The sequence below is a fragment of the Novosphingobium percolationis genome (genome assembly GCF_020179425.1).
Taxonomy (GTDB): domain Bacteria; phylum Pseudomonadota; class Alphaproteobacteria; order Sphingomonadales; family Sphingomonadaceae; genus Novosphingobium; species Novosphingobium percolationis.
The window spans coordinates 1-228,494 of the sequence record NZ_JAILYM010000006.1; the positions used below are offsets into that span (position 1 = coordinate 1).

General features: G+C 66.6%; 197 protein-coding genes and 5 tRNA genes (1 of these 202 running past the window's edge). 113 read left to right on the forward strand and 89 right to left on the reverse strand.

Annotated elements, in window-relative coordinates:
• The first annotated feature begins 155 nt into the window (after window positions 1-155).
• From K3A84_RS15065 to K3A84_RS15095, 8 genes are all read left to right on the forward strand, one after another.
• The gene (locus tag K3A84_RS15065) at window positions 156-2,117 is read left to right on the forward strand and encodes a strawberry notch C-terminal domain-containing protein (RefSeq protein WP_318248318.1); all 1,962 of its coding nucleotides are present in this window, start codon (window positions 156-158) and stop codon (window positions 2,115-2,117) included.
• 151 nt (window positions 2,118-2,268) lie between these two features.
• Window positions 2,269-2,451, forward strand: a complete 183-nt coding sequence (locus tag K3A84_RS15070; RefSeq protein ID WP_225010186.1) for a hypothetical protein — start codon at window positions 2,269-2,271, stop codon at window positions 2,449-2,451.
• Window positions 2,451-2,573: a hypothetical protein gene (locus tag K3A84_RS20420; RefSeq protein WP_263626345.1), complete on the forward strand. Its 123-nt coding sequence runs from the start codon at window positions 2,451-2,453 to the stop codon at window positions 2,571-2,573. Before K3A84_RS15070 ends, K3A84_RS20420 begins: the two co-directional genes overlap by 1 nt.
• Window positions 2,574-2,645: 72 nt before the next feature.
• A complete protein-coding gene (locus K3A84_RS15075) occupies window positions 2,646-3,107 on the forward strand; it encodes a hypothetical protein (RefSeq protein ID WP_225010187.1) in 462 nt (153 codons plus the stop codon).
• The gene (locus K3A84_RS15080) at window positions 3,100-3,621 is read left to right on the forward strand and encodes a hypothetical protein (protein WP_225010188.1); all 522 of its coding nucleotides are present in this window, start codon (window positions 3,100-3,102) and stop codon (window positions 3,619-3,621) included. Before K3A84_RS15075 ends, K3A84_RS15080 begins: the two co-directional genes overlap by 8 nt.
• Window positions 3,602-3,895 (forward strand): hypothetical protein, encoded by a 294-nt coding sequence (locus K3A84_RS15085; protein WP_225010189.1) that lies wholly within the window; start codon window positions 3,602-3,604, stop codon window positions 3,893-3,895. Before K3A84_RS15080 ends, K3A84_RS15085 begins: the two co-directional genes overlap by 20 nt.
• 94 nt (window positions 3,896-3,989) lie before the next feature.
• Entirely contained in the window at window positions 3,990-5,180 is a 1,191-nt protein-coding gene (locus K3A84_RS15090; protein WP_225010190.1) for a DUF932 domain-containing protein, read from the forward strand.
• Between the two features lie 56 nt (window positions 5,181-5,236).
• Window positions 5,237-5,989: a sigma factor-like helix-turn-helix DNA-binding protein gene (locus K3A84_RS15095; RefSeq protein ID WP_225010191.1), complete on the forward strand. Its 753-nt coding sequence runs from the start codon at window positions 5,237-5,239 to the stop codon at window positions 5,987-5,989.
• Between the two features lie 119 nt (window positions 5,990-6,108).
• On the opposite strand, the gene K3A84_RS15100 is transcribed toward K3A84_RS15095, so the two are convergent.
• Window positions 6,109-6,378, reverse strand: coding sequence for a metal-sensing transcriptional repressor (locus K3A84_RS15100; RefSeq protein WP_188064310.1), 270 nt, complete (start codon window positions 6,376-6,378; stop codon window positions 6,109-6,111).
• A 92-nt stretch (window positions 6,379-6,470) separates the two neighbouring features.
• Between K3A84_RS15100 and K3A84_RS15105 the strand changes: the two genes are divergently transcribed.
• The 5 genes from K3A84_RS15105 (at window position 6,471) to K3A84_RS15125 (ending at window position 14,001) form a co-directional block, all read left to right on the forward strand.
• Window positions 6,471-7,847, forward strand: coding sequence for an MFS transporter (locus K3A84_RS15105; protein WP_449867096.1), 1,377 nt, complete (start codon window positions 6,471-6,473; stop codon window positions 7,845-7,847).
• Window positions 7,801-8,301 (forward strand): hypothetical protein, encoded by a 501-nt coding sequence (locus K3A84_RS15110; RefSeq protein WP_225010192.1) that lies wholly within the window; start codon window positions 7,801-7,803, stop codon window positions 8,299-8,301. The genes K3A84_RS15105 and K3A84_RS15110 overlap by 47 nt, the downstream gene beginning before the upstream one ends.
• Window positions 8,302-8,396: 95 nt before the next feature.
• A complete protein-coding gene (locus tag K3A84_RS15115; protein ID WP_225010193.1) occupies window positions 8,397-9,620 on the forward strand; it encodes a TolC family protein in 1,224 nt (407 codons plus the stop codon).
• Window positions 9,617-10,768 (forward strand): efflux RND transporter periplasmic adaptor subunit, encoded by a 1,152-nt coding sequence (locus tag K3A84_RS15120; RefSeq protein ID WP_225010194.1) that lies wholly within the window; start codon window positions 9,617-9,619, stop codon window positions 10,766-10,768. Before K3A84_RS15115 ends, K3A84_RS15120 begins: the two co-directional genes overlap by 4 nt.
• The gene (locus K3A84_RS15125; protein WP_225010195.1) at window positions 10,765-14,001 is read left to right on the forward strand and encodes an efflux RND transporter permease subunit; all 3,237 of its coding nucleotides are present in this window, start codon (window positions 10,765-10,767) and stop codon (window positions 13,999-14,001) included. Before K3A84_RS15120 ends, K3A84_RS15125 begins: the two co-directional genes overlap by 4 nt.
• Window positions 14,002-14,066: 65 nt before the next feature.
• On the opposite strand, the gene K3A84_RS15130 is transcribed toward K3A84_RS15125, so the two are convergent.
• The 5 genes from K3A84_RS15130 to K3A84_RS15150 are packed head-to-tail and all read right to left on the reverse strand — an operon-like array spanning window position 14,067 to window position 21,618.
• The gene (locus K3A84_RS15130) at window positions 14,067-15,419 is read right to left on the reverse strand and encodes a sensor histidine kinase (protein WP_225010196.1); all 1,353 of its coding nucleotides are present in this window, start codon (window positions 15,417-15,419) and stop codon (window positions 14,067-14,069) included.
• Entirely contained in the window at window positions 15,400-16,083 is a 684-nt protein-coding gene (locus K3A84_RS15135) for a response regulator transcription factor (RefSeq protein WP_318248319.1), read from the reverse strand. The genes K3A84_RS15130 and K3A84_RS15135 overlap by 20 nt, the downstream gene beginning before the upstream one ends.
• The gene (locus K3A84_RS15140; RefSeq protein ID WP_225010197.1) at window positions 16,052-19,150 is read right to left on the reverse strand and encodes an efflux RND transporter permease subunit; all 3,099 of its coding nucleotides are present in this window, start codon (window positions 19,148-19,150) and stop codon (window positions 16,052-16,054) included. The genes K3A84_RS15135 and K3A84_RS15140 overlap by 32 nt, the downstream gene beginning before the upstream one ends.
• 3 nt (window positions 19,151-19,153) lie before the next feature.
• Complete coding sequence (locus K3A84_RS15145) at window positions 19,154-20,152, reverse strand: efflux RND transporter periplasmic adaptor subunit (protein WP_225010198.1); 999 nt, start codon at window positions 20,150-20,152, stop codon at window positions 19,154-19,156.
• Entirely contained in the window at window positions 20,149-21,618 is a 1,470-nt protein-coding gene (locus K3A84_RS15150) for a TolC family protein (protein ID WP_225010199.1), read from the reverse strand. The genes K3A84_RS15145 and K3A84_RS15150 overlap by 4 nt, the downstream gene beginning before the upstream one ends.
• 109 nt (window positions 21,619-21,727) lie before the next feature.
• Here K3A84_RS15150 and K3A84_RS15155 point away from each other — a divergent pair, with 109 nt between their 5' ends.
• Together K3A84_RS15155 and K3A84_RS15160 are read left to right on the forward strand one after the other, a co-directional pair.
• Window positions 21,728-22,342, forward strand: coding sequence for a cation transporter (locus K3A84_RS15155; protein ID WP_225010200.1), 615 nt, complete (start codon window positions 21,728-21,730; stop codon window positions 22,340-22,342).
• Window positions 22,343-22,727: 385 nt separating this feature from the next.
• Entirely contained in the window at window positions 22,728-23,825 is a 1,098-nt protein-coding gene (locus K3A84_RS15160; protein WP_225010201.1) for a hypothetical protein, read from the forward strand.
• Between the two features lie 209 nt (window positions 23,826-24,034).
• Here the strand turns inward: K3A84_RS15160 and K3A84_RS15165 are convergent, their stop codons facing one another.
• The 4 genes from K3A84_RS15165 to K3A84_RS15180 all read right to left on the reverse strand — a co-directional run bounded on the left by K3A84_RS15165 (window position 24,035) and on the right by K3A84_RS15180 (window position 26,885).
• Entirely contained in the window at window positions 24,035-24,427 is a 393-nt protein-coding gene (locus K3A84_RS15165; protein WP_225010202.1) for a response regulator transcription factor, read from the reverse strand.
• Window positions 24,424-24,861, reverse strand: a complete 438-nt coding sequence (locus tag K3A84_RS15170) for a response regulator (protein WP_225010203.1) — start codon at window positions 24,859-24,861, stop codon at window positions 24,424-24,426. Before K3A84_RS15170 ends, K3A84_RS15165 begins: the two co-directional genes overlap by 4 nt.
• Window positions 24,862-25,093: 232 nt before the next feature.
• Window positions 25,094-26,404: a hypothetical protein gene (locus K3A84_RS15175; protein WP_225010204.1), complete on the reverse strand. Its 1,311-nt coding sequence runs from the start codon at window positions 26,402-26,404 to the stop codon at window positions 25,094-25,096.
• 280 nt (window positions 26,405-26,684) lie between these two features.
• On the reverse strand, window positions 26,685-26,885 hold the full coding sequence (locus K3A84_RS15180) for a hypothetical protein (RefSeq protein ID WP_225010205.1): 201 nt from the start codon (window positions 26,883-26,885) through the stop codon (window positions 26,685-26,687).
• Window positions 26,886-27,044: 159 nt separating this feature from the next.
• On the opposite strand from K3A84_RS15180, the gene K3A84_RS15185 reads away from it, so the two are divergent.
• From K3A84_RS15185 to K3A84_RS15210, 6 genes are all read left to right on the forward strand, one after another.
• A complete protein-coding gene (locus K3A84_RS15185; RefSeq protein WP_119747677.1) occupies window positions 27,045-27,560 on the forward strand; it encodes a DUF736 family protein in 516 nt (171 codons plus the stop codon).
• Between the two features lie 83 nt (window positions 27,561-27,643).
• Window positions 27,644-28,693, forward strand: a complete 1,050-nt coding sequence (locus K3A84_RS15190) for a DUF2493 domain-containing protein (protein ID WP_225010206.1) — start codon at window positions 27,644-27,646, stop codon at window positions 28,691-28,693.
• A gap of 14 nt (window positions 28,694-28,707) precedes the next feature.
• Window positions 28,708-28,938: a DUF6117 family protein gene (locus tag K3A84_RS15195; protein ID WP_225010207.1), complete on the forward strand. Its 231-nt coding sequence runs from the start codon at window positions 28,708-28,710 to the stop codon at window positions 28,936-28,938.
• 125 nt (window positions 28,939-29,063) lie between these two features.
• Window positions 29,064-29,270 (forward strand): hypothetical protein, encoded by a 207-nt coding sequence (locus K3A84_RS15200; protein WP_225010208.1) that lies wholly within the window; start codon window positions 29,064-29,066, stop codon window positions 29,268-29,270.
• Between the two features lie 17 nt (window positions 29,271-29,287).
• Window positions 29,288-29,545, forward strand: a complete 258-nt coding sequence (locus tag K3A84_RS15205) for a DUF5983 family protein (RefSeq protein ID WP_225010209.1) — start codon at window positions 29,288-29,290, stop codon at window positions 29,543-29,545.
• A gap of 238 nt (window positions 29,546-29,783) precedes the next feature.
• Window positions 29,784-30,872, forward strand: coding sequence for a DUF2493 domain-containing protein (locus K3A84_RS15210; protein WP_318248320.1), 1,089 nt, complete (start codon window positions 29,784-29,786; stop codon window positions 30,870-30,872).
• A gap of 198 nt (window positions 30,873-31,070) precedes the next feature.
• Here K3A84_RS15210 and K3A84_RS15215 read toward each other — a convergent pair whose 3' ends face one another.
• Window positions 31,071-31,316: a hypothetical protein gene (locus K3A84_RS15215; RefSeq protein WP_225010210.1), complete on the reverse strand. Its 246-nt coding sequence runs from the start codon at window positions 31,314-31,316 to the stop codon at window positions 31,071-31,073.
• 437 nt (window positions 31,317-31,753) lie between these two features.
• Between K3A84_RS15215 and K3A84_RS15220 the strand changes: the two genes are divergently transcribed.
• From K3A84_RS15220 to K3A84_RS15240, 5 genes are all read left to right on the forward strand, one after another.
• Window positions 31,754-32,056, forward strand: coding sequence for a hypothetical protein (locus K3A84_RS15220; protein WP_119747601.1), 303 nt, complete (start codon window positions 31,754-31,756; stop codon window positions 32,054-32,056).
• Window positions 32,053-34,098 carry a type IV secretion system DNA-binding domain-containing protein gene (locus K3A84_RS15225; protein WP_225010211.1) on the forward strand — a complete coding sequence of 682 codons (2,046 nt, stop codon included), beginning with the start codon at window positions 32,053-32,055 and terminating at the stop codon, window positions 34,096-34,098. The genes K3A84_RS15220 and K3A84_RS15225 overlap by 4 nt, the downstream gene beginning before the upstream one ends.
• Window positions 34,095-37,049: a MobF family relaxase gene (mobF, locus tag K3A84_RS15230; protein ID WP_225010212.1), complete on the forward strand. Its 2,955-nt coding sequence runs from the start codon at window positions 34,095-34,097 to the stop codon at window positions 37,047-37,049. Before K3A84_RS15225 ends, mobF begins: the two co-directional genes overlap by 4 nt.
• The gene (locus K3A84_RS15235; RefSeq protein WP_263626346.1) at window positions 37,039-37,632 is read left to right on the forward strand and encodes a lytic transglycosylase domain-containing protein; all 594 of its coding nucleotides are present in this window, start codon (window positions 37,039-37,041) and stop codon (window positions 37,630-37,632) included. Before mobF ends, K3A84_RS15235 begins: the two co-directional genes overlap by 11 nt.
• Window positions 37,633-38,107: 475 nt before the next feature.
• On the forward strand, window positions 38,108-39,673 hold the full coding sequence (locus K3A84_RS15240) for a recombinase family protein (protein ID WP_225010213.1): 1,566 nt from the start codon (window positions 38,108-38,110) through the stop codon (window positions 39,671-39,673).
• Here the strand turns inward: K3A84_RS15240 and K3A84_RS15245 are convergent.
• Window positions 39,663-39,737 (reverse strand) — tRNA-Asn (locus K3A84_RS15245). The two genes, K3A84_RS15240 and K3A84_RS15245, sit on opposite strands and share 11 nt — an antisense overlap.
• 78 nt (window positions 39,738-39,815) lie before the next feature.
• The gene (locus K3A84_RS15250) at window positions 39,816-40,595 is read right to left on the reverse strand and encodes an NAD kinase (RefSeq protein WP_225010214.1); all 780 of its coding nucleotides are present in this window, start codon (window positions 40,593-40,595) and stop codon (window positions 39,816-39,818) included.
• A gap of 118 nt (window positions 40,596-40,713) precedes the next feature.
• Here K3A84_RS15250 and K3A84_RS15255 point away from each other — a divergent pair, with 118 nt between their 5' ends.
• Window positions 40,714-41,994: a GGDEF domain-containing phosphodiesterase gene (locus tag K3A84_RS15255; protein WP_225010215.1), complete on the forward strand. Its 1,281-nt coding sequence runs from the start codon at window positions 40,714-40,716 to the stop codon at window positions 41,992-41,994.
• Between the two features lie 202 nt (window positions 41,995-42,196).
• Here K3A84_RS15255 and mfd read toward each other — a convergent pair whose 3' ends face one another.
• The 3 genes from mfd to K3A84_RS15270 form a co-directional block, all read right to left on the reverse strand.
• Window positions 42,197-45,682 (reverse strand): transcription-repair coupling factor, encoded by a 3,486-nt coding sequence (gene mfd, locus K3A84_RS15260; RefSeq protein WP_225010216.1) that lies wholly within the window; start codon window positions 45,680-45,682, stop codon window positions 42,197-42,199.
• Between the two features lie 38 nt (window positions 45,683-45,720).
• A complete protein-coding gene (locus K3A84_RS15265; RefSeq protein WP_225010217.1) occupies window positions 45,721-45,987 on the reverse strand; it encodes an FAD assembly factor SdhE in 267 nt (88 codons plus the stop codon).
• Between the two features lie 199 nt (window positions 45,988-46,186).
• The gene (locus K3A84_RS15270; protein WP_225010218.1) at window positions 46,187-46,594 is read right to left on the reverse strand and encodes a host attachment family protein; all 408 of its coding nucleotides are present in this window, start codon (window positions 46,592-46,594) and stop codon (window positions 46,187-46,189) included.
• A gap of 123 nt (window positions 46,595-46,717) precedes the next feature.
• Here K3A84_RS15270 and recG point away from each other — a divergent pair, with 123 nt between their 5' ends.
• The gene (gene recG / locus K3A84_RS15275; protein ID WP_225010452.1) at window positions 46,718-48,775 is read left to right on the forward strand and encodes an ATP-dependent DNA helicase RecG; all 2,058 of its coding nucleotides are present in this window, start codon (window positions 46,718-46,720) and stop codon (window positions 48,773-48,775) included.
• 48 nt (window positions 48,776-48,823) lie between these two features.
• On the opposite strand, the gene K3A84_RS15280 is transcribed toward recG, so the two are convergent.
• From K3A84_RS15280 to K3A84_RS15305, 6 genes are all read right to left on the reverse strand, one after another.
• On the reverse strand, window positions 48,824-49,333 hold the full coding sequence (locus tag K3A84_RS15280; RefSeq protein ID WP_225010219.1) for a hemerythrin domain-containing protein: 510 nt from the start codon (window positions 49,331-49,333) through the stop codon (window positions 48,824-48,826).
• A gap of 149 nt (window positions 49,334-49,482) precedes the next feature.
• Complete coding sequence (locus K3A84_RS15285; RefSeq protein ID WP_225010220.1) at window positions 49,483-51,048, reverse strand: hypothetical protein; 1,566 nt, start codon at window positions 51,046-51,048, stop codon at window positions 49,483-49,485.
• A 34-nt stretch (window positions 51,049-51,082) separates the two neighbouring features.
• A complete protein-coding gene (locus tag K3A84_RS15290; protein ID WP_225010221.1) occupies window positions 51,083-52,216 on the reverse strand; it encodes an acyltransferase family protein in 1,134 nt (377 codons plus the stop codon).
• 238 nt (window positions 52,217-52,454) lie between these two features.
• Window positions 52,455-52,531 (reverse strand) — tRNA-Pro (locus K3A84_RS15295).
• 141 nt (window positions 52,532-52,672) lie between these two features.
• Complete coding sequence (locus K3A84_RS15300; protein ID WP_225010222.1) at window positions 52,673-54,208, reverse strand: methyl-accepting chemotaxis protein; 1,536 nt, start codon at window positions 54,206-54,208, stop codon at window positions 52,673-52,675.
• A 5-nt stretch (window positions 54,209-54,213) separates the two neighbouring features.
• The gene (locus tag K3A84_RS15305; protein WP_225010223.1) at window positions 54,214-54,540 is read right to left on the reverse strand and encodes a hypothetical protein; all 327 of its coding nucleotides are present in this window, start codon (window positions 54,538-54,540) and stop codon (window positions 54,214-54,216) included.
• A 110-nt stretch (window positions 54,541-54,650) separates the two neighbouring features.
• Between K3A84_RS15305 and thyA the strand changes: the two genes are divergently transcribed.
• The 6 genes from thyA (at window position 54,651) to K3A84_RS15335 (ending at window position 59,672) form a co-directional block, all read left to right on the forward strand.
• Window positions 54,651-55,610, forward strand: coding sequence for a thymidylate synthase (gene thyA, locus K3A84_RS15310; protein WP_225010224.1), 960 nt, complete (start codon window positions 54,651-54,653; stop codon window positions 55,608-55,610).
• Window positions 55,611-55,744: 134 nt separating this feature from the next.
• Window positions 55,745-57,040, forward strand: coding sequence for a 3-methyl-2-oxobutanoate dehydrogenase (2-methylpropanoyl-transferring) subunit alpha (locus tag K3A84_RS15315; protein WP_225010225.1), 1,296 nt, complete (start codon window positions 55,745-55,747; stop codon window positions 57,038-57,040).
• 2 nt (window positions 57,041-57,042) lie between these two features.
• Window positions 57,043-58,095 carry an alpha-ketoacid dehydrogenase subunit beta gene (locus tag K3A84_RS15320; protein ID WP_225010226.1) on the forward strand — a complete coding sequence of 351 codons (1,053 nt, stop codon included), beginning with the start codon at window positions 57,043-57,045 and terminating at the stop codon, window positions 58,093-58,095.
• Window positions 58,096-58,100: 5 nt separating this feature from the next.
• A complete protein-coding gene (locus K3A84_RS15325; protein WP_225010227.1) occupies window positions 58,101-59,405 on the forward strand; it encodes a dihydrolipoamide acetyltransferase family protein in 1,305 nt (434 codons plus the stop codon).
• 88 nt (window positions 59,406-59,493) lie between these two features.
• Window positions 59,494-59,570: transfer RNA gene (locus K3A84_RS15330), tRNA-Asp, on the forward strand.
• Between the two features lie 25 nt (window positions 59,571-59,595).
• Window positions 59,596-59,672: transfer RNA gene (locus K3A84_RS15335), tRNA-Asp, on the forward strand.
• Between the two features lie 106 nt (window positions 59,673-59,778).
• On the opposite strand, the gene K3A84_RS15340 is transcribed toward K3A84_RS15335, so the two are convergent.
• The 4 genes from K3A84_RS15340 to K3A84_RS15355 form a co-directional block, all read right to left on the reverse strand.
• On the reverse strand, window positions 59,779-60,006 hold the full coding sequence (locus K3A84_RS15340; RefSeq protein ID WP_225010228.1) for a DUF2842 domain-containing protein: 228 nt from the start codon (window positions 60,004-60,006) through the stop codon (window positions 59,779-59,781).
• Window positions 60,007-60,008: 2 nt separating this feature from the next.
• Entirely contained in the window at window positions 60,009-60,587 is a 579-nt protein-coding gene (locus K3A84_RS15345; protein WP_225010229.1) for a 5-formyltetrahydrofolate cyclo-ligase, read from the reverse strand.
• A gap of 220 nt (window positions 60,588-60,807) precedes the next feature.
• Window positions 60,808-61,152 carry a cell division protein ZapA gene (locus tag K3A84_RS15350; RefSeq protein ID WP_225010230.1) on the reverse strand — a complete coding sequence of 115 codons (345 nt, stop codon included), beginning with the start codon at window positions 61,150-61,152 and terminating at the stop codon, window positions 60,808-60,810.
• A gap of 3 nt (window positions 61,153-61,155) precedes the next feature.
• Entirely contained in the window at window positions 61,156-61,380 is a 225-nt protein-coding gene (locus K3A84_RS15355) for a hypothetical protein (RefSeq protein ID WP_225010231.1), read from the reverse strand.
• 134 nt (window positions 61,381-61,514) lie between these two features.
• Here K3A84_RS15355 and K3A84_RS15360 point away from each other — a divergent pair, with 134 nt between their 5' ends.
• The 6 genes from K3A84_RS15360 to K3A84_RS15385 all read left to right on the forward strand — a co-directional run bounded on the left by K3A84_RS15360 (window position 61,515) and on the right by K3A84_RS15385 (window position 67,478).
• On the forward strand, window positions 61,515-61,664 hold the full coding sequence (locus K3A84_RS15360; RefSeq protein WP_225010232.1) for a hypothetical protein: 150 nt from the start codon (window positions 61,515-61,517) through the stop codon (window positions 61,662-61,664).
• The gene (tkt, locus tag K3A84_RS15365) at window positions 61,654-63,624 is read left to right on the forward strand and encodes a transketolase (RefSeq protein WP_225010233.1); all 1,971 of its coding nucleotides are present in this window, start codon (window positions 61,654-61,656) and stop codon (window positions 63,622-63,624) included. The genes K3A84_RS15360 and tkt overlap by 11 nt, the downstream gene beginning before the upstream one ends.
• Before the next feature lie 31 nt (window positions 63,625-63,655).
• A complete protein-coding gene (gene gap, locus K3A84_RS15370) occupies window positions 63,656-64,663 on the forward strand; it encodes a type I glyceraldehyde-3-phosphate dehydrogenase (protein WP_225010234.1) in 1,008 nt (335 codons plus the stop codon).
• A gap of 10 nt (window positions 64,664-64,673) precedes the next feature.
• The gene (locus K3A84_RS15375; protein ID WP_225010235.1) at window positions 64,674-65,135 is read left to right on the forward strand and encodes an MOSC domain-containing protein; all 462 of its coding nucleotides are present in this window, start codon (window positions 64,674-64,676) and stop codon (window positions 65,133-65,135) included.
• Window positions 65,132-66,325: a phosphoglycerate kinase gene (locus K3A84_RS15380; protein WP_225010236.1), complete on the forward strand. Its 1,194-nt coding sequence runs from the start codon at window positions 65,132-65,134 to the stop codon at window positions 66,323-66,325. The genes K3A84_RS15375 and K3A84_RS15380 overlap by 4 nt, the downstream gene beginning before the upstream one ends.
• Window positions 66,326-66,569: 244 nt before the next feature.
• The gene (locus K3A84_RS15385) at window positions 66,570-67,478 is read left to right on the forward strand and encodes a fructose bisphosphate aldolase (RefSeq protein ID WP_225010237.1); all 909 of its coding nucleotides are present in this window, start codon (window positions 66,570-66,572) and stop codon (window positions 67,476-67,478) included.
• Between the two features lie 102 nt (window positions 67,479-67,580).
• Here K3A84_RS15385 and K3A84_RS15390 read toward each other — a convergent pair whose 3' ends face one another.
• Window positions 67,581-67,880: a hypothetical protein gene (locus K3A84_RS15390; RefSeq protein WP_225010238.1), complete on the reverse strand. Its 300-nt coding sequence runs from the start codon at window positions 67,878-67,880 to the stop codon at window positions 67,581-67,583.
• A gap of 156 nt (window positions 67,881-68,036) precedes the next feature.
• On the opposite strand from K3A84_RS15390, the gene thiE reads away from it, so the two are divergent.
• Genes thiE through K3A84_RS15410 form a run of 4 tightly spaced genes read left to right on the forward strand, consistent with a single transcriptional unit; the run spans window position 68,037 to window position 72,563 of the window.
• Complete coding sequence (thiE, locus tag K3A84_RS15395; protein ID WP_225010239.1) at window positions 68,037-68,696, forward strand: thiamine phosphate synthase; 660 nt, start codon at window positions 68,037-68,039, stop codon at window positions 68,694-68,696.
• A 42-nt stretch (window positions 68,697-68,738) separates the two neighbouring features.
• Window positions 68,739-69,884: a L,D-transpeptidase family protein gene (locus K3A84_RS15400; RefSeq protein WP_225010240.1), complete on the forward strand. Its 1,146-nt coding sequence runs from the start codon at window positions 68,739-68,741 to the stop codon at window positions 69,882-69,884.
• Window positions 69,884-70,570, forward strand: a complete 687-nt coding sequence (locus K3A84_RS15405; RefSeq protein ID WP_225010241.1) for a M23 family metallopeptidase — start codon at window positions 69,884-69,886, stop codon at window positions 70,568-70,570. Before K3A84_RS15400 ends, K3A84_RS15405 begins: the two co-directional genes overlap by 1 nt.
• Window positions 70,571-70,610: 40 nt before the next feature.
• Window positions 70,611-72,563 (forward strand): OPT family oligopeptide transporter, encoded by a 1,953-nt coding sequence (locus K3A84_RS15410; RefSeq protein WP_225010242.1) that lies wholly within the window; start codon window positions 70,611-70,613, stop codon window positions 72,561-72,563.
• Here the strand turns inward: K3A84_RS15410 and K3A84_RS15415 are convergent.
• Window positions 72,560-72,976 (reverse strand): hypothetical protein, encoded by a 417-nt coding sequence (locus K3A84_RS15415; protein WP_225010243.1) that lies wholly within the window; start codon window positions 72,974-72,976, stop codon window positions 72,560-72,562. The two genes, K3A84_RS15410 and K3A84_RS15415, sit on opposite strands and share 4 nt — an antisense overlap.
• 92 nt (window positions 72,977-73,068) lie before the next feature.
• On the opposite strand from K3A84_RS15415, the gene efp reads away from it, so the two are divergent.
• From efp to K3A84_RS15430, 3 genes are all read left to right on the forward strand, one after another.
• The gene (efp, locus tag K3A84_RS15420) at window positions 73,069-73,632 is read left to right on the forward strand and encodes an elongation factor P (protein ID WP_225010244.1); all 564 of its coding nucleotides are present in this window, start codon (window positions 73,069-73,071) and stop codon (window positions 73,630-73,632) included.
• Between the two features lie 6 nt (window positions 73,633-73,638).
• Entirely contained in the window at window positions 73,639-74,463 is an 825-nt protein-coding gene (locus K3A84_RS15425) for an inositol monophosphatase family protein (RefSeq protein WP_225010245.1), read from the forward strand.
• A 38-nt stretch (window positions 74,464-74,501) separates the two neighbouring features.
• Window positions 74,502-74,585, forward strand: a tRNA-Leu gene (locus K3A84_RS15430).
• A gap of 11 nt (window positions 74,586-74,596) precedes the next feature.
• Here K3A84_RS15430 and K3A84_RS15435 read toward each other — a convergent pair.
• Window positions 74,597-75,097 carry a hypothetical protein gene (locus K3A84_RS15435; protein WP_225010246.1) on the reverse strand — a complete coding sequence of 167 codons (501 nt, stop codon included), beginning with the start codon at window positions 75,095-75,097 and terminating at the stop codon, window positions 74,597-74,599.
• A 118-nt stretch (window positions 75,098-75,215) separates the two neighbouring features.
• Between K3A84_RS15435 and radA the strand changes: the two genes are divergently transcribed.
• From radA to K3A84_RS15480, 9 genes are all read left to right on the forward strand, one after another.
• The gene (gene radA / locus K3A84_RS15440; protein ID WP_225010247.1) at window positions 75,216-76,583 is read left to right on the forward strand and encodes a DNA repair protein RadA; all 1,368 of its coding nucleotides are present in this window, start codon (window positions 75,216-75,218) and stop codon (window positions 76,581-76,583) included.
• Between the two features lie 11 nt (window positions 76,584-76,594).
• Window positions 76,595-77,170 carry a CvpA family protein gene (locus tag K3A84_RS15445; RefSeq protein WP_225010248.1) on the forward strand — a complete coding sequence of 192 codons (576 nt, stop codon included), beginning with the start codon at window positions 76,595-76,597 and terminating at the stop codon, window positions 77,168-77,170.
• Between the two features lie 9 nt (window positions 77,171-77,179).
• A complete protein-coding gene (locus K3A84_RS15450) occupies window positions 77,180-77,590 on the forward strand; it encodes an iron-sulfur cluster assembly scaffold protein (protein ID WP_225010249.1) in 411 nt (136 codons plus the stop codon).
• 83 nt (window positions 77,591-77,673) lie between these two features.
• A complete protein-coding gene (locus K3A84_RS15455; RefSeq protein WP_225010250.1) occupies window positions 77,674-79,290 on the forward strand; it encodes an MFS transporter in 1,617 nt (538 codons plus the stop codon).
• Window positions 79,271-80,341 (forward strand): alanine racemase, encoded by a 1,071-nt coding sequence (gene alr, locus K3A84_RS15460; protein ID WP_225010251.1) that lies wholly within the window; start codon window positions 79,271-79,273, stop codon window positions 80,339-80,341. Before K3A84_RS15455 ends, alr begins: the two co-directional genes overlap by 20 nt.
• 88 nt (window positions 80,342-80,429) lie before the next feature.
• Window positions 80,430-80,987, forward strand: coding sequence for a polyhydroxyalkanoate synthesis repressor PhaR (gene phaR / locus K3A84_RS15465; RefSeq protein WP_225010252.1), 558 nt, complete (start codon window positions 80,430-80,432; stop codon window positions 80,985-80,987).
• Between the two features lie 79 nt (window positions 80,988-81,066).
• Window positions 81,067-82,614 (forward strand): proline--tRNA ligase, encoded by a 1,548-nt coding sequence (proS, locus tag K3A84_RS15470; RefSeq protein WP_225010253.1) that lies wholly within the window; start codon window positions 81,067-81,069, stop codon window positions 82,612-82,614.
• 109 nt (window positions 82,615-82,723) lie between these two features.
• Entirely contained in the window at window positions 82,724-84,058 is a 1,335-nt protein-coding gene (locus K3A84_RS15475; protein WP_225010254.1) for a M20/M25/M40 family metallo-hydrolase, read from the forward strand.
• A gap of 51 nt (window positions 84,059-84,109) precedes the next feature.
• Entirely contained in the window at window positions 84,110-86,389 is a 2,280-nt protein-coding gene (locus K3A84_RS15480) for a ribonuclease R family protein (protein ID WP_225010255.1), read from the forward strand.
• A 53-nt stretch (window positions 86,390-86,442) separates the two neighbouring features.
• Here the strand turns inward: K3A84_RS15480 and K3A84_RS15485 are convergent, their stop codons facing one another.
• Complete coding sequence (locus K3A84_RS15485) at window positions 86,443-86,904, reverse strand: universal stress protein (protein WP_225010256.1); 462 nt, start codon at window positions 86,902-86,904, stop codon at window positions 86,443-86,445.
• 189 nt (window positions 86,905-87,093) lie between these two features.
• On the opposite strand from K3A84_RS15485, the gene K3A84_RS15490 reads away from it, so the two are divergent.
• From K3A84_RS15490 to K3A84_RS15500, 3 genes are all read left to right on the forward strand, one after another.
• Entirely contained in the window at window positions 87,094-88,362 is a 1,269-nt protein-coding gene (locus K3A84_RS15490) for a pyruvate dehydrogenase complex dihydrolipoamide acetyltransferase (RefSeq protein ID WP_225010257.1), read from the forward strand.
• Between the two features lie 82 nt (window positions 88,363-88,444).
• Window positions 88,445-89,857: a dihydrolipoyl dehydrogenase gene (lpdA, locus tag K3A84_RS15495; RefSeq protein ID WP_225010258.1), complete on the forward strand. Its 1,413-nt coding sequence runs from the start codon at window positions 88,445-88,447 to the stop codon at window positions 89,855-89,857.
• Window positions 89,858-89,931: 74 nt separating this feature from the next.
• On the forward strand, window positions 89,932-90,078 hold the full coding sequence (locus K3A84_RS15500; protein ID WP_225010259.1) for a hypothetical protein: 147 nt from the start codon (window positions 89,932-89,934) through the stop codon (window positions 90,076-90,078).
• Between the two features lie 3 nt (window positions 90,079-90,081).
• Here the strand turns inward: K3A84_RS15500 and K3A84_RS15505 are convergent, their stop codons facing one another.
• Entirely contained in the window at window positions 90,082-90,729 is a 648-nt protein-coding gene (locus K3A84_RS15505) for a glutathione S-transferase family protein (RefSeq protein WP_225010260.1), read from the reverse strand.
• Between the two features lie 94 nt (window positions 90,730-90,823).
• On the opposite strand from K3A84_RS15505, the gene K3A84_RS15510 reads away from it, so the two are divergent.
• From K3A84_RS15510 to K3A84_RS15520, 3 genes are all read left to right on the forward strand, one after another.
• Window positions 90,824-91,999, forward strand: a complete 1,176-nt coding sequence (locus tag K3A84_RS15510; protein ID WP_225010261.1) for a BaiN/RdsA family NAD(P)/FAD-dependent oxidoreductase — start codon at window positions 90,824-90,826, stop codon at window positions 91,997-91,999.
• Between the two features lie 113 nt (window positions 92,000-92,112).
• The gene (locus tag K3A84_RS15515; protein ID WP_225010262.1) at window positions 92,113-93,132 is read left to right on the forward strand and encodes a M10 family metallopeptidase C-terminal domain-containing protein; all 1,020 of its coding nucleotides are present in this window, start codon (window positions 92,113-92,115) and stop codon (window positions 93,130-93,132) included.
• 73 nt (window positions 93,133-93,205) lie between these two features.
• On the forward strand, window positions 93,206-93,379 hold the full coding sequence (locus K3A84_RS15520) for a hypothetical protein (protein ID WP_225010263.1): 174 nt from the start codon (window positions 93,206-93,208) through the stop codon (window positions 93,377-93,379).
• A 61-nt stretch (window positions 93,380-93,440) separates the two neighbouring features.
• Here the strand turns inward: K3A84_RS15520 and K3A84_RS15525 are convergent, their stop codons facing one another.
• The 4 genes from K3A84_RS15525 to K3A84_RS15540 all read right to left on the reverse strand — a co-directional run bounded on the left by K3A84_RS15525 (window position 93,441) and on the right by K3A84_RS15540 (window position 98,798).
• The gene (locus tag K3A84_RS15525) at window positions 93,441-94,676 is read right to left on the reverse strand and encodes a calcium-binding protein (protein ID WP_225010264.1); all 1,236 of its coding nucleotides are present in this window, start codon (window positions 94,674-94,676) and stop codon (window positions 93,441-93,443) included.
• A gap of 128 nt (window positions 94,677-94,804) precedes the next feature.
• A complete protein-coding gene (locus K3A84_RS15530) occupies window positions 94,805-97,141 on the reverse strand; it encodes a glycoside hydrolase family 3 C-terminal domain-containing protein (RefSeq protein WP_225010265.1) in 2,337 nt (778 codons plus the stop codon).
• Window positions 97,138-97,695, reverse strand: coding sequence for an NADPH-dependent FMN reductase (locus K3A84_RS15535; RefSeq protein ID WP_225010266.1), 558 nt, complete (start codon window positions 97,693-97,695; stop codon window positions 97,138-97,140). The genes K3A84_RS15530 and K3A84_RS15535 overlap by 4 nt, the downstream gene beginning before the upstream one ends.
• Window positions 97,695-98,798, reverse strand: a complete 1,104-nt coding sequence (locus K3A84_RS15540; protein ID WP_225010267.1) for an LLM class flavin-dependent oxidoreductase — start codon at window positions 98,796-98,798, stop codon at window positions 97,695-97,697. Before K3A84_RS15540 ends, K3A84_RS15535 begins: the two co-directional genes overlap by 1 nt.
• Before the next feature lie 161 nt (window positions 98,799-98,959).
• On the opposite strand from K3A84_RS15540, the gene K3A84_RS15545 reads away from it, so the two are divergent.
• On the forward strand, window positions 98,960-99,628 hold the full coding sequence (locus K3A84_RS15545) for a TetR/AcrR family transcriptional regulator (protein ID WP_225010268.1): 669 nt from the start codon (window positions 98,960-98,962) through the stop codon (window positions 99,626-99,628).
• A 1-nt stretch (window position 99,629) separates the two neighbouring features.
• Here K3A84_RS15545 and K3A84_RS15550 read toward each other — a convergent pair whose 3' ends face one another.
• From K3A84_RS15550 to K3A84_RS15565, 4 genes are read right to left on the reverse strand one after another with little or no spacing between them, the layout of a single operon-like run.
• Window positions 99,630-100,019: a C-glycoside deglycosidase beta subunit domain-containing protein gene (locus tag K3A84_RS15550; protein WP_225010269.1), complete on the reverse strand. Its 390-nt coding sequence runs from the start codon at window positions 100,017-100,019 to the stop codon at window positions 99,630-99,632.
• Window positions 100,019-100,936, reverse strand: coding sequence for an alpha/beta hydrolase (locus tag K3A84_RS15555; RefSeq protein ID WP_225010270.1), 918 nt, complete (start codon window positions 100,934-100,936; stop codon window positions 100,019-100,021). Before K3A84_RS15555 ends, K3A84_RS15550 begins: the two co-directional genes overlap by 1 nt.
• Window positions 100,933-101,949, reverse strand: coding sequence for a sugar phosphate isomerase/epimerase family protein (locus tag K3A84_RS15560; RefSeq protein ID WP_225010271.1), 1,017 nt, complete (start codon window positions 101,947-101,949; stop codon window positions 100,933-100,935). Before K3A84_RS15560 ends, K3A84_RS15555 begins: the two co-directional genes overlap by 4 nt.
• A gap of 9 nt (window positions 101,950-101,958) precedes the next feature.
• Window positions 101,959-103,179, reverse strand: coding sequence for an MFS transporter (locus K3A84_RS15565; protein WP_225010272.1), 1,221 nt, complete (start codon window positions 103,177-103,179; stop codon window positions 101,959-101,961).
• A gap of 247 nt (window positions 103,180-103,426) precedes the next feature.
• On the opposite strand from K3A84_RS15565, the gene K3A84_RS15570 reads away from it, so the two are divergent.
• From K3A84_RS15570 to K3A84_RS15585, 4 genes are all read left to right on the forward strand, one after another.
• Window positions 103,427-105,685: a TonB-dependent receptor gene (locus K3A84_RS15570; RefSeq protein WP_225010273.1), complete on the forward strand. Its 2,259-nt coding sequence runs from the start codon at window positions 103,427-103,429 to the stop codon at window positions 105,683-105,685.
• Window positions 105,686-105,752: 67 nt separating this feature from the next.
• Entirely contained in the window at window positions 105,753-107,147 is a 1,395-nt protein-coding gene (locus K3A84_RS15575; RefSeq protein WP_225010274.1) for an MFS transporter, read from the forward strand.
• On the forward strand, window positions 107,144-107,761 hold the full coding sequence (locus K3A84_RS15580; RefSeq protein ID WP_225010275.1) for a gluconate 2-dehydrogenase subunit 3 family protein: 618 nt from the start codon (window positions 107,144-107,146) through the stop codon (window positions 107,759-107,761). The genes K3A84_RS15575 and K3A84_RS15580 overlap by 4 nt, the downstream gene beginning before the upstream one ends.
• Complete coding sequence (locus K3A84_RS15585) at window positions 107,761-109,449, forward strand: GMC oxidoreductase (protein ID WP_225010276.1); 1,689 nt, start codon at window positions 107,761-107,763, stop codon at window positions 109,447-109,449. Before K3A84_RS15580 ends, K3A84_RS15585 begins: the two co-directional genes overlap by 1 nt.
• A gap of 193 nt (window positions 109,450-109,642) precedes the next feature.
• Here K3A84_RS15585 and K3A84_RS15590 read toward each other — a convergent pair whose 3' ends face one another.
• The 4 genes from K3A84_RS15590 to K3A84_RS15605 form a co-directional block, all read right to left on the reverse strand.
• On the reverse strand, window positions 109,643-111,271 hold the full coding sequence (locus K3A84_RS15590) for a GH35 family beta-galactosidase (protein ID WP_225010277.1): 1,629 nt from the start codon (window positions 111,269-111,271) through the stop codon (window positions 109,643-109,645).
• Window positions 111,272-111,636: 365 nt separating this feature from the next.
• Complete coding sequence (locus tag K3A84_RS15595; protein WP_225010278.1) at window positions 111,637-113,211, reverse strand: patatin-like phospholipase family protein; 1,575 nt, start codon at window positions 113,209-113,211, stop codon at window positions 111,637-111,639.
• A complete protein-coding gene (locus tag K3A84_RS15600; RefSeq protein WP_225010279.1) occupies window positions 113,208-115,031 on the reverse strand; it encodes a hypothetical protein in 1,824 nt (607 codons plus the stop codon). Before K3A84_RS15600 ends, K3A84_RS15595 begins: the two co-directional genes overlap by 4 nt.
• A gap of 135 nt (window positions 115,032-115,166) precedes the next feature.
• Window positions 115,167-115,418, reverse strand: coding sequence for a YdcH family protein (locus K3A84_RS15605; RefSeq protein ID WP_225010280.1), 252 nt, complete (start codon window positions 115,416-115,418; stop codon window positions 115,167-115,169).
• A gap of 201 nt (window positions 115,419-115,619) precedes the next feature.
• Here K3A84_RS15605 and K3A84_RS15610 point away from each other — a divergent pair, with 201 nt between their 5' ends.
• The 3 genes from K3A84_RS15610 to K3A84_RS15620 all read left to right on the forward strand — a co-directional run bounded on the left by K3A84_RS15610 (window position 115,620) and on the right by K3A84_RS15620 (window position 117,612).
• Entirely contained in the window at window positions 115,620-116,354 is a 735-nt protein-coding gene (locus tag K3A84_RS15610; protein WP_225010281.1) for a lysophospholipid acyltransferase family protein, read from the forward strand.
• Between the two features lie 277 nt (window positions 116,355-116,631).
• Window positions 116,632-117,069, forward strand: a complete 438-nt coding sequence (locus K3A84_RS15615) for a hypothetical protein (RefSeq protein ID WP_225010282.1) — start codon at window positions 116,632-116,634, stop codon at window positions 117,067-117,069.
• A 9-nt stretch (window positions 117,070-117,078) separates the two neighbouring features.
• Window positions 117,079-117,612, forward strand: a complete 534-nt coding sequence (locus K3A84_RS15620) for a hypothetical protein (protein WP_225010283.1) — start codon at window positions 117,079-117,081, stop codon at window positions 117,610-117,612.
• 207 nt (window positions 117,613-117,819) lie between these two features.
• Here K3A84_RS15620 and K3A84_RS15625 read toward each other — a convergent pair whose 3' ends face one another.
• On the reverse strand, window positions 117,820-118,593 hold the full coding sequence (locus K3A84_RS15625; protein ID WP_225010284.1) for a GNAT family N-acetyltransferase: 774 nt from the start codon (window positions 118,591-118,593) through the stop codon (window positions 117,820-117,822).
• A gap of 94 nt (window positions 118,594-118,687) precedes the next feature.
• Window positions 118,688-119,611, reverse strand: a complete 924-nt coding sequence (locus K3A84_RS15630) for a LysR family transcriptional regulator (protein WP_225010285.1) — start codon at window positions 119,609-119,611, stop codon at window positions 118,688-118,690.
• A 108-nt stretch (window positions 119,612-119,719) separates the two neighbouring features.
• Between K3A84_RS15630 and K3A84_RS15635 the strand changes: the two genes are divergently transcribed.
• From K3A84_RS15635 to K3A84_RS15665, 7 genes are all read left to right on the forward strand, one after another.
• The gene (locus K3A84_RS15635) at window positions 119,720-120,826 is read left to right on the forward strand and encodes an FAD-dependent oxidoreductase (RefSeq protein ID WP_225010286.1); all 1,107 of its coding nucleotides are present in this window, start codon (window positions 119,720-119,722) and stop codon (window positions 120,824-120,826) included.
• A 22-nt stretch (window positions 120,827-120,848) separates the two neighbouring features.
• Window positions 120,849-121,751, forward strand: a complete 903-nt coding sequence (locus K3A84_RS15640) for a VOC family protein (protein WP_225010287.1) — start codon at window positions 120,849-120,851, stop codon at window positions 121,749-121,751.
• Entirely contained in the window at window positions 121,748-122,206 is a 459-nt protein-coding gene (locus K3A84_RS15645) for a nuclear transport factor 2 family protein (protein WP_225010288.1), read from the forward strand. Before K3A84_RS15640 ends, K3A84_RS15645 begins: the two co-directional genes overlap by 4 nt.
• A 9-nt stretch (window positions 122,207-122,215) precedes the next feature.
• Window positions 122,216-123,373, forward strand: a complete 1,158-nt coding sequence (locus tag K3A84_RS15650; protein WP_225010289.1) for an alpha/beta hydrolase family protein — start codon at window positions 122,216-122,218, stop codon at window positions 123,371-123,373.
• Window positions 123,370-124,149 carry a cyclase family protein gene (locus K3A84_RS15655; RefSeq protein WP_225010290.1) on the forward strand — a complete coding sequence of 260 codons (780 nt, stop codon included), beginning with the start codon at window positions 123,370-123,372 and terminating at the stop codon, window positions 124,147-124,149. The genes K3A84_RS15650 and K3A84_RS15655 overlap by 4 nt, the downstream gene beginning before the upstream one ends.
• A 4-nt stretch (window positions 124,150-124,153) precedes the next feature.
• On the forward strand, window positions 124,154-125,125 hold the full coding sequence (locus tag K3A84_RS15660; protein WP_225010291.1) for a fumarylacetoacetate hydrolase family protein: 972 nt from the start codon (window positions 124,154-124,156) through the stop codon (window positions 125,123-125,125).
• Between the two features lie 269 nt (window positions 125,126-125,394).
• On the forward strand, window positions 125,395-126,087 hold the full coding sequence (locus K3A84_RS15665) for a response regulator transcription factor (RefSeq protein ID WP_225010292.1): 693 nt from the start codon (window positions 125,395-125,397) through the stop codon (window positions 126,085-126,087).
• A 23-nt stretch (window positions 126,088-126,110) separates the two neighbouring features.
• On the opposite strand, the gene K3A84_RS20550 is transcribed toward K3A84_RS15665, so the two are convergent.
• The 6 genes from K3A84_RS20550 to K3A84_RS15695 form a co-directional block, all read right to left on the reverse strand.
• Window positions 126,111-126,704: a peptidoglycan-binding protein gene (locus K3A84_RS20550; RefSeq protein ID WP_225010293.1), complete on the reverse strand. Its 594-nt coding sequence runs from the start codon at window positions 126,702-126,704 to the stop codon at window positions 126,111-126,113.
• A 14-nt stretch (window positions 126,705-126,718) separates the two neighbouring features.
• Window positions 126,719-127,066 carry a hypothetical protein gene (locus K3A84_RS15675; protein ID WP_225010294.1) on the reverse strand — a complete coding sequence of 116 codons (348 nt, stop codon included), beginning with the start codon at window positions 127,064-127,066 and terminating at the stop codon, window positions 126,719-126,721.
• Between the two features lie 23 nt (window positions 127,067-127,089).
• Window positions 127,090-127,539: a hypothetical protein gene (locus tag K3A84_RS15680; protein WP_225010295.1), complete on the reverse strand. Its 450-nt coding sequence runs from the start codon at window positions 127,537-127,539 to the stop codon at window positions 127,090-127,092.
• A gap of 123 nt (window positions 127,540-127,662) precedes the next feature.
• Window positions 127,663-129,042, reverse strand: coding sequence for a beta strand repeat-containing protein (locus tag K3A84_RS15685; protein ID WP_225010296.1), 1,380 nt, complete (start codon window positions 129,040-129,042; stop codon window positions 127,663-127,665).
• A 181-nt stretch (window positions 129,043-129,223) separates the two neighbouring features.
• On the reverse strand, window positions 129,224-130,309 hold the full coding sequence (locus tag K3A84_RS15690; RefSeq protein ID WP_225010297.1) for a hypothetical protein: 1,086 nt from the start codon (window positions 130,307-130,309) through the stop codon (window positions 129,224-129,226).
• A gap of 109 nt (window positions 130,310-130,418) precedes the next feature.
• A complete protein-coding gene (locus K3A84_RS15695; protein ID WP_225010298.1) occupies window positions 130,419-130,988 on the reverse strand; it encodes a hypothetical protein in 570 nt (189 codons plus the stop codon).
• A 109-nt stretch (window positions 130,989-131,097) separates the two neighbouring features.
• On the opposite strand from K3A84_RS15695, the gene K3A84_RS15700 reads away from it, so the two are divergent.
• Window positions 131,098-131,805: a cell wall hydrolase gene (locus tag K3A84_RS15700; RefSeq protein ID WP_225010299.1), complete on the forward strand. Its 708-nt coding sequence runs from the start codon at window positions 131,098-131,100 to the stop codon at window positions 131,803-131,805.
• Here K3A84_RS15700 and K3A84_RS15705 read toward each other — a convergent pair whose 3' ends face one another.
• Genes K3A84_RS15705 through K3A84_RS15755 form a run of 11 tightly spaced genes read right to left on the reverse strand, consistent with a single transcriptional unit; the run spans window position 131,806 to window position 141,620 of the window.
• Entirely contained in the window at window positions 131,806-132,666 is an 861-nt protein-coding gene (locus tag K3A84_RS15705) for a type II secretion system protein GspK (protein WP_225010300.1), read from the reverse strand. It abuts the gene before it with no gap.
• Window positions 132,663-134,741, reverse strand: a complete 2,079-nt coding sequence (gspD, locus tag K3A84_RS15710; protein WP_225010301.1) for a type II secretion system secretin GspD — start codon at window positions 134,739-134,741, stop codon at window positions 132,663-132,665. The genes K3A84_RS15705 and gspD overlap by 4 nt, the downstream gene beginning before the upstream one ends.
• Window positions 134,742-134,746: 5 nt before the next feature.
• Window positions 134,747-135,286, reverse strand: a complete 540-nt coding sequence (locus K3A84_RS15715; protein WP_225010302.1) for a hypothetical protein — start codon at window positions 135,284-135,286, stop codon at window positions 134,747-134,749.
• Window positions 135,246-135,797, reverse strand: a complete 552-nt coding sequence (gene gspM / locus K3A84_RS15720; RefSeq protein WP_225010303.1) for a type II secretion system protein GspM — start codon at window positions 135,795-135,797, stop codon at window positions 135,246-135,248. Before gspM ends, K3A84_RS15715 begins: the two co-directional genes overlap by 41 nt.
• Entirely contained in the window at window positions 135,794-136,792 is a 999-nt protein-coding gene (locus K3A84_RS15725) for a PilN domain-containing protein (protein ID WP_225010304.1), read from the reverse strand. The genes gspM and K3A84_RS15725 overlap by 4 nt, the downstream gene beginning before the upstream one ends.
• Window positions 136,789-137,445: a prepilin-type N-terminal cleavage/methylation domain-containing protein gene (locus K3A84_RS15730; RefSeq protein WP_225010305.1), complete on the reverse strand. Its 657-nt coding sequence runs from the start codon at window positions 137,443-137,445 to the stop codon at window positions 136,789-136,791. Before K3A84_RS15730 ends, K3A84_RS15725 begins: the two co-directional genes overlap by 4 nt.
• Window positions 137,442-137,816 (reverse strand): PulJ/GspJ family protein, encoded by a 375-nt coding sequence (locus tag K3A84_RS15735; protein WP_225010306.1) that lies wholly within the window; start codon window positions 137,814-137,816, stop codon window positions 137,442-137,444. Before K3A84_RS15735 ends, K3A84_RS15730 begins: the two co-directional genes overlap by 4 nt.
• A complete protein-coding gene (locus K3A84_RS15740) occupies window positions 137,809-138,264 on the reverse strand; it encodes a prepilin-type N-terminal cleavage/methylation domain-containing protein (protein WP_225010307.1) in 456 nt (151 codons plus the stop codon). Before K3A84_RS15740 ends, K3A84_RS15735 begins: the two co-directional genes overlap by 8 nt.
• A 6-nt stretch (window positions 138,265-138,270) precedes the next feature.
• Entirely contained in the window at window positions 138,271-138,699 is a 429-nt protein-coding gene (gspG, locus tag K3A84_RS15745; RefSeq protein WP_225010308.1) for a type II secretion system major pseudopilin GspG, read from the reverse strand.
• Entirely contained in the window at window positions 138,696-139,916 is a 1,221-nt protein-coding gene (locus K3A84_RS15750) for a type II secretion system F family protein (protein WP_225010309.1), read from the reverse strand. The genes gspG and K3A84_RS15750 overlap by 4 nt, the downstream gene beginning before the upstream one ends.
• A 6-nt stretch (window positions 139,917-139,922) precedes the next feature.
• Window positions 139,923-141,620: a GspE/PulE family protein gene (locus K3A84_RS15755; protein WP_225010310.1), complete on the reverse strand. Its 1,698-nt coding sequence runs from the start codon at window positions 141,618-141,620 to the stop codon at window positions 139,923-139,925.
• A 305-nt stretch (window positions 141,621-141,925) separates the two neighbouring features.
• Here K3A84_RS15755 and K3A84_RS15760 point away from each other — a divergent pair, with 305 nt between their 5' ends.
• The 9 genes from K3A84_RS15760 (at window position 141,926) to K3A84_RS15800 (ending at window position 167,259) form a co-directional block, all read left to right on the forward strand.
• Window positions 141,926-143,665, forward strand: coding sequence for a ShlB/FhaC/HecB family hemolysin secretion/activation protein (locus K3A84_RS15760; RefSeq protein ID WP_225010311.1), 1,740 nt, complete (start codon window positions 141,926-141,928; stop codon window positions 143,663-143,665).
• Entirely contained in the window at window positions 143,665-145,434 is a 1,770-nt protein-coding gene (locus K3A84_RS15765; protein WP_225010312.1) for a MotA/TolQ/ExbB proton channel family protein, read from the forward strand. Before K3A84_RS15760 ends, K3A84_RS15765 begins: the two co-directional genes overlap by 1 nt.
• A gap of 12 nt (window positions 145,435-145,446) precedes the next feature.
• On the forward strand, window positions 145,447-145,851 hold the full coding sequence (locus K3A84_RS15770; protein ID WP_225010313.1) for an ExbD/TolR family protein: 405 nt from the start codon (window positions 145,447-145,449) through the stop codon (window positions 145,849-145,851).
• 10 nt (window positions 145,852-145,861) lie between these two features.
• A complete protein-coding gene (locus tag K3A84_RS20555; RefSeq protein ID WP_225010314.1) occupies window positions 145,862-146,599 on the forward strand; it encodes a TonB C-terminal domain-containing protein in 738 nt (245 codons plus the stop codon).
• A 43-nt stretch (window positions 146,600-146,642) separates the two neighbouring features.
• Window positions 146,643-148,418, forward strand: coding sequence for a putative porin (locus K3A84_RS15780; RefSeq protein ID WP_225010315.1), 1,776 nt, complete (start codon window positions 146,643-146,645; stop codon window positions 148,416-148,418).
• Between the two features lie 29 nt (window positions 148,419-148,447).
• On the forward strand, window positions 148,448-161,539 hold the full coding sequence (locus tag K3A84_RS15785) for a filamentous haemagglutinin family protein (RefSeq protein WP_225010316.1): 13,092 nt from the start codon (window positions 148,448-148,450) through the stop codon (window positions 161,537-161,539).
• 27 nt (window positions 161,540-161,566) lie between these two features.
• A complete protein-coding gene (locus K3A84_RS15790) occupies window positions 161,567-162,193 on the forward strand; it encodes an OmpH family outer membrane protein (protein WP_225010317.1) in 627 nt (208 codons plus the stop codon).
• A gap of 441 nt (window positions 162,194-162,634) precedes the next feature.
• The gene (locus K3A84_RS15795; protein WP_225010318.1) at window positions 162,635-164,731 is read left to right on the forward strand and encodes a substrate-binding domain-containing protein; all 2,097 of its coding nucleotides are present in this window, start codon (window positions 162,635-162,637) and stop codon (window positions 164,729-164,731) included.
• Between the two features lie 266 nt (window positions 164,732-164,997).
• Entirely contained in the window at window positions 164,998-167,259 is a 2,262-nt protein-coding gene (locus tag K3A84_RS15800) for a TonB-dependent receptor (protein WP_225010319.1), read from the forward strand.
• A gap of 46 nt (window positions 167,260-167,305) precedes the next feature.
• On the opposite strand, the gene K3A84_RS15805 is transcribed toward K3A84_RS15800, so the two are convergent.
• Complete coding sequence (locus tag K3A84_RS15805; RefSeq protein ID WP_225010320.1) at window positions 167,306-168,802, reverse strand: sensor histidine kinase; 1,497 nt, start codon at window positions 168,800-168,802, stop codon at window positions 167,306-167,308.
• A 124-nt stretch (window positions 168,803-168,926) separates the two neighbouring features.
• Between K3A84_RS15805 and K3A84_RS15810 the strand changes: the two genes are divergently transcribed.
• From K3A84_RS15810 to K3A84_RS15820, 3 genes are all read left to right on the forward strand, one after another.
• Window positions 168,927-171,053 carry a sensor histidine kinase gene (locus tag K3A84_RS15810; protein ID WP_225010321.1) on the forward strand — a complete coding sequence of 709 codons (2,127 nt, stop codon included), beginning with the start codon at window positions 168,927-168,929 and terminating at the stop codon, window positions 171,051-171,053.
• On the forward strand, window positions 171,053-172,717 hold the full coding sequence (locus K3A84_RS15815) for an EAL domain-containing protein (protein ID WP_225010322.1): 1,665 nt from the start codon (window positions 171,053-171,055) through the stop codon (window positions 172,715-172,717). The genes K3A84_RS15810 and K3A84_RS15815 overlap by 1 nt, the downstream gene beginning before the upstream one ends.
• 157 nt (window positions 172,718-172,874) lie before the next feature.
• The gene (locus K3A84_RS15820; protein WP_225010323.1) at window positions 172,875-173,198 is read left to right on the forward strand and encodes a GIY-YIG nuclease family protein; all 324 of its coding nucleotides are present in this window, start codon (window positions 172,875-172,877) and stop codon (window positions 173,196-173,198) included.
• Window positions 173,199-173,345: 147 nt separating this feature from the next.
• Here K3A84_RS15820 and K3A84_RS15825 read toward each other — a convergent pair whose 3' ends face one another.
• Window positions 173,346-173,714 carry a hypothetical protein gene (locus K3A84_RS15825; protein ID WP_225010324.1) on the reverse strand — a complete coding sequence of 123 codons (369 nt, stop codon included), beginning with the start codon at window positions 173,712-173,714 and terminating at the stop codon, window positions 173,346-173,348.
• A gap of 112 nt (window positions 173,715-173,826) precedes the next feature.
• Window positions 173,827-174,498 (reverse strand): TetR/AcrR family transcriptional regulator, encoded by a 672-nt coding sequence (locus K3A84_RS15830; RefSeq protein ID WP_225010453.1) that lies wholly within the window; start codon window positions 174,496-174,498, stop codon window positions 173,827-173,829.
• 158 nt (window positions 174,499-174,656) lie between these two features.
• Between K3A84_RS15830 and K3A84_RS15835 the strand changes: the two genes are divergently transcribed.
• The 10 genes from K3A84_RS15835 to K3A84_RS15880 all read left to right on the forward strand — a co-directional run bounded on the left by K3A84_RS15835 (window position 174,657) and on the right by K3A84_RS15880 (window position 185,914).
• Window positions 174,657-175,853 carry an amine dehydrogenase large subunit gene (locus K3A84_RS15835; RefSeq protein WP_225010325.1) on the forward strand — a complete coding sequence of 399 codons (1,197 nt, stop codon included), beginning with the start codon at window positions 174,657-174,659 and terminating at the stop codon, window positions 175,851-175,853.
• Window positions 175,850-176,338, forward strand: a complete 489-nt coding sequence (locus tag K3A84_RS15840) for a MauE/DoxX family redox-associated membrane protein (protein WP_225010326.1) — start codon at window positions 175,850-175,852, stop codon at window positions 176,336-176,338. Before K3A84_RS15835 ends, K3A84_RS15840 begins: the two co-directional genes overlap by 4 nt.
• Window positions 176,338-176,928, forward strand: coding sequence for a thioredoxin fold domain-containing protein (locus K3A84_RS15845; protein ID WP_225010327.1), 591 nt, complete (start codon window positions 176,338-176,340; stop codon window positions 176,926-176,928). Before K3A84_RS15840 ends, K3A84_RS15845 begins: the two co-directional genes overlap by 1 nt.
• A 3-nt stretch (window positions 176,929-176,931) precedes the next feature.
• On the forward strand, window positions 176,932-177,495 hold the full coding sequence (locus K3A84_RS15850) for a methylamine dehydrogenase light chain (protein ID WP_225010328.1): 564 nt from the start codon (window positions 176,932-176,934) through the stop codon (window positions 177,493-177,495).
• Window positions 177,492-177,938, forward strand: coding sequence for a c-type cytochrome (locus K3A84_RS15855; RefSeq protein ID WP_225010329.1), 447 nt, complete (start codon window positions 177,492-177,494; stop codon window positions 177,936-177,938). The genes K3A84_RS15850 and K3A84_RS15855 overlap by 4 nt, the downstream gene beginning before the upstream one ends.
• A complete protein-coding gene (locus tag K3A84_RS15860; protein ID WP_225010330.1) occupies window positions 177,935-178,387 on the forward strand; it encodes a cytochrome C in 453 nt (150 codons plus the stop codon). The genes K3A84_RS15855 and K3A84_RS15860 overlap by 4 nt, the downstream gene beginning before the upstream one ends.
• Before the next feature lie 37 nt (window positions 178,388-178,424).
• The gene (locus K3A84_RS15865; protein WP_225010331.1) at window positions 178,425-180,641 is read left to right on the forward strand and encodes a TonB-dependent receptor; all 2,217 of its coding nucleotides are present in this window, start codon (window positions 178,425-178,427) and stop codon (window positions 180,639-180,641) included.
• Between the two features lie 53 nt (window positions 180,642-180,694).
• Window positions 180,695-182,098: an aldehyde dehydrogenase family protein gene (locus tag K3A84_RS15870; protein WP_225010454.1), complete on the forward strand. Its 1,404-nt coding sequence runs from the start codon at window positions 180,695-180,697 to the stop codon at window positions 182,096-182,098.
• Window positions 182,095-183,732: an AMP-binding protein gene (locus K3A84_RS15875; RefSeq protein ID WP_225010332.1), complete on the forward strand. Its 1,638-nt coding sequence runs from the start codon at window positions 182,095-182,097 to the stop codon at window positions 183,730-183,732. The genes K3A84_RS15870 and K3A84_RS15875 overlap by 4 nt, the downstream gene beginning before the upstream one ends.
• 382 nt (window positions 183,733-184,114) lie before the next feature.
• Window positions 184,115-185,914, forward strand: a complete 1,800-nt coding sequence (locus tag K3A84_RS15880; protein ID WP_404823173.1) for a substrate-binding domain-containing protein — start codon at window positions 184,115-184,117, stop codon at window positions 185,912-185,914.
• 59 nt (window positions 185,915-185,973) lie between these two features.
• Here K3A84_RS15880 and mprF read toward each other — a convergent pair whose 3' ends face one another.
• Genes mprF through K3A84_RS15895 form a run of 3 tightly spaced genes read right to left on the reverse strand, consistent with a single transcriptional unit; the run spans window position 185,974 to window position 189,678 of the window.
• Entirely contained in the window at window positions 185,974-188,562 is a 2,589-nt protein-coding gene (gene mprF, locus K3A84_RS15885) for a bifunctional lysylphosphatidylglycerol flippase/synthetase MprF (RefSeq protein ID WP_225010334.1), read from the reverse strand.
• The gene (locus K3A84_RS15890) at window positions 188,559-188,981 is read right to left on the reverse strand and encodes a DUF2147 domain-containing protein (protein ID WP_225010335.1); all 423 of its coding nucleotides are present in this window, start codon (window positions 188,979-188,981) and stop codon (window positions 188,559-188,561) included. Before K3A84_RS15890 ends, mprF begins: the two co-directional genes overlap by 4 nt.
• A gap of 10 nt (window positions 188,982-188,991) precedes the next feature.
• The gene (locus K3A84_RS15895) at window positions 188,992-189,678 is read right to left on the reverse strand and encodes a virulence factor (RefSeq protein WP_225010336.1); all 687 of its coding nucleotides are present in this window, start codon (window positions 189,676-189,678) and stop codon (window positions 188,992-188,994) included.
• Window positions 189,679-189,972: 294 nt separating this feature from the next.
• On the opposite strand from K3A84_RS15895, the gene K3A84_RS15900 reads away from it, so the two are divergent.
• The 4 genes from K3A84_RS15900 (at window position 189,973) to K3A84_RS15915 (ending at window position 195,608) form a co-directional block, all read left to right on the forward strand.
• A complete protein-coding gene (locus K3A84_RS15900) occupies window positions 189,973-191,172 on the forward strand; it encodes an acyl-CoA dehydrogenase family protein (protein ID WP_225010337.1) in 1,200 nt (399 codons plus the stop codon).
• Window positions 191,173-191,209: 37 nt separating this feature from the next.
• Window positions 191,210-192,340 (forward strand): acyl-CoA dehydrogenase family protein, encoded by a 1,131-nt coding sequence (locus K3A84_RS15905; RefSeq protein WP_225010338.1) that lies wholly within the window; start codon window positions 191,210-191,212, stop codon window positions 192,338-192,340.
• A gap of 92 nt (window positions 192,341-192,432) precedes the next feature.
• Window positions 192,433-194,343 (forward strand): alkyl/aryl-sulfatase, encoded by a 1,911-nt coding sequence (locus tag K3A84_RS15910; protein ID WP_225010339.1) that lies wholly within the window; start codon window positions 192,433-192,435, stop codon window positions 194,341-194,343.
• 11 nt (window positions 194,344-194,354) lie between these two features.
• Window positions 194,355-195,608: an acetyl-CoA C-acetyltransferase gene (locus tag K3A84_RS15915; RefSeq protein ID WP_225010340.1), complete on the forward strand. Its 1,254-nt coding sequence runs from the start codon at window positions 194,355-194,357 to the stop codon at window positions 195,606-195,608.
• Here the strand turns inward: K3A84_RS15915 and K3A84_RS15920 are convergent.
• Genes K3A84_RS15920 through folE form a run of 3 tightly spaced genes read right to left on the reverse strand, consistent with a single transcriptional unit; the run spans window position 195,605 to window position 197,681 of the window.
• On the reverse strand, window positions 195,605-196,042 hold the full coding sequence (locus K3A84_RS15920; protein ID WP_225010341.1) for a DUF3429 domain-containing protein: 438 nt from the start codon (window positions 196,040-196,042) through the stop codon (window positions 195,605-195,607). The two genes, K3A84_RS15915 and K3A84_RS15920, sit on opposite strands and share 4 nt — an antisense overlap.
• The gene (locus tag K3A84_RS15925) at window positions 196,039-197,010 is read right to left on the reverse strand and encodes an NAD(P)/FAD-dependent oxidoreductase (RefSeq protein ID WP_263626348.1); all 972 of its coding nucleotides are present in this window, start codon (window positions 197,008-197,010) and stop codon (window positions 196,039-196,041) included. The genes K3A84_RS15920 and K3A84_RS15925 overlap by 4 nt, the downstream gene beginning before the upstream one ends.
• A 26-nt stretch (window positions 197,011-197,036) precedes the next feature.
• The gene (folE, locus tag K3A84_RS15930) at window positions 197,037-197,681 is read right to left on the reverse strand and encodes a GTP cyclohydrolase I FolE (protein WP_404823174.1); all 645 of its coding nucleotides are present in this window, start codon (window positions 197,679-197,681) and stop codon (window positions 197,037-197,039) included.
• A gap of 140 nt (window positions 197,682-197,821) precedes the next feature.
• Here folE and K3A84_RS15935 point away from each other — a divergent pair, with 140 nt between their 5' ends.
• On the forward strand, window positions 197,822-198,406 hold the full coding sequence (locus K3A84_RS15935) for a PAS domain-containing protein (RefSeq protein WP_225010343.1): 585 nt from the start codon (window positions 197,822-197,824) through the stop codon (window positions 198,404-198,406).
• 75 nt (window positions 198,407-198,481) lie between these two features.
• A complete protein-coding gene (locus tag K3A84_RS15940) occupies window positions 198,482-198,748 on the forward strand; it encodes a hypothetical protein (protein WP_225010344.1) in 267 nt (88 codons plus the stop codon).
• Window positions 198,749-198,751: 3 nt separating this feature from the next.
• On the opposite strand, the gene K3A84_RS15945 is transcribed toward K3A84_RS15940, so the two are convergent.
• Window positions 198,752-200,611 (reverse strand): AMP-binding protein, encoded by a 1,860-nt coding sequence (locus K3A84_RS15945; protein WP_225010345.1) that lies wholly within the window; start codon window positions 200,609-200,611, stop codon window positions 198,752-198,754.
• 150 nt (window positions 200,612-200,761) lie between these two features.
• Here K3A84_RS15945 and K3A84_RS15950 point away from each other — a divergent pair, with 150 nt between their 5' ends.
• The gene (locus K3A84_RS15950) at window positions 200,762-201,505 is read left to right on the forward strand and encodes an enoyl-CoA hydratase/isomerase family protein (protein WP_225010346.1); all 744 of its coding nucleotides are present in this window, start codon (window positions 200,762-200,764) and stop codon (window positions 201,503-201,505) included.
• A gap of 21 nt (window positions 201,506-201,526) precedes the next feature.
• Here the strand turns inward: K3A84_RS15950 and K3A84_RS15955 are convergent, their stop codons facing one another.
• The 3 genes from K3A84_RS15955 to K3A84_RS15965 are packed head-to-tail and all read right to left on the reverse strand — an operon-like array spanning window position 201,527 to window position 205,661.
• A complete protein-coding gene (locus tag K3A84_RS15955) occupies window positions 201,527-203,041 on the reverse strand; it encodes a DHA2 family efflux MFS transporter permease subunit (RefSeq protein ID WP_225010347.1) in 1,515 nt (504 codons plus the stop codon).
• The gene (locus tag K3A84_RS15960) at window positions 203,041-204,210 is read right to left on the reverse strand and encodes an HlyD family secretion protein (protein ID WP_225010348.1); all 1,170 of its coding nucleotides are present in this window, start codon (window positions 204,208-204,210) and stop codon (window positions 203,041-203,043) included. Before K3A84_RS15960 ends, K3A84_RS15955 begins: the two co-directional genes overlap by 1 nt.
• Window positions 204,211-204,227: 17 nt before the next feature.
• Complete coding sequence (locus tag K3A84_RS15965; RefSeq protein ID WP_225010349.1) at window positions 204,228-205,661, reverse strand: efflux transporter outer membrane subunit; 1,434 nt, start codon at window positions 205,659-205,661, stop codon at window positions 204,228-204,230.
• 89 nt (window positions 205,662-205,750) lie between these two features.
• Between K3A84_RS15965 and K3A84_RS15970 the strand changes: the two genes are divergently transcribed.
• On the forward strand, window positions 205,751-206,377 hold the full coding sequence (locus K3A84_RS15970; protein WP_225010350.1) for a TetR/AcrR family transcriptional regulator: 627 nt from the start codon (window positions 205,751-205,753) through the stop codon (window positions 206,375-206,377).
• A 30-nt stretch (window positions 206,378-206,407) separates the two neighbouring features.
• On the opposite strand, the gene K3A84_RS20560 is transcribed toward K3A84_RS15970, so the two are convergent.
• Entirely contained in the window at window positions 206,408-207,604 is a 1,197-nt protein-coding gene (locus K3A84_RS20560; protein ID WP_225010351.1) for a methyl-accepting chemotaxis protein, read from the reverse strand.
• Between the two features lie 6 nt (window positions 207,605-207,610).
• A complete protein-coding gene (locus K3A84_RS15980; protein ID WP_225010352.1) occupies window positions 207,611-207,988 on the reverse strand; it encodes a response regulator in 378 nt (125 codons plus the stop codon).
• Window positions 207,989-208,297: 309 nt separating this feature from the next.
• On the opposite strand from K3A84_RS15980, the gene K3A84_RS15985 reads away from it, so the two are divergent.
• A complete protein-coding gene (locus K3A84_RS15985) occupies window positions 208,298-209,221 on the forward strand; it encodes a MerR family transcriptional regulator (RefSeq protein ID WP_225010353.1) in 924 nt (307 codons plus the stop codon).
• 4 nt (window positions 209,222-209,225) lie between these two features.
• Here the strand turns inward: K3A84_RS15985 and K3A84_RS15990 are convergent, their stop codons facing one another.
• The 12 genes from K3A84_RS15990 to K3A84_RS16045 form a co-directional block, all read right to left on the reverse strand.
• Window positions 209,226-210,383 carry a methyl-accepting chemotaxis protein gene (locus K3A84_RS15990; protein WP_225010354.1) on the reverse strand — a complete coding sequence of 386 codons (1,158 nt, stop codon included), beginning with the start codon at window positions 210,381-210,383 and terminating at the stop codon, window positions 209,226-209,228.
• A gap of 2 nt (window positions 210,384-210,385) precedes the next feature.
• On the reverse strand, window positions 210,386-210,757 hold the full coding sequence (locus K3A84_RS15995) for a response regulator (protein WP_225010355.1): 372 nt from the start codon (window positions 210,755-210,757) through the stop codon (window positions 210,386-210,388).
• Window positions 210,754-211,089 (reverse strand): hypothetical protein, encoded by a 336-nt coding sequence (locus K3A84_RS16000; RefSeq protein ID WP_225010356.1) that lies wholly within the window; start codon window positions 211,087-211,089, stop codon window positions 210,754-210,756. The genes K3A84_RS15995 and K3A84_RS16000 overlap by 4 nt, the downstream gene beginning before the upstream one ends.
• On the reverse strand, window positions 211,089-213,413 hold the full coding sequence (locus K3A84_RS16005; protein WP_225010357.1) for a chemotaxis protein CheA: 2,325 nt from the start codon (window positions 213,411-213,413) through the stop codon (window positions 211,089-211,091). Before K3A84_RS16005 ends, K3A84_RS16000 begins: the two co-directional genes overlap by 1 nt.
• Window positions 213,404-213,829: a response regulator gene (locus K3A84_RS16010; RefSeq protein ID WP_225010358.1), complete on the reverse strand. Its 426-nt coding sequence runs from the start codon at window positions 213,827-213,829 to the stop codon at window positions 213,404-213,406. Before K3A84_RS16010 ends, K3A84_RS16005 begins: the two co-directional genes overlap by 10 nt.
• A complete protein-coding gene (locus tag K3A84_RS16015; RefSeq protein ID WP_225010359.1) occupies window positions 213,826-214,659 on the reverse strand; it encodes a CheR family methyltransferase in 834 nt (277 codons plus the stop codon). Before K3A84_RS16015 ends, K3A84_RS16010 begins: the two co-directional genes overlap by 4 nt.
• A gap of 48 nt (window positions 214,660-214,707) precedes the next feature.
• The gene (locus K3A84_RS16020; RefSeq protein ID WP_225010360.1) at window positions 214,708-215,316 is read right to left on the reverse strand and encodes a HEAT repeat domain-containing protein; all 609 of its coding nucleotides are present in this window, start codon (window positions 215,314-215,316) and stop codon (window positions 214,708-214,710) included.
• Window positions 215,304-216,416, reverse strand: coding sequence for a chemotaxis-specific protein-glutamate methyltransferase CheB (gene cheB / locus K3A84_RS16025; RefSeq protein WP_225010361.1), 1,113 nt, complete (start codon window positions 216,414-216,416; stop codon window positions 215,304-215,306). Before cheB ends, K3A84_RS16020 begins: the two co-directional genes overlap by 13 nt.
• A gap of 35 nt (window positions 216,417-216,451) precedes the next feature.
• Window positions 216,452-218,044, reverse strand: a complete 1,593-nt coding sequence (locus K3A84_RS16030; RefSeq protein ID WP_225010362.1) for a chemotaxis protein CheW — start codon at window positions 218,042-218,044, stop codon at window positions 216,452-216,454.
• Window positions 218,045-218,077: 33 nt separating this feature from the next.
• Window positions 218,078-220,048 carry a methyl-accepting chemotaxis protein gene (locus K3A84_RS16035; RefSeq protein WP_225010363.1) on the reverse strand — a complete coding sequence of 657 codons (1,971 nt, stop codon included), beginning with the start codon at window positions 220,046-220,048 and terminating at the stop codon, window positions 218,078-218,080.
• A gap of 179 nt (window positions 220,049-220,227) precedes the next feature.
• Entirely contained in the window at window positions 220,228-220,863 is a 636-nt protein-coding gene (locus K3A84_RS16040; protein ID WP_225010364.1) for a glutathione S-transferase family protein, read from the reverse strand.
• A 66-nt stretch (window positions 220,864-220,929) separates the two neighbouring features.
• The gene (locus tag K3A84_RS16045) at window positions 220,930-221,685 is read right to left on the reverse strand and encodes an SDR family NAD(P)-dependent oxidoreductase (RefSeq protein ID WP_225010365.1); all 756 of its coding nucleotides are present in this window, start codon (window positions 221,683-221,685) and stop codon (window positions 220,930-220,932) included.
• A 130-nt stretch (window positions 221,686-221,815) separates the two neighbouring features.
• On the opposite strand from K3A84_RS16045, the gene K3A84_RS16050 reads away from it, so the two are divergent.
• From K3A84_RS16050 to K3A84_RS20445, 4 genes are all read left to right on the forward strand, one after another.
• Entirely contained in the window at window positions 221,816-222,613 is a 798-nt protein-coding gene (locus K3A84_RS16050; protein WP_225010366.1) for an enoyl-CoA hydratase-related protein, read from the forward strand.
• Entirely contained in the window at window positions 222,610-223,389 is a 780-nt protein-coding gene (locus K3A84_RS16055; protein WP_225010367.1) for an enoyl-CoA hydratase/isomerase family protein, read from the forward strand. The genes K3A84_RS16050 and K3A84_RS16055 overlap by 4 nt, the downstream gene beginning before the upstream one ends.
• A gap of 2 nt (window positions 223,390-223,391) precedes the next feature.
• Window positions 223,392-224,252: a VOC family protein gene (locus K3A84_RS16060; protein ID WP_225010368.1), complete on the forward strand. Its 861-nt coding sequence runs from the start codon at window positions 223,392-223,394 to the stop codon at window positions 224,250-224,252.
• A gap of 256 nt (window positions 224,253-224,508) precedes the next feature.
• Window positions 224,509-228,494 carry the 5' portion of an autotransporter outer membrane beta-barrel domain-containing protein gene (locus K3A84_RS20445; RefSeq protein ID WP_263626349.1) on the forward strand. It continues 1,960 nt past the right edge of the window, so the window shows 3,986 of its 5,946 coding nt (coding positions 1-3,986); the start codon lies at window positions 224,509-224,511; its stop codon lies beyond the right edge, outside the window.

Here is a 228,494-nt window from a genome sequence, read left to right on the forward strand (position 1 = left end):
GCCAGAGAGAGGAGCCCACTCTGAGCTGCGCGCAGCCCAATGATGCGCCCTCTTACCTCAAGCGAGGAATCTCAATGCTTAATCAATCTATTACTTCAAATAATACACACCCCAGCAGGACAGAACAGCGGTTTTTCGGTCAATTGTTGGTCGCTATGAAGCTACCAACCGTCATTGGTGCAATCACGAAGGACGTCGCCGAAGGGCGGCATGTTATCGTTCAGTTGGTCACGACCGCCGAGGCAATGCTGGACCGGCGCCTGGCCAGCCTTTCGGCAGACGAGCGCGCCCATCTCGATCTCGAGCTCAGCCCCCGGGAATATATGATCGACTATCTGAAATCCGCCTTCCCGACCCGGATGATGCGTGTGTTCAAAGGGTCCGACGGCGAACCGCGCTCTGAACTGATGGTCGATGAGGACGGCAATCCAGTCCACTCCCAGGCCGCGCTTCAAGCTCGCGACGACCTCATCGAGCGCCTGTGTTCGATGCCCGCGATCCCAACGGCGCTCGACGAGCTGATCCGCGAATTCGGTACCGATGCGGTTGCCGAGGTGACCGGACGGACCCGCCGGTTGGTCACCGACGGCAGCGGCCGGCAGCAGATCGAACGCCGGACGGCGCGCAGCAACATCGGAGAGTCCGACGCCTTCATGACCGGTCGCAAGGCGATCCTGGCTTTCTCCGATGCTGGTGGGACCGGCCGCAGCTATCATGCCGACCGCAACTGCCCGAGCGCCGACCGCCGCCGCGTCCACTATCTGCTCGAACCCGGTTGGCGTGCCTCAAGCGCGATCCAGGGCCTGGGCCGCTCGAACCGGACCAACCAGCTCACCGCGCCGATCTTCCGCCCGGTGACGACCGATTGCCGGGGCGAACGGCGCTTCATCAGCACGATCGCGCGCCGCCTCGACAGCCTGGGCGCCCTTACGCGGGGACAAAGACAGACGGGTGGTCAGAATTTGTTCGATCCGGCGGACAATCTGGAAAGTGACTATGCGCGTGACGCGCTCAGCCAGTGGTATCATCTGCTTTATCGAGGCAAGCTCACCAGCGTCACGCTAGACGATTTCACCCGTATGACCGGGCTCAAGCTCGTCGATCAAAATGGCGGCGGCCTTCTCGAAACCCTGCCCCCGATCCAACGCTGGCTCAACCGGCTGTTGGCACTGCGGATCGGCACACAGAACGCCATCTTCGAGGAATATATGGCGCTGATCCAGGCACGGATCGATGCCGCGCGCGATGCGGGGACGCTCGATGTCGGCGTCGAGACGATCAAGGCCGAGCGTATCGTGCCGCTCGATGAGCAGGTTCTGCGCCGCGACCCCGTGACCGGCGCGGAAACCAGGCTCTGCCGCCTCGAGCTTCATCATCAGCGTCGAGCGACTCCCTTTGCGCGCGTCATGGAAACATGGTCCGGGACGAAGGACATCGCCTTCTTGAAGAACGGTCGTTCGGGCCGGATCGCCCTCAGGGTGCCGTCCTGGTCTATCCTGGACAATGATGGGCACTCCATCCAGGTCTGGGAGCTGATCCGGCCGGTCGGATCGGAGCGGATCCGCCAGTCTGCACTCGCCGAGAGCCATTGGCGCCCCATCGACGAGGCCGGCTTTCGCGAGGCCTGGGGCGTGGAATGTGCGGACATCGCGACCCGGATCGATATCGAGACGATCAACATCGCGACGGGTCTGTTGCTGCCTGTCTGGAATCGGTTGCCCGACGACGACGTCCGCGTCTGGCGGATTTCCGATGCCCAGGGCAATTCGCTGCTGGGCCGCATCGTCTCGCCCGCCGGGTTCGAGAAGCTCGCCCAGTCCTTCGGCGTGACCATGGCGATCGCCTTGTCTCCCGCAGAGATCGTCGCCGCAGCGCGAGCCCGCGACGGTGTCGCAATCCCTGCGCTGCCGGGAGCCCGGCTTCAGCGTTCCTATGTGAACGATGCGGCGCGACTGGAGATCAAGGATTTCCCACCCGCGCAGCGTGAGCGGCTGAAGGCGCTCGGCTGCTTCACCGAGATTATCAGCTACAAGACCCGGCTGTTCGTTCCCACCAACCGCGCCGAGGATATCCTTTCGGCAATAGCCGCAAATTCCACGGCCGGCATCGCCGCCTGAATGCGGTCGGCGGTGTGAGGAAGTCCAAACCGTTCGCCATTAGCGGCAATCTCGACCCACGAGCCTGTGGCGGACCAGCGCTCTTGGGGAGGGAAGAGGGGGAGCGGATGTGGTCCGCGAGTGGTTCGCCGGACCGCACCGGAGATTTCCTATGACCGACCCCGATCCGATCGGCGCGCTTTTCGTCGAGAGCTTCAACCTCGACCTCGCGGCGCTTCATTCCGCCGCCCGTGTCGCGCTGCCATCGAGCGGCAACCATCCTGATATGCTCGAGCTCCAGGACGACGAGGGCATTTTCTCAGCTTCGTGCCTGCCGATGCATCGCCTGAAATAGTGGCGATCGCCTACCGGCTCTACGGCCAGGGCCTCAATCACGGTGTTCGCGCCGGCGAGGCAGCGGCATGGGCGAAGCTGCGATATCTGATCGGCGCTGCTGCTGCCGGTGACCCGGCCTGAACAAACCCGCCGCCGTGCAGGACTGAATCCCCGAGGCGGCTTCCCTTCATCGATCATCGCAGGAGGCCCATCATGGCCGACCGTGTTTCCGTCACTATCCGCATCGGCGGCTCGCTACCGCGTGCCCAACTTGCCGCGTTCATTGCCGTCGTCGAGGATGAAGCGCTCACCGATCCGCTCGGGGAGTATTTCTCAATGGACCAGATCACCGGTTTCGGCCCCCTCGAACTCGCGGCCGACGAAGTTGCCTGGGGCCGCCTTGAAACTCTCGAGGCCTTCTGTGTCGACAATCGGCTGCCTTTCCAGCGCTGGTGTGGCAGCTATCCAGGAAGCTGGGAGGCTGAACGCGTCGTGTTCGACGGCGCGACCGACCCACGCTCCTACACCGTCACCGATAACGACATCGTCGTTGTCACCGAACCGGAGGTCCGCTCGCTCGGCACCTTCGAGGCCGTCAGCGCCTATCTCCAGTCGGCAACATTGGAACTGCCCCCGCTGACCATCGTCGATGGAAAGGAGCAGGATCATGGCTGACACCTATGTTCAGGGCTGCTTTGCCTTCTCCTGCTTGCCAGCGGAGATGGCGCTGCTGGAGGAAGCCTTTCAGGCGAGCTATGGCCTTGGCGAGGGCTACAACCCCGACACGGTGAATCCGAGCCCCGAGTTCCTGGCGTTATTCCCGGCCTCCGCGGAAGATCGCTGGGCTGGCTTTCGCGACATCTTCTCCGACCGCGATTTTCCATCCTTCGGCGCGGTTTTGACGGGCAGCAACCTAGCTGATCCCCTGATGGTCACTGCCGTCATCACATCGGAAATCGCCCTCGATCCCGAGGCAATAGCCAAGCTGATCCAGCGCTGCTGCGCGGCAACGCTGCACACGGGGCCGATCGGTTTCGAATGGAGCGTCACCTGCTCGCGAATGCGCGTCGGAGAATTCGGCGGGGGATGGTGCGCGATCTTCCACGATCGGATCGAGATCGAAACCACCGGCGAAGCCCTTGCGGCAGCGATCGCCAAGGAGACCTCCGATGGACGAACCCACGATTGAAATGTGGCGGGCGCTGCTCGATTTCCGGGCGCGCCATGGACGCTATTGGAAGCGTGTCCTTTCGCTCAAATGGATGAACGGAAGCGACGAGTTCGAGCATTTCTCGGCATCGCTGCGGATGGTGCGCAACCAGCTTGGGCCGACCTGGCTCTACGCTCTTCGGCCCGCGGCCCTCGACATCGCCGCGCGTCGTCTCGCCACCCTCGATTCACAAGCTGACAACTGCGGGGCCGAGCCTGTGGTTAGCCGCGAACCTTGCCCGAACGATCATTGACGCCGGACCGGCGAAGGGGAGGGGGTCTTGGGGGGATGTGCGGCGGACGGAGGAGACGACGTTCCGCGCGCGCAGCCAGCATCAGGAGATCCCCATGAACATGCTCGCCACCGTCGATCGCCCAATATCGGGTGCCTACAAGGTTGATATCAGCCGCGGCCGCAACGTCAGTCGCGTTTCCTCGGAATGGTTCTCGCGCCCCGAGGACGAGCGTTACCTTTCGCTCACCAGTCTCTATGATCGCGTGCGTGCCCGTGCCGATGCGGCGACAACCCGGGTCGTCGAGAGCCGGGCCGTCCGCGTCGAGGCGCGCAGCGACAATCCCGAGCGCCTCTCACTCCTGGTGCCCGGCAGCGATGAACCGGTTGCTCCCACCAACTGGTCGTTCGGCCAGATGTGCAGCCTGGTCGGCGCGCCGGCCTCTTATCTGCGCGATCTGCCGGCAGCGCTTGCCGGCATCAATCTCCAGCATGGCCTGATCGCGCATCGCGGCGAACAGGTGAAGCTGCTCCAGACGCATGATGGCCGCACCGAACTGCGGGCGGTCACCGGCCCCGACTATGGCCGGATCTGGGATCATGAACTGGTCGCGGCGGTGATGAAATTCGCGGGCGACGGCGTCGGAGATACACGGTGGAAGGTTCCGGGCGTGCTCGACTGGGGCACGATGCGCTACAATCCTTATGTCGATGTCAGCCGTGACACGACCACCCTCTATGCCTCCGATCGCGACGTCTTCCTCTTCCTGGTGGATGATACCCATCCGATCGAAGCGGGCCGGCTGCCCAATGGTGACCCGGACCTCTATTTCCGCGGCTTCTATTGCTGGAACTCGGAAGTCGGCTCGAAGACGCTCGGCATCGCGACCTTCTATCTCCGGGCGGTGTGCATGAACCGGAACCTCTGGGGCGTCGAGAATTTCGAGGAGATCAATATCCGCCACTCGAAATTCGCGGCCAATCGGTTCGCGCAGCAGGCGGAACCTGCTCTGACCCACTTCGCGGATTCCTCGCCAGCCCATTTCATCAACGGCATCCGCACCGCCCGGGACCGCATCGTCGCGCGCACCGACGAGGATCGCACGAGCTTCCTGCGCAACCGCGGCTTCTCCAAATCCGACACCGCAAAGGTCATCGCCACCGTCCTCGACGAGGAGGGGCACCCCGCCGCGTCACTCCACGACTTCGTGCAGGGCATCACGGCCGTCGCGCGACACAAGACCCATCAGGACGATCGCCTCGATCTCGAGGGCAAGGCCCGAAAGCTGATGGAACGCGCCAACTGACCGCGTTGGCGCCGGACACGGTCCGGCGCCACGCTTCCAGATTCTGGAGACTTGCCATGACCGAGAATTCGGTGGCGCCGACGCGCGCCTATCGCGTTGCCGTCGATTTCCTGAGCGGGGATCAGTGCTTCGCCAGCGAGCAATATGATATCGAGGCTGAAGATACCGCCCAGGCTGTCCGTCTTGCTCTCATCCGGGCAGAGGACAGTATCTACCACGATCCGCGTGTCCCCGATCTGGGCCTTCGCGCCCATGTCGGGCCGGTCACCGATGGGGATGATCCGGATCCTCAATCACCCTGTCCCGCGGCTGCCCAGAAGCCCGTCTGTCCGGATTGCGGAAGCGATGGAATCGTCCGCGACGCCACCGCCAGATGGGATCCGGACGAACAGTGCTGGTCGATTTCGGGACTCTTCGACAATGAGACCTGCGACGATTGCGGGGCCGAAGGGGATGACTTCGCCAATTGGGTCACCATTAATCCGAAGCCACCCGCCGACTGCGTCTTGTCTGTTAGCAATAGAGCCCTTCCAGTTACTGGGCCGGTCGAGCTGGAAACCACATCCGATCAGATGCCTGCCGAGATCTTGTCCGTTCCGGCGATTGACGCGATCGCCTATCGTTTGGCGATTGCTTCACTGCCACCGGAACGCCGGGCAATCTTCGAGATGCACCAGATTGGCGGTCTACCCTATACCGAAATCGCCGAATGCACCGGCATCTCCGTCGCGGACATCGAGCGAGAGATCGCTGCGGCGCTCACCCACCTGACGATGTGCCTTCGGGGCGATCTCGATCACCCGGTATGATGCCAACCAGATCCTTGTTCCTTCGTCCGCACGGCACGATCGGCGCGCCATCACCGCCGCCGAAGTTCTTGGTGTCAGGGTCGATGAGACACCTGTCTCCACGGTCGTGGCAAGTTACGTCATAGATATTTGGAGATCGTCCGAAACTCCTCGACGGCCGAGCCTACATTCTTGTCCGCCTCTGCGTGGGACAGGCAGTGATCGATATGATCGTTGATCAGCGCCTTTTTCGCGTTCGCCACTGCCTTTTCGACTGCATGAAGCTGCTGCGCGATATCTACGCAAGGCCGACCCGCTTCGATCATCTCGACGATGCTGCGTAAATGTCCCCCGGCCCGGCTGAGCCGTTTCACAATCGCTGTATGGCTGGCGTGCCTGTGATCGGTCATCAAATGGTCATCCTATGGATCAGCGAGCGGGACACTCAGGCTCTTTACATATCCCCCCGGGGAGGTTAGCTCAAGCGCGTCCTATATCCCCCATGGGGGATATGGTCGCAATCAATCGGAACAAACGCCACGTGCTCTCCGTCCTGGCAAACCGCACCTATCGCCATCTGTTCATGGCCCAGGTCATCGCGCTCATCGGCACGGGGCTCGCAACGGTTGCGCTCGGCCTGCTTGCCTATGATATCGCCGGCGGCAGCGCTGGCGCGGTGCTCGGCACGGCGCTCGCGATCAAGATGGTTGCCTATATCGGTGTTGCGCCGATCGTTGGCGCTTTTGCCGACCGCCTGCCACGTCGCGCGTTTCTCGTCAGCATGGATCTCGTGCGGATGGCTGTGGCAATTTGCCTGCCGTTCGTGAGCCAGGTCTGGCAGATCTATGTCCTGATCTTCGTGCTGCAATCGGCTTCCGCGGCGTTCACGCCGACCTTCCAGGCAACCATCCCCGATATCCTGCCAGAGGAGCGCGACTATACCCGCGCGCTGTCGCTGTCGCGGCTCGCCTATGACATGGAGAGCCTGACCAGCCCGATCCTCGCTGCCGCGCTGCTGACCGTCATCAACTTCCACTGGCTATTCTCGGGCACGGCGATCGGGTTCCTGTGCTCGGCGCTGCTCGTCGTGACGACGGTCCTGCCGCGCGCGGCGAAGTCGGAACCAAGAAGTGGCGGGATTTACGCCAAGACCACGCGGGGTACGCGCATCTATCTGGAGACGCCGCGCCTGCGCGGGCTGCTGGCGCTGACCTTCGCTTCAGCCGCGGCGAGCTCGATGGTCATCGTCAACACGGTGGTAATCGTGCGCGGCAATCTCGGTCTCACGCAGCGCGATGTTGCCTTCACGCTTGCCGCTTTCGGTGGAGGCTCGATCCTTGCCGCGCTAACCCTGCCACGCATCCTCGATCGGGTCGCCGATCGTACAATCATGATTGGTGCTGCGGCAGCAATGACGATCGGTCTCGCCCTTCTGGCGGTGCTCACGGCAAGCTTTGGAACAGCCCCCGATTATTGGCGAATGGTCCTGATCGGCTGGTTCATACTCGGGATCGCCTATTCGATGAGCGTGACGCCATCGGGCCGATTGCTTCGACGGTCGGCCAATGCGAACGACCGCCCGGCCTTGTTCGCTGCCCAATTCGCGCTCAGCCACTGCGCCTGGCTGATCTGCTATCCCCTGGTGGGCCAGTTGGGCGCCAGCATCGGGCAGACGGCGGCATTTGCGGCGATGGCGGCAATCGCGGCCGCCGGAACCCTGGCCGCCTTGTGGCTCTGGCCCAGCGCCGACCCCGATAGGGTAAACCATGACCATGCGGATCTCGCGCCCGATCACCCCCATCTGCTTGGCGATCACGGCAAGGCGACGGAGCATGCGTTCGTCATCGACGATTTCCATCAGCGCTGGCCCCGCCAATGATCTTCGACTGGCCCGCCATGATCGACACCATGCAACGCGCTTGTGGACCGGCCGTGTTCGCGATACCCGTATCGACATGACGGCATCGTCGGTCAGATTGCGCGCTTCGGTGCGGGCCTGTGCCCGCATGCGCCTTTTTGCGCTCTCGGCGATTTTGGCAATGTTCGGAATGCTTGCGCTTGCAACCTGGCATGACGCGATGCCGCACGTCCATGATGTCGGGCATGTCGTGAGCGTCGATCGGGATCATCATGATCACGTCCCGGCCGAGCAGCCGGACACGCCCGACCTGATGCATCTGGCGGCTCATGCGGTACTCCAGACAATCGACGTGCCCGCGCAGGCTATGGTTGAATCGCTGCTGAAGCCTGTCGCCGCGATCTGGGCGCGCGCACCCGCCGAAGCGGCGCGGTCCATCGCACCTTCGTCTATTCTGCGTCCCCCGCGAGGCTGATCCACGCGTGTAGTGCGTGGTGTCTTTGCAGCTTTTTTGGGGATGAGAATATGAGAGCCTTTATGGGCCGGCTGCCGCGTCGCGTGGTGCCCGGCATGATCGTCGCGACCTGCGTCATTGCGCTGTGCGCGCCCGCACAAGCGCAAGTGGCGCCGCCGTTTGTTACACTGCTACGGCAGACCGCCGATGCGCCCCGGCGCATCGAAAGCGAAGCCGAGGTCCGCCGGTCCGAAGGTCTAGCACGCCAGGCGCGCGCCAGACCCAATCCGACGATTGGCGTTCTCACCGAGAATGTCGCGGGATCGTCTCCCTATCGTGGGTTCGACCGCGCCGAGACGACACTCCAATATAGCCAGCCGTTGGAAATCGGCGGCAAGCGTTCGGCGAGGATCGCGGCCGGAGAGGCGGGCGTCGCCGCATCCCGCGCGCGCGATCGTGACGCGCAGATTCGCTACGCTTATGATCTCGCGCGCGCATATGCGGCGGCTGAGGTCGCCGATCAGAGGATAATGCTGGCCGAAGGCGAGGTCGAGCAAGCGCACAATATCCTGCGCGCCGCTCGGGCCCTGTTCGATGCGGGCAAGGAAGCGCGGCTGCGCGCCCTCCAGGCAGAAACCGCGTTGAATGCGGCCAGCGCCGTTCTTGAGGCGGCAAAAGCGGATCGCATTGCGGCCTACGCCCGTCTCTCCGCACTCGCCGGTGTCGAGGAGACTTTCACCGGCTTGTCGGAATCGCTCCTGGCCATGCCCGTCGCTGCACCGACTTATGGCCCCGTCGATCCGATGACCAGTTCATCGTATCTCGCCGCCCGGGCAGAGCGGGAGGCCGCCGAGCGCCGCCTGACCGCCGAAAAGAAGCGGGCGATCCCCGATGTGACGGCGATCGTCGGCGTGCGGCGCCTCGACTATGAGAATGCGACCGCACTGACGGCGGGCGTCTCGATCCCGCTCAACATCTTCGACCGCAACCGTGGTAACATCGCCGCCTCGCAAGCCGAGGCACAGGCCGCCGCTGCAAGGTTGGCCATGGCCCGCAACGACGCGATTGCCGAAGCCCGCGCGGCACAAGCGCAGATTGTAGCCGCACAGTCGCGCGTCGCTGCCGCCGAGGCGTCGCAAGGAACCGCGCAAGAAGCCTATCGCCTGGCACGCATTGCCTATGAAGCCGGCAAGTCCCCGCTCGTCGAACTGTTGAATGCCCGTCAGGGCCTCGGTGCGGCGCGAGGCATCGTTCTCGACGCCAAGGTCGCCAGCTTTGAGGCACGCGCGCAACTCGCCCGCCTTCAGGGTCGAACCATTTCCGGAGATGAGATCCAATGAACCCCGAACACAACAAGCTTTATGCCGGGGCCGCAATCGGTCTCGTCCTTGCCGCCCTTGCCGGTTTCGGCGTCGCCAGGATGACTGGCCCGTCCGCACCGACAGTCGACACGGAGGCGGCCGCCTCCACCGCTCCGACCGACACGGTCGCGATCACCCAGGACGGTATCAAGACCTCTGGGATTGGCCTTGCACAAGCGGCAGCCGGTGGCGTCGCCGGCATTATTCTCGCCAGCGCCACAGTCGAGGCAACGCCTGACGCCGAAGCAGTGCTCACTGCCCGGGCAGCGGGCACCGTTACCCGCATCTTCAAGCGGATCGGCGATCCCGTCAGCGCGGGTGAGACAATCGCCCTGGTCGAAAGTCGCGAGGCGTCGGCGATCGCAGCCGGCCGCAGTGCCGCCGCAGCGCGGGTTACGCTTGCAGGCCGGCAACTGGCGCGCGAGCGAACGCTGCTCAACCAGGGGGTGTCGCCTCGGGCTGACTATGAGACCGCCGAAGCCAATCTCGCCGTCGCCCAGGCCGAAGCCCGGCAGGCAAGTGCTGCGGCCAGCGCGGCAAGGGTCGCGGGCGATGGCAGGTCAGTTGCGGTGATCAGTCCGATCTCCGGCCGCATAACATCGGCACCCGGCAATCTCGGCGCATTCGTTCAGGCCGAGACCGAGCTGTTCCGTGTCGCGGACCCCCGTCGCCTCCAGGTCGAGGCGAGCGTGCCGGCAGCGGACGCATCACGTGTGAAGGCGGGCGACGGGGTCGAGTTGACGACAAAAGATGGCGCGAAGGTCGAAGGCCGGGTCCGCTCGGCAACCGGCGTGGTCGATCCGCAGACGCGGCAAGCAACGATAATCGTGACACCAGATGTCGGCGGGAGCCTGATCGCGCCGGGTCAGCTCGTCCAGGCGCGTATCTTCGCCAGCGGCGGCGCAGCCTCGGGCGTTAGCGTGCCGCAGGATGCGGTCCAGACGATCGGCGACCGCTCGGTGGTGTTCGTGCGAACCCGCCAGGGGTTCAAGGCCCAGACCGTGCGGGTTGGAACGCGCAGCGGCGGCATGGTCGAGATTGCCGCGGGCCTCCCTGCAAACACGGTGATCGCCACCACCAATGCCTTCCTGCTCAAGGCCGAGCTCGGCAAGGAGTCGGCGGAATGATCGCGCGGATATTAGGGCTCTCGGTCAGAGCGCGATGGGCCGTTGCGTTCATCACCTTCCTCGTCGTCCTGTTCGGTGCCTGGCAGATCACCCTGTTGCCGATCGACGCGGTCCCGGACGTCACCAACCGCCAGGTCCAGATCAACAGTTTCGTGCCCACTATCGGACCGGTCGACATGGAGAAGCAGGTCACCTTTCCCGTCGAGACCGCGCTTGCCGGTATTCCCGGCCTGCAGATGACCCGCTCGCTCACGCGCAACGGGTTCAGCCAGGTCACCGCGGTCTTCAAGGACAGCACCGACATCTATTTTGCTCGGCAGCAGGTGACCGAACGGCTCGCGCAGGCCAAGGACAGCCTGCCGGCCGGGGTGCAGCCCCAACTTGCGCCGTTGACGACGGGTCTTGGTGAGATCTTCATGTTCAGCGTCGCATTCGAACATCCCGACGGCAAGGGCGTGAGAGCCGTCGACGGCCGACCAGGCTGGCAGACAGACGGTTCCTATCTGACGCCCGAGGGCGAGAAACTGACCACGGTGGTTGCCAAGGCCGCTTATCTGCGGACGGTCCAGGACTGGATCATCAGGCCGCAGATGCGCACCGTGCAGGGTGTCGCGGGTGTGGATTCCAACGGCGGCTATGTGAAACAATATGTCGTCGAGCCCAATCTGACCGCGCTCGCGTCCTATGGCATCTCGATCACCGAACTCGCCGACGCGCTCGAACGGTCGAACCTGTCGGCAGGCTCCAACTATGTCCGCCGCGCCGGTGAATCTTTCCTCGTCCGCGCCGACGCACGGCTGCGGTCGGTCTCTGACATAGAAGAGGCGGTGATCGCGACACGCGCCGGCGTGCCGATACGCGTGAAGGACGTCGGCGACGTCGTCATCGGCGGCGCGGTGCGGACCGGATCCGGCAGTGTCGGTGGATCGGAGGCGGTCATCTCGACCATCCTGATGCTCACCGGCGAGAACAGCCGCATCGTCGCCAATCGCGTCGCCGACAAGCTGGTCGAGATCAACAAGATGTTGCCGCCCGACGTGGTTGCAAGCCAGGCCTATAACCGCTCGAAACTGGTCAATGCGACCATCGCCACGGTCGAGAAGAATCTGGTGGAAGGCGCACTGCTGGTCATCATCGTGCTGTTCCTGCTGCTCGGCAACATCCGCGCGGCGCTCATCACGGCGGCCGTAATCCCGATCACCATGCTGATGACCGCGGCGGGCATGAATGAGCTTGGTGTCTCGGGCAATTTGATGAGTCTCGGCGCGCTCGACTTCGGCCTGATTGTCGATGGTGCGGTCATCATCGTCGAAAACGCGCTCAGGCGGCTGGCCGAACGGCAGCACAAGGAAGGAAGACTCCTAACCCGGCTCGAACGCCTCACCGAAACCACTCACGCCGCACAGGAGATGGTCCGGCCAACGGTCTATGGCCAGGCCATCATCTTCCTCGTGTTCATACCTTTGCTCACCTTCCAGGGCGTGGAGGGCAAGACGTTCGCACCGATGGCAATCACGTTGATGCTGGCGCTGGCCAGCGCGTTCATCCTGTCGATCACGTTCGTGCCCGCGATGATCGCATTGCTGGTGACCGGCAAGGTCAGCGAGACCGAGGTCAGATCGATCCGCTGGTTCAAGGAGAAATATCAGCCGGCGCTCACCCGCGCTGTCGCGCGGCCAATGCCGTTCATCTTCGGCGGCGTTGGCGTGTTCGCGGCAGCGGCACTGTTGTTCGGTACGCTCGGACAGGAGTTCATGCCGCAGCTCGACGAGAAGGACATCACGGTCACCAACTTCCGTATTCCGTCCGCGTCGATCGACCAGTCGACCGTGATGCAGCTCCAGATCGAAAATGCACTTAAGACATTGCCCGAGGTTGCATTGGTCTTTTCAAAGAACGGCAATGCCGATCTGGGCACCGATCCGATGCCGCCCAATGCGTCCGATACCTATGTCATCCCAAAGCCTGAAAAGGAGTGGCCCGCCGAGGTCAAATCCAAGGAGGATATCCTTCGGCGGATCGAGGAACGGATGAAGCCGCTGATCGGCAACCGTACCGAGATCCAGCAGCCGATCCAGATGCGGTTCAACGAGCTGATCGCGGGCGTTCGCTCCGACGTGGCCGTCAAGCTTTATGGCGACGATCTCGATGCCCTGAGCGAAGCGGCGGGCCGGATCGCAACCGCACTTCGGACAATACCGGGCGCGGCGGACGTGCAGGCGGAACAGACATCTGGCGCGCCGACTTTCGACATCAAGGTCGATCGCCAGGCGGCGGGGCGCTACGGCCTGTCGGTCGAGGAGGTCGCCAGTACGGTCGCTGCCGCCCTGGGTGGACGCGAAGCGGGCTTGTTGTTCGAAGGCGATCGACGCTTCGATGTCGTGGTGCGACTGCCCGACGCACAGCGCGACGATATCGAGACCTTGGGCTCTATCCCGGTCATGCTGCCATCCAGCGGTGTCGGGAACGCGCGTTCCATTCCGCTCAGCGAAGTGGCGCGATTCAACTACACAGAGGGGCTTAACCAGATCAGCCGCGAGAATGGCAAGCGGATGGTGGTGGTCCAGGCAAATGTGCGCGGCCGCGATCTTGGCGGATTCGTCGCCGAAGCCCAGGCGAAGATTAACGATGTGAAGCTGCCTGCCGGCGCCTTCATTGAGTGGGGCGGCCAGTTCGAGAGCCTCCAGTCAGCCTCCCAGCGGTTGGCGATCGTCGTGCCGCTTTGCTTCGTCCTGATCTTCGCGTTGCTCTACATGGCACTGGGCGGCGCCTGGCCGGCGCTGGTCGTGTTTACGGCCGTTCCCATGGCCCTGGCCGGAGGTGTGTTTGCTCTGGCCTTGCGCGGGATACCGTTCTCGATCACGGCGTCGGTCGGGTTCATCGCGCTGTCGGGTGTCGCGGTCCTCAATGGCCTCGTCATGATGAGTGCGATCCGCAAGCGGCTTGACGACGGCGAAGGGATTGACGGCGCCATCATTGGTGGCGCGATGGAACGTGTACGGCCCGTGCTGATGACTGCCCTGGTCGCGAGCTTGGGCTTCATCCCGATGGCGCTTGCCACCGGAACCGGAGCGGAGGTGCAACGACCGCTTGCGACCGTGGTGATCGGGGGGCTCATCACATCGACGGCGCTGACGCTGCTCGTTCTTCCGGCGATTTCGGCGCTGATGTTCCGAATACTCGCGAAACGGAAGACTGCCGAAGAACCGACGGCCGATTTGGTGCAGGCATGAAACAGGCCGCCCTGGCGAAAGCCGCAGGGCGGCCTGTCTCGATGTTTCCGGCCCTGTCGGATTTCCTATTGCGCAGGAAATGTAAGCCGCACCGCTAGGCCCGGTGCGAGATGGCTTATCTCCATCCGAGCGCCGTGGAGGCGGGCCACTGCCTCCACGATCGCAAGGCCAAGCCCGTTGCCGGGCGTCGTCCGGGCAGCGTCAAGCCGGCCGAACGGACGAAGGACAGTCGGGACATGGTCCGGGGCGATGCCGGGGCCGTCGTCCTCGACGGAAAAAAAGGCAGGTGCGACGCGAACGACGATCCGGGCGCCCATCGCCGAATGCTTCAAGGCATTGTCGACGAGATTCGCGACTGCGCGCGTGAGAAGATCGATATCGCCTTCGACAAGGACCTTGCTGCCGACCAGCAAGTCGATCGACCGGCCCGATCCCTCGATCTCGGGGCGATAGGCATCCACAACCTGTTCAGCGACCGCTGCCAGATCGACGGGCGCGAATTCCTTGCGCGCATCGCCGGAATCGATCTCGGCAAGATCGAGCATCGACTCGAACAGTCGCAGCGCGCCATCGATGCCGCCTCCGGCATCGTCGATCGACTGCTGCAGTTCCTGGACGTCATGTGATCGCTTGGCCGCTTCGAGCGTATGGCGCACGCGCGTCAACGGCGTGCGCAAGTCGTGCGCGATTTCGGCTGACACACGCCGCACCGTGCCGACCAACGTATCGATCCGATCGAGCATGCCGTTCATCGCCAGGGCGAGCTCATCGAGATCATCACGCGCACGTCCGGTGTGTGGGATCCTCGCGGTAAGATCGCCCTGTTCGACGGCCCGCACCGTGCCAAGGATGTCCTGCATACCGCGCAGCACGCGGCGCGTGGCCACGAAACCGACGGCGAGGCCGACGATGAGAGCGATAACGCCCGAAACCAGGATCGCGTTGAACACCGCCTCGCGCACCGCCTCGCCGCGCTCGACGTCGTCGCCGATGACCAGCAGCGAACCATCCGGCAAGTGGCTTGTCAGGACGAGCAGATGTTCCTTGCCTTCCAGGCCGGGCGTTCCCTCGCGCGCTGCCATTGCGTGCCAGCCCGCGGCCCGCGGGGCGGTGGTCAGATCACCCGCCACGATCCGGCCATGCGGATCGACCAGCAGATATTCGAGCGCGCCCGGCCGTTCCGATCGCGCGCCGATCGCGTCGGCCGCGCGCACGAGGCTTTCCTGCGCGACTTCGACGGCGACGGCATGCACCTCCAGCGCGATCCGTTCGCGTGCATCGCTCTCCACGATGTTCTGCGACACCAGCCAGCCAGCGATACCAGCTCCGGCCATGGCAAGTACAAGCAGCGCCGCATTCAGCAAGGAAAGGCGGAAGACGGTCGAGCGGAGGAGTGCCTTAGCCGGCGCGAACGGCATAGCCCTCGCCCTTTATGGTATGGATCAAGGGAGGATCGCCGCCTCGGTCGATCTTTGTGCGCAGCCGGCTGACATGGCTTTCGACTAGGTTGGTTCCAGGATCGAACCGGAACCGCCAGATTTGCTCGAGCAGCATCATGCGCGTGACCACGGCCGGCGCATTTTGCATCAGCATCTCGAGCAGCTGATATTCACGCGGCTGCAGATGAACCAGCTTGTCGCCTCGCCAGACCCGACGCTGCATCCGATCGAGCGCCAGGGTGCCGACCGTGAGCAGGGCATCGGACAGACCGCTTGATCGGCGACCCAGCGCCTCGACCCGGGCTTCCAGTTCGACCATCGAGAAGGGTTTGACGAGATAGTCGTCGGCACCGCCGCGGAGGCCGGCGACCCGGTCGGAGACCGAGCCGAGCGCGGTCAGCAACAGGACCGGCACCTTGATGTCGCGGTCGCGAAGACCCGCAACCACCGCGAGTCCATCCATGCCCGGCAACATTCGGTCGATGACGACAACGTCATATCTGCCGTTCAACGCCCGATCGAAGCCTTCAGCGCCGTCACCGACGATGTCGACCTGGTGGCCGGATTCGGCGAGCGCGGCCGCGACCGCCTCCGCCATCTTCCGGTCATCCTCAATCAGCAACAACCGCATCGCTCGTTCCATTTTGATCCCTGGGCCAACGATAGGCCAGCACGAGCGCGGGCAACAGCACCAGGCTCATCAGGGTCGATGTTACCAGCCCGCCGAGGATGACCGCGGCCATCGGCCCCTGCACCTCGCGGCCCGACTGGCCCGCCTCGAACGCGAGTGGGGCGAGCCCGAGCCCGGTCACCAGCGCGGTCATCAGGATCGGCGTGACACGTTCGCGCGCGCCGCGGATGACGGTGGCGAGATTCCTCGGCGCCCCTTCCTCCTCGACCAGATGATCGACATGGCTGATCAGCAGGATCGAGTTGCGCGCCGCGATCCCAAACAGCGTGACGAAGCCCACCAGCGCCCCAAGCGACAGCACGCCTCCCGTGATCGCAACGGCGATCACACCGCCGGCGAGCGCGAAGGGCGTCCCAGCAAGAATGAGTCCCGCCGGCCGGCCGCCGCCAAAGGCAAGGATGAGCAGCGCGATGATGCCGATCGACGCTGCCGCGACATTGAGCAGGATCTGGCGCGTTGCCGCCGCCTGGGCCTCCGCGACGCCGGCATAGTCGAGATAGACACCCGGCGGCAGCTTCACCTCGCGGGCGAGTTTCGCGCGTGCGGCGCGGACGAACCCGGCCACGTCGGATGCCGATGGATTGGCGGTCACGACCTGCCGCCGCCGGCCGTCCTGATGGCTGATCGTCGTCCGCCCCTCGACGGCGCGGATCGTGGCAATCTCGGAGAGCGGCGTGGTCGTGCCGTCGGCGGCACGCACGAGGATGGTGCCGACCGCCTCGGGATCGCGCGCCTCATTGTCGGGCAGGGTAACGGCGACCTCGGTGATACGATCCGCTTCGGCGATCTCGCTGACCGTCCGGCCCTGGAAGGCGGTCTCGATCGCATCATAGGCGTCGGTTGGCGTTACGGCGCGCAGCGCCATGCGATCGGCATCGAGCGTGATGCGCAGCGCCGGGGCGCCGGGCTGTGCCTTGACCCGGACATCGGCGGCACCCGGTACTGTCGCGAGCACCCGGGCGACATCGGCGGCGACACGATCGAGCCCGTCGAGATCGGCACCGTAGACGCCGATCGCGACCTTGGCGGTTTCGCCGGACAGGGTCTCGCTGATCCGGTCGCCAAGGAAGGTGAGGGTCTCGCTCTGGATTCCGGGATAGCGGGCGAGCACGGCGCGGATTTGCGCGAGTGTCCGGTCTTCGGAAGCGCCGCCGACACGCCTGAGTTCGACATGGAACTCGCTGCGGTTGGGCTGGAACGTGTCCTCGCCCGCTTCGGCGCGGCCTATCTGTTCCTCGACGGTGGCGACATCCGGAATGGCGAGCAAATCATGCGTGATCCGGCGGCCGATGCCCTTCATCCAGGGGATCGACGCCCCGACCGGCCCGTTGACCTGGACGACATAATGCCGTTCGCGAAACGCTGGCAGCAGCTCGCCGCCGAAGCTGATGAGGATCAGCGCTGTGACCACGCCGACCGCGGTCGTGGCGATCACTGCGAAGCGGGGATGCCGGCACGCCGGCGCCAGCAGCCGCGCATGCGCGTCCTTCAGCCTGCTCACATAGCCCGGCTCGTCGTGCAGCCTGACCCGCTTGAGGAGCAGCAGCGACATGGCGGGCGCAACCGTGATCGCGACCACGAGCGAGGCGAGCGTCGCAAGCAGGAACGACCAGGCGAGCGGCCCGAAAAAGGCGCCCTGCAATCCCGTCAGGAACAGGATCGGCGCGACCGTCAGCGCGAGCACATAGGTCGCATAGACCACCGGCGCACGCACCTCGACCGACGCCGCCTCGATGATCGCGGCCCGGCCGTCGCCCTCGGGCGCATCGCGCAACCGCCGCACAATATTCTCCACGCCGACGATCGCGTCGTCGATGACCACGCCGAGCGCGACCGCGAGCCCGCCCAGCGTCATCGTGTTGATCGTCTGCCCCGTCCGATCGAGCACGATCAGCGCAGCCAGGAGCGACAGGGGAATCGACGCGAAGGCGATGAAGGCGACGCGCAGGTCGCGCAGAAACGCCAGCAGGACAAACGCGATCAGCGCGGCGCCGATCAACAGGTCGGTGCGGATGCCGCCAAGCGCGGACTCGATGAAATTCGCCGGACGATGGAGCGCGGGGTAAATATGCACGCCCTGTGCCTCGATCGCCGGCCGCAGCTCGGCGAGCGCGGCTTCGACCTTGAGCGTCGTGTCGAGCGTGTTCGCGCCGTACTGGCTGGCCAAGGCGAGAAGGACGCCGTCCTGTCCCATGATCAGCGCGTCGCCGGTCTTGGGTGTAGCGGCATCGACGACATCGGCGAGATCGCCGAGCCGAACGGGCAGGCCAGCGCCGAGCGGCAGGACCGCCTGGGCAAGCGTGCGTGCGGTGACGGCGCCGGTGGTCGGCTCGATCAGGATGCGCTGGTTCGCCGTCTCGGCGAAGCCGCCGCCGCGAATGACTGTCATCGCCTTCACCGCGGTTTCGACTTCAGCGAGCGACACGTTGCGCGCCACGAGATCCGCCGGGCGGATGCGCACTTCGATCCGGCGCTGCTCGCCGCCGAAGATGATGGCGCGAGTGACGCCGGGCGACGCGAGCAGCCGCGGCACGATCGTCCAGCGCACGAGATCGCGCAGCGACTTGGGATCGCTCCCGCCTGTGAAGCCGATCTTGAGCAGGTCCATCGTCGATGACGTCAGCGGCCCCATGCGCGGCGGCTGGACACCGGCCGGCAACTGGCCGGCGGCCTCGGAGATGGCTTCCGCCACGATCTGACGCGCCCGATAGGGGTCGCTGCCTTCGACGAACACGACCTGGATGACCGACAGGCCCTGGATTGATTCGGAGCGGACCGACTGCACGCCGGTCGCGCCGTTGATTGCGGTTTCAAGCGGGCGGGTGACGAGCGCCTCGACCTGATCGGGAGTCATGCCCGGCGCTTCGGTCTGCACGCTGGCCTGGGCCGGAACGAACTCGGGGAATACATCGTAGCGCGCGTTGCGGATGGTGGCGACGCCGAACCCCAGCAGGAGCAGCGCGGCGAGCATGATCATGCCGGGATGGGCGAGGCTGAGCCTGACGATGCGACCGAGCATGGGTTAGTCTCCGTCGCTTTCCGCGGCGGATCCGCCGTTGCGGTCGATTGCCAGCAGCGTTTCCGCGCCTCCGGTCACGACACGATTCCCGGCGGTCAGGCCCGAGCGCACGAACCATCCGCCACCGATCGGCCGCGCATCGACGAGCTCGACGCGCTCGAAACTTTCCGGCCCTTCCTGCCGGTACACCCATAGTCCGCCGCGCCAGCGGAGCACTGCGTCGCGCGGCACGGCGACACCAGACTCGGCGCTGCCGCGCTCGACCTTGACGTCCAAAATGCGGCCGTTTGTAACCGACGCCGCGATCGGCCCGCGCAGGATGGCAAGCAGGCCCGCGCTTTGCAGGCGCGCGTCGGCCGCGGCCGCCGGGCCGAGAACGGCAACAGCACTGCCATCGATGCGCATACGGGACAGGGCATCGAGGTTGGCGCCGGGCACGTCGATCCTCACGAGCGCGGCCCGGCCGGCTGCGATATCCGCGATCAGCGCGTGGCGGGCGCCGGGCCCGAGTCGTGCGAGACCGGGACCATATTCCAGTCCGATGCGACGCTCGGCCAGCCCGACGCGGGCGGCGTCCGCCGCGGACTGCGCGCGCGCTGCTTCGACCGACTTCGCCGAGGCGCTTTGATCCTGGGCGAAAAGCTCGGCGAGCCGGGCGGCCTCGGCTCGGGATGCGCCTGCGGCCGCCCGCGCCGTCACGATTTCGGCGTCGATTGCCGCAAGCGCCCCGCCATCGAGCCCGCGTGCAAATCCGTGCGTGATCGCAGGGGCGGTGGTGGTGATCGCCGGCGCGACTGAGAGGCCCACGCGCTGCTGCTCCGCGCGCTCAAGGCGCACCTCGCCGTCGCGTGAGCTCGAAGCCGTCGTCGTGGGGCCATCGACCGAGGGTCTCTTGCCCTCAACGATCTCGGCCGCGTTCCGCATGGGGGCAAGTCCCAGCAGCACCGCAGCGCTGATCCCAGCGCCTACCCCCGCCCAGCCGATCGCCGCGCGTCTGCTCATCGGCGTTGCTCCCCGGTTCGTCCTGTTGTGATCATGGTCTCCGGTCCTTCAAGCGGACGGCGCAGCGCATCCTCCAGCGCGGCATCCGCCACATGCACGCGCGCCAGCGCGTCAATCTCCGATGTCCGTGCCTGCTCGGCGCCCGCCTGGGCCGCCGCCCAGTCGGTGCGATCGATCGCGCCCGCGGCGAGTTCGCGGTCCGCTTGAACCGCGAGGCGGCCCGCGGCGACCCGTTCGACGGTCCGGATACGCTCGAGCGCCGCGCGCGCCGCGCGCGTCTCGACCAGCGCGGCATCGATCGCGGCCTCGGCCGACGCGATCACCGCTTCGAGGCGCTTGCCGGCTTCGGCGCGCCGGGCCTCCGCAGCCGCGATGGCATGGCGGTTGAGATCGAGCGGCGGCAGGATCAGGCCAAGCGAGAACGGCACCTTCACCAGCCCGCGCTCCCAGGTATAGCCCGGCGCGACGCTGATCGCGGGGAATTGCTTGGCCACCTCGCCGCGCAGATCGGACTCGGCCTGATCATAGGCCACGATCGCTTTCAGCACATCGGCCCGCGAGCGCACAGCTTCGAGGCGCAGCTCGGTCGTGACCTGGCTGCCCGGGTCTGGCGCAGGCTCGTCGAACCCGTCCCACGCCATCGCAAGCGGCCTGACCGCTGTCTCAGGCACGCCGACCGCCGCTGCGATCGCCCGATCCGCGGCGCGGTGCTGCGCTTGCGCATCAACGAGACGGCGCCCCGCATCGGCACCGTCGGCGCGGACCCGCTCCAGTTCAGCTCGTGATGCCTCACCCGCCGCGACGCGACGCGCCATCGCGGCGAATTGACGATCGCGAACCTGGGCCAGCGCACCGAGCGCCGCGATTTGCCGGTCTGCAACCATCCGTTGGGCAAGCGCCCGCCGCAGCGCGATGCGGGCCGACCAGATCGCCTCGGCCACATCGTAGCGCGCCGACAGCACGGCGAGGTCCGCCGTGCCGATCCGCGTGGTCCGCCGGCCGCCGATATCGAGTGGTATGTCGAGCGCCCCGCCGAACAGCCAGGGCGAGCTTGCCGACGGGTCGCGCGCATATTCGCTGGTCAGCGTCAGCGTCATGTTCGGCCATTGGCGCGCGACGCCGACATTGGCGGCAGCGGTGTCCACCGCAGCGCGCGCGGCGGCCACGTCGGCGTTGTACAGCGTTGTGGCGGCGAACAGCGACAGCCGGTCCCAGATCACCGGCGAAGCCGGGCGGACAGGGGCGATCTCGGCGACGCGATGCTCAACCTCTGCCTGATCGAGCGTGCGCGCATCTCGGGCGGCCGCGATCGCATCCGGACTGACAGGGTGCGGCCGATATGACACGCAGCCCGACGTCGCCGCCAAAAACAGCAGCGGCACCGCAAGGCGCAGTTTGAACCCGCAGGTCAGGGGAGCCGCAACGATCATCTCGGCGGCGATATCAACCGTCAGCCGATCTCGCATGTTGTGGATTTACAAGGTGCAGGCTTTGCCCGACCTGATCTATCCCCCCGTGGCGGGCTTCGCTCGATTTCATCGATGTGCGTCGGCGCATTGCGGGGAGATTAGGGCGATGAGCGACCAGGACGACGATGTTGACCTTCGAGACAGTAAGCCGCTCGCGCGTGCGATATTGTTCGTCGCGCTCGCAAATCTGGCTTATTTCGGGGTTGAATTCACCGTCGCACGGTTGATCGGGTCGGTTTCGCTGTTTGCCGACAGCATCGACTTCCTCGAGGATACCTCGGTCAACCTCCTGATCCTTCTCGGCCTGGGATGGAGCATGCGCGCCCGGGCAGGTCTCGGCATGGCGTTGGCCCTGGTGCTGCTCGTGCCGGGGCTCGCGACGCTCTGGACCGCGTGGGCAAAGTTCAACGTGCCGATTGCGCCGTCACCCATTCCGCTGTCGCTGGCGGCGCTGGGCGCGCTCGCCGTCAATGCGACCTGCGCGATCGTCCTGACGCGGTTTCGGCATCATCAAGGCAGCCTGACCAGGGCGGCCTATCTCTCGGCGCGCAATGATGCCGTGGCTAATATCGCTATCATTCTCGCTGCGGTCGTGACTGCTACGCTCTGGCGTTCCGCCTGGCCCGACCTGATCGTGGGCCTGGCCATCGCCGCGATGAACGCCGATGCCGCGCGCGAGATCTGGGAGGCGGCGCGGGCTGAACATCGGGCGCAAGGGTAGCGACCGGAGCACTGTTCATGACGGCCGTCACAAAAAAGAAGCAGCTACCGCCGCACAGTGCCTTGGCGAAAGATGCGATGCGGTGGGAAATTCTGATCATTGCCCGAATTTGCCGCTTCTGCGTGAGCTTTTCTTCGCGATGCACGGCGATATGGACATTGTTGACGGATTGCCAAACTGGTCCCTCTGCCGCTAACACCGGTACAACCGGTCGGGTGACTTGCCGATCGGCCAGGGCCAGCCGGCGTCTTGAGAAGCGTCGGCGCGCCCGTTCCGATATGTCTTGCCCCAGAGCGCGGCGCCGTCGCGGCTTTATCGGCCAGCCGGTGGAGCGCTGATAGCGAGATCGTTCGATCGATCCGGGGCTGGATGCTAGAGCCGCCCGATGGAGTCGGTTCATCTCTTCTATTCCTGGCAAAGCGATCGGGACAGCAAGCTGTGCCGGGATTTCATTGCCCGGGCCCTGGCGGCGGCTGCAACCCGGATCGAGGCCGCGCGCGGCATCGCGTTGCGGATCGATTCCGACACAGCCGGGGTCGCCGGCACGCCCCATATCACCGAGACAATCCTCGCCAAGATTCGCGCCTGCGACATCTTTGTCGGCGACATGAGCTTTGTCGGCCGCGCCGATAGCGGCAAGCTCGTCACCAATCCCAACGTCATGGTCGAATATGGCTATGCCCGTCACGCCAAGGGCGACCATCGCATCCTGCTCGTGATGAACGCCGCATTCGGATCCTTCCGCAAGCTGCCCTTCGACCTGCGCCATATGCGCCGCCCCACTGAATATTCCGCCGCAGCGGATATAGGGGAGGCCGCACTGGAAGCGACGGCTGCGGTTTTCACGGACCTGTTGGTCGAGCATCTCGGCATCATCGTCGATGAAGTCCTCGCCGACCGTGCAGTCGCCCTCGAGGGTGGCGACATCGCGGACAAGGCACGCGCGCATCTGGCCGAACTGGACGCCATGGCGGTGCGCAACGACACGCCGGCCATCGTGCCCAATCCGCGTCTGCTCGTGCGGCTTGCGCCGATGAACATGCCAGCTACCGCGCCGTTCGAGTTTGCGCAGATCAGGATTTGCGCCCACGCTTCGTGCCCACCGGGTTCGCCTCTGAACTCCGGGAAGACCGGCCCGCCGCGCGGCAATGGGCGAGTTTCGATCCCTTGTCGCCCGTGGCCGGTCGCCCGAACGGCCAGGCGCGCTGGTTTACCCGCATCGTCCTGCCCGGACTGTTCGAACTCGCTGTCACCGTCGGCTATGCCGAGGACGAGGACGAGATCATCGGTGTCGATGGATTCCGTCTCGAGGCTCGCATCGTCGATGCGGTCAGGCGGCTCGCGGCGCTCGCTTCCGACCTGGGCTATTCGGGACCGGCGCTGGTTGTCCCGATCCTGCAAGGCGTCGAGACCGTCGCGCTGCTGGCGCCGCGCGTGGCCGGCCGCCGCTTTCCTTATCCCAGCCTGTCCCTTGGGGAACTGATCTTGCCGAGCCTCGACAGGGTCGATGCGCTATCGCTCCGACCGATCCTCAACAATCTCTGGCTCGACGCCGGATTTGAGGACGGATCGCCGTCTTTCGGTCCCGGAGGCTGGGCGGGCGACAGCAATATGCCGCTCTATTCCCTCGATTAGGCCGGCGGTGTTGACGGCTCGGCGACAGCGACGGTTGAACGCTGTGTGGAGCAACCATCACGCTCCTAGCGTTTTTCGATCTCGCGCCGCCATGGCGCGGCGGATGCGGGCAAGCACAAGGCTGTGGTCATAGGGTTTCGCCACGCTTGGCTCCTCTTCGCAGAGATTGCCAGCCTTCCTGGTTGCCGCTTCGGCATTCGCCGCAAGAATGACCTCGATTTTTCCGGGCTGACCTCGAATCCACAGGGCCAGTTCAAAGCCGTTTTCATCGGGCATGGCGGCGTCAAGCAGCACGATATCGATCCTGGTATCTTTATCGGCTACGAAGGTCCGCGTTTCACTGCCATTGGCCGCTTCCAGGACCTGAAAGCCACAGTCGCGAAGATACGCCGCTAGCGGATCGCGGACCAGAATATCGGATTCAGCCAGCAGCACTACCGTCTCGGTCATGATCTCCCTCTTCGCTCGATGCCAAGAGAAGAGAACACAAGTGCCACGGCTGCATCCAGCTGGTACGGCTTCGATATGAACTTGAATATGTCATCGACCCGCTCGTCGCCAAGATAGCCCGAGCTGACAACGATGGGCAGAAATTCATTGTCAACATGGAGCGTGCGAGCGAGCGCGAGACCATTATGCGTGCCAGGCATTCGCACATCGGTGAAAACGAGGTCAATCTGTGCATCGGACCGATAATATGTAAGGGCCTCATCCGCGTTCGCAGCTTCGGTCACCATGAACCCGTGGTCGCGTAATGCCTCGGCGAGGAGCGCGCGCAGCAATGGTTCGTCGTCCACGACCAAGATATGGGCCGACCGCCGGCCTTCTTGCTCTTCAGTTAATGGCAACAGCCAACCCCTTCGGTTCCCTATCATCACATTCATGAAGACGCGTGTCCATGGCCGAGACACGAGGCAATGCCAGAAACGGATTGCTGGATAAATGTTTCCGGGCCCGGACAAAATGGGAGGTTTCATGCTGATCTGGATGAACCCGCCAACCCGAGCCAACGGCGATCATTCCACCTGCCGAGGTGCTCGTAAAACCGAGGCCGAGGCGTGAGGCCGCCGATCGAGCCTGCCGGCGCAAAAAGAGAGACTCGAATCGCTGCTGGTCTCAGCCCAGCGTCCAAAGAGAATCCTCGCGCGCCATCTTGCCTGCAGGGCCATTGGCCATATCGATCAGGGCCGCGACGACCTTGCGGGCGACGCGTCGCGCCTTGGTCCGATCCTGGCTCGGTACCCTGGTATTGATTGACCGGCCGTGCACGAACGTGCTGCGCAGTTCGAACAGCACCTTGTAGTCGGCCGCCATCTGCGGATCGCCCAGCAGCGTCTCGATCCGCTTCGCCAGCCTCTCCTTTACCGCCATCCTGGACACGCCCGGCGGGTAAGGCCCGCCGAAATCGGCGCGCATGCCAAGCGCCGCCTCGATCGTCGTCATATGGGCCATGATCTGGTCCATGCCGTCGCTGAAGAAGGCCCGCACCAGGAAGTGCTTCACGGGCGTCGAGAACAGATCGGTCGCCGACGCCCGCTGGACTTGGTCCCACCTTCCATGATCGAGTAGCTGAAGCATGTCGGCGGCATCGCTCGACAAATGGATGACCACCGGCCGCTCATATTCGATCTCCTCGCCGTCCGGCGTGGTGAACCCCGCATATTCCCAGGTCAGCAGGTCGGGCGAGGGCACGGTGCGGGGCCGCACGAACAGGTCCCCGGTCTCGACATGCATCCAGGGCACCAGAAATCCGCGCCAGTCGATATCAACCATCGAATGCCAATCCTCCCACGGAGCAAGCAGGAGGGCGAACAGCGCGTCGGTCACCGCCGGGGCATATTGGCCGGCATGGGCATCGATCTCGCCGAGATCGCGACCCAGATCATAGAAGAAGGGAAGGGCCCGCCTGCCGATGTCCTGCTCCGCCGCCACCGTCTCTTCGATGACGAGCCAGTGAAACTCGGACAGCCTTTTGCTATCCAGGGCATGGGCGGGATAAAGCTTCGAAAGCCGCTCTTCGTCGAACAACACGGCCAGCTCGGCTGCGCTATAGCGCCGCACGGTCGCATTGCCGAAGGTCAGGTCGGGCAGGTCGTCCGCCAGGTCGAGCGGACAGAGATAGCGCCGCGTGATCGAGGCCATTCCCAAAGCGTCGACCAGCCGTGCGGCCGCGTCTTCGATCGTCATTGTGCGCTGCGCGGCGCTCGCCCGGGCGCCGCAAGGCAAGCCCAGTGCGCGCAGCGCGTCCGATAGCGCGAAGGTGAACCCGGTCCCGGCCCGGGCGGCTGGAAAGGCCATTTCGCAGTGCGCCTTGAGTGCCAGAAAAGCAGGGTTCTGTAATAGATTGTCGGGGCCTGGCGGCGCCAGCGACCAGATGGGGCCAAGCGCCTTCGTCATCGCCTCGACCGGGGTTGGACCCTGGATCATTCTGCCCCCTTTGCTCTCGCGCCTATTCCCGCGTGCGTCCTTCTATCCTCGTCGCACACCGATGCGATGGTCTGATCATGCGCTCGTTTTCGACAGGGGAAGCGAGGAGAGCGCGGCAGCGGGAAAAGGAGTGGTTTGGCGATTGCCCGCTGACGCGGGCACCGGCGCTCTATCTCCGCTTCGCTCCGACCGAGCTTCGGCTGCGCCGAATCTCGGCCCTGCGGGTAACGATCACCATATCGCGAGAAGGAAAAAGCGCGGGGTGGAAGAGCGGGCGAGATCAGGCGCGCGGCGCGCGGGCGCGTTTGCGGCTGGTGCGCTCGAATTCCGCGGCCGTTACCTCAAGGTCAGTTGCGAGCTGATGCAGGGCGCGTGAGGCGCCCAGCCGGGACATGCCATCGCCCTGCGCGGCCGAGCCACCGCCACGCTCCGCCCGTGATCGGGCGATCTTCGCCACCGCGCGTATCGTCTCCGCGTCCATCTGGACAGTCTATCCGATTCGGACGCGGGGGAACAGTCGCTCCCGGTTCGCGGCAGCGTTTCATCTCCGGCGGTTCACCCGGTGGAGCATCCGGCGCAGGAGAGAAGAGGAGGCTCTTTGAGAGTGTCGCATGAGCGACATTTTAGAGGAGTGAAGATCATGTCCAAGACTGTTGGAGAGTTCCGGAACGTCAATGGCCAGCTGCTGGGGTTCATCGCCAGCGGCGAAATCGACCTGCAGCGGGCACGGCTCAAGCCGATCGCCAGCAACAACCCGCGGGCGCCGAAGTTCGAGGTCGAAGCGATCAACCGCAACGGGCGCTGGGTGCCCTATGGCGCATTGTTCGAAGCGACCGCGATCCATACCACCGGGGAGATTTTCTACTCCGGCGAGCTGGACGACCAGTCCTGGCGCTTCCCGATGCAGATCGCCTTGTTCGGGACCGCCGAGGAGGGGTTCCGGGCCTCGTGGCGCCGCGACGACATGGCCCGGCCGGCCGGAGGCAGGGCAGCGCGCTCGCGCAATGGCGATGACGACGAGGGCGAGGATCGCGGCTTCGGCGGCGGCGAGCGCGGCCAGTTCGGGGGCGGATTCGGTGGATCGACCGCCCCGATGGAGGGGGCCGGCGCGCGCGGCGGTTTCAGCAACGATCTCGATGAAGAGGTCCCGTTCTGAGGCTAGCCCGATGGAGCCGGGGGGCGCTGCGCGCCTCCCGGCTTCTTCCTGTCCGTTCCCGTCTTTCAAGAAGGACCTGTCCGATGACCAGGCACGAACCCGTGCGCAGCGTCGATCGCTTCGCCGACCTCAAACAGCTCTATGCCGAGATGACCGCCACCCCCGAATTCCAGGCCGCCTTTGGTGACCCCATGCCGCTCTCGATCGTCGAACCCGGCGAGGAGCCGGGTGAACATGGCATGCCCGAAGAACTGGCGGCGCAGGCCGACAGCGCGGGCGTGATCGCCACCATCTTCGACCTGTTCACCGGCACGCGGCTGGAGCCGCTGGCCGCCGAAATCGCCTGGGGGTTCGTCAACTCCTTTCACTTCGTCGCCGGCAAGCTGGAGCGGCGCGAGGACAGTCTCGCCGTGGAAATCGCTGAGCTGGCCCGGCACCCCGATATGAGCGAGGTCTATAATCGCGAGCTTGAGGAGAAGCAGCTCCTTTGCCAGTCGACCGCCGAACAGCGCCTCGCGATCGAGACGATGCGGGATTATGCCGCCGAAATGTACCGGGCGATGTCGGGATGGCCCTGGTCGCCTGCGCGCGGGAGCCGCGCTTCGCGCATCTCGACCGCCAGCCAGATTGCCGCGATCGACTTCCTGCGCGCCCGCCAGCTCGATGTCCGCGACCGGCATAATCCGCAGGGACCGATCGTGGTCTTCTCGGGGCCGGCGATCTGGCACGATGTCGACCTGCTCTGGGAACGGCTCGATCTGGTGAAAGAGCATATTCCGCATATGGTGCTCATGACGACCGCGCAGCGCAGCGGCGCCGACCTGATCGCGGAGAAATGGGCCGCCAGCCGCAAGGTGCAGACAGTCCGGTTCAATCTGCTCGGGTCGGGCATGAAGGCCGCTTTCGCGCGCAATCGAAAGCTGCGCGATCTGAGGCCCGTGATGGCGGTCCTGTGCGAGGGATCGGGCGTCCAGGCCAATCTCTATGAGGAGCTGGATGGCGCGGGCGTGCCGATCCATGCCTTCCGCAAATCGGATCAGGCCGCCGACAAGGGGATGCCGGTGCGCAGGATAGCGGACGGACGCCGGACGGCGCGGGCGGAGCGACGTCGTGCTGCCGCGGCAGCGGCCTGAGCGGGGAGGGGATCATGGCCATTCCAGACGCCTTCCGGCAGAACTTCTCGACGCTGCTCCGCGCAGCCGAATCGGGCGACCTCGCGCTCGTGGAATGCACCGACGCTGAGACGGGCGAGCCTCGTTATGTCATCTGCGCGGTCGGTCGGGACGGCGATGACTATGTCATCACCCCTTTCGGCCATCTCCATGACGGCAATCCATTCGATGCCTACCGGCCGCCGACGGACTCGGTTCTTCACTGACACGGAGCATCCGTGCTGGCCGTCGGGGTCCGCTCCGAGGTCAGTGCGGCATTTCAATCTCGGGGGTTGGCTGCTGCGCAAGCCGCCTCCGGGCCCTCTGGAAAACCGGAAAGGAAGCAAACTCCATGACCGTCGTTCGACTTGATCTCAACGTCTTCGATCCCGCTGCACTTCACCACGCCGCGCTGGCTTCCTGCGGGAATCCGGACGACGCGGGGGATCGCTTCGGCACCCCTGACGCCCCCGATGTCGCCACCTGCATCGTTGAGCTGCTCTGCGAGCACGCGCCCGTCGATGCGGGCTATGAGGTGGTGAACTGGTCCGGCATCTGAAGAAAGGAGCAAGAACCATGATCGAGCGCATGCTGGTCCTTTCGACCGCCAACCTCACCCCTGAAACGTGCAATGTCTATCTGCGCACCGCCCCCTTCGCGGCCTTCGAGAAGGGCGATTATGGATGGTTCGTCCATGTGGCCACCGACTTGCCTGATGCGCTGCCCGCTGATCTTGCTGATTGCTTTGAGGTTGCGCGGCGGGACGGCGTGGAATGGATCATGCTTGACCGCGATGCGCAGGAGCATCCCGACCTGCCCGCCTATGAATGGTGAGATGATGGCGTCTTCCGCCCGCTAACTTTGGCTGTGCGTGGAGCTATCCCATGGGCATCGAGCCCATGGGATAGCTTTGGCACCCAGCGGCACCGTTCCGTGTAAAATATCTCTCTCAACAAGTCTTATGATGGCACGGGGACAGCACCGGCCTCAAGGACGGCGGGGCCCCACCATTTTCTTTGGCGAACAGAGGGCTGTGCTCTCATGCAAGCGTCCCGCGGCGCCAAAGAAAATCGTGACCCCCACCGCCGCTAAAGCGGTCGCTTCGCGATCCTTGACCCCGGCGCTCGGAGCCCGTGCAGGGGAAATGACCTCTTTCAAGAAACAGGAGGTCATCATGACGAACTTCAAGCGCACCATCCGGGACTTCACCGAAATCGCCGATCTCATCGCCGAGGAAACAGCCGCGCCCAGCAACGACTTCACCGCCGCCTTCAGCTCCGACCTCGATGGCATCCGCGTCGCGCGGGGAGAGGACGAACGCCTCGCCGACATGCCCGATCCGATGCAGGTGCAGCTGGCGACCGAACTCCTGATCGGCACCGTCTTCGATGTCCTGCGCGACACGAGGCTGGAACGCGTCGCCGAGCGCATCGCCTGGGGCATCGTCAACAGCCTGCACAGCACGGCACGGGGCCTGGCAGGACAGGCCGACGACGCCGCGCGCGCGGTGAAGGATCTCATCCGGTGCGCGGACGGGAGCGAGGTGATGATGAACGAGCTGGAGGAGGCGCAGCTGAAATGCCGGGAACTCGATGAAGCGAACGACGCCATCGCCTGCATGCGGGACCACGCCGCCGCATCGTTCCGGGCCGAGACCGGCAAGCCATGGTCCAGTGCGCGCGGATCGCTGGTGTCGAGCAAACGCACCGCCTCGGTCATAGACGCAACCGACTTCCTCGCAGCCCGCCGCAATCGCAGGATCGACCAGCACCATCCGCAAGGGCCGATCGTGGCCTTCTCGGGCGGCGCGGCATGGGACGATTATCGACCGATCCACGCCGCGCTGGACAGGGTGAAGGCCTTCATACCGAACATGGTCCTGCTCACCACGGCGCAGGATACCGGAGCGGACGCCATCGCTGAAAGCTGGGCCGCATCGAACGACGTCAAGCTGGTCAGGCTCGGCCTTCCAAAGGGGTTGGGCAAGCGCGCGGGGTTCGTCCGCAACGACCGCATCGCCGCGCTGCGTCCGGCCGACGCGATCGTCTGCGAAGGGTCGGGCATCCAGGCGCATCTCGCCCGCGTGCTGGGGGAGGCGGGGGTTCGTCCGCGCCTCATCAGCCGCAACGGCGGAGCGCCAGCCTGGGCACGAACGCGGTGAAGTCCGCGCCATGGGGACGGTTCGGGTCATGCCCGGACCGTCCCCCTTTTTTTGGGCGAACAGGATCGTCTGGCTCAGGGACCCGGCAGGAAGTGCCGGGTCCGTCGCCCGCCGATGCGGCGCCCGAGGGGGCGCCGGCCTCCTGCGCGTGGCTCCGCCATGCTCGTCGCTGGGCCGCCCTGCGGGCGACGTCATCGATCAGCGGGGAAGAGCCGGTAGCGCCTTGAGCGCAGCAAGAGCAGGGGCACCGCCCGCGCGGATCGCCTGGCCCAGAAGGTCGCGGAACTCTCGTTCGGTCAGCGTCTCCACCGCTAGTTCGGGAACCAAAGCAGCATATTTGCCGCGCAAGGCGCGGCGGGCAATCTCGACTTCGTCATCGAGCTTGCGACGCCGGGATTCGAGATCGGCAAGGCGTTCGCGGTCGGTCTGTTTCGGCATATCCATGGTCCTTCTCATGGGTCTGCCCGCCGAGCGTCATCATCCAAAAGCGCGCGCTCGCGCGCAAGGCCAAAATTGCATTGAGGCCCCTTCGGGGGAGCCGCGCCCCTTCCGGTGCGAGGCTACGCAGCGACGCTGTCGCAGCGAAAGGGAGGACGCACGCCCTGGGGCGTTTGTAATGCACCCCACGCACGGGTGCTGCGGCGCAATTTCTGCCGGATTTATAATATCTTGCATGTGTCACAGATCGGCAGCCATTTTGGCGCAGTTTGGCTGCCCGTGGCAGCCACGCGATAGGCGTGATCGAGCCAAGTGTTTGATCTTCCTTGGCACAATGTGGCTGCCAGCGGCAGCGACCATAAATCCTTGAGATCAAGCGCTAATTCTGGTATAAGAGCTGCGCTTCATCACGATCGTCAGGGTGCCAGACCGGAGTCTCGCCCTTGGCTCGCATTACAATCCGCGTCGATGACGCCCTTTTCAGGCGCCTCGATGCCCGTGCCCGCGACGCGGGAACGCCCACAGCAACCTACTGCCGCGACATCCTCGATCGCCATGAAGGCACGGACCCGACCGGGTATCACGCCCGCTTCGATGAACTGCATGCGACCGGTATACAGACGCTCGCAATCCTCGCTGCGTCGGTGGGCAAGCGCACGCCAGATATCCTTGAACAGGGCCTCGCCGATGCCCGCCGCCTCCTCCGGGAAAGGGGGCTGCTCGATCCCGAGCAGGATCGGCCATGAGCATCTTCCGGCACGATACGCTGGGGAGCTGGACGCGCGGCGGCCAGGCGATCGTCCACAATGTCCGGATGACCACGCAGGTCTTCTATCAGACCCTGCTGGCGGGGCTGGTCATCTGGATCGGCGGGATCATCTGGTACGGGTTCGAGAAGTCCACCGAATATGAACGCTATGTCCTGCTGAAGCTGGGGCAAGCGACCTTCATGGGGGACGCGGTTCCGGGCAATGCGACGCCCATATTGTTCAAGACGCCGGCCGGCCGGGAATATTGGACGACTCCGAAGGGACTTCTCGACTCCGGGGTCGCACACACCACGCTGGAGGCGTTTGAACGCTATCTCATCCACGGGGCGGCGCTCTCGGGTGTGTTCGCGCTGGCCATGCTGTTCTGGGCCTGGTTCTATTTCACCCGGACGGGAAGGGGTCTCGGCTCCAACCAGTTCTTGCGCGGCGCCCGGTTCGGAACTGTGCGGGAAGTACGCCGCGCGCTGTGGCGTCATGCACGGGGCAGCTTCGAGATTGGCGGGGTCAATGTCCCGGATATCTTCGAGCCGGAGCATATCCTGATCTGCGGTGCTCCGGGCACCGGCAAGACCAACATCATCATCAAGATGCTCGCCGGCATCCGCAAACGCGGCAAGCGGGCGATCGTCTATGATACAGCCGGCACCTTCGTCGAGAAATTCTACCGCCCCGGAATTGACGTCCTGCTCAACCCGCTGGACGTCCGATCCGACTGCTGGTCCCCCTGGGTCGATGTCCCCAAGGACTATCATTATGACCAGATCGCGGAGTCCACGATCCCGGACAAGGCGGGCGATCCCTTCTGGGCCAAGTCTGCTCGCGGCACCCTGGTGGCGGTGCTCCGCAAACTCGCACGCCAGCAACGCACGCTCGTCTCGATCCTTCTCGATACACTGCTGCGCTCCAAGCTGAAGGATCTCGCCGCCTTCGCGCAGGGGACCGACGCGGCGGCATTCATCTCCATGGAGGGAGAGCGGACTTCGGCCGGCATCCAGGCTGAACTCGCCTCGGTGATGCGGTCGTTTGCCTATCTGGACGACACCGAGGATGGGCTGTCGATCCGCGACTGGGTGGCGAATGAGCGGGACGACAGTTGGCTCTTCATCACCGTGAAGGCCGACCAGCTTCCCTCGCTCCGTCCCCTGATCACGGTATGGCTCGATATCGCGATCAGCGCGATCATGAGCCTCTCGCCCGACCGGGCACGGCGCCTCTATTGCGTTATTGACGAGCTTCCGTCGCTCCAGAAATTGCCGAGCCTTTCCGACTTCCTGGCCCGCGCCCGGAAATATGGCGGGTGCGGTATCCTCGGCTTCCAAAGCTACCCGCAGCTCGAGGCGACCTACGGCATCCAGGATGCCGCGGCGATCACCGGCTACTGCTCAACCTGGGTGGCGCTGCGCGCGAATGACACCCCGACCGCGAAGCATGTCAGCGAGAATCTCGGCCAGGTCGAGCAGGTCGAAGCGAATGAAGGCATGTCCTACGGCGTCAATGATATGCGGGACGGCGTGAACCTCTCGCGGATGCAGGTGACCCGGCCGTTGGTGATGCACACCGAGGTCACCAACCTTCCCAATCTTTGCGGCTATCTGCGGTTCGGCCGCAATCTGCCCGTGGTGCGTTTCGAGGACAGCTATAACCGCATGCCCTCCATCGGAGCCGCGTTTGAGGAGCGCACGACCGGTCCCGTCCGGATGATCTTGGAGCCGCTCGCACCACCCGAGCCGCCCGCCGAGCCACCGCCGCCGCCCTCGCGTCCGACGACGCGGCGGCGGCGCTCGTCTCCTGCGGACAGCGGACCCGAACTGCCGCTGGGCCAGCCCGCTCCTTCACCACCAACCGAAGCGGTGGAACCGATCGACGCGCCGATTGCGGAGGCGGCCGACCCGGGCCGCGCCGAAGATGTCGCACAGCCATCGTCCCCACCGCTCACGCTTTACGGGAAGCCGACCGCTTCCCGGCTGCGCCAGCATGGTCGCCATAGTGGCGACCGGAACTCGGCGAGGCCGGCATGATCAATCCCATCCGCCTCAAGGGCACGCCCGCCAATATCAGTCGCTATTATACGGTCGGCGACTATTACACCAAGGGCACCGACGAGCATTCGGAGTGGGGCGGCCAGATCGCCGCCGAACTCGGGCTGGAGGGTAAGGTCGACCCGGCCGTGTTCCAGGATCTGCTTGCCGGGAAGGTGGGCGATCTTCAGCTTGGCCGTCACCGCGCCGAGGGGAAGATCCAGCATCACCCTGGCTGGGATTTCGCGGTCAATGCTCCGAAGTCCGTCTCGATCATGGCGCTCGTCATGGGCGACGAGCGTATCCTCGCTGCCCATGAGAAGGCCGTCGGCGTAGCGCTCGACTATCTCGAGGAACATGCGTCCTTGCGGCACCGAGTCGATGGCGAAATCGTCCACGAAACGACCGGCCGGCTGATCTTCGCGCGCTTCACCGAACATGCATCGCGGGAACTTGATCCGCACCTCCACACGCATGTCGTCGTCATGAACATGACCAACCGCCAGGACGGCGATTGGATGGTCAGTCTCGAAACCAGGGCGATGTTCGTCGAGCAGATCGTCGCCGGCCAGGTCTATCGCAACGAACTGGCGCACGACCTTCGCGAGCTTGGCTATCAGATAGACTTCGACCCCCGGAAAGGCCTCTTCGAAATCCGTGGTGTCCCGCCCGAGCTGGCCAAGGTCATGTCGCAGCGGGCCGAACAGATTAACGCGCATGCCAAGGAGCATGGCCTGACCGGACAGGCCGGCCGACAGAAATCCTTCTATGCGACGCGTGGTCCGAAGGAGAAAATCTCGCTGGAGCAGTTGCACGACCAGTGGGCGTCCAGGTCGGCGCCCTATCGGAAGATACTCGACGCCACGCGAGAAAATGCAGACCGCAGCGAGCATGACACCGGACCCCCAGATGATCGCACCTCGGCCCGCGCAATGCTGTTCGGTATTCGCCAGGCCGAGACTCGGGAGGCCGTCAACAATCTGGGACGCATGTTCCGGCTCGCGCTTGCCTCTCACGTCGGAGAAGTCCGGCTCTCGGATATTCGCCCCTTGGTCGAGGAGCATGAAAACCGCTTCAAGCTGCTCGCGACAAGGCATCAAACCGGAGACGAAATCCACACGCGAGGGCGCACCACCCGGCGCACCGCTCGCCTGGAACTTGCCCTTTCCGAGCATCTCTCGCTTTCGCTGGGCGACGCGACGCCCATTGCGACGGCCGAACGCATCCGGGCTGTCATGGCCGAAGCTGGCCTCAATCCCGCCCAGGAGGCAGCGCTCCTTCACATCGGGACGACCGGGGACCGGCTGGTCGGGGTCCATGGCGTTGCTGGTGCGGGCAAGTCGACGCTGGTGAAGTCACTGAACGACGCCGCGCCACAAGGAATGACGCTGATGGCGCTCGCGCCAACATCGTCGGCAGCGGCCAAACTTGGCGCTGACGCACGGATCGAGTCCCGGACGGTCGCCAGCCTCGTCGCCGGGGGCGGGCGCAACATTGATGACAGCTATGTTCTGGTGCTCGACGAAGCCGGCCAGCTCGGCAATCGGCAGGCGCTGCGGGTCCTCGAAATCAGCCGTATGACCGGTGCACGGCTGATCATCCTCGGTGACAACAAGCAGACGGGTGCCATCGAACAGGGGAAGGCATTCTGGCTGTTGCAGAAGCTGGGCCTGCCGACAGCCGAGCTCACCGAGTCCGTGCGCCAGGAAACGCGCATGATGAAAGCCGCGGTCACCCAAGCCCGCCTGGGCAACTATGCCGCATCGCTCGAGAACCTCGACAAGGTGGTCAGCGGTGGGAATGCCGAGACGCTGGCGAAGGGACTGGTCGGGGAATGGACCAGGCTTAAACCGGAGAATCGCGCAAACACCAACATCCTCGTGCTGGAGAATGCCACCCGGCTGATCGTCAACAGCAAGATCCGGGAGGCACTCAAAACGGAAGGCGCCGTCGCCGCAGAGGAAGCCCGTCTGTCTGTGCTCACGCCGGCTGGGATGACCGACCAGGAGAAGCACTTTGCCCGCTTCTACTCGGGTGGGCAGGTCCTGATCTTCGCCCGCGACAACGCGGGGCTGGGGATTGCCCGCGACGTCGAATATCGGGTCGTGGGGATCGGCCGTGATGCGAACGGTCGGCAGGTGGTCCGGATGGTCGACGAACACGGTCGGACCATCCGGTGGGACCCTCGTATCGGACGCGCCTCGCAGGTCAATGTGTTCCGCAGCGAAGAACGCGATTTGGCCACGGGTGACCGCATCCAGTGGCGATTGGTGAACCATGACCTTGGTTTGAAGAACGCCGAGCGGGGAACGGTTGAGCGCCTGGATGGAGCGGTTGCCACGATCCGCTGGGATCGCGAAGGGCGGGTGCAGGACATTGATCTCTCCCAGCATAAGAGCTGGGACCATGGCTATGCGGAGACGGTCTATTCCGCGCAGTCCAAGACCTACGACCGCGCCTATGTGCTGGCACCGGTGAACTCCGGCCTCGTGACCGGCCAGAACTATTATACCGCGATTACGCGCGCGCGCTACGGCGTGAAGCTTTGGACCGAGGATCGAGAACGGCTCGTCGAGAAGCTCGAACGCCACTCCGGCGAGAAGACCTCCGCACTCGAAGGTCTCGGCAGGCTCGATCGCGACAGTCACAGGGCCCGCGAGGAGCGCCACGGAGAGCGCTGGGACCGACTGCGGGATCAGCAGCGCGGTGATCGCGAGGAGCGCAAGGATCGGATGCGCGTGGAGCGAGAGGCTCGCGAGCGCCCGGAACCAGATGGCCTTGCCCACTTGCTCGCGGGTCGGGCGCAATCTGCGGCGGAGGCCGTGGATAGGTGGCTCTCGAACATCCTGACGCGCAGTGTCGAGGAGAGCCAACACACACGTGCCGCGGCCCCACGGTCAGACCCGGCCCCGGTTCAGCAGCATGACCAGGCGGTCCGCCATGATCATTAAGGCCGCGTTCCAAACAATGATCGCGCGGCGCAGGATCGCGCCGATCATCCTTCGGGTGACCCTATCGGCGGTGATCGTCGCCAGCCCTCTGCAATCATTGGAGGCCCGTGCCGCGGAGCAGCGGACGGCCGATGAGCGGATCGTTGCGGCCTGCATCGCTCGGTCGGCGGCCGGTCGCGTCTGGCTCGAAAAGACCCTCTGGGGACTGCGAGATCAGGAGGGCGGTTGGGTAGGTGCGGAGGTCGCAAACAGTGACGGCAGCCACGATCTCGGGCCGCTGCAGGTCAACAGCTGGTGGGTGCCCCGGTTGGCCGCCGTCACCGGGCGGTCGGAGCGCCACATCCGCCATTGGCTGAAACAGGATGCCTGCTTCAACGTCGAGGCTGCACGCTGGATATTCCTCTCCGGCTTGGCCGCCACGCGGGACTATTGGAAGGCGATCGGTGTCTATCACAGTCCCACGGGATGGCGGCAACAACGCTACACCTCGAGCGTCCTCGTCCATCTACGGCGACGGTTCGGGGCCAGCCTCTTTGCTCGACCCTCAAAGGGGCCATCACCAGTTTCTGTGACTACGCCATGAGGCGTCGTCGTCGGCCCAAGGTTCTGGAAGCCAGTTCACCACCCCCGCCGCAAGTAGTGGCAGAAGTTGTCGCCTCACCTCCAGCACTCGATTCCAAGAACGATCCAAAGCCCGTCGAACCGCCACCACCACTACCTTTGGTGACTGTGTCCTCCGGGATGCATGACACATCGCCTAGCTTTGGAAGGCGACGGGTTTCCAGGCGCGCGATGTTCTCGACCGCCCTAGTCGCTGACGCCAGAGCGTATTTCGAACAGCACCTCGATCGTCCTGTCAGCGACGATGAAGCGAGAAACTTTCTGGGGGATTTCGTGGATTTTTTCACCGCTTTCGACAGTCGCCAATAGGATCGTGGAGGGAGTCGTCAACTGCAAGAAGATCAGACAACCCCAAGTAATGCACATATCGAACTTTTCGGATGACTTTCAAAAACGGGAGGATGGATGGTATATTGGGGTAAGGAGGAGCAATTGATATGACGAGACCACGCGCAAAGATCGTACAGCCGAAGGCAAAGCGTATCATTCAAGAACGCAATAAGGCCGTCATGTACGCAAGAGTATCGACCAGCGAGCAGGAGAAGGAAGGATTTTCTATCCCGGCACAGCAGAAGTTGATGCGAGAGTATGCGGCTCAGAACGGCATAACGATTGCCTCTGAACATGTTGACGTGGAGACCGCGAAGCGTGCCGGTCGTACCGGATTCGAGGAAATGCTTCGCTACATCAGATCCCATCCAAGCGTCAGAACGATTCTGGTCGAGAAGACCGACAGGCTCTACCGCAACCTCAAGGACTGGGTGACGGTCGACGGATTGGATATCGAGATCCATTTCGTGAAGGAGAATGTCGTTCTCTCCCGGGATTCGAGATCATCGGAGAAGTTCATGCATGGCATCAAGGTTTTGATGGCCAAGAACTATATCGACAATCTCTCTGAGGAGACCCGCAAGGGAATGCTCGAAAAGGCAGAGCAGGGGATTTGGCCGACCTTCGCTCCCCTCGGCTATGTGAATGTGATGGGCCCGCTCGGCAAGAAGGTCATTACAATCGATCCGGATATCGGTCCGTTGGTGACCCGCGTGTTCGAATGGTTCGAGAGCGGCCAATATTCGCTCAAGGAAGTGACCCAATTGGCCGTCAGGGCTGGCCTCCGGTACCGCAAGAGCGGAAAACCGGTGGGCGTGAGCACGATCAATACAATGCTGCGCAGCCGGATTTACACGGGCTCGTTCGAATGGCTGGGCAAACTCTACAAGGGCTCGCACACGCCGCTGACGACCTTTGCCACCTGGTCCAACGTGCAGGAGATCCTGGATGGCCGGAGCATCTCCAACGTCCACGGCAATCGGCTTCAATTCGCTTACACCGGACTGATCACCTGTGGTCACTGCGGTTGCGCGGTCACGGCCGAGATCAAGAAGGGCCGATACATCTACTACCACTGCTCACGGTTCAAGGGGCGCTGCCCTGAGCGGTATGTACGGGAGGAGGCTCTCGACGAGCAGTTCGCAGCTGTCCTCAGGCGGCTTCGGTTGGATGATGCGTCATTCCGGCTCATTGAGCGAGCCATCCGTGAGAGTCATGCAGACGAGCGGCGCGACCGCGACGAATCGGTTGAGCGCTTGCGGGCTGAGGCCGATCGCCTTCAGCACCGATTGGACACTCTTTACCTCGACAAGATCGATGGGCGTGTCACGGTCGAATTCCACGACCGGGTTTCAGCGACCTGGCGTGAAGAGCGGGATCGGACGCTCCGAGATATGGAGAGCTTGCATGCCGCCGAGGACGACCTGATTGATGATGGTCTGGCGCTGCTGGATTTCGCGAGGACCGCCCACAACCAGTTTGCGGATCAGCCCTTGGCGACCAAGCGGCGGGCTCTGAATTTGATATTATCGAACTCGTCATTCGCGGGTGGAGCGCTGACCGTCACTTTCCGCGAACCGTTTGGAATTCTTGAAAAAATTGGCGAAACTGGTGGCTCCGGCCCAGCGCCAAAAGGGGGCAAAAAACCCCCATTTTTAGAATTGGCTCCCTGAGTAGGATTCGAACCTACGACCAAGTGATTAACAGTCACCTACTCTACCGCTGAGCTATCAGGGAGCAGCCTCGGTTGCCCGGGGCAGGACCGCGCTAATAGCAGGCGAATCCGGTTTGGCAAGCACCTCGTCCCATGTTTTTTCACACCATGAACTGTTCGGCGAAAATGCGTTCCTCCAGGCTCTGCCCGCGGTCGAACAGCAGCGTCAGGCGGTGTTCGGGCTCGGCCACCACGCGCACTTCCTTCACGTCTCGCACTTCGCGCTGGTCGGCCACCACCAGTACGGGACGCTTCACGGATTCGCGCGCGCGGAACACGATCTCGTAAGTTTCGGGCAGGATCGCGCCGCGCCAGCGGCGAGGGCGGAACGGGCTGATCGGGGTCAGCGCCAGCATGTTCGAGCCCAGCGGCAGGATCGGACCGTTGGCCGACAGGTTGTACGCGGTCGATCCCGCGGGCGTTGCCACCAGCACGCCGTCGCAGGCCAACTCGGGGATGCGGACCTTGCCGTTGACTGAGACTTCCAGCTTCGCCGTCTGGCGCGTTTCGCGCAGCAGCGAGACCTCGTTGATCGCCCAAGAGGTCGCGACTTCGCCGGTGTTGGTGGTCGCTTCCATGCGCAGCGGGGCCACCGCGATGGAGCGCGCCTTGGCCACGCGCTCGGCGATTGTGCGGCTCGACTTGTACTTGTTCATCAGGAAGCCGACGGTGCCCAGGTTCAGCCCGAACGCGGGCTTCATCGGCCCCTGTTCCAGCATCTGGTGCAGCACTTGCAGCATGAAGCCATCGCCGCCCAGTACGACCACGGCGTCGGCCTCCTCCAGCGGGACCCAGGGATGCGATTGGCGCAATGTTTCGTCTGCTTCCTGCGCCCGGTCGGTGGGCGAGGCGAGCAGCGCCAGGCGCTGGCTGTCGGACATTGTGGCGTGATCCTCGTGCTGCGCGGTTTGACGGGGTGATATGGACCGCGCCAAACTGGTGCAATGGTTAAACAGCGAGGTGGTGATTTCGCAGGGCGCTTGGCCTATGGCCTCGGTGATGAAACGGGCCCTTGCCGAAGCCGAACGCGATGTTCTGACAGGATTGCCGGGCGCGGCTGGCGCGCGTGCGTGGTTCGATGCCGCAGGGCGCGCGGGCTTCGTCCAGGCGATGCAGGTCAGCCTGCAACGGCTGCAATCGGTCAACCTCGCCTATGGCAAGCACGGCGGCGACCGCGCGCTGGTCGAAGTCGCGCGGCGCATTGCCGATTTCGCGCTGGAGGAATTGGGGCCCGACGCGCTCGTCGCGCGCAGCGGCGGCAGCGAATTCCTGCTCGCCTCGCCGGTTCCGATCAGCCGTGCGCGCTGGCACTGGCTGGCCGAAGCGCTGGGGCAGGCGATCAGCCGCCCCATGACGCTCGATGGCGAGGCGATCCGCCTGCAACCGCGCACCGCCCTGATCCGGGGCCTTTCGGGCGAGGGCGGGGCGCAATTGCTCGACCGGCTCGACCAGGCGAGCATTGCGCTCCATCGCAGCACCGCGCGCCGCATCCTGTGGGCCGATGGTAGCCATCCCGCGCGCGGGCAGAGCGCGGCCAGCCTGGAAGCCGATCTGATCGGGGCGCTCCATCGCGACGAGATCGCGGTGCTGTTCCAGCCGCAGTTCGATGTCGGTACCGGCGCGCTGTGCGGGGCTGAGGCGCTGGCGCGCTGGGAGCATCCCCGATATGGCCGGATCGGCGCCGAAACGCTGTTCGCCGTGGCCGAGCGCGGCGATCTCGTCACGCAACTGACCGAACACGTCGCGCGCCGTGCAATGAAGGCGGCGCACGACTGGGCCGCGCCGGTGCGACTCTCGCTGAACGTCACGGCGGAGGACTTCGCGCTCGGCCGCTTCGCGCAGATCATGCGCGACCTGATTGCGGAAGCCGACTTTCCCGCCGATCGTCTCACCCTTGAAATCACCGAGCGCACGCTGATTGCCGATTTCGAGGACTGCGCCACCGCCATCGCCGATCTGTCGGACCACGGCGTGCGCATCGCGCTCGACGATTTCGGCACCGGCTTTTCTAACTTCCGCGCGTTGAAGGCGCTGCCGCTCGATGCGCTCAAGCTGGACCGTTCGCTGGTCAAGGACATCGCCCACGACCGCCGCGACCGCGCCATCGTGGCCGCCATGATCGCCATGGCTCGCGCGCTCGACATGAAGGTGATCGCCGAAGGGGTGGAAACGGAGGCCCAGCTCGGCGTGCTGCGCGACGAGGGCTGCGACACCTTCCAGGGCTTCCTGCGGGCGGGGCCGGTGTCAGCGGAAGAGATGGCCGTACTGGCGAGCGCGTAGGGCAGGACCGGAGCGTCTGCCCCCAACTTTAGCGGCATTCGCGGTACACTGACCGGCCCTCGCAGCCCAACGTCACCCTGAACTCGTTTAGCTGCGCTGGCCTGCGGCTCAGGTCCATGTCTTCCCGCGCACCGCTGGTGGCAGCGGCACGATCGATGTTGAAACAAGTTCAGCATGACCGCAATGGCGCGAGAAGTCCGCCTCAGGCCGCCTTCTTCGCCGCCCTTCGTGCAATGGCAGACAGGCCCTTGGTCAGCTGCACCAGCCCGTTCAACCGGCTTTCCGGGTTGCCCCACGCGCGCTGGATCACCAGCTTGTTGTCCGGCCGCAGTTTGGCCACGCCGTTCAGCCGCTCGACATAGGCGATCAGCCCCAGCGGATCGGGGAAGTCGTCGTTGTGGAACGAGACGAGAGCGCCCTTCGCGCCCACGTCGATCTTGGAAATGCGCGCCTCGATCGCCTGCCGCTTGATCTCGATCAGGCGCAGCAGGTTCTGCGTCGGGCCGGGCAGGGGGCCGAAGCGGTCGATCATTTCGGCCGCCAGCGCCTCGACCGCGTCCGCGCCTTCGGCATCGTTCATGCGGCGATAGAGCGCCATGCGCACGGCCAGGTCGGGCACGTAGTCTTCGGGGATGAGGATTGGCGCATCGACGGTGATCTGGGGCGACAGCGTGTCGCGCTCCTTCATCGCGGCAAGATCGCCCGCCTTGGCCGCCAGGATCGCGTCTTCGAGCATCGACTGGTAGAGTTCGAAGCCCACTTCCTTGATGTGGCCCGACTGTTCGTCGCCCAGCAGGTTGCCCGCGCCGCGCAAGTCGAGATCGTGCGTCGCCAGTTGGAAGCCCGCGCCCAGCGAATCGAGATCGCCCAGTACCTTCAGCCGCTTTTCCGCGATTTCCGACAGCGCCTGATCTTCCGGGAACGTCAGGTAGGCATAGGCGCGCAGCTTGCCGCGCCCCACGCGCCCGCGCAGCTGGTAGAGCTGGGCAAGGCCGAAGCGGTCGGCGCGGTGCAGGATGATGGTGTTCGCGCTGGGGATGTCGATCCCGCTTTCCACGATCGTGGTCGAAAGCAGCACCTCGTACTTCTTTTCGTAGAACGCGCCCATGCGGTCCTCGACTTCGGTCGGGGTCATCTGGCCGTGTGCGGTCACGAACCGCACTTCGGGCACGTTCAGCCGCAGCCATTCCTCCAGCTCGGGCATATCGGCGATGCGCGGCACCACGATGAAGCTCTGCCCGCCGCGCTGGTGCTCGCGCATCAGCGCCTCGCGCATCACCACGTCGTCCCACGGCATCACGTAGGTCCGCACGGCGAGGCGGTCGACCGGCGGGGTCTGGATTGTGGACAGTTCGCGCAGGCCCGACATCGCCATCTGCAGCGTGCGCGGTATCGGCGTCGCGGTCAGCGTCAGGACGTGGACGTCGGCCTTCAGTTCCTTGAGCTTTTCCTTGTGCGTGACGCCGAACCGCTGCTCCTCGTCGACGATGACGAGGCCCAGTCGCTTGAACTCGATCGACTTCGACAGCAGCGCGTGCGTGCCGACGACGATGTCCATTGTCCCATCGGCCAGCCCCGCCTTGGTCGTGGTCGCTTCCTTCGCGGGCACGAGGCGCGACAGCCGCCCGATGTTGAGTGGGAAGCCGTTGAAGCGTTCGACGAAGCCCGAATAGTGCTGGCGCGCCAGTAGCGTCGTCGGCGCGATCACCGCCACCTGCTTGCCCGCCATCGCCGCCACGAAAGCTGCGCGCAGCGCCACCTCGGTCTTGCCGAAACCAACATCGCCGCACACCAGCCTGTCCATCGGCTTGCCCTCGGCCATGTCGGACAGCACGTCCTCGATCGCGCGTTCCTGATCCTCGGTTTCGTCCCACGGGAAGCGGTCGACGAAGGGGCCGAAGCTCGCCGGATCGACCGGCAGCACGTCGGCCTGCCGCAGCGCGCGGTGCGCCGCCGTCATCATCAGCTGGCCCGCCATTTCCAGAATGCGCTCGCGCATCCGGGCCTTGCGTCGCTGCCATGCCTCGCCGCCCAGCTTGTCGAGCGCGACGTTGTCGTTTTCTGCGCCATAGCGCGACAGCACGTCGAGGTTTTCGACCGGGATGTAGAGCTTGTCGCCGCCGGCGTATTCCAGCTGCACGCAATCGTGCGGGCTGTCGCCCACGCCCACGGCTTCAAGCCCCAGATAGCGCCCGATGCCGTGCTCCATATGGACCACGAGATCGCCGGGGGTGAGCGCCGACAGTTCGGCGAGGAAGGCGTCGGCGTCCTTGCGCTTCTTCTTGCGCCGCACCAGCCGGTCGCCAAGGATGTCCTGCTCTGTCAGCAGCTCCAGCCCGGCGTTGGCGAAGCCCTGTTCAAGCGGAAGCACCACCGCCACGGGCTTGCCCTTGGCGGCAAGGCCCAGCGCCTCCTGCCAGGTATCGGCCAGCGCCAGCGGGCCCTTGCCGGCATCACCCAGGATCGAGGCGATACGCGCGCGAGAGCCAGTGGTATAGGCAGCAACGATCGGCTTGAGCCCCCGCGTGCCCAGCGCCGCCAGATGCTTGGCCGCCGCTTCATAGACGTTCGCGCCCTGCGCGCGTTCGGGCGTGAAATCGCGGCTACTGGTGAAGCCGAAATCGATGGTCTGTGCCGATTCCGGCTCGGCGAAGATCGAGGCGCGATGCACCGGCCACCCGGCCAGCGCGCGGTCGAACTCGTCGCGCGTCAGGTAGAGCGCGTTTTCGGCCAGCGGGCGATAGGTGCCGGTCGCGCGGGTCCCACCCTCGATGCGCGCCTGATGGTAGTCGGCGATGTCGGTCAGCCGGGTCTCGGCCGCCTTGAGCGCGCCCGCATCGATCACCACCAGGTCGTCGTCGGCCAGGTGATCGAACAGCGTGACCAGCCGGTCCTCGAAGAGCGGCAGCCAGTGCTCCATGCCTGCAAGCCGTCGCCCGTCGCTCACCGCCTGATAAAGCGGATCGCTCGTGGCGTTGGCGCCGAACATCTCGCGATAGCGGCTGCGGAAGCGCTTGATGCTGTCTTCGTCGAGCAGCGCCTCGCTCGCCGGGATGAGCAGGTGCGTCTCGACCGGCTGGACCGACCGCTGCGTCGCGGGATCGAACAGGCGTAGCGTTTCCAGCTCGTCGCCGAAGAAATCGAGCCGCAGCCCGTGGTCGAGCCCGGTTGGGAAGATGTCGAAGATCGACCCGCGCACCGCATATTCGCCCGCGTCGACCACGGTATCGGTGCGGGTATAACCCTGCCGCTGCAACAGCGCGATCAGGCTCTCGCGCCCGATCTCCACGCCCGGCGTCAGCAGCCGCGTCGATTCGCGGATACGGAACGGCGTCAGCGCGCGTTGCAGCACCGCGTTGATCGTGGTGACCAGCAATTGCGGGCGGTCGCGCTTGTGCTGCAATTTCTGCAAGGCCGCCAGCCGTCGGGCGCTGATCGACAAGGCCGGGCTGGCGCGATCGAAGGGCAGGCAGTCCCACGCGGGGAAGTCGAGCACGTCCAGCTCGGGCGCGAAGAACGCCGCACTCTCGACGATCGCGCGCGCGGCGGTGTCGTCGGGCGCGATGAACACCGCGCGGCCCTTTGCTGCGCGCGCCAGGTCGGCCAGCACCAGCGGCTGTGCGCCCCGCGCGATCGAGGCTAGTGTGAGCGGGGACTTGGCCGAAAGGACGCGGGCGATGTCGGACATGGGCTAGAAAATGCTCGCCTTCGGGGATGGCTCCCGCTTCAGCGCGGGATCTCGACGTAATCGAGCTTGCACATGGCGTCCATCATCGGTCCGGCATACTCTTGCGGAACGGACAGGGTGCCCAGCGCCCAGCCGAGGATATCGACATCCTCTTCCTCGATCAGCGTCTCGAACCAGACGACCTGTTCTTCGTCCCATCCGGCATGGAAGCGGTCGAAGAAGCACCCGATCATGTAGTCGGCTTCACGCGTGCCCCGATGCCAGGCGCGGAACTTGAGGCGGCGAAGACGGTCGGGCTCGATCATGCAGCGCGGTTAGGCCAACGCGCGCGACGACTCAAGGGGATGGAGGGGCAGCTTCACCCCGTACCCGCGAAGAAATTCCCGTGAAGGCGCGCTCCGGCACGGTTCAGACCATGCTCACGGCAGGGCGCATCCCGGCGGCCGTCCTTCCCCCGCCGCCGGGATGCTCGCGTTCCCCCCGTTCCGAGGTCCGCGTAACGCGTTACTTCGCTTGCAGCGCGGCCAGCACCTCGTCAGGCTGACGGCCGATCAGTTCCTTGGCCACCTCCCCGATCAGCGCCTGGCTGACCGGCTTGGTATAGTGGTGGCGCAATTCGCCCAGCGTGCGCGGCGGCGCGATCACGACAAGGTGCTCGATCTTGTGTCCTGCCACCTGCCGGTTGAGCCATTCGGCCACTGCGGATGCGTGCGCATCTTCGTGCATCTGGCGCGGTGACGGATCGCTGGCCGTGGTGCGATGACGCCCGCCGCCACCCGAATGGTTGCTTTCGTCAAGGTGCGGCTTTGGCAGGTCGACGAGATCCGGTGCGGCTTCGTTGCCGGCGTTGCGCAGCAGGGTCCATTCTTCGCCATCGACAAGGGCGATTACGGCGCCATGGGGAAGCAGCATTGGGGATCTCCTCTTCCTGTTTTCGGCGACGAGCCAAGCGCATCGACCGCCGTCTTTCCATGCGCTGCGTCAAATCGGGCACAGGCTGTGGCGATTTCGCCCGCAGCCGCTTATGTCCGCGCCATGCGCCCGGATATGCTCAACCCGTTGTTCGCCGATGTCGGCAGCCTCAAGGGCGTCGGGCCGGGGGTTGCCCGTCCGCTCGAAAAGCTCGGGCTGAGCCGAGTCCGTGATCTTGCATACCACCTGCCGGACCGCTTCGTCACGCGGCGTGCGGTCGCGAATCTCGACGAGGCGAGCGTGGGCGAACAGATTGTCGTCGCGCTTACCGTGCGTGAACACCGCAGCGCCGCCGGACGAGGGCCCTATCGCATTCTGGCCGAAGACGTGGACGGCACCGTCGTCGCGCTGATCTATTTCGGCCGGGCCTCCTACAGCGCGAAGAAGCTCCTGCCGGTGGGCGAGAAACGCTGGGTGGCGGGCAGGCTCGACCAGTTCGGTCAGTTCCTCCAGATCGTCCATCCCGACCACGTGGCAGAGGATGGGGCCGCGCTGATGGGCCAGCTCAACGAGCCGGTTTATCCGCTGTCAGAAGGGCTCACGCAGGGACGCATCCAGGCGCTGGTGCATCAGGCGCTCGCCCACCTGCCCGACCTGCCGGAATGGGTCGAGCCGGGCCTGCTTGCCAAGACGGGCTGGCCCGCGTGGAAGGATGCGCTGCTCGAAGCGCACAAGGGCCAGCATCCGCTCGCGCGCGACCGGCTGGCCTATGACGAACTGCTGGCCAACGCGCTCGCGCTCATGCTGGTGCGCGCCTCCAACCGCCAGCGCAGCGGCACGCCGCTGGTGGGCGACGGCCACTTGCGGGCAAAGCTCAAGCTGCCCTTCGCGCTGACCGGCGCACAGGCCCGCTCCATTGCCGAGATCGAGGGTGACATCGCGCAAGGCGCGCCGATGCTCCGCCTGCTTCAAGGCGACGTCGGCTCAGGGAAAACGGCGGTCGCGCTCCACGCCATGCTGATCGCGGTGGAAGCGGGCGCGCAGGCGGCCTTGCTCGCGCCCACCGAAATCCTCGCGCGCCAGCACGCCGAAACGCTGACGCGGATGGTGGCGGGCACGGGCGTGACCGTCCAGCTTTTCACCGGGCGGGACAAGGGCCGGGCGCGCGAATCGATCCTGATGGGGCTGCTCGATGGTTCCATCAACATCTGCGTCGGCACCCACGCGATCTTCCAGGATGCCGTCGCCTACCGCAATCTCGGCCTCGTGGTGATCGACGAACAGCACCGCTTCGGCGTTGGCCAGCGGTTGATGCTCACGCAGAAGGCGCGCCGCACGCCGCATTGCCTCGCCATGACCGCCACGCCCATCCCGCGCACGCTGACGCTGGCGCAGTACGGCGAAATGGACGTCTCGCGGCTCGACGAGATGCCCCCCGGGCGACAGGCGATCGACACCCGCGTCGTCGCGCAGGAACGGTTGGCCGACGTGATCGAAGGCATCGGACGCCACATCGCCTCTGGCGCGCAGGCCTATTGGGTGTGCCCGATGGTGCGCGAACAGGAAACCGAGGACCTCGCCGCCGCCGAAGCCCGCCACGCCATGCTGAAGGAGCGCTTTGGCGACACCGTCGTCCTCGTCCACGGCCAGTTGCGGCCTGAGGCCAAGGACGCCGCGATGGAACGCTTCGCCAGCGGCGAGGCAAAGCTGCTGGTGGCGACGACGGTGATCGAAGTCGGAGTCGATGTGCCCAACGCCACGCTGATGGTGATCGAACAGGCCGAACGCTTCGGCCTCGCCCAGCTCCACCAGTTGCGCGGCCGCGTCGGGCGCGGCAGCCAGAAATCGACCTGCCTCCTCCTGCGCGGTGATGCGCTCTCCGAAGTCGGGCGCGAACGGTTGGCCTTGATGCGCGAAACGCAGGACGGTTTCCAACTCGCCGAGGAAGACCTGCGCCTGCGCGGAGGGGGCGAACTGCTGGGCACGCGCCAGTCGGGCGACACGCCCTTCCGCGTCGCCGACTTCGAACAGATCGCCCGCCTGCTGCCCCTCGCGCACGACGATGCCCGCCTGCTGATGGAGCGCGACGGCGGCCTTTCGTCCCCACGGGGAGAGGCGGCGCGGGTGCTGCTCTACCTGTTCGAACGCGATTGGGGCGTGCAGCTGCTGCGTGGCGGCTGACACGCCCTTGGTTGTGCTTGGACGACGTCAAGTGTCGTTCACGTCACCTCACGCGGGCAGGCTCACCACACTGACCTGCGCCGGGGGAAGCTCGCCCGCCTTGGCCTGCGCCATAAGTTCAGTCTTGCGTGCAAGCATCTGATCGCGCAGCGAAACGAGGTCCACCCCAGCGGCACGGGCCTGCGCGAACATGCCTTCGGAACGTGCCTCTTCCTCGTGGACGTGGTGCTTGATCTCCTCGGACAGCACCTTGACCTTGGCGTCGAAGAAATCGTCCTCGGGGTCGGTCGCCACGATGTCGTTGATCAGCACCTTGGCGCCATCATGCTCGACATAGGCTTCGGTCCACGTCTCTTGCTCGATCTTGCCCTTGAGCGCGGGGTAGAAGATCTCTTCCTCGATGATCGTGTGGATTTTCAGTTCGTTGCAGATCTGGTGCGCGATGTCCGGCCGCTTTGCTTCGCTGGCGTTTTCGAACTTCTCGAACAGATCCTCGACCTTGCGATGGTCGGCCTTCAGCAACGCGATCGCATCCGAATAGGTAGGGGTTGTGGGCACGGCGGGTCTCCTGTTCCGTCGGCGCAGATGAAGCGCCTTTCGCGACAGACAGTGCGCAAGGCCCGCCAAAGGTTCCGAACTAGCTGATCCACAACCGAAAAAGCCACCCATGCGGGGCGGTTTTCCAATGCCGGTGGCAGAAGTCGTACTCAGGTCGACTGCGGCCCTTCCCCTGCCAGCAAGGCCCGCCGCCGCTGCACCGCTGGTGGCAGCCGCGATGGCAGCGCGCGGGGGGGCGTTGAGGCTGCGGGCTGTCGAGCTGGTCCAACCTGCGATGCATCTCCTGTTGCCTCCAACAGGCTGCGGCGGTGCGCGACAGCGGGGGGGAGCGCGCCTCGATCGGCCGTCTTGCGCGTCCTCTCAGCCAGCTCGGCAGGCACTGCCGTCAACCCCGCGTCTCGCAGATACCGCGCCCGTGCGCCAAGAAAGAGCCCGGTCCCGACGCCGTACCACAACGACCAGCCACGGTTGTTGAGCGTTGAAGAGAAGAACGTCGTCGTAAGGACGCCGATGATGATCACCGCCCCCCAAGCAGCCAGAAACAGCGTGTCAGAGTGCTGTTCACGCAGCCGAGCCAGCCGCGCCAGCAGCCGGAAGGACTGTAACGCCTGGAGGAATTGCATGAATAGCAGCAGCCCGCCGCCAACAAGGCCGCCAATGAACAGGATGCTGAGGTGCTCGTTGTGGCCAAAGCCGATGGAGCGGCTTGAACCGCCACCGATTTCGCGCGGCATATAGAAGACCGTCTCTGCAGCCAGTCCGTTGCCGAACAGGATTGTGCGGCCACCTTGTGCGAAGGCGCTCGCCATGTAGTTCCATTCGCTCTCGCGCGTGTAGAGCGTCACGTCCTCGCCGCTGCTGGTCTTGATATTGAACAGGCGGTCGGTCCATCGGTCCAGGCCGAACGCACCATACTGCGAAAGGCCGATCACGAAAATCACCGCCGCTAACATCAGCAGCAGCAAGCGCGGGCTCACCAGCCGCGTTGCACCGGGCAGCAGGCTGGACGCTTGCACGGCACCGGCGATCAGGAACGTTCTGGTCACGGAGAGAAAGACCACGGTGACCCCGCCGATCAGGGCACCCCACTCGGTTAGCATAAGGCCGAACAGAAGCAGGCATTCGAGGTAGCCGAGCGCCGGAAGGGTAGCGCCACTGAGGATCTGGTACCGGACTGTCTCAAAGTCGAGAGTGCCGCCGATCAGGCGCTGTATGGCGACCCCACCGATGACGTATCCGATGCACAGCAGTGCAAGCATCTTGCGCAAGGCCAGAGAATTCAAGGTAAGAACAGCTCGTGCTGTGGCATAGGCGATAGACATGTAGATCAGCGACGGCGTGGCAATCGACAGCATCGCACCGATCTGCTGGCCCTTGAACAGCCCCGTCGAAAGTCCGACGAGCAGGAACAGCGCCACCGCCGCCAGAAACTGCGTCAACCCGGGAACGGGCGTCCGTTCATCGCGATCCAGCACGAAGAACAACCCGAAGGCGACCACATAGAGCCCAAGGTAGATTTGCGGCAACACCGCCACGGCGCTGCCGGGCGCGGCGCGGAAATCGAACATCCAAGCGCTGATCAACAGCCCGAAGAAGAACAGCAGCCGACTCTCGCTCTGCGTGGCCTTGCGCAACGGAATGGGAGCCTGACTCTGGCGGCGGGCCGGGTTTCCCGCTCCGGCAGGGGGTGTCGCGATGATGCTGGAACCGTTCATCGGCAGCAAACTCGTGTTGGCGGAAAGGGTAGCATCACTGACTTGCCGCCGGAGCAGCCGAAGTTTGCAGCAACTCGCGTCGCTGCAGCCCGAGTCGACGAACCATTGCCGCTGCTGGCTTCTCTAGAATGGTCCAGCTTACCGAAGCGATCCCCGTCACAAGCGCCGTGAACAGCGCCACGAACACTATCCATGCTACCAGCCCTATCGGCAGCGGCAACTGGTCTGCGACGATCAGCAGCGGCCAGTGGATGAGATAGATGCAGTAGCTGTATTTTCCTATCACGCGCAAAGGCCTGATGGAGAGGGCTTGCGCGAGATTGCGGTTGGCAATCCCCAGAACGAGGAAGGTCCCATAGAACAGTGCGATGGGAAGATACCCGAAGCGCTGCACGACCGGGTTCTCGTAGTGAACCGTGCCCGCAGTCACGAAGACGGCAAGCAGCATGACAGTCAGAACCGCCAGGATCGGACCGGCCCATCTAACGTTCCGCGCAATATCGTCTCGGTACAGCGCGATGATCGAGCCGGTAAGAATGCCGTCAGCATGGGTAAGGGTAAAGTGATAGACTGCTGAAGGCGTGATCTGTCCCACAAGGATAAAGCGCAGCACCGCAAAAGCGATGAGCAGGACAGGCGCGGTGATCTTCAATGCCCGTTGGCTCAGGGCGAAAACGAGCGCCGGCCAGACGAGATAGTATTGCTCTTCGACCGCGAGCGACCAGGCCGGCCCCATGGGGTTGTTCAGGTTCCACCCGAAAAGATCGCCAAGGTTGCTGATGAAGAGGAAATAAGCCCACCAGTGGTCGAGGTAGTTTTCAACCATCACGTTCACCTTGGGCACGTTGATCATGCCAAGTAGGGCGAATGCGATCAGGATGGTATAATAGAGCGGGAAGATGCGTCCAAACCGCTTGACGTAAAAGTCGCGGAAATATCCTGGCTTTCCTTTGGCTTCCAACAGGATGCTGGTGATCAGAAAGCCTGATAGCACGAAGAACAGGTCGACACCCGACCACCCGGCCATGATCACTTGCGCACCGATACCCGTCAGGCCCGATGCCGGACCTCGATAGAACGCGTGGACAACGATAACGAACAGGATCGCCAGCGCACGGATTCCGTCCAAGCTGGGGATGTGGGAGCGGGCGGGATTGAAGTCGCTCACGATAGGCTAACCCTTGCAAACCACCACGCGCCGGGGGCGGTGCCTTGTCGTCAGTAAAACCACTGAGATCAAGTCTTTTGCTGCGGTGCGGCGAGCGATTGAGCGACAAGTTGTGGGCCTTGTCCGGTAATTGCGCCGGATGCAGCTGCGCAGGTTTTGAATTCGCCGATGGGAGGAAGTGCCCATTGGGGAGCCGGTCCCCCTAAGGGGTGAAATTCGCTGATTTCAAAGGTGGATGTGGTCGGGGAAAGAGGATTCGAACCTCCGGCCCCTGCCTCCCGAAGACAGTGCTCTACCAGGCTGAGCTATTCCCCGACCGATCCGCTGCCGGTCACCCGGCTGCTAGGCAGGGGGGCCCTATACGGGGGCGTTTCGCGGGGCGCAAGCGGGGGAGCGCATAAATTTTGTCACGCTTCCCCCATGCCCTGAAAAGTGGCGCGATTCCGCCATTCTTGTTCATGCGGCGCGCAGCATGTCGGCCACTCCGCGCGCTGCGGCGGGCGAATCGACGGTCATGAAGCGCGAGACGAGCCGCGTCAGCACATCGGCTTCGCGCGAAAGATTGTGCGCCGCCGCGTTGCTTTCCTCGACCATGGCCGCATTCTGTTGCGTCACCCGGTCGATCTTGCCGAAGGACAGGCTCACATCGTTGAGATCGCGTGCCTGCACTTGCGCGTCGTTAGCGATCTCGCCGATGGCGCTGTTGATCCGGGTGACCTGCTCGACGATCGTGCGCAGCACAGTGCCCGTCTCGCCCACCAGCGACACGCCCTGGCCGACCTGTTCGGACGAGGCGGTGATCAGCGACTTGATCGTCTGCGCCGCCTCTGCCGAACGCTGGGCAAGCGCGCGCACTTCGGTGGCTACCACGGCGAAGCCCTTGCCGGCATCGCCGGCGCGGGCCGCCTCGACCCCGGCATTCAGCGCCAGAAGGTTGGTCTGGAAGGCGATGCCGTCGATCAGCGAGGTGATCTGCGAAATTTCGGTCGCGGACTGTTCGATGGCGTTCATTGCGGTGATCGCTCGGTCGACCACTTCGCCGCCCGCAACCGCATCGCCTTGCGCGCGCCCGATCGACTGGCTGACCGCGCCTGCGCGCTGGGCCGTGCTTTCGATCTCGCTCGTCAGGCGCTGCGTGGCCGAGCTGTTGGCTTCCAGTTCGCTTGCCTGCTGTTCGGTACGGCGCGCGAGATCGTCGGAGGCGACGCGCACTTCCGATGCGCCTGTGGTGATCTGGCGGGCCGAATTGTCCACCGCGCGCACCAGCTGGTTGAGATCGGCGGTGGCGGCGTTGAGCGTGGCGCGCAGCGATTCGTAGCTGGGCGGGAAGGGTGTATCGATCCGTGCGGCAAGATTGCCTTCGGCCAGCGCCTTGAGCCGGATGCCGAGCGCATCGATCACGCTGGCTTGCTCTGCGGCATGGCGCGCGCGTTCGGCGGCGGCGGCGGCTTCGCTTGTGGCCTGTGCGGCGCGCGCTTCGGCCTGATTGACGACAAGCTGTTCGAGCTGGTGCGCCAGGAACGAGAGTACGGCGGTTTCGACGACCACGACCACGGCGTGAAACGCCACGCGCCCGAAGTTGGATCCGCCCACGAACACCAGATTCGGCGCGATGAAGTTTGTAACGAGGTGGTGCACCGCGGTAACGGCGGCGGCCAGCACGATCGGGCGCCAGTCGGCCAGCACCGCCAGCGTTGCGATCGCCGCGAAGAACACCATGTGCTGGTCAAGGATCCAGTCGGTGCCCTGCCACTGGGCGAGGAACAGCGCGGGGTAGAGCGGGATGGTGAAGCCCAGCACGAGGCGCGCCGAGGCATCGGCGCGGCCCGCGCGGGCGAGGATCGTCGGGCCGATCGAGAGGGCGAGCGCGAGAACGGCGGGCAGCATTCCGCCGCCGGTCAGCCCGCGCAGTGTGGCGAGCGCGGTGCACAGCCAGCAGATCGCGCACAGCGCCCAGACGCCGCGCAGTCGGAGGTTGGCGAGGTCTTCCATCGTATTCAGGTCCTTCGAGGGCGGCTCTTGCCGCAAAGAGACATGGGGACGTGCAGCAGCAGCCAGCCGCTCGCCAGCGCCGCCAAGGCGGTGCTGTTGGACCCTGCGCGCACCAGCAGGTGGGAGCGGGGTCCTGCGGTGCCGACGATCTGGGCATCGTCGAGCCAGCCAAGGCCACCTGTCGATGCGGGTGTGTCGATCGGAATTGCGAGAGCGGTTGCGCCGGCCTGGGGATAGGCGAGCGCCCCGACCAGGACGATGGCCGCCAGCGCCGCCTGAAAGGCGACTAGAAAGCGAAGCCCCTTCGCGGATTGCGGTCGATCTACTGCCATGTTCTGCAAGGTAGGCACGGCCCGATTGCCGCCTTGCGAGTCCCGAATTAGGGATCTTTCCCTATCGCCCTTTGCGCCGGAAGCGCTGGGCGGGTAGCGTCGGCCGCATCATGCCCGGCCCTTCTTCTTCCGATTCCCGCGACCATCCCGCTCACCCCGAGTGGCAGTACCTCGACCTGATGCGTCGCATCTGGGAGCATGGCGACGAGCGCGTCGACCGCACCGGCGTTGGCACACGCGCGGTGTTCGGGGCGCAATTGCGTTACGACCTGTCCGATGGCCGCATGCCGCTGCTGACCACCAAGCGCGTCTACTGGAAGACCGCGACGCGCGAGTTCCTGTGGTTCCTGACCGGCGACACCAACATCCGCGCGTTGTGCGCCCAAGGCGTGGAGATCTGGACCGACTGGCCGCTCGACCACTATCGCCGCGAGACCGGCGATCCGATCGAGCGGGCCGACTTCTCGCGCAGGATCGTGGAGGACGCGGACTTCGCCGCGCGCTGGGGCGATCTGGGGCCGGTCTACGGCAAGCAGTGGGTCGACTGGCCCGTCTACGAACCCGCAGGGGATGGTCTGTTCCGCCAGCGTCCGCAGGGTGTGAACCAGGTGGCGCAGGTGGTCGAAAGCCTGCGCCGTAACCCCGGCAGCCGTCGCCATATCGTCGAAGGCTGGAACGTGGCCGAACTCGACGCGATGGCGCTGCCGCCCTGCCACAAGACCTACCAGTTCCACGTCGCGGGCAATCGCCTCAACGGGCTGCTCTACCAGCGCAGCTGCGACGTAGCGCTGGGGCTGCCGTTCAACCTGTGGGGTGCGGCGCTGTTCATCAGGATGCTCGCGCAGCAATGCGATCTCGAACCCGGCGAACTGGTGTGGATGGGCGGCGACACGCACCTCTACCTCAACCACGCCGATCTGGTGGAGCAGCAACTGGTGCGCGCGCCTTCGGGCGAGCCGCGGCTGGAACTGATTCGGCGCCCTCAATCGATCTTTGACTACGCGATCGGTGACTTCGTCGTACATGGCTATGAACCGCAGAAAGCCTTGGTTGCCCCTGTGGCCGTGTAGTGCGGAACGCTGATTGACTCGGAAAGCGTCGAGAAATAAAATAACACGACGCTAAAATTTTGCGAATGTCGGCGCGAGACTCCTTCTCGTGCGTTCGGTTCGCGGGAGAGTCCAGATATGCGGATTTGCGCAGCATGACCGCGAAGGCAAACGGCAACCTGCCGCCCCTTTCGCTCCACGTGCCCGAGCCGAAGTTCCGGCCCGGCGATGCCGTGGATTATTCGCACATCGCCGTGCCCCTGGCGGGCGCGCAGCCGCGCCCTGACGAGAGTTGCGCGGCGGTAGAGATGCACCCGCTGTGCCTCGATCTTGTCCGCGTGCTGGGCGAGGACGACCGGGCGCATGGGCCATGGGATCCCCGGCTCGATGCCGAGACTCTGCGCCGGATGCTGCGCACGATGGCGCTGACCCGCGCTTTCGACGATCGCATGTATCGCGGCCAGCGGCAGGGCAAGACCAGCTTCTACATGAAGTGCACGGGCGAAGAGGCGACCTCGGTCGCGCCAGCGATGGCGCTTGCCGGGGACGACATGGTGTTCCCCAGCTATCGCCAGCAGGGAATCCTGATCGCGCGCGGCTACCCGATGGTCGAGATGATCAACCAGATCTATTCGAACCGCGCCGACAAGCTGAAGGGCCGCCAGTTGCCGATCATGTATTCGGCGCGGGAAGCGAGCTTCTTCACGATCAGCGGAAACTTGGCCACGCAGTACCCGCAGGCGGTGGGCTGGGCGATGGCGAGCGCTATCAAGGGCGACACCCGCATCGCTGCGACCTGGGTCGGCGAAGGCTCGACCGCCGAGGGCGACTTCCATTCGGCGATGACCTTCGCCACCGTCTACAACGCGCCGGTCATCTTCAACGTCGTCAACAACCAGTGGGCGATCTCGAGCTTTTCGGGCTTCGCCGGGGCCGAGCGCACGACCTTTGCCGCGCGCGCCATCGGCTATGGCATGGCCGGGCTGCGCGTGGACGGCAACGATCCGCTGGCAGTCTTTGCCGCGACACAGTGGGCCGCCAACCGCGCGCGCGCCAATGGCGGGCCGACGCTGATCGAGCACTTCACCTATCGCGCCGAGGGGCATTCGACCTCGGACGATCCGGGCCAGTACCGCTCCGCGCACGAGCGCGAGGAGTGGCCGCTGGGCGATCCGATTAACCGCCTGAAGAAGCACCTGATCGCGATCGGCGAATGGTCCGAAGACCAGCACGAGGCGATGGACCGCGAGCTGATGGAGCAGGTCAAGGCCGCGACCAAGGAAGCAGAAAAGAACGGCGTGCTGGGCCATGGCCTGCACCACCCGTTCCACACCATGTTCGAGGACGTGTTCGAGGAACTGCCCTGGCACCTCAAGGAACAGAGCGAACAGGCGATCCGTGAGCGGCGGATCAAGTGGCCAGAATGGTCTGACTCATGGAAGGAGTCGTGAGCATGATCGAGGAATCCCCGGTCAGTCTCGCTGACGCGCCCACCCGTCGCCTCAACATGATCGAGGCGATCAACGACGCGCTCGACATCATGATGGAGCGCGATTCCAATGTCGTCGTGATGGGCGAGGACGTCGGCTATTTCGGCGGCGTGTTCCGCGCGACGGCGGGCCTGCAGAAGAAGTATGGCAAGACGCGCGTGTTCGATACGCCGATCTCGGAATGCGGCATCATCGGCGTGGCGGTGGGCATGGGCGCCTATGGCCTGCGCCCGGTGCCCGAGATCCAGTTCGCCGACTATATCTATCCGGGGCTCGACCAGCTGGTTTCTGAAGCGGCGCGGCTGCGCTATCGCTCGGCGGGCGAGTTCATCGCGCCGATGACGGTGCGTTCGCCCTTCGGTGGCGGCATCTTCGGCGGGCAGACGCACAGCCAGAGCCCCGAGGCGCTGTTCACGCACGTCGCCGGGCTGAAGACGGTGGTGCCCAGCACCCCGCACGACGCCAAGGGCCTGCTAATCGCCGCGATCGAGGATAACGATCCGGTGATCTTCTTCGAGCCGAAGCGCATCTACAATGGCCCGTTCAACGGCTATTACGACAAGCCGGTCGAGCCGTGGGCAAAGCACCCCGACAGCGTCGTGCCCGAGGGCTATTATTCCATCCCCTTGGGCAAGGCGCGCACCGTGCGCGAGGGGCAGGCGCTCACCGTGCTGGCCTATGGCACGATGGTGCACGTGGCCGCGGCGGTCTGCGCCGAAAAGGGCGTCGATGCCGAAATCATCGACCTGCGCACGCTGGTGCCGCTCGACATCGAGGCGATCGAGGCTTCGGTCGAAAAGACCGGCAAGTGCCTGATCGTCCACGAGGCGACGCGCACGGGTGGCTTCGGCGCCGAACTTTCCGCATTGGTGCAGGAGCGCTGCTTCTACCACCTCGAAGCGCCGATCGAGCGCGTGACGGGCTTCGATACGCCCTATCCGCACAGTCTCGAATGGGCATATTTTCCGGGGCCTGTCCGCATTGGCGAGGCCATCGACCGCTTGATGAAGGCTTGAGCGCCATGGGCAAGTTCACATTCCGCCTGCCGGACATCGGCGAAGGCATCGCCGAGGCCGAGATCGTCGCCTGGCACGTCAAGGTCGGCGATATGGTCGAGGAAGACGGCCGCATCGCCGACATGATGACCGACAAGGCCACGGTCGAGATGGAAAGCCCGGTCACGGGCCGGATCATCTCGGTCGCGGGCGAGGTTGGCGACGTGGTCGCGATCGGATCGCCGCTGGTGGTGATCGAGACCGAAGGGGAAGGGGAGGCGGAGCAAGCCGCGCCCGCGCCAGCACCTAAGGCCGAGGTGATCGAGGAGCGGATCGAGGCGGAGACGCCTGCGGTTGCGGTAGAACCAGCGCCTGCGCCCGCCCCGGTTCCCGTAGCGGCTCCGGCACCCGCTCCCGCCGCCAAGGCTGCGCCCGCGCCGGTGCGGACGGCGGGCGGGACCAAGGTGCTCGCCAGCCCCGCCGTGCGCCAGCGCGCGCAGGATCTGGGCATCGACCTTTCCGAAGTGCGCCCGTCCGAGGAAGGGCGCATCCGTCACGCCGATCTCGACCAGTTCCTCGCCTACAACGCCAGCGGCGGTTATCGCACGGCGGGGGCGAAGCGCGGTGACGAGACGATCAAGGTAATCGGCCTGCGCCGCCGCATCGCCGAGAACATGGCCGCGTCCAAGCGCAACATCCCGCACTTCTCCTATGTCGAGGAATGCGACGTGACCGCGCTCGAAGCCATGCGCGAACAGCTCAATGCCAGCCGGGGCGACAAGCCTCGGCTGACGATGCTGCCGCTGCTGATAGCCGCGTTCTGTCGCCTGTTGCCGCAGTTCCCCATGCTCAACGCGCGTTATGACGACGAGGCGGGCGTGGTGACGCGGTTCGGCGCGGTGCATATGGGGATTGCGGCGCAGACGCCCGCCGGGCTGATGGTGCCGGTGATCCGCAATGCGCAAGCGCTGAACCTGTGGCAGCTCGCGCGCGAGATCGGGCGGCTGGCCGATGCCGCACGCAACGGCACCGCCAAGTCGGAGGAACTGTCGGGTTCGACCCTGACGGTTACATCGCTGGGGCCACTGGGGGGCGTCGCCACCACGCCGGTCATCAACCGCCCCGAAGTCGCGATCATCGGCCCCAATCGGATCATCGAACGCCCGATGTTCGTGCCCGATGGCATGGGCGGCGAACGCATCGAGAAGCGCAAGCTGATGAACATCTCGATAAGCTGCGACCACCGCGTGGTCGATGGCTGGGATGCGGCGAGCTTCGTGCAGGCCGTGAAGAAACTGATCGAAACGCCGGTGCTTTTGCTGGCCGATTGAGGGCTGTGGAAGAGGTGGAAAAATTGTCGCGACACTTTGTTGACAGGCGCGCTGCGCTGGCATAGTGGCGCGGCTCCCAAGCGGAAACGCGGGTGTAGCTCAGTTGGTTAGAGTGCCGGCCTGTCACGCCGGAGGTCGCGGGTTCGAGCCCCGTCACTCGCGCCATTCGCTTTGGGAATTTTAACGGTGAGCGGGTGTAGCTCAGTTGGTTAGAGTGCCGGCCTGTCACGCCGGAGGTCGCGGGTTCGAGCCCCGTCACTCGCGCCATCGTTGAAAAAGAAAAGGCGCCCTTCGGGGCGCCTTTTTCGTTTGGGGCGTTCTGTCCGGCCAGCCTATCCGCCTGCGGGCTGGGCCGCGGCCCAGCGCTACGCCCTCAGGCCGACCATCGGCCCGTTTCCATCCAGATCAGGAAGCGGCGCAGGGGCAGCAGCCACACCACGCCCAGCACGATGTAGACCAGCGTCTGCAACAGCACGTGCAACTGCCCGATCCAGCCCGAAAGCGCGGCCACGCCCAGCGCATAGACCATCAGCCCGGCGAACAGCGCCAGGATGCCCACGGGCTTGCGCCAGGTCGGCTTGGCGGACTTGATGTCGGTCATGTTCAAACGTCCCAGGGTCCATAGAGCCGCGTCGGCGTGACCACGGCGCGTAAAGGATGGTCGTGCGGCTCTGCGGGCAGGCTGTCGACCAGTTGCGCGTCCCACGCAAGGCCGATCGCGGGGACGTGGCTGTGCGCCGCCAGCCAGCGGTCATAGTGGCCGCCACCTTGCCCCAGTCGCTGCCCGCTAGCGGTGAAGCCGACAAGGGGCACGAAAAGCAGGTCGGGCACCACTTCCTCGGCCTCGGCCATGGGTTGCGCCATGCCATAGGCGCCGGGTTCGAGCAGCTCTTCGACGTGCGGCGAGGCCCAGCGGCGGAAGGTCATCGGCGTGTCGCGGGTTTCGAACCACGGCAGCGCCACCGGATGGCCTGCCTCGTGGAAGAAGCGCGCGTAGGACAGCGCAGGCGCTTCCTCGGGCATGGCGACATAGAGGCCGATGGTCGCGCCATCGGGCACCAGATGCAGCAGCGGCGCGGGCGGGCGCAGGAACAGCAGCGCCTTCACGCGCGGATCGAGCGCGGCGACGTGGGCGCGGCGCGCGGCGCGCAACTCCTTGCGAAGGGCGGCCTTGCTCTCCACGCGTTCAGTCTCCGCTCGGGCTGGGGAAGGGTGGGTGACGGGACCACCATGGGTCGTTTGCTCGGAAAATCCACCGACGCCTCGACGTCAGGTGGGAGCCATATGTTCCGTACCTCACTGAGACCAGTGCGATCCGGGCAGGGACAGCCCCCATGGATTTGCTTATAGCCTCAGGGATGTTTCAACGGCTCGTGCCGGGCAGTACCCGTCACCTCCTGATCTAGGACGCTTCGCCCGCATCCTCAAGGTGTGCGGCAAGTTTTTCGACGCGCGCGGCAATGGCGGCGACGCGGACCATGATTTCGGGCGAAGGGCCAGCAGGTTCGGAAATCGCCGGCTCGGGGACAGGAGCGGGCGGCGGTGCGGCCTTGTGCGCCTCGTGCAGCTCGTCGGCCATGACCAGCGCCGCGAACAGCATCATGCGCGGTTCGGACTGGTTCTGTGCGCCGATCTTGCGCGCGCGCTCGTCGATCATGCGGCCGAGCATCTCGATATGGCTTTCCTCGCCATCGGTGGCCGAAACCGCGAAATTGCGGCCGCCGATCGAGAGAGTGACATTGCTCATCGATCAGCCCCGCGGATTGGGAAGGTTGGCGAGCAGCAGGTCGAGCTGGCGCAATTCCTGTGCGACCGTGTCCTTGAGCTTGCGATGGCGGCTGCGCAAATCGCCCAGCTCGGCCTCCGCGGCGCTGCTTTCGGCAGCTTCCTCGGCCTTGCGCGCGGCAGCAGCTTCGAGCCGCGCCAGCGCTTGCTCGATCCGGTCGAGCGCGGTTTCCAGGTCGTCCGTCGCCATGATCGCAGAGCGCTAGCATAGAGACCGCGCGCTGCAAACGCCTGTGTGCGGCCTTTCAACGGATACGTTTGTTGATGAAGTGCATGCACGCACGTACTGTTGAACGAGGCTTGCATTTCCGCGCCCGCATTCGTATGCGCGCCACCGACGCGAGGACCGCCCGACTCGCCCCGCCAGCCTTGACGCTGCGAAGCGGGGTGACCAAAGAGGCCCGGCTCCGAATCATCGGCAAAACGCGCGTCTTTTGCGCGCTGGAAGGGCTGTTTTCAGGTTATGACTCGTGATCCCGCCGCGCTTGGGCCGATGGCCAATGCGATCCGCGCCCTTTCGATGGACGCCGTTCAGGCCGCCAATTCCGGCCACCCAGGCATGCCGATGGGCATGGCCGACGTGGCGACGGTGCTGTGGTCGCAGTTCCTGAAGTTCGATCCCGCCGCGCCCAAGTGGTCCGACCGCGACCGCTTTGTGCTGTCGGCGGGCCACGGCTCGATGCTGATCTATTCGCTGCTGCACCTGTCGGGCTACGCCAGCCCGACGATGCAGGACATCCGCAACTTCCGCCAGATGAACAGCGTCTGCGCGGGGCACCCGGAAAACTTCCTGATCGACGGCGTGGAATGCACCACCGGCCCGCTGGGGCAGGGTATCGCGATGGCGGTGGGCATGGCCATGGCCGAACGCCACCTCAACGCGCAGTTCGGTGACGATCTGGTCGATCACAAGACCTGGGTGATCGCCGGCGACGGCTGCCTGATGGAAGGCGTCAACCACGAAGCCATCGGACTTGCCGGTACGCTGAAGCTTGGCCGTCTCAACGTGTTGTGGGACGACAACAAGATCACCATCGACGGCGACACTTCGCTGTCGACCAGCGAGGACATCCTTGCCCGCTATGCCGCCACCGGCTGGCACACCACGTCGTGCGACGGCCATGACTTTGCCGACATCGCGCGCGCGCTGGCCGAAGCTGCCGCCGATCCGCGCCCGTCGCTGGTCGCCTGCCGCACCGTGATCGGCAAGGGCGCGCCCAACAAGCAGGGCGGCCACAACGTCCACGGCGCGCCGCTGGGTGCCGATGAAATCGCCGCCGCGCGCGAATATCTCGGCTGGAGCGCCGCGCCATTCGAAGTCCCGGCGGACATCCTCGCCAACTGGCGCGAAACTGGCAAGGCGGGCGCTGCAGCCCACGCCGAATGGCAGGCCCGCGCCGCCAAGAGCGACAAGGCTGCCGAACTCGCGCGCCGCATGGCGGGCGAACTTCCGGCCGACACCGGCTTCGATGCCTATATCCAGTCGCTGATCGCCAACCCGCCCAAGGTCGCCACCCGCAAGGCGAGCGAAATGGCGCTGGAAGCCTTCACCGCCGCGATCCCCGAAATGGTCGGCGGTTCGGCCGACCTCACCGGCTCGAACCTGACCAAGACCAAGTCGACCACGCCGTTCTCGGCCGACAGCTATGACGGTCGCTATGTCTACTACGGCATCCGCGAATTCGGCATGGCCGCGGCGATGAACGGCATGGCGCTGCACGGTGGGATCGTGCCCTACGGCGGCACCTTCCTCGTGTTCGCCGACTACTGCCGCAACGCCATTCGCATGTCGGCGCTGCAGCACACCCGCGCGATCTACGTGCTGAGCCACGATTCGATCGGCCTTGGCGAAGACGGCCCGACCCACCAGCCGGTCGAACACGTCATGTCGCTGCGCCTGATCCCCGGCCTCAAGGTGTTCCGCCCCGCCGACGCGATCGAGACTGCCGAAGCCTGGGCGCTGGCGCTGGCCGACAAGCACGCCTCGTCGGTCCTTGCGCTGTCGCGCCAGAACCTGCCGCCGGTGCGTTTCGATGCCGAGATGAAGAGCGCCAAGGGTGCCTATCGCCTCGTCGATGCCACCGCCGCGCGCAAGGTCGTGCTGGTCGCCACGGGTTCGGAAGTCGCGCTGGCCAAGGACGTTGCCGCTGCTCTCGAAGCGCAAGGGCTGGGCGCGGACGTGGTCTCGGCCCCGTGCCTCGAACTGTTCGATGCGCAGGACGACGCCTACCGTGCCGACGTGCTGCCCGCGGGCGTGCTCAAGGTCTCGATCGAGGCGGGCGTCACCATGGGCTGGCACAAGTATGTCGGCGATGGCCTGACCATCGGCATGGACACCTTCGGCGCATCGGCCCCGGCCGACGTGCTGTTCGACCACTTCGGGTTCAGCGTGGACAAGATCGTCCCGCAGATCCTCGCCCGTCTGGGCAACTGATCCACGATTTAACGCAGGGAGTTTTTGCGACATGGCGATCAAGGTTGCGATCAACGGTTTCGGACGTATCGGGCGCAACGTCGCGCGCGCCATTCTCGAACGCCCGGAATGCGGGCTCGAACTGGTTTCGATCAACGACCTGGCCGATGCCAAGGCCAATGCCCTGCTGTTCAAGCGTGACAGCGTCCACGGCGCGTTTTCGGGCGACGTTTCGGTCGATGGCAACGACCTGATCGTCAACGGCAAGCGCATCCAGGTGACCGCTGAGCGCGATCCGGCCAACCTGCCGCACGCCGCCAACGGCGTGGACATCGCGTTCGAATGCACCGGCTTCTTTACCAACCGCGATGGCGGACAGAAGCACCTCGACGCGGGCGCCAAGCGCGTGCTGATCTCGGCGCCTGCCAAGAACGTCGACCTGACGGTCGTGTTCGGCGTGAACCACGACAAGCTGACCGGCGATCACCTGATCGTCTCGAACGCTTCGTGCACCACCAACTGCCTCGCCCCGATGGCCAAGGTGCTGCATGAATCGATCGGTATCGAGCGTGGCCTGATGACCACGATCCACTCGTACACCAACGACCAGAAGATCCTCGACCAGATCCACAGCGATCCGCGTCGTGCGCGCGCCGCCGCGATGAACATGATCCCGACCAGCACCGGCGCCGCCGTGGCCGTGGGTGAAGTTCTGCCCGACCTGAAAGGCAAGCTCGACGGTTCGTCGATCCGCGTGCCGACCCCGAACGTGTCGGTCGTCGACCTGACCTTCACGCCCAAGCGCGACACCACCGTGGAAGAAGTCAACGGCCTGCTCAAGGCCGCTGCCGAAGGCGCGCTGAAGGGCGTGCTGGGCTTCACCGCCGAACCGCTGGTGTCGATCGACTTCAACCACGATTCGCACTCGTCGACGATCGACAGCCTCGAAACGGCTGTCCTCGAAGGCAAGCTGGTGCGCGTGCTGTCGTGGTACGACAACGAATGGGGCTTCTCGAACCGCATGCTCGACACCGCGGGCGCGATGGCGAAGTTCCTCTAAGACACCTGCGATGGGGGCGGGACTCCTTCAGGGCATCGCGCGGCATGATCGGCCGCGCGGTTCCATCGAGACGGTGTCCCGCGTCCGCGTGACCGAAGGCGAGGGCGTCCACGGCGATCTGCGTGGCGCCCTCCGCCCCGGCAAGACCGGCAAGCGGCAGATCACGCTGATGGAAGCGGAGAGCTGGGCCGCCGCGCTGGCTGATCTCAAAATAGACCTGCCCTGGCACGTGCGCCGCGCGAACCTTCTGGTCAGCGGCCTGCGTCTGCCGCGCGAACCCGGCGCGATCATCCGCATCGGTGCCACCTTGCGCATCCGCGTGAACTGCGAATGCGACCCGTGCAGCCGCATGGACGAAATAGCCCCCGGCCTGAAGGCCGCGCTGCTGCCCGACTGGCGCGGCGGCGTGTGCGGCAAGGTCATCAGCGATGGCGACATCGCCATCGGCGACGAAGTGAGGATCGAGACATGAGCTTCAAGACGCTGGACGATATCGGTGACGTTTCGGGTAAGGCCGTGCTGGTCCGCGAGGATCTCAACGTACCGATGGCCGATGGCAAGGTGACCGACGACACCCGCCTGCGCGCGACCGTGGCGACGCTGACCGAACTGGCCGACAAGGGCGCCAAGGTGCTGGTGCTGGCTCACTTCGGCCGCCCCAAGGGTGAACGCAGCGAGGCGAACTCGCTGGCGCAGATCGTGCCGTCGCTGTCGGACGTGCTGGGGCGCCCGGTCGCGTTCATCGACGATTGCGCCGGCGAAGCTGCCGAAGCCGCGGTCGCGGCGCTGCCTGCGGGCGCGATCGCGGTGCTGGAGAACACGCGCTTCCACAAGGGCGAGGAAAAGAACGATCCTGCGCTGGTTGCCGCCATCGCGAAGCTCGGCGCGGCCTATGTCAACGACGCGTTCTCGGCCGCGCACCGCGCGCACGCGTCGACCGAGGGGCTGGCCAGGGTGCTTCCCGCCTATGCCGGCCGCGCGATGGAGGCCGAACTGACGGCGCTGGAAAAGGCGCTGGGCCAGCCGGAACGTCCCGTCGCAGCCGTTGTTGGCGGCGCCAAGGTCTCGACCAAGCTCGACGTGCTCAAGCATCTGGTCAGCAAGGTCGATCACCTGATCATCGGTGGCGGCATGGCCAACACGTTCCTTGCCGCGCGCGGGGTCGATGTGGGCAAGTCACTGTGCGAGCATGACCTGACCGGCACCGCCGAGGAAATCCTCGACAACGCCGACAAGGCGGGCTGCACCGTTCACCTGCCCTACGACGTGGTGGTGTCGAAGGAATTCGCCGCCAACCCCGCCAGCTTGCGCACCTGCAACGTGCATGAAGTGGCCGCTGACGAGATGATCCTCGACGTGGGGCCGCAGGCGGTCGAAGCGCTGGGCGACGTGCTCAAGACCTGCAAGACGCTGGTGTGGAACGGCCCGATGGGTGCGTTCGAGATCGAACCGTTCGACGCCGCGACGGTGGCGCTGGCCCGCACGGCTGCGGCGCTGACCAAGGAAGGCTCGCTGATTTCGGTGGCCGGTGGTGGCGATACCGTCGCCGCGCTGAACCACGCGGGCGCGGCCGGTGATTTCTCGTACATCTCGACCGCCGGGGGCGCGTTCCTCGAATGGATGGAAGGCAAGGAACTGCCGGGCGTCGCCGCGCTCGGCTGACGGGGCGGGCAATGCCGCGCCCACCCCGCTGCGACTAACGCCTGCTATGCAGGCGCAAGTCTCGCTCCCCTCCCGCAGGCGGGAGGGGTTGGGGGTGGGCCAGCCCTTGTCCAAAAAATTGTCCTATCCGACAGGCGCGATGTTGCACTGCAACTCGCGCCTGTTTATGGAGCGCTCGCGCATAGGTATGCGCCCAAGATTCCCGGACTTCGGTCCGCCCACCCTCCATTGCACGGAAACCGCCATGAACTACGCCGAAATGACCGAGAAGATGGCCGCGGGTAACGGTTTCATCGCCGCGCTCGACCAGAGCGGCGGTTCGACCCCGAAGGCGCTCGCGGGCTACGGCGTGGAAGCCGATGCGTGGGGCACCGAAGAGGAAATGTTCGGCCTGATCCACGACATGCGCAGCCGCATCATCAAGTCGCCCGCGTTCAGCGGTGACAAGGTCATCGGCGCGATCCTGTTCGAACGCACCATGGATGGCACCGTCGATGGCAAGCCGACGCCTGCCGCGCTGATCGAGAAGGGTGTCGTCCCCTTCATCAAGATCGACAAGGGCCTGGAAGACGAAGCCAACGGCGTCCAGCTGATGAAGCCGATGCCGACGCTGGATGCGCTGCTCGAACGTTCGAAGGCGCTGGGCGTCTATGGCACCAAGGAACGCTCGGTGATCAATTCGGCCAATGCCGAAGGCATCGCCGCCGTGGTCAAGCAGCAGTTCGAAGTCGGTCAGCAGGTTCTTTCGCACGGCATGATGCCGATCATCGAGCCGGAAGTGAACATCAAGAGCGAGACGCGCGCCGAGTGCGACACGATCCTGCTCGCCGAGATCCTCAAGAACCTCGACACGCTGCCCGAAGGCCAGAAGGTCATGCTCAAGCTGTCGCTGCCGGTCGTGGCGGGCACCTTCGATCCGCTGGTTTCGCACCCCAAGGTGCTGCGCGTGGTCGCGCTGTCGGGCGGCTTCAAGCGTCCCGAAGCCTGCGTCGAACTGGCCAAGAATGCCGGGATCATTGCCAGCTTCAGCCGCGCGCTGCTGGAAGACCTGCGCTTCCAGATGACCGACGCCGAATTCGACGCCTCGCTCGGCGCTGCGATCGACGAAATCTACACGGGCTCGACGGTCAAGACTGCTCCGGTCGCGGCCTGACGCGGCGGGCGCTCCGCGCGCCCGCACCCGTTGCGTGAGGATGATGAAAAGGCGCGCCTCTCGCCCCGGCCAACCGGGGGAGGGGCGTCTTTCGTTTCGGGGCTACTGCGCGTCGAAGCGGATGTGGAAGCGGTAGTCGCCGGGCTTGATCGGCGTGTCGGTGCGTGTCGGCGGCTCGACGGAATCGAGCATGATCGCGCCGCCCCGCACCAGTGCGGGTTCGCCCAGTACCAGCTTGCGCTGCTGTGCCCGTCCTTCCTGCGTCACGGTCGCCGCGAGCACGACCCGGCCCGCCCAGACGCAGCGCGCGTTCATCGGGCAGCGGCTGTCTTCCACCACTTCGTCGGCGCGAACGCTGACCGGCCCCGCGCGTAGTTTCGCCAAGGCGGGCAAAACCATCATCGCGCACTACGGCGGGGATGGTGGCGCAGGCCGCCAGGGGAACGAAGGCGAGGGCTGCGAGAAGCGTTTTCATGCGGGCTATAATCGGGGAGGCCGCTGAACGGTTCCGGAACGCCCGATTGCACTGGACCGACGGCGAGAGTAGGGCGCGGGGCCATGGCGCATCCTTCCTGCTCGATCTACCTGATCTCTCCGCTCGATGTCTCCGGCGATTTTCCCGACCGGCTGGTCCGCGCGCTCGACGCCTCGGACCCGGCGGCGCCGGTCGCGGCGTTCCAGTTCCGCGTGAAGGACATGGACGAGCACCAGGCCGCTCGCCTCGCCGAACCGCTCCAGCGCATCTGCGCCGAGCGCGAGGTCGCCTTCATCGTCAACGATTCCATCGCGCTGGCCAAGCGGCTGGGGGCGGACGGGGTGCATCTGGGGCAAGGTGACGGCACGGTGGCGGATGCGCGCCAGCGGCTGGGCCGCGATGCGCAGATCGGCGTGACCTGCCACGACAGCCGCCACCTTGCCATGGAAGCGGGCGAAGCGGGGGCCGACTACGTGGCGTTCGGCGCGTTCTTCCCGAGCAGCACCAAGGAAACCAAGCACCGGCCCGAACCCGACCTGCTGGCGTGGTGGTCGATGCTGTTCGAGATTCCCTGCGTCGCCATCGGCGGGATCACGGCGGAAAACTGCGGGCCTCTAGTGCAGGCGGGGGCGGATTTCCTGGCGGTCAGCCAGGCCGTGTGGGGTGCCGACGAAGCCGAGGGCGTGCGCAAGCTGGCGCAGGCGATCACCGCCGCCGCGCGGGAGATCCCCGGAACCGATTGACCGTTTTGGTGTTTTTCCGGGCAAAGAGAACCGGGAGCACCCATGCATCGCCTGTTGTTGACCACTTGTCTCGCCCTGACCTTGGCGGGATGCAATTCGAACGGTTCCGGGCAGGCGATCGACGGGAACGAAAGCGCGGCGGCGAGCGATCCCGCCGCGTCGCCGACCCCCGACATCACGGCGGACGCCATGGCCTCGCACGATCCCGGGCCGGGGCAGGCGCCCGATCCCGCACAGGCCGACGACCAGCCTCGCCCGGTGATGAAGGCACAAGTGATCCTTGACCGGCAGGGCTTTTCGCCCGGCGTGGTCGACGGGAAAATGGGGCTTTCCACCGTCAATGCGCTGAAGGGCTTCCAGGAGGCCAACAACCTGACCCCGACGGGCGAGCTGGACGAGCCGACGATGACGGTGCTGTCGCGCTGGGCGCAGATCGCGGCGACGCGGCTGGTGACGATTCCCGCAGATTTTGCCGCAGGGCCTTTTGCACCGCTACCCAAGGATCCGGTCGAGCAGGCCAAGCTGCCGGGCATGGGCTATGCATCGCTGGACGAAAAGCTGGCCGAGCGTTTCCACACCACGGTCGCCACCTTGCACGCGCTGAACGGTGGGGCGCCGGCGGGACAGAACGCGGCGGCGCCGGTTCCGGCATTTTCGGCCGGGCAGCGCATTCGCGTGCCCAATGTCGGTGCGGACACGATCAATGCCGCCGGGATCAAGGATGTGGGCTGGGTACGGACGCTGGTCATGCTCGGCGTGGGCAGCGACCAACCGTCGCTGGAACGCATCGTGGTGAGCCGCAGCCGGGGCACGCTGACGGGGTACGATACCGCGGGCAAGGTTCTGGCGCGGTTCACGGTGACCACGGGATCGAGCCACGATCCGTTGCCGCTGGGCAAGTGGAAGATCTATGGCATCGATCACAACCCGAAGTTCCACTACAACCCGGCGTTGTTCTGGGACGTATCGGACAAGAAGCCCAAGGTGCTGTTGCCGCCCGGCCCCAATGGCCCGGTTGGCGTGGTGTGGATCGACCTGTCGAAGGAGCACTACGGCATCCACGGCACGCCCGAGCCTGAAACGATCGGGCGCACGCAAAGCCATGGCTGCGTCCGCCTGACCAACTGGGATGCCGCGCGGCTGGCGCAGATGGTCTCCACCTCCACGCGCGTCGAGTTTGTGCCCTGATGCCCGCCGCAGCCGATATCGGGCAATGGCGCGACCGCCCCACCGCTTCGTTCTGGCCCAAGGCGCGGCTGGTGATCGTCACGGCCACGGTCACGTCTGCCGCGTGGGTGGTGGCAGGCGCGCTGTGGCTCAATGCGCGCATCCCGCGTCCGGCGCGGCCGGCGCTTCCGGTCGCTGTGGTCGCGCCGGACAAGCTGGCGTTCTCCGAACCTGCGGCGCAGGCAGGAACGGACGCTTCCTGGCAGCGCGTTCCCGTGCAGGTCATGCCGGTAAAGGGCATCAGCAGCGCTGCACTCGTCGATACCTATACCCAGAGCAGGGCGGGTGGAGCGCGGGTTCACGATGCGATCGACATCATGGCGCCTGCCGGAACGCCGGTACTCGCGGCGCTGCCGGGGCGGGTGGAAAAGCTGTTTCTGTCACGCGATGGCGGCAATACGATCTATGTTCGCGCGCCCGATGGCGCGACCATGGCCTATTACGCGCACCTTGCCGCCTATGCGCCGGGCCTTGCCGAAGGGCAGGTGGTGAAGCCGGGACAGGTTCTGGGCGCGGTGGGCGCAACGGGCAATGCAGACCCGGCCGCGCCGCATCTCCATTTCGCGCTGATGCGCACCACGCCGCAAGCGCGCTGGTACGAAGGCGCGCCGTTCAATCCCTATCCGTTGCTGCGCCGCCTTCCCTGAGGGGCCTTCGCGTGCCACACCGGCTGCAAAGGAGATTGCCATGGCAGGCGAAGCGAGCGTGCGCGAACTGACGATCCGGGGCGTGTTGCTGGGCGCGGTGCTGACGGTGATCTTCACCGCGGCCAACGTCTATCTGGGGCTGCGCATCGGCATCACCTTTGCGACCTCGATCCCGGCGGCTGTCATCTCGATGGCGGTGCTGCGATTGCTGCCGGGGGCGACGATCCAGGAAAACAACATCGTCCAGACCATCGCCAGCTCGGCGGGCACCCTTTCCGCAATCGTGTTCGTGCTGCCGGGCCTCGTGATGGTCGGCTGGTGGAGCGGCTTTCCCTACTGGCAGTCGGTCGCGGTGATCGCCATCGGCGGCGCATTGGGGGTGATGTATTCGGTGCCGCTGCGCCGCGCACTCGTGACCGGGTCGGACCTGCCCTACCCCGAAGGTGTCGCCGCCGCCGAAGTGCTGAAAGTGGGCGCGGGCGTGGGCGGCGCGGAGGAGAACCGCAAGGGGTTGGCCGCGGTAGGGCGGGGCGCGCTGCTGGGCGTTGCCTATCCGCTGCTCGCCAAGATGAAGCTGGTGGCCGAGGAAGCCGCCACGACCTTCCGCGTGGGCGCGGGCGGCACGTCGTTCGCAGGCGGGCTGTCGCTGGCGCTGGTCGCGGTGGGGCACCTCGTTGGCCTTGCCGTGGGCATCGCCATGCTGGTGGGCATCGTCATCAGCTTCGGCGTGCTGCTGCCGATCTATACCGCGCACGGCGCGCCGTCTGGCGTGGACCTTGCCGACCTCGTTTCGACCGTGTTCCGCCAGAAGATCCGCTTCATCGGTGCAGGCACCATCGGCGTGGCCGCGATCTGGACGCTGCTGCGCGTGATCGGGCCGATCGTGCGCGGCATCGCGGGCGCCATCGCCGCCAACCGCGCGCGCGCCGGACAGGGCATGGCCGGGCTGGAGCTGACCGAGCGCGACCTGCCGATCGGCGTGGTCGGCGGCACGATCCTCGCGCTGATGGTGCCGATCGCGCTGCTGCTGGCGGATTTCGCAGCGGGGGGCCCTGTGGGCCATATGCTGGGCGTGGGGATCGGCGCAGCGGTGCTCTACGTGCTCGTCGCAGGCATCGTCATCGCCTCGGTCTGTGGCTACATGGCGGGGCTGATCGGGGCGTCGAACAGCCCGATCTCGGGCGTGGGGATTCTGGCCGCGCTGGGCATCTCGCTGCTGCTGCTGGCGCTGTTCGGGCAGGGCGGGTCTCCGTCGGACACGCGCGCGCTGGTGGCCTTCGCGCTGTTCGTCACGGCCATCGTGTTCGGCGTAGCGACGATTTCGAACGACAACCTGCAGGATCTCAAGACCGGGCAACTCGTAGGCGCGACGCCGTGGCGGCAGCAGGTGGCGCTGCTGCTGGGCGTGGTGTTCGGCGCGCTGGTGATCCCGCCGATCCTCGACTTGCTGAACGTGACCTTTGGCTTCGAAGGCGCGCCGGGGGCAGGGGCGGGGGCGCTTTCGGCTCCGCAGGCGGCGCTGATCTCGGCCATCGCGCAAGGCGTGCTGGGCGGCAATCTCGATTGGGGGCTGGTCGGCCTTGGCGCTGGCATCGGCGTGGTGGCGGTGCTGGCGGACGAGGGTTTGCGCGTGACGAAGCGGGGCAGCCTGCCGCCATTGGCGGTGGGCATGGGCATGTACCTGCCGATGCAGGTGACGGCGCTGGTGGTCGCGGGGGCCGTGCTCGGGCACCTCTACAACCGCTGGGCGGCGCGACAGGCGGACCCGGAACTGGCCGAGCGCATGGGCGTGCTGGCGGCGACCGGCCTGATCGTGGGTGATGGCCTGTTCAACATTGCCTATGCCGCGCTGGTGGCGGCGACCAACAATGCCGACGTGCTGGCAGTGATGGGCGAGAACGCCGTCGCGGTGCCGCTGGGGCTGGCCGTGTTCGCGGCGATCGTGGCCTTCGCCTATGCCATGATGCGCCGCGACAGCGCGTTCACGGCCTAGTTCTTCGGCGCGGCTTCGGGCATGTCGACATATACCGACGGCGTGCCCGACTTCACGCAGCGCTGCGGCAGGGGCGCACCATCGGGCCCGAGCGGATGGACGGTGGCCGTGCTGTCGAGCCCGTAGCGGCGACCCTCGAAGGGGCCGGAGGTCATCGCCAGCTGGCCGCCCAGCAGCAGATAGCTGCCCCGGCCGCCGCCCCGTACGCGGTAGCTCGAATCCTGAACGACCCAGAAATCGTCGGCTTCCCGCCGCACTGGCGCGCGCGTGGCGTCGCCCGGCTGTTCGCATACCCAGCGCCCGACGATGAGCGTATGAAGCTGCCCGCCGGGTGCGGCCTGCGCCGACAGCGGGGTGAGGCCAAGTGCCACGGCGACAGCGAGACGGGCGAAAATCCGGCGCGGTTTCATCACGAATGCGCGCTAGCACGATGCGCGCGCTTGAAGCAATCGGCGCTTGGCGCTAAGGGCCGCGCTTCCCCATCTTTGGCAGGGTTCTTTCCATCATGAAGATCAGCGGCGTGGACATCCGTCCCGGCAACATCCTGGAATACGAAAAGGGCATCTGGAAGGTCGCCAAGACCCAGCATACCCAGCCCGGCAAGGGTGGCGCCTTCATGCAGGTCGAGATGAAGAACCTCATCGACGGCCGCAAGACCAACGTCCGCTTTCGCAGCGCCGACACGGTCGAGCGCGTGCGGCTCGACACTAAGGACTTCCAGTTCCTCTACGCCGAAGGCGATGACCTGGTGTTCATGGACGTGGAAACCTACGACCAGATCACCCTGCCCAAGGATCTCCTCGGCGGCGCCGATGCGTTCCTGCAGGATGGCATGACCGCCGTGCTCGAAATGTACGACGAACGCCCGATCTCGGTGCAGCTGCCCGAACAGGTCGAAGCCACCATCGTCGAAGCCGACGCCGTGGTAAAGGGCCAGACCGCGTCTTCAAGCTACAAGCCCGCGATCCTCGACAACGGCGTGCGCGTGATGGTTCCGCCGCACATCGGCAGCGGCACCCGCATCATCGTGGACGTTTACGAGCGTACCTACGTCGGCAAGGTGGGCTGACCGGCCATGGCAGCGATCTCGGGCCTGATGCGCGTGATGGAGAAGGCTGCCCGCAAGGCCGGGCAGCGTCTGCGTCGCGATTTCGGCGAAGTCGAACATCTCCAGGTCAGCCGCAAGGGGCCGGCCGACTTCGTGTCGAAGGCGGACCAGGCGGCCGAGCGCACGCTGTGGGACGAACTGCGCGCTGCGCGGCCCGAATGGGGCTTCCTGATGGAAGAGGGCGGCGAAATTCCGGGCGAACCGGGCAAGCCGCGCTTCATCATCGACCCGCTCGATGGCACCAGCAACTTCCTCCATGGCATCCCGCATTTCGCGATCTCGATCGCGGTGCAGGAGCCCAAGCTCGATGGTTCGGGCTGGGGCGAAGTGACCGCCGGGATCGTCTACCAGCCGGTCACCGACGAAAGCTTCTGGGCCGAAAAGACCCGCGGCGCGTGGTTGCAGGACCGCCGCCTGCGCGTTTCGGCGCGTCGCCATCTCGATGAATCGCTGATCGCCACGGGCATCCCCTTCGCGGGGCGTGGCGACATGGGCGAATGGATGAAGATCTACGCCGAGCTCGCCCCGCGCGTGGCCGGCATCCGCCGCTTCGGCGCGGCCTCGCTCGACCTCGCGTGGGTCGCGGCGGGCCGGTACGACGGGTTCTGGGAATCGGCGTTGCAGCCCTGGGACAGCGCGGCGGGCTGCCTGCTCGTGCGCGAGGCCGGTGGTTTCGTCTCCGACTTCAAGGGCCGCTCGCTGCCGATCTGCGACGAGACGGTCCTGGCCGGGAACGACGCGCTGCATTCGCGCCTGCACAAGCTGCTGGCCGGTGCGCTGAAGGCCGGTTGAATCAACAGGCGGGGGCGGCTAAGCCGCTCCCGTCGAGTGCCCCTGTGGTGGAATGGTAGACGCGACCGACTCAAAATCGGTTGGAGAGATCCGTGCCAGTTCGAGTCTGGCCAGGGGCACCACCTTACTGCGCTCAATCGTCGCCGCTGGAGCCCGAACGCAGGGCCGATGCGTTGCGCAGCCGCTGCAATTCCAGCGCGGTGGGTCGATAGGGCCCCTGCGCTTCGCGGCGCTTCTTTTCGGCGGCCAGGTCCTTGAGCGCGGTTTCCTGCTGTTGCGGCGTCATGCGGGCGCTCTCGCGCGGGTCCAGTTCGATCTGGATTGCATCGGGCGGCGGCACGGAAAGCGTGGCGGAGCCGGGCATCTCGCTGGAATCGAAGCCATCCTCGCCCACGAATTCGGATTCGTCGCCGCTGTCGGCAGGCGGCGGGGGCGAGGGAGACTTGCGCTTGTCGGTCAGGGTGACTGTGGGTTGCGGAGCGGGGGCCTTTTCCACCGCCGCTGCGCCGGGGGCGTCTTGCGCGCTTTCACCGCTGGCGAACATCGCCACGCTGAGCGAGATCAGCAGCGTCACCGCCGCGAAATGCCGGTAGAGCTTGGGATCTATCCCGAGAATGGGGGCGGGCGCGGCCATGTGCGAAACGTCATGAAACGAAAGCGTTAACGAGCCGTTTGCCACACGCTGCGGCTTTGACCGATCCGGATGCATTCGCCGGGTTGCGTTCTCTCTATGTTCGCGTTAGGCCTCAGCCATGGCCAAGCCCAAACGTCGTTATGCCTGCCAGGCCTGTGGCAGCGTCACCCAGCGCTGGCAGGGCCAGTGCCCCGATTGCTCGGAATGGAACACGCTGGTGGAGGAAGCGCCGGAAACGGTGTTCTCGGCCAGGCATGACCTGTCGAGCGGCGGGCGGGCGGTGCGGTTCGTGTCGCTCGACCAGCCTGTGGAACTGCCACAACGGCGCAAGACCGGCCTTGCCGAATTCGACCGCGCGCTGGGCGGGGGACTGGTGCCGGGATCGGCGATCCTGATGGGCGGCGATCCGGGCATCGGCAAGTCGACGCTGCTGCTGCAGGCTTCGGCCCGCGTTGCCATGGCGGGCGGGCTGTCGGTGTATATCAGCGGCGAGGAAGCGTCGGATCAGGTGCGGTTGCGCGCTGACCGGCTGGGGCTGGGCAAGGCGCCGATCCGGCTCGCCTCGGCCACGTCAGTGCGCGATATCCTGACCACGCTGGGCACGATGGAGCCGCCCGCGCTGCTGGTGATCGATTCGATCCAGACCATGCATTCCGACCAGATCGAGGGCGCGCCCGGCACCGTCAGCCAGGTGCGCGGCTGTGCCTTCGAACTGATCCGCTATGCCAAGGAAAACGGCGTGGCGATGGTGCTGGTCGGCCACGTGACCAAGGATGGCAGCATCGCGGGGCCCCGCGTGCTGGAGCACATGGTCGACGTGGTGATGAGCTTCGAGGGCGAGCGCAGTCACCAGTACCGCATCCTGCGCGCGCTCAAGAACCGTTTCGGCGCGGTGGACGAGATCGGCGTCTTCGCCATGGCGGGCGCGGGGCTGGAGGAAGTGGGCAACCCTTCGATGCTGTTCCTTTCGGGCCGTGATCAGCCGGTGCCGGGCAGCGCGGTGTTTCCCGCGCTCGAAGGCACGCGGCCCGTGCTGGTGGAAATCCAGGCGCTGACCGTGCGCCTCGCCAGCGGGGCCACGCCCCGGCGCGCGGTGGTCGGCTGGGATTCGGGCCGCCTTGCCATGCTGCTCGCCGTGCTGGAATCGCGCTGCGGGCTCAGCTTTTCCTCGGCGGAAGTCTATCTCAATGTCGCGGGCGGCTATCGCCTGACCGACCCTGCGGCCGATCTTGCCGTGGCGGCGGCGCTGGTTTCGGCGCTGGCGGACAGACCCTTGCCGTCCGATTGCGCGTGGTTCGGTGAAGTGTCGCTGGCGGGCGAGGTGCGGCCCGTGGCGCACGGGTCGATCCGGCTCAAGGAATCGGCCAAGCTCGGCTTCACCCGCGCCTATGGGCCGGACGGTGCGGCCGAGAAAGTGCCGGGGCTTACCTACGGCGCGCTCAAGCTGCTGCCAAATCTCGTTGACCGCATCGTGGGCGGCTCGTAGCAACCGGCGCGATGACCGGCTTCGATTATGTCGTGCTCCTCGTCGTCGCGGTCGGCGCGATCGGCGGTTTCTTCCGTGGCTTTGTCGAGGAGGTGTTGAGCCTTCTCGCCTGTGGGGCTGCGGTTGTCGCCGTGCGCTATCTGCACGCGCCCTTGACGCTGTGGCTCGAACCCCACCTTTCGACCGAGACCGGCGCGGGCGTGCTGGCCTTCGCGCTGCTGATGGTGGGGCCGGTGTTCCTGACGCGGTTCATCGCGCGCAAGATGGGGCAGGCGAGCCGGGGATCGACGCTGGGGCCGATCGACCGCCTGCTGGGCTTCGGCTTCGGCGCGCTCAAGGCCTTTGTCGTGGTGGTGCTGGGGTTTTCGGTGCTGGTGTTCGGCTATGACGTGGTGTGGGGCGTTTCGGGCCGCCCGGCGTGGATTTCGCAAGGGCGGACTTATCCCATGCTCAACGCCGCGAGTGAGGAACTGATGACGCTGATCGCCGAACGGCGCGCAGAGGCGGCCAGCGCCGCTGCGCCCGAGGACGAGGCGAGCAGCAGCCCCGCCGAAAAACCGCGCAAGAAGCGCCGCGTGGCCGACTGACCGCCAACCATGGCGCAGGCTCTCTACACCCCGGCGATCCTTGCCGCCGCGACCGGCCTTGCCGCCTTTCCCTGGGACGAGGCGCTGGCGCTGCGGGGCGAGGCGCGTTCGCGGTCGTGCGGGAGCAGCATCGCGCTGGGAATGGCGACCGACGAGGCGGGGCGGATTGCGCGGATCGGGATGAAGCCCCACGCCTGCGCGGTGGGGCAGGCAGCCGCCCACGTCTTTGCCAGCGCGGCTGCGGGACGAACGATAGACGAGATTGCCACCACGCGCGCCGCGCTCGCGGCCTGGTTGGCGGGCGCGGACGATGCGCCGGACTGGCCGGGCGTCGACCTGCTGGCACCTGCGCGGGCCTACCCTGGGCGTCATGCCGCCATCCTGCTCGCCTGGGACGCCGCCATCGCCGCGCTTTCCTGATAGCTTCCATGATATTTGCGAGGCTTTCGCGCCGGGCCCGGCTTCGCTAGAGCAGCCTCGACAAGACGGGGGAAGAGACGGGCATGAGCGATAGCAAGAGCGAACCCAGCGCCAGCGACATCCGGCTGGTGATCGCCGCGTCGAGCGCGGGCACGGTGTTCGAATGGTACGATTTCTTCATTTACGGCACGCTCGGCTCGATCCTGTCCAAGGCGTTCTTTCCCACCGGCAACGCCACGCTGGAAATGCTGCTGTTCTGGCTGGTCTTTGCGGTCGGCTTCGGCTTCCGCCCGCTGGGCGCGGTGCTGTTCGGCTTCCTCGGCGACCGGCTGGGGCGCAAGTACACGTTCCTTGTCACCGTGCTGCTGATGGGTATCGCCACCGCGGGCGTCGGCCTGATCCCTTCGGCGGCGACGATCGGCATGGCCGCGCCGGTGCTGGTGATCCTGCTGCGCATCCTGCAGGGGCTGGCACTCGGCGGTGAATATGGCGGCGCGGCGGTCTATGTGGCCGAACATTCCAACCCCGCGCGGCGCGGCTTCTACACCAGCTTCATCCAGGCCAGCGTGATGGGCGGCTTCGTCCTCAGCCTGCTCGTCGTCCTTTCGTGCAAGGCGCTGATGACGCCCGAGACCTGGGCGGAATGGGGCTGGCGCGTGCCTTTCGTGATGAGCCTCGCCCTGCTGGCGGTGTCGCTTTGGATGCGGCTGAAGCTGTCGGAAAGCCCGGTGTTCAAGGCAATGAAGGAAGAGGGGGAACTGGCCGGCAACCCCTTCATCGAAAGCATGACCTATCCCGGCAACAAGCGCCGCCTGTTCATCGCGCTGTTCGGCGTGGCGGCGGGGCTGACGGTGATCTGGTACACCGCGATGTTCTCCGGCCTGTCGTTCCTGAAATCGGCGATGCGCGTGGAAGATACCACGGCGGAGATCCTTGTCGGCGTGGCCTGCGTGCTGGGGATGCCGTTCAACCTGCTGTTCGGCCACCTGTCGGACAAGGTCGGGCGCAAGAAGCCGATCGTGCTGGGCTACATCGCCACGCTGGCGCTGCTGTTCCCGGCGTTCTGGCTGGTCGGCGGCGCGGCCAATCCCGGCCTTGCCGAAACCGCAAGGGCAGTGCCGGTGGTCGTAAGCGGCCCTGAGTGCAGCTACAGCGCCTTTGCCGCCGAACAGGCGACCCCTTGTGCCAAGCTGCTGTCGGACCTGACCGGATCGGGCGTGCCCTATGCGCTGGCGCAGGGCGATGCACTGGTGCTCAAGGCCGGGGACAAGGCGCTCCCGCTCGATGGCTATAGCTGGGCCGACAAAAAGGCGCGCGCGGCGCAGTTGCAGGCCATGCTGACCGGCGTGGGCTATGATTTCACCAAGGTGACGCCCGACTTCGGCCGCGCCGCCATCGTGGTGCTGGGCCTGGTGCTGCTGATGGCGCTTTCGGGCGCGACCTATGGCCCGGTGGCGGCGCTGCTGGCGGAAATGTTTCCGCCACGTATCCGCTACAGTTCGATGTCGATTCCCTATCACATCGGCACCGGCTATTTCGGTGGCTTCCTGCCGTTCATTTCCAGCCTGATCGTGGCCAAGACGGGCAACCCCTATTCCGGGCTGTGGTACACCTGGGGGGTTGTGGTGGTGGCGCTGCTGGTTGCGGCCTGGGGCCTGAAGGGCGGACGCCCGCGCGATTATGGAGACGACGCTGCCTGATGATAACCTTCCTTCGCCGCCGTCCCCGCTGCGGCTGAGGCTTGATGCGCAGGCGCTGGCGGACAACTGGCGCGCGCTCGACCGGATGTCGGGCGCGGCGCGCGCCGGGGCGGCGGTGAAGGCCGATGCCTATGGCCTGGGCGTGGCGCAGGTGGCGCCGGCGCTCGCGGCGGCGGGCTGTCGCGACTGGTTCGTGGCGCACTGGCAGGAAGTGGCCGAATTGCTGCGCCACGTACCCGCCGATCAGGTTGCCGTGCTGCACGGGCCGATCAACGATGCCGACGTGGCTTTTGCCAAGGCGAGCGGCGTGCGGCCGGTGCTGAACTCGCTGGCGCAGGTAGCGCGCTGGCGTGCGGGCGGGGGCGGGGCGTGCCATGTCATGGTCGATACCGGCATGAGCCGCCTCGGCCTGCCGCCAGCCGAGCTAGCCGATCCCGCGCTCGATGGGCTGGCCATCGACATGGTGATGAGCCACCTCGCCAGCGCCGACGAGGACACGACGCAGAACGCCGCGCAACTGGCTCTGTTCGCGCAGGCGCGCGCCGCGCTGCCGGGGCGGCGCTATAGCCTGGCCAACAGCGCCGGGATCGCGCTGGGGGCCGATTTCCATGCTGATCTGACGCGCCCCGGCCTTGCCCTTTATGGCGGTATTCCGCGCCGCGAATTCGCAACCACGATACGGCAAACCGCGTATCCCGAAGCGGCGGTGATCCAGGTGCGCCAACTGCAGGCGGGCGACCGGATCGGGTACAATGCAACCCATGTCGCCGACCGTCCGATTCGCGCCGGAGTGATCGCGCTGGGCTATGCCGACGGGTATTTGCGCTGCTGGTCGGGCAAGGGACGATTTCTTTTTGGTGGCAAGGAGTTGCCGGTGCTGGGTCGTATCTCGATGGACCTGACCATCGTCGATCTGACGATGGCCCCGGATTGCGGCGAGGGCGACTGGCTGACCGCCGCCTATGACCCTGTTGCGGCGAGTGCCGCAAGCGGCTTGTCACAATACGAGCTGTTCACTCTGCTGGGACGCCGTTTTGCGCGGTTCATATAAAATTAACATCGTTCGCTAACATTTATTGCGCCGCACATGCTGCATCTGCTAAGTTGCACCGGAAGATCCCAGCGGGGGCGCAGATAAAATGGCACAGCAGGCAAAAGACGGCGAAGCGGTCATCATCAAGAAGTACGCTAACCGCAGGCTCTACAATACCAGCACGTCGAGCTACATCACGCTCGATCACCTCGCCCAGATGGTGAAGGACAACGTCGATTTTCAGGTGATCGACGCCAAGACCGGCGCGGACCTGACGCACACGATCCTGACCCAGATCATCATGGAAGAGGAATCGGCGGGCGAGCAGATGCTGCCCACCAACTTCCTGCGCCAGCTGATCTCGATGTACGGCAATTCGATGCAGTCGCTGCTGCCGGGCTATCTCGAAGCCTCGATGGAGCACTTCCGCGAGAACCAGCTCAAGCTGCGCAAGGCGATCGAGGATTCGATCGGCGCCAACCCGCTGGCGCAGATCGCCCAGCGCAACATGGAAATGTTCAAGGCCGCCGCCGCCGCCTTCGTGCCCGCCGCGGCGCCGGGCGCCGAGGATGGCAAGCCTGCCGCGGGCGGATCGGACGAGCTGGACACGCTGCGCCAGCAGATGGCCGACATGCAGAAGAAGCTCGACCAGCTCGCCAAGTAACGTGATGTGATGGTGGCGCGCGCGCGGGCACTGCACTATGGCATTGCCCGAATCCGCGCGCGCGACTAACCCGCGCGCCATGAACAAGCCCACGATCAAGCACGCGCTCCCCGTCACCCGCGACGAAGATTTCGCCCAGTGGTATCAGGCGGTCATCGCCGAAGCCGAACTCGCCGAAGAATCGGGCGTGCGCGGCTGCATGGTGATCAAGCCGTGGGGCTATGGCATCTGGGAACGCATCCAGAAGCTGATGGACGAACGCATCAAGGAAGCGGGCGTCGAAAACTGCTACTTCCCGCTGTTCATCCCGCTGTCCTACTTCGCCAAGGAAGCCGACCACGTCGAAGGCTTCGCCAAGGAAATGGCGGTCGTCACGCATCACCGTCTGATCGCCGATCCCAAGGGCGGGCTGATGCCCGATCCCGAAGCGAAGCTGGAAGAGCCGCTGATCGTGCGCCCGACCTCGGAAACCGTCATCGGCGCTGCCATGGCGCGCTGGATCCAGTCGTGGCGCGACCTGCCGCTGCTGACCAACCAGTGGGCCAACGTCGTGCGCTGGGAAATGCGCACGCGCATGTTCCTGCGCACCAGCGAATTCCTCTGGCAGGAAGGCCACACCGCGCACGCCGATGAAGCGGACGCGATGGTCGAAACGCTGCGTGCGCTCGAAATGTACCGCTCCTTTGCCGAAGACGTGCTGGCCATGCCGGTGGTGGCCGGGCCGAAGCCCGAGAACGAGCGCTTCCCCGGTGCGGTCGAGACCTATTCGATCGAGGCCATGATGCAGGACGGCAAGGCGTTGCAGGCCGGCACTTCGCACTATCTTGGCACCACCTTCTCGCAGGCGGCGGGCATCCGCTACCAGGACAAGGAAGGCCAGCAGGCGCTGGCGCACACGACCAGCTGGGGCGTTTCCACGCGCATGATCGGCGGCGTGATCATGACCCACGGCGATGACGACGGCCTGCGCACCCCGCCGCAGGTCGCGCCGCAGCAGATCGTGATCCTGCCGATGCTGCGCGACAACGACGGCGACGAAGCGCTGCTCGCCTATTGCGAGGGCCTGCGCACCGAATTGGCCAAGCTCTCGGCCTTTGGCGAGCGCGTCCGCGTGCAGCTCGACAAGCGCCCCGGCAAGGCCACGCAGAAGCGCTGGGCGTGGGTCAAGAAGGGCGTGCCGCTGATCCTGGAGATCGGCGGGCGCGATGCCGAAGGCGGGCAGGTTTCGGTGCTGCGCCGCGACCGGCTGTGGAACGATGCGGGCAAGGCCAACTTCACCGTCATGGCCAAGGGTGATTTCGTCGCCGCAGCGGTCGCCGAACTGGAAGCGATCCAGTCCGCGCTGTTCGAGGAAGCGCGTGCGCGCCGCGATGCGCAGATCGAGCGCGGCGTGACCGACCTTGCCGGGCTTGCCGCCTATTTCGCCGATGACCGGAAGTTCCCCGGCTGGGTCGAAATGCAGTGGTCGCGCCCGACCGGCGACGCGCTCGACAAGGTGGTGGAGCAGTTGAAGGCGCTCAAGCTCACCATCCGCAACACCCCGCTCGATGCCACTCCTGCCGACGGCACCTGCCCGTTCACCGGCGAACCGGCGGTCGAACGCATCCTCATCGCGCGCTCGTACTGATCGAAGGGCGCGGCGGCCCGCAAGCCGCCGCGTCCCCGTTTACGGCCTACGGCGTAGATAGTCTCCAAAGATACCTTGTTCCGGCGATCTTGCCGGCTAAGGTATCGCAATGACCCGTTTTCTTCTTGGCGCCTGCGCGCTCTGCCTCGCGCTTCCCGTTCATGCGCAGCCCGCCACCAGGCCGGAGCAGGCGATCTCCGAAGCACGCCTGCGCGCCGATATCGCAAAGCTCGTCGGCTTCGGCACCCGCCACACCCTGTCGAGCCAGACCGATCCGAAGCGCGGAATCGGCGCGGCGCGCACATGGGCCGAAGCGGAGTTCCGCAAGACGTCCCGGGCTTGCGGCAACTGTCTCGAAATCGCGCTTCCCGAAACCAGCGTTTCGGGCGAGCGCGTGCCGGTGCCGACGCGGCTCGTCGATGTCGTCGCCATCCAGCGCGGCGCCGAGCGGCCCAACGAGGTTGTGATCGTGCAAGGGCACATCGACAGCCGCGGCTCTGACGTGATGAATGCCACCGTCGATGCGCCGGGCGCCAACGACGATGGTTCGGGCACCGTTCTCGTGCTCGAAGCGGCGCGCGTCCTGTCGCAGCACAAGTTCCCCGCCACCATCGTTTATGCCGTGCTCTCGGGCGAGGAGCAGGGCCTGTATGGCGGCAAGTTGCTGGCCGACTACGCCAAGGCGCAGGGCTGGACGGTGAAGGCGGTGTTCAACAACGACATCGTCGGCGGCTCCACCGGCAGCGACGGGATCAAGGACGATGCCCACGTTCGCGTCCTGTCAGAAGGCCTGCGCGCGGATTCCACCGACACCCTGCGTGCGCAGATGCGCCGCTTCGGTGGGGAGAACGACAGCTCTTCGCGCAACATTTCGCGCTGGCTCGAAGGCCTTGCCGCGCAGGATGGCGCAGGTCTCGCCGTGCGCCAGATCTGGCGCGCCGACCGCATGGGGCGGGGTGGGGACCAGTTGCCGTTCTCGGACAAGGGCTATCCTGCCGTGCGCTTCTCGGTCGCGATCGAGGACTATGAACACCAGCATCAGGACGTGCGCAGCGAAGGCGGCGTGAAGTTCGGCGACACGATCGACGAGATGGACTTTCCCTATCTCGCCAAGGTCACGCGCCTCAACGTCCGGGGCCTCGCCGCGCTCGCCTCCGCGCCGATGCCGCCGGTGGTGACGGCCAAGGCGGCGGTTTCGACTTGGACCGACCTTGAATGGCAGGCCGTGCCGGGTGCCGTTTCCTATACCGTGTGGCGCCGTCGCACCGATGCGCCGGGCTGGGGGGAGAAGGTGGCTGAAGGCGTGACCGCGACCACCTTGCGGCTGGAACACGTGCGTGGCGACGACTGGTTCTTCGGCGTCAGCGCCCGCGCGGCGAGCGGGGCGGAAAGTCCGGTGGCCTCGGCGGTGCCGGGTGGCGGCTTCGGCCCGATCGGCGGCTAATTTCGCCGCGCTTGCGGTTGCCACGCGCGCGGCAAAGGGCCAAATGGGGCGATGGTCAAAACCAAGCTCCCCCAGGGACTCCCGACGCGCCAGCAGGTGCTCGATTTCATCGCCAGTGCCACGGAGCCTGCGGGCAAGCGCGAGATCGCCAAGGCCTTCGGCGTCAAGGGCACCGAGAAGATCGCGCTGAAGGCGCTGCTGCGCGACATGGCCGAGGAAGGCCTGATCGACGGCAACCGTACCGCCTTCCACGCCATGGGCGGCGTGCCGCGCGTGACCGTGCTGCGCATCGTCGAGATCGACGAAGGCGACGTCTATGCCGTCCCCGATACCTGGCAGCCCGACGACGCCAGCCCGCCGCCGCGCCTGCGCATCGTCGAGCCCAAGGGCCGCGCCCGCACGCGAGAAGCCGCGCTGAAGCCGGGCGACCGCGTGCTGGCCCGCACCGAGGAAGCCGGCAGCGGCTGGCTGGCCTACCCGATGAAGAAGATCGCGGTGCGCGAGGAGCAGTTGCTCGGCGTGATCGAGCTGGACGGTGCGGGCAAGGGTTGGCTCGCACCGGTGGACAAGCGCGTGCGCAATTCGGTGCCCGTCTCCGACCTCGGCGGCGCGGAGCCGGGCCAGCTGGTGCTGGCCGAACCTGCGGGCAAGAGCCCGCGCGCGGGCATGAAGGTGACGGCGGTGCTGGGCGATCCGCTCGCCCCGCGCGCCTTCAGCCTGATCGCCATCCACAAGCACGGCATTCCCTTCAGCTTCCCGTCCGAAGCCGTGGCCGAGGCCGAACGCGCGGCGAAGCTGACGCTGAGCGAGGAGAAGCGCGAGGATCTTCGCCACCTGCCGATCGTCGCCATCGACCCCAGCGATGCGCGCGACCACGATGACGCGATCTGGGCCGAACCTGACGGGGCAGGCGGCTTCCGCGCGGTGGTCGCCATCGCCGACGTGTCGTTCTACGTCCGCCCCGGCGGGCAGCTGGACCGCGAGGCGCGCAAGCGCGGCAATTCGGTCTATTTCCCCGATCGCGTCGTGCCGATGCTGCCCGAAGTGCTGTCGGCGGACGTCTGCTCGCTGAAATCGGGCGCGGACCGCGCGGCGATGGCCTGCCACATGACCATTGACGCGGAAGGCCGCATCACCGGTTGGCGCTTCACCCGCGCGCTGGTGCGCATCGCCGAAGTGATCGCGTATGAAGAAGCGCAACGCCGGATCGATGCGGATGAAGCCGCGCCGCATCTCGTCCATCTGTGGGAGGCCTGGCGCCTGCTCGAAAAGGCGCGCAACGCTCGCGATCCGCTGGCGCTCGAACTGCCCGAACGCCGCGTGGTGCTCGATCAGCAGGGGCGCATCGCCGAAGTCGCGGTGCGCGAGCGGCTCGATGCGCACCGCGTGGTCGAGGACTTCATGATTGCGGCCAACGTCGCCGCGGCCAAGGCGCTGGAGGCGAAGGTCGCGCCGGTGGTCTACCGCATCCACGAGCCGCCGAGCCGCGAAAAGCTCATCACGCTCAAGGACTATCTCGCCACCTTCGGGCGCAAGCTGGCGCTGGGGCAGGTGGTCACGCCGTCGCTGTTCAACCGCATGTTGAAGGACGTGTCCGACGAGGCGGAAAAGGCGCTGGTCATGGAAGCGGTGCTGCGCAGCCAGACGCAGGCCTATTACGGCCCGCGCAATGCCGGGCACTTCGGCCTGTCGCTCGGCTCCTATGCGCACTTCACCTCGCCGATCCGGCGCTATTCCGACCTGCTGGTGCACCGCGCGCTGGTCGATGCGTATCACCTCGAACAGCCGCGTCCGCAGGCCGACGTGCCGCCCACGTCAGGCCTGGCCGAGCGCGACCGTGCCGACCTGGGCCGGGTGTCCGATGCCATCAGCAAGACCGAACGCCGCGCGATGGAGGCCGAGCGCGAGACCATCGACCGCTACGTCGCCGCCTGGCTGTCGGCCCGCGTGGGCGAGGTGTTCGACACGCGCATCACCGGGGTGCAGAAGTTCGGCCTCTTCGCCACGATTATCGGACTTGGTGGTGACGGGCTGGTTCCGGTTTCCACGCTGGGGGCGGAACGCTTCGGCTATGACGAGAAGGCGCAGCGGCTGGTGGGCGAAATGAGCGGCGAGCAGTTTGCCATCGGCATGATGATGAAGCTGCGGCTGGCCGAAGCCAACCCGCTGACCGGTGCGCTCAAGTTCGAGCCCGTCGACATCGAGGAAGGCGTCCGCCGCATCGAACGACGCGGTGGGCGGCAAGAACTGAAGCCCAAAAAGCAGGGCGCCTTCATGGCCGGAAAGCGCGGGCGGCCCGGCAATATCCGGCATCAGGGTAAGCGGCGGTAATCAAAGGCCCACCCCCAGCCCCTCCCGCTTGCGGGAAGGGCTGGTTCGGTCCCTCATGAAACCGCGTCGATGCGCTCCTCGTCCGCGCCGCCCGGCACCACCATCAGCACGCACGGCAACTGCCCGGCGTGCGCGGCGAAGTGGGTGACGAGCTGGCCGGGGTTGCCCTCGGCCGCCGCGCCCAGCACCAGCGCCGAGACTTCCGGGTGGCTTTTCAGGAAGTCGCGCACCACTTGCGGGCCGTCGCCCTGCTGCACCGTGATCGTCGGCATCATGCCCGATTCTGCAGCAAGTCCGCCCGCTGCCGTGGTCGCCAGCACTTCGGCGCGGTCGCGCGCTTCCTGTTCGATCGTGGCCTGCACGCCGCCGAACGCGACGAATTCCTGCTGCGGCACCAGCGCGAGGATATGCACCGCGCCATCGGTGCGCGCAGCGCGGCGCGCGGCAAAGCGCAGCGCGTTCAGCGCCTCGGGCGTTTCATCCATGATGACAAGGTAGACGCGTTGTTGCAGCATGACCTCACGTGGTCCCGATCCTGACCCTTTGCTTATGACCATCTGCCTAATTCGTATGCGGGGCAAGCGGCAATGGGGTTGACCCTGCGCGCAGGGGTGGCGAAATGCCGACAGAGGATGTCGGGCAGAAATGTACCTGATCGACACCTAAACGCACGTTGCAGACACCAGAACGGAACAAAGCCCGCCATGCCCGTCTCGATCAAGATGCCCGCGCTCTCCCCGACGATGGAAGAGGGCACGCTCGCCCGCTGGCTGGTCAAGGTGGGCGACACCGTCGCCTCCGGTGATATCCTCGCCGAAATCGAGACCGACAAGGCGACAATGGAGTTCGAGGCGGTGGACGAAGGCACTGTGCTTTCGATCGACGTCGCCGAGGGGAGCGAGGGCGTGAAGGTCGGCACCGTGATCGCCACCATCGCCAGCGAGGACGAAGATGCGACGCCCGCGCCTGCTCCCGCCGCGAAGGCCGAAGCTGCGCCCGCGCCGAAGGTTGAGGCCGCGCCTGCTCCCGCAGCGCCCGCTGCTCCCGTTGCCGCCGCCGCGCCTGCGCCCAGGGGCGACCGCGTGATCGCCACTCCGCTCGCCAAGCGCATCGCCGCCGACAAGGGCCTCGATCTGGCCGCGATCCACGGCACCGGCCCCAACGGCCGCATCGTCAAGGCCGACGTCAGCGATGCCAAGCCCGCCGCGGCTGCTCCGGCTGCCGCTCCTGTTGCTGCTGCGTCCGCCCCGGCTGCCGCGCCTGCGTCGATCCCCGATTTCGGCATTCCGTACGAGGCGACCAAGCTCAACAACGTGCGCAAGACCATTGCGCGCCGCCTGACCGAAGCCAAGCAGACGATCCCGCACATCTACCTCACCGTCGACATCCGGCTCGACGCGCTGCTCAAGCTGCGGGCTGAGCTGAACAAGGCGCTGGAGGTGCAGGGCGTGAAGCTCTCGGTCAACGACCTGATAATCAAGGCGCTGGCGAAGGCGCTGCTGATCGTGCCCAAGTGCAACGTCAGCTTCGCGGGCGACGAACTGCGCAGCTATGCCCGCGCCGACATCTCGGTCGCCGTCGCCGCGCCTTCGGGCCTGATCACGCCGATCATCGTCGATGCGGGCAACAAGTCGGTGTCGGCCATCGCCACCGAGATGAAGGCGCTGGCGAACAAGGCGCGCGAAGGCAAGCTGCAGCCGCACGAATACCAGGGCGGCACCGCCAGCCTGTCCAACCTCGGCATGTTCGGGATCAAGCAGTTCGACGCGGTGATCAACCCGCCGCAGGCGATGATCCTCGCGGTCGGCGCGGGCGAGCAGCGCCCCTACGTGATCGACGGTGCGCTGGCCGTCGCCACCGTGATGAGTGCCACCGGTAGCTTCGACCACCGCGCCATCGACGGTGCCGATGGGGCCGAACTGATGAGCGCGCTCAAGACGCTGATCGAAAACCCGCTCGGTCTTCTCGCGTAAGACTGTCACTTTGAGGAGCGGGCGTTCGCTGCGCCCGCCGCTAGATCATGGGCCGACTAAGAGGGCCTGAAGGAGCATTCGCGTGGCTGACCAATACGACGTCATCGTTCTCGGTTCCGGCCCCGGTGGCTATGTCGCGGCAATTCGCTGCGCGCAGCTGGGCCTCAAGACTGCGATCGTGGAACGCGAAAACCTCGGTGGCATCTGCCTCAACTGGGGCTGCATCCCGACCAAGGCGCTGCTGCGCTCGGCCGAAGTCTATCACCAGATGAAGCACGCGGCGGCCTATGGCCTCGCCGCCGACAACATCCGCGCCGATATCGACGCGGTGGTGAAGCGTTCGCGCGGGGTCGCCAAGCAGCTTAATCAGGGCATCGGGCACCTGATGAAGAAGAACAAGATCACCGTCCACATGGGCACGGGCACGCTCAAGAGCGCGACCACGCTCGAAGTCGCGGGCGACAAGGGCACCGAAACGCTCACCGCCAAGCACATCGTCGTCGCCACCGGCGCGCGTGCGCGCGACCTGCCGTTCGCCAAGGCCGACGGCGAGCGGATCTGGACTTATCGCCACGCGATGACGCCCAAGGAAATGCCGAGCAAGCTGCTGGTCATCGGCTCGGGCGCGATCGGCATCGAATTCGCCAGCTTCTACAACGACATGGGCGCTGACGTGACCGTGGTCGAAATGCTCGACCGCGTGGTGCCGGTGGAAGACGCCGACGTTTCGGCCTTCCTCGAAAAGGCGATCAAGAAGCAGGGCATGACCGTGCTGACCGGCGCGGGCGTCGAAAGCATCGACGTTTCGGCAACGGGCGTGAAGGCGAAGATCAAGGCCAAGGATGGCAAGGTGACCGAGGGCGATTACAGCCACGTCATCGTCGCGGTGGGCATCGTGCCGAACACCGAAAACATCGGCCTTGAAGCGCTGGGCGTGAAGGCCGAGCGCGGCATCATCGCCATCGATGGCTATGGCCGCACCAATGTGAAGGGCGTGTGGGCCATCGGCGACGTGACGCCGGGGCCGTGGCTGGCGCACAAGGCGAGCCACGAAGGCGTGATCGCCGCCGAAGCCATCGCGGCGGAACTGGGTAACAAGGACGTCCACCCGCATCCGATGGACCGCGCCAACATCCCCGGCTGCACCTACTGCCACCCGCAGATCGCCAGCGTCGGCCTGACCGAAGCCAAGGCCAAGGAAGCCGGGTACGAGCTGAAGGTCGGCACGTTCCCGTTCATCGGCAACGGCAAGGCGATTGCGCTGGGCGAAAGCGAAGGCTTCGTGAAGACGGTGTTCGACGCCAAGACCGGCGAGCTGCTTGGCGCGCACATGATCGGCGCGGAAGTGACCGAAATGATCCAGGGCTTCGTCGTCGGCAAGACGCTCGAAACCACCGAGGCCGAATTGATGCACACGGTGTTCCCGCATCCGACCATCAGCGAATCGATGCACGAATCCGTGCTCGCCGCTTACGGCCGCGCGCTTCACATCTGATTTGCGGTAATACGTTGATCTGAAACGGAACTGTCGTCTCCCTCGGGCATTGATCGCCCGAGGAGACGATGCCCGTGGAATACGAGATCGAAGAATCGATCAATCCGCATTCGTGGCAGGACGAGCGCGCCGAGGTGGATGCGGAACAGGCCCCGCTGCTGCGCTGGCGTCCGGTCCAGCCCAAGCGCGCGATGCTGATCCCCGAAAGCGACGAAGCATAAGGCTCAGGCCTGCGACGCGATGAACACCGCATATTGCGCCGCGAAGGCGCGCCGGTAGGCCGCTCGCTGTTCGGCCCGTGCCACATATCCGGCCAGCGCCGGGAAGTGATCGAGCAGTCCCGACGATCTCAGCCGCAGCAGTACCGAGGCCAGCATCAGGTCGCCCGCGCTGAAGGGGCCGTCGATCCATTCCGCGTCGCCCAGCCGCGCGGCCAGCGCGGACAGGCGTTGCTCGATCCGCGCTTCGATCAGCGGGATACGGCTCGGCGTCCACGGTTCGTGCCCTTCGTTGAGACGCGCCGTCTGCAATTCGAGGATCGGCGGTTCGATCGTGTTCAGCGCCGCGAAGATCCAGTTGATTGCCCGCGCCCGCGCGTTAGCGTCGTCGGGCAGCAGGCCCGGTTGCCCTTGCGCCAGATGCAGCACGATCGCGCCGGATTCGAACAAGGCCAGCCCGTCTTGCTCGAACGTGGGAATCTGCCCGAACGGGTGGAGCGCCAGATGGGCGGGTTGCTTCAGCTCGTCGAAGTCGACCAGCCGCACCTCGTAAGGCAGCCCCAGTTCTTCCAGCGCCCAGCGCACGCGCATATCGCGCGCAAGTCCGCGCCCATGATCGGGCGAAGCACGGAAAGCGGTGATCGTGGGGGGCATCGGTGGACTCCGGCAAGACGGGGGCGAGAGTGAGCGTCTGTGCAAGGCCGCGCAACGCCTTTCCAGCCCGCCCGTCGCAGGCTAGGGCGGCGCCATGTCCTCCACCCATGATGCGATCGTTCTTGGCGCAGGCGCCGCCGGGCTGTTCTGCGCCGCCACCGCAGCCGCGCGCGGGCGGCGCGTGGTGGTTGTCGATCATGCCGACGAGGTGGGCAAGAAGATCCTGATTTCGGGCGGTGGGCGGTGCAATTTCACCAACCTGCACACCGCGCCCGATCGCTACCTGTCGGAAAACGCGCACTTCGCCCGGTCGGCGCTGGCGCGCTACACGCCCGCCGATTTCGTCGCACTGGTGGAAAAGCACGGCATCGCCTGGCATGAAAAGACGCTGGGGCAACTGTTCTGCGATGGTTCGGCGCGGCAGATCGTGGCCCTGCTGCTTGACGAATGTGCGGCGGGCGCGGTCGAGCTGCGCACCAGTACGTCTGTTTCGGATGTTCGCCACGCCGATGGCCGGTTCCACATCACCACGTCGGGCGGCGAGATTTGCGCGCCCGCGCTGGTCATCGCCACGGGCGGGCCATCGATCCCGAAGATGGGCGCGACCGGCTTCGCCTATGATCTGGCGCGCAGGTTCGGGTTGAAGGTGGTGCAGCCGCGCCCCGCGCTGGTGCCGTTGACCCTGCCGGGCGAGGACGTGCTGTTCCGCGAGCTGTCGGGCGTTTCCGCGAATGTCGTGGCGCGCGCGGGCAAGGCGGCGTTCCGCGAGGCGGCGCTGTTCACGCACCGGGGCCTGTCGGGGCCGGCGATCCTGCAAGTCTCGTCCTATTGGCGGCACGGCGAGGCGGTGCTGATCGACTTCCTGCCCGATGCCGCGCCCGACTGGCTGCTTGCCGCCAAGCGCGAACGCCCGCGCGCCGCGCTGCGCCGCGTGCTGGGCGAAGCCTTGCCCGAGCGGCTGGCGACCACGCTGGCCGAGCAACTTGGGATCGGCGGCGAACTCGGCACGGCGCAGGACAAGGCCTTGCGCGGGGCGCAGGAGCGGCTGGCGCGCTGGCGCTTCGTGCCCAACGGCAGCGAAGGCTATGCCAAGGCCGAAGTGACCGCGGGCGGGATCAGCACGGCGGAACTTTCGTCCAAGACGATGGAAGCGAAGAAGGCGCCGGGCCTCTACGCCATCGGCGAGGCGGTGGACGTGACCGGGTGGCTGGGCGGCTACAACTTCCAGTGGGCCTGGGCCTCGGCCCACGCCGCCGGGCAGGCGCTTTAGCCCGCGACGCATTCCCTCCAGAATTGCAGCAGTTGTCCCGGCACGGCACGGGTGACTGTGGCATCGTTTGCGCAAACGCCAAGTCCGGGGGATGGACGGCGGGGGAGGCGTGCATGGCCACACCGGGGCAATCGGGCATGGAAGCTGCCTATGCGGCGTGGGCGGCTGTCGCAATGGTATCGTCGCCCGATGTGCAGGCGGTGGGCGAGGGCGGTCCATCCGATCCTTTCGCAGCGGGAACGCCCGCGTTCGTCGCGCTGCTGCGCGAGATCGGCCAGTCGCTGGGGCTGGGTGAGGCGGAGCCGGGCGTGCCTTCGCTGCTGTCGGCACAGGACCCGGCGGAGGTGATTGCCTTTTCGCCGCGCGCTGACGCGTTCGTGACGCTCTATCGCGGGCCGACCGTGGCCGACATTGCGGCGGTACAGGCGCTCCACGGCGCCAACATGGGCAGCCATGCGGGCGACGACCGCTATGTGCTGTCACCCGATGATCCGCAGATCGTGGCGCTGTGGGACGCGGGCGGTGTCGATACGATCGACCTGTCGGCCTTCACGCGCGGCTGCGCGGTCGAACTGGCGCCAGGGCGCTATTCCACGCTCGCCTTCGATGGGATGGACCCGATGCACGCGCTGGGCATCGCGCGCGGCGCCCGGATCGAGAACGCGGTCGGCGGCGGCGGCGATGATCGCCTGCGCGGATCGGGTGCGGACAACCGGCTGGACGGTGGCGCGGGCGACGATCGCCTTTCGGGCGCGGGCGGGGCGGACGTGCTGGTCGGCGGTGCAGGGCGCGATGTGCTGCGCGGCGGGGCGGGGGCCGACGCCTTCGTGTTCGCGCAGGGCGATCTTGCCGGGCGCACGGCGAGAGGGGCGGACGTGATCCTCGATTTCGCGGCCGTGCAGGGCGACCGCATCGACCTGAGCGGGATCGACGCCGATGCGCGGGCGGAGGGCGACCAGGCCTTCGCGTTCCTGGGCGGGGCGCGTTTCGATGGCCACGCAGGGGAGTTGCGCGCCGTGGCGCAGGGCAGCGGGCTGCTGCTGCTGGGCGACGTGAACGGCGATGGCCGGGCGGATATGGCGGTGCGGCTGGCCGGAGTTTCGCAGATCGAGGCGACGGACTTCGTGCTGTAGCGCTGGAACCGGCGCGTAACCGCACCGATTGAGGCCGCATCGCAAGTGGCCCTTCGCGCGAGGAGAAACCTGAATGACCCTGACCCGCAACATCGTCCCGGCCGCGCTGGCAGGGAGGCTGGCGTGGACATCGCTGCGCACGGGGGCGGGCTGGGTCCGCTTTGCACAATGGGATGCGGTAGCGACGAACTGGGCGCTGGGCGCGGTGTTCGGCGCAGCGTCGCTGGCCCTCGTGCGCCGGGCCTGATGCGGCAACGCCCGACCCCGTAAAGGGCCGGGCGCTACCGTTCAGGTTTGGACCCTGGCGGTCAGAGCACGAAGTCTTCCGCGACCAGCGTGGTCACGTGGTCGAGCCGGATGGCGAAATCGGCAGTGCCGTCGCCATTGGTGTCGCCGCTCAGCAGCGCCTTGCCGTCGACCACGGTGTAGCGCAGTTCGCCCGCGTGGTTGCCGAAGGCCGACGTGCCGATGAAGGTGAAGGCCTGATCGCCATCCAGCGTGGTGTCGGCATCGACGCCCGACAGGTCGACGTGGTCGCCCTGCGCGTGGCTGAAATCCTTGATGCGGTCGGCGCTGCCACGGGTGAGGCCCGCAAAGTCGCCATCGGTGAACACGAAGCTGTCCGCGCCGACGCCGCCCGAGAGCGCATCCTTGCCCGAGCCGCCCGAGATCGAATCGTCGCCCGAACCGCCGCTGACCTTGTCGTCGCCCGCGCCGCCCTGCACGTCGTCGTTGCCGCCGCCGCCCGATACGGTGTCGTTGCCATCGTCACCCGAAACGTTGTCCGTGCCAGCGCCGCCCGAAACCGAGTCATCGCCATTGCCGCCGGACAGATCGTCGTTGCCGTCGTTGCCGTTGACGTGGTCGATGCCATCGTCGCCGCTGACGTGGTCGACGCCCTTGCCGCCGTCGAGCGTATCGTCGCCGAGGCCGCCGCTGAGCGTGTCGTTGCCGGCATCGCCGTGGACAACGTCGTTGCCGTCGTCGCCGCTCAGATCATCGGCACCGCCGCCGCCGTTGACATGGTCGTCACCCGCGCCACCATGCTCGATGTCGTTGCCGCTATCGCCGTTCAGATCGTCGGTGCCGTTGCCGCCATCCAGGCTGTCATCGCCCGAACCGCCGTGCATCACGTCGTTGCCATCGTCACCACTGAGGCCGTCCGAACCGCGCCCGCCGCTCATGTCGTCGTTGCCCGCGCCGCCATGATGGTGATCGTCGCCATCGGTGCCGTTGATCACGTCGTCGTTGCTGCCGTTGTGGTCGGCGTCGTCATCGATGATCGGCGAGCCGTCGAGGCCGGTCTCGCTGACCTGGCCCAGAACATAAAGCGAGGGATCGTCGGTGGTGTCGGCGGTCTGGTGGAAGACCTTGACTTCGATGGCGTTGTCGTTGGTTTCGCTCAGCGTGATGTCGCCGGTGGTGGCATCGAACGACAGCGTCTGGTTGTTGTCCAGTTCGTCGAGGACGAAACCGCCGTCCTTCGCCTTGAACATGGTGACATCGGAACCATCGACGACGAACTTGTAGAGCCTGGTAGCCATGTGCGCTTACTCCCCTTGGATGCAGGCACAACGACAGGTCTCGGTTATTATTCCGTGCAGGTCTTGTCGAAAAACATCCGGAACGGGCCATCGCGATGTCTATTCGCGACGGCCTGTCCGGAAACGGATCAACCGAGGCGGAATTCGACCGAAAGCGGGACGTCTTCGGCGGACCGCCCGACGCGGATCGTAACGCTCGCCATACCTGCCATGCTGCGCAGTACGCGCGAGTCGGGCCGCAGCATGACCTCGGCGCTTTCGCCCGGGGCGAGCGTGACGCGGGCGTGGGCGACCAGCGCGAAGGGGCTGGCGGCAAGGTAGGCTTGCACCACCTCGCTGCCGGTCCGGTTGCCGGTGTTGGTCACCGTCAGGCGGATCGCGCCGCCATCTACGCGCGGCTCGCCCAGCGCGAAGCTGGTGTAGCCTTGCCCCGCGCCGAAGGGGTACAGCGCCGCGATGCCCTTTGCGCGCAGGCCGCGATAGCCGGTGAGCAGCCCTTCGCCATAGGCCAGATCGCCGTTGGCGGCGGGCTTGAGCGAAAACGCTGGGTAGTCCGCCTCGTCGCGCGCGAGCGTTACCGGCAGACGACCGCCGGGCTCGCGCTTGCCCGCCAGCACGTCGGCCAGCGCGGTGCCAAAGGCCTGCCCCGGATACCACGCCACCAGCAGCGCCGCCGCGCCTTCGGCGAAGTTGGCGTCGAAGGCATGGCCCACGTTGACCACGATCGCGGTGCGCGGGTTGGCGGCCATCACGGCCTCGGCAAGGCGCAACTGCCCCGCATCCAGCCGCGTGTCGGCGCGGTCCTTGCTCTCGACGCTGGCGTCGGCGGTTTCGCCGAGCATCAGCACCACGGCATCGGCGGCGCGGGCGGCTTCGACCGCGCGGGCCAGCATGGCGTCGGGCGTATCGGGCGCGCGGACGCCGTACCACAGGCCCTGCGCGCGTGCAGGGGCGAAGCGGAACTGCACCTCCACGGCCACGCGCTGGCCGGCTTCCAGCGCGACATCGGCGTGCGCGGCATCGCCCGCCTTCAGCACGCCCATGATGTCCGATGCGGCAGGCTGCTCCGCGCGGGCCACGACGTCCACGCCATCGACCCAGAGCGAGACCGGGCCGGTCGCCCCGACATAGAAGCGGTGCAGGCCACTGGCAGGCGCGGTGTACCAGCCCCGCGCGCGCACGGCTCCCGCTTCGTTGAAGCGGGTCTGTTCGTGCACGCCGTGGAACCACACCAGCGAATTGGTGGCGCGGGTCTCGCGGGTCAGCGGCGCGGCGGAAAGGTCGTGCCCTGTGAAGTATTCGACCGTCATCCCCTCGGTGCAACCGTCGCCCAGATCGAGCGCGGGCACGACCGGCATCGCGGGCAGACGCGGCTGCGGATCGACGCCGGGTTCGTGGACGATGCGCGCGCGCGCGGCGAACTCGGCCTCGATTGCCGCCAAGGGCGTGGGCGCATCGGGCGTCACCGCGATGCGCGCGAAGGTGCCGCCCTGATAGCAGGGTGCGGTGGCATTGGGGCCGATCACGGCGATGGTCGGCAGGTCCGCGGCCAACGGCAGCAGCCCGTCGTTGCGCAGCAGAACCATGCCTGCCACCGCCGCTTCGGTAAGCAAGGTGTTCGCATCGAGATCGGCAGGCGTCTTGTCGCCGCCGAAGCGCCTGGCAAAGCGCATCACTCGCTCGGCCGCGTCGGCGACGCGCTCGGCGGAAACCTCGCCTGCCGCCACGGCGTCCGCCGCCTTGGCGCCGAGGAAGCGCGCGGGGCCGGGCATTTCAAGGTCCAGCCCGGCATTCAGCGTGGCTGCGGTGGAGTGCGTGGCGAAGAAGTCGCTCATCAGCACGCCATCGTACTGCCATTCGTCGCGCACGATCGACAGCGCGTGTGCGGCCTCGGCGCACCAGTCGCCGTTGACGCGGTTGTAGGCGGTCATGATCCCGGCGCAGCCCGCTTCGCACGCCAGTTCGAACGGCAGCAGGTAGACCTGCCGCAGCGTTTCGTCGTCGATCACCGCGTTCATGGTGTCGCGCTCGGTCTCGCTGTCGTTGCACACGAAGTGCTTGGCCACCGCGCCCGTCCCCGTGGACTGGATGCCCCGAACCCACGCCGCGCCGCACAGCCCCGCCAGCAGCGGGTCTTCCGAATAGTATTCGAACGCACGCCCCGCATTGGGGCTGCGCGCCAGATTGACGTTGGGGGCCAGCAGTGCATCGACCCCGCGCGCGATGGCGTCGTTGCCCACCAGCGCGCCGACACGGGCCAGCAGGTCCAGATCCCAGCTCGCGCCCAGCGATACCGGTGCAGGGGTGAGGATCGAGACCTCGCGTTCGTCGATCTTGCCGCTGGCAACGCCCATCGGGCCGTCGGCCATGGCGACTTCACGCAGGCCCAGTTCGGCCACCGCGCCGGTGGTCCACATCGTCGCGCCGGCGGTCAGCCGCGCCTGTTCTTCAAGCGAAAGGGTCATGCCGTCACCTTGCCGAAAGCCATGATCTGCGCGGCCTGCGCTTCGATCGCGCCTGCGATGTCACTGTCAGCCAGCGCGCCGTCTGCGCCGAACGGGCGCTGCACCACCGTATTGACCGCGATGCCCAGCGGCGTCGGCCAGCCGCGCATGGCGTGGACGATGCCGCGCAGCGCAGCGAGCGTCACGCCCGTTGCCTGCCAGCCCGCCGCGCTGACGATGAGGCCGACCGGACGACCGTGGAAATAGGACCGTGCGTCCTGTCGCAGATCTTCCAGCAGGTCGATCGCGTTCTTGACGAGGCCGGAAACCCCGCCGTGGTAGCCGGGCGAGCCGATCACCAGCGCGTCGCAGGTGCGCACGGCTTCGACCAGCCGGGTTTCCTCCGGCGTGCGTTGCGCGCCTTGCGGGTCGAAGTGGGGCAGCGCCGCCAGCGTCGATCCGCCGAACAACTCCGTCTGCGCACCCGCCCGCGCGCACGCTTCCAGCACCGCGCCGACGAGGCGTTCGGTGCTGGAGCCTTCGCGCAGGGTGCCGCCGATACCGACGACCTTCATCACAGGCCCTTCAGCGCCGGGATCACCTTTTCGCCCATCAGGCGCAGGGTCTGGTCGCCAAGGCGCAGGCGTTCGTCGGTCAGCGGGCCGGTGGTGGTGCCGCACAGCACGTTGCCGATGCCGAGTTCCGCATAGGGCCGCAGGTGTTCGATCACCGTTTCGGGCGAGCCATAGAGGCACCAGGTGCCGATCCAGTCCTCGGTCAGCGCATTGGGCGTGCGGTCGGTCTTGGTGTTGGCCTCGTTGCTTTCGGCGCGGGCGTTGAATTCGGCTTCGCGCTCGACGGCGGCCTGATAGGACTTGAGGATCACTTCCAGTTCCTCGCGCGCCTGTTCGTCGGTTTCGGCGACATGGACCGCCTGATAGGTGTGCGTGGTCCACGACAGCGCGTCCTTGACCACCGTATCGCTGTGCCCGGCTTCGAGTAGCATGCCCTTGTAGATATCGAAGTACTTCTTGACGTGGGTGAAGGGCTCGGTGCCGCCGATCTTGGGCGGGGTGAAGGCCGGGATGAACGCGGGCCAGCCGTTGACGGCGGCGCGCCGCGCGCTGGCTTCCTTCATCGCCACCGGCATCAGGCGCGCGTGGTTCTCGCCATAGGGGGCAGGGGTGATGCGCTGCAGCACGCGGCCCTGGTACGGCCCGTTGTCGATTACCACGGCGGGATCGTCCATGCGCTTGGCCCACAGGTCCTCGGCAATGGCGAGGTTCTTGTCGGCGAGGGGGCCAGCGTCACGGTAATCGACGTTGAAGCCGATCATTTCTTCCGGCGTGGTGCCCGAGCCGACGCCGACCAGCAGCTTGCCGCGCGTCAGGTGGTCCAGCACGTTGACCCGCTCGGTGAAGCGCACGGGGTGGTGCAGCGGCACCGACACCACCGAAAAGCCGAAGTGCATGTCGGGCAGGCGCGCGGCGAGGTAGCCGGCCAGGATGAAGCTGTCGCTGGCCACCGGCATGTAACCGTTGAAGTGGTGGTCGGGCAGGAACACCGCTTCGAAGCCGCTCTGCGCGGCGAGCGTGGCGTGATCGACGAGATCGGTGATCAGGCGGCCATCTTCGGCCGGGCTCATCGAACGAGCGTTCAGGAACACGGAAAAGCGCATCGATTCCTCCCCACGGGTGTCTTGGAAGGGCCTTGCCCGGCGGCATGAAACATGCTCCTGCGGGTGGCCGTCACAAACGGAATTAGAACGACTATTCTGATTTGTCCATCGCTAAATGGGCGATGTTGACGCAGCGGTGTCGCACCGGCAAAGGATTTCGCATGACCAAGGATGCCAAGACAGCGGATCGCGGCCTCGCCACGACCGTTCGCGCACCACAGCAGGGCCGCAGCAAGGCGAGTTACGAACGCATGCTGGCGGCGGCGGAGGAATTGCTCGCCAGCCGCGGCTCGGACGAGTTCACGCTCAACGAAGTGAGCAAGACGGGCAAGGTCTCGATCGGTTCGATCTACTGCCGCTTCGACAGCAAGGATTCGCTGATCCACGCCGTGCAATTCCGCGTGCTGGAGCGTGTGAACGAGGAGATGCTGGCTCAAATCGCGGCCGCGCGCGAAAATGCCCAGGGGCTGCCCGAACTGGTCCGGTTGCTGGTGGATGCCGTGGCCGAGACCTTGCGCAAGCATGCCGCGCTGATGCGTCCGCTGATGCTGCGCGCGAGTTCCGACCCGGTGATCGCGCAGACCGGCAAGCAGTTCTATGCCGAATCCGCTGATGCCTTCTGCACCGCGATCCTCGCCCACCGCGATGAGATCCGGCAGGAAGACCCCGTGCGCGCCACGGACTCCGCCTTCCGCATCCTCTATGCCCCGTTTGCGCGCCATCTCGGCTTCGGCTCCGCGATCGAGGCGGCGTGGGAAGGCGACTGGGTCGTGCTCAAGGAGGATATCTCCCGCATGATTGCCGCCTTCCTGCTATCGCCGTCGCGCTGACTTATGCGAATGTCACCTGCTTCTCGTCGGTGTTGAACGACGGGAAGGGCAGGTAGGAAACGCGCAGCTTCTGGACGAGGCCGAGCGTGTGTTCACCCTTGGGGAAGCCGCCGTCGCGCGCCACGATGATCGTCGCGGGCGTGCCGAACGGCCAGCGCCGGTCATAGGCGCTTTCCATCTCGTCGAGCGAGATCGGCCCCTGACCTTCGTCGAAACGCACGGCCTCGCGCGGGAGCGCCTCGCCATCGATCGAGACGTTCAACTCCTCGATCATCGACAGGCCCAGCCCGCGATAATAGCCGAGCTTGGATTCGAAGGCGAAGCCGGTGGGCGCGTCGGCGGGGCCGGTGTTGCGCAGGGTGGCGGGGTCGATGATGTACTTGTCGAACATCAGTTCTTGTCCTTGATCACGCCGCGAACCTTGAGCCATTCGAGCATCAGGTCGGGCCAGTGGGAGGTGGTGTCAGCGGCGTTGCCAAGGCCGAAGCCGTGGCCGCCGTGGTCGAACAGGTGGAATTCGATCGGCTTGCCCGCCTCGCGATAGCTGTCGATGAGCGCGGTCTGGCCGCCCGCCATGCCGATTAGGAAATCGTCGGCGGCAATCGCCACGAACATCGGCGGCGCATTATCGGGCACCACCATCGGTCGCATGTTGGGATAGATCGGCGCGACGAAGACCGGCATGTCGGCCCCGGCGTGTTCCACCACGCTGCGGGTCAGGAACCCGCCTGCGGAAAAGCCCATGAAGCCGATCCGCGCGGGGTCGATACCGTATTCGCTCGCATGGGCGCGCACGTGGCGCAGCGCGGCCAGCCCATCGGCCAACGCTTCGGGCGGGGTATCCTCGGGCGGGCCAAAGCCGACCTTCTCGCCCCGGATCGCCGCCGTCAACTTGTCCGCGAACTCAGGCTGCGAGGCCGGAGTCGGCAGGACGCGATACTTCAGCACGAATGCTGCAACACCGTGGTTGGCGAACCAGCGCGCGACGTTCCAGCCTTCCTTCTCGATGGCGAGGCCGAGGAACCCGCCGCCCGGCGCGACGATCACTGCCGCGCCGGTCCCGCGCCCTACCGGAAGGAAGGGCGTCAGCGTGGGCCGCGTGACGTTGCGCACGGCGAGTTGCCCCGCATCGGTGTGCCAGATCTCGCGATCCGGTCCCGGCGTTGCCGTCGGCAGCGCGACGGCGCCGGGCTGGGCAGGGGCCGCCACCGTATCACGCGCGATCTCGGGCATTCCGGATTGCGCTACGGCCGGGGCGGCAAGCCCCAGCGCGCAACCCGCCAGCAAGAGGCCTAGCGCCGGCTTCATGCCGCAGACGCCGCGCCGAAGCGGGCTTCGGCTTGCGCGATCAGGCGCTCGAACATCACGTGCTGGCGGCGGACCTGCTCGCGGCTGTCCACCTCCATCACGTCCTGAATCCAGCGGTTGCCTTCGTATTCGCTCGAAAGCGTGCCTTCCCAGCCGCACTTGACCAGTTCGGGGATCACTTCGTCATAAGCGATCGACGGATCGGTGCAGTCCGCGTTCATTTCATAGAACTTGGCCTGGATGTGGCGGAAATAGGGGGCGTAGTCGCCGATCCGCCTGGGGTTGGCATAAGGCGCGTGGCGCAGGGTCTCAGCCATGGCGACCTCGGCCTTGTTGCCGCCCATCTTCACCGCGACTTCGTAGATCGTGTACTCGGACATGATCTTGGCCTCGTGGCTGTCGACGATGAACTGCGCGATCTCGGGCCGTGCGCCCTGCCGCTCGAAGCGGGCGCGGAACGCGGGCGGGTAGTGCTTCATGAAGATGCCCATGTCGGGCAGGATGCCGAGGTGCTTCGTGCCCAACCGATCCGCTTCGTCGATCGTGCGCAGGATCCACGCGTGTTCGAGATGCCACGGCGCATGGACTTCCACGCCCATGTGTACGTCCAGCTCTTCGGCATAAGGCACGCAGCGGCCGAGGATGTCGGGCCGGACGAACACCAGCACGCGCATGTTCCTGATGCCGAGCCGGTTGCACAGCACCAGATCGCGGCGGATGCTTTCGACCTGTTCGTCGTCGGTCATCGGCCGGTCCTTGCGGACCTTGGTGTCGAGGAACATGTCATAGGCGGTGAAGTGCGCGCCGTGGCGGGCCAACATCGCCTTCCATTCCTCGACCTGCGCATCCGACAGGTGGGGGAAGGTGGGCATGTTCTGTTCGGGCAGGATCTCGATGCCGTTGGCGCCGATGGACGTGGCGAAGGACACGCAGTCCTCCACGTTCATCTGGCAGAGGAACAGCTCTTCCTGGAAGCTGTAGAGGCTGACGCCCCGCTTGATCTTGGATGTCATGGTTGAAGCTCAGGCTCCGGCTTGAAGGGTGGCCGCGTCCGAGGGGCGCGGCGCGAAAAGGAAGAAGGCGAAGGCCGCGACGACGAGGCCGAGCAGCCCGGCGACGAGAAAGGCACCCTGCATCGTGCCGGTGGCCTGACGGATCAGGCTGACCAGCAGCGGCGAGGAGAACTGGCCGAAGAAGAAGCACGCGGTCCACACGCCCATGCCGCGTCCGCGGTGTTCGAACGGCAGCTTGGATTGGGCGAGCGCGATCAGCGTCGGCACGGCCATGCCCGCCCCGGTCTGCTGGATCGCCATGGCCGCGACCATCCAGCGCCAGTCGTGGGCAAAGCCGATCAGCGTCAGGCCAGTGCCGATCAGCGCGAGGAACACGGTCAGCTGGAAGCGCGAGCCGAGCTTGCCGGTGGCCCAGAACACCACCGCGCCGACGATCACGAACAGGCTGGGCAGGGTGGTCAGGCGACCGATCTCGCCCGAATCCTGCACGCCCAGCTCCTGCCAGACGATCCCGCCATTGATGATGAACACGTAGTAGAGCGAGGCACCGAACAGCGTGATCGCGGCATAGCCCAGGACGTTCTTCCACGGGAAGGGTGTCTTCGTTTCCTCGCCGATGCCGAGCATCTTGCGTACGTTGGCATCGCTCTGCGGTTCGAACAGGAACAGCCACATGGCGATGAAGATGGGAAATCCCACGGCGTAGATCAGGAAGATCGCGTTCCAGCGCATCGCCGTCAGGTAGCCGGAAGCGAAGATCACCGCGCTGCCCAGGAACGGCCCGGCGATGCCCTGGATCGACAGCCAGCGGTGGCGCCCGGCCTCGTCCCAATAGTCGCCGATCAGCGTGTTGAGCGTGGTCAGAATCGCCGCTTCCGACACCCCCAGCAGCAGGCGCGAGGCATAGATCGCATCGAGGTTGTCGAGAAAGAACGGCGCCGCGCCGAAGAAGCCGTAGGTCAGCGTCGAGGCCAGCAGCAGCTTGCGGCGGCCGTACTTGTCCACCAGCAGCCCGGCGAACATCGCCAGCAGCGCAATCGTCAGCCCGGGGGCCGAAACCATCGCCGGCACCTTGACCATGGCGGCGGGATCATCGTGGAAATGGGCGATGATCGCGGGCACCGCCGGGAACATCGAAACGATCGCGATGATCGGCAGGAACCCCGCCACGACCACGATCAAACCTTGCACCGGCCCTGGCCGACGGTCGCCTGTTGTGCTGGCGGACATTGATCTCTCCCGGGAATCGCATTGACGTCGATCAAATTGGAACGACAATTCTGGTTTGTGCTATCGTCCCGCTTCCGGGCGCTGTCAAGCGCGGTTTCGCGTGCGTTTATGGCCCTGCACCAAACCTTATGCTGCGCAAAATCGAGTCCGGCTTGACGCGGAATCGCGCTCGCCATAATTAGAACCAGCATTTTGATTTTAGAAGCGCCGGCAAGTGATTCGGCGCTCGTACTCGGGGAGGAATGCAATGAACCGCAGCTTTGCAGCGGCGCTGATGATCGGCGCCAGCATGTACGCCCTGCCGCACGCCGCAATGGCGCAAGGCGCGGCGCAGGACGCGAATTCCGCGTCCGAGGATGGCCTGAAGGAAATCATCGTCACCGCGACCCGCGCCGAAACCTCGGCGCAGAAGACCGCCGTGGCGCTTACCGTCTACACCGGCGCGGACCTTGCCGAAAAGGGCATCGCCACCGTGCAGGCGCTCTCGGCGATCGACCCCAGCGTCAACGTCACCAGCAGCACTGGCGCCGCTTACGTCGCGGTGCGTGGCGTCGCCTCGACCGACGTGACCGAAGTGGGCGATCCCTCGGTGCCGATCGCGCGCGACGGCTTCTACACCAACCGCTCGTTCTCCATCGGCACCTCGATGTACGATCTGGCGCGCGTCGAAGTGCTGAAGGGGCCGCAAGGCACCCTCAACGGTCGCAACTCGACCGGCGGCCTCGTGTCGATCATCACCAACCGCCCGGGCAAGGAAGCGGGGACGTTCGGTTCGATCGAAGTCGGCAACTATCAGGCGCTGAACGTCGAAGCGGGCGCGAACGTGCCTGTCAACGATCGCCTGCAGTTCCGCATTTCGGGCACGCACCGCCAGCACGACGGCTATCGCAAGCTGACCGGCATCAACGATCGCGGTGATGACGACAACACCACCTCGGGCCGCATCCAGGTCGCTGCGCAGCCCGTCGACGGGCTGAAGCTCTGGGCGTCGTACCAGCACGACGACGTCCACGCGGTGGGCGACGTGGCGATGACTTCGGCGTTGCGCACGCGCCCCGATTTCGGCGACGGCAAGTCCTTCCCGAACACCACTACCACGTTCAACCGCCTCAAGGGCGACCGCGTGCGTTGGGAAGCGAGCTACGACAGTCTGCCGGGCGATCTGACGCTGACCTACGCTGGTGGTTACGACCACCAGACCTGGCGCCATCAGCTTGACGCGACGGGTCCGGTCTATCCGGCGATCCGCCAGTTCCGCCAGGGTGAAGACCCGCGCACCTGGAACCACGAAGTCCGCATCAACAACGACGCCAACAGCGCGCTGTTCTTCCAGGCCGGTTACTTCCACTTCCAGGAAGACAACACGGTTGATTCCGGCCTGTTCAACGTCGCGATGACGCCACCGTTCGGTCCGGATGGTCCGTTTGCCGACTACGATTTCTCGAACCAGTACGGCATCAAGTTCGACTACAAGATCAAGACGCGGTCGGATGCGGTGTTCGGGCAGCTTGCCTACAAGTTGACCGACCAGGTCAAGCTGACGCTGGGTGGCCGCTACACCTGGGACAAGAAGGAGCGCACCGGCAATGCGGTGCTGCTGCTTCCCGCGCTGGCGTTCCCGCTGTGCGGCATCGGCTTCCCGGCCGAAGGAACCTGCCCGCCGTTCCCGCTGACCACCGACGGCAAGGGCGAAATGAAGCACGGCGAGGCCACCTGGCACGCCGGCATCGACTACACGCCGTCGACCAATACGCTGCTCTATGCCAAGTACGATCGCGGCTACAAGGCGGGGGGCTTCAATTCTAACGGCAGCGGCGCTTCGGTGGACTATGCCCCTGAAAAGCTGGATTCGTTCGAGATTGGCAGCAAGAACCGCTTCCTCGGCAACCGCCTGCAGGTGAATGCGGCTGCGTTCTACTTCAACTACAAGGGCTATCAGGCGTCGCAGACCGCGTGCCCGACCTGCTCTTCGGGCATCTTCAACGTCGGCAGCGCCAAGATCTATGGCGCGGAAATCCAGACCATCGCCCTGTTCGGTGAAGGTGGCCGCATCGACCTGAACGCTTCGTACCTGCACACCAAGTTCGGCAAGGACGACAACGGCAATGACATCGTGGTGGTGGATGGCGCCAACCCGCCCAACCCGTTCGACATCACCGGCAACCGCCTGCCCAACGCGCCGAGCCTGTCGATCGCGGGCGGCATCGAATATGCCTTCCCGGTGGGCAGCGGCAAGCTGACGCCACGCATCGACGGCAAGTACAGCTCGATGTTCTACTACTCGGTGTTCAACACCAGCGACACGCAGAGCCGTGCGTATGCCACGGGTAACGCCTCGCTGACCTACGAGCCGGAAAGCGGTCAGTGGTCGGTGACCGCGTTCGTGCGCAACTTCACCGACGAGGTCGTGCTCGCCAACGCGCAGCGCAATTTCGTGTCGGGCCTGAACACCTACCAGTTCCAGCCCCCGCGCACCTGGGGCGTGCGCTTCGGCTGGAAGATCTGATCGCAAATCTCTCCTGAATCGGCGCCGGTCCCATCGAGGATCGGCGCCGTCTTTTTCGAAAGCCTTCATGTCGATGTCCCCGCAGGCCGAAACCCGGCGAAATCTCGCCCTCCTGACGGTCATGCTCGCCTTCGTGCTCGACATCGCCGATTCCACCATCGTCAACACCGCGCTGCCCGCGATCCAGCATGAACTGGCCGCCTCGAACGCCGCGGCGCAGTGGATGGTGGCGGGCTATTTCCTGAGCTTCTCGGTCTTTCTCGTCGCCGGTGGACGGCTGGGAGACCTGTTCGGCTATCGCCGCCTGTTCCTGACGGGCGTTGCTACCTTCACGCTTGCCTCGCTGGGCTGCGGCCTGTCGCAGAGCGCGGACCAGCTCGTCGGCTGGCGCGTGGCGCAAGGCTGCGCCGCCGCGCTGATGGGGCCGCAGGTCATGGCGGTGGTGCAGGTGCTGTTCTCGCCCACCGAACGCATCGCCAAGCTCGCCTGGTTCGGCACGCTGGGCGGCATCGCCGCCGTGCTCGGGCCGATCGTCGGCGGCCTGCTGATCGCGGCCAACCCGATGGGCCTCGGCTGGCGGGCCGTGTTTTTGATCAACCTGCCGATCGGCCTGATCGCCCTTGCCGCAGGCGCGCGCTTCCTCCCCGCCGCCCGCGCCAGCGGCGCGCAAGGGCTCGACTTTGCGGGCACCGCGCTGCTCGGCGCGGGCCTCGTCGCGCTGCTCGTGCCGATGGTGCAGGGGCCCGGCCTCGGCTGGCCGCTCTGGACGATGGCGCTGCTCGCCGCCGTGCCCTTGATCGCCGCGCTGGGGCTCGCCCACGCCCGCGCCCGTGGTCGCGCGGGCAAGGACCGCCTGATCGAACCGACGCTGTTCCACGATCGGGCGTTCACGCTCGGCCTGTCCGCTTCGGTCTGCTTTTCCGCGGGGGTGAGCGGCTTCGTCCTCGTCTTTGCGCTGGCGGTCCAGCGCCTGCTCGGACGCAGCCCGCTCGATACCGCGCTGCTGCTCGCGCCCTTCGGCCTCGGCGTGTCGCTGGGCATAGCCTTCGTCGGGCGCAAGTTGTTGCCGCGCCTTGGCAAGTGGATTCCCTTCACCGGCGCGAGCGCCATGGCGCTGTTCGGCGCGACCGTGCTGCTGCTGGTCCCCGGTGCTCCGCCCACGCTGCTGCTCGCCGCGCTGCTGGTGCCGACCGGCCTTGCCATGGGCATGGTCGCCGGGCCGCTGACGCCGATCGCGCTCGCCCGCGTCGGCCATGCCCACGCCGGGATCGCCAGCGGCATGCTCAAGACCGCGCAGCAGGTCGGCGGCGCATTGGGCGCCTCTATCGTCGGCGGCGCGTGGTTTGCAGGCCAAGGCACGCACAGCGCCGCGCTCGCGCTCGCCGTGGTGCTGGGCGGCGCGGCATTGTGCGCGCTCGCGCTGCCGCGTACCCTTTTCGGCTCGACGGGAGAGCATGGATGACCGGACATATCGATCGCCGCGAATTTCTTTCGGGCGCGGCGCTGCTTGCGCTCGCGCTGGGCGTGCCCGCCGCCGCCGTGCGCCTCAGCCAGATCGCCGACGATGACTTGCCATCGCCCCGCCAGCGCCTGCTCGCGCGCGAGGTCAGCCAGATCGTCCTGCCCCGCACCGGCACGCCGGGGGCAGGGGAGGTGGGCGTCGGCGACTTCCTGATCCTCGCCTTCGCGCACGGCCTCGAAGACAGCCGCGCACCGCTCGCCCACTCCACCGACGAACCCTTGCGCGCCGACGGCTCGCTCGATCACCTTGCCTGGCTCGAACGCACGCTCGACCGGGCCAGCGGCGGCGACTTCCTCGGCGCCGCGCCGCACAAGCGCGCGCAAGTCCTCGCCGCGCTCGATGCGGCAGCCTTCCCGCCGGGGCCGCCGCCCGCCGATCCCTCCCCGTGGGCCAAGGTCAAGGGCCTCATCCTCACCGGCTACTACACCAGCCAGACCGGCGCCTCGCAGGAGCTGCGCTACGAACTGGTGCCCGGCCGTTTCGACAACGATATCCCGCTGACCCCCGAATACCGGGCATGGTCGAGCGACTGGACCGCAGTGGAGTTCGGCTGATGCAGCACCAGTTTGACGCGATCGTGGTCGGCTCGGGCATCACCGGGGGGTGGGCCGCCAAGGAACTGACCGAGGCGGGCCTGAAAGTCCTGATGATCGAGCGCGGCCGCAAGATCGAGCATCAGGTCGATTACGACACCGAGACCAAGGCTCCGTGGGAACTGCCGTTCCGCGGCCTCGGCGATGCGGCGCTCTATGCTCGCGAATACGCGGTGCAGCGCAAGAACCGGCACTTCAACGAATTCACCGAAGGGCACTTCGTCAACGATCACGACAACCCTTACGCGAAGGATGCCGATACCGATTTCACGTGGTTCCGCTCCTACCAGCTGGGCGGTCGCTCGCTTACGTGGGGTCGCCAGTGCTATCGCTGGTCCGACTACGATTTCGGCGCGAACAAGCGCGACGGCCACGGCACCGACTGGCCGATCCGCTACGCCGATCTTGCGCCGTGGTACGACAAGGTCGAGGATTTCGTCGGCGTCTCGGGCGCGAAGGAAGGCCTCGCGCAACTGCCCGATGGCCACTTCCAGCCGCCGATGGCGCTCAACGCGGTCGAACAGGCCGTGCGCGAAAAGATCGCCGCGCAATGGCCCGAACGCTGCCTGACGGTCGGCCGCACGGCAAACCTGACTGAGGCCAAGGAAGCCGAAGGCCGCTCGCACTGCCAGTACCGCTCGATCTGCGCGCGCGGCTGCTCGTATGGCGCGTATTTCTCCACCCAGTCCTCGACGCTGCCCGCCGCCACGAAAACTGGCCTGCTCACCGTCGTGACCGACGCGCAGGTCGAAAAGGTCGACTACGACCCCCAGACCCGCCGCGTGACGGGCGTGCGCTGGATCGAGACGAAGACCGGGGCGCGCAAGGCCGCCACGGCGCGGCTGGTGTTCCTCAATGCGGGCGCGTTCAACTCGGTCCACCTGCTGCTCAATTCGGCCAGCGAGGCGATGCCGAACGGCCTTGCCAACGGTTCGGGCGTGCTGGGCACGCACATCATGGACCACGCCAACACGCTGTCAGTCATCGCCGAGTTCCCCGAATTTGCCGGGCACACCAGCTTCGGCAACCGCCCCACCGGCATTGTCATCCCGCGCTTCCGCAACCTCGAAACGCTGGATGGCAACGGCTTCACGCGCGGCTATTCCTATCAGGGCGGCGCGTTGCAGAGCGGCTGGAGCCGGGGCAAGCGCATGGCCGGCACCGGCACGGCCTTCAAGGAAGGCCTGCAACAGGTCGGCCCCTGGCGCATGGTGCTGGTCACCTTCGCCGAAAGCCTGCCGCGCGCCAGCAACCGTCTGACGCTGGGCAAGGCGACCGACCCGCGCGGTGTGCCGCAGCTCGAAATCCAGTTCGCCCACGGCGCGGAGGAACACGCCGCGCTGGCCGACGCCAAGGCGCAGGCCGCCGAGATGATGAGCGCGGCAGGCGGCAAGGTGCTGATGGGCATGGACCGCCCCGGCCCCGGCGGCAGCGCCATCCACGAAATGGGCGGCGCGCGCATGGGCTGGGACCCGGCGACCTCGGTGCTGGACCGCAACAGCCGCGCGCACCAGATCGCCAACCTCTACGTCACCGACGGCGCGCAGATGAGCTCCTCCGCCTGCCAGAACCCCTCGCTCACCTACATGGCCCTGACCGCCCGCGCCTGCGCCCACGCGGTCGAGCAGATTAAGGCGGGGGTGATTTGAGGGCTTGGGGGCGGGGACGGATTGGGGGGCAATTTGCGACCAATATACGGCATATTTAGGCAGTGGGGCGAACGACTGCTTACTCCAAGAACTACCGCTCGCCTGCCTTAACGCCCCATTTCGGTCATGGGACAACCAGACCGGCAATGATGGAAGCTGCCGGCCAATCTGGCGTTCCGATGCCAACGCGCCGTCACTTCAATCTTCGATGCATGAGTTTGATGCGGATCGTGCCTATCCGATCAGTCGGGATCACACTCAGGCGCTCATCGCCATTTAGGATGCGGCCGGACTTCCAACCTTGCGCTTCGAAATGGCCTTCTTCGACGCGGTCCACCTCCGCCAATCTTGAATCGATTGCAAAATCAGCGGTAAATCCCTTGCCGACGATGACAAAGGTATCGTTCCCCTCGTCGATGATCAGGCCGAACGCCCGGTCGTCGCCGGGAACCGGACGCACTGCGGGCCCCTCGGTTTCGCTTGGCAATGGCGCGGGCGGCGGAGGCGCCTGCAAACCCACATCGAGCAGCATCTGCTTGAGCAGCGCCATCGTGTCCTGAACCGTGATGGTATAGCCGCCAAGATTGATCACCGCAGGCTTGCCCTCATCCAGCAGAACGCCCGCGATACGTCCTTCTGCCTGCGCGTTGGCTATCACCTGATCCATGCCGGACAGTGCCAAGTAAGCCTGTGCCAACTGCCCATCAATCCGTCCATCCTCGATACCGAACACGGAATAACCCATCGCGTGATGCTGGCCGAGCGCCCAGAAGATGTCGCCAGTCCGGAACTGCGCTTCGGGGACGAACAACGGATTGCCCGCATGGTCGTAGTCCGCCAGTACTTCCTTTGTGTTGGGTGCGTAGATGTCGGGCGAGAGCATATCCAGCGATGGAGCAGCAGCGCGCCAGACATCAAGCACCCGCTTTGCCGGACCGCCACTGGGATACTGACCTGCCGTCGGCTGGCCGTCTTGCGGACCCAGCCAGCCGTTGACGTACATGGGCAACGCCAAATCGCGTTTGCCCGCCGCCGCGAGCGCTTCCATGTAGCTGGCGAAATGCCAGGCCATGAAAACCTCCTCGGCCTGCCAGTCGGTTCCGAACACCTCGGGCCAAGTGCCTGAGGAACGCCGACCCTGACGGCTCCAGACCGAGTCCAGTTCTGGCTTGAGGGTTCTGCGGTGTGATGCAAGGTATCTGAGAAGCTGCTGCGGCACCGGCCCCTTCCAGGCGCTCTCGGCCAAGGCCGATCGGTCGCGGCTGTCGCGCAGCATTCCTGTCTCGTTGTTGACCTGGACCATGATCACACGGTGATCCGTGTCGACTGCTGCAAGGTGTCGCATCAGGGCCACGAACGCAGTGCGATCGGCGTTCAGCAATTCGGGTGAGAACACGGACAGCACAGGCTTCGGCATCGCACCCTTATAGGTGAAGGCCTCCGACATCGTGCCTTGTGCGATCGCGCGGGGAAAGCGCCCGGTGTCGCCCCGCACCCAGCTTGGCGCATATGTCGAAGCTGCGTTCTTGAATGCTCCAAACCAGATGAGAACCAGGCGCATATCGCGCTTTCGAGCCTCTGCAATCTGTGCATCGACAGTCCGGAAATCGAACTGGCCTTCCCTCGGCTCGCAGTCCTCCCAACTAACCGTTCCTATCACGGTGCGAACATGCATGGCCTGGAGCTTATCCCAAATCGGTCGCATGTATTCAGGGCTGGACGCACTAGAATTGTGGAGCTCCCCGCCCAGCGCCAAGTAGGGCTTGCCGTTCACCAGGAGCTGCCGATCCCTGATCACCGGGACCTGCTCGGCATTTGCCATGGGGATCACTGCGGAAATGGTAGCCGCAGACAGGGCAAATCGGCACAGGATGTTTCTCACAGCATTCCCCCAAGATGTTTGGCATCGGGGATATTAGAATCATTATTCTGAAAATCCAAGGTGCCCCGTAAGCGTTGTCGCTGAGTTCTTAACTTCGGCGAATAACCGAAAAAAGGGGCGCCTTTCTTGATGGTGGTGCCCGAAAACAGCCTCTTCGCGGCTACGCTGGCTTGCTCCAGGACCACTATCACGGATCTCCTGACCGCCCGCTTCGACCAGAACCGGCCACCCCCAGCATGCTCCCGAATGGCCGCAATGTCCCAAATGTCGCCTGGACCGCCCACGCCCGGAGCCGTCCACGCCGTCTACCGCCGCCCCCCCACCTCCTTCGCCGTCTTCAACCGCCGCCACGCGTCGATCAGGTGTCCCCGCCCGCCCGGCACGGTGGCCGTGGCCATGCCGAACTTCTGCAGGCAGGCCATGAACGTGGGGTCGAACATCGCGTCCTTGTCCTGCTTGGTGCAGGTCTTGCCGGTGGCCGGATCGGTGAACTGGTGGAACTTGTCCGCCGTCACGAAATAGACCGGGCCTTCCGGGTTGGTCAGCCGCAGGTCGGCGATCGACTGCACTTCCACCTGGTTCACCACGATCTTTTCCGCCCGCAACGCGGCATTCAGCGCATCGGCCGTGCCGTTGGTCTTCGGGTCCGCGCCCGGCTGGTCCTGCTCGCCTTCGCGCGTCAGCAGCGCGGTCGGGCCGTTGCGCAGCACGAAGATCGGCTTGTTGACGTCGGCATTCGTCCTGTCCTGCGCCAGCTTGGCCTCGAACACCGATTGCCGCACACCGCCGTCGTAATAGGTGCGCGGGCCGACCCTGGCCGCGTCATCGCGGATCTGCACCTGCTGGTAGAACAGCGGCATCGCCGCGCTGGCAAGGCCGATGGCGGCAAGGCACTGCTGCGCGTTGCGCAGCCGCGCAGGGGTGGTCGGCCTGGCATAGGCATCCAGCGCGATCTGCGTGGCGTTCGCCGCGATGAACCTGCCATCGTCGGCGCGCACCATGCCGATGAAGACGAGCCGGTCGGGCTTGGGGCGTTGCGTGGTGACAAGGCCCGCCTCGGCCAGCCGCGCCACCATCGGGCAGATGCGCAGCACGTCCGCGCGTGACAGGGTACCCCCCGCCTTCATCGCCTGGGCCAGCGCGGCAGGCGCGCACAACTGGTCTTCCAGCGCCACGCGCAGCCGTCCGATCGCGGCCATTTCCCCCGTCACCACGGCCAGCGCGCTCGGCTTGTAGCGGCGGACCAGCAGGCTTTCCGCCTTTGGCTGATAGACCCGTTCCAGCGCGGCATAGTCCTCCGGCGCCCCCGCGCCGACGAACATCGCCTGGAACGCGCCGGTGCTCACCCCCGTGATGATCGAGAACTTGTACTGCTGGCCGAAGCCTGCTCGGTTCAGTTGCGACAGGAACCCTGCGCCGAACGCGCCCCACTGGCCCCCGCCCGACAGCAGCAGGTCCGCCGCCACGGGCCCGGGCGCCGCACCCCCCGGCAGGTCGAGCCAGTCGTCCTCGCCGCCCTTGTCCGGCTTGGCCGGTGGTGCTGGCTCACGCACTTGCGCCAGCGCCTCGTCCAGAGTCAGGATGCGTTCGGGCGAGGGCGGGGAAGGCGGCTGCAACGCCGCAGGCAGCGGGTTTTCGGCCTGCGCCTTCTCGATCGCAGCCTCCAGCCCGGCAGGCGCGGCGGCCTTCCACTGTCCAGCAGGTGCAGGCGCCGGGTCCGGCTCGCCCCGGATCTGCCGTACATAGGCGGACGGCACTTCAGCCTGCCCATACCCTTGCGGTCCTTCGAACCCGTCGCAATTGAACACGATCGGCCCCGTCGAGTGGCATCCCGCGAGCAACAGCCCCAGCAGCGCCGCCAGGCCCGCGCGCGCGATCATGGCACCACTCCATAGGTCTCGACCGCCGGGTTGCGGAACACCGCCTGGCCCCAGTCGTCGAGCAGCGTCTCGCGCGCCTTGCGCCAGCGCGCCAGCGGCGTGGCGGGGTCGGCGGGATCGCCGTAGTCGGCCCGGACCTTGGCCGCGTTCAGATCGCCCAGCTTGCCCCAGTGCATCGAATACGCCACGCCCGCCGTTTCCAGCGCCGCCCGCATGGCGTGCGCGCCGCGCGGCAGCACTTGCCCCAGCGCGCGCAATCCCTGCACCGCATCGGGGGGAGGGAGGCTGCCATCCTTGCCCGGATGCAGCGCCGCCTTGTTGCAGATGAACGGCGAAAGCCCGTCGATTTCGATCACCGCGCTTTCCGCAAACCGGGTGAAGGCGAGCGTTCCGCCTGCGTTGCTGACGAAGCGGACGGTGAAGATGAAGGCGCCGGGCAGGGCCCACCCCGCCTGCTCCACCGCCTTGCCGATTGCCGCGATCGCCACCGGCAACTGCGCGCGCGGCACCGCGAACGATGCGTTGTAGAGCGCGCCGGGCACGCCGCCGGTCAGGGCATCCTGCCCGTGCAGTTCCCCCCATGTCTGCGCAGGGCCCAGCGTGCCCGCCTCGCTGAAGCCGGGGCTGGCGCGATAGTAGTCGAAGGCGCTGGCATGATCGTCCATCAGGGCCTTCAGCAGTGGCGCGAACGGATCGCCCGTCTCGACCAGCGCAAGCTCTGGCAGCGGCCGGCCCAGATTGGCGAACATCTTCGTCGCCAGCTGCACCACCGCATCGCCCGCCACGGGCGCGGGATGATCTTCGCCGGGCGCGTCGGTTACATCTTCGACATAGAGCGTGTGCAGCGCCGCCGGGCCGAACGGCGCGTGCGGATCGATCGTCAGTTCATAGAACACCGGCCTTGCCGCGCCCAGCGCGCCCGCCAATGCGTCGAACCGACCTGCCGCCATGTCCGCCAGCATCGGCTCGGTCAGCGGTGCCACCTTGCGAAAGCGGCGGAAGCGTTCGAGCGGTACCGTGGCCACCGCCACGCCCGCGACGATACCCATCGCGCCCAGATGCACCAGCGCGGCGTCGAACAGTGCGGTATCGCGCCGCACTTGCGGAACGGTACCACCCGCCGCGAGCGCCTTCACGCCCTCGTCCGACAACACCGGCGCGCCGCTGCGCTCCAGCCACCAGTGCATGTCGGGCGCGGTGACGAGATGCAGCCCCACGATCATGTCCTGCGCCCCGCCGAAGCCCAGCCGCGATCCGTGGCTCGCCGTGCCCGCGCCGCCTGCCAGCGTCGGCCCGAGGAAACTGCCGCTGGTCGGGATCGAAAGCCCGCGCGGCTCTGCCCAGTTGACCAGTTCGCGCAGCCGCGTGCCGCCCCCTGCGATCACCAGCCGCTCGCCCGGCACCGGGCAATCGGGCGCGCGGTGCGCATCGGGCAGCAGGCCGACGTGCGAAAGGCCCGCGCACATCAGCTGCGCCATCGGCGTGCCGATCAGCGGCGCAAAGCTCCAGCCCGTGCCGACCATCCCAGCGGCAAAGCGCTGGCCCGGCGCATGGGGCACGCCGGGCACGAAGTCGGGCTTGTCGATCCGCTGGGCGATGTGCCTGAGGTGGCCCTGCAAGGCGCCGGCGATCAGCCCGAGCCGTTCGGCCGGCGTTCGCTCCATCACGTCGGCAAGGTGGACATGGCCCATTTCGACCACGCCGACGGGAAGATCCCCTGCCGCCACGTCGGCTTCGCGGATCGCGGCAGCGGGCGGCATGGTCACCGTCATGTGGTAGTTCGACCACCACCCGAAGGATTCGTAGGATATATTCGGCATCGTTCCCCCCGGCATCTTGGTGCGTGGGATGCAACTTGCCTTGCTTTCAGTACAATGAAAGTGAAAAACCGAACATGATCGGAATATTTCTGTCGCTTTTAAGAAAAGGCGGGGCCGCGAAGCCCCGCCATGGCCTCAGGCCGTTTCCTTCGCGCGCGCGATCAGCGTCGCCACGTCGTCGAGCAGCGCCAGCCGCTGCTTCTTGAGGTCTTCGAGCCGCGTGTCCGAAGCGGCGTCGATGCCCGCCTCGATGCGGTGGATCTCGTGGTTCACCGTGCTGTAGGCCTCGCTCACCTTCTGGAAGTGCGCGTCGTTCAGCTTCAGCCGGTGGAGGATCTCGCCATCTTCGGGAAACTCGGCGTGCAGGTCGTGGAGAACGTGGGTCATAAGGGATCCTTCCGGGCTAACTTTCTGGCCCGAGGCGGCACCGTGCGTCCCCGAGCCTGCCGACAGTGGACTGGCCCGATGCGAGCGACATTGTCCCCGATCAAACCGCGCTGGTCGTCGCACCGTCACGCCACCGCAACGCAAGCGCGGCAGGCGACGGGGCGAAAGGACGCCTGCGTGACCGTTGCCGCATCCCACTCCATGCCGCACCCTCTGCCGCGCCGTATCGCCAATGGCGGGCGGGCGGCGCTGTTCGTGGCGAGCGCGCTCGGCTGGCTGGTGCTGGCGGGCACGCGCTGGGCCGCGCCGCTGCGCCGCGCGGGGCTTGGCGCGCTGCTGCGGGCGACCGGGACCGAGGTGGTGGTCCACGGCTGCCCCGCCGCGCCGCCACGGGGCACGCTGCTCGTCGCCAACCATATCTCGTGGCTCGATATCGTGATCCTCGCACGCGTGACAGACGCCGCCTTCGTCGCCAAGCACGAGGTCGCCCGCTGGCCCCTGCTGGGCGCGCTGGCGCGGCGTGCGGGCTGCGTCTTCGTGGCCAGGGACCGCCGCGCTTACGCCCGCCAGCAGGCCCACGCGCTGCACGATGCGCTGGCCAGCGGGCGCAACGTGATCCTCTTTGCCGAAGGCACCACCGGCCCGGGTGACCGCCTCCTGCCATTCCGCTCCAGCCTGTTCCCGGACCAGCAGGCCTTCCCCGTCCAGCCCCTCGCGATTACCTACCAGCGCCGCGACGGCACCCCCCTCTCGCCCGAGCACCGCCGCCGCATCGCCTGGCTCGACGACGACGCCCTGCTGCCGCATCTCGCGCACTTGCTGCGCGCAGGCGCCTGCCGCGCAGAGGTGCGCTTCGGCGAGCCGTTCATGGCGCAGGACCGCAAGGAGGCGGCGGCGCGGTGTTGGGGTGAGGTGGCGGGGAGGTTGGTTCGCTAGGGTAAGGCGAAAAGGCCAGAATTTTGCATTTGAGGGTCTTAAAGGGAGTTGGCATAGATTCTTATTTTTAGATACTATCTTAAAGTGTAATCTAGTCATCTACTGAACGCGCTTCAAAGATTTTCGATTCTTAAAATTGAATGGAAGCTTCTCCGAGCACTGTTTGGACAATCAAACAGTGCGCGAAGCTGAGAGGTGCCGAGGTGTCGATCTCCTTCGAATGATTGACAAACGGCACGGCAGAAGGTCAATCCAGCCAGCATTAGAGGGGAGTACAATGAATCGCTTCGCAATCATGCTAGTTCCGATTCTGCTGGCATCAACATCGGCAACCGCTAAAAATCGCGACAGCGATGGGGATACAGCGAATACGCTTACACACGGAATGGCGCAGATGACGCTCCATGTGGGGGCCACGACGCAAGATGACGTCTTGCAGACCTTTGGCGCGCCGAACATCACCACTCTCGATGCGGCGGGGCAAGAAGTATGGGTGTATGATCGCCAAGCCACAGTGACCAGTTCGGGATCCAGCGGTTTTTCCATTGGTATGCTGCTGGGGGCGGCTGGCAGTGGGGTAGGCGGGGCAGGAGGATTGGGCTTCGGTTCGTCTAAGTCGCGCAGCAGTCAGACACAGCGAACCATGACGCTCATCATCAAGTTCAGCGCCGATAAAAAGGTCTCTGACTTCAAGAGCCGCAGCAGCTCGTTCTAAGGAGATAAAATGCTTAACCGAATTCTCGCATCGTCGGTTTTGGTTGTCGCAGCCCTAGCTGTTCCTGCGACGGCAAAGGAGGCCGTGATTACAGGGATGGCTCTTCAGCAAATCCAAGCCAAGGACTTCGAGGTGACGAGCGCGGTAGCTTTTCCTGCCGTGATGACCGTTCTTCAAGATTCAGGCTATCGCATTCTGACTGCTGATAAAGAAACTGGCTTGATCACTGGTATGGGATCAAACTCCAGTCACTTAATTTGGGCTCCATTCGTTGGATTTCGTCAGAAAAAGCAGACGCCTCAAGTATCCGTGTTCATTGAGCAGCGGGGGCCAAATTTTACTCGCATTCGTCTGAATTTCGTGATGAGCACGGGAAAGAGTGACAAGGCATTCTCCGACGAGAAACCCATCATCGACCCCGAACCGTATCGTGATGCGTTTGAGAAGATCGAAAAGGAGATATTTGTCAGAACGGCCATGAACGGTCAGTCACCGACCCAAGCTGCGGCCGCTGCAATAGATCCTAAATCTTCAGAGAAATAGAAGTGATCGATGATAAATAAGTGAAAATTGCAAACTTGGCGGTGATTGCGCCTGATAAATGCCGATACCGCTAAATTTTCCGATTCATAGATGTGATGCTGGAAGTTTTCGTACGGCTAAGGCGCTTTTGCCTTTTTAGTGCCCATGTTTCGGCCAACTGCAGGTCGAGAGAACGACGGTTGTGATCGCGCGATCATAAGGAATTCACTACCCCACCAAACTGAACCGCGCCGCGTACCTGTCCGCGATCGCTTCCACCGGCATCACCACGCACACGTCCACCGTGTTGAAGGCGTGGTCGATGTACGCGCCGTCGCCGAAGGTCGCGCCGGTGCGCAGGTAGCCCTTGATCAACGGGGGCAGGGCGAACATCGCGCGGCGCTCGTCGTAGGAGCCGCGTTCCAGCAGGTCCATGGCCACGCCCTTGCCCTCCAGCACGCGCGGGCGGCGCCAGGCGGGGGCGAGGTGGTGGTGGTGCAGCCACGACAGCGCCGGGGCGTGGGCCATCGGGTCGGTGCCGGGAAAGCTCGCGCAGCCGAACATCAACCCGATGCCGTGGCGCTGGATGTAGTCGGCAATGCCGCGCCACAGCAGCGCGATCGTCGCACTGGTGCGGTACGCGGGCAGCACGCACGACCGGCCCAGTTCCAGCAATTCGCCGTTTCCGCCCGAAAGCGCGGCAATGTCGAACTCGCCCGCCGAATAGAACCCGCCCGCACGCATCGCCACGCTTTCGCGCAGCAGGCGATAAGTGCCGACGACCTGCACATCGCCGTTGTCGTCGGTGTCCGTCACCAGCAGGTGGTCGCACAGCGGATCGTAAGGGTCGCTGTCGAGGAAGCTGGCGGCGGACGTGACCGCCTCGGCCCCCATCTCGGCGAAGAACACTTGCCAGCGAAGCGCCTGCACCGCCTCCAGATCGGCGTCGTCGCTGGCCAGGCGGATCGACAGGTTGCGGTTGGCCGTGGCGCGTGTCGTCACGAATGCTTCTCCCGATAAGCGTTCGCCTTTATCGGCCTTCGGTGACGCAGCCCTTGCAGTTCGATGATGGAGCCATGACGGTTCGGCGTCGAATTCAGGACAAGCGCGGGCCATCCCCCTGCATCACCGCTTCGTTCAGCCGGTCAAGCAGCCACAGCAGCGCCGGGTCGTTGGCGCGGGCGCGGTGGTACTGCACCGTCTCGCGCATCGGCGGCATGGCGAAGGGCAGGGGGGCGAACGCGATCGGGTAGTGCGCCGCCGCCGCACGCGCCAGCCGCTCGTGCATCACCGATAGCCGCTGCGTGCCCACCAGCAGCGGCGGCACTTGCGCGAAGCCTGGCACCACCACTTCCTCGCGCCGCGTGATCCCGCGCGCGCGCAACTGCGCTTCGGCGAACGACAGGCGCGCCAGCCGCCCGATGCGCACGGTGACGTGGCCTGCCTGCGTGAACGCCGCTTCGTCGATGCCGGCCTCGAACAGCGGGTTGCGGTCCCATCCGGCCACGACGTGGCGTTCTTCCAGCAAGGGCCGCGCCGGATGGTCGAGGCTCACCCATTCGGCGGGCACGATCAGCAGGTCGATTTCGCCCCGGTCGAGCAGGTCGGCGGCGTTGTCGTCAGGGGGCACCACTTCCAGCGCGATGCCGGGCGCGAGGTCCGCCAGCCGCAGCGAGAGCGGCGCGAGCACGACGCTGGTAATGTAGTCCGACGTACACACCCGCACGCGCCGTCGCTCCGTCTCGGGCGCGAAGTGGGTGGGCTGGCCGATCAGCACTTCCATTTCGGCCAGCACCGACTTCAGCATCGGCTTCAGCCGCAGCGCATAGGGCGTGGGCACCATGCGCTTGCCATGCGGGGACAGCAGCGGATCGCCGAACCACTCGCGCAGCCGGGCGAGCGCGGCGCTGGCGGCGGGCTGGCTCAGGTACAGCCGCTCCGCCGCGCGCGTGACGCTGCCTTCATCAAGCAGCGCGTCGAGCGCCACCAGCAGATTCAGATCGAGTCCCTTGAAACGCATGATCCATAAATATCATGGATGGTTTTGGATCAGAACAAATCGTTTTCCTGATTGAAGGGCGGGCCATACCTTGCGCGGCGACAAGTGAGAAAACTCCTGGGAGATTCCATGCGCACCCTCATCATCGGCGCCGGCATCGGCGGCCTTTCCGCCGCCATTGCGCTCGGCCGCAAGGGGCACGAAGTGACCGTGATCGAGCGCGACCCCACCTGGTCGGTCTATGGCGTGGGCATCATCCAGCAGGCCAATGTCGTGCGCGCGATGGACCAGCTGGGCGTGCTCGACCGCTTCCTCGATGCCGCCTGCGGCTTCGATGCGGTCGAGGTGTTCCTGCCCGATGGCAGCAAGGTCGCGCGCATTCCCGCGCCGCGCCTTGTCGAAGGCAAGCCCGCCAATGTCGGCATCGGCCGTCGCGCCTTGCAGAAGGTGCTGGGCGATGCGGCAAAGGAGCAGGGCGCCGATGTCCGCCTCGGCCTCACCGCGACCGCCTTCGACGATGATGGCAAGGCCGTCACCGTCGCGCTGTCGGACGGCGGCAGCGAGGCATTCGACCTCGTGATCGGCGCCGACGGAGTCTATTCGCAGACCCGCGAGGCGATCCTGCCCGAGGCTGAAACCCCGCAGTTCACCGGGCAGGCCGTGTGGCGCTACAACTTCCCGCGGCCCGCCGATCTCGACGCGCTGCAGATCTACAACGGCCCCACCGGCGTCGGCCTCGTGCCGATGAGCGCGGACACGATGTACATGTTCGTGACCACGCCCGAACCCGGTAACCCGCGCTATCCGCGTGAAGGGCTGGCCGATGCGATGCGCGCCAAGGTCGCGGGCTGCTCGCCCCAGATCCGCGCGCTGGGCGAGGGCATCACCGACGACGATGGCGTGGTCTATCGCCCGCTCGAAGGCGTGATGGTGCACGGGGACTGGCACAAGGGCCGCATCGGCCTGCTCGGCGATGCCGTCCACGCCACCACGCCGCATCTGGGGCAGGGCGCTGGCATGGCGATCGAGGACGCCATCGTGCTGGCCGAGGAGCTGGAGCGCCACGCCGACGTCGATGCCGCGCTCAAGGCCTATCGCGACCGCCGCTACGAACGCTGCCGCTACATCGTCGAGGCGAGCCTTGCGATCTGCAAGGGCCAGCTGGGCGAAGCACCGCCGGTCGACAATCACAAGGCGACGGGCGAGATGTTCGCTGTCGTCTCGCAACCCATCTGACTTTACCAAGGAGCGACACGCCATGAGCCGCGTCACCGAAATCCGCTACGTCGGCTACGGCGTCGAAAACTTCGACGCCGAGAAGGCCTATTACGCCGAAACCTGGGGCCTGGACCCCGTTGCCGAAGCCGAGGGCCTGGCCTGGTTCAAGGCGCCCGGCGCCGACGAACACCACGTCGTGCAACTGCGCAAGGCCGAGGCCAATCGTGTCGACGTGATCGCGCTGGCGGCCGACAGCCGCGCCGATGTCGATGCGCTGTTCGCCAAGGTGCAGGCGGCAGGCTGCCGTGTGGTCCACGAACCGCGCGACCTGACGACGCCGGGCGGTGGCTACGGCTTCCGCTTCTTCTCGCCCGATGGCCTTCAGTTCGAAGTGTCGAGCGACGTCGCCAAGGGGCCGAAGCGCGATCTGGCGCGCTGGGAAGGCGTGCCGGTCAAGATCAGCCACATCGTGCTGCACAGCCCCAAGCACAACGAACTGGTGGCCTTCTTCACCGAGGTGCTGGGTTTCAAGGTGTCGGATTGGCTGGGCGATTTCATGTGCTTCCTGCGCTGCAATTCGGCGCACCACCGCATCGCCATCCTGCCGGGGCCGCCGTGCCTGAACCATGTCGCCTACGACATGCTGTCGGTCGACGACATGATGCGCGGCGCGCATCGCCTGAAGCTGAAGGGTATCGACATCGGCTGGGGGCCGGGCCGCCACACCGCGGGCAACAACACATTCAGCTATTTCGTCACGCCCGGCGGCTTCGTCACTGAGTACACCTCGGAACTGGAAGAGGTCGATTTCGAGGGCCACCAGCACAAGGTCCACGTGCCCGCGCCGCTGGTGATGGACCAGTGGGGCATCGGCGTCGGCGGCCCGCAGACCCTGCCGCATCCCGCGCCCAACCCCGGCCTGTTCGAAGCGGTGGAAGCATGAGCGCGCGCCGCGCCGGCCTTGCGTTGGCGGCGCTGCTGGCGCTGGCCGCCGGGCCGGCGCTGGCGCGGCCCGCGCACGACGAAACCAAGCGTAATCGGGCGGTTGTCACCGCTTTTGCGCACCAGTTCTATGATCTGCGCGATGTGCGCGGCGCCTTCGAACGCTATGTTGCGCCCGACTATATCCAGCACAACGCCGGGATCGTCGATGGGCGCGACGCCGCCGTCGCCGCGCTCGATCCGATGTTCCACGCCGAAGGCTCGCACTTCGACATCAAGCGGATCGTGGTCGATCGCGACATGGCGGTGATCCATCTGCATGGCCGCACAGGCCCGCAGGGCAATGGCGGGACCGTCGCCGACATCTACCGCCTGAAGCACGGCAAGATCGTCGAGCATTGGGACGTCCTGCAGCCGATCGCCGACCACACCGTCAATCCACATCCTTATTTTTGAGTGAGTTGAATGGCACTTTTTGAATACTTTCCGAACTACATCTGGAACCTGTCGGTCGCGATCGCGCTCGAAAGCGGAGGCCAGATCGGCGAGATCATCGACATGTGCCAGCCGATCCGCGATGCGGCGGCGAGCGGCGCGGACGCGGGCACGCCGCAGTTCATGGCGCAGTGGGTGGCGATGGGCGACAAGCTGCTCACCCTTGCCGCCGAGGACGAGGCCAAGGGCCGGCTGTTCTCCGCTTCGAACAAGCTCGAACGCGCTTCGCTCTACCTGATTACCGCCGAGCGAATGCAGGGCCACGGACACCCGGGGCGCAAGGAAACCTTCGCCAAGGCGCGCGCCGCGTTCGACAAGTCGACCGCGCTGGGCCAGCTCAATCGTGAGCGCGTCGAGATCCCGTTGGCCGAAGGCACCATGCCCGCGCTCTACACCCGCGCGCCGGGCGATGGTGCGAAGCCGGTGGTGGTGTTCTGCAACGGCCTCGATAGCTGCAAGGAACTGCTCTACTGGACGCGCCTGCCGGAAGAACTCGCGCGGCGCGGCATTTCCACGCTCTGCGTCGACCAGCCCGGCTCCGGCGAGGCGCTGCGCTTGCAGGACCTGCCCGTCGATCCGCATAGCGAGAGCTGGGCGAGCAAGGCGGTCGACTGGCTGGAAACGCAAGCCGACGTGGACCCGAAGCGCATCGGCATGACCGGCATCTCGCTCGGCGGCCACTTCGCGCCGCGCGCGGTCGCCTACGAGCCGCGCTTTGCCAGCGGCGCGGTGTGGGGCGCCAACCACAACTGGCGCGAGGTGCAGGACAAGCGGATGAAGCGCGAGGGCGAGAACCCTGTGCCGCATTACTGGGCGCACGTGATGTGGGCCTTCGGCGTGCAGGACATGGACGATTTCCTTGCCCGCAGCACCAACATGAACCTCAACGGCCACATGGACAGGATCAAGGTGCCGTTCCTTGTCACCCACGGCGCCAATGACCGCCAGATCAGCGTCGACTATGCCGACGACCTCTACGACCAACTGGTCAATTCGCCGCGCCGCGAAAAGGTGATCTTCACTGCGCGCGAAGGCGGTGTTGAGCATGTCGGCGCGGACAACATGGCCTATGGTCGCGACCTGATCTCGGACTGGTTTGCCGAGACGCTTGGAGGGAAAACCGCATGACGCGTCGTTTCGTCGATCTGTCGATCCTGCTCGAAAACGAGGTCGTGACGGATCCGCCGTTCATGCGGCCTCACATTGAATACCAGAAGCACGGCGAGACGCTGCCCGAACTGGCTTTCTTCTTCCCGGGCGTCACGGCCGAGGACACGCCTGATGGCGCAGGGTTCGCGGCGGCCGAGAAGGTCACGCTGACGACGCACAACGGCACGCACCTGGATGCGCCGTGGCACTTCCACCCGACTCAGGACGGCGGCAAGCCTGCCATGACGATCGACGAAGTGCCGCTCGAATGGTGCTTCCAGCCGGGGGTGAAGCTGGATTTCCGGCACTTCCCGGATGGCTACGTGGTGACCGCGCAGGATGTCGAGGACGAACTGAAGCGCATCGGCCATGAATTGCAGCCGCTGGAGATCGTGCTGGTGAACACGGCGGCAGGCAAGGCGGTGGGCAATCCCGACTTCGTCAACATCGGCTGCGGCATGGGCTATGAAGCGACCATGTACCTGACCAGCCGGGGCGTGCGCGTGACCGGCACCGACGCGTGGTCGTGGGATGCGCCCTTCAGCTACACCGCGCAGAAGGTCAAGGAAACCGGCGATACCTCGCTGATCTGGGAAGGCCACAAGGCCGGGCGCGATATCGGCTATTGCCACCTCGAAAAGCTGCACAACCTGGAAGCGCTGCCCGCCAGCGGCTTCACCGTCAGCTGCTTCCCGCACAAGATCAAGGGCGCGTCCGCAGGCTGGACCCGCGCCGTCGCCATTTTCGAGGACTGAGTCGATGCGTCTTGCCACCCGTGCCGATGGCTCGCCCGATGGCGAATTGATGGTCGTTTCCGCCGATGGCGCTCGCTGGCGCGCCGCCGGGGCGGAATGGCCGAACCTGCTGGCCGCCATGGAGCATTGGGATGTGGCAGAGCCCGCCTTGCGCGCGCTGGCAGACGCTGAGGGCAGTGGCTGGGAGGCGTTCGAACCCACGCAGGCGCGCGCGCCGCTGCCGCGTTCGTGGCAATGGCTCGATGGCTCGGCCTTTTCCACTCACGGTGATCTGATGCAGGTGGCGTTCGGGCTCGATCCGATCTCTTCGGACCGTCCCTTGATGTATCAGGGGATGTCCGATCGCTTCCTCGGGCCATGCGAGGAAGCCCGCTTCCCCAGCGAGGCGGATGGCATCGACTTCGAGGGCGAATTCGGCGTGATCGTCGATGCCGTGCCGATGGGTGTCAGCGTCGAGCAGGCCGCGCGGCACATCCGCCTGCTGGTGCAGATCAACGACTGGTCGCTGCGCGCGATCGCCCCGATCGAGATGAAGACCGGCTTCGGCTGGGTGCAGGCCAAGCCCGCGTGCAGCATGGCGCCGTTCGCGGTGACGCCCGATGCGCTGGGGGCGGACTGGCGCGAGGGGCGCGTGTGCCTCGACCTCTGCGTTGATTGGAATGGCGAGCGGTTCGGGCGCGTGGCGGGCGAGGAGATGGCCTTTTCGTTCCCCGAACTCGTCGCCCATGCCGCGCGTACGCGCGATCTGGTGGCGGGCACGGTGATCGGGTCGGGCACCGTGTCCAACGCCGCCTATGCGGAGCGGGGTTCCGCCTGCATTTCCGAGCGTCGTGCGATCGAGATGATCGCGCACGGCGCGCCGCGCACGCCCTTCATGACCGATGGCGATGGCGTTCGCATGGTTGCGGAGACGGCGCAGGGCGGGCAACCGTTCGGCGGGATCGACCAGCGTGTTAAGGTGATTGGCATGGCTTGAAATATTCGCTCTGGTGCAGGCATCGTCGTGACCTGACGCTGGCGCTGAATATCCTGTAAATCGTTAGAAAATCCCGATTTGGTTCGATGCCGCGAATATTACAGTCGCGGCACATACGTCATTATCTCGCAACAGGTTCGACTTACCGCGAATCCCATCGGCGCTCGTTCTTCCGGGCGCCGCGCTTTTGGGGCGTGGGGGCGCGTCGTTTTCAGATGGCTAGAAAGCCGGTTGTCCTGTTGCAGGAGCCCGATGTCACGCGACGTCGGATGATGGAATTCAACCTCGAGATGGAGGGCTTCGCGGTGCTTGCGCCGGAGTCGCTGGCGGAGCTTGAGCGCTCGCTGCGCGACGCCGACTTCGATCTTGCGATCCTCAACTGGGAGGGGGCGGATCGCCAGGTGCTGTCCGCGCTTCAGGCCCTCAAGTCCGGCACCGACGGGCGCTATGTGCCGCTGCTGGTGATCGGCGGGCCGGTGAGCGAGGATGACCGCCTTGTCGCCTATCAGGCGGGTGTGGACGACATCATGGTCAATCCGTTTTCGGTGGCCGAACTGCTTGCCCGCATCCGCGCAATCCTGCGGCGCACCTCGCCCGAGCTGGGCGGGCGGATCGTGCGTGTTGCCGGGCTGACGCTCGATGTCGACAGCGGCCGCGTCTCGCGTGATGGCAAGGACATGCACCTCAGCCAGACCGAGTTCCGCATCCTGCAATACCTGATGGAGCACGCGGGCAAAGTGCGCACGCGCGAACAGATTCGCGCTGCCGTGTGGGAAAAGGCCGGTCAGGTGGAAATCCGCGCGATCGACGTGCGCATCACCCGGCTGCGGCGTCACCTGCGACTGGCGGGCGGCAACGAGCTGATCCGCACGATCCGTTCGATCGGCTATGTCCTGACCGACGAACAGCCGCGCGCACAGTGGGAGCGTGCTGAAGCCGAAAAGCTGCTGTCGCAGGCCTAGGCCTGCGCCGGGGTGTCCCCGGATCAGCTCAGCAATTGCCCGATCGTGTCGCGATCCAGCGTTCCGGTGGGCGCAATGCCACGGGCCTGCTGAAAGGCCCGCACCGCATCCGACAGCGCCACCGGGTCGCCGGCATCCTCGCTGGTGCCCAGAAAACCCATCGCCACCAGCCGTTCCGCGATCCTGCGCAGCATTGCGGGATCGACCGAAGCGCCAAATTGCGCGCCGGGATCGCGTGCGGCGGAGGCTGCTACGGGTGCGATCGGCGGGGCGGGCGCAGCCAGTGCGCGGCTGGATGCCGACGAGGCCAGCGGCGGCGTTTCGACCCCGTCTGCAGCGGCGGTTGCCGCAGCGGCGATCGAGACGCTGGCCGTCGGGCTGACGTCGTCGCCCTCGGTTGTGGGGCTTGCCGCGGCGGGCGACGGCTGGCGTGCTTCTGTCGGCCAGCGACTGTCTTCATCGTGCGGTGCGCTATCGACCGGCGGCGTTGCCTGTTCCAGCATGGGCGAGGCCGCGGTCGAAGTCGGCGGCGGGGCAGCGCGCAACGCTGCGCCCGAAAGGCAGGCCAGCCCGGCCACCACGCCCGAAAACGCGATTGTTGCCCGACCGGCGCGCACCCCTGCGGACCGTCTCAATTGCCGGTGAAGGTGCCGGTAGCGGTGGTCGTGCCCCGATTGCTCCCGGTGATGGTGTTGCCGTTGATCGAGTTCTGGTCGCCGGTGATCTGGTTGTAGACGCAGTACCCACACGAACTGATCGAGCGGTACATCGTCGTCACCTGCTTGCCCACGGTTTCGACTTGCGCGTTCGCGGCTTCGGTCTGGTGCAACTGGGCCGAGGCGAGCGCGCGGCTGGCGCCGCCGTTGTAGCCGAGCGTACCCCAGGCGGCAGCGGATTCACCGGCCAGCGCAGGCGTGGTGAAACCGGCGATGACGAGCGCGGCGGAAGCGGCGAGGGTGGCGATCTTGCGAAGCGTCATGGCAATGCTCCTGATGAAACGGGTCAGCCCTTGGGCTTGGTCGAGATGGCGAAGCCCGATTGCAGGCCGATCGCGGAAATGGTGACGGCGCCGGTGGCGCTCGACTGTTCGCCGTCGATCGTGCCCATCGAGGTGACGCTGCCCGAGTTGATGGCGTTGGTCTTGATGTTGGAGATCGAAACGCTGACCGGAGCGCCCGTGGAATTGCTGATGGTGGTGGCATCGCTGGTCAGCGTCTGGCGGGGGTCGTACGTGACGACCGCGCCCTGCGACACGAGGCTGATGGCGTTGCCCGATCCGCCAAGGATCTGCGGATTGTTGATGCTGCCGTTGAGCGTGACGTTGCCATTGTTGATGGCCGTCAGCGTGGTGTCCTGGTCCGCGACGATCTGCGCGGCGGCGGGCATGGCGGCAAGCGTGGCCGCGCAGGCTGCGTGCAAGGCCAGATGGCGAGCGAATCGGCAGGTGTTCATCGTCATTCTCCGGTCCCTTGCGCGCCGTTCCAGCCGGCCTTGAAAACGACGAAAAGGAGGGGCCGCGAAGCCCCTCCTTTCCGTTTGGAGACGGATGTCGAAAAACGCCATCCGCGTGTCCGCTTACTTCGTGAACAGCGTGAACGCCTGCGAGGCCGAAGCGCCGATCGCAGCGGTCGAAACGCTGTTGTTGACGCCGCCGGCGATCGTCGCGCCGCCGATGCCCGAGTCGACGTTCACAGCCGAGAAGTTCGCGGCCAGGATCGTCGGCGTGCCGCCAACCAGGTTGTTCGAGATCGCCGAACCGGCACCCGACACGTCGGTGACCGAGAACGAGTACGAAGCCGAGGCACCGATGCCCGCAACGCTGATCGAGTTGTTGCTGCCATCGGTGTTGCTGATCGCGACGGTGCCGATCTGCGTGGTGTTGGTCACGCCGGGCAGCGGATCGACGTCGAGCGCGGCGACATCGCCGGTGGCCGAGTCATAGGTGCCGCCATTGACAGAGGTGATCTTCACGCCATCGGTGCTGAACGCGGCGTTGCCGTCGGCGTCGATCGTCGCGCCGATGCCGGCCGAGTTGGTCACGTCACCGCTGTAGACGGTCAGCGCATAGGAAACGCTGGCCGACGAACCGAGGGCAGCGGCCGAAACCGAGTTGCCGTTGGTGCCGGTGATTTCGACGGCGTCGATGATGCCAGCCGGGTCGAGCGTGGCGTTGTCGGTGGCGCCGGGGCCGGTGACGATCACGTTGGCGGCGTTGGTCGAGGTGACGGTCAGACCGTTGGCATCACCACCAGCGGCCTGGCTCAGGTTGAAGGTGCCGGTTTCCGAACCCGAGAGAACGGTCGACGACACACCGGCGCTGGCCGACGAGCCGATGCCCGCGAAGCTGACCGAGTTGCCGTCGCCGGCAACGCTGCCGCCCGCGATCGACGAACCGACGTAGACCGTCTGGGCTTCGCCGTCGGCGTTCAGGTCGTTGGTGGCCGTGACCGAGGTGGCGGGCGCGGTGTAGCTGAACACCTGGTCGCCGGCGATCACGGTGGTCGAAGCGTTCAGACCGGCCGAGGCGCCGAGCGCGACGCGCGAAACGCTGTTGAGCTGGCCAGCAACGCCGCCCGAAACGTCGATCGCACTCAGGTTGGTGACGCTGCCCGCGTTGGTGGCGCTGACGTTCAGGTTGTCGGCGGCGAGGACGCCGGTCAGGCTGCTGTCGGTCGAGGTGGTGGTGTTGAAGCCGACCGAGGCGCTGGCGCCGAGGGCTGCGCCGCTGACCGAGTTCTTGGTGCCGTCGAGCTGCGACACGATCATGCCGGTGCCGACGCCGGTCGAGCCGAAGTCGTTCAGTGCGACGCTGTTCTGGTTCGTGGCGGTCACGGTGGCGTCAGCGCCTTCGGTGCCGATCGTCCACGTGTCGGCGACCTGCGCGTGCGCGGCGGTGCTGGCGAGAAGAGCGGTCGCGCCGAGCAGCGCGATCTTCATCTTGTTGATGGTGGTCACGTTCATACCCCTATTGTTCTTGGTAAAAACCCCGTTTCTAGCCCCGTAGGTACTAGCACGTGCCCATTGGAGTGGTTCCTTGAAACAACGGTGACTCTACGGAGAATCGGGCGATCTATTTGCTTAATGGAAGTGCAATATTTCACCGCGATAACTCACCAATCCACTGATATTACGCGTTTTATCGTGGTTTCACTTCATTCGAGCCGACCGTCGGTGCAGACGCTGCGGGGGCCTGCGTCTGGCCGTTCTGGCCTTGCAGAGCGCCCCTGGGAGCCGTTTCCGGAAGTGCGGCGGGCGGCGCAGCGGGAACCGGCATCAAAGGCGCCGGAGTCGGCATCCTCGCCCCCTGCTTTGGCGCCTTCTTACCCTTTTCACGCTCGAACTGTTCGGCTTCCTGCTGGTTGACCGCACGGTGGTAGCCCTTCAGCGCATCGACCATGCTGCGGCAGTTGTCGGGCACGATCGGCATGGCGGCCAGCACGTCGGCGACCGACAGCGCCACCACGTCGCGGGTCGCTTCCTGCAGGCGCTGCTGGTCGTTGAAGCCCAGCGTGCCGGTCACCAGCGTGCCGTTGCCGCCGCCCATGATCCGCGCGATGCCAAGCCCGCCCGAACGATAATAGATCTGCCGGTTGAGCGAGCTGATCGCCATCGTCATGCGGTCGCCGGGACGATACATTTCGGCCGACACTTCCAGCGAGGCCCCGCGCACGTCGTAGTAGGGCCCCACGCCGCCCACGCGCATGTCCATCGACGGGCCGCCGATGAAATCGAGCGCGGTGAACGCTGTCGAGATGATGAAGTTGGGCGCGCGCGTCTGCTGCGCTTGCGCCAGCGACTGTTCCAGCCCCGGGCCGCCGAACTGGCGCAGGGCGCGCTCGGTGTTCAACTCGTAGTAGTTCATGGCGAGGCCGCCCGCGCGGATCACCGATTCGGCGGCCCAGATCGCCGCGGTGCCCTGCGGCAGGAACGAGCCGGTCGCGCCTTCGTAGCCGTACGAGGTCTTGCCGGTGCCGTCCGAATGCACCGCGATGCCGAAGCGGATCTTGTTGAGCACGTGGCTGTCGCGGATGCAGGTCAGCGCCTTGACGATGTCCTCGCTCGGCAGGCTCTGCTGCGGCGGTGGTGCTTCCTTCAGCGTGATCCTGTGCCGCGTCGAAATGGGCAGCCCGCACCCGGCGAGCGGCAGCATCGCTGCCGCTGCAACAAGGATGCGGGCCGCGCGCCAAGCGGAAGTGCCGACGGTGTTCTGGGTCAGGGTCATGGGATCCGCTTGTCTGGCCTGCCCTGCGGGAACAGCGGGGGAGGCGGGCTTGTCTGGGTATCGGCAATGTGGTCGGCCGCATCATCGTCGAAGCGGCGGTTAACCATGATCAGGCGGGCTTCTTGCGTTCTTCGATCTGCACCGCGCAGGGGCCGAGATAGGTCTGCTTGAAATCGAACGTCGCGAGGTCCGTGGCGTTGGTCATGAACATCTGCGCAGTCTGCGTGGCCGGATCGTAGTCGGACAGGATCATCAGCTTGGACACGCCGCCATCCATCGGCAGGGTCAATTCGACGCGTTCGGGCCACAGGTCGATGACCCGTTCGAACGTGCCTAGCGTTCCTGCGGTGAGACCGTCCGGATCGGACAGGATCCTGGTGCGCCGGTCGATCGGTTCGGCAGGTTCGGTCGCATCGGGCGGCGGAGTGGTGCGCGCCGCGATCGGCGGCAGGCGCAGCGACAGCGCGTGATAGCTGTCGAACGTGATCTCGTTGCGATCCTGCTGCTTGAGCGGGTCGAGATTGGTCGCATGTCCCAACCGGCAGTTCAGCGTGCGATCGGGCAGGCGTGCGGGCTCGGCGGTGGCGGCTGCGGGCCGCGTCGCGCCTGCCAGGCAGCCCGGCAGAATCATCGCCGCGACAAGCGCGGTGGTCAGGTTGCGGAAACTGGTCGAAGTCATGTGCGTCATCCCGTCGCGCAGCGCGCTAGACGCTTTGCGTGACTATCGTGTGACGCGTTCGGGTCGACGCTGTCCGGAAACTGTCGCATTCGACCGATAGGCGGCTGCCATGGGCGGCCATGTCACATTTCGGGTCACGCGCGCGCTGCGCCTGGCGTTGCTGCCGCTGCTGGCCGCGCCCATGTCGGTGCGCGCGCAGGACCCCGCAACATTGCTGACACCTGCCGCGAGCGAGATGGATCGCCAGTGCCTGACGCTCGCCGTTGCCTATGAAGCGGGCAGCGAGCCGCTGGCCGGGCAGCAGGCGGTGGCCGAAGTCGTGCTGAACCGCATGGCGCACCCGGCGTTTCCCAAGTCGGTATGCGGCGTGGTGTTTCAGGGCTGGCGGCGCAGCACGGGGTGCCAGTTCACCTTCACTTGCGATGGCGCGCTGCGGCGGCGGTTGCTGCCCCGCACGCTGAGCGCGGCGCGGGCGGTGGCGGATGCCGTCCTGTCAGGAGACGCGCCGCGCCGCGTGCCGGGCGCGCTCAACTACCATGCCGACTATGTGCATCCGTACTGGGCGCCCACGCTCGATCGCGTGACCAAGCTGGGCGCGCATATCTTCTACAAGCCGCAGACCGGCGGTGTTCCGGTTTCCGGCAAGGAGCGCGACTGGTCGCTCGACCTGCCCGACCCGCAGGTGATCGCGCGCGCCGCGCAGGTCGATGCCGCAAGCCTGCCCGCGCTGGCCGCGGTGGCTGCGCCACGCATGCGGACGGCGGCACCGCACGATCCGCAGGTCTTCGCGCCCTGGGGCCTGCCGCTGCAACGTTAATCAGCGGCCCCAGTGGGCGATGGCGGGACGCAGGTCGTTGCCGGTCAGTTCCACCACCAGCACCCGGTTTGCCTGTCCACCGCGATCGTCGCGCGCGGCCACGCGGACCATGACGGTGCGGTCCTTCCAGATATCGGGATCATCGAGCGCGATCGCCACGCGCTGCCCGGCAAGCTCGCGCTTGCGTTCCAGGATCTCGGGCGAATCGTCGCGCCCGTCGAGCATGGCGCGGATCGCCAGCGGATTGGCGAAGCGCGTGTCGAAGGCCTGCGCTCCGCCATCGACGGTGGAGACCGCGGCGATGCGCGCGACGAGTTGGGGCGTGAAGCCGCGCACCTCGCCCAGTTCCTCGACCGTGCGCGGGCCATCGTTGCGCGCCGAGATCCCGCGCGGCGTGTAGTATTCGCTTTCCGCACCGTTTTCCTGCGTTTCGTCGTCCTGATCGACCCAGTCTCCGAACGAGGCGAGCGCGATCGCGCGCTGCTGTTCGGGCACGCCCAGTCCTTCGAGCAGCCAGCCCATGTTCTCGCCGTCCATGCGGTTGAGCATGACCTTGCCGCGCTCGTCCTCGACCGTGATGTCGAGCGCGACGCCGCCGAAGCTGCGGTGTTCGGTGCGCCCGTCGATGGCCCACTTGGCGCGCACGCCTTCGCTGGTCAGCCCCGCGACCGCCATCGCCACGCCCGCATCGGCGGCGGCGGAAAGACGCGCGGCCTGTGCCTCGGCAGAGAGCGTGTCGATGCGCGTGGCGGTGGCCTGCACCAGCGTGGCGGCAATCGCCGCCATAGCGCCGATCCCGGCGACGACTGCGACCATGACATAGCCGCGCTCGCTGTCCGGCAGGCGGCCGTCGCGTATCACGGAATGCGGCCCTTGGTCTTGAACGGTTCGAGCGTGGAGATCTTGGCGCGCATCTCCTCGGTGATCGCGGAAAGGTCATCTGGGTTGCGGATCACATGCGGCTTGATCAGCACGATCAGCTCGGTGCGGCGCTGGGTGTTGGTGGTGGTGCCGAACAGCAGGCTGCCCAGCACCGGAATGCGCGACAGGATCGGCAAGCCGTTCTTGTCGAAGCTCTGTGAATTGCGGAACAGACCGCCCAGCGCGATCACCTGCCCATCCTGCACCGCGACGGTGGTCGAGATCTTGCGCGTGGAGATCGTCGGCGAATTGAGGTCGGACGAGGTGGTGGTGGAAACGTCGCTCACCTCCTGCGCCACGTCGAGCAGCACCGAACCGCTGGCGTTGACGCGCGGGGTGACCTTCAGGATCACGCCGGTGTCGCGGTATTCGATGGCGTTGACCACCGGGGCGTTGGAGCCGATCGTGCTTTGCGAGCTTTGCGTCTGGATCGGCACCTGGTCGCCCACCTGCAGCGCGGCGGTCTGGTTGTTCAGCACCAGCAGCTTGGGCGCGGAGACGACCTTGACGTTGGTGCGCTTTTCCAGCGCGTTGAGCGTGGCCGAAATGTCGTTGGCGTTGGAATAGAAGTAGGAGAAGCCCGGCAGGATGCGCGTGGGATCGGTGCCCGAGGTGCTTTGCGACAGCGCGAAATTGGAATTTCCGGTCTGGAAGTTCCACTGCACGCCATAACGCAGGTCGTCGTTGAGCCCGACTTCGGTGATCGCCGCTTCGATCATCACCTGCATCGGCACGATGTCGAGCTTGCGCAGCGCGTCCTCGACGATGGCATAGTCATGGGTCGAGCCATAGACCACCACGGCGTTGTTGACGTCGTCGGACGAGACGCGGACCTTGAGCGCGCTCGCGGCACCGCCATTGCCCGATGACGCATCGCCAAAGCCTGCGCCGTTGCGGCGCGGCGCGCCGACGGGCTGGGCCGCAGGGGGGGCGTCGATGCCGTCTCCCTTGTTCATGCCGCTGCCGACCCCGTTCTGGTCGGCGGTCGCATCCATGCCGCCCGCGCTGTCGCCGCCGATGCCGAAAGTGCTGTTCAGCGTCTTGACCAGATCCTTGGCGCGGCCGTTCTGCACGCGATAGACGAACAGGCGCGCTTCGTTGTTGGTCCCTTCGCGGTCCAGCACCTCGACCCAGCGGCGCACGTCCTCGAGATATTGCCGTTGCGCACTGATCGCGATCACGCCGTTCAGCTTGTCCATGCCGATCAGGCGGACCATGCCGCGCGTCGGCGCATCGGGCGCGTTGATCAGGCGTTCCAGCTCGGGCACGATCAACCGGCTGTCGGTGCGCTGCGGCACATAGAGCGCGAAGGACATCGAGCGCAGCCAGTTGACGTCGAACTGGGCGATGATTTCGTGCGCAGCCTTGCGCTGGGCGGCGGTGCCCGCGATCACCAGCGCGTTGCGGGCATCGTCCACCTGTTGCACCGCGCCCGGCACCACGCTGTCGAGCAGCTTGCGCAGTTCGGCGGCATTGGCGAACTGGAGCGTGACCGTCTCGCTGCCGAAGCCGCGATCGGGCAGGAACGACGTCCCTTCGGCCTGCGCCGCCGCCACGGTCATGATGCGATAGCCGCTGCCCTGCCACACCATGGCGAGGTTCGCCTTCTTGAGCGCGGCTTCGAACAGCTCGATCAACTGCTGGCGGCCCACCGGGCCAGGCGTGGCAAGGCCCACGTCGACATCGCCGTCGACGCTGACCGAATAGGGAATGCCCAGCGTATCGCCGAGCACGATCTTCGCCAGCGTGCGCACGTCGGCGCTGGGGATGTTGAACTCGATGTTGCCCTTGGGCGTCTGGCGCACCGGCGCGCCGCGCGAAGGCGCGGTCGGCGGAGCCTCGCCGCCGACGATGGTGGTCTGCACGCCATCGGGCATGGGCGTTGGCGGCGGCGGGGCCTGCATCCGGCCGCGCTCGACCGGCTCGATCACCTTGGGGGCGGAGGCTTGCGCTGCACTCGGTGCCAGCGCCAGTACAAGCGCCAGCGTACGGGCGAGGGAAGGGGGCTGGTTCATCGTTCTCACTCTTCGCTCTCGCTGCTTTCGCCGTCCTGCCCTGCGGGCGCGGTTGCGCCGAAGGCCACGGAAATGGTCTTGCCGTCCTTGCGGAAGCGGCCTGAATTGTCCTCGATTGCCAGCAGGCGCCAGCCGTGGAAGGCGCCGCCCGGAACCATGCGCAACACGCGCTTGTCGGGGGTGCGCAACAGCAGCACGCGGCGGCCGCCTGCGCGCATCGCGCCGAGCACGAAAGCGCCACCGACGGGGCCTTCGGGCGGAGGCGCCGCCTGCGTGCCGTCGGCTGCCGTTGCGCCGCTTGCCCCCACCAGTCGCATCGGCGAGAACAGCGAGGGCCGGTCCGCCAGATTGGGCGCGGGCAGCGCGGCGGTGTCGGGCAGCCGCCATTCGGGCGCGCGGCCTGCGCTCGCCACCTCGGGCATCTCGCCGGGCAACGGCAGCGCAAGCTGCACGGCCGCGCCCGCCGCCAGCAGCAGCGCGCAGGCCGCGGGCAGGACCGCGCCGTTAGCGCCCGTCGGGGCTAAGGAAAGGAGCCGAAGCTTCAATTCTGACATCCACCAGATCCGATTTGAAATTGCTGAGCGCGTCGTCGGCGATCACCGTGACGCTTTCCACCGACAGCGCAGGGCGCGTTTCATTGAGCCGCGCGAGCACGGCGGCGAGCTGGGCATGGCCCATGCGTGCCTCGATCGCGGCGCGCGCCCAGCCGTCCTCGCCGGGCATCGCCTCGCTTGCCTTCACGTCCGCGCCCAGGCTCGTCACGATCGCCTCGATGCGTTCGCGCAAGGCTTCGTTGGCTTCGTCGGCGGATGGCGCGGCCATGAAGCGCGTCCGCATTGCGTCCTGCTGGCGCTCCGCTTCGTGCTGCAATACGCCCACGGCGGCGATGCGGCGTTCGTTGGCGGCGAAGGTCTGCGCCAGCATCAGCCGCTGGTCGGCGCGCGCGGAAAATCCATCGACGATCGGACCGATCACCAGCGCCAGCACGCCCGCCACGGCGACGATCAGGAGCAGCACCGCGATCAGGCGGCGCTCTCGCAAGGAAAGCTGTCTCATCGTCCGCCTCCCTTGCGGGCTTGCGCGGTCAGGTCGAAGGGCTTGCCCACTTGCGTCACCGCGCTCGCTTCGGCGCGGTTGGCGCGCACCCACACGAAGGCGCCCGATTGCTTGAGCGCGCTCACCACGTTGACCTCCTTCGCAGCGAATCCGGCAAGGCGCACGCGTTCGCCATCCCATTCCATGCGCTGGATCCAGGCATTGGCGGGGAGCGCGCGGTCGAGCGCGGCCAGCACCGCCAGCGGCTGATGCGCCCGCCGCCGCGCATCGAGCGTCTCGACCCGCTTCGCATTGGCATGGAGCCGGTCCTCGATCCGCCGCACCACCATCAACGCCGGGTCCTGCGCATCGACCAGCGCCTGCAACCTGTCGACCTGCTGCTGGTCGCGCAGCACCGCCGCGCCGACATTCACGAGCGCCAGCACCGCGACCGCACTCCACCAGAACCGGCGCGCCTGCGATTGTGGCGGCAGGATCCCGGCGGCGCGCATCGCGGGGGCAAAGTCGAAGGCGAGCGATTGCCCGTCCTCGGCCAGCGGCCCGACGTGCGCGACGGCAAGGCCTGCCTCGGCCAGCCCCGCTGCGATCGTGCCCGCCTCGGCCCGCGTCATCGCGCCCACGCGCACGGCCCGCGTATCGGGCTGAGGCCCCGGCCCGGCCACGGCAACGGCGGTGACGATGCTGTCGGCGGCCACCGGCATGATCCGGTCGATATCGAGCGCGACCAGCGCCGCCAGATCGCGCAAGGCCATCTTCGGCAGCACGAGGTGGCGCACCAGGCACAGCGCATCGGGCACCACCAGCGTATCGGTCGCACCCTCGCTCGCCACCGCGATGCGCCCGCGTTCATAGCGATGCCACGCCGAAAGGCTCTGCCCGGCCACGAAGCGCTGCGGCAGCATCGCGGCCAGTTCGTCCACCCACCAGCGCCACCCTGCGCGGGCGTACCCCGCCAGCGTGGTCATGTCGGCGTTGAGCAATTCGGACAGGTTCACGAATCCGCTCCGCAATTGCGGTCGCTGGGGCAGGGCGCGGTCTGCGCCGAAAGCGGGCGCACCATCAGCACCGGCCAGCGGCGGCCATCGCCATCGGCAAAGCCCAGCCGGATGCGCACCAGCTTGGGCAGGTCGCGACGGCCACCCCAGCCGATCTGCCAGGCATCGCGGCCCGACAGGCGATCCTTGCCGAAATAATCGATCTGCACTTGCGTTACCTCGTCCACCAGCGGCACCGCCTGCCAGCCATCGTTGAGCCCCAGCCGCGGGTCGATCCCCGCAAGCGTGGAGGCCGAATAGAGCGTCAGCGCCCGGGCAGGCGAAATCGCGAGGCGGAACTGCTGCAACGCGTGCGGCCCGCGCGCATCGAGCGCGGGCGCGGCCCAGGTCATCTGCGTGGCCGAGCCATAGAACATCAGCGTATCGCCATAGCCCTGCGTCACCGGCAGCGCGCGCGTCTGTTCGATGCGGTGGCGCAGCAGCGTCTGCGCCGTGACCACTTGCGCCGTCGCGGCATCGCGCTCCGATCCGGTGCGGTCGATCCGCGTCTCGAGGTCGATCACCGCGAGCACGAGGCTCGAGACCAGCCCGAACACGAACAGCGCCACCAGCGCCTCGATCAGCGTGAAGCCGCGTTGGCCCTGCGCGCTCACGATCCCACCTTCAGGCTGTCGAGCCGCGCCAGCACCGTGCCTGCTGCGGCATCGCGCACCACCACGTGCAGCTCGCGCAAGGGCCGGCCCGCGCCGCCCTCGCCATAGGCAGTGCTGACAATCGTCCACGCCATGTCGCCATCGCGCCCGCTCGGCGGGATCGCGGGTGCGGGCGTATCGACGCTGGCGGCGGCCATGACCGAGCGCGCCAGCAGGATCGCCTCGCGCTGCTGCCCACCGCGCGCGGCGGTCTGGCCCATCTGCCACACGGTTTCGAACACCACGCCCGCCATCAGCGCGACGATGGCCAGCGCGATCAGCGCCTCGACCATGAGGAAACCCGCGTCCTCGCGGGCGGGAGCCTTACGCATCACCGGGCCTCGCTTCGCGGAACAGGCCGGTGTCCGGCTCCACAACATAGTCGGTCGGCCCTTGCGTGGCGATCAGGCGGATGCGTCCGCCGCTCGCGCTGCCATCGGGATGGAACCAGATCTGCGCGGGCACCATGCGCACTCCGATCCGCCCGTCCTCGTCGAGCGGGACGGGCTTGTCCGCGCCCGCGGCCAGCGCCGCGCCCCGGTTGGCCACCGTCAGCGCCACCGCCGCATCGGTCCGCGTCGCACCGGCGCGCGCCGCGCCCACCGCTGCCGCCAGTTGCCCGCGCGCATGGCGCAGCGCCAGCGCATCGCGCGATCGCTCGATCGCCGGATAGGCGATCCCGGCGACGAGCCCCACCACCGCGAGCACGACCAGCGCCTCGATCAGGGTGAAGCCACGCTCGCGCGCGTCAGCAGGCGGAAGGGGAAGGGCGCGGACCATCGCCGTTTACCAGTTGCCCAGATCCTTGGCTTCGCCATCGCCGCCTTCGGCGTTGTCCGAGCCATAGCTGTAGATGTCGATCTCGCCGTGCTTGCCGGGGTTGCCATAGCGATAGGGCTGGCCCCACGGATCGTTCAGCGCCGAGGCATTGGGCAGGTAGGGCCCGCGCCAGTTGGGCATCGCCTGCGGCTGCGTCACCAGCGCCGTCAGGCCCTCCTGGTTGTTGGGATAGCGCCCGGCGTCGAGCCGCAGCAGCTTCATCGCCGCGTCGATGTTCTTGACCTGCACCTGCGCGGTCTGGCTCTTCGAGCTGGACAGGTACTTGATCACCTGCGGCCCGACGATGGCATAGAGCAGGCCGAGGATCGCCAGCACCACCAGAAGTTCGAGCAAAGTGAAGCCATTGGCTTTTATCGCGTTGTTTTTCTTGATCATTGCGCCACTGCCAGATCGTTGAAGCCGAGGATCGCAGCCATGATCGAGGCGACCATTGCCGCCACCATGACCCCGAGGGAAACGACGATCGCGGGGGTCGCGATCGCGATGGCGCGTTCCAGACGCACCTTGACGTCCCGGTCGAGCACCGTCGCCAGCCGGCCCAGCATGGGGCCAAGCTGCGAGGTCTCCTCGCCGGTGCGGATGAAACTGAGCGCCATGGGGCCAAGCACCTTGCGTTCGGCCAGCGGCGCGGCGAGCCCGCCGCCCTGCCGCACGAGGTCGGCCACTTCGCCCACGCCCTTGTTCATGAAGCGGTTGGCGATCGTGCGCCGCGCCAGCACCAGCGCGGCGGGCAGCGGCACGCCGCCGTCGATCAGCGCGCCCAGCGTGCGGGCAAAGCGCACCGTCTCGATGTTGCGGACCAGCGTGCCCAGTTGCGGCACGTCGAGCACCGTGCGGTCGAGCGTGGCGCGCGTGCCCGGCTGCGCCAGCATCTGCCGCGCGGCGAACACGCCGCCTGCGATCACCGCCAGCAGGATCAGCCCCTGTTCGCGCACGAAGCGGCTCAGCCCCATCACCGCCAGCGAGGCGGCGGGCAGCTTGCCCGGCGGGGCCGAGGCGAACAGCGGCTCGAACTGCGGCACCACGAACAGCAGCATCAGCGCGATCACGCCGAGCGCGATGGCCGTCAGCGCGATGGGATAGGTCATGGCAGACGCGATCATCCGGCGCTGCTCGTCGGCCTGCTCCAGCATCTGCGCCAGCCGCGCCATCGCCTGCCCCAGCTGGCCATTGGCCTCGCCCGCTTCGGCCAGCGCCGGGGCAAGGGCGGGGAACACGCCGCCTTGCGCATCGAGCGCGGCGGACAGCGGCGCGCCTTCGCGCACGGCGGAGAGTACTTCGCCAAGGCGCGGGCGCAGCAGCGGATCGTGGACGTTGTCGACCGCGATGCCCAGCGCGCGGTCGAGCGGAAGCCCCGCCTGCAACAGCACGCCGAGTTCGGCAAAGAAGTTGGTGGCAAGGCGGCGCACCTTGCTGTCCGCCCCCTTGCGCCTGGCCCCTCGCGCGGCCTTGCCGGTCAGTTCGACCACCTCGATCGGCTTCAGCCCCGACTTGCGCAGCGCCGACAGCGCGCCCTCGCGCGCCGTCGCCTCGATCCGGCCGGAGACTTGCGCGCCGGCCCGGTCGAGCGCGCGATAGCGGAAGGTCGGCACTTTGCCTCAGTCCTCGCTCGACACGCGCAGGACTTCCTCCAGCGTGGTCAACCCGCGCCGGGCCTTGTCGATGCCATCGCTGCGCAAGGTGCCGAAGCCTGCCTTCGCGGCGGCCTGCGCCACCTTGCGCGTATCGGCGCGGTGGAGGATCAGCGCGGCCATGTCGGCGTCGATGCGGATGAACTCGAACACCGCCATGCGGCCCGCATAGCCCGTGTGGCGGCACTGTTCGCACCCCACAGGCCGCCAGAACATGCGCCAGCCGTCCTCGAGATCGCCCTTGGCGACACCGAGCCGGGCCAGAACCGCCTTGTCGGCCTTGTACGGCTCGCGGCAATGCGGGCACAGGCGGCGCACCAGCCGCTGCGCCAGAACGCCGGTCAGCACGCTCGACAGCAGGAACGGTTCGACCCCCATGTCGAGCAGTCGCGTGACCGCGCCCGCCGCCGTGTTGGTGTGCAGCGTGGACAGGATCATGTGCCCGGTCAGCGCGGCCTGCACCGCGATCTGCGCGGTCTCGGTGTCGCGGATCTCGCCCACCATCATCACGTCGGGGTCCTGGCGCAGGAACGAGCGCAGCGCCGAGGAGAAGGTATAGCCGATCGCCGGGTTGACCTGGCTCTGCACCACGCCGGGCAGGCGATATTCGATCGGGTCCTCGATCGTGGTCAGCTTGCGTTCGTGCGAATTGAGGTGTGCCAGCGCGGCATAGAGCGTCGTTGTCTTGCCCGACCCGGTCGGCCCGGTGACGAGCATGATGCCATGCGGCTGCGTCAGTGCGCCCAGGAATTGGGCTTCCAGATCAGCGTCAAAGCCCAGGGTCTTGGGATCAAGCGCGAGCTTCGACTTGTCGAGAATGCGCATCACCACGCTCTCGCCGTGGATCGATGGCGCGGTCGCCACGCGCAGGTCGATCTCGTGCCCGCGCACGGTCAGGCGCAGGCGGCCATCCTGTGGCAGGCGCTTTTCCGCGATGTTGAGATTGGCCATCACCTTGATGCGGCTCACCACCGGGGCGCGCATCGCGGCGGGCTTGGGCGGCATCTCGCGCAGCACCCCGTCGACGCGGAAGCGCACCGCCAGCCGGTCGTCGGCGGGTTCGAGGTGGATGTCCGAGGCGCGCGCATCGACCGCATCGGCGATCAGGCGGTTGACCGCGCGGATCACCGGCGCATCGCTCACCAGATCCTTGAGGTGTTCGAGATCGGCCTCGTCGATTTCGTCCTCGACGTCCTCCTCGGTCTCGGCGCGGTGGAGGCGGTCGATCCCGGCGTCGATATCGCCGCCGCGCGCGACGAGGCGCTCGACGGCAAGCCCGGTGGCAAAGGCGATCCCCGCCGCCGCGTCTTCGTCGAGCGGGTTGGCCATCGCCACGCGCACCACGTCGCCATCGATCGAAAGCGGCAGCGCGCGCCGGTCGCGCAGGAAGGCGTGGCTCAGGTTCGCGATCAGCGGTGCGGTCTCGGGAAAGGTCACGCCATCGACCAGTGGCAGGCCGGTCGCGCGCGCCAGCGCCTCGGCCAGCGCGTCCTCCGATATCAGGCCGAGCCGTGTCGCCACCTTGTCGAGCGTCTCGCCCGTTTCGACCTGCACCAGTTCCGCGCGCGCCAGCGCCTCGTCCGACAAGCCCGTTTCGCACCGCAGCACGGCGGCAAGACCGCTGTGGGCCGCAGGGGCGGTGATGGGGTCGGCGAGCGAAGACATGGTTGAGACGTGCCCTGGGCGAAAACGGCGAAGCGAAGCCATGCGCATCGCGCCGCCCCCTTCCGGGCGCCCGTTTATGCGCGTGATGTGACAGAATGATTTCGATTTCGCTTCGATGAAGTCGTGCGCCGTGAATGAAATATGTTGACCAAAAACTGTAATATTCGTTTCAAACCGGACCAAAAGGCAGGACTTGCTGTCGAGAGAACCTGTCACAAAACCAATTTCGTCTCAAAAATTACACATTGGGGGACCAATGCCGCGCCGGAGGAATCACGGGGGCATTTCTTCCATGTGGCGGGGCAATGATCATTAACGCACAACCTTGGTCGCGCCGCGCTGCGGTGGTTGCGCCCGCGCTGGCTGTCGCCCTGACGGCGGCGCCTGCCTGCGCGCAAGAGGCCGCGGCGCCTGTTGCAGCGCAAGATGCGGCGCCCGCCAATGCCGAGCCGGAAGCGTCGGGCAAGTTCACTGTCGATTCGATCGAGGTTGTGGGCGCAACCGCGCTCAGCGCCGACGAGATCGAAGGCATCGTCTATCGCTACACGGGCGAGGGCCGCACCGCGGCCGACATCGAAGCCGCGCGCAAGGCCCTGCAGGACGCCTATGCGGCCAAGGGTTATGAAGCCGCCGTCGTCGATATTCCGGCGCAGGACGAAGCCTATGCGCGCGCCGGGATCGTGCAGATCCGCGTGTCCGAAGCGCCCGTCGGCGAAGTCCGCATCGCCGGCGCGAAGCACCATTCGACGGATGCCTTGCGCGGCCAGCTCCCCGCGATCCAGCCGGGCAAGCCGCTCAACCTGCGCGCGCTGCAGACCGAGCTGGTGCAGGCCAACCGCATTCCCGACCGGCAGGTCCAGCCGAGCTTCCGCCCGAGCAAGACCGAAGGCGCGATCGACGTCGAACTGAAGGTCAAGGATCAGCTGCCGTTCCATGGCAGCGTTGAACTGGGCAACGACAACAGCCCGAACACGCATCCGCTGCGGCTGGCCGCTTCGGCGCGCTACACCAACCTGTGGGGGGCCGGGCACACCGTCTCTGCCTCGTACATCGTCACGCCGCAGGACCGGAAACAGACCGAGGTCATTTCGGGCTCCTACAACGCGCCGATCCTGGGGTCGCCGTGGTCGCTGGTCCTGTTCGGCTACAAGTCGAACAGCAACATCGCCGCGCTGGGCGGTACGCAGGTACTGGGCAACGGCTGGCAGGTGGGTGCGCGCGCGATCTACCGCCTGTCGGGCGAACGCGTCGACCAGTCGTTCTCGATCGGCCTTGATTACAAGGACTTCAAGCAGGATATCGTCATCGCGTCGAAGGTCGCGAACAAGGCGCCGATCCGCTACATCCCGGCGGTGCTGGGTTATTCGTGGTCCTATGCGGGCGACAAGTCGCAGTTCGACGTCAACCTCAACGCCACCTTCGGCCTGCGCGTGGTCAAGCGACTGGAATGCACCGATCTTGCCGGTTCGACCTGCACGTCGGTCGAGGACCAGTTCACGATCAAGGACTATAACGCGCGCGAGAACTTCACGCACGTCAACGCCGACATCAGCGCCACGCGCCTGATTGCCGACGACGTCAGCCTGATCGTCAAACTGGCGGGGCAATATGCCGACAGTCACCTCGTTTCGAACGAGCAGTTCGGCATCGGCGGTGAATCGACCGTGCGCGGCTACTTCCAGTCGCAGGCCGTCGGCGATCGCGGCATTGCCGCGACCTTGCAGGTCGATGGGCCCTCGCTGGCAACATACCTGCCCGATTTCGTGGGCGAGTTGCGACCCTTCGTGTTCTTCGACAGCGGCATCGCCAGCCTGATCGACCCGCTGGTCAATCAGGAATCGACGTTCCGCCTCGCCAGCATCGGCGGCGGCATCCGCTATCGCCTGTTCAAGCATCTTTCCGGCGGCGTCACGGTGGGCGTGCCGCTTCTGACCAACACCACCACGCGCGCGGGCGACACGGCCACGGGCAGCAGCTTTGGCGCTCCCGTCACCGGCCGTGCCGGGCACCCGCGTATCACCTTCTCAGCCAGGGGCGAATTCTGATGGCGTACACTTTCTTCGGGCGCGAGCGCCGGGCTCTCAAGAGCCTTGCCGCGCTGCTTTGCCTGTTGATCGCAGGGGTCGCGACCCCCGCTTCGGCCTGGTGGAACAAGGATTGGACCTACCGCAAGGCGGTGACCGTCGACACGACCAGCGTCAGCGGTCCGGTCGGTCGCACGCTGGTGCTGGTCCGCCTGCACAACGGCAACTTCACCTTCACCGAATCGCTCGAGAACGGGGCCGACCTGCGCTTCGTCGATACCGACGACAAGACCCCGCTGGCCTACCACATCGAAGGCTTCGATCCGAAGTCGGGCGTGGCGACGGTGTGGGTTTCGGTGCCCGTGCTGAACGGCGGCGAAAAGAAGCAGATCTGGCTCTATTTCGGCAACCAGAACGCGCCGGTGGGTGAAGACGCCAAGGGCAGCTTCGATCCCGATTACACCGCCGTGTACCACTTCGGCGAAAAGCCGGGCGAGGCCAGCAAGGACGCGACGGCCAACGCCAACAACGCCACCAACGCACCTGCGGGTTCGGAAGACAGCGCGATCGTGGGCCATGGCGCACACTTCGTCGGGCAGGGCGGCGTGACCATCGCGCCCACCCCGTCGCTGGCGATGACGGCTGGCGCGCCCTTCACCTTCACGGCCTGGATCAAGGCCGAGCAGCTTTCGGGCGAGCAGCAGATCCTGGGCCGTGGCCCGCTGTCGATCGGCGTGGCCAACGGCATGCCGTTCGTCGCGCTGGGCGCGGCCCGCGCCGCCGCGACCGCGCCGGTCAAGCAGAACGACTGGACCCACATCGGTGTCGTCGCCGATGGCCAGACCATCAAGATCTACGTCAACGGCGTTGAAGCGGGGGCTGCCTCGGTCGCGCTTCCGGCCATCGATGGCCCGATCATGCTCGGCGGCAACTTCATCGGCTCGATCGACGAAGTGCGCCTGTCGAAGAGCGCGCGCCCGGCATCGATGATGATGACCATGGCCAATTCCGAAGGCCCAGCCAACAAGGTGGTGGTCGTTGCCGAAAGCGCCGAAAAGGCGGGCGGCAGCGCCAACGTCATCGGCTTCATCGTCAGCAAGCTCGAACCCGTCGACGCCGTGATCATCGCGCTGTGCATGGTGCTGCTCACGCTCGCGATCTGGCTGATGGTCGCGAAGACCCGCTACCTCAACGCGGCGGAGAAGGCGAACAGGCAGTTCTTCAAGCGCTTTGCCGAAATGCACGAAAATCTCGTGCCCGTGGCGGATGTCGCCGGGGTGAGCCAGCCCGAAGCGGCCTACATCACCAAGGCTTCGCCGATCGCGCGGCTCTACAACATCGGCATCGAGGAGCTTGACGTGCGCCGCAACGCGCTGGGCGCGCGCCCGCTCTCGGCCGAAGCGATCGAAGCGATGCGCGCCGCGGTCGATGCGCAGTTCGTCGATGAAAACCAGAAGCTCGACAAGATGATGGTGATCCTGACCATCGCGATCTCGGGCGGTCCCTTCATCGGCCTGCTCGGCACCGTGATCGGCGTCATGACCGTGTTCGGCGGCGTGGCCATGGCGGGTGACGTGAACGTCAACGCCATTGCGCCGGGTATCGCCGCCGCGCTGCTCGCCACGATTGCGGGCCTTGCCTGCGCCATCCCGTCGCTGTTCGGCTACAACTACCTCAACGGCCGCATCAGCGCGCTCGCCGACCAGATGCGCGTGTTCATCGACCGCCTCATCACCCGCCTTGCCGAAATGCAGGCTGATGCCGCCGAAGCGCGGCAGGCTGCGGAATAAGGAGCGCGTGCGATGCAGGTAGGTGGCGGCCGCAAGGCCTACGACGACATCAACATCACGCCGATGCTCGATCTGGCATACGTGCTGCTGGTGATCTTCATCCTCATGGCGACGGCCTCGGTGCAGGGCATCAAGGTCGATCTGCCCAAGGCGAGTTCGGCCAAGAGCCTCGTCCAGCCCAAGACCATAGCCCTGACCGTCAACGATCAGGGCCAGGTCTTCATGGATGCGTTCCCGGTCACGCTGCCCGATCTCGAAACGCGCCTGCGCAACGCCAAGGCGTCGAACCCGGAAGTGCCGATCGTGCTCAAGGGCGACACCACCACGCAGTACGGCAAGGTGATGGAAGTGCTCGACCTGTGCCGCAGGCTCGATCTGTCCAAGGTCGGTCTCGTCACCGGCAAGCCCGGCGCCTGACGGACCTGACGTGACCACCACAACCCCTTCCGCGCCGCCCCCGCAAGGGAAGAACGACGGGTTCGATCCCGATGCCGGGCCGTCGCTGCTGTCGCGGCTGCTGCCGGTGGGCGCGATCGTACTCGTCGCGCTTGGCGGCTGGTGGCTCTATGGCCAGATCACCGCGACGGGCACGGTGAAGGTCGACAACGAACCGCCCGCGATCAGGGCGGAGATGCTGCCGCCTCCGCCGCCCCCGCCACCGCCACCTCCGCCGCCGGATACCCCGCCGCCACCGTCGCCCGATCCCAATCCGGCGCCCAATCCCGAACCCGCGCCCGCGCCCGACCAGCCCGCGCCGATGAAGATCGACGGGCCCGCGCAGGCCGGCACCGATTCCTATGGCATGAGCTCGGGCAAGGGCGGTGGCATGGGCGCAGTCGGCGGCACCGGCACGTGCGTCGGCCCCACCTGCGGCGGCGGTTCGCCGATCGCGACGGGCTTCTACACGCGCTACCTGTCGGGCGCGCTGCAGGACCGCATCCAGGACAACGACAAGGTCAACCGCCAGATCTTCACCGCCGATTTCTCGGTGTGGATCAACGCGTCGGGCCAGGTCACGCGCGCCGAACTGCTGCGTTCCAGCGGCAACGGCAAGCGCGACCAGTTGCTGCTCGCCATCCTGCAGGGCGTGCGCGGCCTCGATGCGCCGCCTTCGGCCCTGCGCTTTCCGCAAAAGATCACCGTGAGGGGCAGCCGTGGCTTCTGACCCGGCAACCCCCACGGCCAAAACGAACAACCGGAGTTTTCCGATGCGTAGCACGCTTCACCGTTCCACCGCGCTGGCCCTGAGCATCGCGGGCCTTTTCGCCGCTGTGCCCGCTTTCGCGCAGGCCGATGCCGCCGCCAGCGCAGGCCAGCCTGCCGCGGCCGCCGCGCCGTCGCCCGATGCGATGACCAACCTCATCCGCCTGCTGGTGGCCAAGGGCACGCTCAGCCAGGCCGATGGCGATGCGCTGCTGGGTCAGGCGCAGGCCGAGGCCGCTGCCGCGCGGGCTGCGATTCCCGTTCCGCCGCCGCCCCCGCCGCCGGGCGCGGTGCGCGTCGCCCACGTGCCCGAAGCGGTGCGCGCGCAGATCCGCGACGAGATCCGCCAGGAAATCATGGCGCAGGCCGCGACCGAAGGCTGGGTGACCAAGGGCCAGGCCGCGCCCGAATGGACGCGCAAGGTGCGCCTGTACGGCGACGTGCGCGTGCGTTCGCAGTCTGACCTCTATTCGAAGCTGAATTCGCCCTACCTCATTGACTTCGCCAGCCTGAACGCGAACGGTCCGACCCCGCTTACGACGGCTGCGGATCTGGCCAACGTCACCAAGATCAACAGTACGCAAGATCGCGTCAACCGCCTGCGGCTGCGCGCGCGCCTCGGCATCGAGGCCAACGTGCTCGAAGGCGTGACCGTCGGCGCAATGGTCGGCACGGGCGACGATAACAGCCCGATCACCGAGAACGTCAGCCTTGGCGGCGGTCTCGCCAAGCGCGACCTGTGGCTCGATACCGCGTTCATCAAGCTTCAGCCCAAGTCGTGGGCCACGCTCACCTTCGGGCGCTTCGAGAACCCGTTCAACACCACCGAAATGCTCTACGACGCCGACCTGCGCTTCGATGGCGTGGCAGCAAAGCTCGCCTACGACGGCGTGACGGGCAATGGTTCGAGCGTGAGCCTGACCGGCGGGGCCTTCCCGATCGACTACGGCAATTCGAACTTCCCCAACATCTCGATCGACAAGCAGCGTTACCCGAGCAAGTGGCTGTTCGCGGGCGAACTCGCCTACAAGGGTGAGGTTGCCGACGGCCTGTCGGTCCGCGCCAGCGCCGGGTTCCACAGCTTCAAGAACGTGCAGGGCAAGCTTTCGCAGCCCTGCAACATGGACTTTGGCAACTTCTGCTCGACCGATGGCCTGACGCCGCTTTCGCTGCGCAAGGGCAACACCGTCTTCACCATGCGCAACCACGTGACCAATTCCACGGGGATCTATCCGCAGGTGTTCGGGCTGAAGTTCGATTACGACATCCTCGACCTCAACCTCGCCGCCACGGCGAAGGTGTCGGACGAGGTTTCGGCGCGCCTGTCGGGCAACTACGTCAAGAACCTCGGTTTCCACCGCAAGGACATCTGCGGCGGCGAGTTCGACACTGCCGCGGCGACGCTGCTCGAACCCTACAACAACTACGGCACCGACGGGAACGGGCTGCACATCTGCACCAAGACCAATCCCGCCAGCTTCATCGGCGGCAACACCGCGTGGCTGGTCAACGCCCGCCTCGGCCACGATGTGGTCGACAAGCAGGGTTCGTGGTCGGCCTTCGCCGAATACCGCTACGTCGAAAGCGACGCGGTGCTCGATGCCTATACCGACAGCGACTTCCACCTCGGCGGCACCAACGCCAAGGGCTACATCCTCGGCGGCGAATATGGCCTGCGCGATGGTCTGGCCATCGGCGCGCGCTGGCTGAGCTCGAACGAGATCGCGGGCGAACGCCTCGCGATCGACGTGCTCCAGATCGACCTGCGCGCGCGCTTCTGACCTCACGCTTGAACATCAGGGACCACGCCATGCTCGCTCGTCACGGTCAGCCCGCGCGCCGACGCCACCGGCTTCTCGCCAGCGCCAGCGCCGGGGTGCTCGGCCTGTTCGTCACCGTCGCGCCCGCCGATGCCCAGATGGCGCGTCTGCGGGGCGCGGTCGGCGTCGCGCCGGTCGTGACGGCTTCGCCTGCGACCACGGCGACCCCGCTGCGCGGCCAGCGGATGCAGGATGCGCTGGCCCAGCAGGCGGCCAACCGCGCGACGATCCAGTCGATGCGCACGATCGTGACCGAGGCGCGCACCGCCGCGCTTGCCGCGATCCGCGTGAAGCCGACCGATGGCCTGTCCACCCACGGCCTTGATCCCGCCGTGACCAAGCCGACGCTGGCGACCGAGGATGCCACCGGCCTTGCCACCTGGCAGGGCGCGGAGATGCCCACGCAGACGGTCGATGCGGGCGCCTACACCGTCACCGTCAAGCAGACGGATTCGCGCGCGCTGCTGTCGTGGAACAGCTTCAACGTCGGCGAAAAGACCACGCTGAAGTTCGACCAGACGCTGAATGGCAAGGCGCAGACCGACTGGGTCGTGCTCAACCGCGTGGTTGATCCCAACGCTTCGCCCACCACCATCCTCGGCCAGATCAAAGCCGATGGCACCGTGCTCGTGCTTAACCGTGCGGGCGTCATTTTCGGCAATGGCGCGCAGGTCAACACCCACTCGCTGCTGGCGAGCAGCCTCGAAATCGGCAACTTCGCCAAGGACGCGCCCGATGCGACCGACCCCGGCAACAGCTTCAAGGGCCTGACGCTCAAGGAGCGCAACGCCGCCTATCTCGAAAACGGCCTGCTCGGCCCGGCGTCCACCACCAACAAGTTCGCCACGATGATCACGTCGGCGCTGGCGGGGACGGGCACCTATTCGATCAGCGACCCGCTGTCGGCCTTCTCGCAAGCTGCCGAAGGCGCTGTCGTGGTCGATCGCGGCGCGAGCCTCAATGCCTCGGGCGGCGGCTTCGTCATCCTGACCGGGCCGAACGTCAGCAACGACGGCACGATCACCGCGCCCGAAGGCCAGGTCAGCCTCCAGGCGGGCCGCGCGATCAGCTACACGATCTCGACCGGCGATGCGAACAGCGTCGATCCCGGCATTCGCGGACTGCTGCTGCGCACCACCGCCGAAACCGGCGGCAATGTCGTCAACTCCGGTCTGATCGAGGTCAAGCGCGGCTACATCTCGCTGGGGTCCGACCTTGCGGGCACCGTCACCAACAGCGGGTTGCTTGCCTCCACCACCAGCGTCTCGCGCAACGGCACGATCTCGCTGACGGCGGGCCATGTCGTGATCAGCGCGGGCGAGGACCCGGCGCACGCCGGCGGCATCTCGATCCTCGAAGACGACAACGGCGAGACGCTGCCGCAAGGCACGGCGGACAGCCCGCCCAACTTCAAGGCCTCGCGCGTGGACATCGGCGGCATGTATGTCGCGGCCACGCTGGTCGGCACGCAGGCCGGGCTGCTCGGCCCGGCGCAGGTCGATTTCGGCGCGAACTCGATGCTGCTGGCGCCATCGGCTACGGTGTCGATCGGCGGTCGCGCCTCGCAGACCTGGGACCCGCAATCTTTCATCGCGCAGGCCCACGCCGCGCTCGATGGCAACGTGACGGTCGCGGCAGGCGCGGTGATCGACGTCTCGGGCGTCAAGGATGTCGCCGTTTCGGCGTCGCGCAATTCGGTCAAGATCTCGCCGCTCAAGGGCAACGAACTGCGCGATACGCCCAACTATCGCGATGAAAAGACCGACGGCAGTTTCACCCTCAACGGCCAGACCGTCTATATCGACCCGCGCAAGAGCGGCGTGCGGGCAGACGGCGTGAAGTGGATCGGCTCGCCGCTGATCGAGGCGGGCTCCGCGGCCAGCCAGATCGGCGCCACTGCGGGCGAACTGATGACCAAGGGCGGCACCGTCACGTTCGCGGTCAAGATCGTCGATGGCGCGGCCGATCCCGCCACCGCGCCCAAGGTCGTGATCGAAAAGGGCGCGACGGTCGATTTCTCGGGCGGCTGGGTCCGCTACGACGCAGGCTGGGTGCGCGAAACCCGCCTGATCCGCGCCGACGGCACGATCGTGCCGATTTCCGAAGCCGATCCCAACGGTGACTACATCGGCGTGGCCGACAGCTACGACGAGACGCAGACCAAGGCGGGCACGACCACCACCTACACCAGCCGCGCGCTCAGTGGGTCGCACTTCGAAGCGGCGTATGACGAAGGCCGCGATGCGGGCGGGCTGATCGTCCGCGCCTCGACCGGCACGCTCGACGCCACGCTTCATGGCGATGCCTTTGCCGGGCAGAACCAGATCGCCACCGGCAAGGTCGGCACGGCCACGTCGGCCCTCGCGCGCGATCCGCGCAAGTTGCAGGCCACCGCCGCGCAACTGCCGTCGGGCGGCTTCCTGCGCGTCGGTTCGTTCAGCGGCTCCAGCACCGTCGGCCTTGGCGGCGATATCCTCGTCCACGCCAACGGCGCCACCGGCCTGCCGGTTGGCCAGGGCGTGTTCCTGCTCAGCGACGCGCAGCTTTCCAGCGCGGGCCTTTCGGCACTGACGCTGCAATCGAGCGGCAAGGTCAGCTTCGGCGCGGGCAGCGATCTCGTGCTCGCCAATGGCGGGGCGCTGACGGTCGATGCCGGGCGCACGATCACCTTCGACGGCAAGGTCACCGCACATGGCGGCGCGATCGCTGCGCGCACCTACGAGCTGGGCGGTATCGTCCAGCGTTCGACCGTGGCGACCACGGGCTCGGCCTTCACCACCGCCGACGACATCAAGACGCTCTACGCCGAAGGCGATGCACTGCCCGATGCCTTCGACGTCATCGTCAACGGCACGCTCGACGTGTCGGGCCTGTGGAGCAACGACCTGCTCGCGGCAGGCGGGTTGCTGACGGGCAGGGCCTTCGTCGATGGCGGCTCGATCAGCCTCGCCGTTGCGCCCAAGGTCCTCGTCGCGCTCGGCACCAGCGAGGACACCGCCACCGACGCGGTCGACCTGACCGGCGACCTGCTGATCAACCCCGGCGCGCTGCTCAACGTGTCGTCGGGCGGCTATGTCGATGCGCGGGGCACCCTGTCGCTCGATGCGAAGGGTGGCAATGTCGCGCTGCTCAACGAGACGATCTACGCCTCGATCTCGCGCACCGATCCGTTCCTCGACGCGACCAGTTCGACCGACCTGTCGATCGGCGGCGAAAACCAGTCGGTCACGTTCACGCCCTATGACAACAACGACGTCGGCAAGACCGTCCGCTACGCGCTGACCCCGTCGGTCCAGCGCTCGGTGGTCCGCTTCGATGCGTCGAACCTCAAGGGCTTCAGCTTCGGCGGGGGCGGCACCTTCACGCTCGTCGCGCCCGAAATCACGCTGGGCGGGGAAAAGACCGCCAACAGCGCGTGGCTCGGCCTCGATTTCATCCAGAAGACCGGCTTCGGCGCGCTCGACCTGACCGCGTTCAAGTCGCGCACGTTCACCAACCTGTTCGACAACGGCGTCAAGGGCATCTCGGCGTTCCTCGAAACCAGCCGCTTCGTCATCCACGACGGCGAAACGCTGAACCTTTCGCAGGCGCTGCTGCCCAGCGTACTCGATCCCGATACCGCCGCGCGGCTGGCTGCGCTCGGCACCGGGGCCGATGTCACCTCGGTCGTCTCCGCGGCGATCCCGGTCGAGGCATGGGACCAGCGCGCCGCCAGCCTGACGCTGGGCGGCCTGTCCGAACTCGAAGTGGAACACGGCGGCGCGATCACCGGCGCGGCCGGCGCTTCGCTCACCATCGCCAAGCTGCTCAATGCGGGCACGATCCGCCTGATGGGCGGCTCGATCACCCAGCGCAGCGTGCTGCCCGAAGTACTCTATTCCAGCGCCATCGGCGTAACCGGCGAAGACCTCGGCGGCACCGGGCTCGATGCCGTGCTCGGCGCGCACAAGATCGTCGATGGCAACGCGCAGTATTCGGCCAAGGCGCGTTCGGCGCTCGATCCTACGCTGACCAACACCCAGCTGTTCTCGCTCTCGGGCAAGGACAAGACCCTCTATTTCCTCGGAAAGCTCGACGCATCGACCGGCGTGCGGCTGACCGATGGCAGCGTGACCGACCTGTCGGGCGGGGTGGTCTACAACCCGCGCACGGCGGTGCTGGCCAATGGCCGCCGGCTGGTTGCGGGCACGCTCTACGCGGGCGGCAGGCTCAGCACGGCGGCGGCCTATTTCGACAGTTCGTCGAAGTTGTTCACAGATTCGCTCTACGGCGCTGGGCGCACGCAAGTGCTCAAGGGCGGCAACGCCCTCGACTATGCCGCCGCCACGCCGGGGCTGGCCTTCCAGGCCGATGCCGGATCGCTGCTCGATCTCAGCGGCGTCAGCGCGGATCTCGACGTCCAGACGGACGCGGCGACGTATGAACTGACGCAGCAGTGGACCAATGGCGGCACGCTGTCGGTGCTGGCGGGCGGGTCGATGGCCGGGGCGACGATCCGCACCAAGGGTGGCGCCGCCGCCGCCGAGGGCGGGGTGCTCGAATGGCTCACCCCCACGCTGACGCAGAGCTATCTCGAAGGCGAAACGACCCGCAACCTGATCGCCGCCGACCAGATCATGCAGTCGGGCTTCTCGACGCTGGTGGCGCGCCGCACGCTGGGCCTGAACGGGGATGTCTCGCTCAAGCTGGGCAAGGCGCTGATCCTGTCGTCCGCCGATTCCGCCAGCGCCGCCGCGCAGGAACGCGATTACCAGACCGGCGTGTCGCTCGTTTCGAACGGCGATGCGCGCATCGAAGCGCCCTATATCCGCCTGTCGAGCCGCGCCCAGACCGCGCCGGGCTCGCTGGTCAGCACCGCGCAGTCGGGCTCGATCACCTTTGCAGCCGACAACATCGACCTCGTCGGCGCGGTGCGCATCGCCGTGCCCGGCACCACGGGCGAGGCGACCACGCCTGCCGGTTCTGTCCGGTTCGAAGCGGCGCGCGACATCCGCCTGACCGGCGTTTCGCCCGCGATCGCGAACGTCACGCGCCAGATCGGCCTGACCGGCGGTATCTATTCGACCGGCGACCTCTCGTTCACCGCGCGCCAGGTCTATGCCACCACCGGCGCCGGCAACCTGCAGCAGCTGATCGAGGATCGCCGCAACGGCACCGCCGATTCCGCGGCCTTGCCCTATCTCGTCGCCTCGCTGGCGCAGGGCGGCACCGTCTCGTTCGCGTCGAACGGCGCGACCGTGCCCGATGCGCCGCTTTCGGCGGGCAGCTGGGTGCGCGTGCTGGGCGCCAATATTCGCCAGGACGGCGTGCTGCGCGCCCCGCTCGGCCTGCTCGAAATCGGATCGAGCGCGGGCCAGATCATTCCCGGTTCGCTCACCTTCGCGCCCGCCACGCAGAGCGTGACCTTCGGCGCGGGCAGCGTCACCTCGGTCAGCGGGTCGGGCCTCAATGTGCCGTACGGCCAGACCACCGACCTTACCGAATACTACTTCACACCCAATTCCAGCAATTCGCTCACCACCGCGCCCAGCGGGCAGCTCGTGCTGGCGGGCGTGTCGATCGACGTGGCGGCGGGCGCGACCATCGACGGGCAGGGCGGGGGCGACATCTTCGCCTACGAATTCGTCTCGGGCACCGGCGGCTCGCGCGACGTGCTGTCGCGCTTCAACAGCGACAGCTTCTCGTCGAACGACGGCTACCAGTATGCCGACGGGCGGCAGGTCTATGCCATCCTCCCCGTTTCCAAGGCGGGCGAGGTCGCCGCCTACGATCCGCTCTATTCGGCGGACTACGGCGCGGCCGGTGGCGATCTCTACGGCCTCAACGCCGGTCGCACGGTGTGGCTCGATGCCGCGCCGGGGATCGCGGCGGGCGAATACCTACTGCTGCCCGCGCACTATGCGCTGCTGCCCGGTGCGCTGCGTCTGGTGGAGAACACGTCGGCAGCCGCACCGCTGGTCGGCGGCGCCAACACGCTGCGCGATGGCAGCGTCGTGGTGGGTGGCAACTTCGCCACCGCGGGCACGGCGTTCCGCGATTCCGCGCGCCGCTCGTTCACGGTGCAGGGTTCGGACACGTTCCTCAAGTACGCCAAGATCCAGCTCACCTCGGGCACCAAGACGTTCGATGACCTGGCCGACAAGAAGGGCCAGGTCGCGCCGCGCTCGCCGCTCGATGCTGCGCGCTTCGTGATCACGCCGGGCGCGTCCTTCACCGTCGAGGGCGATTTCAAGGTCGATGCCGCCAGCGGCGGTCGCGGCGCGCAGTTCGATATTGCGGCAGGTGCCATTGCCATCCGTGATGCCGTGTCGGGCAGCGGCACCGACGGCGTGCTCACCCTGTCGGCGACCACGCTCGCCAACCTCGATGCCAACAGCCTGCTGCTGGGCGGCGTGCGCCGCGAAAACGCCGATGGCACCACCACCATCGGCGTCGTCGCGCACGACCTGACGGTTGCCGCTGGCGTTTCATTGTCCGCGCCCGAACTGATCCTGGCCGTTGCCGGTGACGGCTCGTCGCTGACCGTGGGCCAGGGTGCCGCGCTCACCGCGACCGGGACGCTGGCCGACCAGAACGCGGGCGCGATCAGGATCGGCTACAGCGAAGGCGCGCAGCCCGTTGCGGACGCCGACAACACCGGCATCGGCGCACTGCTGCGCGTCGCCAACGGGCCGGAGCGTCTGGTCGAGCGCACCTTTGATCCCTTCCTCGATACCAGTGGCCCGCTGACCGCGACGCTCGCCATCCGTGCCGATGCTGCCCTGAAGGGCGACAGCATCGCCTTCGATTCGACCCGTTCGGTCCGCTTCGGCGCGGGCGTGGGCGTCGATGGCGGCGCGGTGAGCCTGACCAGTTCGTCGATCTCGTTCGGCGAAGGCGGCTTGGCGCCCGACATCGCCGGCCAGCTTGCCGCCTCGGACCGCCTGACCTTGCGCTCGGGCAACCTCATCCGGCTGGGCGCGGCGCTGCCTGCCGCCTTCCACGATCTCGTCATCGACGCGCCCGGCTTCGTGGCCGACGAAGGCGACGCCACGATCAAGGCGGGTTCGGTCACGCTCGGCAACAGCGGCAAGGCGCTCGGCGGCTGTTCGACGCTCGTCAGCAGCAGTTGCGGGCTCGACGCCAAACTGGTGATCGACGCCGATCGCATCGCGTTCAATTCGGGCACCGTGCGCCTGATCGGCTACGAAGGCGGCGTCACGCTGTCCGCCGCCAAGGGCGTCTATGTCCAGGGCCAGGGCGCGTTCGCGATCGACGATGCGGCCAAGCCGACGGGCGTCGCGCTGACGATCGACGCGCCGTTCATCGCCGACCACGCGCTCGGCAATACGGCGGACGTGAAGAGCGGCGGCGCCGACTACGCCTTCCTCACCACCGGCAAGGTCACCGTCGATGGCACCGGCCTTACGGCCGCGCCCGATGCGAAGGCGGTTTCGGCAGGCTCGATCATTGCCTTCGGCAGCCAGGACAGCGCGGTTGCCGCGCTCTCCATCGTCAACGCCGACATCCGCGCCAGCGCGGGCGTGATCAACGCGTGGTCGCGCGGCACGATCAAGGTCTCGGGCGACAGCACGCTCGCCGCGCCGGGCTTCCAGACGCGCATCGGCACCGCCGATGACGGCTTGATCGCCACCGCCGGTTCTGGCTCGATCTTCCTCCAGTCGCTGTCCGGTTCGATCCGGCTGGGCGAAGGCACGTCGCTCGTCACCGACAACGGCCTCGGCAATGCGGGCCAACTCGCGCTGATCGCCTCGCACGGGGATGTGGTGCTGGGTGCCGCGCTCAACAGCGGCATCGCGGCGACCAGGCAGCGCACCGGCTCGCTCACCATCGACGCCGGGCGCATCCTCGATGGCAAGGGCGATGCCTTTGCGCTCGACAGCTTCGTCACCGCCTATGGCAACCGCTTCCAGGGCGACCTGCGCCTGCACACCGGCTCGGGCGATCTTGGGCTCGCCGCCGGGCAGACCCTGCGCGCCGCCAGCGTCCGCCTGACCACCGATACGGGCCGCATCGATATCCTCGGCACGATCGACACTTCAGGCATCGATGTCTCGAAGATGGCGATGACCGACGCCGCCTACAGCACCGCGCGGGTCAACGGCGGCGACATTTCGCTCTATGGCGGCAATGGCGTGGCGCTGGGCGAAACCGCCCTGCTCAAGACCGGCACCAGCGGCTACAACGCGCTCGACAGCCGCCAGGCCAAGGCCGGCAATGTCACGCTGGGTGTGGTCCAGGACACTGCCGAGATCACCATCGCGCAAGGCGCGGTGATCGACGTTTCGGCGAAAAATACCGCCGACCGCCTCGTCGCGGTGACGGTCAAGGACCCCGAAACCCTCACGCAATCGACGGCCTACCGCCTCGCCTCGGGCGATCTCGGCGGTACGGTCACGTTCCGCGCCCCGCTCGTTTCGGGCAAGGTCAATGTCGATCCGGCTGGCACCATCCGCGGCGCGGCCTCGCTGTCGATCGACGCGTTCCAGCGCTTCGACCTCGATGCGATCGCCGCTTCGGGCCAGTACGCGGGCGTGACGCGCGGCAAGGATGGCGCAATCCACCTCGACGCTTCGGTGATCGGCGGCCTGCCGAATTTCCTTTCCGATAGCGACGCTTCGGGCACGATCCCCAACTTCGTTCGCAACTTCTCGGTCGCGCTGGCCAAGGGCGGTTCGCTCGAAGGCTACCGCCTGCGCCCCGAAGCCGAACTGGTCTCGGCCTCGGACATCGTGGTCGATTCCAACATCAACCTCGGCGCCGGACACATCACCGACTACGCCGCCGCGCTGGAAGCCGGGCTGATCGTCGCATCGCCGCTCGGGCCGGACAGCGCCGGGAATCCGCGCTATCAGGTCGTCGCGGGCAAGGAAGCCGAACTGTTCGCGCGCTTCGTCGACATGACCTTCCGCGTCGGCGGCGCGGTCACGGGCGAGGCGGGGGTCTTCTCGCTGCGCAGCGCGGGCAACCTGCTGGTCAAGAACAGCATCAGCGACGGCTTCTTCGCCTTCCACGACCGCACCGACGCCGACTACCTCAGCTACCAGCTGGGCGGCGCCAACCGCGTCTATCACCCCGGCGTGCTGGTCGATTGCGCCGCTGGCAGCACCTGCGACTATGGCCTGCCCTCCTACAGCGAATATATCGCCAACAAGGAGCGCCCCTCGGACGACGAGATCGTCCATATCGACCTGACCACCGGCCTGCTGGGCGGGCAATCGACGCCGATCTTCATCAATTCGCCCTACAGCGCGTCGGCCAACAGCGTTGCCGCCAATGGCACGGGCAATGGCATCGGCATTGGCGAGCTGTTCCCGCTGGTTGATGGCAAGGCGGTCAATTCGTCCGACATCAATCTTGTCGCGGGCTCCAGCCTGACCTCGGCCGATCCGCTGGGCCTCGATCGCAGCGCCAAGGGCTCGGTCGTGATCGCAGGCGAAAGCAGCTACCGCGTGCGCGCGGTCGCGGGCACGACGAAGATCGGCGACACGCTCCAGCTCGGCTTCGACGATGGTTCGGGGACGTATCTGTTCGCCAATGCGGGCGGCTTCCTGACCGGCGCGTTCAACGACTACGTCGATGCCGCGACGGCAGGCGATTACTACACGCGGCTCGACTGGGGCAGTGACAGCAAGCTGTCGGACGCGGCGAAGGCTGCGGCCACGACGTTCTTCGCGGGCCATCGCTTCATCAAGGAAGATGGCCAGGTCGTCGGGGTCTATGCCTCGCTCGATGAAGTCGCGCAGTTCCTGTCGGGCGATTTCGGCGCCAGCTACGCCACGCTCAACCGCGATATCGACCGCACCACCGGCGATCCGGTGGTCTACGACCAGAACCGCGTCACCTACCGTCCGCTGGTGCGCACCGGCAACGGCAACATCGCCATCGCCGCATCGACCGACGTCGATCTGGTAGGCTCGACCAAGGTGACTTACCGCGATGCGGCGGGTGCTTCGGTCGACAGCGCGGGCGATCCATACGAAGCGCAGAGCGACACCGCGCAAGTCGGCGGTTCGGCGGTCTACACCGCTGGCACGCGCCTCGCGCAGCTCGGCTCGGTCGCCACCGGCGCGACCGGGGCCGAAGTGGTCAACTACATTCCCTCGCCGCAGGGCCTGCTCGATTTCGCCCCGACCGTCACCGGCAACGGCGGCGACGTCACGATCGAGGCCGGACGCGACGTGATCGGCCGCCGCGACGTGTGGAGCGAGGCCTACCTCGGCTCGGGCACCGACATTGCTACCGATCTGCCGGGCTACGAAGCGGGCACCTCGACCTTCAACGAAAACCACATCGGCGGCGCCAGCCAGCGCTGGCGGGTCGGGACCATCGGTCTGGACAGCAGCGTCGGCGTGGTCGCGCAACTGTTCGGTTCGGGTGTCGGCGCGCTGGCGGGGGGCGACGTGGCGATCCGTGCCGGCCGCGACATCGGCGACCTGACCGTCGCGCTCGACAATTCGCTCGTCACCGACCGCACCGCCAATGGCGCGCGCGTGATCGTCACCAGCGGCAGCGGCAACCTCGCCATGGCGGCGGGCCGCGACCTGCTCGGCGGGCAGGTCGACCTTGCATCGGGCACGGGCACGATCACGGCCGGTCGTGCCGTTGCATCGGCGGGCGATACGCTGACCACCGGCTCCTACGACGATGACAGCAACACACCCGATACGCGCAACCTGCTGCGCCTGCGCGTGTCCGACGCCACGATCGCGCTTTCCGCGCGCGGCGCGGTCGATATCGGCGGCATCGGCGCGCTTGGCGCCGACCACGTCGGGCTCGACATCAGCAGCGTGCTCAACAGCGCCGGTTTCTTCAGCCCGGCGGCGGGCGTGTCGATCGACACCATCGGCAAGCTGACGCTGGCGAACAACCGCAAGGAGCTGAAGGTGCCGTTCGTCGACGTCTCCACGTCGCTTTCGGAATCCTCGTACCTGTTCGGCTATGTCCTGCCGCCCTCGCTGGCACTGACCTCGCTGTCCTCGGACCTCGTGCTGGGCAACGGTACGCCGGGCATCCTCTATCCCAGCCGCTTCGGCCAGCTCTCGCTCGTCGCAGGGGGCGACATGTCCTCGTTCGCGCTGGCGATGAGCGATGCCAACCCTTCGGATCTGCCGGGGGCGTTCACGGTCGCCAGCTTCACCGGCGGCGCGCGTTCGCTGTTCCGCACCAGCGGCCTCGGCTTCACTTTCGGCGGAGTCTATGGCGGGATCGAGGATCCCATGCTGCGGCTCTACCACGATCGCACGATCACCCATGCCGACGACGCCCGCGTGGCCGAAATCTACGCCGGCGGCTCGATCAGCAACGTCCAGCTTTCGCTGGCCAAGGCGGCGCGGATCAATGCGGGCGGCGATATCGTCAACTTCACCTTCGAAGGGCAGAACCTGCGCGCATCGGACGTGACGAGCATCGTCGCGGGCCGTGACATCACCGCCACCACCAGCGTGCCGCCGCTCACCTCTGCGATCGCAGGCAGGCCCTATGTCGGCATGACCAACATCGTGCTGGGTGGCCCTGGCACGCTCGTCGTCCAGGCGGGTCGCGATCTCGGGCCGTTCCTCAACTCGGCCACGGTCGGCGGCGTCAGCTACGCGGGCGGCATCCGCACCATCGGCAACGAGGCCAATCCCTGGCTCGCCGCGCAAGGGGCAGACATCACCGCGCTGTTCGGCGTGGCGCACGGGGCCAACTACACGGCGCTCGCCACGACCTATCTCGATCCGGCCAACATGGCGCTGCTCGACGGCGATCTGTTCGTGCAGAACGTCGACAGCGCGGGCAACAAGACGCCCGACCGCACCAAGCCGATCTATGCGGCCAAGCTGGCGCTGTGGCTCAAGGCCAATGCGCCCGATCTCTACGCCAGCGTGTTCGGCGATCTGTCGTCGGGCGCGACCGACGCGCAAATTTCCGAAGCCGCCTACGGCCGCACGACGGCGCTGTACCAGGCGTTCAGCGCAGGCCTGTCGCAGGACCGCCAGCGCCAGTTCCTGATCCGCGAGGTCTATTTCGGCGAGATCGCCGCGCCGGCCGATCCCAACGGCGCATCGTACAAGCAATACGTGCGCGGCTACCGCGCGATCCAGACGCTGTTCCCGGCCGAGGCGGGCTATACCGACAACCTCGCCACGTTCGAAACCGACGCGGCGACCGTCAGCACCGACCATCCGCTGGGCGAGGCGACCAAGAAGCTTGTCGATGGCGAGCCGGTCGTCGCGACCCGCGTGCTGACCGGCAATGTCGACTTGCGCCTTGCGACGATCCAGACCGCACGTGGCGGTTCGATCGACATCCTCGGGCCGGGCGGCGACTTCATCGCGGGCTCGGTGGTACGCACGTCGCAGCAGGCGGCGCGCAAGTCGACGCCGTACAGCGCGGCAGGCCTGTTCAACATCCGCAACGGCCTTGCCAGCAGCGTGATCCCGACCGGCATCGATGCGATCCCGATCGGCTATGAAGGCGTTCTGTCGCTGCGCGGCGGGGCGATCCGCAGCTTCACCGATGGCGACTTCCGTCTGAACCAGAGCCGCCTGTTCAGCCTTTCGGGTGGCGATATCACGATGTGGTCGTCGAACGGCGACCTCAACGCGGGGCAGGGACCGAAGACCGCCGCCAACTTCCCGCCGGTGGTGCTGAAGTTCTATCCCAACGGCTTTGCCGAAGTGGACTCGGCAGGCTCGGTCGCAGGCGCGGGCATCGCCGCGTTCCGTCCGACGCTCGACATTCCCAGCTCGCGCATCACGCTGCTGGCGCCGGTGGGCAAGGTCGACGCGGGCGATGCGGGCGTGCGCGCTTCGGGCGACGTGTTCGTGGCCGCCGCGCGCGTCGCCAATGCCGACAACTTCAAGGTCGGCGGTGTCGCGGTGGGCGTGCCCACCACGGCGGTCGTGGCCGCGCCTGCGGTCCCGGCCAGCGCTACCGCTGCCGCTACCGCGCAGGCCGCGCAGGCGGGCGCACAGCAGAAGGCCGATGCGGCCGATCGCCAGTCGATCATCCGCGTCGACGTGCTCGGCTACGTCGGCGGTTCCGACGAACCGTGCCCCAGCGGCAAGCGCGATGCCGATGGCAAATGCGCGAACTGAAGCAGGCTCAAAGGCAGGACCAATCCCATGATCACGTCATCCTTCCGGATCGTCACGCTGGTGGCGGCAACCCTTTCGCTCGGCGGCGCGGCGCTGGCACAGGCGCCGGCAACGGCTCCGGCGCCTGCTGCTGAGGCACAGGGCCTTGGCGGGCCGCTGGTGCCCGGCGTGTGCCTGCTGGCGCGCGAAGCGGTGATCGCCAACAGCAAGGTCGGCATCGCCGCCGCCGCGCGGCTCAAGCAGATCGCGGCAGAGGCGCAGGCCGAGATCGATGCCGAGCGCAAGCCGCTGGAAGCCCAGATGACCGTGCTGCGCGCGCAGGCGCCGACGCTCACACCCGACCAGCGCCGCGCGCAGGAAAAGGCGCTGGCTGACAAGTTCGCGCCGATCCAGGCCAAGGCCGACCTGCGCAGCCGCGAAATCGAGCGCACCCGCGCCAAGGCGATCGAGGCCATTTCTGCCCAGGCCCAGCCCGTGATCGCCGCGGTCTACAAGGAGAAGGGCTGCGGCCTGCTGTTCGATCGCGCCAGCGTGCTCGGCGGCAACTATGGCAACGACCTGACCGCCGGGGTGGTCAAGGGGCTCGACGCGAAGATCACCACGCTCGACATCCGGCGCGAAACGCTGCCGCCCGCGCCGGCACCGGCGCGCTGAGCGGCGCACGACAGGTTAAACGGGGGGAGGCGGCGCCGCAGGGTGCCGCCTTTTCCGTGGCTGCCCCGCACATTCGATGGCGGTTTCCGCGAACAAAATCGGCAATGCGGGAAAATGCTTATTCCGTGCGTAACGCGAAATGGCCGCCAACCTGGATGAAGCCCAACGATTTCAGCGCCAAAATCCTTCGCGGCGGGTCGGGTTTACGAAACAATCCTCACAAAACTGTCACCGCCAAAAAATAGAGGGAGGCGCGGGGACGAATCAGGCTTCGCCGACCACTTGACCGGGACTCGCCCGGTTAGGTGCAGGCACCTGAAATATCTCCGTAATATTCCCGCTCGCCGGGTTCGAAGAACGGATCAATTCGACGTCAAGTGCTCGTCCTACCATCGCAGGGGGATGGGGATAATCAGAGCCGTTTTGAAAAAGGGGTATCCAATGAACAAGTTCCAGAAGACGCAGCTGCTTCTCGCTACCGCCCTGGTGGGCTCGGTGGCCGGCACTGCGCAGGCCCAGGTGGTCTTCCCGGCTGCCGAACTCCACGGCATGGGTGCGTCGTCGATCGCGACGATCATGCCGCGCGAAATGAACTGCATCGGCACGGCCGGCATCGGCACCGCCGACGCCAGCGGCAACTACACCAACGTCCAGGCTGCGGGCGTTGACCTCAAGGACAACGCCGGCACCGTCATCACCAAGGCCAACATCAAGGCTGGTGACAACAACGGTGGCGTGACGGTCCGCAAGTGGGGCGCCTACACCGGTGCCGACGCTGCGTTCGACTGCGCCACCAAGTCGGTCCAGCCGGGCTTTGCCGCGGCTTACGTTTCGACCGGTTCGGGCGGCGGCAAGACTGCATGGGCCGCGATCAACGCTGGCGCGTTCTTCACCGGCGCCGCTGGCAAGATCTTCCCGGCTGCTTTCGGCACCACCTGGTCGAACCCGCACTTCGTGATGTCGGACTCGCCGATCTCGTCGGGCAACGTCTCGTCGTTCAACACCGCTTCGGCCACCAAGAAGGCCGGTGCCGCGATCCAGGTTCCGCTCTACGTCCTGCCCGTCGCGTTCATCTACAACCCGGTCTATGGCCGCAAGGTTGACGCCAGCGGTAACACGGTGCTCGACGCCAGCGGCAACGCGATCGAATACAAGTTCAACGTCGCTACGCCGGTGACCTTCAATGGCACCGCCACGGGCGGTCTGCGCCTGTCGAAGAAGGCCTACTGCGGCATCTTCAACGGCGTCATCACCAACTGGAAGGACGCGACGCTCCAGGCGCTGAACGTCGGCAAGGTCGGCAAGACCAGCGTCGCGCTGTCGCTGATGGACTCCAAGGACTCGGCCACCCGTTGGGCTTCGGACGGCGTTCCGATCCGCCTCGTCGGCCGTCTCGACAAGTCGGGTACGACCGACATCTTCACCCGTCACCTCGCGGCCGTCTGCGGCTCGAGCCTGCCCGTTGGCACCGCCAACAAGTACCTGAACGCTGCTGAAGCGCTGCCGTACTCGACCGCTTCGAACATCGACCTGACCTCGTTCCGTTCGGACTCGCCCTACAAGCCCACCACCACCGACACGCTGGCCGGCACCGCCGACCTGATCAGCGGTGCGGTGTGGACCGGTTCGGCCCTGAACGTCACGCAGGGTGCTGAAGCTGCCGGCAAGTTCACCGTCGCTGACGGTTCGGGCCGCGTGGAATCGTACATCCGTGCCGCTGCTGACGTTGCCTCGGCTTCGGACGCCACCGTTCTGCTGAACGGCAAGATCGGTTACATCGGCGCCGACTTCGTCGCTCCGTCGACCGGCATGACCATGCACGCCGCCGCTCTCGAAGTCGCGCAGACCAACGGCACCAAGAAGCCGCTGTTCGCGATGCCGACCGCTGCTGACGCGCAGGCCGCTTTCGGCACCAAGATCCTGCCGCCGGAATCGGACAAGGGTGGCAAGTTCACGCACTCGGGTCAGTTCCTGCGCTCGAACCCGCTCGACTGGTACAACGCGCTGTACAACGGTGACTCGACGCTCGCCAACCCGACCGTCGGCTACCCGGTCACCGGCACGACCCAGTTCGTGACCGGCACCTGCTTCGCCAAGGCGCAGGACCGCAACGCGCTGGTGTTCATGCTCAACACGCTGCTGGGCAACACCAAGTTCGACAGCGCCAACAACAAGCTCTCGAGCGAAACCTTCACGGGCATCAAGGCCGCGAAGCTCGGCATCCGCCCGCAGGCGGGTCTGGCTCCGCTGCCCAAGGCCTGGAACGTCGCCATCACGGAGACCTTCCTGGTTCGCTCGAAGCAGAAGGCTTCGGACGGCACCACGCTCGCTTCGCAGAACCTGTACATCCAGAACGGCGTTCCGACCAAGGCCGGCCTGGTGAAGATCAAGTCGCTTGCCAACGGCGTTGTCGCGGCTTCGGACCTGCCCGCCACCGTCGACATCAACGTCACGGATGCCAAGGGCAAGACCAAGACCTACGCCAACGTGGAAGCCGGTCCGAACCCGACCTGCACCACCATCGGTTCGGGTCTCTGATCTGACGGGCTTCGCAGCAAGTCCAACCTAAGGAGCGGCCCCGGAGCGATCCGGGGCCGTTTTCTGTTGGGCGCCGGGCGAGGGGGGCAGCGTTTCGGCAATCCATTGCCCGATCCGGGCAAGGTTCCGTTTTGCGCATCCTGCCAACGCGGCTATCGCAGGCGCGTTACGGCACGCGCAGGGCACAGGGATGATCGCAGGGGGCGCGTTCAGATCCTTGCAACCACGCGCGTCTAGGGGGGTGGGGCAGAGGTTCTGGAGGCGTCATGTCCGCAAGCAGCATTGGTCGGCATGCGCAGTTCCTCGTTTCGGCGGGGCTGATCGCGCTCGCGCCCGGCATCGCCATGGCGCAAGTGCCCGAGGATGCAGCGGTGCGCGATCAGGTGACGTTCACCGAACCGGGCGAGATCGTCGTCACCGCGCAAAAGCGCTCTGAACGGGCGATCGACGTTCCCGTGTCGCTGTCCGTGCTGGGCCGCCAGGCGCTGGATTCCAGCCACATGACCCAGGCCGACGACCTTTCTGCCAGCATTCCGAACCTGCGCTTCAGCGCCACGGTCGGCGAAAACACGCCCATCTTCAGCTTGCGCGGCGTGTCGATGGCCGATTTCAGCCTCAATCAGGCCGGGCCGGTCGCGACCTATTACGATGAAGTCTACAAAGGCAACTTCGCCTTCCTCGGCGTGCAGCTCTACGATCTCGACCGGATCGAGGTGCTGCGGGGGCCGCAGGGCACGCTCTATGGCAAGAACACCACCGGCGGCGCGATCAACCTGGTGGCGGCGAGGCCCGTGTTCGAAAACACCGGCAACCTGCGCGTTGGGGTGGGCAACTACGATCGCGTCGAGGCGCAGGGCGCGGTCAACCTCGTGCTCGGGCCGCAACTCGCGGCGCGGGTGGCCTTCACCGCGGCGCGGGCCGATGGCTGGTTCCGCAACAAGCTGCCGGGCAAGCCCGATCTCAACGCCACACGCGAATATGGCGTGCGCGGCTCGCTGTTGTGGGAGCCGAGCGCGACCACGCAGTTCATCCTGCGCCTGTCGACCAGCCTGCAGAACCCCACCAACTACGGCTCCTATAGCAATCCCGGCCCGAACGGCACGGGCGCCGGTGCGTACGGCGACGGCAACGGCTATTTCCGCGACCATCTCGGCCAACGCGAACTGGAAGCGGAATACACGCCGCGCCGCCATGCGCGCACCTGGGCGGCAGCGCTGACCGGGCAGGTCGCGCTGTCCGACACGCTGACGCTCACGTCGGTGACCGGCTGGGACAAGGGGGAGCTTTACGTCCCCGAGGACACCGACGGCAGCCCGCTGCGCACGCTTGAAATCCCCTATACCGATCGCGGCACGCAAATGAGCCAGGAACTGCGGCTTACGTCCAGTTCCAGCGGTCCGCTGACCTTTATCCTTGGCGCGTACTACCATCGCGAAACCTTGTTCAACGCCACGACGATGAACTTCTGGGCCGATCTCGACGTCGACGGCAACGGTCGCGTCGATGCACGGGACTGCGCTTCGAACGCCAGTTTTCTCGCTTGCGTGATCAACAACCGCTTCGACCAGACCAAGCACAGCTACGCGCTGTTCGGCGATGCGCGCTATCGCGTAGGCGCGGCGACCACGGTGCGCCTTGGCCTGCGCCAGACATGGGACGATGGCCGCCAGGCGGGGCTCGCCTCGAGCATCAGCGGGGTCGATGGCGTGCTGGTGGCGACGCCCATCCCCGCGATGGATCGCCGCTTCGCGACCTCCAACCTGTCGGGCAAGATCGGCATCGACCATCGGCTCGGCGAACGCACGCTGCTGTTCGCCAGCGTCGGGCGCGGCTATCGCGCCAGCGGCTTCAATGCTCAGGCCTTCTTCGATCCGAGCGAGGCCAATGTCGCCAAGCCCGAAACGCTCGATGCCTACGAAGCGGGGATCAAGGCCGAGACCGCCGACCGCGTGCTGTCGGTCAGCGCGACGGGCTTCTACTACGATTACCGCAACCAGCAGTTCCTCAGTGTCAATCCCGCCAACGCGGCGCAGAACCTCGTTAACCTGCCGCGCTCGCGTATCTATGGCGGCGAACTGGAACTCGATTTGCGCCCTTTGCGCAAGCTCGCGCTCCACGCCGGGCTTGGCCTGTTGCACGCCCGCGCCCGTGAAGGCGTGATCAGCGGTACCGATGTGCGGGGCAATCGCCTCGCCAATGCCCCGGCGCGCACCGTGAACGTTTCGGGCGAATGGGTGGCGGTGGACAGCGATGTGGCGCGGCTGGTGCTGCGCGCCGATGTCAGCGCGGTGTCGTCGCAGTATTTCGAGATCCTCAACATTCCGCGCCTGCGCTCGCCGGGCTACGCCCTGGTCGGCGCGTCTGCCACCGTCAGTCGGGGGCCGTGGAGCGTCGCGGTCTGGGGCAAGAACCTGGGCGACACCTTCTACTTCACGTCGCGCATAGACCTGTCGGGCTTCGGCTTCGACTATGCCCACGTGGGCACCCCGCGCATGTTCGGCGCCAGCCTGCGCTACGATTTCCGCTGAGGCGGCTACGCGCGCGACGGCGCGCGGGGTGGCGGAGGCCGCCTGTTCAGACGGTCGCCATCGGGAACGCGAGCGTGAAGGTCGATCCGCGACCTTCCACGCTCTCCACGTCCACCGTGCCGCCATGCAGTCCCATGAAGTATCGCACCGCATGCAGGCCCAGACCGGTTCCCTTCACGCCTTGCGCGTTGCGGCTGCGAAAGAAGCGCGCGAACAGGCGCGGCACGTCGTTGGCAGGGATGCCGATGCCCTGGTCCTTCACCGCGATCTTCAGCCAGCCGCCTTCGGCACTGGCGCGCACGCGGATCAGGCCCTGGGGTGGCGAATACTTGATCGCGTTGGTCAACAGGTTCTCGATCACCTGTTCGGACAGGGCCGGGTCGAACGAGACCTGCGGCAGTACGCCGATCTCGGCCTCGATCCGGCGCGCGGGGTGCAGGGTCTGCTGGTTGGCGATGCAGCGCGCGATCAGCGGACCGATGTCGCCTTTGTGCGGCAGGAACGTGACCTTGCCTTCGGCGATGCTGGCGGTGGCGAGCGTGTTGTCGACCGCCTCGCTCATCCGGTGCACGGCCTCGCGCACCACGCGCACGCGGTCCGCGACGCCGTCGTTGTCGGGCACCAGCTTACCGATCCGGCGCGCGGCGGCGTCGATGATCGACAGCGGCGTGCGGAAGTCGTGGCTGGTCATCAGCAGGAACTGGCGCTCCGTTTCGGCAATGCCCTTTTCGCGCGCGAGCGCCTTCTGCAGTCGCCGCTCCAGGCGATAGGCACGGGTCACGTCCTGCTGCGACAGCATCAGCGAGATCCGCCCCGTCACCGGATCGGCCAGCCGCCGCAGCATGACTTCGTGCATGCGGTAGCCTTCGCCCGCCATGCGCAGCGTTGCGCCTGCAGAGCCCGCTTCCAGCGCGGCGGTGCGGATCGTGGCGGCCTGCTCGGGATCGGCAAACAGCGCCAGGAAATTGTCGAAGTGAGGGATGTTGGGCGCTCCCAGACGGTTCATCAACGCCTCGGCGGCCGGGTTGTGCATCAGCCAGTGCCCGCCGTCGGTCACCAGCGATATCATCAGCGGCGATTGCCGCACGGCCTCGATCGCGCGGCGTTCATAGGCCTGCGCGTCGGGTGCCTCGATCGGTTCGTCGCCTGCCTCCACCATCAGCGCCAGCCGGCCCGTATCAATGGGGCCGTGGTCGAGCCGCACCACGCTCATGCGGCATTCGCGCTGGCTGGGCTGACCGTTGGGATAGAACGTCCAGCGCTCGCGCACGCTGCCGCCTTCGGCCAGCGCATGGCGCAAGTTGGCGAGCCGGTCGGCCGTGCCCAACGCGGTTGGCACGAAGTCGCGCCGCTGCAGTTCGGCAACATCGCCCGCCTGCCAGAAGCGCAAGGCCCCGGCATTGGCCCAGACGATGCGGTGCGCGTCGAAATCGTAGATCCACACCGGCCTGTCGATCCGCGCCAGCAGGGCCAGCGCGTTTCCGTCGCAGCGCGGCAACCCCGCGACAGCGGGTGACGGAGCGGGAAGGGGGTGGCTGCTCATGGGCGTAATGGTTTCCCAATACCTGTTCAAAACGCGATGTTAGCAGTTGGACTGGTAGCTCGGAGGGGCGTCAGATGGTGGTCCGGTGTTCGAAAAAGCGAAACATGACAGTGTGTTGAAGGGCGTGCCGCTGGCCAATTGGCTCAGCGCCTCGTACCTGCGCACCGCTGTCATACCGCTGTGCCTAATCGAGCTGGGTTTCCTTGCCAGTTATTGGGTGACGGGTAACTTCACCTACCAGCGCAACGTCGAGACGGTGAACCGCGTCTCGGAAAAGTATCTCGGCGACATCGCCACGCGCGAGGCCATGACGATCCAGGCCACGCTGGGCAGCGTCGAAGGCCTCACCCGCGTGTTCGCCATGGAGACGGGCCGCGCGCTGGCCACGCCCCACGTCCCCCCCCTGGCGGAGCAGCACCGCTATCGGCTTGCGCCCAATGGCGTGTTCCACACGGTTTCGGGCACGGCGCAGGACAGCGCCAGCTTCTACAGCGGCGTCGTGCCCGTCGGCCCTGCGCAGATCGACAAGGTCTGGCGCACCGTCCCGCTCGATCCGGTGATGCAGCACATCAAGCATGCCTCGCCACTGGTGCGGCAGCTCTATGTCAACACATGGGACAGCTACAACCGCATCTTCCCCTATTTCGACGTGCAGGGCCAATACGCGCCACGCATGAATATCCCTTCGTACAACTTCTACTACGAGGCGGACGCGCGCCATAACCCGCAGCGAAAGGTGGTCTGGACCGACGCCTATGTCGATCCGGCGGGTGGCGGCTGGATGGTCTCCGCCATCGCGCCGGTCTATGGCCCGCAACGGCTCGAAGCGGTGGTCGGCATGGACGTGACCGTCGGCACCATCGTCGATCGCATTCTCGCGCTCGACCTGCCATGGCAGGGCTACGCGATGCTCATCGGGCGTGACGGCACCATCCTCGCGCTGCCGCGCGCGGGCGAGCGCGACCTCGGCGTGAGAGAACTGAAGGACCATGCCTATGCCGAGGCGATCCGGTCCGACACCTTCAAGCCCGGTCACTTCAACCTCGCCAGCCGCGACGCATTGGAGCCGATCGCGCGCGCCATCGCGGCGCGCCGCTCGCAGATCGTGCGCGTGCGCCTTGGCGGGCGCGAGATGCTGGCCGCCAACGCCCGCGTTGCAGGGCCCGGCTGGAGCCTCGTGGTCCTCGCACCGGCCGCCAACATCCTGGCGGACGCCACTTCGCTGCGCGACCTGCTGCGCGATGTGGGCCTCGCTATGCTGGCGATCCTGCTGGTGTTCTACGTCGGCTTCTTCCTGTTCCTCATCTGGCGCGCCCGCGCGATGAGCCGCCGCGTGGCCGAGCCGCTGCGCGCGATCGAGACGGTGATGGAGCGCATCGGCACCGGCGAATACGATCAGGCCGCCCCCCGCTTCGGCGTCGCCGAGATCGACACCGTGGCCGAACGCCTTGTCGAAATGGGCGGCAAGCTGGGCGAGGCGCACCGCCGGTTGTTGGGACAGGAGGCAGAGGTGCGCCGCGCGCTCGACAACGAACGCCACGTCACCACCGGCCAGCGCCGCTTCATCAACGTGCTCAGCCACGAATTCCGCACGCCGTTGACAGTCATCGACAGTTGCGGCCAGATCCTGCGTCGCCGCGCCGGGCGACTGACCGAGGAAACCACGATCGAGCGGTCCGAGATGATCCGCCGCTCGGCCGCGCGCATCGACGACGTGATGAAAAGCGCCCTGCAACTGGTCCAACTGGAAGAAGGCGAGATCGCCTGCCAGCCCGCGCCGGTTCCGCTCGGCCTGCTGCTGCGCGAACTGGCGCGCCCGGCGCAGGCCGATCCGCGCGGCATCGCGGTGGTCGTAGGCAATCTGCCCAATGGCGCCGCCGTGCTGGTCGATCGTATCCTGGCACGAAGCGCGCTTGCGGCCATCGTCGACAACGCGCGCAAATATTCGCATGATGGAGGGACCGTGACGATCGAAGCGCAATTGGACGATGCGGCCTGCCGGATCACGATCCGCGACCAGGGGGTCGGCATCGCGCCCGAAGATCTGCCGCACGTGCGCGATCGCTTCTTTCGGGGGGTGAACAGCACCGCCATTCCCGGTGCCGGCACCGGCCTCTACCTTGCCGCGACCCTGGTCGAAGCCAATGCGGGCCAGCTTGCCATCGCATCCACGCCCGGTCAGGGCACTACCGTTACCGTGATGCTGCCGCTCGCCGCCGAGAGCGCGGGCGACATGCCGGAGGCCGCTTGATGTCCGTTCTCGATCCCCGCCATTTCAAGGTCCTGTGCATCGAGGACGAGCCGGAGATCCTGCGCGATCTGGTCGAGGAACTGCGCGACTACGGCTTCGAGGTGGGCGAGGCGCCCAATGCCGAGGCCGCGCTGCCTCTGATCGAGACGCTCGCGCCGCACCTGATCGTCTGCGACATGCAGATGCCGGGCATGAACGGGCTCGAACTGCTGCACAAGCTGCGCGCCCGGCGCGACGATCTGGCCGCCGTGCCCTTCGTGTTCCTGACCGCTTTCGGCGATCGTGACAGCGTCATCACCGGGCGGCGTGCCGGCGCCGACGACTATCTGGTCAAGCCGGTCGACTACGACCTGCTGATCGCCGCTGTGGAAAGCCACCTGCGCAACGTCGCCCAGCGCGCGGAAAAGGTATCGGCGGCCAGCCTCGTTGTGGCCGAGGCAGAGGGATTGCCGGGACGCGAAGATCTGCAACGTCGGCTCGAAACCGCAGCAGCAGTGCAGAGCGTGGCGGTCGTTCGCATCGACGACATGGCCGAAGTCGGCCGCCGCTTCGCCGGCCACGACCCGCGCCATGCCTATCGGCTGGCCGCCCGGCTGGCGCGCATGGCCGGAATCGACCTCTACTGGCTCAAGCTCGATTGCTGCGTGCTGCTGCCCGGGGCAGGGGCGAATCTCGATCGTGCGCTGGCGCGGCTCGCCGATTTCGCGTTGCGCGACAGCGACGGTGGCGGGCAGGCGCGCACGCGCGTGCCCTTGTCGATCGTCACCGGGCGCCCGGACGAGCGCGGAGCGATGGTCCTGGTCGACCAGCTCGTCGAATCCGCGCGGCTGCTCCAGCGCGATGGCGGCGGGCGGACGCTGGCGCTCGATGATCCCGCCTTGTCGGAAATGCGGCTGGCCAACTCGATCCGCAGCGAACTGGTCAACGCGATCAACCAGGGCCAGATGCACGTCTGCTTCCAGCCCAAGGTGCGCGCCAGCGACGGGCGCCCCCTGTCCGCCGAAGTGCTGGTCCGCTGGGACAGCCCGCTGCTCGGCCAGCTTTCGCCCGGCACGTTCATCCCGGTGGTCGAGCGCGCCGGGCTGCTCAGCCACGTCACCGACTGGGTGCTGCGCCAGACTGCGCTGTGCCAGGTGCGCCTGCGCGAAGCGGGGCTGCCCGCGCGCCTTGCGGTCAACATCGGCGGCAGCGAATTCACCTCCGGCCTTGCGGATCGCATCGCCGCCATCTGCGCCGACGTCGGGGCAGACATGCGCGACATCGAGGTGGAGATCACCGAGACCTCGATGCTGGAAGACCCGGACTCCGCCAGCGCCATCGTCGAGGCGCTCCACGCCCGCGGCGTCAGCGTCGCGCTCGACGATTTCGGCACCGGGTTCTCCTCGCTCAGCCACCTGCAAAGTTGCGCGGTCGACATGATCAAGATCGACCGCAGCTTCGTGCGGCAGGTGGCCGAAGAAGGCACCGACCAGAAGATCGTGCTGGGCATCATCCGTCTGGCGCAGATGCTGGGGGTGGAGACCGTGGCAGAGGGCGTCGAACTGGAATCCCAGCGCCGCTGGCTGCGCGAAAACAACTGCGCAACGCTGCAGGGCTACCTCATCTCCCGCCCCTTGCGCTTCGAGACATATTGCGACCTGCTGCGCGACTGGCCCGACGCCTGAGGGCGGGGGCCGCGGGCAGCGTGGACCAATTCAGCCGTGGGCGGAGCGACCGAAATTGGGTGGTTCGCTGCCAAACTGACAGACAAGCTACCCGTCGCCCCGTGCTTGACACGGGGCTCGGCTTCCCTTGCGATGTTGCGTTTGGCATGCTGGCGCGATGGAAAAGGGCGGCTGGGTCTACATCATGGCGAACCGCTTTCGCGGCGGGATGTACGTTGGCGTCACATCCGATCTGATCCGGCGGGTGTGGCAGCATCGTGAAGGTCGTGGCTCGATCCACGTAACGGACTTTGGCAAGACCAGGCTGGTCTATGCCGAGCGGCACGCGGAAATCGAACCTGCCATTGCCCGCGAGAAACTGGTCAAGAAATGGCGCCGGGAATGGAAATTCGCGCTGACCGAGGCGGACAATCCAGACTGGCTGGACCTTTGGGACCAGTGGTATCCGGTGGCGGCACCGCAACGCGAGAGCGCAAAGTAGCCAAGCCCCGTGTCAAGCACGGGGCGACGGTAGATGTTGGGTGGGAAGCTGCCTTTCCGGTTTGATGAACAAGCGGCAGCCATTGGCACTGCTCTCAGGTACCCGATACGGTAGAAATGTCGGGGGATGGGCACTTGTCAGTGTGGACTACGGGCGTTTTACGAACCAGCCAGCATTCCAAAGTGCTGCTACGCAAAACCATGCAGCACCAATGGACCACACACCTCCGCCCGTCACTATTGCCGGAAGGGGTAGCGGTAAGCTGGCAAACGTCTTTAACCCAAATCCCGTCGCGAACAGTCCGAAACCGGCAGCATAAAGTCCTGTCGCCCAAGTGGCGGTCTTCTGCTGCTGAGTGACGGACGCTCTTGCGTGACAGGCGTATCCAAATACTGCAACCGAAGCAGCAACAACAAGCACCTCAAGCCAGTAGGCGATGGGAAGTGCAATCCCTGTGCCGATCACCACAATGGTCCATGCAATTGCGATATATGCGATGAAAATGCCCTTTGCCATCTGAACTCCGTGAACAGCCTCCTACGTGCGTACCATTTGAATTTCGTGTTGCAAGGCCATGCTAAATGGGCGCAAGTGGGCGTAAACGGTCACTTGGATTTGTCCACGTGCCCTAGCGTTCCAGCCCGGCGATATCCTCGCTGCGGATCGTCCGCACCAGATTGCAGAACGACAGCACCGCGATCCGCTCGATCTCGGGCATCCGCGGCTCGAACGGCTTTTCGTGGCCGGCGAAGATGGTCATCCCCTCCATCGACGCCGAAATGAACAGCGCCACGATCTGGCATTCCTCGGGCGTCAGGTCGGCCCGCATTTCGGTGATGATCGCCAGCAGCGGGGCGCGGGCGCGCACGTAAAGGTCCTGCACGCGGTCGAACACGAAGGGGTCATGGTTGCTCAGCGCCCACAGCTCGGGGAAGAACCGCGTCGTCTTCTTGGAACGGATATCGTCTAGGATCAGCAGGCACACCCGCTGCAACCGTTCTTCCGGGGGCAGGTCGGGCACGTGGGTGATCGCGTCGAATTCCACCTCGTAGCTGGCGATCACCGCTTCGAACAGCGCGCGCACCAGCTCCTCGCGGGTGCGATAATGGTACGTCAGGTTGCCGAACTTCATGTCGCAGGCCGCCGCGACTCGGCGCATCGACATGGCGCGATAGCCTTCCTCGATCAGGATCGACAGCGCGGTGCGCAGGATCAGCTCGCGCGTCTCCTGCCCCTTCAGATACCCGCCTTCGCGTTCGGGCATGATCAGGTCGGTGACGAACTTGGGCGGGCTATCCATCTGATTCACGAACATTTCCCTGAAAGGCGAGGGCGGCGTAGCGCGCCCGAAAAATTATGTCACGTGACAAATTTAGGTCACTTGACTGATTTGTTGCTGGTTTGTCAATATCGCAGGCGTTGAACCGGCCATCACAAGGTCGGAACAGGGAGTTTGTCATGCGGTCTCACGCCTTGGCGCTGGTCCTTTCCGCGTCCCTTGCCGGGACGGCGCTCGCCGCGTCGCCCCCGGCCTATCCTGCCCCGTTGCCCGAAGAACCGATCCCCGCGGTCGACACCTTGCCCAGGCAGTGGCCGGCCAGCTGGGTGCTGGTCCACGATTTCCACTTCGCCTCGATCGTCGACGGGCGCGTCTACGTTCTCGACACCACATCGCCCGAACGCCCGGTGCGCGGCATGATCCGCGCCTCGCAGTTCGCCAATATGCTGCTCGCCGCCCCGCGCGGCGAAGTCCTCACGTCGGAAACGTTCTACAGCCGCCTGTCGCGCGGCGAGCGCACCGACGCGGTGACGATCTGGGACATGGCCACGCTCGAACCCAAGGGCGAGATCGTGATGCCCGGCGGCAAGCGCCAGCAGTCGGTCACCTATCCGCAGCTGTTCCAGCTGACGAACGGTGGCAAGTGGGCGCTGGTCGCCAACTTCACCCCCGCGCAGTCGGTCAGCGTGCTCGATCTCGATGCGCGCAAGGTCGTCTCCGAGATCGACCTGCCCGGTTGCGCGCAGATCTACCCCACCGGGACGCGCGGCTTCACCAGCCTCTGCGCCGATGGTTCGCTGCTTTCGATCGCGCTTGGTCCCGATGGGCAGGTGGCGTCGTCGAAGACGGTGGAAAAGGTGCAGGACATCGACCGCCACCCGCTGTTCAGCACGCCCGCATGGGTCGGCCAGACCGCGTGGTTCGTCAGCTTCTATGGACAGGTGCAGGGCTTCGACATGAGCGGCCCGGTTGCCAAGCCGCTGCCGGGCGCGTTCAGCGTCGGCACGGCCGAAGGCGGCGCGCCCGAATGGCGGCCCGGCGGCTGGCAGGTGATCACCTCGGACGCCAGGGGCCTGCTCTATGTGCTGATGAGCCCGAATGGCCGCGAAGGCAGCCACAAGGACGGCGGCAGCGAAGTCTGGGTGCTCGATACCGCCAAGAAGGCGCGCGTGGCCCGCATTGCGCTGCGCGGCGTCGCCGCCGCCATCTCCGTCACGCGGGAAGCCGTGCCGCACCTGATCGTCGCGCGCGGCGATGGCGAGATCGACGTGCATGACGCCGCTACCGGGGCCTTCGTGCGCGGCCTTGGCCGGGCGGGCGGGGCCAACCCGATCCTCATCACGCCGGTTCCCGCTGCTGGGGGCCCCGGCCAGTGACCGCGCTCCCGCTCTTCCTCGCGCTCGTGCTGGGCGGTTCGGCCCTGCACAAGGCGCTCGATCGCCAGCGCCTCGCCAGTGCCGCCGCGCGGCTGGTCGGGGTGCGGCCCAGCCATGGCCTCCTGCTGCTCGTTGCGGCGGCGGGCGTCGAAGCCATCGCCGCGCTGTGCCTCCTCGCCCCCGCGCTGCGCTCCACCGGCGGCCTGCTCGCCGCCGGGTTGTGGGTGCTCTATGGACTCGCGCTCGCCCGCCGTCGCGGTGAAACGCTCGATTGCGGCTGCGATCTCGTCGCCCGCGAACGCCCGGTCGCCACATGGCAGATCGTCCGCGCCTTCGCCCTTGCGGCGCTAGCGCTGCTCGTTTCCGCGCTTCCGGCGGCGGGCTTCGGCCTCGATGCGCCCTTCGCCGCCGCCGCGTTCCTCGCGCTTTACCTCGCCGCGTCCGAACTTTCCGCCATTCCCCACCCCCGCTGGAGGAGCCGCTGATGCTCACGTCCCAGATCCTGTTGTGGACCGCCGTGATCGTGCAAGGTCTGCTCATCGCCGCCCTCGCGCGTCAGGTCGGCATCCTGCACGAACGCATCGCGCCTGCCGGTGCCCTGACGCTCCACCAGACCGTCGCCCCGGGCGAGGTCGCCTCGCCGATGACCGTCGTCACCACCGCCGGCCAGCCGCTCGAAATCGGCGGCAAGCGGCAGGGGCGCAGCCAGCTGCTGTTCTTCGCCTCGCCCGATTGCCCGGTGTGCAAGTCGCTGCTGCCCGTCCTGCGCGGCGCGGCCAGGGCCGAATCCAACTGGCTCGACGTGGTGCTGGCGGGCGACGGGGCCAAGGCCGCCTATACTCACATGGCGTCTGTGCACGACCTTGGTGAACTTCCAATCGTCCTGTCCGAAGCCCTCGGCCGCGCCTTCGGCGTCTCCAAGCTGCCTTACGCGGTGCTGCTGGACGAAGAAGGCCGCGTCGCCTCGCTCGGCCTCGTCAACAGCCGCGAACACCTCGAAAGCCTGTTCGAAGCCAAGGAACGCGGCGTCGCCTCGATCCAGGACTTCCTCGCTCGTCGCAACCAGGAGGCTTGAGCCATGGGCACCCTCGACAAACTGACCGAACGCCTCTCGCGCGGCGTCGCCCGCCGCACCTCGCGCCGCAGCACGCTGGCGTGGCTGGGCGCAGCGATTACCGGGGCAGCGGCCTTTCCCGTCCTGCCCGTGGCGCGCGCCGCCAGCGGTTCGCCGCATGGCGGTGGGGACGGCGGCACGCACACGCCCTATGCCACGGGCAATCCGCAGGATCCGGGTGACCGCAAGTCCTGCGATTACTGGCGCTACTGCGCGATCGACGGCTTCCTGTGCACCTGTTGCGGCGGCTCGGTCAGCACGTGCCCGCCGGGCACCGAGATGTCGCCCATCACCTGGATCGGCACCTGCACCAACCCCGCCGACAACCGCGCCTACATCATCAGCTACAACGATTGCTGCGGCACCTCGTCGTGCGGGCAGTGCATGTGCAACCGCAACGAGGGCGACCGACCGCAGGTGCGCCCGCAGTCGAACAACGATTACAACTGGTGCCTTGGCACGCAGAGCAGCGTCTACAACTGCTCGACCGCGGTGATCGTCGGCGTCGCGCTGGAGCAGCCGAAGTGAAGCGCCTCGCTCTCGCTGCGCTCGCGCTGGCCGCAACGCCCGCGATGGCCGCGCCCGATGGCGCCACCGTGTTCAACCGCTGCGCGGCCTGCCACACCAAGACCGGGGCGGGCGTGCCGGGCGCCTATCCGCCGCTCAACAGCGATTTCCGCACGCTCGCCAACAGCCCCAACGGTCGCAAGTATCTGGTGCTGGCGGTGATCAAGGGCCTCAACGGTCCGATCACCGTCGAAGGCAAGCCGTATCGCGGCATGATGCCCGCGCAAGGGCTGGACGACGCTTCCACCGCCGCCGTGCTCAACCACGTCGGCGGGCAGGTGGCTAAGGCGGGCTCCGCCTTCAAGCCCTTCGCCGAGGCGGACGTGGCCAAGGTGCGCAAGGACGGGGCAGCGCTGTCCTCGGCGCAGGTTGCTGCGCTCCATGCCGGGGCGGGCGGCAAGTGAACCGTCGCCTCTCCGCCCTGGTCCTCGCGCTGGCGGGGCTCGCCGTCGGTGTCGGGGCCACGGCGGGAGAGGCCGCCATGCGCGGCGTGCCCAACCCGCAGCAGGCGCGCGTGGATTACATCCTCAAGTGCCAGGGCTGCCACCGCATCGACGGCAGCGGCGATGATCGCTCGAACCCGCCGATGAACGGCGTCGTCGCGCGCTTCCTTGCCGTGCCGGGCGGGCGCGAGTTTCTCGCCCGCGTGCCGGGCGTGTCGACCGTCAACCTTGACGACACGCGGCTCGCCAATCTCGTCAACTGGACACTTTATCGCTTCGATCCGGAGCACGTTCCGGCCGACTTCCGCCCTTATACCCCGGCGGAAATCGGCCAGCTCCGGCGTCACCCCCTGCGCCTTGAGCGCGCCGCTACAAGAGCGCGCCTGGTCGCAGGGTTCTCGCAGGACTGAACGCCAGGCTCATCCGCTCCAACGGGAGGACACACTCATGAGGGACCGCACCATCCGCGCCAATGCTCTGGCCGGGATTGCCGCAGTATGCATATTCAACACGAGTTCGGCGATGGCACAAGCTGCCCCGCAGGGCACATCGGCTGAGGAAGCCGCGCCGGGCGAGATCGTCGTCACCGCGACCAAGCGCGCCGAAAGCCTGCAGTCGGTGCCGATTTCGGTTTCCGCCATCGGCGGCGATGCCCTGTCGAAGTCGCGCGTGACCAGCGTCGACAGCCTCGTCACCAAGGTCGCCAACCTCCAGCTGACCTCGATCGTGGGTGACAACACCCCAATCTTCGCGCTGCGCGGCGTGTCGATGTCGGACTACAGCCTCAACCAGTCCAGCCCCGTCGCGACCTATTACGACGAAGTCTACAAGGGCAACTTCGCCTTCCTCGGCGTCGCCATGTACGACCTCGAGCGCGTCGAAGTGCTGCGCGGGCCGCAGGGCACGCTCTATGGCAAGAACACCACCGGCGGCGCGGTCAACATCATCAGCCGCGAGGCCAAGCTGGGTGAGACCAGCGGCTATATCAACGCAGGTTACGGCAACTACAACCGCGTGGACCTGAACGGCGCGGTCAACGTGGCCCTGGGCGAAAAGGCTGCGCTGCGCGTGGCGGGCACATTCGCGCGCGCCGATGGCTGGTTCAAGAACGTGGTGCCGGGCATGCCCGATCTTGCCAGCACCCGCGAATGGGCGGTGCGCGGCACGTTGAAGGTGGAGCCTACCGACGGGGTCAAGCTGACGCTGCGCGCCTCGCACAGCTTCCAGAACCCGCATAACTACGGCATCTACGCCCAGCCGGAGGCGACCAACCGGCCGGGCCTTTCCAAGTGGCAGATCGCCTCGGACGTGCCCGACCGTCGCCGCGCCAAGACCACCTCGGTCGCCTTCACCGCGAATATCGACGTGACCGACGGCCTCGCGATCACCAGCATCACCAGCTACGACAAGGGCACGCTGTTCTTCCGCGAGGACACCGACGGGACGGCCACTCGCCTGCTGGAAATCCCCTACTACGACAAGGCCAGCCAGTTCGCGCAGGACCTGCGCCTGACCAGCAATTTCGGCGGGCCGTTCGATTTCATCCTCGGCGCGTACTACAACCGTGAAAAGGTCTACAACCAGACCGCGTTCGAGATCCTGACCGACTTCGACGTCAACGAGGATGGCGTGATCAACGCTGCGGACTGCGCCGCCGGGTTCCCCGCCGCGTGCAAGGTGCGCAACCAGTTCGACCAGGTGAAGAAGAGCTTCGCGGTCTATTCCGACCTCAAGTACAAGGTCACCGATGCGCTGACCCTGCGTGGCGGCTTGCGTTATACCCACGATACCGGCGTTCAGAGCGGCTTTTCCTCCGACGCCTTCGGTTACGACGACGTGCTCGTGACCAACCTCATCCCGCTGTCCACGCTGCGGTTCAAGACCGACAACCTGTCGGGCAAGATCGGCTTCGACTACAAGCTGCCCGATGGCAACCTGCTCTACGCCAGCGTCAGCCGGGGCTATCGTGCCCCAAGCTTCAACGCGCAGGCCTTCTTCGATCCGTCGGAGCTGTCGGTGGCCAAGGCGGAGAAGGTCACGTCCTACGAAGTGGGTGCCAAGACCCAGTTCTGGGATCGCCGCATCACGCTCAACATGGCGGCGTTCTACTACGATTACCGCAACCAGCAGTTCATCAACGTCGATCCGGTGCTCGGTTCGCAGACGCTGCTCAACATCCCCAAGTCGCGCATCTTCGGCGGCGAGGCGGAACTGACCGTGCGCGCGAGCGACCGTTTCACGCTGCACGCCGGGATGGGGCTGCTCTCGACCAAGATCAAGCAGGGCACGCTCAGCGGCAACGACGTGGCGGGCCACCGCCTGTCGAACGCGCCGACCCTGACCTTTAACGCCGGGATCGACGCCACGCTCTACGAAGGCGGCATCGGCAAGGTCTCGGTCCACCCCGAGATCGCCTACCAGTCGAGCCAGTTCTTCGAAGTGCTCAATATCCCCCGCCTGCGCCAGTCGTCCTATGCGCTGGTCGGCGGGCATATCGACTGGGAGAGCGCCGATGGGATGTTCAACGCCTCGGTCTGGGCCAAGAACCTCGCCAACAAGTTCTACTTCACCTCGCGGGTCGATCTGCTCGCGGGCTTCGGCTTCGATTACAACCACATCGGCAACCCGCGCAGCTATGGCGTGACGGTGGGCGCGAAGTTCTGACATACTGAAAGGGCGAGGGAGGCTGGCTAGAGCCTCCCCGCCGGGAGAGCATGATGGCTGACTACAAGCTGCTGATCGGCGGAACGCTCGTCGATGGCGATTCCACGATGGACGTGATCAACCCCGCGACGGGCGAGGCGTTCGCCAGTGTCGCGCGCGCTTCGGCCGCGCAGGCGGAAGCAGCGATCGCCGCCGCCAAGGCCGCACAGCCCCAGTGGGAGCGCGTTCCCTATCCCGAGCGGCAGGCGAAGCTCGTCGAACTCGCCGACGCGATCGTTGCGCGCAAGGACGACTTCGCGCGCCTGATCACGCAGGAACAGGGCAAGCCGCTGCCCGAAGCCTATGGCGAAGTCGCGTGGGCCGAAGGGTTCCTGCGCCATTACGCCACGCTGGAACTGCCCGACCGGATCATCCAGGACGACGCGAGCGGTTATATCGCGGTGAAGCACCGTCCGCTGGGCGTGGTCGTGGGCATCATCGCGTGGAATTTCCCGCTGCTGGTCGCGCTGTGGAAGATCGGCCCGGCGACGCTTGCGGGCAATGCCATCGTGTTGAAGCCCGCGCCGACGACGCCCGCCACCGCGCTGCTGCTGGGCGAGATCTGTGCGCAGGTATTCCCGGCAGGTGTCGTGAACGTGATCGCCGACGCCAACGATCTCGGCCCGCTGCTGACCGCGCATCCCGATGTCGCCAAGGTCGGCTTCACCGGCTCGACCGCCACCGGCAAGCGTATCGCCGCGAGTGGCGCGGATAGCCTCAAGCGCGTGACGCTGGAACTGGGCGGCAACGATCCGGCCATCGTGCTCGATGACGTGGACGTGCGCGAAACCGCGCAGGCGATCTTCGGAAATGCCTTCCTCAACAACGGGCAGGTCTGCCTCGCGATCAAGCGCGCCTATATCCACGCCGACATCTACGATGCCATGGCGACAGAGCTGGCGCGGCTGGCGCAGGCGGCCATCGTCGGCGACGGGCTGGAGCAGGGCACGCAAATCGGCCCGATCCAGAACGCGATGCAGTTCGAAAAGGTGAAGGGCTTCCTTGAAGATGCCGCACGCGATGGCACGATCATCGCAGGTGGCAAGGCGATGGAGCGTGCCGGCTACTTCATCGCGCCCACCATCGTGCGCGACGTGACCGACGGCCACCGCATCGTCGATGAAGAACAGTTCGGCCCGATCCTGCCGCTGGTGCAGTTCGACGACGTCGAAGACGTGATCGCCCGCGCCAACGCCAGCGACTACGGCCTCGGCGGTTCGGTGTGGTCGAAGGACGTGGAGCGCGCCGCCGACATCGCCAGCCGCATCGAAAGCGGGCAGGTCTGGGTCAACCAGCACATCGCCATCGGCCCGCACATCCCGATGGCAGGCTTCAAGCAATCAGGCCTCGGCGTCGAACAGGCCGAAGAAGGCCTTGCCGAATATACCCAGATGCAAGTGGTGAACATCAAGCGATGACCCTGACGCTGTCCCATGCGCAGGGGGCGACCGGCGTCCCCCTGCTGAACAAGACCATCGGCCAGGCGCTGCGCGATGCGGCAGACGCGTGGGGCGATGAACTGGCGCTCGTATCGCGCCATCAGGGTGTGCGATGGACTTGGGCGCAACTGGACGCCGAAGTCGATCGCGTCGCCTCTGGCCTGCTCGCGCTGGGGGTGGGCAAGGGCGACCGCGTGGGCATCTGGGCGCCCAACTGCGCCGAATGGGCGGTGATCCAGTTTGCCAGTGCGCGGGTCGGTGCGATCCTCGTCACCATCAACCCGGCCTATCGCACCAGCGAGGTCGAATATGCGCTGAACAAGGTCGGGTGCAGCCTGCTCGTCACCGCCGCGCGCTTCAAGACCAGCGATTACATCGCCATGCTGCGCGAGATCGGCCGCGAGCGCCTGCCAACCTTGCGCAGCATTGTGGCGCTCGGCGACGAACCGCACGCGGGCCTGCTGCGCTGGGACGACTTGCGTGCGGAACCCGATGCGGCGGCGCTGGCGGCGGCGGAGGCGGCGCTGTCGCCAGACGATGCGATCAACATCCAGTTCACCAGCGGCACCACCGGCTTTCCCAAGGGGGCCACACTCACCCACCGCAACATCCTCAACAACGGCTACTTCACCGGGCGCACGATCAGGCTCACAAGTGCCGACCGCATCTGCATCCCGGTGCCGCTGTACCATTGCTTCGGCATGGTGCTGGGCAACCTCGCGGCGCTGACCAGCGGTGCGGCGATGGTCTACCCGGGCGAGGCCTATGACCCGGTGCTGGCGCTGGAAGCCGTGCAGGCCGAAGGCTGCACCGCGCTCTACGGCGTGCCGACGATGTTCATCACCATTCTCGCCCGGCCCGATCTCGATGACTATGACGTTTCGACGTTGCGCACCGGGATCATGGCCGGTTCGCCGTGCCCCACCGCCACGATGCGGCAGGTGATGGATCGGCTCAACATGCGCGAAGTCACCATCGGCTACGGCATGACCGAGACCAGTCCGCTCACCACCCAGACCGCCACCGACGACCCGCTGGAGGAACGCGTGGCCACCGTCGGGCGCGTCCATCCCCATGCGGAGGCGAGGATCGTCGGGCTCGACGGAGAGACGCTGCCCATTGGCCAACAGGGCGAATACTGCTCGCGCGGCTACGCCGTTATGCATGGCTACTGGGACGATCCTGCAAAAACCGCCGAGGCGATCGACGCCGAAGGCTGGATGCATTCGGGCGACCTCGCGACGATGGACGAGAAGGGCTATGTCCGCATCACAGGCCGCATCAAGGACATGGTGATCCGCGGAGGAGAGAACATCTACCCGCGCGAGATCGAGGAATTCCTGCTCACCCACCCGCACATACAGGACGCGCAAGTGTTCGGCGTGACCGACGAGAAGTTCGGTGAGGAGCTGTGCGCCTGGATCATCGCGCGCGCGGGCACGGCGCTCAGTGTCGAGGACGTACTAGCCCACTGCCGCGGCCGCATCGCGCACTACAAGGTGCCGCGCCACGTCCGCATCGTCGATGCCTTCATCATGACCGTGACCGGCAAGGCGCAGAAGTTCGAGATGCGCAAGGCGATGGAGGCGGAGCTACGCGTCGTGGCGGAGTGAAGTCCTAACCGAAGTTCAGGCCGAAATGGACGTTTCGGCATGGTTTCGCCAACATGACGAAAGGCACTGTTATAAATACTTAATTCCCCGTTTCGCGAGGAAGCGAACGCAATAGCTGTCACATTCTACACAATGGGATCCAAACTGTCACGAAGCACCCATAGCCCACGAGAAGGAGATGAATCGGGCCGGTTTCAACTCCAGGGGGCAACCTGACACCATGGAAATGGCCTGATTCATCCTGGGGGGATCAAGCTGCTTTTTCAAGGAGTGTCCCATGAACTTTCGTAAGCATCATTTCCTCGCCGCCACGGCCATGTTCGGCGGCTTTGCCGGGCAGGCACAGGCCCAGGTGACTTATCCTGCCGCCGAACTTCACGCCATGGGCGCTTCCTCGATCGCCGTCATCCTGCCGCGCGAGCTGAACTGCGTCGGCCCCGATGGCGTCACCAACAAGGTCGGCAAGAACGACGGCACCACCACCACCGTCACCGAAGGCGCCTACACCGGCACCGACGCGCCGTTCGACTGCGCGACGCGGTCGATCCAGAAGAACATCGGCGGGCTTTATGTCTCGACAGGGTCGGGCGCAGGCAAGAACGCCTGGCGCAACATCAACGCTTCGGCGTTCTTCACCGGCCAGCCCGGCGCGATCTTCCCCTCGGCCTTCGGCACGACCTGGTCCAACCCGCATTTCGTGATGTCGGATTCGCCGATTTCGGCATCGGACCTGACGACCTACAATGGCAATGCCGCCACGAAGAAGGCGGGCGCGGCGATCCAGATCCCGCTCTACGTGCTGCCCGTGGCGATTGCCTACAACCCGGTCTACGGTCGCCTCGTCGCGGAAAAGAAGAACCTCGTCTTCAACGTCGCCAATCCGATCAGCAGCCGTGGTGTGAAGTCGGGCGGCCTGCGCTTGTCCAAGCGGGTCTACTGCTCGATCTTCAACGGCTACATCACCAACTGGAACGACGCGCGCATCCAGGCGCTCAACACCAAGGTGGTCAACAGCAAGACCACCGCCGTATCGCTGATGGACACCGACGACAACGCCGCGCGCTGGAAGGTCGATGGCGTGCCGATCCGCCTCGTCGGGCGCCTCGACAAGTCGGGCACCACTGACATCTTCACGCGCCACCTGTCGGCTGCCTGCAACGGTGGCATCATGGGCACTGGCAACGCCAACAAGTACCTCAGCGCGTCCGAAGCGCTGCCCTACAGCACCGCCTCGAACATCGACCTGACCTCGTTCCGCGCGGATTCGCCCTACAAGCCCAGCGGCACGGGCTTTGCTGGCACGGCGGACCTGATCAGCGGCGCGGTCTTCACCGGCACCGTCGTCGATAGCAGCAAGGGCGCTGAAACGGTCGGCAAGTTCCTCCTCGCCGACGGCTCGGGCAAGGTTGCCGCCGCGATCAACTTCGCGCCGGACAAGGCATCGGTCAGCGACGAGAACGTGCTGCTGAACGGCAAGATTGGTTACATCGGCGCCGATTTCGTGGCCCCGGCCGCCGGGCAGAAGCTGCACGCCGCCGCGCTGGAGGAAGGCCTGTCGAACGCCACGGCCAAGCCGGTATTCCGCATGCCTACCGCCACCACCGCCACCGCGGCTTTCGGGACCAAGATCGTCCCGCCCGAATCCGACGCCAGCGGCCGTTACGTGAAGGGCGGGCAGTTCAGCCGCTCGAACCCGCTCGATTGGTACGAAGCGCTCTATTCGGGCGATTCTACGCTGGCGAACCCGGCGGTCGGCTATCCGATCACCGGCACGACGCAGTTCGTCAGCGGCACCTGCTTTGCCAGCCCGGCCACGCGCAATGCGCTGGCGGCGTTCCTGAACGCTTCGCTGGGCTGGGTGCGCGCCGATGGCGATGGCAATGCGGTGTCGGCCAACATGTTCACTGGCACGACCACCGCCGCGCTGGGGCTCAAGGCACAGATGGGCCTTGCCCCGCTGCCGCTGTCCTGGCGCGTGGCCATCCGCGAGACCTTCCTGCGCCGCTCGACGCAGAAGTCGGCGGACGGTTCGGCGCTCTCCTCGCGCAAGTTGTGGATCCAGAACGGCCTGCCCACCACGGCGGCCGCGCTGCCGACCAGCGCCACGACCAGCGTGAACGGCAAGACGGTCTATCTCGAAGCCGGTCCCAACCCTGCCTGCACCGCAGGCTCGGGCCTCTGATCCGGTTGATCGATTGCGCAACGGCGGCCCCGGAGCGATCCGGGGCCGTATTTGCACCATCAGCGTGCACCGCCCGAAACCAGTGCGATCACCGCGCCCACGGCGAAGAATCCCGCCGGGCCTTGCGGGCAGGCAAGGTAGCGGCTTTCCCAATGTGGCGCATACTTCTGCTTGTAGAAGCGCAGCCCCGCGAAGTTGTACATCGCACCGCCGATGTCGTGCGCGACGCGCGCCAGCCGCGCCCAGAACGGCGCGAGCCGCCCGCCGGGCAGGCCCGATAGTGGCGCCAGCCCCAGATTGAAGCGCGCAAAGCCACGCGTGCGCGCGTGTTCGATCAGCCCGGTCAGCAGGAAGTCCATCGTTCCGGGCGGTGCATCGCCCGCTTGGCGCATCAGGTCGACCGACATTTCGGCACCGTCGCCCGACTGCCACAGGTTGGCAAAGGCGACGGGCTCGCCGCCGCGCAGCACCACCGCCATGTCGAAGCGGGTCAGGTATGCTGCATCGAACCGGCCGAGGCTGAAGCCCTTTTCCGGTGCACCTTGCGCCGCCAACCAGGCATCGGATATGGGCTGGAGGCGCGGCAGCCAGCGTAGCACGTCGCGCGCGGGCACGATCTTCAGCGTCAGCCCGTCGCGTTCTGCGCGCGCCCGGCTGTTGCGCAGGCTTTTCATCTTCGGGCCTTGCAGGGTGAACGCACCGGGCGTCACGATCGCCTCTTCGCCGTACTTCATCACCGAAAGTCCCAGCTCGACCAGTACCGGCAACAGCGCCTCGCTAGCCTGATAGAAGCACAGCAGCGCGTTGCTCAGGTCTGCCAGGCGACGCAAGTCCCAGACCAGTTCGCTCCAGCGCGCGCGCGGCCCGACGGGATCGCCCATCACGACCCAGGTGCGCCCGCGCGGCCGGAACATGACGAAACAATCGCCTTCGCGCCCAATCAGGAAGCGCTTGTCGCCGGTGAAGGCCAGCGCGGCGTCGCTGCGCGCCGAAACCGCTAGCGCGCGCGTGGCGATTTGCGGCGACAGCTCGGCGATCCCGCCGGTCGCACGTGGGCGCGTCATCCATTCGCGCAAGGTGAAGGCGCCCACCAGCACGCTTGCGCCGAAGCTGGCGCGCAGCGCGCGGGGGCCATCGCCGTAGAGCGCGAAATGCCACCACAGGTCCGACCGGAAATGGTCGGCATCATGGAACATCGCCCCGATCGCGGTCGCCGCGGCCACCGCGAGGCAGGCTGCGACCAGCCAGGGCAGGTTGTGCGTCGAAAACGCGCCGGTTCGCCCGCGATAGAAGGCGGGCGAGGCGAGGTGGAGCAGCGCCGCCATGGCCAGCATCACCATCGCCTCTTCGAAGTCGAGCCCCTTGGCGAGCGAGAACATGGCGCCCAGCACGAACAGCACGCGTCCTGCGCGAAACCCGCTGGCGAGGCGCTGGCCCAGTGCGGGGGCCACCAGCAGCAGTCCGGTGCCGACAAGGCTGGCGGCAAGGTGCGACGTTTCGATGAACGGAAGCGGCAACAGGTGGATCAGGTCGTGCAGCCGGTCGTGCTCGGCCGGCAGCGCGCCCGACAGCAGCAGCACGCTGCCGCCCGCAAAGCTCATCCCCGCGAAGAACGCCGGGCTCAGCGCAAGGGCCACGCGGCGCGCGGGTGCCGTGATCCGCATCAGCACGCGCGATGCGGGCGCGATCGCGGGACCGCCCTCGATCGCGGCATTGAGCGCCAGCGCCAGTCCCAGCGGCAGCAGGTAGTAGATCGCGCGGTAGGCCAGCAGCGCGGCCAGCACCGCGCCATCGCCATCGCCCGCGTGCGCGCCGCACGCAGCCAGTATCACCGCCTCGAACACGCCCAGCCCGCCGGGGACGTGCAGCACTAGTCCCAGCGCGATCCCGAACGTATAGGCCACCATGAACCCCGCGAAGGGCACACTTGCGTGGGGCAGCAGCAGGTGCAGCGCGAGGCTGGCGCAAGCCAGATCCGCCGTGGAGACGACTGCGAGCAGCACGAGGCTGGAAAACGCAGGCGCCGCGCCCGCCGGAAGCCGCTGCGCCAGCCAGCGCGGCCGGCGCAGCCGGGCGGCAAGGCCCAGCGCGGCAAGCACCACCAGCAGCGCTCCGCCGGCCAGATGCGCCCAGCGCGGCACTATCGTCAGGTCTGCTACGATCATCGGGTGGCGCATCGCCAGCATCGCCACCGCGCTGGCGATGGCCACGCCGATCCAGAACGCGGTTCCGGCAATCGCGACGATCGCCGCTACCGCGCGGGAGGAAAGGCCCGCCTTGCCGTAGATGCGCCAGCGCGCCGACCCGCCGGTGATCGCGCCGAACCCCAGCGTGTGGGACAGGGCATAGCTGGTGAACGACGCGCGCATCGTCACTCCCAGCGGTGCATGGACGCCAATCATGCGCTGCGCGAGCCGGTCGTAGAAGGTCAGCAGCAGATAGCTCGCCGTCGTCAGCATCACCGCTTCCGCAAGCCGTTCGGGGCGGATACCGCGCAGAGCCACCACGACCGCCATGGGACGCAGCCCGTCGAGCAGGTGGCCAACCAGCGTCAGCACCAGCAGCACCAGCGCGCAGGCTGCGGCGATGACGGCGGCGCGACGCCATTCGAACGGCGCGCGCGTGGGTAGCGTGGCAATGTGGTTCACTGGCGCTGCCATACTTCCGACTGGCACACGAAACGGCCCAGCAGGCAGCCCGCGATGCGCGCATGATCGCGGTCGATCAGCGTGATGTGCGAGGAAAAGCGATGGCCGAGGTCGGGCACGAACACCGTTCCGCTCCAGTGGTTCGGCCCATCGCGGCGATAATCTTCAAGCAGCGGCGTGCCGATCAGCCGGTCGGTGCCGCCGCCGCGCGCATCGGCGATGGCGGTGGCATTGGCGGCAGTGACCGTGCCGCAGAGCTTCCCGCCGCAGGCGTCGATGCGCACCGCGACCGAATTGTCGTCGTTGCGCCACGCGCCGCATAACGGATCGCCGGCGCCCCCGGCGAAGCGGGCGTGGGCGAGAGCGGGTGTGGCGAAGATCGTCAGCAGGGTCAGCAGCAACTTGCGCAACCGGGGCATGGTATCGGACTCAGTCTGATGGGGGGGAAGCCATTGGGGGCGGCGGAGATAGCGCGGCGTCGATCACGCAGCGGGCGAGCAGCGCATGTTTGCGCAGCATCAGGTGGCCGTCGTCGATGGCCACGCGCCGCGCACCGCGCAATTCGGGCGCGCGGCACAACGTGTCGTCTTCGCGCAGGCCATAGATGCAGGTGACGGGCAGCCCGGTGAGCAGGCGCACCGTGCGGTGCGGATCGCTGTCGGGCGTGCCGGTGTAGAACAGCCCGCTGGGGTTGGCGTGAAAGTAGACCTCGGTGCCCGGCACGACCAGCACCACCGACGCGATCCGCGCGCGCAACTCGGGCGGCAGGCTGCCCACGCCGGTGGCCAGAATGTCCGCGCCGAACGAGTTTCCGACCAGCGCCACCTTGCGCACGCCCGGTCGCGCCAGCGCCTCGCGCATGGCTTGCGCCAGCAGCGTATCGACATAGGCGCGATCGCGCGCGCGGACGAACAGCGCGGAGGAATTGAGTGTCAGCACCGGCAGTCCGCTGGCGCGAAGGCGCTCGACAGCGCCTTCGCCGGCGCCAAGACGCAACCCCATGTCGCCGGACAGGAACACGGCGGCCTCGTCCCTGCGTGCCGGGGCCGTCGGCTCCAGATAGTGGATCGCCTGCCCGTCGAAGTACCCGCCGACGGCCATCGTGGCGAGCGCCATCGCGGGAAGCGCTGCTATGCCGGCAAAGATCCTGCGCCGCGATGGCGTTGCAAAAACCATCGTTTGCCAATGCGCCGATTCGCCTCTCCGCGCGGTGGGAGGCGGATTAACTCGCCGTCATGAAAAAAGTCGCGCACGGGTGACGTTAGGGAATGCTCGCGCGGCGCGGAAATCCGCGCCTGCCCTTGCGTTCAGTGGCATCTCTCCACCTTTCCAGCCCCGATTTTCGTGATATTCAAGCGGACGATTAAACAACGCCGACCGGCAAGGGTCGGCCCGATCAGGAGAGCTGCCGTGGACCTGGAATTCAGCCCCGAGGAGATCGCCTTCCGCGACGAAGTCCGCGCCTTCATCGCGGAAAGCTACCCGCAGGAACTGCGCGGCAAGCAGGACGAAGGCGACGATCTGACCAAGGAGGATTTCCTCTCCTGGCACCGCGTGCTGGCCAAGAAGGGCTGGATCGCGCCGGCATGGCCCGTCGAATATGGCGGCCCCGGCTGGACCGCCACGCAGCGCTACATCTGGTCGGAAGAGACCGCGCGCGCCGACTGCATCCGCATCATGCCCTTCGGCATCACCATGGTCGGCCCGGTGATCTACACCTTCGGCACCGCCGAACAGAAGGCCCGCTTCCTGCCCCGCATCCTGTCGGGCGAGGACTGGTGGTGCCAGGGCTATTCGGAACCGGGCGCCGGGTCCGACCTTGCCAGCCTGCGCACCCGCGCGGTCCTCACCGATGATGGCCAGCACTACATCGTCAACGGCCAGAAGACCTGGACGACGATGGCGCAGCACGCCGACTGGGGATTCTTCCTCGTCCGCACCAACCCGGATGCCAAGCAGCAGGAAGGCATCAGCTTCCTGCTGATCGACATGAAGACGCCCGGCATCACCGTGCGCCCGATCATCACGCTGGGCGGCGAACACGAAGTCAACGAAGTGTTCCTCGAAGACGTCAAGGTGCCCGTCGGCAACCGCATCCATGAAGAGAACAAGGGCTGGACCTGCGCCAAGTTCCTGCTTGCGCACGAACGCGCCGGGATCGCGGGCGTCGCCGCCTCGAAGCGCGGGATCGAGAAGATCCGCGACATCGCCATGACCGAGATGGACGGCGACAAGCCGCTGCTCGCCGATCCGTTTTACCGCCGCAAGGTGGCAGAGCTGGAAATGGACCTGACCGCGCTCGAATTCACCGAGCTGCGCACGCTGGCCAATGAAGCGGCGGGCAAGGATGCGGGCGCTGCGGCCAACGTGCTCAAGATCAAGGGTTCGGAAATCCAGCAGCGCATCACCGAACTGGTGCTGGAAGCGGCGGGCCACTACGGCGCGCCCTATTTCCGGGGCTTCGGCGAAGGCGACAACGAACACCCGATCGGCCCCGAATGGGCCAACCGCGCCGCGCCCAGCTACTACAACATGCGCAAGACCACGATCTATGGCGGGTCGAACGAAGTGCAGCGCAACATCATCGCGAAAATGGTCCTCGGCCTCTGAGCTGAAGCAGACGAGACCGGACGAGAGGATAGATACAATGGACCTGAGCTTTACCGAAACGCAGGACATGCTGCGCGACACGCTGGCGCGCTTCCTGGCCGACACCTACGACTTCGAAACCCGCAAGAAGATGCTGACCCGCCCCGAAGGCCGCGACCCCGGCATCTGGAAGGCGCTGGCGACCGACCTCGGCATCCTGTCCGCGCCCTTTGCCGAGGAACACGGCGGCATGGGCGGCGGCGCGATCGAGAACATGATCGTGATGGAAGAACTGGGCAAGGTCATCGCGATCGAGCCGTACCTCCAGACTGCGGTGATCGGCGGCAATGCGCTCAAGTATGCCGGTGGCGCGCACGCTGAAGCGCTGATCCCGCAGATCATCGGCGGCGATGCGATCTTCGCCTTCGCCTATGCCGAGCCCAAGGGCCGCTACGACCTCGCGCGGATCGAGACGACCGCGAGGAAGGACGGCGCGGGCTACGTGCTCAATGGCCACAAGGCGGTGGTCTATGCCGCACCGTGGGCCACGCACCTGCTCGTCACCGCGCGCACCGGCGGTTCGGGCGCGGACCGTGATGGCGTGGAACTGTTCCTCGTGGACGCGAAGGCTGCGGGCGTGACCCGCCGCGATTACCCGACGGTCGACGGCTTCATGGCCAGCGAAGTCTACTTCGAAAACGTCGCCGTCGGCGGTGACGCGCTGCTGCCCGGCGGGCTCGACCTGATCGAACGGCTGGTCGATGATGCCACGATGGCGGTCTGCGCCGAAGGGCTGGGCGCCGGTCGCCGCCATCACGAACTGACGCTCGCCTATACCAAGGAGCGCAAGCAGTTCGGCCAGCCGATCGGCAAGTTCCAGGCGCTGCAGTTCCGCCTTGCCGACATGATGGTTGAAGTCGAACAGATCGAATCCATGGTCCTCATGGGCACGCTCAAGCTGGATCTGCCTGCGGCCGAGCGCAAGGCGGCGGTCAGCCTCGCCAAGGCCAAGGTTGCCCGCTCGCTGCGCTTCATCGGCCAGAACGCGACGCAGACCCACGGCGGCATCGGCATCACCATGGAACTGGCCGCGGCGCACTACTTCAAGCGCACCACCATGATCGAAGGCCAGTTCGGCAGCGCGGATCATCACCTCGGACGTTACGAGGCGCTGACCCTTCCTGCCTGATGCGGTACGTGAACGGCGGGCAGCGAGGACCAACCTCTCGCCCGCCATTTTCGGGAGGGGACCAGCAGATGTATTCATCGCGTATTGCAGCCTTGGCAGCACTGCTTCTTGGCACAACAGCCCATGCCGCGCCCGATCCCGACACTCCCACACCCACCACGCTGGCCGCCAACGCCGCCGCGCTCGCCGCTGCGCCGATGGCGGACAAGCGCGATGAGGACTTCGCGAGCAGAGGCTTCGTCGCCACGCGCACCGATCCGCTGATCAAGGACGCCGATGGCCGCGTCGTGTGGAACCTTGACGCGTGGAAATTCGCCAGCGGCAAGGCACCCGATACCGTAAACCCCAGCCTGTGGCGGCACACGGGTTTGCTTGCCAAGAGCGGCCTGTTCAAGGTCACCGACCGCATCTGGCAGGTGCGCGGCTTCGATATATCGAACCTCACGTTCGTGCGCGGCGACAAGGGCTGGATCGTCATAGACACCGGCACCACCACCGAAACGGCGCGTGCCGCGTGGGATCTGGTGGCCGAAAAGCTGGGCAAGGCGCCGATCACCGCCGTGATCTACACGCACAGCCACGCCGATCACTTTGGCGGCACCGGCGCGTTTCTGGCCGATCTTGCACCCGGCGCACCGATCGTCGCGCCCAAGGGCTTCCGCGAAGCGGCGGTTTCCGAAAACGTCATCGCCGGTCCCGCCATGGCTCGCCGCGCCGCCTACCAGTTCGGCGTGCCGCTCGATCCCGGCCCGACCGGCACCGTCAATTCGGGTATCGGCCTTGCCGTCCCCGTCGGCACGCAGACCCTTGTTCCTCCGACGCAGGAGATCGAGACCACCGGCACCGAACTCGTGCTCGATGGCGTGAAGGTGCGCTTCCAGGTCACGCCATCCACCGAAGCGCCTGCCGAAATGAACCTCGGCTTCCCCGACTGGAAGGTTGCCGACCTTGCCGAGAATGCCAACGTCACCCAGCACAACATCCTGACCCCGCGCGGCGCGCAGATCCGCAACGCGCGCGGCTGGGCGCAAGGGCTGACCGAGGCGATGGACTTCTTCGCCGGGGCGCAGGTGATGATCACCAGCCATGGCTGGCCCCGCTTCGGCGGGGGCGAGATCACCGACTACCTCGGCAAGCATCGCGACGCCTATGCCTTCCTCCACGACCAGACGGTGCGCTGGATGAACAAGGGCCTGACCGGACCGGAAATCGCCGCCCGGCTCAAGCTGCCTGCCGCCTTGCAGAAGGAATGGTACGACCGCCCGTATTACGGCTCGTTCGCCTTCAACGCCCGCGCCGTCTACCAGTATTACCTCGGCTGGTACGATGCGAACCCCGTCCATCTGGTCCCGCTGCCGCCGGAAGAAGGTGGGAAGCGTTACGTAGAGGCGATGGGCGGCGCGACCCGCGTGCGCGAACTGGCGCAGGCCGCATTCGACAAGGGCGACTACCCCTGGGCCGCCGAACTGCTGGACAAGGCCGTGTTCGCCGACCCCGCCGATCAGGCCGCGCGCGCCTTGCTCGCGCGCTGCTATCGCCAGATGGCGTGGGCCAGCGAGAACGCGCTTTGGCGCAATATGTACCTCACCGGCGCGCAGGAACTGACTATCGGGATCAAGCCGATCGAGGCGGTGGGCCGCTCGACCATCGCCGCCTCGCTGCCGCCCGGCGACTTGTTCGACGTGCTCGCCACCCGCATCGATCCCGACAAGGTGGGCGATGCCGCGCTGCGCCTCGCGTTCACCTTCCCGGATCGCAACGCCTCGTTCACGCTGGTCGTCGCCAACGGCGTGCTCACCCATCGCCCCGGCGTGGTCGGCACGCCGGACGCCACGCTGACCGTCAAGTATCCCGATCTCGTCGCGGCGCTGCTCGCTGGCAAGCCGCTCGGTCCCAAGGTCGCGGCGGGCGAAGCGACCGTGGCAGGCGATCCGCTCGCCCTCCAGAAGCTTGTCGGCTGGCTCGACCGGCCCGAAGCGTTGTTCCCGATCGTCACGCCCTGAAGGACGCCCGCATGACTGCAGCCTATATCGTCGATGCCGTCCGCACCCCGCGCGGGATCGGCAAGGTCGGGAAGGGCGCGCTGGCGCACCTGCACCCGCAGGACATTGGCGCCTCGGTACTGCGCGCGATCCGCGACCGCAATGCGCTCGATACGGCGCGCGTCGACGACATCATCTGGTCGTGTAGCCAGCAGCGCGGCAAGCAGGGCGGCGATCTTGGCCGCCTCTCGGCGCTGTGGGCGGGTTATGACATCAAGGCCAGCGGCATGACGCTCGACCGCTTCTGCGGCGGCGGCATCACCTCGGTCGGCCTCGCCGCAGGCCAGATCATGGCCGGGTTCGAGGACGTGGTGATCGCAGGCGGCACCGAGATGATGAGCCATCACCAGGAAGCCGACGGCTGGGACCAGGGCACCCCTTACGCCACGCTGGGCCGCGCGCGCGGCAACTATGCGCTTTACGAGGAGCATCCGATTTCCGCCGTGGGCGTCGCCGCCGATGCCATCGCCGCGATGGACGGCATCGCCCGCGCCGATCTCGAAGCGCTTGGGCTGGAAAGCCAGCGCCGCGCCAAGGCCGCCATCGACGATAACCGCTTCGCCCGCAGCCTCGTGCCCGTCTACAACCGCGACGGCACCCTCGCGCTCGACCACGATGAGTATCCGCGCCCCGAAACCACCGCCGAAACGCTCGCCGCGCTCAAGCCTGCCTTCGTCGCGATGGAACAGGTCGCCGCCGCGCCCGATGGCACGACCATGCGCCAGATGATCGAGCGCAAGTATCCCGACCTGAAATGGCAGCCGGTCCACCACGTCGGCACCAGCTCGGGCGTGGTCGATGGCTCCGCCGCGCTGCTGCTGGCGTCCGAGGCGGGCTTGAAGGAGCACGGCTGGAAGCCCCGCGCGCGCATCGTCACGGCGGTGAACCAGGGCGATTGCCCCACCCTGATCCTCAACGCCCCCGTCCCCGCTGCGCGCAAGGCCCTGGCGCGGGCAGGGCTCACCGTTGCGGACATCGACCTGTGGGAAATCAACGAGGCGTTCGCGGTCGTCACCGAAAAGGCGATCCGCGACCTTGGGCTGGACCGGGCGAAGGTCAACGTAAACGGTGGCTCGATCGCATTGGGCCACCCCATCGGCGCCACGGGCTCGATCCTGATCGGCACGGCGCTCGATGAACTGGAGCGCCGCGGTGGTCGCTACGCGCTCATCACCATGTGTGCCTTTGGCGGCATGGCACCCGCCATCATCATCGAGCGGATCTAGATCACGGCAAGGACCAGCGTGAACAGGCCCAGCCCGGTCGACAAGGTCATGCGCAGTCGCAGCCAGCCGCCGGGCAGGGAATGCGCGCTGCGAAGGTACAGGTCGACCAGCGGACTCGTCAGCAGGCACAGTCCGAGTACGACCAGCGACGGACCCGGCCAGCGCCAGCCGACACACCACGGCAGCACGGCTGCGAAGGCAATCAGGCTGGGGGCAACGGCCAGCAGGTGATCGCGCCATCGCGGTGCGCCGCGCAACATGGCCTGCGCCCACCAGATCCCGCCGAGGAACGAGAAGATCAGTGCGGCATAGAGACATCCGGCGGCGACTGCCGCCCAGTGCCACCGGGCATCGAACGCTGCCAGCACCGCTGCCGCCTGCGGGGCAACGCCCAGCAGTCCGAGCCAGCGGGCTGGGCTGGGCAGGGAATTCATTGGGCCGCCACGCCGACAAGCGCCGGGCCGAGGGAGTCGGCCATCGTCTCGCCCAGCCGGTGGCCGGAAAGCCATGCGCTCTCGATGCGGGGCCCAGCCAGCCAGTCGCCGCAGGCGCCAAGGCCCAGTTGCGCGTTCCACAGGAACCCATGCCCGGCGTTGCCCGAGCGTGCATAGCGCCAACGGTGCGCAACGGAGGAAAGGACAGGCGGCAGAGCCTCGCCCGCGGCTGTCTCCAACTCGCGCAGGAGCAGGTCCGCCACGGTGGCCGCATCGTGTTCCAGCCGTGCCCGCGTCCAGTCCTCGTCGGCCTGCACGATCCATGCCTCGGGCCCGCTGCGCCCCGGCTTGGCGTTGTTGCGTGCGGCCCATGCAATAGGGCCCTGGCGGCGCAGCAGCGGCGGCAGGCCTACCCTTGCAGCAAACACGAACATGCCGATCCAGCACGGCGCGGAGGGGCAAGCCACCGCCTCGCGCCCGAAGGAAAGGTCGCACATGCCAAGCAGTGCTGCCGCCTGTTCGGCAGGCAGCGCCACGACAACGCGATCGAACCCGCCTTGCGAGCCCTGCTCGAAGCCCAGGTGCCAGCCATCGCTCTTGCGCGCCATTGCCCGCACGAGCGCGCCCTGATGAACATCGTGGGCCATGGCCAGATGGCGGGGCAGGGCGTTCATGCCCGGGGTCGCGACCCAGGCGTCCTCGCCCGCCTCGGGCCAGCGCGCGACGATGCCCGCCTGCGCCCAATCCTCCATGCGCGCGGCGAAGGCCGGTGCGCGCGCGGTGAAGTACTGCGCGCCGTGGTCGAAGGTCGCCTGTCCGGCGGGCGTATCCACCCGCCGCGTGGACATGCGGCCACCCGGCCCGCGGCCTTTGTCGAACAGGGTGACCTGCGCGCCAGCGGCGGCCAGCACGTCGGCGCAGGCGAGGCCGGCAATACCGGCCCCGATGATGGCGATACGGATCTGCAAGGGTTCTGTCCGGTTCGTGCCGCGCTTCAGGGCCTGCCCATCAGGCTCAGCACTTCGCGGCGGCTGCGCGGATCGTCGAGGAACACGCCCAGCATCCGGCTGGTGACCATCGTCACGCCATGCGTGCGCACGCCGCGCCCGGTCATGCAGCCATGCTGTGCTTCGATCACCACTGCCACGCCGCGCGGCTGGAGGTGGTCCTGGATGCACTGCGCCACTTCGGCGGTCAGGCGTTCCTGCACTTGCAGGCGCTGCGCAAAGCCGTGCAGCACGCGCGCCAGCTTCGATATGCCGACCACGCGGTCGCGCGGGAGGTAGGCGATCGACGCGGTGCCCGTGATCGGCGCCATGTGGTGTTCGCAGTGCGACTGGAACGGGATATCCTTCAGCAGAACGACCTCGTCATAGCCGCCCACTTCCTCGAACGTGCGCGACAGGTGCAAGCCCGGATCGGCGGCATAGCCGCTACAATATTCCTTCCAAGCCCGCGCCACCCGCTTGGGCGTGTCGAGCAGGCCCTCGCGCGTCACATCATCGCCGGACCACGCAATCAACGTGCGGATCGCGTCCAGCACGTTGTCGGGTACGGGCAGCTTGCCGGTTTCGAGAACATCGCCGTCGTGCCCGTGATCGTCGTGGTCATCTCCGACCGGGCAAAGGTTGCGCACCATAACGTTCATGATATCGGGCTTTCGCTGAAGAGGCTGACGAGATGACAGCGCGGGTGTGCACCCGATACCTGCACAAAGGGGAAGAGGCGGCAGGGGGAAGACATTGGACATGGCCGCACGACTTGGTAAGTGAGTGCGATATGCCCATAGCAGACATGATCGAAGCAGGCTCCGTGGCCGCCGTCATCAGCAACCCCCGGTTGCCTGACAATCCCATTGTCGCGTGCAATGAAGCGTTCTGTCGGCTCACCGGCTACTCGCGTGAGGAAATCCTCGGCCGCAACTGCCGCTTCCTGCGCGGCGCGGGGACCGAACCGGAACTGGCGCAGCAATTGCGCGACAGCATCCACGCTCATCAACCCGTGATGGTTGAAATCCTGAACTACAAGAAGGACGGCACCCCGTTCCGCAATGCGGTGATGGTCGCGCCGATCTTCGATGCCGCAGGCGAGGTGGAATACTACCTCGGTTCGCAGGTCGAAGTGGTTGAGGACAATGCCCCGCCGGTGCGTCGCCAGGCGGCGCTCGACAAGATCGCAGGCCTTACCAGCCGCCAGCGCGAAATCCTGCTGATGATGGCCGGGGGCAAGCTCAACAAGCAGATCGCGTGGGAACTCGGCCTTAGCGAACGCACCATCAAGATGCACCGTGCCGCGATGTTCAAGGCGCTGGGCGTGCGCACCAGCGCAGATGCCATTCGCGTGGCGGTCGAAGCGGGCCTCTGAACGCGTCAGCCATCATCTGCGACCATTCCTGACGTGACGTGCGGCCATGACGGTTCCGAAAGGAATCGCCAAGTCATGGTGTTCATTGCCATTCTTGCCGTCGGCTGGGTTCTCGCCACGGCAGCCGTTTATTGCCTGCTGGTGCGGCGGCGCTGGCCGACGAAGCTCCTCATGCTCGGCGCAAGTGCCGTTGCGGGCGTGGTCGCCGCTATGGCGGCCGCGCACGCTCTGGGACCGATCGGCTGGCCCGGGCTCCCCTTCGCAGCCGGTGCGGTCGTCTTCACGATCACCGCCGAAGCGCTGCTCCTCGTCTGGGGTGTGCAGCGCTTCGGCAGGCCATGACTGTCAGAGGTCGAGCACGCCCTCGGGCACCGGCTCGGCATAGAGCCGGGCCACGTCGTCGGCCCGGCGCGTCAGGGTGGCGCGCTGGTTGACATAGCCCTTGTCGGTGATCTCGCCGCCATCGATCGAGGGCGGCTCGCGCAGCACGATCGCGCGCTTGACCCGGCGGGAGGAACCACCGGCAGTGGCATTGAACGCGCGCAACTGCGCGGCCACCCGCTCGCCCAGAATGGCCAAGGCATCGCCGTCCGGCGCTTCCTTCGCAATGTCGGCCAGCGCCGCCGCCGAAGGCCATGCCAGGATGCCGATATGCGGCTTGTCCTGCCCAGCGACGACGATGTCCTGCACATATGGCGCGCAAGCTGCGATCAGGTCGGGCCGCAACGTCCCCACCGAAACCCAGGTCCCGCTGTCGAGCTTGAAATCCTCGGTGATGCGCCCGTCGAACACCAGACCCTGTGCAGGATCGGCATCGTCGATGAACCGCGCGGCATCGCCAAGCTTGTAGAAGCCCTCTTCATCAAACGCTTCGGCCGTGCGCACCGGATCGTTGTGATAGCCGCTGGTCACGGTCGGGCCTTTCACGCGCACTTCCAGCTTGTCGCCGCTCGGCACCAGCTTCAGCGTCGTTCCGGGCAGCGGCAACCCGATCAGCCCGACGCGCTCGGTCGCCCAGTGGACCACGGTGATCCCCTGCGTCTCGGTCGCGCCGTACATCGTCGTCATCGGGATGCGGTGGCCGGTCTCGGCAATCGCCAGCGCCTGCATCCTCTCGTTGACGTCGCTCGACAGCGTCGCGCCGCCATAGCCCATGTAGACCAGGTTCCTGAAGAACGAGGCACGCAGCTTCTCGTCCTTTTCCATTGCCTCGGCCAGCATGGCGAACGCGATCGGCGCGGAGCCGAACACCAGCGGCGAGACTTCGTAGAGGTTCAGAATCGTCGTCTCGAACATTCCCGGAATCGGCTTGCCTTCATCGAGGAAGAGCGTGCCACCCGCATGGAGGTTGCCATTGAAGGCGATGTTGCCCGCTGAAATGTGGCTCCACGGCATCCATTCCAGCGACTGCGGCGGATCGCGCTCGATCCCGTCATCAACGCGCAGCCCTTCTGAGGCGGCGACGACGTGGACCATCATCCCGTGGCTCTGCGGCACGCACTTGGGCATTCCGGTAGAGCCGGAGGTGAACAGGTATTTGCCCACGCTCGCATGGCCCACCTTGTCGAGCGCCGCCGCCACGGCTTCGGTCGGCTGCGTCCCGGCCAGATCGGCGAAGGGCAGGGTGCCGTTGCCGCCGTCCACGGTCACGAACGTCACGTCCGGGTCGATCGCCCGCAGCGTGTCGAACGCGCGCGCGAACTGCTCGGAGTTCTGCGCGAACACCACCTTGGGGCGCAGTGTCTCGAAGGCGTGCTTCAACTTGGCATGGTCGCTCGACAGCAGGCTGTGCGCCGGGCTGATCGGCGCGACCGGCACGCCTGCAGTATAGCCACCCAGCATCAGCAGTCCATGCTCGACCGAGTTGGACGACAGGATCAGCACGCAATCGCCCGCGCCCATGCCGCGATCAAGCAGGCTCTGCGCGATGCCGTCAGCAATGCGCTTGGCCTCCCCATAGGTCACGCCGCGCCATGGCCCGTGGCCCGGCTCACGCTGCATCAGCAGCCCGCGCTCGGGATGCTCTGCCGCGTGTTGCGCGAACAGGTGCCCGATCGAACGCGCGGGTTCTGCCAGTGCGTGGTTCGAGCGCACCAGGATGGTGCCGTCCTCGCGCCGTTCGACATGCACGTCGGGGCCCTTCTGCGGCAGCGGTTTGAACGGAACGCTCGTGATGTCGCGCGGCGCTTCCAGCGTGGTGGTCACGGATCTCTCCTCGATTTCTTGGCTTGTGGGCCGGTGCGCCTTGTCTTGGCGCAGTTGCGCACCTTGGTCGTTTATCGACTGATAAAAGTCAATTGATTGATCGGTTGATTAAAGTGCGGCAAAGCTCTCGCATACAATGGGAGACACGCGATGAACGACCTGGTGCTGCGGCAGGACAACGATGGCTGGACGGTGTTGACGATCAACCGCCCCGACAAGCTCAATGCGCTGACGGTCGAAGTCTTCCGCGCCCTGCGCACCCATGTCGAGGCGCTGCGCGACGACGAGAGCGTGCGCTGCGTCGTGCTGCGCGGGGCGGGCAAGTGCTTTTCCGCCGGGCACGATCTGGGCGACATCGCCACCGGAGAGGCGGTGCCCTCGCGCGGGTGGCACTCCGAAACGCTGCGGATGCTGGAACGCCTGCCTCAGCCGGTGATCGCCGCCGTCCACGGCCATTGCTACACCGGCGCGCTCGAAGTGGCGCTCGCCTGTGATTTCATCCTCGCGGCCGATAGCGCGCGCTTTGGCGATACCCACGCCAAGTGGGCGCTCACGCCGATCTGGGGCATGAGCCAGCGTCTGCCGCGCCGCGTCGGCGTCGCCACTGCCAAGCGGCTGATGTTCACCGCCGACATGATCGACGCCGCCGAAGCGGTGCGCATCGGCCTGGCCGAATATGCCGTGCCGCTGGCCGATTTCGAGGCCGAGATCGCCGCGCTTGCCAGCCGCATCGTCGCGCAGTCGCCGTTCTCGCACCGCGCCAACAAGCGCCTGCTCAACGCCACCGACGGTTCACCGCTCGATGCCGGGCTGCAATGGGAAGTGCTCGAAAACGAAGGCCACGGCCCGGACTTTGCCGAGCGCGTCGGCGCGTTCACCAGCAAGAAGAACTGAACGGCAGGCCTCCGCCGCGCATCAATGCGCGGCGGAAAGGTCCACCGGCCCCTTGGGCGCGGGCGCCAGCCAGATGATCGCGGCGGCCACGCCGAACACCATTGTGCTGCCCAGGAAGATCGTGTTGGTGGCGATGGTCATGGCTTCGGTGTCCACCAGCCGCTCCAGCGCCATGCGCGCCTGCGCCACGGGCAGCCCGCTCGTCATGACCTTTTCGGGATTCAAGACTCCCACCAGTTCGGCGCGCGTCAGCTTGGTCTCGTGCTCCCACATCGTGGTGGCGACCGAGGTGGCGATGGCGCCCGCCAGCGTGCGCATGAAGTTCTGGATGCCCGCCGCCGAAGCGGTCTGTTCGGGCCGCACCGCGCCCAGTGCCAGCGTCGTCGTGCCGATGAAGAAGAACGGCATCCCGAAGCCCTGCAGGAACTGCGGCAAGGAGATGGTGAAGAAGTCCATCTGCGTCGCCCACCCCGTGCGTAGCAGCGAGACCATGCCCAGCCAGGTCACGCCCGCGGTGATCAGCAGGCGCGTGTCCACCTTGCCGATCAGCATCCCCGCGATCGGCGACATGATCACCGCCATGATCCCGATGAACGCTGTGGCATAGCCCGACCAGGTGGCGGTATAGCCAAGGTTGGTCTGCAGGAAGAGCGGGATCAGCACCACCGAGGAGAAGAACGCGGCATAGGTCGCGCTCTGCGACAGCACACCGATGGTGAAGCCCCGGTTGCGGAACACCGACAGGTCGATGATCGGGTTCTTCTCGGTCAGTTCCCAGATCAGGAAGGCGATCAGTCCCAGCACCATGATGATGGCCAGCGCCACGATGAACGGGCTGGCGAACCAGTCCTCCTCGCGCCCCTTGTCGAGCATCACCTGCAGCGCGCCGACCCACACCACCAGCAGGCCCAGCCCAACGTAGTCGATGGGGTTCCTGACCATCGGCGTTTCATAGCGTCGCAGCAGGCGCCAGCCGAGCGTGGTGCAGATCGCCACCACCGGCATGTTGATGAAGAAGATCCAGTTCCACGACCAGGTATCGGAAATCGTGCCCCCAAAGATCGGGCCGGCGATGGGCGCCACAACCGTGGTCATGCTCCACAGGCCCAACGCCATCGGGGCTTTCTCGGGCGGGAAGATGCGCAGCATCAGCGTCTGCGACATCGGCATGATCGGCGCGCCGGCCAGGCCCTGGAACACGCGGAACACGATCAGCATGCCCAGGCTCTGCGACAGGCCGCACAGCAGCGAGAACAACCCGAAGCCCAGCACCGACATCAGGAACACGCGCACCGCGCCGAACCGCGCGGCGAGCCAGCCGGACAGCGGCACGCAGATCGCCTCGGCCACAGCATAGGACGTGATCACCCACGTCCCCTGCGAAGGCGCGGCGGCAAGGCTGCCCGAGATATGCGGCACGGAAACGTTGGCGATGGTGATGTCGAGCACCACCATGAAGTTGGCGAAGGCCAGCGCAAAGCCGCCCAGCGCCAGCTTCGCGCCTTTCAGCGGCTGCGCGCCCGCGGCCATCTGCATCACTGTGCCCCGGTGTCGGTTTTCGTGTCGATCGTCGCAGTCATCGACAGGCCGATGCGCAAGGGGTGCGCCTTCAGTTCGGCCGGATCGAGCGCGATGCGCACCGGCAGGCGCTGCACCACCTTGATCCAGTTGCCTGTCGCGTTCTGCGCCGGGATCACCGCCAGCGCCGATCCCGTCCCGCCGGAAAAGCCCACGACGCGGCCCTTGAAGGTCACGTCTTCGCCATAGAGGTCCGAGGTCAGCTCCACCGGCTGGCCGGGCTTGACCGTGCGCAGTTGGCCTTCCTTGAAGTTGGCGTCGACATAGGCCTGCCCCACCGGCACGATCGTCATCAGCGTGGCGCCCGCGGCCACGCGCTGGCCCACCTGCACGGCGCGTTGCGTTACCACGCCATCGACGGGCGCACGTACCACGGTGCGCGACAGGTCTAGCCGCGCCTTGTCCAGCCGGGCCTTCGCTGCCAGCACCTCGGGATTGGTTTCGGCGTTGGTGCCCGTCACCAGCGCGGCGTTCGCGCCCTGCTGCCCTTGCGCCGATCCGCGCGCTGCCTTGGCCTGCGCCACGCCTGCCTGCGCCGCTGCCAGCGCGCCGCGCGCCGAAGCGAAGGCGTTGCGCGCCGTGCTCAGTTCCTCGCCCGATACCGCGCCGTCGCTCGCCAGAGCCTCGCGCCGGGTCAGGTCGATCCGCGCACGTTCGAGGTCGGCGCTCGCCATGGCAACTTGCGCCTCCATGCGGCGGATGTCGGCTTCGCGCTCACCCACCTGCGCGCCCAGCGCGTCCCCGGTGGCGAACGTCTGGCGCACCTTGCGCTGCGCCTGGGCATAATCGGCTTCGGCTTGCGCCAGCGCGATCCGGGCATCGCTCGCGTCGATCACCACCAGCACGTCGCCCTTGCGCACAACTTGCGTGTCGCTCACCGCCACGGCTTCCACCGTGCCGCCGGTCTGCGGCGTCACTTGCGCCACGTCGGCGGCGACATAGGCGTTGTCGGTCTCGATGTAGCGCCCGCCGGTCGCCCAGCGATAGCCCAGCGTGACCACCGCGATCGCAGCGACCGCGCCGCCAAAGATCAGGAACGCGCGCTTGCGGCTGGTCTTGCGTACGGCGTCGCCCGCGTCCTCGTCGAACCGCGCGGCGTTGAGAGTGGGGGAATCGATGTCGGCCATGGGGTCCTCGGGAGTGTTCAGGCAGCCACGTATCCGCCGCCCAGCGCACGGATCAGCTGGACGTTGACGGACAGCGCGCGCGCTTGCAGGTCGGCGAGCAGGCGACGGCTGGCGAGCAGCGCGTCTTCTGCGGAAATCACGGAAAGATAGGGCGAAAGCCCGCCCTCGTAGCGGCGGCGGGCGAGGGCGTGGGCTTCCTGCGCGGCGTCCACCGCTTCGCGCGCGGCGATCAGCTGCTGTGCCACCGCGCGCTGCGAGGCGACGGCGTCGGCCACTTCGCGCACCGCGCGCACCAGCGTCTCGTCATATTGCGCCACGGCCTCGTCATAGTCGGCGCGGGCCACGCGATAGTTGCCCGAAAGCCGTCCGCCCTGGAAGAGCGGCAGGCTGATCGCCCCTCCAGCCTGTCCGATGTCAGAGCCGCTGGCGGTGATCTGGCCCAGTCCCAGCGACTGCAAGCCGACGAAGGCCATCAGGTTGACGTTGGGATAGAATCCCGCGCGCGCCACCGTGATCCGGGCTGACGCCGCTTCGACCCGCGCCCGCGCGGCAGCGATATCGCCCCGACGTGCGACCAGTTCCAGCGGCAGCTGCGCGGGCAGGGCAATTGCGCTTGCGGTCCCGGTTGGCGGTGCGATCGTCGCTCCCCGTTCCGGCCCGGCACCAAGCAGTGCCGCCAGTGCATTGCGTGACAGCGCCACGGCTTCATCCGCGCTCGCCAGATCGGCGCGCGCTGTCGCCACCGCCGCTTCGGCCTGCCGCAGTTCGGCACGGGTATCGAGGCCGTTGGCCACGCGCCGCCGCACCAGCCCCGCCGTATCCTCGCGCAAGCGCAGCCCGGCTACGCGCACCTCGCGTTCGGCACTGGCGCGGCCAAGATCGGCCCAGCCGGCCGCCACCGCCGTCGCCAGCATCAGCCGCGCGGTGCGCGCCTCGATCTCGGCCGCTTCACGCTCGGCCTTGGCGGCGCGCAGCGCGGCGCGGTTCTTGCCGAAGAAGTCGATCTCGTACGAAAGGTCGAGGCTTGCCCGTGCGGTGTCCTGCCAGCCGTGCGGCACGAACTGCGCGGGAAAGCCGTTGTTGTAGCTCTGTTTGGTCCACCCCGCGTTGGCTGATGCCGATGCGGCCGGCAGCAGCGCCGCACCAGCCGCTTGCGCATAGCCGGCTGCGCGGCGGGCGCGGGCGTCGGCCACGGCAAGGCTGGGCGATCCGGCCAGCGCTTCTTCCACCAGCGCGGATAGCTGCGCGTCGCCATAGCCGTTCCACCAGTTTTCCTGCGGAAACGATGCCTGGTCCGCTCCCGTGGGAAGGCCGGCGGCGAGGGGCGCGGCCGCGCGTGGCTCGGGGCGCGCGCCAAGCTCGGGCGGCGTTGCGCAGGCGCTCAGCGCCAGTAGCAACAGCGCCGGAGCGGCGATCCTGACGGGGGTGGGGGCGGGCTGGGAAAGGGGCATGGAAACCACGGTCCGAAGGGTGTACAGATCGGTCACTAAATGCGGAAGAGCCGACTTGATCCTGCGGTGTCAAGCGCTATCTGTACAGCATGGTCACTAACTGCAGGCTGGGCCGCGCATCACCCGATGAACGCCGCGAGCATATCCTTGATGTCGCATCGGAAGTCTTCGTGTCCGAAGGCTATGGCGCGGCGTCGATGGCCAACATCGCCGCCCGGCTGGGCGGGTCGAAAGCCACGCTGTACAAGTATTTTCCGTCGAAGGAGGTGCTGTTCGCGGCTATGCTCGCGCGCAAGTGCGAAGGCGTTCTCGCTCCGTTGCGCGCGGTCGGCATCGAGTCCTCGGATTTCGAGACCTACCTTGCCGAATTCGCGAATCGCTACCTCGAAGCCTTGCTCGAACCCGAAGCGATCGAGGTGTTCCTGATGATCCAGGCGGACGGTGTGCGCTTTCCGGAAATGTCGCGCCAGTTTTTCAGCACCGGCCCCGAAACCGTCTATCGGGAATTGAGCGCGGCCATTGCGGGGTTTGCCCAGCGTGGGGTGATCATCTGCGCCGATCCCCGTCTTGCCGCCGAACAATTCCTCGGCGCCGTTCGCGCCGATCTGCACATGCGCGCCACGCTAGGCATGTTGCAGCCGTCGGACAAGGCCGACGTGGCGCGGCAGGCTGCCCATGCGGCCCGTGTCTTCGCGCGCGGCCTGTCCCCGGACTGACTTGTACCGGCCTGACTTTTGCCGGATCAATCAGAACAACTCGATCTTCCGGTCGGTCTCGTGCGGGGTTTCGTCGCCCGCGACGATGGCGCTGTGGACGTGGCGCTGGCTCTCCATCACGTAGTCCTGCCGCTGGTCCTCCAGAATATCCAGCAGCGAACGGACCGGGGGGGCGCCGCTGGTGGAGCGGGCCACCAGGTCCTCCAACTCGCGCAAGGCGTGGAATACCTGCTCCAGCCGCTGGCGCATCACGTCCTGGAATTGCAGGCTGCCGAGGATCTCCGACAGCGCGCCGACAATCTCGCGGTGGCCGCCGTCGAGCGTCTGGATCACGCGGTCCAGATCGGCACCGCCCGCGACGAGACGGGCCTGCGCGCCGCGCAATTCATCGATCAGCTGGTCGAGCCCGCCGGCCTCCTTCTGGCGGTCGGGCATGGCGGCGGTGATGCTGGCATGCATCCGTTCTGCAAAGCCGTTGATGTTCACGCCCACTTCGCGCGCGCTGTCGGCGGTCTGCCGCGCCAGCGAGCGCATTTCCGACGCGATCAGCCCGAAGGCGACGCCGGCCGCACCGCGGTGCTGTGCCTCCACCGCCGCGTTGACCGACAGGAAGAAGGCCTTGTCCGCGATCGTGCTGATCACCTCGACGCTGGAGCGCAGGCCCTGGAATTCGTCCGCCAGCGCCTGCAGTCCGGCAAAGTTGCGCTCGATGATGCGGTCGCGCTCGGCGAGCATGTGGGCCAGCCGCGCGACGATCTCGCCAGGGACCTCGGCGGCCTGCCTGATGGTGTCGGCCCCTGCGACAGAGGCATGGATGCGGTCGCGCTGCCCCTGCGACAGCGCATCGATCGAGCGTACGCGATCCACCACCGCGACCACCCCCTGCGCCACGTCCTGCTGGATGCCCTCGATCTGGCCGCACAGCGTCTCGACGAAGGGCTGCACGGCTTGCAGGTCGGCCAGAACCGGCGGCGGAATGGCAAAGGGATCGTGCAGAAAGGCAATCTTGGTCTGCTCGTCGTGCGTCTCAGGCGCGTCCTCGCGCGGCTCCACCGCAGAAACGCTGAGCGCTTCGGGCAGGGCGAGCAACCGGGTCGCCAGCACCGCCGCCACCGTGCCCGCCAGCCCCGCCATGCCGCAGGTCCACCACGCATGAACGCCCGCTGCCGCCAGCACAGGGAGGCCCAGCACCAGCCGCAGCCGCAAGAAGCGCGCGCGCGCGTCCACCGCGCGTCAGGCCGCCAGCGGCAGCACCTGCCGGATCACGCCCAGCAGGTCGGGGCCGGAGATCGGCTTGACCAGCCAGCCAGTCGCGCCCAGCCGTCGGCTCTCGTCGCGCTTGGCGCGTTCGCTTTCGGTCGTCAGCGTCAGGATCGGGGTGAAGCGGCAACCTGCAAGGCTGCGCGCGTTGCGGATGAAATCCAGCCCGCCCATGTTCGGCATGTTGATGTCGGTGATGATGAGATCCGGCCGCAGCCCGCCGTTCAGCGCCGCAAGCGCCCGCGCCCCGTCGCTGGCGGCTTCCACGCGATACCCGTTCATTTCCAGCGTGGCGCGCACGCTCATGATCATGGTCGGGGAATCGTCGACGATCAGGATGGTCTTTGGCATTGTCCGCGTTCCCTCATCGCTGGCATCCCCCCTTGTGGCAGGTCGCGCGGTCTTCCGTCCGCCGACGTCTGTCCAGGATGCCGTGTTCACCTTGCACCGGATGGGTGACTCGACCCGGTGCGACGGCAGGGTGCCGTCAGGCCTGCTTTTGCGCCCGCAAGGGCCAAGGCATCCTTGCGGATCTGGCTTAAGGTCGACCGGTAACGACCGCCGCGCGACTACGTAGGGCGCGCAAGCTGGTGCCCTCGGGGTGGACAAACGGAGGGAGGTGTTAACCATTGTGCAGGCGTTAGCGGCGATGTCCTCGCCATGACCAAAGCGCACGGAACGCCCGCCCTTTTCGCGTTGGGTGAGGTTGCCGCAGCCACCGGCCTTGGCGCAGACGTCCTGCGCGCGTGGGAGCGGCGTTACGGTTTTCCCGTTCCGCTGCGCGATGCGCGGGGGCGCAGGGGCTACCCGCGCGACCAGGTCGAGCGGCTGGAACTGGTGCGCCGACTGGTCGATTCGGGCGAACGGCCCGGTCAGATCATGACGCTCCAGATGGCGGAACTGCAGGCACGTGCGGCGCGCTTGCCGCATGTCGCGGGGCAGCACAGCGTCGCGATCGGCTATTCCGCGGATGTCGAGGAAGCCTTGCGCTTCGTCATCGAGGACCGGCCCGAGGCGCTGGCTGATTTGCTCCACCGTCACCTTGCGCGGCACGGCGGGCGCGGCTTCGTGATCGGCATTGCCGCGCCGCTGACGGCCGCCGTGGGAGAGGCATGGCGCGATCAGCGCATCCCCGTTTTCCGCGAACATGCCTTCACTCACGTGCTGCATCGCGTGCTGGCCATGGCCGCGCGCGGTCTCGGCAAGGCCGATGGCCCGCGGATGTTGCTCACAACGGTCCCGGGCGAAGCCCATGGCCTGGGCCTCGCAATGGTCGAGGCGATACTCGTGCTCGAAGGGTGCCACTGCGTGCCGCTGGGGCTTGAAACCCCGCCTGCGGACATCGCTGCGGCAGCGCTTGCGCACCGGGTCGACGTGGTGGCGCTGTCGTTCTCGTCCTTCTTCGGTGCGCGTCAGGCGGTGCGCATGCTGATGGACGTGCGGGCGCGGCTCGACCCCGGCATCGCGATCTGGGCGGGTGGCGCGTGCAGTGGTCTGGCCCAGGTGCGCGATCCCGGCATCGCCCGCTTTACCGACCTTGCCGCGATCACGCCTGCGCTCGAAGCGCTGCGCCTGCGCGACTGATGGTTCAGAACAGCTCGATCTTTGGCGCGGTGGCGGCGGCTTCCCCGCGATGCGCGGCGCGTTGCTGCTCCATCACGTAGTTCTCCAGGATCGAGGACAGGCACGTCGCGATCGAGCTGTCGGGCGGCGCGCCTTCGTTGATGATCGCGTTCGAAAGCGACACGAAATGGTCGGATATCATCGACAGCGCGCGGCTGACCTGTTCCAGCTGCTGGCGCGCAACGTCCTGGAACTGGATCGAACCGCACAGCGTGTTGAGCGGCGCGCGCATCGCGTCGCTGCGCCGGTGGACCTCGGCGATCAGCGCGGCCTGGAAGTCGTTAAGCAGCGCCATGTGGCGTGACAGCTTTTCGAAACTGTCCTGCAGTTCCTGCGCGCGGGCATCATCAGAGCGCTTCTGCGTCGAAACGCGCGCCATCAGGTCGTCGCCGACCAGCCGGTCCATCTCGTTCAGCTCGACGTTGAGGTTCTGCGCAAGGCCTCCCGTCTGGGTCGCCAGCGCCCGGATTTCCTCGGCGATCACCTCCAGCCCGGTATTCTTGCCCAGCCCGGCGATGCGGATGCGCGCATTGATCGCCAGCAGGTCGGTATAGCGGCGGATGTCCTCGATCTCGCCCAGGTGGCCGCGCATCTTCAGCGACAGCGCGCGCACCGTGGTCAGGCTCTCGCGGATCTCGCTCTGCGTCGCGTGATGCTGGCGGATCAGGTCGGCGATCACGGTGCGCCCGGTATCCACGCTGACCCGCAGGGTCTCGGTGGCGTCGAGCAGCGCATCGGACTGCATCGTGTCGCCCACGTGCCGCACCAGCCCGGTGACGCTGCCTTCGATCTCCAGCGCCTGGCCAAGGATGTTCTCGGCGGCGTCCTGCGTCTCGGTGCAGACGTTGCTGAGATGGTGCTGCATGATCTCGACGAAGCCGGCATAGCTCTGCATCTCCTCCACCAGCGCCATGGTGTGCGGGTGGATACGATGGAAGCGGCTGTCGCGCGGGGTCAGCGCGATGATTTCACCCTGCGGTCCTGCGTGCGTGTCGGCGTCATCCTGCGCGGAAACGTTTGCCGTTTGCGGCGCGAGGTCGGCCAGCGCAACCTTGGCACCTTGGTCCTCCTCGACCAGCGGCGCCGGGCGGCGGCGGAACAGTCGCGACAGCAGCGCCAGCATCGTCAGGCCCCCGGAACCATCTGCTTGACGACTGCGATCAGGTCGTCGGGCTGCACCGGCTTGACGATCCATCCGGTTGCCCCGGCGCTGCGCGCTTCCTGACGCTTGTCGAGCGAGGATTCCGTGGTCAGCATCAGGATCGGGGTGAACCGGGTCTGCGGCAACTGGCGCAACGAGCGGACCAGGTCGATGCCGTTCATCGCGTGCATGTTGAGGTCGGTGATGACGAGGTTGGGGCGCCCTCCACCGTGCAACACGCGCAGCGCGGCTTCGCCGCTGTCGGCCTTGACCACGCCATAGCCGGCGCGCATCAGGATCGCTTCCATGCTCATCAGGATGGTCGGAGAATCGTCGACGACCATGACGGTTTTCATGATGCTGTGGCCTTCCTGGTGCGACGGTTGCGCGGTGATGTCGTGGCGGCCTTCGCGGCAGGCGCGCGTTTCGGACGCGGGGAGGGCGCAGGCTGCACCGGCGGCATCACCGGCGCCAGCCAGCGCGCCAGCAGGGCATCGACAGGGGCCGCCCGCAGCGGCGGCGTCAGCGCCATGATCGTCTGCAGCAGTGCGCTGTGCAGGCCGGTGCAGGCGGCAAGGTCGATCCCGCGCGCGCGGTCGGCCAGCAGCCACTCGGTCAGTTCCGCAGCTTCCTCGACCACGCACTGGCCCTCCAGCATCGCGCAGTCCCCGGCATAGGTTACCGGCATCACAGGATCTCCTTCAGGTTGAGCACCAGCAGCACGCGGCCGTCGCCCAGTACCGCCGTCCCCGAAAACCCGCTCAGGTTGGTCAGGATGCCCGAAAATGGCTTGAGGATGATGTCCATGCCCGTGCCGAAGTCGTCGATCACCAGCCCGATCAGCGCATTGGCGACCCGCAGGATCAGCACCGATTCCAGCGCCGGGCGGTGTTCCTCCATCGCCAGCATCGTGCGCAGCCGCGCGATCGGCACCACCTGGTCGCGCAGCACCACGGCTTCGCTGGCCTTGAAGCGCCGGATGGCCTGCGGCTCGATCCGCACCGTCTCGACCACCAGGTCCATCGGCACGCCATAGAGCTGACCGGCCATTTCCACGGTCAGCACGCGCGTCACGGCCATCGACAGCGGCAGCTTCATCTGCACCGTCGTTCCATGTCCGGGACGGCTGTCCAGCGTCACCTGTCCGCCGAAGCGTTCTACCACTGTGCGCACCGCATCCATGCCGACGCCGCGCCCCGACAGGTCCGATATCGCCTCTGCGGTTGAGAAGCCGGGCAGGAACACCAGTTGCATCGCCTGGGCATCGGACAGCTGGGCGGCGCGCTCGGCGTCGAGCAGGCCGCGCTCGACCGCCTTGGCGCGCACCTTGTCCGGATCGATCCCGCGACCGTCGTCGATCACCTCGATCACCACGCTGTCGCCATCCTGGAAGGCGCACAGCCGCAAGGTCGCGATCTCGGCCTTGCCCGCAGTGATCCGGGCCTGCGCGGGCTCGATGCCATGGTCCAGGCTGTTGCGCAGCACGTGGGTCAGCGGTTCGGCAAGCGCCTCGATGATGTTCTTGTCGGCCTCGGTGGTCTCGCCTTCGATCACGAGCCGCACCTTCTTGTCCTGCTTGCGCGCGATGTCGCGGACAAGCCGCGGAAACCGCTTGAACAGGTCGGACACCGGCATCATGCGGATGTCCATCACCGCGTTCTGCAACTGCCGCGCAATGCGGTCGATGACGGCGTACTTGTCCTTGATCTCGCGCGACAATTCGCGGCTTCCGAAGCGGACTTCGGCATCGCGCGCCAGGAACGGCAGCGCGTTCTTCGCCACGGTCAGTTCGCCGACAAGGTTCATCAGCGTGTCGACCTTGCCCTGCTCGACGCGCAGCGTGCGCTCGCCCGTCGCCTCGGCCCGATCCGGCGCCCCATCCCCCATCGGTGCGATCATCGGCGCGGCACCGGCGACCGCCGCCTCTTCCGCTGGATCTTTGCGCGCTCCGCTGCGCAGCAGGTGCGCGATGGCGGTCGCCAGACTGTCGGCATCGGCGGGGCCGTCGACCAGCGGGCAGGGCAGGTCCAGCGCGCGGCACAGGTTGCGCACGGTGGTCTCGATGTCGCCCACTTGTCCATGCCGCCCCGGCAGGTCCAGGGCGCGCGCCTGCGTTTCCAGCAGCTCGATCGCCAGCGTCGGCAGTCCAACGGGGGCGCCGCCATCGCCATCACCGTCCTTCGGCGCGTCGGCGGCAAGACTCTCCACGTCCGCCTCGATCAGCATCACGTTGTCGGGAACATAGCGGAAATGATGTTCTATTGCGTCGCGCGGGGCCCTTGCCGCCATGCGGAAGCGCAAGTTGCAGGCGAAGGGATCGAAGGCCTGCGCATCGGGCCAGTCCTGCGCGGGCACGATCTCCAGCCAGCACAGCCCGGGCGTTGCCAGCACCAGCCGCAACGGGTCTTCCCCGGCAAAGAAGCACCCTTCATCGGGAGCATAGTCGGCCAGCACCACGCTCGCCGCGTCGGGGGCCGCAGCCGCGATGGCCGAGGCCGCGCCTTGCGCCCAGGCCGGGGGGGCGTCCGCGCGCGCAGTTGCTTCGGCAACCTGCGTTGCGCCATCCAGCCCGTCCAGCCGCGCGCGATAGAGCGCGGCGAACTTGCGCGCCTCTTCGATCGAGCCCGCCGGCAGGTCGCCTTCGCTGCGGAACCGCTCGATCCACGTCGCCACGCGGTCGAGCCCGGCCAGCAGCGCGTCGGCCAGTTCGCCGTCGATCCGCAACCGTCCTTCGCGCATCGCGCCCAGCAGGTCTTCGGCGGCATGGACGAGGTGGATCAGCGCGGGCAGGTCGAACAGCCCCGCCGCGCCCTTGATCGAATGGACGCAGCGGAACAGCGCGTTGACCGCCTCTGCGTCGCCCGGATTGCGCTCCAGTGTCAGCAGCGCGGCATTGGCCTCCTCCAGCAGCGCGCGTGCTTCCTCGACGAAGCTGGCGGCAAGGTCGGCGGTCTCGGCGGCTTGCGCGGCGATTTCGGCGGGGGTGGGGGGGAGGTTCGATCTCAGGGGCATGTGACACCTGTCATCAGGTTCACCGTCGCGAGGAAGCGGACGGGGTCGATCGGCTTGGTCAGGTAGAAGTTCGCGCCCGAAAGATAAGCGCGGGTGATGTCATCGCGCCCCTGCTCGGTGCTCATCATCACCGCCGGGATCGCGCGCAGGTCCGGGTGGCGGCGCACTTCGGCCAGAAAGGCGTAGCCGTCCATCTTCTGCATGTTGATGTCGACCACGAACAGGTCGAAGCGCTGCTGCAGCGCCTGTTCCAGACCCTCCAGCCCGTTGATCGCTTCGCTCACCGCAAAGCCCGCACGCTTGAGCAGCTGCGAACAGTACAGCCGCACCGTCAGAGTATCGTCGACGATGAGGATGCGCGCGGCAGGGTTGTCCTGCATCGCCGCCGGGGCGGTTTCGGTTAGGGTCAGCGTCATGTCAGGGGCCTCTGATGGACCAGGGCTTCGGGAAACTTGCGCGGCAGGAAGATGCCTGAGATGCGGCTCATGCTCTCCGAATGGCCCAGCGCCACGAACCCGCCGGGGTTCAGCGCGTCGAAGAAGTGCTCCGCCGTCTGGCGGCGCGACAGGTCGTCGAAATAGATCAACAGGTTGCGGCAGAAGATAACGTCGATCCCGCGCACCCGCGCCATCTGGGCCGGGTCGCACACGTTGATCACGCCGAAATCGACCGAATCCCGCAGGTCCTTCACCACCTGCCAGTTGTCTGCGTCGATCTGCCGGAAATAGGTATCGCGGATGCGCTGCGACACGCGGTGCAGCGCGCGCGCCTGATAGATCCCGTTGCGTGCCCGCCCCAGCGCGCGGGTGTCGATGTCCGATGCCATGATCTCGATGTCGAAATCGCTGGCGCGCGACCAGTTTTCCAGGATTGAGATCGCGATCGAATAGGGCTCCTCGCCGGTGGAGCAGGGCGCCGACCAGATGCGGATGCGGTCGCGCCCGGCAATCTTGTGCACCGCGATCTCGTCCAGCATCCGCTTGGTCAGGCAGGTGAACTGGTAGTCCTCGCGAAAGAAATAGGTCTCGTTGACCGTCATCTCGTTGATGAGCGCCTGCATTTCCGAGCCGCCCGGCTGGAACTTCACCAGCGCGAGATATTCGCGGAAGCTGCGGCATTCGTTCGCCGCGATGCGGTCCTCCAGCCGCCGGTCGATGAAATAGCGGCGGCTGGCATCCATGCTGATGCCGGTCTTCTTGTAGAAGAAGTCGCAGAACACGGTCACGTCTTCGGCGGATATGCGCACAGCCTTGGCACCGGGGAGAACGCCGGGAGGAGGGGAAGTGGCCACCTGTCAGGCCTCGCGCAGGCGCTGCAGCGCGGTTTCGACCGCAAAGCCCAGGAACGGATCACCGGCAAAGCGCGTGCCGATCGCCGTCAGCGCGGCGGCCGCCTCGATCCTGCCGGTGCCGCCAAGCGCTTCAGCGAGGTTCGAGCAGACGTTGGCGTCGGTCTCGTGCGCGGCCAGCGCGACCAGCCAGTCGGCCGCAGCAGGGTCCTGCAATTCTGCGGCCAGCAGCACGGCGAAGATGCGCACGTCTGCGTCTTCGTCCTGCCCCAGCGACGCGAGCAGCGGCCCCGCGTGGTCCGGCATCGCCGCCAGCGTCTCCAGCGCACCGTTGCGCAAGGCGGCGTCGGCATCGGACAGCAGCACCGAAACGCCGCGCGCGGCTTCGCGCGAATTGAGCGAGGCGAGCAGCAGGAACGCGGCCTGGCGCACCAGGCTTTCCTTCTCGACGCGCAGCAGCGTCACCAGCTTGTCGACGCAATCGGCATCGCCCGCCAGCGCCTGCACCGCGCGGCGGCGTTGCACGGCGTCGGGGTGGTCCAGCCGGGGTGCATCCTCGGGCGCTGCATCAAAGGCCGCTCCATTTCCGGCGGCGCGCGCTTTCACGAGGCCCATGTCATTCTCCGTCCCCCGCGCATCGAGCGCATCCTGGTGAAAGCAACCCGTTCCAGCCGGGCGCCAATCTGCGATCCGTGCAGCACTTCGTCGGCGCCCCCGCGCTCGATCAGCGCGCGCGGCATGCCATAGACCACGCAGCTGTCCTCGCTTTCGGCGATGGTGTGCCCGCCTTGCCGGCGCAGCTCGGCCAGCTCTGCCGCACCATCGTCGCCCATGCCGGTCAGCAGCACGCCGATCAGCGAATCCGGGGTCAGCGTGCGCAGCGCGCTCGCCACGAGGCGGCTCATGCTCGGGTGCCAGGTGAAATCGCGTGAGGGCGGGGCGATCGTCGCCATCAGCCGCCCGCCGCGTTCCATCACCACCATGTCGGCATCCCCGCGCGCCAGATAGATCGTGCCGGCCTCCAGCTCGGTCTGGCGGCGCAGTTCCTCCACGCGCAGCGCGCAGCACTGGTCGAGCCGTTCGGCAAAGTGGCGGGTCACCGTGGCGGGCATGTGCTGGCACACCAGCACCGGCATCGGATAGTCGGCGCTCAGCGCGCCCAGCACGTCCTCCAGCACGGCGGGCCCGCCGGTCGATGCACCGACCAGCGTCAGCGCCTCGTTGCCGGGGCCGAAGCTGCCGATCCGGCCTCGCGCGGGGGTAGGATTGCGCAGGATCGTCTCGCGCTTGGCCACCAGCCGCTGGCGCAGTCCGTCGCTGCGCCGCACCCGCGCGCCCACCGCCGCCTTGACCTTGGCGATGATCAGGTCTTCCTGCTCGCGCAGCGCTGTCGAAACGGTGCCGCCGGGCTTGTGGACGAAGTCCACTGCCCCCAGCGCGATCGCCTCCAGCGTCGCCAGGGCGCCTTCCTCGGTCAGTGAAGAGATCATCACGACCGGCGCGGGGCACTCCGCCATCAACCGGCTCAGGCATGTCAGGCCGTCCATCTCAGGCATGTTGATGTCGAGCGTCACCACGCTGGGCCGCTCCTCGTGCGCGCGCGCCAGCGCTTCGGCGCCCGTGCGCGCGGTCACCACCTCGAATCCGCCTCGGGTCAGGATATCCCCGATCTGGCGCCGCATCAGCGCGGAATCGTCAACGACAAGGGCTTTCATGGCTGTTGCTTTCGATCCGGTCCTTCTGATGGTACTCAGGCCGCTTCGGCGGTCAGCGCGCCGTCGCCCAGCATCTGCTGCGCATCGAGCAGCAGGATCATCCGGCGCGATTCTGGCAGGTTGGCCACGCGGCGGATCACCCGGCGCTGGCGGTCCGACATGTCGGGCGCGGGCTTGATCAGGTCGCGCCGGATGCGCATCACTTCGGATACGGAATCGACGATGAAGCCGGTCTGCACGCCGCCCATCGTGAACACCACGATGCGCTGGCGGTCGTTGTGGTCCAGCGGCGGCAGATGGAACTTGGCACGCTGGTCGATCAGCGGGATCACCGCGCCGCGCAGGTTCATCACGCCACGGATATAGTCCTCGGTGCGCGGTACCTTGGCCAGATCCGCGGGCACCCGGACGATTTCCTGCACCGCCGCGATCTCGACGCCGAATTCCTCGTCCATCAGCCGGAACACCACGAACTGTTCCTCGTCGCGCGCGGCGCCTGCGGCGCGTCCCTGCGTGGCCTCGGTCATCGCCGCCATCTCCCCATCTGTTGCCTCGATCGCGCTTTCCAGCGCGCCCTCGATCGCGCGCCGGTCGAACATCGCCTCGGCCGAGAGGATCGACACCAGCCGCTTGCCCCCATCGAGGCGGCAGATCGCGGTGATCTCTGCCAGGTTCGTGTCCTCGGCCAGCATCGGCGGCATCGCATCCACCCCGCCGCGCCGCACGCGCAGCACCTCGTTCACGCGGTCGAGCACCACGCCGACGAGCAGGCTGCCATCGCCCACCGAAACCACCGCTACGCGGTTGTGATCGGCACGCTCTGCTGCGGGCAGGCCGAACAGGCGGCGCAGGCACACCACCGGCAGCAGCCGCTCACGCAACGAAATCACCCCCATCACGCTCGGCGCCGCGCGTGGAACCCGCGTCACGTTCTCGGGCAGTTGCACGATTTCGCGCACACTGTGGATCGGCAGGGCATATTCCTGCCCCGCAACCTCGAAGCTGACGAGCTGGATTTCCTCGCCCGCCGCATCGACCGATTGCGCGGCGGCCTCGATCGGCCGCACTTCGCCGCCCACCCCATCACCGCCGCTCCCGGCGCGCGCTAGCGCCAGCAGATCGAACTCCTGCTCGATCAGCCTTCCGCTGGCCAGGATCATCACCAGCCCCAGCTCGCCGTCGTCCTTGATCACCCCGCGCAGCAGGTCAGAGCGCACGCTCGTCTCCACCGCCGCGGCATCCTCGATGCGTTCTGACTCGATCGTCACCACGCTCACCACGCGGTCGACGACGATGCCGACCGGCTGGCCATGGTCGAGGATCACCACGCGGGTTGCATCGTCCGGCGGCACCGGGGCGCCGCCGAACAGGCTGCGGGTGTTGACGATCGGCAGCACCGTGCCCCGCAGGTTGGTCAGGCCTTCCAGGCTTGGCGGGGCCAGCGGCACCCGCACCACCTCGGGCAGGCGGATGATCTCCTTCACCTCGTCGAGCGATACCGCGAAGTTTTCACCGTCGACGGTGAAGATGGTGAACTGCCGCGTGGTGCGCGCGCTTGCGTCGCCCGGCGTCAGGCCCTCCGGCGGCGCGGGGACCGCATCGCCGGGGACAATTTTCGATTGGTACATGGGCTCGGCTCCTCGCGCGCTGGCGGGGTGGGATCAGGCGTTCGACTGAAGTTCGTCGGCCATCGATGCTATTTCCTCGATCGCGACGGCCAGTTCCTCGGCGCCCTGGCTCTGCTGCTTGGCCGCGCTCGCCGCCTGCGTGCTCGCCTGGTCGGCCTGCGTCGCGGCGGCGGCGATCTGGGTGATCCCGGTCTGCACTTCGGTCACCTGGCGCAGCATTTCGGCGGTGCTGTTCTGGATCGCCCGATTGCCCTGCAGAACCTCGTTCATTTCTTCGGTCACGCGGGCGAGGTCGGTCGAAATGACCTTGTTCTTTTCCACCTCGTCCAGCGCCGCCCGGCTGATCTCGTCCAGATCCCGCGCCACGTTGCTGATCTGCTCCTGGATGGTCTTGACCAGATCCTTGATGCGATCGGCGTTTTCCGACGATTCTTCCGCCAGGTTGCGGATGTCGTTGCTCACAACGGCGAAGCCCTGGCCGAATTCACCGGCACGCGCGGCTTCGACCGAGCCGTTCACCGCCAGCATGTTGGTCTTGATGCCCACGGTAGTGATCGATTCGACGATCTTGTCGATCCGGCCCGAAACCTGGCTGAGTTGCGTCACCTGGCTGCGCAGGCTTGCATTGCCATCGACCGATTCCGCCACACCCGCGATCATTTCCTCGACGGCGCTGCGGCTCTGAGCGATGAGGTTCGACACCGATTCGCCGCGCTCCAGTCCGCTCGTCGCGGCCTCGCTGGAAAGCTGGGCGCCCTTGCGGATCTGCTCCATCGCGGCGGCCGACTGGTTGGCGGCAGCCGCCGAGGTGCGCGCGCCGCCCGAAATCTGATCGATCGCCACCAGGATCTGACTGGCAGAACGGTTGATCTCCTCGACCGCCGAGGACAGTTCCTCTGCTGCCGAGGCCACTTCCTCCGCGCTTTTGCGCACGTCGGTGGAATTCTTCATGTCGTCGGCGATTTCCGCCAGGTTCTGGGCGGTTGCGTCGCTTTCGCGCAAGGCGGCGGTCTGCTGCTCCAGCGTTGCCAGCACTTCCTCGCAAGCGGCGGACTGTTCCGCCGCCGCGCTCGAAATGGCCTCGGACCCCTTCTGCGCTTCCACCACCGCCGTTTCGGATTCCGCGTTCAGGCGGGCGACATCGTTGGCGCCCGTCAGGATCGCATCCATGTCGGCGCGCAGTTCGCCCAGCTGATCGGTCACTTCCGCGCCCTTCTGCGCCTCGCTGCGCGCGGCTTCGGCGGATTGGAGGATGCCTTCGGCGATGACCTTCACTTCGGCCTGGATCTGGGCCACCAGCGACTGGATTTCGGTCGCGCTCTTTTCCGACGTTTCGGCCAGCGTGCGCACTTCGTCGGCCACCACCGCGAAGCCCTTGCCGTGTTCGCCCGCGCGCGCCGCCTCGATCGCGGCGTTCAGCGCCAGCAGGTTGGTCTGGTCCGCGATGCGCGCCACCGCCTTGACGATGTCGCCGATATTGGTCGCCTGCGCTTCCAGGTCGGTGACGATCTGCACCGATCGGGCCTGTCGTTCCGACGCCGTTTCCAGCGCGCGCACCGATGCGCCGATCTGGACGCGGTTCTCATCAAGCAACCTCTGCAGCGCGCGGGTCTTGCCCAGCGACTGGTCCGCCGCGACGCGGCAGTCGCGGATCAGGTTGCTGATCGCCGAAACGTTGTGGAGCGATTGCTGCGATGCGCTCGATGCCTCTTCGGCCCCGGCGGAAATCTGCGTCATCGCCGATTGCAGCAGGTCGAGCGCTTCGGACGCCTCGCTCACGCCGCCCGAAAGCTGCACGCTGGCCGCCGCGATGCGTTCGGCGGCCTGCTGCTGGCGGGCATAGGTGCGCGCCGCGCGCTTGCGGGCATCGGCCTCGCGCGTGGTCGGTGCCTCGGCGTTGGCCCGCGCCTTGGGCGCCCGGCGCTCGGCCAGCGCCTGGCTCGCCAGCATCCCGTGGGTGTCGGGACCGCTACCGTTCAAGTTTTCCTTCTTCACGAGGGCCATGGCCATCTCTCCGTCACGGGCACGACCGGCAGGGAGCACCGGGACTCGAACGGTCCCGGCGGCCGGCTTCGTGACGGACAATGGCGTGAAGGACTTACGCTTATCGTCCTGGTGGCGTCAGGATGAACCGCATTGCCGACGGTTAAACGATACTAACCGTCTTGCTGCGGAGGGGGGCGTTAGTCGAACGGGATCGCCAACCCCGGATCGGCCTTGGCCAGCGCCGCCCGCGCCTTGGTGGTGTCCAGCACCCGCTGGATATAGGCGCGGATGTTCGGAAAGGCCGACAGGTCCTTCGCCACGAACAGACGGCCCGTGGTCAGCGTGAAGAAGTTCATCATGTCGGCGGCGGTGAACGCATCGCCCGCCAGATAGGGCACTTCGCCCAGCCGCTTTTCCAGCGAGGTCCAGGCATTGTCGCCCCGCGCGGTCAGCATCGCCACGGCGGCACGATCGACGCCCAGGATCTGGATGATGATCTCCACCAGCATGGCGGGCTGGACGGTGCCGGCGGCATAGTGGAACCAGTATAGGTAGTCGGCATAATTGGGCGCGTCGGGCGCCACTGTCAGCCGTCCTTTGCCGTACTTGCCCAGGATGTATTCGAACACCGCCGCGCTTTCCGCCAGCGTCACGTCGCCGTCCTGAATCGTCGGTGCGGTGCCCGCCGGATGCAGCGCCTTGTAGGCTTCGGGCGCGAGGCGGGTGACGGGATCGCGTTCGTAGAATTTCAGCTCGTAGTCGAGCCCCAGCTCCTCGCACAGCCAGACCACCTTGTCAGATTGGCTCACGCCCAGATGATGTACGGTAAGCATCGGTCCATGTCCCTTTTCGGCCGCTCGGGTGCGGCTAGGTGTCGTTCAGGTCGCTTTAGGTGTCGTTCAGTGCATGCCGCCATCGCAGCGGATGATCGCTCCGGAAACGAAGCTCGATGCCTCGCTCGCCAGCCATAGCGCGGTGCCGACGATCTCCTCCGGGCGGCCTGGCCGCTGCAGCGCATTGTCGGACGTCTCTCGCATTTCCTCGGGCCATGCCTTTGAAATGTCAGTCAGAAATGGCCCCGCGCTGATCGCGTTGACGCGCACCTTTGGACCATAGCCATGCGCCAGCGACACGGTCATCGCATTGAGCGCGGCCTTGGCGCCGCCATAGGGAATGGTGTTCGGCGCAGGCACCAGCGCCCCGCTCGAAGACGTGGCAATGATCACCCCGCCGGCGCCCTGATTCATGCGGTGCGCCACCTCGGCGCAGAGCCGGAAGGGGCCCTTGAAGTTAAGGTTCATGACGCTGTCGAACAGGGCTTCGGTCACTTCGTGCGCCGGTACTGCGGGGGACATCCCCGCATTGGCCACTAGGATGTCGATCCGCCCGAACACGGCATAAGCCTTTTCGATCAATGCGTTGACATCGTTCCAGCGCCCGGCGTGAACCGAAATGGCGGCGGCGCGACGGCCCTTGGCGCGGATTTCGTCGGCCACTTCCTCGCAGGCTTCGATCTTGCGGCTGGCGACGATCACGTCGGCCCCGGCATCGGCAAAGGCCAGCGCCATCTGGCGCCCCAGCCCGCGCGATCCGCCGGTGATCAGGGCCACCTTGCCCGACAGGTCGAACAGGCCTGGATGCGAAATTTCGACCATATTTCAATCACTCCCCCGCTGGCTCGCGTCCGTCGAGGGGCGGCCAATTCATTACTTGCTTGAACAACTACCCTCTGCTGTGATGCGCATCAAGCCGCCATCGAAAAGGGCAGCAGGAGAGGATGCCATCATGGCAACAGTCATCACCGAAACGCTGGGTGCGCTCGCGCTGATCCGGCTCAACCGCCCCGATGTGCTCAACGCGATCGACTATCAGATGCTCGCCGCGATCGGGGAAGGATGCGCCCGCGCGGTTGCCGATCCTGCGGTCCATGCCATTGGAATCATTGGGGAAGGGCGCGGGTTCTGCGCTGGGCTCGACATGGCGCTGCTCGCCGCCCATGCCGACGAAGGCCGCCTCCACGAACCCGGCAGCGCCCCGCCGCCGCCGCTGTTCGGCTTCCTGCGCGATGTGCCAAAGCCCGTGATCGCGCTGGTCAACGGCCCGGCGGCGGGCGGTGGCTTCATCCTGACGATGATGGCGGACTTGCGCTTTGCCAGCACCGCCGCGGCCTTCACCACGAGCTTTACCCGCCGGGGCCTTGTCGCGGAACATCAGGCAAGTTGGCTTTTGCCCCGCATCATCGGCCTTGGCCGCGCCACCGACCTGATGATCTCAGGCCGCAAGATCGATGCCGAGGAAGCCTATCGCATGGGCTATGCCGACCGGCTCGTGGCGCCCGACGCGCTGATCGAAACGGCGCGTGCCTATGCCGAAGATCTCGCGCTGCATGTTGCACCGCGTGCGGTCGCGGTGGTCAAGTCCCAGATAAACCGCGATCTTTCGCTGGACGAGGACGCGGCCTGGGCCAAATCGGCCGAACAGATCAGCGCCTCGCTCGGCCACCCCGACGCCACCGAAGGCGCGCTGTCGTTCGTGGAACGGCGCAAGCCGCGCTTCACTCCCTTTGCCGGAGACCCCGCATGACCGACGTCCTGTGCGAGATTGCGGGGCACGTTGCCCGCGTCACCATCAACCGCCCCGCCAACCGCAATGCCGTGCTGCCCGCCACGTGCGCGCGCGTTTACGACGCCCTGCGCGAAGTCGAACGCCACCGCGACGTGCGCGTGCTGGTGCTGCGCGGGATGGGCAAGGATTTCTGCCCCGGCGCGGACATTCGCGGAACAGACGGTTCGGCGGAGTCGGATCCGGTTGACCCGCGAGACAACCACAAGCTCTACGACGTGACCGTGCTGCTCCACGAAATGCGCGCGGTGACGGTCGCGGCGGTCCGCGGAGGCTGCGCGGGCGCTGGCTTCGGCTGGGCGGCGGCCTGCGATTTTCGCGTGGCGAGCGATGACGTGCGATTCAACACCGCGTTCCTCGACGTAGGCGTGGCGGGCGACATGGCGCTGCCGTGGTCGCTGCCGCGCCTGCTGGGCGCGGGCAAGGCGCGCGATCTGGCCTTCTTCCCCCGCAAGATCGAAGGGGCAGAGGCGCTGGAGATCGGCCTGATCGAACGGCTGTGGAGCGCCGATACGTTCGAGGATGAACTCGAAGCCTTCGTCGCCAAACTCGCCGCCTCCGCGCCGCTCGCCATGGCCGCGCTCAAGAACAACTTCGTCGAGGCCGAACGCATGGGCCTGCAAAGCTATGTCACCTTCGAATCGCAGAAGCATGGCGCACTGTTTGCCAGCGAGGATCGCGCCGAAGCCTTCCGCGCCTACATCGAAAAGCGCCCTACACAGTTCCGGGGCCGCTGACGATGTTCACCGCAACCGAATACCGCCTGCGCCAGGTTGCCGCCGTGGTCGGCGATCTTGCCGCCTCGGTGGCGCAAGTCGAAGCCGTGCTGGGCCTAAAGGTCGGCTACCGCGATCCGGGCGTCGCCAAGTACGGCCTCGAAAACGCGATCCTGCCGATCGGCGCGCAGTTCCTCGAACTCGTCTCGCCGACAGTGCCCGGCACATCGGCGGGGCGTTACCTCGACCGGCGTGGAGGAGACGCCGGTTACATGCTGATTTTCCAGGCTGATAGCGCCGAATCGCATCGCCAGCGGCTGGCCGAAATCGGCGTGTTCGGCATCGAGTATTGCGGCGGTGAAGCGCACGGCAGCCGCACTGCGCCCTCGCTTGATGGCGTGCACGACCCGGCGCTGTCCGCGTTCGCGCAAGTGCACCACATGACCCATTTCCATCCGCGCGACTTCACCGGCATCCTCGCCTCGATCGATTCCGCGCCCACCGTGGCTGACTGGCGCGCGCCGACCTCGGACTGGTATCCGGCGGGCACCGATTGGCGCGGCAGCCTGACCGGCTTCTGCACGGGGTTGCACGGGGTCGATATCCAGTCTGCCGATCCTGCGGCGGCCGCAGCGCAATGGTCGCGGATGCTGGCGCTGGCCGTGGAGGCGGGCGAAACGCCCGAAATCCGCGTGTCCGACTGCACCTTGCGCTTTGTCTCCCCGATCGATGCGGATGGCACGGGCTTTGTGACGCTCCACGTGGGCGTGCGCTCGGCCGAGCAGGCACGCGCGGCGGCGGCCCAGTGCGGCGCGCTCGATGCAGCGGGCTCTGTGCGGCTGGCGGGGATGGAGATCGTGCTGGTCGAGGAACGACAGGCTTGAATCCGGCATGTCTTCGAACGGCGGCGTTACAGCTTGTCAATATGCGATTCTTAAGGAAGTAATTGAAAATTCTGAAATATCCGAGTTTGTCATCCATATTGCCTAAAAATTATCCCGAAACAGACGCATCTCTCGTCGGTTTTTTGCATTTTTAAGTAACCTTACTTAACTACGCTGGCCGCCTTTCACAGCATTGTCTTCCTACGCTGTCCGACAACTGACTCGTCAGTTTTCAGACCGAGCCGGAGGGGACCATATGCACTGCAATTCCAACGAAATCGCGATTTCGGCCATCTTGCGTTCGTCGCAAGGACGTATCGGGCGATCGGGCCTTCACTCGGTTTCGGCCCATGCTCTGGCTTTCACGCTCATGGCCGCCGCCGTGGCGATTCCCGAGGCCGCCAAGGCTGACGGGCTGACCTGCGTGGATGGAGCCTGCGACGTGGCTGGCCCCGTCAACGGCGCGGCGGGCAATGTCGGCGGCACGGGTGGCACCGGCGCTATGGGTGGTACGGGCGGCGTCGGCGAGATCGGCGGGGCAGGTCTGATCGGTGGAACGGGCGGCACTGGCGGCGCAGGCGGGATCGGCGGCGCAGCAGGGCTCGTCGGTGCGGTCGGCGCCGTGGGCGTCGATGGCGGGGTCGGCGCGACCGGCATCAACGGCTCCGATGGCCTTGTCGGCGAAACGGGTGCGGCGGCGGGCAATGGCGTGGCCGCAATCACGCTGAGCGACAGCGCGTTGACGGTCGCCAGCGCTGGCGTGATCACCGGCGGCGTCGGTGGTCAGGGCGGTACGGGCGGATTTGGCGGCATCGGTGGCGCCGGCGGTCTGGGCGGTGTCGGGGGCATCGGCGGCAAGGGCGGCACGGGTGGCACCGGCGGGCGCGGCGGCGATGGGACGCTGACGGGTGACGGCGGCGTGGGCGGCCTGGGCGGTGCCGGCGGCGTGGGTGGCGCGGGTGGTGTCGGTGGCGTCGGCGGGTTGGGCGGCGTCGGCGGGCTTGGCGGTCTTGGCGGACAGGCAGGCGCAGGTGGGGCCGGCATCTTCGGTATCGGACTGGTGCTGCACAATTCGGGAACCATCACGGGTGGACGCGGCGGCGCAGCCGGTCAGGCTGGGGCCGATGGGCTTGTCGGCGCGGCTGGCCTTGTCGGCAATGCGGGCATCGTGGGGCTGGATGGTGATGGCGGCAATGGCGGCGCCGGTGGCGATGGCGCAGATGCGGCCGTGCCCGGTCTGTCGGGGGGCAACGGCGGTGCTGGTGGTAGCGGTGCCGCCGCATACGGCACCGGCAATGCCGGATTCGGCGGTGATGGCGGCAGGGGCGGTGCCGGCGCGGCGGGCGCGGCGGGCATCGACGGGCCTTCGGCTGGATTTGCCGGAAGCAATGGTGGCGCAGGCGGCAATGGCGGCTATGGCGGCGCGGGCGGTTTGGGCGGCATCGCCTTCGGATCGGGCGCGAACGGCTTTGCAGGCAATGGCGGCGCAGGCGGCGCGGGTGGTGCAGGCGGCACCGGCGGCAATGGCGCGGCGGGCGATGCCAGCTTCGTCGATGGTTCAGCGGGCGGCAATGGCGGTGCGGGCGGTCTGGCAGGCCTCGGTGGCGCGGGCGCCGTCATCGGTGCCGATGGCGTCGATGGCGATGGCGGCAACGGCGGGCAGGGCGGCGATGGCTTCGACGGTCTGTTTCCGGGGGCTGCGGGCGGGAATGGCGGTGCAGCCGGTTCGGGCGGCGCGGCCTATGGCATCGGCAATGCGGGCTCGGGCGGTCGCGGTGGCAACGGCGGTGCGGGTGCGGCAGGGGCCATAGGGATCGACGGCCTGGCGGCCGGTTTCGCAGGTTCCGACGGTGGCGCGGGCGGCAACGGCGGCATCGGCGGGGCAGGTGGCCTGGCAGGCCTGGCCTACGGTCTGGGCGCGAACGGCTTGGCCGGCGATGGCGGCAATGGCGGCGCCGGTGGCGCTGGCGGCATCGGCGGCAACGGCGCGGCGGGCAATCTCGGTTTCGTCGACGGCTCGGCCGGTGGCAACGGCGGCGCGGGAGGTCTCGCGGGTATCGGCGGGACGGCAGGGGGCCTGGGCGCCGCGTCGGGTTCGGCTGGCGTGGACGGCAACGGGGGCAACGGCGGCCTGGGTGGCGATGGCTTTGCCGGTCTTCTGCCCGGAGCCGACGGCGGCAATGGCGGTGCAGGCGGCGCAGGCGGCGCGGCCTATGGCTTGGGCAACGCCGGTTCCGGTGGACACGGTGGCTTTGGTGGCGCGGGTGCGGCGGGTGCTGCTGGCATCGATGGTCTTTCGGCGGGCTTGGCCGGAACCGATGGTGGCGCGGGCGGCAACGGCGGCAACGGCGGTGCGGGCGGTCTGGCAGGCGTTGCCTTCGGCCTTGGCGCCAACGGCCTTGGCGGCAACGGTGGCGCTGGTGGAGCCGGTGGCCTCGGCGCCGATGGCGGCCATGGCGCGGCTGGCGATGCCAGCCTTGTCGACGGGAGTGCCGGCGGCAACGGTGGCGCCGGTGGACGCGCCGGGCTTGGTGGCGCTGCCGGGAGCATCGGCGCGATCGCGGGCGCCGCTGGCGTGGACGGCAACGGCGGCAACGGCGGCCTGGGTGGCGATGGCTTTGCCGGTCTTCTGCCCGGAGCCGACGGCGGCAATGGCGGTGCAGGCGGCGCAGGCGGCGCGGCCTATGGCTTGGGCAACGCCGGTTCCGGTGGGCACGGTGGCTTTGGTGGCGCGGGCGCCGACGGCATCAATGGTGTCGACGGCGTGCTCCCGGGGGTTTCGGGAGGCAATGGCGGTGCAGGCGGCGCGGGCGGCTTCGGTGGCACAGGCGGTCTTGCCGGTCAGGCCTTCGGCACGGGCGCAGCAGGCACGAGCGGTGACGGCGGCTTTGGCGGTAACGGCGGCAATGGCGGTGTGGGTGGCGCCGGGGCCGATGGCGGTGGCGTGTCGCTCAACGGCGGCGACGGCGGCAACGGCGGAGCCAACGGCCTGGCCGGGCTCGGTGGGGCCGCCGGCGGCCTCGGCGGCGTGGCGGGGACCAATGGTGTCGACGGCAATGCCGGTTGGGGCGGCAATGGCGGCAACGGCTATTCCGCTCTCCTGCCGGGGCAGGCCGGTGGCAATGGCGGCAATGGCGGTATTGGCGGCGATGCGGCGGGCACGGGTTTCGCGGGCGCTGGTGGCCTGGGCGGCCACGGCGGCGCTGGCGCGAACGGTCTGGCAGGCACCGATCCGCTGACGGACGGTACTGCTGGCGGTGCCGGTGGCAATGGCGGCAACGGTGGCGCGGGCGGTCTTGCGCAGACGCTCGCGGCCAATGGTGCCAACGGCGCTGCGGGCAACGGCGGCGCGGGAGGCAGCGGCGGCGCGGGCTACAACGGCATTCTGCCGGGTGAGAACGGCAGCAATGGCGGCGCAGGCGGTAACGGCGGACTTGCCGGTCTCGGCGGCGGCGGGCTGACCTTCGGTATCGACGGCAACGCGGGCGACGGCGGCAGCGGCGGCAATGGCGCCAGCAGCAGCGTACTCGGCATTGCCGGTGGCAATGGCGGCAGCGGCGGTACGGGCGGTAGCTCGGCGGGCCTCGGCAACGCGGGCAACGGTGGGTTCGGTGGCAATGGCGGCGCTGGTTATGCCGGCGTGCTTGGCCAGGATGGCACCAACGGCGGCAGTGGCGGCGCGGGCGGCCTTGGCGGATCGTCGTCGGGCGGCGCGGCCGGCTTCGGTGGCAGTGGCGGCAATGGCGGTGCGGGCGGCGCAGGCGGCTTCGGCGCACCGGCCAGCGACGGCGGCAATGGCGGCAATGGAGGCAATGGCGGCGCCGGGGGTGATGCCGGGTTGACCACGGGCGCTGGCGCGGTCGGCGTCGGCGGCAGTGGCGGGAATGCGGGTGCTGGCGGCAACGGCGGCATCGGTGGCACGGGCATCGAGGCGACGCCTACCGGCGGCAATGGTGGCAACGGTGGCGATGCCGGTCTCGCCGGAGCCGGCGGGGCGGGTGCTGTTCCGGGCACGGCTGGTGCGCAGGCCTTCGCCGGTAACGGCGGCGACGGCGGCGCGGGCTATTCCAACGTGGCAGGCAGCGGCGGCGATGGTGGCAATGGCGGGACCGGAGGGACCGGCGCGACGGCCCTCACATCCGGCAACGGCGGCAACGGCGGTGCGGGTGGTTCGGCCACGATCGCCACGGCAGACACAGTGGTGTCGGGCGGCGATGGAGGCAGCGGTGGCGATGCGACGAG

Excerpts from the sequence above, each read along its gene's own strand:
- K3A84_RS15065 (WP_318248318.1), top strand. The coding sequence starts at position 156 with ATGAAGCTACCAACCGTCATTGGTGCAATCACGAAGGACGTCGCCGAA.
- K3A84_RS15070 (WP_225010186.1), top strand. The coding sequence starts at position 2,269 with ATGACCGACCCCGATCCGATCGGCGCGCTTTTCGTCGAGAGCTTCAAC.
- K3A84_RS15075 (WP_225010187.1), top strand. The coding sequence starts at position 2,646 with ATGGCCGACCGTGTTTCCGTCACTATCCGCATCGGCGGCTCGCTACCG.
- K3A84_RS15080 (WP_225010188.1), top strand. The coding sequence starts at position 3,100 with ATGGCTGACACCTATGTTCAGGGCTGCTTTGCCTTCTCCTGCTTGCCA.
- K3A84_RS15085 (WP_225010189.1), top strand. The coding sequence starts at position 3,602 with ATGGACGAACCCACGATTGAAATGTGGCGGGCGCTGCTCGATTTCCGG.
- K3A84_RS15090 (WP_225010190.1), top strand. The coding sequence starts at position 3,990 with ATGAACATGCTCGCCACCGTCGATCGCCCAATATCGGGTGCCTACAAG.
- K3A84_RS15095 (WP_225010191.1), top strand. The coding sequence starts at position 5,237 with ATGACCGAGAATTCGGTGGCGCCGACGCGCGCCTATCGCGTTGCCGTC.
- K3A84_RS15100 (WP_188064310.1), bottom strand. The coding sequence starts at position 6,378 with ATGACCGATCACAGGCACGCCAGCCATACAGCGATTGTGAAACGGCTC.
- K3A84_RS15105 (WP_449867096.1), top strand. The coding sequence starts at position 6,471 with ATGGGGGATATGGTCGCAATCAATCGGAACAAACGCCACGTGCTCTCC.
- K3A84_RS15110 (WP_225010192.1), top strand. The coding sequence starts at position 7,801 with ATGCGTTCGTCATCGACGATTTCCATCAGCGCTGGCCCCGCCAATGAT.
- K3A84_RS15115 (WP_225010193.1), top strand. The coding sequence starts at position 8,397 with ATGATCGTCGCGACCTGCGTCATTGCGCTGTGCGCGCCCGCACAAGCG.
- K3A84_RS15120 (WP_225010194.1), top strand. The coding sequence starts at position 9,617 with ATGAACCCCGAACACAACAAGCTTTATGCCGGGGCCGCAATCGGTCTC.
- K3A84_RS15125 (WP_225010195.1), top strand. The coding sequence starts at position 10,765 with ATGATCGCGCGGATATTAGGGCTCTCGGTCAGAGCGCGATGGGCCGTT.
- K3A84_RS15130 (WP_225010196.1), bottom strand. The coding sequence starts at position 15,419 with ATGCCGTTCGCGCCGGCTAAGGCACTCCTCCGCTCGACCGTCTTCCGC.
- K3A84_RS15135 (WP_318248319.1), bottom strand. The coding sequence starts at position 16,083 with ATGGAACGAGCGATGCGGTTGTTGCTGATTGAGGATGACCGGAAGATG.
- K3A84_RS15140 (WP_225010197.1), bottom strand. The coding sequence starts at position 19,150 with ATGCTCGGTCGCATCGTCAGGCTCAGCCTCGCCCATCCCGGCATGATC.
- K3A84_RS15145 (WP_225010198.1), bottom strand. The coding sequence starts at position 20,152 with ATGAGCAGACGCGCGGCGATCGGCTGGGCGGGGGTAGGCGCTGGGATC.
- K3A84_RS15150 (WP_225010199.1), bottom strand. The coding sequence starts at position 21,618 with ATGCGAGATCGGCTGACGGTTGATATCGCCGCCGAGATGATCGTTGCG.
- K3A84_RS15155 (WP_225010200.1), top strand. The coding sequence starts at position 21,728 with ATGAGCGACCAGGACGACGATGTTGACCTTCGAGACAGTAAGCCGCTC.
- K3A84_RS15160 (WP_225010201.1), top strand. The coding sequence starts at position 22,728 with ATGGAGTCGGTTCATCTCTTCTATTCCTGGCAAAGCGATCGGGACAGC.
- K3A84_RS15165 (WP_225010202.1), bottom strand. The coding sequence starts at position 24,427 with ATGACCGAGACGGTAGTGCTGCTGGCTGAATCCGATATTCTGGTCCGC.
- K3A84_RS15170 (WP_225010203.1), bottom strand. The coding sequence starts at position 24,861 with ATGAATGTGATGATAGGGAACCGAAGGGGTTGGCTGTTGCCATTAACT.
- K3A84_RS15175 (WP_225010204.1), bottom strand. The coding sequence starts at position 26,404 with ATGATCCAGGGTCCAACCCCGGTCGAGGCGATGACGAAGGCGCTTGGC.
- K3A84_RS15180 (WP_225010205.1), bottom strand. The coding sequence starts at position 26,885 with ATGGACGCGGAGACGATACGCGCGGTGGCGAAGATCGCCCGATCACGG.
- K3A84_RS15185 (WP_119747677.1), top strand. The coding sequence starts at position 27,045 with ATGTCCAAGACTGTTGGAGAGTTCCGGAACGTCAATGGCCAGCTGCTG.
- K3A84_RS15190 (WP_225010206.1), top strand. The coding sequence starts at position 27,644 with ATGACCAGGCACGAACCCGTGCGCAGCGTCGATCGCTTCGCCGACCTC.
- K3A84_RS15195 (WP_225010207.1), top strand. The coding sequence starts at position 28,708 with ATGGCCATTCCAGACGCCTTCCGGCAGAACTTCTCGACGCTGCTCCGC.
- K3A84_RS15200 (WP_225010208.1), top strand. The coding sequence starts at position 29,064 with ATGACCGTCGTTCGACTTGATCTCAACGTCTTCGATCCCGCTGCACTT.
- K3A84_RS15205 (WP_225010209.1), top strand. The coding sequence starts at position 29,288 with ATGATCGAGCGCATGCTGGTCCTTTCGACCGCCAACCTCACCCCTGAA.
- K3A84_RS15215 (WP_225010210.1), bottom strand. The coding sequence starts at position 31,316 with ATGGATATGCCGAAACAGACCGACCGCGAACGCCTTGCCGATCTCGAA.
- K3A84_RS15225 (WP_225010211.1), top strand. The coding sequence starts at position 32,053 with ATGAGCATCTTCCGGCACGATACGCTGGGGAGCTGGACGCGCGGCGGC.
- mobF (WP_225010212.1), top strand. The coding sequence starts at position 34,095 with ATGATCAATCCCATCCGCCTCAAGGGCACGCCCGCCAATATCAGTCGC.
- K3A84_RS15235 (WP_263626346.1), top strand. The coding sequence starts at position 37,039 with ATGATCATTAAGGCCGCGTTCCAAACAATGATCGCGCGGCGCAGGATC.
- K3A84_RS15240 (WP_225010213.1), top strand. The coding sequence starts at position 38,108 with ATGACGAGACCACGCGCAAAGATCGTACAGCCGAAGGCAAAGCGTATC.
- K3A84_RS15250 (WP_225010214.1), bottom strand. The coding sequence starts at position 40,595 with ATGTCCGACAGCCAGCGCCTGGCGCTGCTCGCCTCGCCCACCGACCGG.
- K3A84_RS15255 (WP_225010215.1), top strand. The coding sequence starts at position 40,714 with ATGAAACGGGCCCTTGCCGAAGCCGAACGCGATGTTCTGACAGGATTG.
- mfd (WP_225010216.1), bottom strand. The coding sequence starts at position 45,682 with ATGTCCGACATCGCCCGCGTCCTTTCGGCCAAGTCCCCGCTCACACTA.
- K3A84_RS15265 (WP_225010217.1), bottom strand. The coding sequence starts at position 45,987 with ATGATCGAGCCCGACCGTCTTCGCCGCCTCAAGTTCCGCGCCTGGCAT.
- K3A84_RS15270 (WP_225010218.1), bottom strand. The coding sequence starts at position 46,594 with ATGCTGCTTCCCCATGGCGCCGTAATCGCCCTTGTCGATGGCGAAGAA.
- recG (WP_225010452.1), top strand. The coding sequence starts at position 46,718 with ATGCGCCCGGATATGCTCAACCCGTTGTTCGCCGATGTCGGCAGCCTC.
- K3A84_RS15285 (WP_225010220.1), bottom strand. The coding sequence starts at position 51,048 with ATGAACGGTTCCAGCATCATCGCGACACCCCCTGCCGGAGCGGGAAAC.
- K3A84_RS15300 (WP_225010222.1), bottom strand. The coding sequence starts at position 54,208 with ATGGAAGACCTCGCCAACCTCCGACTGCGCGGCGTCTGGGCGCTGTGC.
- K3A84_RS15305 (WP_225010223.1), bottom strand. The coding sequence starts at position 54,540 with ATGGCAGTAGATCGACCGCAATCCGCGAAGGGGCTTCGCTTTCTAGTC.
- thyA (WP_225010224.1), top strand. The coding sequence starts at position 54,651 with ATGCCCGGCCCTTCTTCTTCCGATTCCCGCGACCATCCCGCTCACCCC.
- K3A84_RS15315 (WP_225010225.1), top strand. The coding sequence starts at position 55,745 with ATGACCGCGAAGGCAAACGGCAACCTGCCGCCCCTTTCGCTCCACGTG.
- K3A84_RS15320 (WP_225010226.1), top strand. The coding sequence starts at position 57,043 with ATGATCGAGGAATCCCCGGTCAGTCTCGCTGACGCGCCCACCCGTCGC.
- K3A84_RS15325 (WP_225010227.1), top strand. The coding sequence starts at position 58,101 with ATGGGCAAGTTCACATTCCGCCTGCCGGACATCGGCGAAGGCATCGCC.
- K3A84_RS15340 (WP_225010228.1), bottom strand. The coding sequence starts at position 60,006 with ATGACCGACATCAAGTCCGCCAAGCCGACCTGGCGCAAGCCCGTGGGC.
- K3A84_RS15350 (WP_225010230.1), bottom strand. The coding sequence starts at position 61,152 with ATGAGCAATGTCACTCTCTCGATCGGCGGCCGCAATTTCGCGGTTTCG.
- K3A84_RS15355 (WP_225010231.1), bottom strand. The coding sequence starts at position 61,380 with ATGGCGACGGACGACCTGGAAACCGCGCTCGACCGGATCGAGCAAGCG.
- K3A84_RS15360 (WP_225010232.1), top strand. The coding sequence starts at position 61,515 with ATGCGCGCCACCGACGCGAGGACCGCCCGACTCGCCCCGCCAGCCTTG.
- tkt (WP_225010233.1), top strand. The coding sequence starts at position 61,654 with ATGACTCGTGATCCCGCCGCGCTTGGGCCGATGGCCAATGCGATCCGC.
- gap (WP_225010234.1), top strand. The coding sequence starts at position 63,656 with ATGGCGATCAAGGTTGCGATCAACGGTTTCGGACGTATCGGGCGCAAC.
- K3A84_RS15375 (WP_225010235.1), top strand. The coding sequence starts at position 64,674 with ATGGGGGCGGGACTCCTTCAGGGCATCGCGCGGCATGATCGGCCGCGC.
- K3A84_RS15380 (WP_225010236.1), top strand. The coding sequence starts at position 65,132 with ATGAGCTTCAAGACGCTGGACGATATCGGTGACGTTTCGGGTAAGGCC.
- K3A84_RS15385 (WP_225010237.1), top strand. The coding sequence starts at position 66,570 with ATGAACTACGCCGAAATGACCGAGAAGATGGCCGCGGGTAACGGTTTC.
- K3A84_RS15390 (WP_225010238.1), bottom strand. The coding sequence starts at position 67,880 with ATGATGGTTTTGCCCGCCTTGGCGAAACTACGCGCGGGGCCGGTCAGC.
- thiE (WP_225010239.1), top strand. The coding sequence starts at position 68,037 with ATGGCGCATCCTTCCTGCTCGATCTACCTGATCTCTCCGCTCGATGTC.
- K3A84_RS15400 (WP_225010240.1), top strand. The coding sequence starts at position 68,739 with ATGCATCGCCTGTTGTTGACCACTTGTCTCGCCCTGACCTTGGCGGGA.
- K3A84_RS15405 (WP_225010241.1), top strand. The coding sequence starts at position 69,884 with ATGCCCGCCGCAGCCGATATCGGGCAATGGCGCGACCGCCCCACCGCT.
- K3A84_RS15410 (WP_225010242.1), top strand. The coding sequence starts at position 70,611 with ATGGCAGGCGAAGCGAGCGTGCGCGAACTGACGATCCGGGGCGTGTTG.
- efp (WP_225010244.1), top strand. The coding sequence starts at position 73,069 with ATGAAGATCAGCGGCGTGGACATCCGTCCCGGCAACATCCTGGAATAC.
- K3A84_RS15425 (WP_225010245.1), top strand. The coding sequence starts at position 73,639 with ATGGCAGCGATCTCGGGCCTGATGCGCGTGATGGAGAAGGCTGCCCGC.
- K3A84_RS15435 (WP_225010246.1), bottom strand. The coding sequence starts at position 75,097 with ATGGCCGCGCCCGCCCCCATTCTCGGGATAGATCCCAAGCTCTACCGG.
- radA (WP_225010247.1), top strand. The coding sequence starts at position 75,216 with ATGGCCAAGCCCAAACGTCGTTATGCCTGCCAGGCCTGTGGCAGCGTC.
- K3A84_RS15445 (WP_225010248.1), top strand. The coding sequence starts at position 76,595 with ATGACCGGCTTCGATTATGTCGTGCTCCTCGTCGTCGCGGTCGGCGCG.
- K3A84_RS15450 (WP_225010249.1), top strand. The coding sequence starts at position 77,180 with ATGGCGCAGGCTCTCTACACCCCGGCGATCCTTGCCGCCGCGACCGGC.
- K3A84_RS15455 (WP_225010250.1), top strand. The coding sequence starts at position 77,674 with ATGAGCGATAGCAAGAGCGAACCCAGCGCCAGCGACATCCGGCTGGTG.
- alr (WP_225010251.1), top strand. The coding sequence starts at position 79,271 with ATGGAGACGACGCTGCCTGATGATAACCTTCCTTCGCCGCCGTCCCCG.
- phaR (WP_225010252.1), top strand. The coding sequence starts at position 80,430 with ATGGCACAGCAGGCAAAAGACGGCGAAGCGGTCATCATCAAGAAGTAC.
- proS (WP_225010253.1), top strand. The coding sequence starts at position 81,067 with ATGAACAAGCCCACGATCAAGCACGCGCTCCCCGTCACCCGCGACGAA.
- K3A84_RS15475 (WP_225010254.1), top strand. The coding sequence starts at position 82,724 with ATGACCCGTTTTCTTCTTGGCGCCTGCGCGCTCTGCCTCGCGCTTCCC.
- K3A84_RS15480 (WP_225010255.1), top strand. The coding sequence starts at position 84,110 with ATGGTCAAAACCAAGCTCCCCCAGGGACTCCCGACGCGCCAGCAGGTG.
- K3A84_RS15485 (WP_225010256.1), bottom strand. The coding sequence starts at position 86,904 with ATGCTGCAACAACGCGTCTACCTTGTCATCATGGATGAAACGCCCGAG.
- K3A84_RS15490 (WP_225010257.1), top strand. The coding sequence starts at position 87,094 with ATGCCCGTCTCGATCAAGATGCCCGCGCTCTCCCCGACGATGGAAGAG.
- K3A84_RS15505 (WP_225010260.1), bottom strand. The coding sequence starts at position 90,729 with ATGCCCCCCACGATCACCGCTTTCCGTGCTTCGCCCGATCATGGGCGC.
- K3A84_RS15510 (WP_225010261.1), top strand. The coding sequence starts at position 90,824 with ATGTCCTCCACCCATGATGCGATCGTTCTTGGCGCAGGCGCCGCCGGG.
- K3A84_RS15515 (WP_225010262.1), top strand. The coding sequence starts at position 92,113 with ATGGCCACACCGGGGCAATCGGGCATGGAAGCTGCCTATGCGGCGTGG.
- K3A84_RS15520 (WP_225010263.1), top strand. The coding sequence starts at position 93,206 with ATGACCCTGACCCGCAACATCGTCCCGGCCGCGCTGGCAGGGAGGCTG.
- K3A84_RS15525 (WP_225010264.1), bottom strand. The coding sequence starts at position 94,676 with ATGGCTACCAGGCTCTACAAGTTCGTCGTCGATGGTTCCGATGTCACC.
- K3A84_RS15530 (WP_225010265.1), bottom strand. The coding sequence starts at position 97,141 with ATGACCCTTTCGCTTGAAGAACAGGCGCGGCTGACCGCCGGCGCGACG.
- K3A84_RS15535 (WP_225010266.1), bottom strand. The coding sequence starts at position 97,695 with ATGAAGGTCGTCGGTATCGGCGGCACCCTGCGCGAAGGCTCCAGCACC.
- K3A84_RS15540 (WP_225010267.1), bottom strand. The coding sequence starts at position 98,798 with ATGCGCTTTTCCGTGTTCCTGAACGCTCGTTCGATGAGCCCGGCCGAA.
- K3A84_RS15545 (WP_225010268.1), top strand. The coding sequence starts at position 98,960 with ATGACCAAGGATGCCAAGACAGCGGATCGCGGCCTCGCCACGACCGTT.
- K3A84_RS15550 (WP_225010269.1), bottom strand. The coding sequence starts at position 100,019 with ATGTTCGACAAGTACATCATCGACCCCGCCACCCTGCGCAACACCGGC.
- K3A84_RS15555 (WP_225010270.1), bottom strand. The coding sequence starts at position 100,936 with ATGAAGCCGGCGCTAGGCCTCTTGCTGGCGGGTTGCGCGCTGGGGCTT.
- K3A84_RS15560 (WP_225010271.1), bottom strand. The coding sequence starts at position 101,949 with ATGACATCCAAGATCAAGCGGGGCGTCAGCCTCTACAGCTTCCAGGAA.
- K3A84_RS15565 (WP_225010272.1), bottom strand. The coding sequence starts at position 103,179 with ATGTCCGCCAGCACAACAGGCGACCGTCGGCCAGGGCCGGTGCAAGGT.
- K3A84_RS15570 (WP_225010273.1), top strand. The coding sequence starts at position 103,427 with ATGAACCGCAGCTTTGCAGCGGCGCTGATGATCGGCGCCAGCATGTAC.
- K3A84_RS15575 (WP_225010274.1), top strand. The coding sequence starts at position 105,753 with ATGTCGATGTCCCCGCAGGCCGAAACCCGGCGAAATCTCGCCCTCCTG.
- K3A84_RS15580 (WP_225010275.1), top strand. The coding sequence starts at position 107,144 with ATGACCGGACATATCGATCGCCGCGAATTTCTTTCGGGCGCGGCGCTG.
- K3A84_RS15585 (WP_225010276.1), top strand. The coding sequence starts at position 107,761 with ATGCAGCACCAGTTTGACGCGATCGTGGTCGGCTCGGGCATCACCGGG.
- K3A84_RS15590 (WP_225010277.1), bottom strand. The coding sequence starts at position 111,271 with ATGGCAAATGCCGAGCAGGTCCCGGTGATCAGGGATCGGCAGCTCCTG.
- K3A84_RS15595 (WP_225010278.1), bottom strand. The coding sequence starts at position 113,211 with ATGATCGCGCGCGCGGGCCTGGCGGCGCTGCTGGGGCTGTTGCTCGCG.
- K3A84_RS15600 (WP_225010279.1), bottom strand. The coding sequence starts at position 115,031 with ATGCCGAATATATCCTACGAATCCTTCGGGTGGTGGTCGAACTACCAC.
- K3A84_RS15605 (WP_225010280.1), bottom strand. The coding sequence starts at position 115,418 with ATGACCCACGTTCTCCACGACCTGCACGCCGAGTTTCCCGAAGATGGC.
- K3A84_RS15610 (WP_225010281.1), top strand. The coding sequence starts at position 115,620 with ATGCCGCACCCTCTGCCGCGCCGTATCGCCAATGGCGGGCGGGCGGCG.
- K3A84_RS15615 (WP_225010282.1), top strand. The coding sequence starts at position 116,632 with ATGAATCGCTTCGCAATCATGCTAGTTCCGATTCTGCTGGCATCAACA.
- K3A84_RS15620 (WP_225010283.1), top strand. The coding sequence starts at position 117,079 with ATGCTTAACCGAATTCTCGCATCGTCGGTTTTGGTTGTCGCAGCCCTA.
- K3A84_RS15630 (WP_225010285.1), bottom strand. The coding sequence starts at position 119,611 with ATGCGTTTCAAGGGACTCGATCTGAATCTGCTGGTGGCGCTCGACGCG.
- K3A84_RS15635 (WP_225010286.1), top strand. The coding sequence starts at position 119,720 with ATGCGCACCCTCATCATCGGCGCCGGCATCGGCGGCCTTTCCGCCGCC.
- K3A84_RS15640 (WP_225010287.1), top strand. The coding sequence starts at position 120,849 with ATGAGCCGCGTCACCGAAATCCGCTACGTCGGCTACGGCGTCGAAAAC.
- K3A84_RS15645 (WP_225010288.1), top strand. The coding sequence starts at position 121,748 with ATGAGCGCGCGCCGCGCCGGCCTTGCGTTGGCGGCGCTGCTGGCGCTG.
- K3A84_RS15650 (WP_225010289.1), top strand. The coding sequence starts at position 122,216 with ATGGCACTTTTTGAATACTTTCCGAACTACATCTGGAACCTGTCGGTC.
- K3A84_RS15655 (WP_225010290.1), top strand. The coding sequence starts at position 123,370 with ATGACGCGTCGTTTCGTCGATCTGTCGATCCTGCTCGAAAACGAGGTC.
- K3A84_RS15660 (WP_225010291.1), top strand. The coding sequence starts at position 124,154 with ATGCGTCTTGCCACCCGTGCCGATGGCTCGCCCGATGGCGAATTGATG.
- K3A84_RS15665 (WP_225010292.1), top strand. The coding sequence starts at position 125,395 with ATGATGGAATTCAACCTCGAGATGGAGGGCTTCGCGGTGCTTGCGCCG.
- K3A84_RS15675 (WP_225010294.1), bottom strand. The coding sequence starts at position 127,066 with ATGACGCTTCGCAAGATCGCCACCCTCGCCGCTTCCGCCGCGCTCGTC.
- K3A84_RS15680 (WP_225010295.1), bottom strand. The coding sequence starts at position 127,539 with ATGAACACCTGCCGATTCGCTCGCCATCTGGCCTTGCACGCAGCCTGC.
- K3A84_RS15690 (WP_225010297.1), bottom strand. The coding sequence starts at position 130,309 with ATGACCCTGACCCAGAACACCGTCGGCACTTCCGCTTGGCGCGCGGCC.
- K3A84_RS15695 (WP_225010298.1), bottom strand. The coding sequence starts at position 130,988 with ATGACTTCGACCAGTTTCCGCAACCTGACCACCGCGCTTGTCGCGGCG.
- K3A84_RS15700 (WP_225010299.1), top strand. The coding sequence starts at position 131,098 with ATGGGCGGCCATGTCACATTTCGGGTCACGCGCGCGCTGCGCCTGGCG.
- gspD (WP_225010301.1), bottom strand. The coding sequence starts at position 134,741 with ATGAACCAGCCCCCTTCCCTCGCCCGTACGCTGGCGCTTGTACTGGCG.
- gspM (WP_225010303.1), bottom strand. The coding sequence starts at position 135,797 with ATGAGACAGCTTTCCTTGCGAGAGCGCCGCCTGATCGCGGTGCTGCTC.
- K3A84_RS15735 (WP_225010306.1), bottom strand. The coding sequence starts at position 137,816 with ATGCGTAAGGCTCCCGCCCGCGAGGACGCGGGTTTCCTCATGGTCGAG.
- K3A84_RS15740 (WP_225010307.1), bottom strand. The coding sequence starts at position 138,264 with ATGGTCCGCGCCCTTCCCCTTCCGCCTGCTGACGCGCGCGAGCGTGGC.
- gspG (WP_225010308.1), bottom strand. The coding sequence starts at position 138,699 with ATGATCAAGAAAAACAACGCGATAAAAGCCAATGGCTTCACTTTGCTC.
- K3A84_RS15755 (WP_225010310.1), bottom strand. The coding sequence starts at position 141,620 with ATGTCTTCGCTCGCCGACCCCATCACCGCCCCTGCGGCCCACAGCGGT.
- K3A84_RS15760 (WP_225010311.1), top strand. The coding sequence starts at position 141,926 with ATGATCATTAACGCACAACCTTGGTCGCGCCGCGCTGCGGTGGTTGCG.
- K3A84_RS15765 (WP_225010312.1), top strand. The coding sequence starts at position 143,665 with ATGGCGTACACTTTCTTCGGGCGCGAGCGCCGGGCTCTCAAGAGCCTT.
- K3A84_RS15770 (WP_225010313.1), top strand. The coding sequence starts at position 145,447 with ATGCAGGTAGGTGGCGGCCGCAAGGCCTACGACGACATCAACATCACG.
- K3A84_RS15780 (WP_225010315.1), top strand. The coding sequence starts at position 146,643 with ATGCGTAGCACGCTTCACCGTTCCACCGCGCTGGCCCTGAGCATCGCG.
- K3A84_RS15785 (WP_225010316.1), top strand. The coding sequence starts at position 148,448 with ATGCTCGCTCGTCACGGTCAGCCCGCGCGCCGACGCCACCGGCTTCTC.
- K3A84_RS15790 (WP_225010317.1), top strand. The coding sequence starts at position 161,567 with ATGATCACGTCATCCTTCCGGATCGTCACGCTGGTGGCGGCAACCCTT.
- K3A84_RS15795 (WP_225010318.1), top strand. The coding sequence starts at position 162,635 with ATGAACAAGTTCCAGAAGACGCAGCTGCTTCTCGCTACCGCCCTGGTG.
- K3A84_RS15800 (WP_225010319.1), top strand. The coding sequence starts at position 164,998 with ATGTCCGCAAGCAGCATTGGTCGGCATGCGCAGTTCCTCGTTTCGGCG.
- K3A84_RS15805 (WP_225010320.1), bottom strand. The coding sequence starts at position 168,802 with ATGAGCAGCCACCCCCTTCCCGCTCCGTCACCCGCTGTCGCGGGGTTG.
- K3A84_RS15815 (WP_225010322.1), top strand. The coding sequence starts at position 171,053 with ATGTCCGTTCTCGATCCCCGCCATTTCAAGGTCCTGTGCATCGAGGAC.
- K3A84_RS15820 (WP_225010323.1), top strand. The coding sequence starts at position 172,875 with ATGGAAAAGGGCGGCTGGGTCTACATCATGGCGAACCGCTTTCGCGGC.
- K3A84_RS15825 (WP_225010324.1), bottom strand. The coding sequence starts at position 173,714 with ATGGCAAAGGGCATTTTCATCGCATATATCGCAATTGCATGGACCATT.
- K3A84_RS15830 (WP_225010453.1), bottom strand. The coding sequence starts at position 174,498 with ATGGATAGCCCGCCCAAGTTCGTCACCGACCTGATCATGCCCGAACGC.
- K3A84_RS15835 (WP_225010325.1), top strand. The coding sequence starts at position 174,657 with ATGCGGTCTCACGCCTTGGCGCTGGTCCTTTCCGCGTCCCTTGCCGGG.
- K3A84_RS15845 (WP_225010327.1), top strand. The coding sequence starts at position 176,338 with ATGCTCACGTCCCAGATCCTGTTGTGGACCGCCGTGATCGTGCAAGGT.
- K3A84_RS15850 (WP_225010328.1), top strand. The coding sequence starts at position 176,932 with ATGGGCACCCTCGACAAACTGACCGAACGCCTCTCGCGCGGCGTCGCC.
- K3A84_RS15865 (WP_225010331.1), top strand. The coding sequence starts at position 178,425 with ATGAGGGACCGCACCATCCGCGCCAATGCTCTGGCCGGGATTGCCGCA.
- K3A84_RS15870 (WP_225010454.1), top strand. The coding sequence starts at position 180,695 with ATGGCTGACTACAAGCTGCTGATCGGCGGAACGCTCGTCGATGGCGAT.
- K3A84_RS15875 (WP_225010332.1), top strand. The coding sequence starts at position 182,095 with ATGACCCTGACGCTGTCCCATGCGCAGGGGGCGACCGGCGTCCCCCTG.
- K3A84_RS15880 (WP_404823173.1), top strand. The coding sequence starts at position 184,115 with ATGGGCGCTTCCTCGATCGCCGTCATCCTGCCGCGCGAGCTGAACTGC.
- K3A84_RS15890 (WP_225010335.1), bottom strand. The coding sequence starts at position 188,981 with ATGCCCCGGTTGCGCAAGTTGCTGCTGACCCTGCTGACGATCTTCGCC.
- K3A84_RS15895 (WP_225010336.1), bottom strand. The coding sequence starts at position 189,678 with ATGGCGCTCGCCACGATGGCCGTCGGCGGGTACTTCGACGGGCAGGCG.
- K3A84_RS15905 (WP_225010338.1), top strand. The coding sequence starts at position 191,210 with ATGGACCTGAGCTTTACCGAAACGCAGGACATGCTGCGCGACACGCTG.
- K3A84_RS15915 (WP_225010340.1), top strand. The coding sequence starts at position 194,355 with ATGACTGCAGCCTATATCGTCGATGCCGTCCGCACCCCGCGCGGGATC.
- K3A84_RS15920 (WP_225010341.1), bottom strand. The coding sequence starts at position 196,042 with ATGAATTCCCTGCCCAGCCCAGCCCGCTGGCTCGGACTGCTGGGCGTT.
- folE (WP_404823174.1), bottom strand. The coding sequence starts at position 197,681 with ATGGTGCGCAACCTTTGCCCGGTCGGAGATGACCACGACGATCACGGG.
- K3A84_RS15935 (WP_225010343.1), top strand. The coding sequence starts at position 197,822 with ATGCCCATAGCAGACATGATCGAAGCAGGCTCCGTGGCCGCCGTCATC.
- K3A84_RS15940 (WP_225010344.1), top strand. The coding sequence starts at position 198,482 with ATGGTGTTCATTGCCATTCTTGCCGTCGGCTGGGTTCTCGCCACGGCA.
- K3A84_RS15950 (WP_225010346.1), top strand. The coding sequence starts at position 200,762 with ATGAACGACCTGGTGCTGCGGCAGGACAACGATGGCTGGACGGTGTTG.
- K3A84_RS15955 (WP_225010347.1), bottom strand. The coding sequence starts at position 203,041 with ATGCAGATGGCCGCGGGCGCGCAGCCGCTGAAAGGCGCGAAGCTGGCG.
- K3A84_RS15960 (WP_225010348.1), bottom strand. The coding sequence starts at position 204,210 with ATGGCCGACATCGATTCCCCCACTCTCAACGCCGCGCGGTTCGACGAG.
- K3A84_RS15965 (WP_225010349.1), bottom strand. The coding sequence starts at position 205,661 with ATGCCCCTTTCCCAGCCCGCCCCCACCCCCGTCAGGATCGCCGCTCCG.
- K3A84_RS15970 (WP_225010350.1), top strand. The coding sequence starts at position 205,751 with ATGGTCACTAACTGCAGGCTGGGCCGCGCATCACCCGATGAACGCCGC.
- K3A84_RS15980 (WP_225010352.1), bottom strand. The coding sequence starts at position 207,988 with ATGCCAAAGACCATCCTGATCGTCGACGATTCCCCGACCATGATCATG.
- K3A84_RS15985 (WP_225010353.1), top strand. The coding sequence starts at position 208,298 with ATGACCAAAGCGCACGGAACGCCCGCCCTTTTCGCGTTGGGTGAGGTT.
- K3A84_RS15990 (WP_225010354.1), bottom strand. The coding sequence starts at position 210,383 with ATGCTGGCGCTGCTGTCGCGACTGTTCCGCCGCCGCCCGGCGCCGCTG.
- K3A84_RS15995 (WP_225010355.1), bottom strand. The coding sequence starts at position 210,757 with ATGAAAACCGTCATGGTCGTCGACGATTCTCCGACCATCCTGATGAGC.
- K3A84_RS16000 (WP_225010356.1), bottom strand. The coding sequence starts at position 211,089 with ATGCCGGTAACCTATGCCGGGGACTGCGCGATGCTGGAGGGCCAGTGC.
- K3A84_RS16005 (WP_225010357.1), bottom strand. The coding sequence starts at position 213,413 with ATGCCCCTGAGATCGAACCTCCCCCCCACCCCCGCCGAAATCGCCGCG.
- K3A84_RS16010 (WP_225010358.1), bottom strand. The coding sequence starts at position 213,829 with ATGACGCTGACCCTAACCGAAACCGCCCCGGCGGCGATGCAGGACAAC.
- K3A84_RS16020 (WP_225010360.1), bottom strand. The coding sequence starts at position 215,316 with ATGGGCCTCGTGAAAGCGCGCGCCGCCGGAAATGGAGCGGCCTTTGAT.
- cheB (WP_225010361.1), bottom strand. The coding sequence starts at position 216,416 with ATGAAAGCCCTTGTCGTTGACGATTCCGCGCTGATGCGGCGCCAGATC.
- K3A84_RS16030 (WP_225010362.1), bottom strand. The coding sequence starts at position 218,044 with ATGTACCAATCGAAAATTGTCCCCGGCGATGCGGTCCCCGCGCCGCCG.
- K3A84_RS16035 (WP_225010363.1), bottom strand. The coding sequence starts at position 220,048 with ATGGCCCTCGTGAAGAAGGAAAACTTGAACGGTAGCGGTCCCGACACC.
- K3A84_RS16040 (WP_225010364.1), bottom strand. The coding sequence starts at position 220,863 with ATGCTTACCGTACATCATCTGGGCGTGAGCCAATCTGACAAGGTGGTC.
- K3A84_RS16045 (WP_225010365.1), bottom strand. The coding sequence starts at position 221,685 with ATGGTCGAAATTTCGCATCCAGGCCTGTTCGACCTGTCGGGCAAGGTG.
- K3A84_RS16050 (WP_225010366.1), top strand. The coding sequence starts at position 221,816 with ATGGCAACAGTCATCACCGAAACGCTGGGTGCGCTCGCGCTGATCCGG.
- K3A84_RS16055 (WP_225010367.1), top strand. The coding sequence starts at position 222,610 with ATGACCGACGTCCTGTGCGAGATTGCGGGGCACGTTGCCCGCGTCACC.
- K3A84_RS16060 (WP_225010368.1), top strand. The coding sequence starts at position 223,392 with ATGTTCACCGCAACCGAATACCGCCTGCGCCAGGTTGCCGCCGTGGTC.